Origin of the sequence: Pseudodesulfovibrio sp. zrk46 (assembly GCF_012516435.1) — a bacterium.
Classification (GTDB): Bacteria; Desulfobacterota; Desulfovibrionia; order Desulfovibrionales; family Desulfovibrionaceae; genus Pseudodesulfovibrio.
Genome location: NZ_CP051216.1, coordinates 3,647,501 through 3,873,712, shown reverse-complemented (window position 1 = coordinate 3,873,712; position 226,212 = coordinate 3,647,501). Strand labels below are relative to the sequence as shown.

Genomic DNA, 226,212 nt, shown 5'->3' with positions numbered 1-226,212 from the left:
GCTGCATGCCGCGCCTGCATTCGGAGTAGTTCGAATGTATCTTGGGCTTCGGACCCATGAAGAGCATGAGCCAATTTCTCCAGCGGCATGGTCTTCGGCATGGCTGCATAGAATAGCGCGTCATGGAAAACCGAGCCGAGTAGCAGGGCGTGTAGTTTGCTGAAGCAGTGAGCGAAGCGGGTATCCTTGAGTCGGGCCGCTGTTTTTTCCGCGATAGTGAAGTGGATTAGATCTTTGGGCACTGGAAATCTTCCTTGCTGGTTGCGCTTTCATCACCTTACTTGATAATGTGCGCCTCGCAAAGGAAGACTTCATATTATTAAGGAATACATCATGGTAAAATATCTCATCAATGAGCAGTACGACGTGCAGGAGCCTGAAGTTGCGAAAAGTTTTTCCAAAGGGGAGAAGCGTGAAGACTATGCTGACTCTTGGAATAATACGGGCAACATCATTCTCATGGGGTTACCAGGCTGTGGCAAGATAGAGCTTGGTACTCTTCTCAAGGAGAAGACTGGACAGGAGTTAATCGTACCTGCTGAAGTGGATGAAGCTGTTGAAGCTCTGAAAGGGAGTGGTAAGATTGTCGTCCTTGAAGATGTTTTGGTGGAAGATCAAAACGTTCAGCCTCTTATTCATGGTGCCGGAAAAAGCTTCTATTTGATGGCTGATTCCAACACCCTTTCACAGCGTGTGGCTGAGCGAGATGGGGTAGAGGACCGTGAGCAATTGTGGCGTGACCTTTCTGCTCGTCTGGCCGTGATGGAGCCAATGTTTTATGGTGCGCTTCATTTTATTTTGCAGGCTGCCAAACCCACTGAGGAGATGGCCGAAGATGCAATGGAAAAAATTGCCTTTTAGGAGTTTTTTCTCATGTAAATGCATGTCAAGCAGTGACATGCAATAGGCTTTGCGCTAAACAATGAATCCCAAACGACACAACATCATTTTTATGGAGCTTTGCTGATGCCGCAAAAGAATCTCAGGGTCGAATTCATGGCCATGACACCGGATGCTTTGTCCCTCATCTACGCCGCTTTCCGTCAGTGTTATCACGCCGGATTTGTGGCCGATATGTGGCCTAAGCTCCTGTCGGGCGAGGTCGATCCAGAGGTCCAGGCGGACTTTGTCAGCAAGACCATGGAGTCTGGGCACGACAGCCCCGTTGAGCATGTGTCCTTTACGTTTGCCATTGAAGGGATTTCCCGAGCTTGTTCTCATCAGATTGTGCGTCATCGTCTTGCATCGTACTCCCAGCAGAGTCAGCGTTACGTCGCTGAAAATGACATGGACTACATCCTGCCGCCTGCGATCGCCAAGATCCCCGAGGCTCGGGAGCGGTTTGAGCAGTTCATGGGAGAAGTGCAGTCCGCCTATAGTGATCTTCGTCAGATTTTGGTGGACCATGGGCGTAAGTCCAAGGCCAATGAGGATGCTCGCTTCGTGCTGCCTCAGGCCGCGGAGACCAAGATTGTTATGACGATGAACTGTCGTTCCTTGCATCACTTCTTTCATTTGCGTTGCTGTAACAGAGCGCAGTGGGAGGTTCGTGCTGTGGCCGACGCCATGCTTGAGATTTGCAAGGAAAAGCTGCCCGCGCTCTTTACCAAGGGCGGCGCTCGCTGCGAACAGCTCGGATTCTGCCCGGAATCGCCGAAATTCGCCTGTGGCAAGTATCCTACTCGCGAAAAAATCAGTTAAATTTTTCCAACAGGTCGGGAGAAATCCCTAGTCGCCGGAACCCGCATGATGCTTTGATCCTGAGTGTCAGGTGCCTTTATGCGTGTTATTTCGGTGTGTTGTTTGTGTTCAAAAATGGTGGTCCCTTGCGAACCCTTGGGAATCAAGGGATTGCGCCGATCTTGCAAAGTGAATTAGAACACGTGTTTCTTAGTGATAATTGTTTTTACTTTTATATTCTTAGTTATTTCGAGCGTTTATCTTTATGTCGAGGCCAGATCGACTGAAAAACTGTGAAATTGTACTTGAGAAAAAAAATCTTGGGAAAAAGAAAAATAATGAAATTTTGAGCTTTTTCTCGAATTATAAAATTTAGACTGTGTAAAACTATTTCACCAGATGTGGAAAAGTCTACTTCGTTCATGAAAGACAAAAGGCGGGAAGCCTTGTCACGCCGTTGTTTCATTAGGGTTTCGCCGGGAACCGTTGGCTCATCGGGTTTTTTGAAAAAAATCATTTAAAACAAATGGTTAAACAATCGCTGGGTTGTAGATAACCTAAGTCCCTCTTTATGAATACGATTGGAATACGAGAATTGTCCCCTACTAAACATTCCACTATCACCGACAACATGACGAATACTGCCTGGAAGCAAATCCTCCGCTCGCTAGAGAAGAGCCTCAACCCCGGTGTTTATACCGTATGGATCAAACCGCTGCGCGGTACGGTCGAAGGTAATAAACTGACCATTTGTGCACCCAACGACTTTGTAGCCAACTGGGTACGCGACCGTCTGCTCCAGGTAATCAAGGAAACTGCGGCTCAGGTGTTGGGTAATGAACCCAAGATCACCGTAGTGGCTAATGTAGAAAAGAAGAGCGTGGCTCCGGTAATCAAGAAGCCAGTTCGTAGCAAACCGTTGGGCGAACGTGTGCAGGCCAAGGAAATAGGTCTGCCCATCGTTAATGCGCCCAAACCGATCCCGGTCCAGAATTGGCGGTTTTCCTTCGATGACTTTGTTGTCGGTCCCAGTAACGAACTAGCTCTCGCTGCAAGCAAGTCCATCAGCAATACTGCATTTGCTTCGGATCACCTTTTCCTGAGTTCTGGTCCCGGGCTTGGCAAGACCCATCTCCTGCACTCCGTAGGACAGCAGCTCTGCAAGGTCTCCAATCGAAATAATCTCCGCGTAGCTTGTCTCTCTTCTGAAGATTTTGCCACCCGCATGGTGCTTGCCATCAAGGGCCGTCAGATCGATCAGTTCAAAACACAGTTCCGTGAGAATCTCGATGTTCTCCTGCTTGAAGACGTCCATTTCTTCCAAGGTAAGGAGAAGATGCAGGAAGAACTCCTTTGTACCATGAATGCACTTCGTGACCGTGGCTGCAAAGTGGTTCTTACCAGTTCCTTCCTGCCCAAAGAATTTTCCGGCATCGATAATCGTTTGGTGTCCCGGTTCTGTTCAGGTTTCCTGGCTCACATCAATCGTCCGGATATGGAAACCCGTCGCCGTATCGTGCTCGAAAAGGCTCGGAGGCTTCAGGTGGCCGTGCCGGTCGAAGTGACAGACCTTCTGGCGGAGCGTATCACTACCGATATCCGTCAGCTTGAGAGCTGCCTCAATAACCTTGTCCTCAAGGCTCGTTTGCTCAACCGCGCCGTGACCATGGACTTGGCCTGGGAAGTGCTCGACAACTATGCTGTTCCCAATGCAGCACCGGATTTCGGTCACATTATGGAATTTATCTGCAAGAGCTACTCCCTCTCTGAGGACGAGCTCAAATCCAAGAGCCGTAAGCGCCAGATCGTTTTGGCCCGCAATACCGCTTTCTACCTCGCCCGCAAGCACACGGACCTGTCTCTCAAGGCAATCGGTGAGAAACTCAATCGCCGTCACTCCACCGTGTTGAAAGGTATTACCAAGGTCGAACGCGAAATATCTCAGCAGACCCCGCTTGGGCGTCAGATCGAGAAGACTGCGGAACGGCTCACTCCTTAAGCCCCCCACATGTTTCCCCGGGGCCGCGACGCATCAGTCACATGATAAAGCGGTTCCCGGGGACACATTTTTTGCCCTGCTGGTCGCGTGAACTGGCAGGGCATTTTTCTTTGTTATTTGGGCTCCACAGTCTGGGCTGTAGCGAATAATGAAGTTGGCCGAGATTTCCCTGAGTGAGGAAGTCCCGGCCAATTATTATTTCGAGATAGGATTAAGATTTACGACTGTTGCAGTTCTTTGAGTCTCTGCTTCGCTTTCTCCGGATCAAGGCCACGTTTTTTGGCAATGAAAGGAAGGTTGTCTTCTGCATCTGAGGCGCGCACGTAACAAGGCTCGATGGAATCCTCCGAATAATCAGCAGCAACAGCCGCTTCAAGGAGCACTTCTGGAGACGGAGTGTCCCATGCTTTGGGAAGAAGGGTGAATCCTTGATTGGTTTCTGCGAGATTTTGGAAATAATCAATGTTTTTGCGCAGGCCGCTGCCCATGATCATTGCCGTGTCGCTGATGGCTTTAATGCGCTCTACAGCCTCTTCTACGGGTAGGTAAGTAAGCGGTTGAGCCTCACGCATTGACGGCACGTTGAAGGACTGAATGTAGACAATGCCTCGACGGGCGTAGGTGACTACATGCAGGATGCCGTTGGTAATCTGCGCCGGACCTGAAGCGAGGTAGCGAAGATGGTCAATACCAGCGAGCTTGGCGCCACATCCAGCAGCCAAGCCTTCGGCGGCAGCAAGAACGAGGCGTAGGCCTGTGAAGCTGCCAGGACCACGCACGCAGGCCACACGGTCGATGTCAGACATGGACAAACCGAAGCTGTCGAGCATGTCTTTGAGGCCGGGCGTCAGAAAACGATTGGATTCGCCAGGGACGTTCCATTCACGGGAGGCGAGCATGCGATAGCTGTCGCCTTCAGGCTTGCCCAGTACGATCTGCAAGCGTTCTTCAGCCCCGCCCATGGCGAGGATGAGGCCGGGAGCCTTAGGAGAGGATTCTTCGGAAGTCATTGAATATCGCCAGTGCCATGAGCATGAGGAGGAGCATGATGCCAAAACGCATGGCCAGCGCCTTCCACTTCTCGCTTAAGGGACGTCTGAAGATGATCTCCAGACCACAAAATAAAATATGTCCGCCGTCAAGGACAGGGATGGGCAGCAGGTTGATGATGGCGAGGTTAATGGAGATAACCGCCACCATTGCCAGCAAGTCGAAAATGCCTGATTGGGCACTGCTGTGGACCATCTGAGCCAGCATGATGGGACCACCAATCTGATCAACGGGAATGAGTCGTTCAATAATGGAGACAAATCCTTTGACGACGACCTTGGACATGTTCCAGGTGTGCTCCAGCGCGATCATTGCGCCCAGTCCATCAACGGGGTGGTATTCAATTTTGCCACCCTGACTGATGCCAACCATGGGGACTGTGACCTCTTCGCCAAACAGGTTTTTCACCGTATTGACCTTTGGGGTCACGTTCAGCGTAAGCTGTTCTTCGCCGCGCAGTACCTTGAACTCAAGGTTGCGGTCACCATTGTCACGAATGGTCGTGACCATGTCACTCCAGGAGTCGATGGGAGTGCCGTCGATGGAGAGGACGCGATCTTCAAGCTGGAAACCTGCGGCAGCAGCAGGGGAGTCGGCCATGACACCGCCCACTGTGGGGAGAATGACGCCTTGGCCCTGTGCCAGCGCGAGGAACCAGTAAATGATGAACGCAAGGACAAAGTTGAAGAACGGTCCGGCCGCTACAACGCACATGCGCTGCCATGCGGGGCGGTTGGAAAAGAGTTCGTGTTCTTCAAACTCGTCGTCATCTTCCTCTTCTCCGGTTTCGCCTGCCAGAGCGACATAGCCGCCCAGAGGAACCAGCGAGAGTTTATAGTCGGTTTTACCAGAGGTGAAGCCTGCTAGCTTGGGTCCAAACCCGAGAGAAAAGGCTTTCACTCCCATGCGGAACATGCGAGCAACGGCAAAATGGCCGAGTTCGTGAAAGAAAATCAGGCCGCCAAGGGCCAGGATAATTGCGATAGCACTTGTGAGCATGTTGTCCTCTTATGTCACGCTGTTTTGTAATGCGCGACAACGAACAGTATAAGCATTCATTCCTATTTGGCTAGGCACTTATAAATAATTTGCCTAGAGGTGGGCGGCAGCTTCGTCTCGCGCCATGCGATCCAGTTCCAGCACTGCCTCTGGTGTGGATACGTCCACAGCGGTGTGACGGTCAAGAGCTGCCTCGATCATGGCAGGGATATCCAGATAGCGGATTTCCTCTTTGAGGAACGCGGCGACAGCGATCTCGTTGACGGCATTGAGCACAATAGGGTGACTCGGACCAGCGTCGTATGCCTCGCGTGCAAGACGGAGACAGGGGAAAGCTGTGAGATCGGGTTCCTCGAAAGTTAGATTACCCACTTGAGCGAGATTGAGCTGAGGCACATCCACTTCGACACGCTTGGGGAAGCAGAGGCAGTGGGCGATGGGAACCTGCATGTCAGGGTTTCCAAGGTGAGCCAGTTGTGAACCATCAACATATTCCACCAGAGAGTGGATGATGGACTGCGGATGCACAACCACATCCACCATTTCAACGGGCAGGCCATACAGATGGCAAGCCTCAATGACTTCCAGTCCCTTGTTCATGAGGGTAGCGGAGTCGATGGAGATTTTGGCCCCCATGTCCCAGTTGGGGTGGGCAAGAGCCTGGTCACGAGTGACCGTTTTGAGAAATTCGATGTCTTTACCACGAAAAGGGCCACCGGATGCGGTGAGGATAAGACGCTTGAGGTCCGTGTCGCTGTCGTGTCCTGCCAATCCTTGGAACAAGGCGTTGTGCTCGGAGTCGACAGGAAGGATGGTGGCACCGGACTGTTGGCACGCTTCACGGATAATATGCCCGCCAAGGACCAGCGATTCCTTGTTGGCCAGTCCGATCATCTTGCCTGTCTTGGCAGCTGCTAACGTGGGCAGGAAACCAGCGGCACCTACAATGCTTGAAAGCACGAGGTCTACGCCATCCATTGCTGCCAGTTCGCAGTATCCTTCGGGACCTGTGAGGATTTCCGGCGTATAGCCGCAAGGCAAATGCGCGATGAAGTCGTTCTTCACCTGTTCATTAAGCACACCAACATAGGGCGGCTGGAATTCGATACAGAGTTCAGCCAGTTTCTTGGCATTCCGTCCCCCCGCAAGAGAGGTTACGGTGAACATCTCCGGATGTTTGCGGATAACCTTGAGTGCGCTGTCGCCAATGGATCCTGTGGCTCCGAGAATACAGATGGAGCGAGGGAAATCAGGCAGAGTGGCATTTTCAGGCCATGGTGAGATATAGGTCTTCACGGAATCGCCGGGGTTATTTGAAGAACGGATGGAGTGTGGACAGCAGGCCGTAGAGGGGAACTACCAGCAGCATGGAATCCACGCGGTCCAGGAAGCCGCCATGGCCGGGCAGGATGTGACTTGAGTCCTTGACGTCCAGAGAGCGCTTGAGAGCTGATTCGAAGAAATCGCCCATCTGTGCTGCCACGTTCAAGGCTGCACCAAGAAGCACCCATTGCCACAGTGCGGCGTGACCAAAAGTGAGGCCGTAGACTGTAGTCAGTACTGTGCAGGCCGTAAGCCCGCCAATGCTGCCTGCCCATGATTTTTTCGGACTGACTTTGGGCCAGATTTTCTTGTTGCCCCACATGGTGCCAGCGTAGAAAGCTGCTGTGTCGGAAACAGCGGCTGCGCCGATAACCAACACACATTCCCACCGATTGAAATTCAGAAAGAAATGGAAATTGATAGGGATGTAAATGAGGCCTGTCAGAAAGATCATAGCCTGGACAAAGGAAGCGGTCAGATCTGTACTATATCGGTACAGGAAAATGAACGCTGCGGTCCAGAAGGCGAAGAACAACACTACTGCCGGATAGAACAGGTCACCGGTGGTAAATGCTCCAAGCAAGAGGAAGGTGAATGCGGTGCCAAGGCTTTTGACCGTCTTGATTCCCTGATGAGAGCGGAAGAGGTCGTAGAATTCCCAGAGGGTGAAACAGCAGAACAAGGCGAGGACCGTAAACAGCACCCAGCCCTGAAAAATCAGTGCGAGGGCAGGGATGACTGCGAGTGCAGCGGCTGTTGCGATCCTTTTTTGGTGTTGGGAAATATCCATATATATTTTCAGCGGGTTGGTTATTATAACGTGTAATGTACGAGTGTAACTTCTCTACGCTATTTACACCGCCGGGGCAATACGCTGGATGGACTATTCGCCGTTATCCAACTGGTCGCCGGTCTTGCCGAAACGGCGCTGGCGATTGCCAAGTACTGCGATGGCTTTTTCCAACTCTTCAGACGAGAAGTCTGGCCAGAAGATGTCGGTGAAATAGAATTCGGAGTATGCGCACTGGAAGAGCAGGTAGTTGGACAGTCGAAGTTCTCCGCTGGTGCGTATGATCAGATCCGGGTCCGGCTGACCTCCGGTCCACAGTTCTGCCGCAAACGCTTCCTCGGTGATCTCGTCTACGGAAATCCCCTTAGCAACAAGGGCCTTGGTGGCGCGCAGAATCTCATCGCGTCCCGAATAGTTGAGCGCGAGGTTGAGAGTCATGTCCGTGCAGTTCTTTGTCTGACGCATGACGTGCTTCAGTACTTGGCGAACAGCCATAGGCATATCGTCGATTTCACCCAGTACCTTGAGGCGAATTCCCTGTTCCTTGAGGCTCTTTTCTTCTCGCGTAAGGAAAGTCGTCAGTAGCTTGAACAGCGTCTTGACTTCAGATTCGGGGCGAGACCAGTTTTCCTTGGAAAAGGTGTACAGGGTCAGGTGCTTGACGCCCAGTTCGCGGCAGCGAGTGACGACGGCGCGGGCTGTCTCAGTTCCGGCCTTGTGGCCTTCGGTCCGAGGCAGCCCGCGCTGTTTCGCCCACCGCCCATTGCCATCCATGATGATGGCAATGTGGGCAGGGATATTCAATTCAGGCATTAGATTGCGAGGATTTCCTTTTCCTTGGCAGCAGCGGCAGTGTCAGCCTGCTTGACGAAATCGTCGGTCAGCTTCTGCACGTCGCCCTCACCTTTCTTTCTTTCGTCTTCGCTGATTTCCTTTTCTTTTTCCATGGATTTCAGCTGGTCATTCAGGTCGCGACGTACGTTGCGGATAGCGATTTTGCAGTCCTCAGTGTACTTCTTGGCAACCTTGACGAGTTCCTTGCGACGTTCTTCGGTCAGAGCCGGGATGGTGATGCGGATAACGCTACCATCGTTATTGGGGGTCAGGCCGAGGTCGGAAGCCAGAATGGCTTTCTCAACCGCTGCGAAAGCGCCCTTGTCCCAAGGCTGGATTGTCAGGGTTTTGGGATCCGGGACGGAGACAGAGGCGAGCTGGCTGACCGGAGTGGGGGTGCCGTAGTAGTCCACTACGATATTATCCACCAGAGCAGTGCTAGCGCGACCGGTGCGCAGCTTATCAAATTCCTTGTTGAGAGCGGCAATTGCGCCGTTCATGCGTTGTTTTCCATCATCAATCAGAGCTTGCATATTAGTCTCCTCCTTGAACAGTCGTTCCAATGTTATCGCCGTTGGCTGCCCTGCGGATGTTGCCTTCTTCATAGAGGTTGAACACCACGATGGGCAGTTCGTTGTCTCGTGCCATGGAAATGGCAGTGGAGTCCATAACCCCGAGACGCTTTTCCAGGGTTTCGATGTAGGAAACGGTCTCGTACTTCACGGCATCGTCGAACTTGGCGGGATCTTTGTCGTACACGCCGTCGACCTTGGTGGCCTTGAAGATGGCGTCGCACTTGAGTTCCAACGCGCGGAGGGCGGCGCCAGAGTCGGTGGTGAAATAGGGGTTGCCGGTACCGGCTGCACAGATGACCACGCGGCCCTTATCCATGTGGCGCAGGGCGCGGCGACGGATATAAGGTTCTGCCACTTCGGCCATGTTGAGGGCAGTCATGACGCGGGTATCGCAGCCATTTTTTTCCAGTGCATCCTGGACAGCCAGTGCGTTCATGACCGTGGCCAGCATGCCCATGTAGTCGCCCTGAGCACGATCCATGCCCTTGGCGCTTGCAGCCATGCCGCGGAAGATGTTGCCGCCGCCGATGACGAGAGCCATCTGCAGGCCTGTGGCTGCAACTTCGGCGATCTCTTTTGCGAATTGGTCGATAGCTTCGGGATCAATGCCGAACTGCTTCTCACCGGCGAGAGCTTCGCCGCTGAGTTTCAGTAATACTCGGCTGTACCGTGCTTTGCCCATATGTACCTCGTGTGTTGTTGGTATTGGTATGAACTCGCCCAAAGGCGATAGCATGTTTCAGGCTGCCGATAAAGGGGCGATTGCTTCGTGGCGATGATATTTTCATCGCGTCCGCACTCGCCCCTTTCACGACAGCCTGTATAGCAGTCAAAAAAAACGGGCCGTGCGGCCCGTTTTCCTTTTATTTAGTCTTCGTCGCTTTCTTCCGCTTTCGCGCCTTCGCCGAGGGCGATGCGCTGGAAGCTTGCGACCTCGGCGCCGCCGAGGATGTCCTTAACGGACTTCTTGTCTTCTTTGATGAATGCCTGGTTAACGAGGCAGACTTCAGAGAAGTACTTGTTGAGACGACCCATGACGATCTTCTCAGCAATGTTCTCGGGCTTGCCTTCGTCCATGGCCTGCTTCAGGTAGAGAGCCTTTTCCTTCTCCAGGATATCCTGGGGCAGCTCATCAGAGGTGATGCAGGAGGGATTCATGGCAGCGACGTGCATGGCGATGTCTTTGGCCAGCTCTACGTCGTCGGAACCCTTGAGCTCAACGATAGCGGAGAGCTTGTTATTGGAGTGGGAGTAAAGGCCCAGAACGCCATCGGTGGTGATCTTGGCGAAGCGGCCAACACCCATGTTCTCGCCGAGCTTGGCGATCAGGTCGGTAACGTCGGCAACTTCTGCGGGCAGATCTTCAGCTGCACCGGCAGTGACGTCCAGACCAGCGATCTTCTCAGACAGAGCAGCAGCGAAGGACTTGAAGTCGTCGCCCTTGGCAACGAAGTCGGTTTCGCAGAGAAGCTCGGAGATGACAGCGGTCTTGCCGTCTTCGGAGACGTAGGGGGTTACGAGACCTTCGGAAGTGGCGCGGCCAGCCTTCTTGGCAGCCTTGGACAGGCCCTTCTCGCGGAGGTACATGATTGCTTTTTCTTCGTCGCCACCGGACTCAACCAGTGCCTTTTTGCAATCCATCATGCCAGCGCCGGTCTTTTCGCGCAGTTCTTTAACCTGAGATGCGGTGATACCCATTATACTTACTCCTAGGGGCTAGAGACTAGGCCTCAGCCTTTTCTTCGGTTTTCGGGGCTTCTTCAGCGGGAGCTGCGGCCTTAGGGGCTTTAGCTTCCTCGGCAGCCTTGGCTGCGTAGTCCTTCTGCATGGCGCCGCCTTCGATGCAGGCGTCAGCCATGTGGGTGGCGAACAGCTTGATGGCGCGGATAGCGTCATCGTTACCGGGGATGATGTAATCGACCAGATCGGGATCGCAGTTGGAGTCGACGACAGCGACAACGGGGATACCGAGCTTGCGGCATTCCTGAACGGCGATGTGTTCGCGCTTGGGATCGATAACGAAAGCTGCTTTAGGTGCGCCGCCCAGATCCTTGATGCCGCCAAGAGCCAGATTCAGCTTCTTGACTTCACGGTTCATGCCCACTGCTTCCTTCTTGGTGTAGCGGGAGATGGAACCGTCTTCGAACATCTGCTCAAGGTTCTTGAGGCGATCGATGGAGCGCTTGATGGTCTGGAAGTTGGTCAGGGTGCCGCCCATCCAGCGGTGGGTGACGAAAGGCATGCCAGCGCGCTCAGCTTCCTGAGCAACAGCTTCCTGAGCCTGACGCTTGGTGCCGATGAAGAGCACTTTGCCGCCCTTGGCGACGGTGTCTACGATGAAGTCATGGGCGGTAGCAAACATCTTGACGGTCTGCTGCAGGTCCATGATGTGGATGCCGTTGCGGGCGCCGAAGATGTAGGGGCGCATTTTGGGGTTCCAACGGCGGGTCTGGTGGCCGAAGTGGACGCCGGTTTCCAGCATCTGCTTCATAGTTACGTAAGCCATGATAATCTCCTGGGTTTTTCGTCCATCCCGCGGTTCCATTTAGGAGCTCGTGCCATCACGAGCCACCCGGAGTTATGGGCGGGATGTGTGAATTAAAGTCGGGGGTACTTACCCCATCATTATATGATTGGCAAGGGGGAAAAGGGTGGTTTTTTCAACTTGTCATCTTTCGGCTTCGTTCATCAGCGTCTTGATTCGGTCACTGTGCTGCTGCAGATACGCGGTCAGTTTCATGTCGTTTCCGATCACTTGACCAAGCTGCGCACTTGTCATTTTTCGTTTGAAACCACCACCGGTATTTTGGTGATGGATACATCGAACCAATCCGCAGTATCGTATTTTCCCTCCATCGACACGAAGCTTAAGGTCATGTGCGATGTCGTCGATTTGCGAAGGAGAGTATCGGATGTCGAAATTCGGGCCGTCTGGCATGTGAGCTATACGAAGCAGATGACAGCATCCCATGACGGTGTCGGTTTCGCATATATAATCGTATTGGCCGAAATCCATTTGGGCGATCTGGCATTGGTCGGTCAGTTTGATCATGCCGGGGTAGACCACAGAGAAGCGTCGATGCAGATACTGGATCATTCGGGGTTCGGAGCCAAAGACAACTTTGCCTCCTACGACTGAAGTGTCCGGATGAGTATTCATTACAGATAAATAACGGACCAGCCAATCGCTTGGCAGTTCCACGTCATCATCGACATAGGCCACGAAATCACTTTGACGAACTTCCGGCAGAGCCCCCAACCAGTTGCGTGCGGCGGGTGCGCCTACATTGATTGGGAGAGTTACTACGTCGAAGTCGTTGTCTGGAAACAACGCTCTGGCTCTTTCGACGACCTCAGCACTGTGGTCTGTGCATCCATTGAGCAAGACTCTGATTTTAGCCGGTCCAATATTGGTTTGCGCCAGGCTCTCAAACGTTTTTTGTAGATCGTCTGCTTTGTTCCATGAGTACAGGCAGATGGTTACTGAATGCTTATCCAGCAAGGAGGCATTGACCGGGCTGGGGTGCCTGAGTTCCTCTATGCGCAGCCGTACAGGTTTCTGTCGCGGATCAATCGCAAGAGATCTTTCATACAGTGCCAGTGCCTGCTCCGTATCGCCCGATTTTGCATGGAGTTCAGCTGCAAGATTAAGTTGGATTTCACTGATCGGCTGGGAAGCAATTTCTGGCCAGAGTTTCATGGCGCGTTCAACGTCTCCCAGTCCGGCATAGTGTAAGAATGTCCGTTGCTTCCATTCCTCCTGAAAAAACTTGGGTGGATTGAAATTTTCAAGCCATTCAGGGTGGTTGTTGCCAGCATAATATTCCAACTGAAGAAGCTGGGATGCCGCAATGACATGGGCGGACATTCGATCCAGAACATCCGTCAGCAAGATTCGTTTGCGACGCATCATTGCTGGATCATTCATGACGGATCTGAAGTCGAGTAGCTGTGGATCAAGGTCGAAATATGCCATGCGCTCGAGTCGTGCGTCGATGGTCATATCGCCTGTCAGTCGTTGGGCCAGATCAAGCGCCTGCTTATGGAATGGTCCGAGGGCGATGGCCTTGCGGACCAAGCCCGTTATCCATTCCAGAGTTTTCGGGTGGGACGCAGCTTCCTTGTCACGCAGAATTCGCAACAAAAAGACAAGGCATGCCTCCAGGTCGGGCAGAAGGTTGTCACAATAGATTTCGAGGACGTTAAAAACGCCATCGAGATCTATGTGATCGAGCTCTTCAAAACGATCTGTCGGAATGTAACTGGCTTGCATCATGTTTGCGTCTGGTTTGTATTCAATAGTAGTATCGGAACTCAGAGGGGATTTCATTACCTGTTAATCGTTGAAAGCCTGTTCCATGAGGCGTTTGCCAAGGCCGCCAAAGTCTTTGGGAGCGTATCCGAAAACTTCGTTCCACACCTCGGTTGATTCCATGCAGAAATACAGTTGCTTATCCATGCCATGGCTACGGAGGCGGTCAACCATGAATTTGAATTGTTCAACGCGTAAGGGACGTAGAAGTCGTGCCTTGCCGTCCAGGCCGGGAACAAATTCATTATATATGTAACTGGTGTCCGGGAAGTTGTCCGCAATAATCGGATTGAGCTGCGGCATGCAGCGGAACGAGCCCAAGGACATGTATGCGATCTGCTCCGGCTTTACATAGTCGAAGATCATGTCGATGGTTTCTGCGTATCCCTCTTTCCAGCCGGGGTAGTGGATGATGGGATCGAAATGCAGACAGACCCGGAATCCGGCCTCGGCGCAGGTGCGTGCTGCTTCCAGACGTTCGCGCAGTGTGGATACATCGAACTCTTCGTGTTCATTGACGAAGGGGGCGTTCATCGACCATGCAGGAAGTACGCGGTCAGTGCGTTTAGCGGCATTCATCCATGTGAGGTCCACGACCTTGGATTTCAGTTCCAGCACCACGTTGTCAAAGTCGTTGAGAAAACCCACGAGGTCGTGGCTATAGCCTGTCAGGTGCTCGAGAGCCAAGGAGTCTGTGAACTCTCCAGTTCCCACCCGGTATCTGGTGTTCGGATCGGCTCCGAATCCATTTGCAAGTTCGGAGAACAGGTCGTTTTGATTCGCCCAGATCTTCAAGACGCGATCTTGAAAATAGGCTTGGAGAATGCAGTAGGAACACCGCATGGGGCAGTTTTCGCCAATGTGGATGATGCGGTAGCCGCAGCAGTGATAGGCTCGCGTTCCAGGGCAGAATCGCAGGAATTTGCCTTTGTATTCTTTCAGGTAGAGAGCCTGATCGTCTCCTTTATCAAATTCAATACGGTCTTGCTCAGGCGGGACTACAGTCCAAGGAATATTTTCGTGTGTGGTTCCGGCAAGGCGCTCCCGCACGCGATTGGCCATGAGTGAATCCTGCATGGATTCGTCCACGAATACATGGGCGATTTTGCGCAGATGGTGGGGCAATTCTACAGGTTTAGTCATCCTGTTCTCCCAACTTCCAGAGCGTTTCCCAAGTGGACATGCCAGCCATAGCCTCAAGGTCTTTGACAGCAGCAGCCAGTTGTTTGGCATCTTTGACCTGAATGGTCAGCTCTGCGCCACCAGTCTCAAAGTTGTTGGGCTGGTTCATGCGCCAGCGTGTGCCAGTGGTCAGCTCACTTGTGGCTTTGCTGAATGTGTCTTGGAGTTTGGATATTTCAGGATAGCGAATAGCTTTTGCGGCAACAGTGAGCCTTGCGATGGCGTCTTTGGGAGATAAGCCCTGACTAAGGATCTCGTTTAGTCCTGCGTCTTGAATTGTCGACTCAATGGACTGGTTGTTCATCTTGCTGGTCTCAAAAAGCCAATTGATGGTGTTTACTGCATTGGAGCGGGACCAAGAGAAGCGGGAGAACAGAGGCTCAAGGGCGTTCAGATCAGCTTCATCCATGCGGCCAAGAGTCGAGCCGGCGGCAAGAGGAACATTGCCAGCGGCCAAGTGCCCCTGCCAATTCTCCGGCATCGTCATCCAGCCGAGAAGGAGCTTGGCATCCTTGCTCTTGGGCTTAACACAAAGACGGGGCAGAATGTCCTGCTTCAGTGTCTTGTTGTCTACTTGTGAAGCAAAGTAGCGCAGGGCGGTCAGGCGCATTCCGTCGTCCACGGTGCGGTGTTCATTGTCAGCAAGATAGAGAAGGCCTTTGTCGAGCTCGTTGGCCTCTTGGACCAGACGCGCCAGCACAGGTAGCCCCATGTCTTTGAGTGCGGCCAGTCGGGCATGTCCTGCGACGAGTTCGTATTCTCCGCCCGTTTCGCTCACCAGAATCGGTGTAGTCTGTCCGAATTCATTGATGGATTTCATCAGCGATTCATCTGGATTGCATGTCCAGAACAGATGTTTGGCCTCGGCTTTGACCGTTTCGGGGGCGATCAGAATTACGTCATTTGAAAGCTGCAAAGTGCGCTCCTGGAATATATGGATATTTGTTGTAACTATTTGTAATTTTTAACTTATGTCAAAAGTGCGAATGTTCGTCTTATGAAAATCAAGTAATTTCAGCTTGATAAGTAACCGACTAATTCTGCTTACCCCACTTGACATTTTCGCGTTGGTCTTCCTATAGGACTAAATCTGTCAAAAACCAAGTGGCGTGTATCGCACAAGGTTTGAGGCAGGCCTGATATCAGGAAAGAACCAATAAATACACTGGAGTATGAGAATGCCTGACCTGAAAAACCAGAGAACATACGCACTCGTCGGTCACGGCGGCAGCGGCAAGACCACTGTGGCCGAGATGCTTCTTTTTAACGCTGGCGTTGTAAACCGCCTCGGGAAGGTCGAAGACGGCAATACCGTCCTCGATTATGAGCCCGAGGAAATCAAGCGTCGCGGTTCTATTCAGCCTGGCTTTGCCAGCTACAAATGGAAAAAGAATGATCACTTTCTCATAGATACTCCCGGTGACTCCAATTTCGCTGGCGATCTTTCCTACAGCCTCAAGGCTGCGGATGGCGCCGTGCTGGTCATCGACGCCGTCGACGGCGTCAAGCCGCTGACCCGCAAGGTATGGGCTCAGATTCAGGGCATGAGCCTGCCTTCCATGATCGTCATTAATAAAATGGACCGCGACCGTGCGGACTTCGATACCGCCTTCAACGGCATTTCCGAAGCACTCGGCGCTCGTCCGGCTCTTCTGTACTATCCCATCGGTTCCAAGGAAGACTTCAAGGGCGTCGTGGACATGCTGTCTGGCAAGGCCTTGATGTTCGGTGAAGACAACGCCGTATCCGAGGGCGAGATTCCAGCTGATATTGTTGACGAAGTCGAAACTATTCGCGAAACCATGGTCGAAAATATCGCCGAGTCTGACGAAGATCTTATGGAGATCTATTTTGAGGAAGGCGAACTGACCCCCGAGCAGATTACTCAGGGCCTCAAGGCCGGTGTCGCTTCTGGCGAGCTGGTTCCGGTGGTCGTTGCCGCAGCCTTGAACAACCAGGGCGGCCAGATGATTCTCGATAGTGTGCAGAATCTGATGCCTAGCCCGCTGGAGCATCCAGCATGGGAAGGCGAAGAGGGCGAGCGCGCCAGTTCTCCCGACGAGCCCCTGTCCTGCTTTGTTTTCAAAACCCTTGCAGACCCGTTTGCTGGTCAGCTGACAATTGTTCGCGTCCTGTCTGGCGAACTTAATCCTGATTCCCATCTGCTCAACGCTTCCAACGGCGAGAAAGAGCGTGTTGGTCAGTTGCTGTTGACCACGGGTAAGGAGTCCGCTCAGAGCAAGACTGCTATGGGGCCTGGCTCCATCGTGACGCTGGCCAAACTGAAGAATACCAAGACCGGCGAGACCCTTGTGGCTGAGAAGGACGATTTTAAACTGGTTAAGCCCGAAAAGGCTCCTCAGCTTATTACCTTTGCGCTGGCTCCGGCCGAGAAGGGCGACGAAGATAAGGTCTACGCTGCAGTTGCCAAGTTGCTTGATGAAGATATCACTCTGACTCTGTCTCGCGACGAAGAGTCCGGTGACATCCTTCTCTCCGGTATGGGCCAGAACCATATCGAGATATCTGTTGAAAAAGCCAAGCGCCGCTATAAGGCTGATATCGTGCTGAAGACGCCTAAGGTTCCGTACCGTGAAACCTTCAAGTCTCCTGCCAACGAAATTCAGGGCCGTCATAAGAAACAGTCTGGTGGACGCGGTCAGTTCGGCGATTGCTGGATCAACGTTACTCCCCGGACTTCCGGCGATGGTTATGAGTTCATCGACAAGATCGTCGGTGGTTCCATCCCGCGTCAGTTCATCCCGGCTGTCGATAAGGGTATCCAGGAAACCGCTGCCCGCGGCGTGCTCGCAGGGTATCCGGTCATCGATTTTGAGATCACTTTGTACGACGGCAGCTATCACAACGTTGACTCCTCGGAAATGGCGTTCAAGGTTGCCGGTTCTCTGGCATTCAAAAAGGCCGCCGAGAAAGCACAGATGGCTCTCCTTGAGCCCGTCATGCTGGTGACCGTCGCGGTGCCCGATGCCTTCATGGGTGACGTTATCGGCGACCTGTCCTCCCGGCGTGGTAAGGTGTTGGGCTCTGACTCCCAGGCTGGGCTGACAGAAGTGAAGGCTCACGTGCCCATGTCCGAAATGCTCAAGTATGCTCCGGACCTGAACTCCATGACTGGTGGTCAGGGTACATTCTTCATGGAATTCGCTGCCTACGAAGAGTGCCCGCCCCAGGAAGCACAGAAGGTTATCGATGCTTATAAGACTGCCAGAGAAGCAGACTAAGCAGGTTTAGTAAAATAGAAGCGAAGGGCGACGGGATTTCCGTCGCCCTTTTTCTTTTTCCATACCGATTCCCTTGTTTCATGCCCTGATTTGGTTTACTCATTCGTGAGCGATAACAATAAGGAAGAGTAAATGTTTCGACGTATTTTTTATGTAGTCATTTTGTATGTCATCACGGTTTATTATAGCATTCGCATGATGCGTGTTGACCCTGCCACCGCCACTCCCGAGGAATATGATTACTGGGGGTTCAAGTGGGCAGAAACCGCTGTCAAACTTGCCAAGTTGAAAGTGGAAGTGGACATGGGCAACATTGACCCCAATGGTCACTATGTTTTTATCGGTAATCACCAGTCCAATCTGGATATTCCTGTCGTATTCAATGCGCTTCGGAATTATCGTGTTCGCTTCGTCGCAAAGAAGTCTCTCTTTGATATCCCGGTATACGGCAAGGCGCTGGCCCATGCTGGCCACATCTCCATTGACCGTGAGAACCGCCGCGCAGCCATGAAGTCGCTGAACGAGGCTGTAGAAAAGGCAAAGTCTGGTTTTAGCCCGGTAATCTTCCCCGAAGGTACCCGTAACAAGAACCCTGAAGACCTCATGGAATTCAAGGTGGGCGGCATCATCATCGCTCTCAAGTCCGGTCTGCCGGTTGTCCCGTTCGTCATGACCAATACCAGCAAGATCATGGGTAAAGGCCAACTGATCCTTAACAACGGACCGACGATCCGCTTCAAGGCACTGCCTCCTATTGATACTTCTAAGTACTCTCTCAAGGATCGTGATAAGTTCACTGAGGAATTGCGCGAACTCATGCGTAAAGAATACAAGGAACTGCTCAAGAAGGGCTAAGCTGTATGGCATCCACGTCACTTACTCTCTACCCCCTTGGCGGTCTCGGCGAGATCGGCATGAACTGCATGGCCTACAAGACGGAAAAGTCCATGGTGCTTGTCGATTGCGGCCTGATGTTTCCAGAGGATTATCACTTTGGTGTGGACGTGGTGATTCCCTGTTTTGATTTCATACTTAAAAACAAGGAAATGCTTCACGGTATCGTCTTGACCCATGGTCATGAGGATCACATCGGTGCACTGCCGTGGTTGCTCCAGAATGTAGATGTTCCGGTCTACGGCAGCCAGTTTACCCTTGGTCTGGTTGAGAATAAACTCAAGGAGCACGACCTTGACCGTTGGGCTGATCTTCGCCCTGTGCGTCCTAATGATCGTGTCCTTATCGGTGATTTCAAATTCAACTTTTTCCCGGTTTGTCATTCCATCATTGAGGGCTATGGCCTTGGCATCGAAACACCGGTAGGTCGTATCGTTCATACTGGCGATTTCAAGATCGATCGCAACCCGTTGGGCGGTCATGCCACAGACTTGACCGCGTTCCGCAAGTTCTCGGAACCGGGTGTGCATCTTCTCCTGTCGGACTCCACCAACGTTGAGAGTGAAGGGTTTGCCCTGACCGAACGTGAGATCAAGGTTTCCCTGCGCGAGATTTTCTCCAAGGCCAAAGGCCGAATTCTGGTATCGCTGTTTTCCAGCCATATTCAACGCATGCAGGAAGTCTTTGATCTGGCCGATGCGCAGGGACGAAAAGTGGCGGTTTCCGGTCGTAGCTTGTATCGCAATATCGAGTTGGCCCGTGATATGGGGCATCTCAAAATCCCCAAAGGGACTTTCATCGATTTAGAGGGACTTGACCAATACGGAGACTCTGAACTGGTCTTGCTCATTACTGGCTCGCAGGGCGAACCTTTGGCCGCGCTTTCCCGTATAGCCATGGGACAGCATCGTCAGATTCAGGTGCGCCCAGATGACCTGTTCATCCTTTCGTCCCGATTCATTCCCGGCAACGTCAAGGCTATCACCAAGGTCATCAATAACCTCTATCGTTTTGGTGCCGAGGTTCTTTACGAAAAGATGCACGGTATCCACGCGTCGGGGCATGCCCATGCCGGAGAACTCGCCTTGATGATTGAGACGGTTCGTCCCAAGTACTTCATTCCTGTTCATGGTGAGTATCGCCATTTGGTCAAGCATCAGCGTCTCGCCATCGACTGTGGTGTGGATGAGCGTTCTGCCCTAGTGGTGGAGAATGGCCAGCCCGTGACATTTTATGAAGACGGTTACGTCGAGTATGGGCCTCTGTTTCCGGCAGATAAGATTCTAGTGGACGGTAAAGGCGTTGGTGACGTGGGGCAGTCTGTGCTCAAGGAACGTCAGCTGTTGGCAGGCGAGGGTATGGTCATCGTCTTGCTGGTACTTGATGAAGCCTCGGGTGAAATCACCATTGGGCCGGACATTCTATCCAAGGGCTTTGTCTTTGAAGAAGAGTATCGGCATCTTTTGGATGACGCGAAATGTATCGTGCTCGATGTTCATGAGAACATCGCTCCCGGTGAGACGCAGAAACTCAAAGAGCGCATTCGTTCCGCACTTCGTCGATTCTTCCGAAAAGTGCTCGGTCGCGACCCTGTCGTCGTGCCGCTCGTCATTTCTATCGAGAACAGTGAATAGAAAAAGTCGAGACTTATTCTGAAATAAAAAAGGCTACGGTACTCCGTAGCCTTTTTTTATTTCAGAAGTGGATTTCTCAGTGGGAGAACTGAAAAACTGTGCCTATTTTTTGACTTTCTTCATGCGTACGGCTGTGCCGTAGCAGGAGTAGTATTTGTCTCCTTCTGGATGGAAGGATACGGACTCGCGGTATCCCACGATGGCGTCGGCGTTGACATCAACCGCCTGTGCCATGAGACCGTAAAAAGCATTGTCAAAGGTATAACTGCGGCAGACGATCAGTCCGAAAGCAGACAGAATCTCCCGGCCGGGAATGGTTTCTGTGGTCATGATCTTCATTCGTCCGGCCATGTACATGTCCTTGGCCAGGGTCAAACGGTGATCCATTTTCACGTCTTCCCGTCGTGCTCCCGTCTTTTTGGGGGAACCAAATATGAGCGCCATGCTTCAGTCCTCTCTATAGATTTTCTAGAACGTGTTGAGATTGTATAGCCCACTGCGCAAAGTGGCGCAAGTGGGGGACTGCGAGAGTATGGGCGGGGGGCTTTCTCTCTACAGCGGATATAAAAAACCGGCTCAAGGAAAAACTCCTTGAGCCGGTTTATGTTGTTGCTTGTCAGGTCAGAACTTACGGCGTGACCTTCATCAGATAGGACTTGGCCGGGTCGAGGTACTCCTTGACCAGCTCCCTGATTTCTTCAGATGTGACGGACTTGGCGCGTTCGATGATGTCCTGCTCGTAACCGCGATCAAAACCGCGGGTGATGAGGCTTGCGGCCTGGCGACTGCGGGACAGCAGCGACTGATGCTGCTGGTAGTAGTCGCCCACCAGAATGTTGCGAGCGCGAACCAGTTCTTCTTCGGGAAGATCATTGGCCTGAAGATCAGCGATGACCTTGTTGAAACCTTCCAGAGATTGGTCGACCTTGTCAGGGCTTGTGCCGATGTACAGGGCCAGGAAACCGGTGTTGCGAGACTGCCAGAGCAGGGACGTTACAGTGTAAGCCAAACCTTGCTTGTCGCGGAGGTCGCGGAACAGGAGGCCGGACTGACCGGAAAGGGCAGCTTTGAGCAGCTCCAGACGCGCAGAGGCAACGCGATCCGTCTTGCCGGGGGTCGGGAAGACCATGAGCAGGTGGGACTGGTTGCGGTCCGGGAGATGCAGTGACGCTTCGCGTTCCTTGCCCCATTCCGGGGTGGTGAACTCGTAGGTGACACCAGGAGCGGTCAGGGTCTGGGATACCTCGGTTGCGAACTGCTGGATGGTGTCAGCGTCAAATTGTCCACAGACAGCGATGGTGAACGGCTGCATGGACTGGCGGCCCCAGAATCGCATGATGTCGGCCTGACCGAAACCTTCTACATCCTCGATGGTGCCCTGATGCAGCATGGCGTAGGGACCCGTCTTGTAGAGGAACGGGAAGAGGTGACGGAAGGCGAGGCCAAGGGGGCGATCTTCACGGCGTTTGATGCCGGAAATCTGATCCTGCTTTGCGCGTTCGATCTCTGCTGTGTCGAAAGCCGGTGCGGTGAGCACGTCGCGTACCAGTGGCAGTACTTCACCGGTGAAGCGAGTGGGGAACTTGGTCTCCAGAGCGAATACGTTGCGACCGGAGCTGGAGCCCAGAGACGCTGCGTGGTCGGAAAGGAAGTCCTGCACCTCGGTAGCGGACATTGTCATCGTGCCACGAGTGAGGGCCTTGGCAGTGAGAGCGGCGAGGCCCTGCTGTTCAGGGGTGAGTTCTCCGTCACCACCAGTCCAGTAAATGGAGATGCCGGTGTAAGGCAGTGTGTTGTCGGGCAGGAGTACGAGCTTGTTGCCGCCGGGTAATTCGATTTCACGATCAGCGGTGTCAACAATCGCGGTCTGTGCCTTTTTGATGCCGTTTTGAACGGGCCAGATATTTTCTGTCACTGCAACCAGTTCATCAGAATTCATGTCACTGGATTCAGGGGTGAGGATTACAGTGGAGAGTTGATCCGGGCGGATGAAACGCTCGTACAAAGCCTTCATTTCATCGCGATTCACCTGGCTGAGTTGGAAGAGATAGTTCTGCTCAGCCTGTTCTCCGTCTTCAAAGAACTGGAGGTAGGCGGTCTTGCTGGCGAGACCGGAAAGGGTCTCCTTGGCAAGGAACATGGAGTCTTCGATGTTCAGGCGGGCGCGTTCAATTTCACGATCCGTGAAGTTTGCGGCGTCAAAAGAAGCGAGCTCGGTCATGAGTTCGTTCCAGAACGTGTCTACCTTGTCAGCGTCGAGGGTCGCGTGGATGTACAGCATGCCGCCTCGTTCCAAGGTGAGGGGGGAGATGGAAATGTCGTCCACTAACTGCTTTTCGTACTTGAACTTACGGTAGAAGCGAGAAGTATCATCGCCACCTAGGAGCTGGCAAAGAATGTCGAGTCCTGCGATCTCAGCGGCTGCGCCGTTGGGGATCGGGAAAGCTGCGCCCATATATACCTTATTCCATTGACCTGTGAGCTTCACCACACGAGGGCCCTTACCGGCTTCAGGAATGGTGATCATCTCAGGTGGAGTCAAAGGCTTGGAGTTTTTCAGGCCGCCCAGCAAGCGTTCCGCTTCTTCCAGAGCTTTGTCAGGGTCAATTTTGCCCACGATGGCCAGCATCATGTTTTGCGGCTCGTAGTAGCGGGCGATGTAGTCCTTGATGTCATCTCGAGAGATGTTCTGGACGGTTTCACGGAAACCGATGATGGGCCATTCGTAGGTGGTGTCGGGCCAGATCATTCCCTGCAGAGTCTTGAAGAGCTTGCTGCCAGGAGTGTCCTCGCCGCGTTCCAACTCCTCGAGAACAACCTTCTTTTCACTTTCCAATTCTACAGGATCAATGGCCGGGTTGAAGGCCATGTCAGTGATGACGTCGAGGCCCAGATTCAACTGATCATCGGGGACTTCGACAAAATACACCGTGTAGTCAAAGCTGGTGGCTGCGTTGATATTACCGCCAACCTCTTCGATCTGGCGGGCAGAGTCGCCAACACCGCGCTTTTCAGTGCCTTTGAAGACCATATGCTCCAGCAGGTGGCTGATGCCCGCGATCTCTGGATTCTCGTATGCGCTGCCCGCGTGTACGTAAAGGCGGGCATTGACCAGCGGAAAGCGGTCATCTTCCTTGATGAGGACAGTCAGTCCATTCTTGAGTTTGACGACTTGCGTCTCACCCTTGGCCATTTCGGCCAGTGTTGGGAGCGTGGCAGTATCCTTCATAGTCTCCGTTTTCTTGTTCATGTGTGCCTGGCAGCCGGTCAGGAGCATTAGCAGTCCCCCCAGCAACAATAATCTCTTAAACATCTTATATCTCCATATGTGTCGCTCAAAGTGTGGAGCGAGTAGGGCAGTCTTTGTTCTCTCTTTATCATATGTAGATAAATCTCATTTCAACCGAGGCAAGGTTTCATTTCTAATGTGAAAGCCGCCGAAGGCGAACCCTACCCGAGCCGTGACGAATTGCAACCCGGTTATGAATCTTGCATGGATTTTATTGTTTCAAACAAGTGTTTTTCTGGTGGATTGACCGGTCAGTCAATTTTATCAAAAAAAATGAAAAAAAGTTTGTAAGCGACAAAAATGTGGATTGACCGAGCGATCAATGGGGTTTACGGGCATCGCCCCCCTTCGCGGAGTGGTGTCGGAAGGTGGTCGTGAGTGGTTGGAGGCGTTGACTTTTTTTTTGTAGCATGCGTAGGGTTTTCTGGCTTATTGTCGAGGGAATTTGTGTGTTTAACCTAACGGAGGAATGGAATGTCCATCAGTTACGCACCTGCCGGCAAATCCGGTAAGTGGGACGGCGTAATGGACTGGCTCCAGATGCTTTCTGGTGCGAGTTTGATCTTGTTCATGTGGTGCCACATGCTCTTGGTCTCCAGTGTCGTTATTAGTCCCGCTGTCATGAATGGTATCGCCCACTTTTTTGAGGCGACCGGTATGGCACAAGTCGGCGGTCCGCTCATTTTTCTGGTGTTCCTGACGCACTTCGTGCTTGCTGCCCGCAAGATCCCTTTCCGCTTCGACGGACAGGGAACAGTCTGGCAGCACGCAAAGATGATGCGCCACGGCGACACCTGGCTGTGGGTTGTCCAGGCCGTGTCTGCCATGATCATCCTGATCATGGGCTCCATCCACATGTGGGTGGTTCTGACCGACCTGCCGATCACCGCTGCCAAGTCCGCAGCCCGAATTCAGGGAGGATTCTGGGCTGTCTTCTATCTCATCCTCCTTCCAATGGCTGAACTTCATGTTGGCATCGGTTTCTACCGTATTGCCGTGAAGTGGGGCTTCGTGAAGGACAAGGAACGTGCGAAGTTCAAGCGCGGTGAGAATATCCTCACCCTCATGTTCATCGTTATCGGGCTGATTACTCTGGTCCGCTTCATGTTTCTGAACGTTAATTAACGGAGAATACCATGCAGACTATCTACACCGATTTACTTGTTGTCGGCGCGGGTCTGGCTGGTGAGCGTGCAGCTGTGGAGGCTGCCGACGCCGGATTCTCCGCCATCTGTCTCAGCCTGGTCCCGGCCCGCCGTTCCCACTCTTCCGCAGCACAGGGTGGTATGCAGGCTTCGCTGGGTAACAGCGTCATGGGTGAGGGCGACTGTCCTGACGTGCACTTTGAAGACACGGTCAAAGGCTCCGACTGGGGTTGTGACCAGGAAGTTGCACGTCTTTTCGCCGATACCGCTCCCATTGAAATGCGCCGCCTCGCTCACTGGGGTGTGCCGTGGAACCGCGTTGTTCCCGGCAAGTCCATTTATTACAAGGGCGGTAAGCAGTACGAGAAGGTCGAAGCCAAGGAAAAGGAAGGCCTCATCATGGCCCGCTCCTTTGGCGGTACGGCTAAATGGCGTACCTGCTACACTTCTGACGGTACCGGGCATGCGGTCATGTGTACCATGGACAACCGCTGTGCCCAGGCTGGTGTTGAAGTCCATGACAAGACCGAAGCCATTGCTTTGATCCATGATGGTGAGACCTGCTCCGGTGTCGTCGCTCGTTGTCTGCGCACCGGTGAGCTGATCACCTACCTCTCCAAGGCCACCATGATCGCAGCCGGTGGTTTTGGTCGTATCTATCCGAATACAACCAACGCTGTCATTTGTGACGGTGGGGCGCACACCATGTGTGTGGACACCGGGTTGGTTCCCATGGGCAACATGGAAGCCGTCCAGTTCCATCCCACCGGCATCGTGCCCACGGACATCCTCGTGACTGAGGGGTGTCGTGGTGACGGCGGTACGCTCCTCGACGTGAACGAGAAGCGTTTCATGCATGAATACGAGCCCGAGAAGGCAGAACTCGCCTCCCGCGACGTGGTGTCCCGTTGGATGACCCACCACATGCGCGAAGGCCACGGCGTCAAGTCGCCTTATGGCGAACACCTCTGGCTCGATATCCGCCATTTGGGCGAAGAGCACATCACCGGTAAGCTTCGTGAAGTGTACGAAATCTGTACTTACTTCTTGGGCGTTAATCCGATTCATCAGCTCATCCCGGTCCGTCCGACCCAGCACTATTCCATGGGCGGCGTTCGTACCAACAAAGATGGTGCCGCTTATGGCCTCAAGGGCCTCTTCGCCGCCGGTGAAGCAGCCTGCTGGGACATGCACGGCTTTAACCGTTTGGGTGGTAACTCTCTGGCTGAGACTGTTGTTGCTGGTGGTATCGTTGGTAAAAAGATTGCCGAGTACCTTCAGGGTTGTGAAACTGAATTCAAGACCGCGCTCATCAACGACGCAGTAAAGAAGCAGCAGACCCGCATTGACGATCTCCGCACCAGCGCCAATGGCAGCGAGAACGTCTACAAGGTTCGCGCAGCCATGCAGGATGCCCTGAACAAGGGAGCAAACATCTTCCGTACTGAAGAAGGCCTCAAGGAATGTGTCGTATCCCTGCAGGACACCCTCGTTCGTGCAAAGAATGTTGGTCTGCGTTCCAACGGCAAGGGCGTGAATCCGGAACTGGCTGTAGCCCTCAAGCTGGAAGGTCAGGTCAGGATGGCCCTTATGGTCGCGTATGGCGCTCTTATGCGCACGGAATCCCGTGGTTCTCATAACCGCGAAGACTTCCCTGCACGTAATGACCGTGATTGGCTCAACCGTACCCTGGCGTACTGGAAGAAGCCCGATGATGATCTGCCCACCCTCAAGTATGAGGATGCAACCGAGGTCGTGGAGATTCCTCCGGGAGACCGTGGTTACGGCAAGTCCGAAATCATCAGTGCCGACACCCCCAAGGGAAAGGATAAGTAAATGTCCAGATTGCTGAAATTCAATATATTCCGGTACAATCCCCAGGACGAGTTGTCCGAGCCGCACATGGAGGAGTTCGTTCTCGAAGAGACCGATTCCATGACCCTGTTCATCGCGCTCAACCGTATCCGTGAAGAGCAGGACCCGTCCCTCCAGTTCGACTTCTGTTGTCGTGCTGGTATCTGTGGTGCCTGCGGCATGGTCATCAACGGACGTCCGGGGCTGGCCTGTCATACCAAGACGAAAGATCTGCCTGGTGAGATAACGCTTCTCCCGTTGCCGGTCTTTAAATTGGTAGGTGATCTCTCCGTGGACACGGGGACTTGGTTCCGAGAAATGTACACTCGGACAGAGTCCTGGATTCACACCGAGAAAGAGTTCGATCCTTCTGCTCTTGAAGAGCGTATGGACAACAAGGAAGCCGTGGCTATTTATGAGCTGGAACGTTGCGTCGAATGTGGCTGCTGCGTTGCTGCTTGTGCCACCGCTCGCCTCCGTGAGGATTTCATTGGTGCAGCCGGTCTGAACCGTGTTGCCCGTTTTCTCATCGATCCTCGCGATCAACGGACCGAGAACGACTATTATGAAATCATCGGTAATGACATGGGTATCTTCGGCTGCATGGGCCTCCTCGCCTGTGAAGACGTTTGTCCCAAGCATCTGCCGCTCCAAAATCAGCTTGGCTTCCTGAGAAGGAAAATGGGTATTACTTCCCTCAAGCGTCTTTTCAAAAAGTAGTTGAGAGTATGCCGGGAAGAGTGCAAGCTCTTCCCGGTTTTTTTATATCAATACTAGAGTGTTGGTCGCTGATACTGCGGCCCCTGTCCGTGAATAGGGCAAGGAGATGTCATGAGAGAAATTCAGGCTGCGGATGTGGTCGAAGCAGTCGCCAAGATGTGTATCAAGGCGAATACCGAGCTTCCCCAGGATGTTCGCAACAAATTTGAGCAGGCCATGGAAGAGGAGACTTCTCCTTCGGCCAAGGAAGTTTTGCGCCAGTTGCTGGAAAACGCAGATCTTTCCAAGGAAACCAAACTGCCTCTGTGTCAGGACTGTGGTTTGGCTGTCTTTTATATTGAAGTCGGTGACGACTGCAAGGTGGTAGGTGGCAACCTGCGCGAGCTGATTAATGAAGGCGTTCGCAAGGGATACGATGAAGGCTTCCTGCGTAAATCTGCTTGTGATCCGCTGACTCGCGCCAACACAGGTGATGGTACCCCGGCTGTCATTCATTTCGATATGGTGCCGGGTGACAAACTGAAGATTGCCTACATGGCCAAGGGCGGTGGTGCCGAAAACATGAGCCGTGTCACCATGCTGGCTCCGGCTCAGGGCTGGGAAGGCATCAAGAAATTTGTGGTCGAGCGTGTGGCAGAGGCTGGCCCGAATCCGTGTCCGCCTACCGTCATCGGCGTTGGAATTGGCGGTACGTTTGAGCATGCTGCCAAGATCGCCAAGAAGGGCCTGCTGCGTAAGCTGGACGATACCAATCCTGATCCTGAAATCGCAGCCAAGGAAAAGGAACTGGAAGAGGCAATCAACAAGCTGGGTATCGGTCCCATGGGCCTTGGTGGCAAGACCACTGTGCTGGGTGTCAAACTCACCATGGAGCCGTGTCACCTCGCTAGTCTGCCTCTGGCTGTCAATGTCCAGTGTCATTCCCAGCGTCACGAGGAGGTCGAACTCTAATGGCTGAATACAAACTGAATACTCCTCTGACGGATGAGGATATCGAGCAGTTGAAAGCTGGCGATGTCGTGTTTCTGACTGGTACCATTCACTCGGCTCGCGATGCAGCACATAAGAAGCTGATGGAGTTGCTGGATGCTGGCAAGGAACTGCCGTTCGATCTGCAGGGTTCCGCTATTTATTATGTTGGCCCTTCTCCGGCGCCTCCGGGCCGCCCCATTGGCTCCGCTGGACCAACCACCAGCTATCGTATGGATACCTATGCTCCGCGGCTGCACAGCCTGGGGATGAAGGCCTCCATCGGTAAGGGCAAGCGATCCGATGAAGTTAAGGCTGCTATGAAGGAGCACAAAGGTGTATACTTCGGCGCTACAGGTGGAGCAGGGGCCTTGTTGTCCAATTCCATAGTGGAATCTACTGTTATTGCATTTGACGAGCTGGGCCCTGAAGCAATTCGTGCCATGAAAGTCAAAGATTTCCCGCTGTTAGTTATTAATGACTGTCATGGTGGGGAATTGTATGTAAAGCCTGATCTGGATGCAGCCTTGCAATAGGCTTGACACAGTCGAAGTTTTCATTCAGTGAGGAAACAGGACGACGTCGTTGTCCGGCTCTTCTGGATAAAGTCCTGACGGGTCAGAATTCGACTAAATAGAGGTGTTGTCATGGAACAGTCATACTTCAAAGATATTGACCATAGTAAAGAAGAAAGCAAAAACGAGAAGACGTATACTCCTTATCCCGGTGCGGATGAGAAGTATGACGACGGCTCTGATTGGCGTCTTTACAATCCGGACAAATACCGTGACCCCAACTGGTCTCCCGACAAGGAGTAGACTGGTTTTTACGAGATAAAAAGAAGGGGCCGTGAGGCCCCTTTTCTTTGCGTGCGTCCATAATTGGGCGCATTTTTATTTCACGACTTCCGGCGGAAGGTATTTCGCTACTATTTTTTCGTATCCGCTTCTTCCTCCCGCTCCAGGCCTTTTAAGCTTTGCCAGATTGGTGTTCATCTTATTGATGAATGCATCAGGTGTATCCTTGCTGAACCCAAAGTATATGGGCACCTCATTGAACGTGAGAACCACTTCGTAATCCTTCCATTTCAGGCCAGCCGATTTCATCAAATATGCCGTGGATGCCGTTCCATGAGCAAAATAGCTCACCATTTTGGATTTTAGTTTTTTGAGCGGAACAATATGACTGAAAGAAGAGGACATGGCTGTTCTGGGGATGCCTTGAGCCAGTAGTTCTTTTTCCGGCAGACTGTCTCGCAGGGTGCCTACCTTGTTTTTGCCGAGATCATTCAAACTGTTGAGGTGTGGACTGCCTTTGCGTGCCACCACTACGTATTCTCTGGTCGCAATAGGCCCTACCCATTTAAAATTGTGTTCATTATCTGGTGTGCGTTCCAGGTTAAGCACTATCTTTTGGGGGCCTGCTGCACCGATTTGTAAAGCATGACGCCATAACATCAATTTGACATCCTTGGTGTCTATCGGGGCGCCGGACTGAGCCATCAAAACAGAAAGAATATCTACTGCTATGCCTTTAACACGAAGTCCCTTGTTGATACTGAAGGGAGGCATAGGTGCAGTGAGCGCAACATATTTGCCTGCCTGACAAGGCAGGGTAAAAAGAAGTGAAATTATTAAAAAGAATAAAAAGCGTGTAAAAAAAGTCATCTATATCAAGGGTAATTGTGAAATTATATAGTCGAACAATGCTGCAAAAATTGAGACTTATAAAAAATAATAACCGCTTTTATTGAATTTCAGCAAGGGGAGTGTGTCAATTGTGTGTTTCAATATATAACTTGACACAAAATTAGTAATAGGTATTAATACTGACAAGTAGAGTTTATAGGCTCTGCAGACAATCAGTAGTGCACACGTGTGCATCTCCTCTTCTTGCCCTCAGGGGCCGGCTCGTAGCCGGCCCCATTTTTTTGGTGTAGTTTCGCCTAGTTGAACACGTTCCTTTGAAGAAGTCATTATTAGATTAATTGATGAATCAATTTCCTACTTAAACGATCAGAAATACAACGGTTCTCGGCGACCATTTCTTACGTTCCCCCCTTGCATGCCGGGTGAAATGGGGGTATCTGACTTCCATATATTTAGGAGATATGACATGGAAGAGAAATTTGCCCGGAGAATGAGTACCGTTCACCGCTCGTTTATCCGGGAGATCTTGAAGGTGACGGCGGACCCTGAAATCATTTCATTCGCGGGTGGTTTGCCCAACCCGGAACTCTTTCCCGTGGCCTCCATGGATGAGGCTTCTCGACAGGTCTTTGCGGAAATCGGCGCTTCAGCTCTTCAGTATTCAACCACGGAAGGGGATGCAGGCCTCAGAAAGATTATTTCTGAACGCTACGCAAAACGTGGCCTTGAGGTTGATCCTGACTCCATTCTCGTAACAACTGGTTCCCAACAGATACTCGACATCGTGGCAAAGGTCTTTCTCGATAAGGGAGACAAGGTTGTCATTGAACGTCCGGGATACCTTGGTGCCATTCAGGCTTTTTCCATCTTTGAACCGGAATTTGTGACCATTTCATTGGAAAATGATGGTCCCAATCTTGAGGAATTGGAAGCTGCCTTTAAAGATGGAGCCAAGTGTTTCTATGCCGTTCCCAATTTTCAGAATCCCTCAGGTGTGAGTTATTCTCTTGAGAAGCGCCAAGCTGTTGCTGAATTGTTGGACAAGTACGACGTGCTGTTCATAGAGGATGACCCGTACGGAGAACTCCGTTTCATGGGCGAGGATATGCCCAGTGTGTACTCCTTCTGCAAGAAGCCTAGCATTCTTTGTGGCTCTTTCTCCAAGATCGCGGCCCCTGGTTTCCGTATTGGTTGGGTCGTGACCGAAGAAAAGACTATTTACGACAAGCTGGTAGTCGCCAAGCAGGCCTCTGATCTGCATACCTCCACCGTGGCTCAGGCTATTATGCGCAGGTACATGGAGACCAACGACATCGAGGCCCATGTTCAGCTCATCAAGGACCGCTATGGTCGTCAGCGTGCGTGCATGGTGGAGATGATTGGCAAGTATTTCCCGGAAGGTGTGACCATTACCGAACCCGAGGGGGGCATGTTCCTCTGGGCAACACTGCCCGAAGGGGTGTCCGCAATGGATCTCTTTGACGTGGCTATCAAGGAGAAGGTCGCCTTTGTGCCCGGCAGACCGTTCTACGTGGACGGCTCAGGTGAGAACACCCTGCGTCTTAACTTCTCCAACTCGGATGAGAAGCGCATCGAGGAAGGTATCAAACGACTCGGCAACAGCATCAGGTCGTTTTTGAAATAACGTTTCGGGCCGTAGGGGTTGGCCCGAACCCAGAATAAGGTTTTATATCATGTCTCAACACATCGTAGTTATTGGCGGCGTGGCTCTAGGTCCCAAAGCTGCCTGTCGTTTCAAACGTCTTGAACCCGGCTCTACTGTTACCATGATCGATCAGAGTTCTCTGATCTCTTATGGTGGCTGCGGTATTCCGTACTACGTTTCCGGTGATGTTTCCGACGCCAAGGAACTTTGCACCACAAGCTTCCATATGGTGCGTGATCCCAAATTCTTCAAGGAAGTGAAGGGAATTGACGTTCAGATATTGACCAAGGCCACCAAGATTGACCGCGAAAACAAGCAAGTTGAGGTGGAGAACGCCACCACCGGCGAGAAGGCCAGTCTGAGCTACGACAAACTCGTCATCGCGACAGGAGCTTCTCCGCGCAAACTTGGCCTTCCCGGTGAAGACCTGAAGGGTATTAGCTACGTTGCAAATCCCGATGACGCTTTGCGCATTCGCGAAGGCATCTCCAAGGGTGAAGTTGGCAATGCCGTTATCGTTGGCGCTGGGTTCATCGGTTTGGAAATGGCTGAAGCCTTTGCTGACATGTGGGGCGTAGAAACTACTGTTGTGGAGATTACTGATCAAATCATGCCGCGTCTGGTGAGTCCGGCTCTTGCCACCATGGGGCAGAAGCACATGGAAGAAAACGGCGTAACCTTCCACTTCGGTGAAGTCGTCGAGGGCTTTGAGGGCGAGGATGGCAAGGTCACCAAGGTGATCACCAATAAGCGCACCCTTGATGCCGATGCCGTTATCATCGCTGCCGGTGTTGTGCCTAATTCCAAGATTGCCGAAGAAGCCGGCCTCAACTGCCACCAGCTTGGTGGTGTGTTTGTGGATGAGTTCATGCGGACCAACGATCCGGATATCTATTGCGGCGGCGACTGCGCCATCGTGAAGAATCTGATCACCGACCAGCCTGCTTTCCTGCCGCTGGGCTCCATGGCAAATCGCCAGGGTCGCGTCATCGGTAATAACCTGGCTGGCGGCGAAACCCGTTTTGACGGCGTTGTTGGTTCCTTCGTCGTTAAACTGTTTGAGACTTCAATGGCTGGTACCGGCCTGAGTCTTGACTCTGCAAAGCATGCCGGTTTCGACGCCATCAGTGTTCTGCTCATTCAGCTTGACCGTGCTCATTTCTATCCTACCAAGGAGCTCATGACGCTGGAGATGACGGTGGACAAGAAGACCCGTCGTGTCCTTGGCGTACAGGGCTTTGGCTCTTCCGGCGATGCCATGGTGGGCCGCATCAATGCTGTGGCTGCGTTGCTCAAGTCCGAGCCGACAATCGATGATTTTTCTAATATGGAGCTGGCGTACTCTCCGCCGTTCGCTGCAGCCATGGATATCCTGAATACCTTGGCCAACCTTGCTGATAACGCTCTGCGTGGTATCAACCGCGGTGTTGGCCCCGATGGTTTCCAGGAGCTGTGGGACAAGCGTGAAACCAGCGAGTGCTTCTTCCTTGATTGTCGTGAGCATAGCGATGCTGAGAAGCCTATGGAGCGCAACCCTGAACATTGGCATAATGTTCCTCAGGGTGAGATCTATAATCGTTTGAACGAGATCCCCACTGACAAACCGGTGGTTCTGGTGTGCAATACTGGTGCACGCTCTTACGAAGCTCAGATCATGCTTGATGAAAAGGGCTATGAGAACGTGATCAACGTTCATGGTGGCATGGCGGCGATCAAGAAATACGGTGTTAACGTATAGTTGCGACCCGCATTCAGTTGGTGTAACGTGGCGATTCAAAATTAGCCACTAGTACGAATTGATCATTGTTGGCGGTTAAGCGAGGATAGAGTTGCGATTTCTCATTGTGGACGACGACGAAAGCGTTCACCTATACCTTGAAACGATTCTGGCACCACATGCCGAGTGTGACTTTGCCCTGACTGGTGAGGAAGGGGTAGAAAAGTTCGATTCGGCATATGCTGAAAAGCGTCCCTATGACGTGGTCATGATGGATATTCTGATGCCCGGCATGGACGGTCATCAGGCAGCTGAAATTATGCGCAGCCGAGAAAGGGATAAGGGCGTGTCGGACATCAACCAGTTCAAGCTGGTTATGGTCACCTCTCTGGTGGACGATACCAATGTGAGTAAGGCGTTTTTTAACACGCACGCCGCTTGCTACATCGTCAAACCATTGGACAAAGAGAAAGTCATGGAGGAACTCAGGCAGAACCTGATCCTCTAGCAGCTATGGATGGACAATAAAAAAGGGCAGCCTGCATGCAGGCTGCCCTTTTTTATTGTACTTGTGGCGCTTTTAGATGCGTCCCTCTTCCACTGCGTGGCAGGCAACAATGGTTCCAGTGTCGAGATCCTGTCGGGCAGGAATCTCTTGCGTACACCGTTCATTGGCGTGCGGACAGCGACCATGGAAGACGCAGCCTGTGGGCAGGTTGATAGGAGTAGGAACGTCACCGGAGAGCTTGGTGTGTCCACCAGCCTTACCACCCAGCTTAGGAATGGCTGAGAGCAGAGCCTGAGTATATGGGTGACGCGGGTTGGAGAATAACTCCTTGGCCGGAGCCAGTTCGCACACACAGCCGAGATACATGACGGCCACGCGACTTGAGATGTGTTCAACAACACTTAAGTCGTGGCTGATGAACAGGTAAGTCAGCCCGCGTTGTTCCTGGGCATCCATAAGCAGGTTCAGAATCTGCGCCTGAATGGACACGTCGAGTGCTGCGATGGGCTCATCGGCCGCGATGAATTCCGGGCCGAGGACCAGAGCGCGCGCAATGGAGATACGTTGGCGCTGGCCACCGGAGAATTCATGCGGGTAGTTGGCAGCCCATTTAGGGTCAACACCAACTTGCAGCATGACTTCGGCTACCGTGTCTTTAACCTCGGCACGAGACAGCTTTGGATTATGGAACTTAACCGGCTCCTCCAGAATTTCACTGACCTTCATGCGTGGATTCAAAGAGGCATAAGGGTCCTGGAAGACCATCTGCATCTTGGTGCGGTAAGGCTTCATCTGAGAGGAACTCAAGTTGTCGATACGCTTGCCGCGGTATAGGATCTCGCCCTTATTAGGCTGATAGAGTCCCATTACCGTACGGGCAAGTGTAGACTTGCCGCAACCGGATTCGCCGACAACACTGAGAGTTTCGCCGGGCAGAACATCCAGAGTGACGTTGTTCACAGCCTTGACCACAGTCTGTTTGCGGCTGATTTTGCCGCCCTCAAGACGAAGCTGATCAAGGAAGGAGCCGGAGATGTCGAAGTGTTTGTCGACGTCGTTGATTTCGAGAAGTTTCGTCATTGCTTATTCCCCTCCGTCACGTTCGTAGCAGGCGACGCTTGTGCCGCTTTTCAGTTCACGTAGATCGGGGATTTCGTGCTTACACCGTTCCAGCTTCTCCAAGCAGCGAGGCTCGAAGGGGCAGCCCGAGGGCATGTCAAAGAGCGACGGCATCATGCCGGGAATCTGGTTGAGGCGATTGTTACCACCTGCCATTTGAGGCAAGGCCTGAAGCAGTCCCTGAGTGTAGGGATGCTGTGGTTTGTTGATGATCTGTTCGGTGGGGCCGATTTCAACGACCTTACCCGCGTAGAGAACGGCAATGCGCTGAGTCACTTCAGAGACGACGGCGAGGTCATGGGTGATCAGGATCAAACCCATGTTTTCCGTCTTACAAAGCTCAAGCAGCAGGTCCATGATTTCGGCCTGAATGGTAACGTCCAAAGCCGTGGTCGGTTCGTCCGCTATGATCAGCTTGGGATTGGTAAGCAACGAGATGGCGATGACGATGCGCTGACGCATGCCGCCGGAGAACTCGTGCGGATACTGCTTGAGGCGCTTTTCCGGGGACGGAATGTATACCTTGCGCAGTTTGTCCAGGCAGATCGCTTCAGCTTCTTTATCGGAAACATTCATGTGCGCCAGAATGGTTTCCTTCATCTGGGTGCCGATGGTGAAAACGGGATTGAGAGTCATCATGGGGTCCTGAAAGATCATGGATATATGGTTTCCACGAATCTTACGCATCTCGTCGTAGGAGAACTTGGAGATGTCCTGACCGTTGAAGATGATCTCACCGCCAGTAATCTTACCGGGTTTGGAGATGAGGTTGATAATGGAGAAGCCGAGCACGGATTTACCAGCGCCGGATTCGCCGACAATGCCGAGGCGCTCGCCACGTCCTACGGAAAGGGAGACGTCGCGTACGGCGCGCAGGGTTTTGTCGCGCAGGGTGAATTCTACTCTGAGGTTGTTGATGTCAAGGAGTTGTTCCATGATCTACCCCTTGTACAGTTTCGGGTTGAGGTAATCGCGGACCCAGTCGCCCAGGAGGTTGATCACCAGAACCAACAACACCAGCAGAACGCCGGGGAAGATGGTGATCCACCAGGAGCCGGAGAAAATGTATTCGAATCCGGCGGTGATGAGCGAGCCAAGCGAGGGCTTGGTCATGGGCATACCGAGACCGAGGAAGGAAAGGGCCGCCTCACTCATGATGGCGTTAGCGACCTGAACTGTGGAGATGACCAGCACCGGAGAAAGGGTGTTGGGCAGGATGTGACGCCACATGATGCGAATCTTGGAAAGGCCGATGACACGGGCGGCTTCCACATATTCCTTTCTGCGTTCAGCCAGAACAGAGGCGCGAACAGTACGGGCGTACTGCGGCCATTCGGCCAGGCCAATGATCAAAATCAGCAGCGGCGCGGCGATCTTTTCATAGTTTGCCACACCGAACATGGTTTGGAAGATCGCACCGATAAAGATTGCGATCATGTAAGTCGAGAATGAGAGCTGGACATCCGCGATACGCATCATGATGTTGTCCAGCCGCTTGATGTAGCCAGATAACAGGCCGATGACTACGCCCAGAAATGCCTGGAGTGCCACCGCGCCGAGACCGATGATGATGGAGATGCGCATGCCGTAGAGCATGGTAGAGAGCATGTCGCGGCCCATGTTGTCCGTGCCGAGAAGGAACTTGCTGGTTCCGTCTGCTTCCCATGCCGGAGGCAGCTCAGAGTCCATGATGTCGATGGTTGCGGGATTGTACGGATCATGCGGAGCAAGGATAGGAGCACCAAACGCACCGATGATGAGCACAACCAGAATGGCGAAGCTGACGTACGCCATGGGGTCCCGCAGGAAGCTGTAAAGGAAGAAGGATTCCTTGAATCGTTGCCAACGTGAACGCATCTACTTTCTCCCCGCTACGCGTACGGTGGGGTTAACCAGGCCGTAGATAAGGTCAACGATGGTGTTGACGACAACGAAGATGAAGCCGACGACCACGATGTAGGATACCATGAGTGCGGTATCGGCGCGCTCAACGGACTCGATGAACATGGAGCCCATTCCCTGCCACTGGAATACGGTCTCGGTGAGAATGGTGAATGCCACCATGATACCGAGCTGGACGCCGCCCACGGTGATAACCGGGAGCAGGGTGTTCTTGAAGGCATGTACCCACCAAACACGGCGAGGCTTGATGCCTTTGGCCCAAGCATATTTAACGTATTCACTCTCGAGTACCTCCATCATTTCGGAACGAATGAGGCGGATGAAGAGTGGCAGCATGATGGAAGACAGGGCGATGGACGGCATAATCAGATGAAGCAGGCCGTCCTTGGTGAGCAGGCCGGAGTCCCACCAACCAAATACTTTAACGGTTTCACCTCGTCCGAAGGATGGGAGCCAATGTAACTCAACCGAGAAAATGTAGATGAGTAAGATAGCTGTTAAAAAGACTGGTATTGAAACACCGACGATTGATCCTCCCATGACTATCCGACTGAATAGTCGTTTAGGATGAATCGCGGAGTAGATTCCAAGTGGTACGGACAGGGTAATAATAATTAGCGCGGCACAGAATACCAGTTCGATGGTGGCCGGAGCTTTGGAAATGATGACTTCGGTCACCGGTTTTTTGAAGAAGAATGAACGGCCCAGATCGCCATGGGTGGCGTTCTTCAGGAACCTTCCGTACTGAACCATAAATGGGTCGTTCAGGCCCAGTTGATCTCTGATCTTGGCGCGTTCCTCAGGGGTGACACGCTCGCCCACTAGTTCTCGTACGGGATCGCCAAAGGCGTTCTTAATGGAGAACCCAATAAACGAAATGATCAACATGACCAGAATCGCTTGGGCTATTCGTTTAATTGTAAATGCAAACATATGATTTGGGTTGGGTAAGTCGTTGAATCCCTTGTAGGCTGTTAAAAAACGTTCGATTGCCAGGCCGAAAAGACACAAATCCGATCTGCTGACCGGGGAGAAGTCTCTCCATCTTCCTTCCGGTGGCAGTCGGACATTTTCCAACAGTCTACAAAGGGGAACCCCGCCGAACGGGGTTCCCCTGTTAGGATTGTTTTTCGTCTATGGCAAGTGCGAATTAACGCTACTTGATGACCAGATTACCGAAGTACGGGAAGTTCATGACGTTCACGATATCTTCGGTGTTCATGTCCTTCTTGGAGGCCCAAGACAGGTTCTGCCAGTGCAGCGGGATGAAGGCAGCGTCGTCGAACAGAATCTGCTCAACTTCCTGCAACATGGCCTTACGCTTTTCAACGTCGGTCTCGGTGTTGGAGGCCATGGTGATCTCGTCGACCTTCTCGTTGCAGTAGTTGCCGGAGTTGTACTGACCCTTACCGGTTTCCTTGTTCGGGCACATGTAGAGGTACTCGAAGAAGTTAGCGGAGTCTTCGGTGTCAGAGTGCCAACCGATCATCTGGATGTCAGCAGCCTGAGCGTCGAACTGATCCCAGTACTGGGCCTTGGGCATGGTCTTCAGAGAAACCTTGATGCCGATCTTGGACATCATGGCAACGAAAGCCTGAGAGATCTTCTCGTCGTTAACGTAACGGTTGTTGGGTGCGATCATGGTGCACTCGAAACCATCAGGATAGCCGGCTTCAACCATGAGGGCCTTGGCCTTTTCGAGATCGAAGCGAGGGGTCAGAGCAGGGTTGTTACCCTGGTAGCCCTTCGGGGAGTTCTGAGCAGCAGCGGTAGCGAAGCCCTTCATGACCTTGGCGACTACGCCGTTGTTGTCATAGGCGTAAGCCATGGCCTGACGCACCTTGGCGTTGGCGAACTCGGGGCGGCGCTTCTGGTTCAGCTGGAAGGTGATGATGCGGGAACCGGACATGGTGACCAGCTTCAGGCCTTCAGTGGTGTTGATGCGCTCCAGATCGTTCGGGGGAACGGGCATGATGAAATCAACATCGCCGGACAGCAGGGCAGCCACACGGGTGGGAGCTTCGCTGATGGGGGTCAGGATGATTTCTTCAACGTTACCGGTTGCCTTATCCCAGTAGTCGGCAAAGCGGGTGAAGGTGACCTTCACGCCCTGCTCACGCTCGGTGACCACGAAGGGACCGGTGCCGGACTCGTTGTAGTTGGCAAAGGAGTAGTCGGTCTTGAGGATCAGGTCTTTGGGCTTGTCGTTCTTCGGATCGGTACCGGTGTAGAAAGCCTTGTCCATGGGGAAGATGTAGGTAGCCATGGCCATGACCAGACCGTAGGGCTCGTGGGTGACCAGGTCGACGACGTACTTGTCGGTGGCGACAGCGTCACCGAAAGCGGTGAACAGGCCCTTGAAATCTTCGGACTTCTTCAGACGAGCAATGGAGAAAACCACGTCTTCGGCGGTGAATTCGTTGCCGGAGTGGAACTTCACGCCCTGACGCAGGTAGAAGCGAGTAACGGTGGGGCTGATGGATTCCCAACGTTCGGCCAGGCGGGGCTCAAAGCCGCCGTCCTTGGTCCAGCGAACCAGGGGATCGAAAACCATGTGGGCATACTGCAGCATGCCGCCAGACAGCTGGACCTGCGGGTCCAGAGATACCGGGTCAGCGTCCATAGCGAGTTTCAGGACGACTTTTTCAGGAGCTGCCGTTTCAGCGGGAGCAGCTTTTTCTGCCTTCTCTTCCTTCGGGGCTTCGCCGCAGCCAGCCAGCAGCATGGCGGAAACCATCAAGGTGAGAACGAGAAGAGAGAGTCTCGACATTTTCATAAAAGAATTCCTCCGTAATTTTACCACGTTGCGCCATTAGTTGACGCACACACATACCTCTCCTAGCCCCGTGGGGCAAAACGCTGGCGATGCACACTGGTTCCGAGGCTTGCCTCGGTCATCAGACACAGTATACAACGTCAGGCGAAAACTGATACTTCATACACTCATCACGGTATTTTAACAATACCGTACAAAGGAAAAACGGAAACGTAGGAATTCAGAATTATGTTCGGCAGGATTTTGGTAAACATGTGTTTGGCGACTATTCTTCTTTTCACGTTGGGGTGTGGCGCATTTTCTAGCTCTGAGAGCGGGATGGAGCCGACTAAAACTGTGGAATTGGAAGAAAATTTCGAACTGTCTGTTAAGATTGAAAAAGAAGGTCTTTTAGGTGTGGAGATGCCTGACCCGGTCAAGAGTGGCTATAAACTGACTGGTGCATCCTTTGATCCCAAAATCCTTGGACTGGTGAACTACCTAGAGTTTGATAATGATGGCCAGCGCTGGGTTCAGTACATGTTCAAGCCTGTTGACGACGGGACATCGGATATTCTCTTCAAAATGGCGCCAATATCTGGCGGTGATGCCGAGATTTATAAAAGACTGACCGTCAATGTTGGTAAGGACGATACATTTTTCTAAGCACCGGTTATATCCTGCTAAATAGAAAGCCCCTCAGAGACATTCTCTGAGGGGCTTTCTATTTAGATAGGCTGTATTAATTAATCGTCAAAGCGTTGCGCAATCTTGGTCAATTGGAAGTCCATGAGCGATGCATCGTTCATAACGTGCTTCACAAGAACGAGCGGGCTCATGTAGCTGTTCCGCCAATTGAAGACGAGGGTCAGGCTTTGATCGTTTTCTGTGACCTCTTTTACGATGGGCCGGAGGTCGAAGTCCTTCATCTTCTTTTTCTTGGTGAGTTTTTGAACGATGAATTCATCAGCTTCCATGAAAGAACGCCACTCTGCAAAGTGAGTATCTGCATCTTTGGCAAACTTCAGTTCAAAGACTTCTTCAACTGACTGGGGCTGCTTCTTACCCATCGAGAGAAGGTCTGCTTTGAGGGGCCTCAGGCCTTCAGGCATCAGGGGGATAAGCCGTTTAATCACTTCGGTGGGATCGAATTCTTCACGGAAGAAGACGTTGATCCACTCGGCTGTACTGGAAACCCCTACAGGGAGAGCCTTGCCAAAGGAGAGTTTGGGCATGGGATGGAATCCGGCAGAGAAGCTAAGTGGCAGTTTTGCCCGGCGAAATGCTCGCTCAAAAACAGACTGAAGCTCCAGTTGACTGAGATACGCTGCAGGGCCGGTCTTCTCGTACCAGAGGCGAAGGTGAACGCCTTTAACTGTGAGGTCCGGCTTTTCCACGGAGTAGGGAGGCTGCTCGCCTTCCTGATCGCGTGTGGTGAAAATCATCCGGGGACGGATTTCCTTTTCTTTGGCTTGTTTTTCCAAAGTGGAAATGTGGCCATCGAATTCGCAGACTCCACAGTTGCGACAGGCAGCATATCGGCAGTCTTCGGTAATCTTGCCGGACAGGGCGCGGTCGCGTTCCTTGAGGAAGAACTTTTTGGTCAGGCCGCAGGAAATATGATCCCAAGGCAGAGGCGCATCCATGTCTCGAGCACCGATGTATTCGTCCCAAGACAGGCCCGCTTCTTCCATGGCTTCCTTGTATGGCTCCAGTCTGAGGTGGTCTTTCCAGCTGGAGAAGAGAGCACCCTTGGCGTAAGCGCGTTCAACTACTTCAGCCAGACGACGGTCTCCGCGGGAGAAAACGCCTTCAAGGGAGGACATGTGCGGCTCGTGGTAGCGCATGTTCAGTCGTTTGTGTTGGCGGAATTGATCCTTGAGATAGTGAACTCGGCGATAAATTTCGTCCATGGAAATCTGTGGTTCCCACTGGAATGGAGTCTGCGGCTTGGGTACGAATGGAGATACAGCAGCAGTGATCTGGAGGCGTTTGATGGGGCGGCCTTGCTCATCGCGGGCAGCGTCGCGCACCTTGAGACAAAGGTCGACAATGGCGTCGAGGTCTTCGTCTGTTTCAGTGGGCAGACCTATCATGAAATAAAGCTTCACACCCTGCCAGCCGTTATCAAAGAGCATTTTGGTGTGCTCGATGAGTCCCTCTTCGTCTACGCCTTTGTTAATGACGTCGCGCATGCGCTGACTGCCAGCTTCAGGGGCAAGTGTCGCTCCAGTGCGGCGAATGGAGGAGATACGTTCCATAATCGGGGAAGACAGTGAGCCCACACGAAGGGAGGGCAGGGAGATGGAAATCTGTTCGGATGCACACTTGTCAAAGCTGCGGGTGAAGAGGGAGTCCAGAGCGGAGAAATCGCCTGTGGACAGGGAGAGCATGGAGGTCTCTTCGTATCCGGTTTCTGCCAAACCGTCAGTCAGAATGGAATCAAGTGTCTCCAAAGAGCGTTCGCGTACCGGGCGGTAGATCATGCCAGCCTGACAGAAGCGGCAACCGCGGGTACAACCGCGTGCGATCTCCATAGTGAGACGGTCATGGACTGCGTCGAACGCGATGACCTGTCCTTTGGGGAAGCTGGCAGAGTCGAGGTCTTCGACAACAGCTTTTTCAACAGTCTCGTATCCTTTCAGTAACGGCTTGAGAGGCTGGCCCGGGCCTTGCTCTTCGAAGAATGAAGGTACGTAGATGCCGGGAATTGCTGTGAGGCGCTTCAGCAGTTCGTCTCGGGAAATATCGTCTTTCTTGGCTTGTTCAACACATGCCATCATTGCGGGCATAGCCTCTTCTCCGTCACCGACGACCATGGCGTCGAAGAAAGGAGCAACAGGCTCGGCGTTAAACGTCGCACCGCCGCCAGCAACTACCAATGGATGAGTCTCATCGCGGTCTGCCTGACGGAAGGGGATGCCTGCCAGATCGAGCAAATAGAGAATATTGGTGTAGCAAAGCTCGTGGGTCAGACTGATGCCAAGGACATCCAATTCGACCAGCGGGGTGTCAGATTCCAGCGTGGCGAGCGGTACGTTGTGCTCGCGCAGAATGGCCGCCGTTTCTTCGCAGGGAGTGAAGACGCGCTCAGCCCAATACTGCGGATGCGCATTGATGGCTTCGGAAAGAATTTTTTGGCCGAGGTAGGCCATGCCCACTTCGTACATGTCGGGAAAGGCGAGTCCGCACCGTACCGTGACGGTAGCCGGGTCCTTGACGGTGATACCCCATTCGCTGCCGAGATAGCGCGAAGGGCGGGGGAGAATAGGCAATAATTCTTTCATGCAGGAAGCCTATGAAGTAATCGGTTTTTGGTCCACAAAAAATGCGGGGTCGATCCGTCATCGGATCGGCCCCGCAGGGAATTTATTAGGGTGTGCCTAGACGAGGTTCAGACCACCGCCGCCACCGCCACCGATGCCATCGGGGCCGGCGCCGCCGGAAAGGTCCAGGCCGCCGCTGGTCATGGAGATATTGGTCACAGCTTCGATGTACTTGGTCTTCAGTTCTTCCGGGCAGGTCTTGTACTCGAACAGGATGTGGTCCATGGAAACGGTGCCGTGCATTTCCTGATCAAAGGGGTAGCCGAAAGGCAGCAGGACCATCTGGGTGCCGGACTGAGTGGGCATAGCCTGGATGGCAGCGGGGTCTTCGATCTTGTTGGCTTCAGTGTTGAATTTGCCGACGATCATGTCGCCGCTGACCAGTTTGACCAGTCTGATATCGTAATCCATGGTGGTTTTCTCCTTAAGTGTTGTGAGTCGGCTCACTAAGTAGGTATGTCCCCCCACTCTGTCAAGGAGAGAGGGGGCAAATAGATGTCGGCAATAGTAAAAAAAATGGAGACGCTAAATGGCATCTCCATCTTTCTTATGAATTGTGTCGCAGTGTCCTACTTCCTCTGCGCGGACAGCTGTTCTGCAGCCAGCATCCGCGCGATGGGTTTAAAACCCGAGAGTTCATGCTCCTTTGCGTTGATTGGGTTACAGTGCCATGTGAGCACTGCGCCGAGCAGACAAAGAGCTCCGCAAGTCGTGAAGGCGAGCGGGAAGTTGCCCATGTCGCCGAGGAAGCCTCCAAGAATGGGCCCGCCGATTCCGCCTACACCATAAGCAAGGAAGACAAAGGGGTAGTTTATGCCTACGTTTTTGGCGCCGAATATGTCGGCAGTCATGGTGGGGAAGAGGGCAAAGTTGCCGCCGAAGTTAAAGCCAATGAATGTGGCGCCTACATACAGGATCAGTTCGCTGCTCGCCATGGTGGGGAAGGCGATTACGCAGATACCCTGTGTAGCTGTCATAATAATGATAGATACCTGACGTCCCATGAGGTCGGAGAGTGTGCCCCAGACGATACGGCCAATGCCGTTTGCGAGACTGAAGAAAACTGCCATGGCCGTGCCGGAGATTGCGCTGGCTTCAGCTGCGGAATAGCCGGCGTTCTGTAATGCTTCCATGGGGTAGAGTTTCATCAGACCGATAGACATCAGACCTGCACCGGCGCTGAAGACGAACGTCAGGAAGATAAGCTTGAACTGGTAGGTCTTGAGCAAGTCTGTACCTTGGATGTTCAGATCATCACTGGAACCTTCAACCGTTGCGGACGGCGTATACCCTTTGGGGAGCCAGCCTTCGGGTGGGAAAGTCATGAAAAGACCGCCGAGTATTACGAGGACGGCAAAGGCTACACCATAAATTGTGAAGGTGGTGGACAGGCCGTAGTTGGCGATGAGGTGTCCCCATGAACCGGCCAGCTTGACCCAGCCCATGGCACCGAATCCAAATCCGGCGACTGCCAGTCCGGTGATCAGGCCTTTCTTGTCCGGGAACCAACGCATACCAACTGCGATAGGTACCACATAGCCGATGCCGATGCCGCCGCCACCTACAACTCCTATGAGGAGCAACAGCGACATAAAATTCGTCCCCCCGAAAAGGCCTGCGAGAGCATAGCCGCATCCCAAAACGACACCGCTGAGCATGGTCAGTTTTTTAGGTCCCCAAACAGCGAGCTTCTTTCCTGCCCATACCATGGTGACAGCAAACATTGCCAGACCAACGGCGAAGACAGCCTGTGTCTGCATTTTGCTCCAGCCTGCCGCATTCAGTGCGGGGGTGAATACGGACCATGCATAAATGGCCCCGAGGCAGAGTTGAATGAGAATTGCCCCAAGAACCACCAGCCAGCGGTTCATTACTTTGTCATCAGCCATAATTTTCCTCCTCTTGCACCCATACTACATGTTGATGGTTGTGCCTAGCTTCCGTGTGAATGAATGTGCTTGTCATCAGACGCAGCCAAGGCAACCGCGCTTGCCCCAGGCGGTTGCCCTGTCTGTGAAAATTCAATTTCAAATCGTACATGGCAGTTTATTGCTGCCGAAAATCAATTTGTTCATTTGTGTCTCTTTCATTGGAGTGGCGGAATCGTCCCCCCACAGACGATCCCGCCACAACCAATGAGGTGAGGAAGGAGGCGCTTGTTTGTGCAACGCCTCTCTGTGTTATTTATGCTCTTTCAGGGCCATGCAGGATGGCCATGACAGCGTTGGTATCGTGAGGAAGAGCGTCTTCTCCCTTGGCGGCATGTTCCATCTTGGACGCCACGTAGATGGCGAGGAAAGAGAGGAGCATGACGAATCCGCCGGGGTTCTTGAATTGCAGGAGTTCAGGGAGCATTCCCTTGCCAAGGATCATGAAGAAGGAGCCAATGATACCTGTGGCCAATCCTGCGCAGGCACCGTTCTTTGTCATCTTTGGCCACCATACGCCCATGACCAGCACAGGGAAGAAGGTGGAGGCAGCGATGGCGAAGGCGAGGCCAACAAGCACTGCAATCTGCATGGACTCGGCCCAGAAGCCCAGCGGGATACCGAGCAGGCCAACCAGAACCGAAGAGATGCGAGCGACCTTGACGCGGGAGCGTTCAGGCATATCCGGATTGAACACGTTAACCACCAGATCATGGCCGATGGCTCCGGCGCAGGCGATGATCAGACCGGCAACCGTGGACAGGATGGCGGCAAAGGCGCCAGCCACGACGATGCCAAGCAGGATCTGTCCGCCGAAGTGGGAGCCAGCAACAGGAACGGCGAGGTTCTTACCATTAGCAGCGAGCCACTTCATCAAATGCGGAGAGAGGCCCAGGGCTTCGCCCTGCATGTAGGTGTAGCGGATGACATGGCCGACGTACGGGCTCAGGATGTAGAACATACCGATGAGTAAGAGCACGTAGATAACGGTCTTGCGAGCGGCCTTACCATCGGGTGCGGTGTAGAAACGCACCAGAATGTGCGGCAGGCCAGCGGTACCGAACATCAGGGCCAGCAACAGGGACATGGTGTCCTTGAGGTTGGTCAGCCAGTATGCCGGGCTGGTGTATGCAGCACCGTCAAACATCTTGCCGGTTTCCGGATCGGGACCTTTGAAGGTGGCCAGGAAATTGACTACGTCAGTGTACGTGTAACCTTTGATCATGAACGGGATGAAGGCGAGCAGGAACATGGCACCAAACAGAATCCAGAATTGGACCAACTGGTTGACGGTAGTTGCTTTCATGCCGCCGACAGTGACGTAGAAGGTGATGATGCAGGCGATGATTACGATGGAAGTTTCGTAATTCAGGTTGAGCAGTAAGCCCATGACCTTGCCAGCACCCAGCATCTGCGGAGCCATGTAAAAGAGGGAAATGAAGAGAACCCCGATGACTCCGAGCACGCGTGCTGTCTTGGAGTGAAAACGCTCAGACACGAAATCGGGCACTGTGTAACGGCCGAATTTGCGGAGCGGGCTCGCCAGGAACAAAAGCAGGGCGATGTATCCTACGAAGAACCCCAGGGCGTAGATGATGCCGTCGAATCCGAACAGGAATGCGACACCGGCGACGCCGAGGAAAGAAGCTGCGGACAGATAGTCCGAGGAAATCGCTGATGCGTTGATGAAGGAGTTAACTTTACGACCGGCCAGGTAATAGTCGGCAGACGTTTTCTGGCTGCGAAACATAAATGTGGTGACCACGGTAAAGGCCAGCATGCATCCGATGAGGATGAGGGCCATGATGGGTATTTGGTATCCGGCTTCCATCTTATTGTCCTCCGACCTGTTGTTCGATTTCGTCTTCCATTTTATTCGCCTTGCGTACGTACCAGATGAACAGCGCCCACGTTATGGGATAAATAGCGATCGCCACCAGCCAGTAGTGCAGGGGGAATCCCATAATGCTTACCTGGGTTACCGTCTCGCTCGCGAGATACACCACCAGGAAAATACCGATGACAAAGCTGAAGTAAGGAATCCCTACCCCCAGCGCCATTTTCAGCTGTTTTTTTCGAATTGCTTCGATCTGATCCATTGCTTCCCCCTGGGTTGGGGTGTCCGCGGCCATGGAGAACTCGGACTGCTCGTTGCCGATCACTTCTGTCTGACTCATGTTTGCCCCCTGAAAGGTTGAATTGTTTGCCGTTGGATTCCTTTTACAGTAGAGAAAAGCAGAATCGCATTGCATTTCCGGTAAACGGTCAAACTCGGCTGGTCGTGGTGGCATGCCATTTCAGGGGCCCGGTCAACGGGTGTTTTCTTCCGGTTAACGGCAGCGAAAAACGTTGAGGAGAGGGGATTGAGCGGTCAGTCAGCAGATAAACAGCTGTTGGAATTCAAGGTGAACGGTCAAGTGGACGCACCGGATGGTTTGGACCGCGAACTCCTTGAGATGGCTCGTGAGGGTAAGCTGACCGGCATCAGGCGTACCCGCCTTGATCTGGTTGAGGACTGGCTGGACCATGGCATAAGCGCCGAAGAAACCTGCAAACGACTTTCTGCCTATAATCGATCCGTCATTCTGGCCGTGCTTGAGGCCCACGCAGAGGAATATCCGTGGTTGCGGGATTGTACCTTTGTGGAGTTTGGTTCGGGTGGTCGCGAGGAGCAGGTCTTGGGTTCTGATCAAGACAACGGTCTCCTTATGCGTGCTGATCCTGATGAGGAAGAGCTGGAAGATGTCACTCAATCCATTGTAGTGGCTTTGGATGGAGCTGGTTTGGCGCTGTGTGAAGGTGGGGTCATGATCAGTAACCCTGAATGGCGTGGCGATTTTGACGTCTGGCTGTCTCGGCTTACCAGATGGCTTTCCAACCCGGCAGAAAAGGGCTCGTGGCAATCCGGTCTTATTCTTGATTTCAAGGCCGTGTTCGGTGCGCCCCGTGACGTGTTGCTTCTGCGTGATCGATTGTGGGAATATGTACGCACCAAGCCCATCGCCATCTCCTTGCTTATTCAGGAATTGACTGACTACCGTTTACCGCTTTCCATGTTCGGGGCATTCATTACGAAGAAGTCCGGTCCATGGCAGGGGTATCTCGATATCAAGCATTCTGTTTTGGCCCACTTGACCAATAGCACCCGTATTCTTGCTCTCAAATATGATCTGTTGCCACACAACACCTGTGAGCGATTGCGCCTGTTGGCAGAGGCGGGGCATATCTCGTCGAAGCATCAAGATAGCTTGCTGGACGCCTGGGAGTATCTCCAACTCAAGCGGTTGACCATTGGCTTGGAATGTGATCGCGAGGGGATACCGCCGCATAACTATGTCAATCCGACCTTGTTGCCCAAAGAGGAAAAGGCCAGGCTCAAAACTTCCATTCAGGCTGTGGAGAAGTTGGTGCGGCTGGTTCAGGCAGGCACGGGTCTATAGCGGCTTTGATTTTGCATCGTCTCTTTGGGCTGACAGCTTTTTGGCGGCCACTATATATTAAGGAATAACCTTGTGAACGTTCTGATCATCAATCTGACGCGCTTTGGCGACCTGATCCAGACCCAGCCAGTGGTAAGTGGCTTCAAAAGCCAGGGGCATAAGGTTGGGTTGGTTTGCCTTGAGAATTTTTCATCAGCTGCAACACTTCTTGACGGTGTTGATATTGTTTTCCCTTTTCCTGGTGCGGGGCTTTTGTCCAAGCTGGATAGCGACTGGCGCTTGGCTGTCCGGGACTCCAGTGATTTCAAGGCGAGCGTAATGGCGACGTTTGCTCCAGATCGGACCGTTAATCTGACTCCATCAATATCTTCGCGTCTTCTGACATATGACTTGGCACCAATTGATGGTGAGGTGGTCGGCTTTTCCGTGGATGAACTTGGTTTTAATGCTGACACATCTGCTTGGGCTGCTTTTCTTCAAATGGGTGGCAGCAATCGTGGAGCAAGCCCTTTCAATATCTGTGATATTTTTCGTCGTACTGCAGGTCTTGGCAATGAAGGCAATTCTTTGGTTTTGGCTCAGCCTGGTGAAGAAGCCATGGGACGAGCCGATACGCTGTTGAGTGAGAGTGCTTCGAAGGGTGCTAAAGGATTTCTGGCCTTGCAGATGGGGGCGAGTGAAGAACGTCGCCGCTGGCCTGTTGAGTTTTTTGTTCGTGTCGCACAAAAGGCATGGGAGCGTGACGGTTTGGTTCCTGTTCTGCTCGGCACTAAGGGAGAGGGCGAACTTGGCGATCGCTTCCAAGAGCAGATTGGTGCTCCGGTAGTTAATTGTATGGGCAGAACATCGTTGACCGAGCTTGCAGCAGTTCTCTGTAAATGCACTGCACTTGTTACGAACGATACCGGGACAATGCATTTGGCTGCAGGCATGGGGACTCCCTTGTGCTCAGTTTTTCTTGCCACGGCTCAACCGTGGGACACCGGCCCGTATCGAGCAGGTAATATTTGCCTTGAACCGGACATGGAGTGTCATCCTTGCGATTTCGGTAAGGAGTGTCCCAATGAGAATGCCTGTCGTAGGGCGGTGACTCCAGATGCCATGTATGGCGCGCTGCAATCATTGCTTTATGATCAGGGCGAGGTCCGCTTCGAAGGTACTCGAGCATGGCTTACGCGTTCGGGGGCTGACGGTTTTATGGAGTTGGTCAGCCTTTCCGGGCATGATGATTCTGACCGCGCCCTTTGGATCGGTATTCAGCATGCTCACTACCTCAATTTCCTAGATGGAGTTCCCTCTGCAGGGCGTACAGGGCTAGCGGAACGCCTGTCTCCCAACGTGGCGGAAGAAATATCCAAAACTTTGACGAGCGCCCACGACATGCTGTTCCTTCTTTCCCAGCAGGGCATGTTGCTCCTTCGCAATCCCAGAGAGCAAGCAAAGAAAAAATACCTTGCATCATGGCAGCGTTTGCAAAATGTTCTGGGTGCAAGTTCTTATCTTAACATACTTGGATCATTGTGGATGTTTGAATCTCAGAAGAGTGGAAATGATATGGTTTCCCTGTTGGATATGACAGAACGCTATCGTTCTCTCGTGGCAGCCCTTCAGGGTGAGTTCGTATAATCGGCACGGATATTGAATAATCCGGGACGAACCGATTTTTACGGAAAATTTATCATCCCTTTTCGAGGAGGAACTCACAATGATCGTTATCGATGGCAAGCAGTATGAAATGACTGGGCAACAGCCTGAAAACCTTGAGCAGGTTTTTGAAATGGTCGTGGGTGAAGGTGCCCTGGAAAACCGCATCGTAACTGATGTTCTGGTTAATAATGAGCCGTTTACCGAAATTTATCCCCATCAGGCGGAAGACATCGAAATTACCGAAGTAGAGTCCGTGGAGATCAAAACCATGGCCACAGACGATATGGCTGTGGAGATCACTCTCGAGCTTTACAAGGTCGTGAATATCATGGCTGAAGGCGGCAAGCACGTTGCCGAACTCTTCCGTCAGGCTGATGACGCTGAGGCTCTGGAAACCTATCAGGATCTGCTGGAAGTCATTCGTAACTTCCTGCGCATGATCGGTGTGCTTCGCGATGAGTATTCCCTCAAGGATCACAAGGAATACGAGCGCGCAGCAGAAGAGCTCAACGACATGTTCAGTGAGATGTCCACTGTTCTCGAAAATGAGGACTGGATTCTTCTGGCTGACCTTCTTGAATACGAATTCCTCCCGGCGGTGGAAAAGTGGAAGAGAGTCATCAAGCAGATTCGCGACGACATTCGCAGCGCGAAGAGGTAGATATGTCCGCACGTCGTCAGATGCTGGACGAGGCGCTCTCCATTGGGCGAAGGGAGCTTGGCTTCCTCACTGAAGGAGACGTTTTCGAGGCCGAGAAGTTGTCCAAGGACCGTGAACGGATTCTTGACGAAGCCATTCGTGATCTGGATCAGGACAATCTGAAGAAACTCGCCGACAAGTTGGTGGAGATGAAGTCACTTCATGACGAAATCACCGACGAGGCGCGCAGGCTCCATTCGTCCCTCAGAAACGACCTCGCCAACATCAAGAAGCAAAATAAGCGCATCGCTGGCTACAGTTTCGGTTCCGGCAATATGCCTCGCCTAGCCAAAGAGCGGTTCGTGCACAAGAAAGGCTGATCTCGAAAAGGTAATGGCAATATGAAAGGCCCGGTCAAATGACCGGGCCTTTTTTATTGGGCAATTACTGATTGGTTGTGACTGGGAGGCGGGAAGGCAGGAAACCAGGTCCTCTTTCCAGTCATTCTGCTTTCGGATTGGATTGTATTAGAATTTGGTCCAGCGAATTCCGCCGTTGTCCAAGGGAGAACCGGAACCGTTGAATTCAATGCCCATGCGAGTGAACCCCGGTCGGCCTTCTTCCATGGAGCGGACTTCGCCAGTATACCAATATGGCTTGAAGGACTTCTCTTTGAAATTGAACATAAAGAGGTTGATGGCAATTGGAGAGCCGACGGCACAGGTTTCAGGGAGTGCCTGATTGACCACGCTGAGGCCGAGGCCCCCATTGGAGATGTTGACCACGGCGTTGGCGGACTGATCCGGACCACTTGCGGCAAATGAATTTACGCCGATGTGTGGGGCTGCATCTTCAAAGGAAATGTCTGAAACGTATGGATTGTCCACCCAGAGTTTGACGCGGATGAATTGTTGGTCTGCTACCCGTTTACGAGTGTGCTTGCGTCGCGGCAGCATTGCGTAGTCAGCGGGGGCAGCCAGTACAATACGGTCAGCTTTTCGGCCAGAGGTATCAGATTCAATCAGTCGGGCGGTGAAGGAATTTACCTTTCCGGTGTCGGTTTTCATGGGGGCGAAAACACAGACCACGTCTTTACCCTGCTTTGTCTTCATTACATCAAGACGCTCGATGATCTCGCACTTGATCTTGCCGGAAGATGCTGCCGTGACCACGCAGCGAACTGCTACGTCCTCTTCACTGCCGCTGTTGAGCACGTCCATAATAACACCTTCTTTTTGAAGGGCACGGGGCACGTTGACTCTCTTTGAGGCAGACCGTTTGTTGGTGGGGCGCATGAGTCGCAGAGCGAAAATGAGCAAAAGAAGGGATAGAGCAATAAGGATGGCGGCTCCACCGTAACGAATGATTTCTGGAGGGACGTTCGGTGCGAATTGGTTCAGCGTGCCGGTCAAGGCTTCCCGAGCGGAGTTGATGAGATCCTGTATGTTCATTTCTGTGTTTGTCTAGAAGTTGACGAATTGCTTTTTCGCTTCAAGAACCTTGCCAAGGTAACGGCGTGTTTCCTCGTACGGATGTCTATATCGTAACGCTTCGTATACCTTTGATGCCGGAGTCTTGTTGATGATCTGAGCAGCTTTCTTTTTGTCCTTATGGAAAGTCCGTAATGCTGATCCTGCGCCACCGTTATAACCGGCTATGACACAATACTCTCTAGTGACCGGATTATTAATCTCTGCAAGATATTTTGTGTCGAGCATGTGGAGGTAGGCTGTTCCGTATGTGATATTGGTCGGGGGCTGTAGCAAAGCCTGACGAGACGGGGTGCCTTTCTTGCCGTGGAGATAGGCATAAACATCACTGCCTGCCGTAGTCGGAACTACCTGCATGAGGCCGAGGGCCATGGCTGAGCTGACGGCAAAGGGGTTGAAGTCGGATTCAACCTTCATGATGGCATAGATCAGGTTCCTGCTGACATGGAATCGCTTTGACGCTGATTCAACCAATTCACGATATTTGCGGGCACGGATATTCAGGTGGTCTTTCACCATATTGAAAGAGACGTACCAAGCCGTTTTGCCGTCTACCTTGCGCGTTTTCATGTTAGTTGCGAGCAGGTAGTCGGCATATCGTTCAGCTCGCCATGCCCAACGGATGTCTTTGTTCTCGTTGTCCTTTACTTCGCCAAGCAGGAAGGGCGCTTCGCCAAGTTTGACTGTTTTGGCCGAGTAGAGATCGACGGCTCGAGGGTCACCTGGTGTGAGAAGGGTGGTGACGATGGCGTTTTTCAAGCTGTCCTTGGGCTTCTTATTATCCACAGTCTCTACGGTGATGATGCCTGAATCGAAATCAACACTCGCACGGGAAAGGTAGTTGTGGGTGTATTTTACGTATTCTTTGGGGCGGGGAATCCGAACGTCGTTTTCGCCCCAGACGGATTCGATAGACTGGATAAAGTCATCAATTATCTTTTTGAACTGCTTGAGGTCAGCAGCCAAGGCTTTGGGGTTGGAGGCATAGCCGATGGCTTTGTCGCGAGCCAGTGCTTCTGCTGCAGCCGTAGGGCTGCCTGTTGCTGCCGCGCGGGCAATGCGTACGGCGTCGTAACGGGAGCAGGAAAAGAGTGTCAAAAGTGACAGCAGGAGGACGATATGTTTCATTTTATGCAACGGTTTAAATCCACTTGACATTTTGCATTTGTGTAGAAAGAGTGGAATATAGATTATTGGCCTTTGCTTGGAAACACAAGTTCGTGTTGATATTCGTTCAACCTGTCTTTTGTCCCGGAGGAAAACATGACCGGCAGTCCATTTGTCGAGCATATTGATCCCGATCTAGAAGAGTTGATGGAGAAGTTTTTCGACAACTCGAAAAAAGACGTCATCAAGATGCAGGCTGCTCTCGAAGCGGGTGATTTTGAGACGCTTGCCAGGCTGGGGCATACTGCAAAGGGAACTGGCTACGGTTACGGTTTTCGCGGTATGGGGGATATAGGCCTTGAACTGGAGATGGCTGCCAAGTCTGAGGACAGAGTTCAGGCAAAGCAGGTGACAGAGAAGATGTCTTACTATCTGGACAACGTTCGGGTTGAGTTCGGAGAATAGATTTGTTTGCCACAAAGGCAGGAAGGGCGGTCACTGAGGTGATCGCCCTTCCTGTCTTTGTGGCCCGGAGAGACCGTGGGCAGGTGGACTGGAACGCTGTGTTAAATTAGGCCTAGGGCCTTTTCAACCTTCTGTTTGTGTTGGTTCCCAATCTCTTTCCGGCCTCACCTGTCTCCCAGGTACTTATAGTATAAGCACTATGTGTGCCAAGGGGAAGCTTTTTCGGATTAGTAGTATTTACTATTGGTTACAGTGGGTGTTTTCGTCGTGTCGGAAAACATTGCTGCGCAATGTCTTACAATGTTGGAAAATTGACACATCCAAAATGACAAAAGGCGGGGATTTCTCCCCGCCTTTTTGCTTACAGCAGTTCCATTGCTGCATCCACGTCCCAGTCTTCGTGAACCACCTTGTTGAGGGCGGCCACGATTTTGGCCGGGCTGGGGTGCTGGAAGATATTGCGTCCAACGGAAAGGCCTGCACCACCTGCTTGGACAGAGTCGTATACCATTTGAACGAGGTCTCGCTCGCTCTCGAGCTTGGGGCCACCTGCAATGACCACAGGTACACAGCAGCCATCCACTACCTTTGAGAAGGATTCACGGTCGCCGGTGTAGTTGACCTTGACGATGTCTGCCCCCAATTCAACGCCGACGCGAGCACAGTGGGCTACGACTTCGGGGTCGTATTCATTGGAAATCTTGGGGCCTCGGGCATACATCATGGCCAGAACCGGCATACCCCATTCATTTGCCTCAGAAGCTAGCGCACCGAAGTCGGCCAGCATCTGCGGTTCGGTTTCGTCGCCGAGATTGACGTGAACAGAAACAGCATCCGCACCGATTTTGAGGGCATCAGCAACGGTGCCAACCATGGTCTTGGCATTGGGGAAGGGCGACAGGGATGTAGACGCGGACAGGTGAATGATAAGGCCGATGTCCTTTCCGCCTGCACGGTGGGAACAACGGGGAATTCCCTTATGCATGAGCATGGCATTGGCGCCGCCTTCGGCGACTTGATTTACGGTGTCGCGCAGATCGATGAGACCGTAGATGGGACCAACGGTTACGCCGTGGTCCAGAGGCACAACGATGGTGCGTCCGTTGTTACGGTTCATGATGCGTTCCATTCTGATTGCTTTACCCAGGTGCATAACTCCCTCTCCTTGATTTTTGACCGGCGGTGCGGCCCAAAAAGAAAGAGGCCGCGGACTTTGCCCGCGGCCTCTTGGTTAGTTTCTCTCTACTAAATGCTAGTGCACACCAAGACCGCAGGCGTTCCTGAAATAAAAGCTAAAAAAGAAAAAGAAACGAGCGGTGATGTTGTGCATGATTTGTACTAAATATCCGAAGTTAATTTGAAGTGTCAAGTATAGGTTACGTTAAGATCTAGCTACAAAGGGCTACGCACTTGATTTCAACCAGACCGCCGAGGGGAAGACCGGCTACTTCGATAGCTGCGCGAGCAGGCTTGTGATCGGTGAAATATTCGGAGTAAATGGCATTTAGGTCGGCGAATTTGCCCATGTCTGTGACGAAGATGTCGACCATCATAACCTTTTCCAGAGAGGAACCGGCTTCTTCTACAATGGCTTTGAGGTTTTCCAGAGCCTGTTTGGTCTGCGCCTCGAACCCTTCTGCCAGTTTGCCTTCGCCGGGGATGATGCCGAGCTGGCCGGAGACATAGAGAGTTCCGCCGGCTTTGGTTGCCTGGGAGTAAGGGCCAACTGCTGCCGGGGCTTTGTCTGTGTGTACGAGAGTAATGGACATATCATTTCTCCTTGTTTTGCAGGGAAGCTATTTTGCCACCCAAAGGTATTTATTCTGAAATTCTGGTGAAAGTCGTCGGACAATTTGAACGACTCCAGCCATGATGAGGACTGAGAGAAGTAGACGTCCCCACAATACACCGGAGATGTGACCACCGATGACCATGATGAGTAAGGTATCCTCGATAAGCGAGTGGCACAAGCCCATGAGTGTGAGAGAGTAGAATATGTCTTCCTTTCCCACGGTGCCGCTTTTGGCTTCATTGATGATGAGGCCACCACCGTAGGAGAGTCCCATAGTCAGGCCGATGACGGTAATTGCAGATGCTTTGGGGCCAATGCCGATGAGGTCGAGAACAGGGCGCAGGATGCGATTCATCAGGTCGATCACTTTGATGGCGTGCAAAACGCGCATCATGATGAGTAGGCCAAGGATGATGAAGAAAATGGAGATCAGGTTGCGTCCCTGGTCCATTGCCCAGCCCATAATCGAAGTGTCTGTAGCCGCATCGACCTGGAAAAGCATGGTTGCCGGCCCTTGAAGGGTCCCTGTGGCCGAGTAAATGCTGTGAAGAATCCATGCGAAAATAAAGGCTCCCACAAGTCGCATGAATACCTGAAACAGGAAACGCGCGCCGGATTTGCGGGCAATGGCACATTCTACAGGAATGCCGTGCGCGACCAGCATGAGGACACCTATGATGGTCGCCTGTGCTGTGGTCAGCGGATTGTCGCCAACCAGTGATGCAAGTACGATCATGCCGGTATATATGTTATTAATAATGGCGGAGGCCCAGACAAGCCCCATCTCAGCAGGAAGTCCCACCAATGCCATGACAGGCTCAAGCGGCCAAGCAAGGTATTGAATAAGTCCCAACTCCTGAAGCACTTTGACCAGGATCAGAATGGGGACCATTACCTTGCACAATTCAAGAGTTGCAGAGAATGCGTCTCGCAACAGCTCTTTTATTATCTCGACCAATTTACTCATGTTTATCCTCTCTCTTCTCGAGCGGGAAGATATGGCATTTGCCCTCAAAAAGAAAGACTCTCCTTAGGAATCGAACGAGCATATACAGGTCAGAAAGGCACAAAAAAAAGGGAGCCCGCGAGGACTCCCTTTTTTGAGTGGTATGATTTTGGTGTTACATAAACGCCTTGGTTACGTTGTAGCCTAGGACTGCCATGAAGAAGGCGAGACCTGTGGAACCAAAGACTGAGTATGCGGCCCACTTCCAGCTCGATTCACGAGCCATGGCAACGACGGTTACGAAGCATGGTGCGTAAAGCATGGTGAAGAGGATGAGCGCCACTGCGGTTGCCTTGGAGAAGTCTGCGTCGGCCACAAGTCGGTCAGACAGGGGCTGTGTCTCTTCGGTGTCAACTTCGCCCATGGAGTAGGCGGTACCGAGGGTGGAGACGATGACTTCCTTGGCTGCGAATCCGCCAGTCAGGGCGATATTGGTGCGCCAGTTGAAACCGGCCAACTGGGTGACAGGCTCCATGGCGGTGCCGATACGGCCCGCAATAGTGTGACGAATGGCTTCTTCTGCTTCAGCGTTGTCGATATCCACGACAGCTTCTTCGGAAGCGGCGGCGCGGAGTTGCTCGTAATGGGCAATACGATCAGCTGGGAGCTGCGGGAAGGTCATCATGGCCCAGATCAGGATGGAGATTCCGAGAATTACGGTACCGGCCTTCTTGGCGTATTCCCAAGTGCGCTCCCAGGTATGGATCAGTACGCCTCGGAGAGTTGGCATGCGGTAGGGCGGCAGTTCCATGACAAAGGGAGTAGATTCGCCGCGGATAACTGTGGAGCGCAGGATTCGAGCTACGATGAGAGCCATAACCCATGCACCCAAGGTGATCATGAGCATGACGGATGCGCCGTACTCTGGGAAGAACGCTGCTGCCAGCATGAGGAAGACAGGAACCTTGGCGCCACAGGTCATGTAGGGCGCAACAAAGATGGTAGCCAGTTTTTCCTTGGGGCTGCGCAGGGTGCGGGATGCCATGACGCCAGGGACCGCACAACCGCCAGCAATGCCGCCGGAAACGATGAAGGGAAGGACAGAGGTGCCGTGCAAGCCGAAGATCTTGAATACGCGGTCGAGCATGTAGGCCATACGGGCGATGTAACCGGAGTCCTCCAATGCGGAGATCATGAGGAACATGAACATAATGAGCGGAACGAAGCCAAGCACGCCGCCAACGCCGTCAATGATACCGGAGACAATCAAAGAACGGAAATGTCCTTCGGGCAGGGCTTCCGTGGCGGCATCACCAATCCAGCCGAATAATGTTTCCAGCCAGCCCATTGGGATTTCACCTACGGTGAAGGTGACCTTATAGATCATGAAAATGACACCGAGCATGATGAGGGGACCAAGGATCTTGTGAGTCAGGACCTTGTCCATCTCATCGGACCGGCTGATGCGGTCTTCATCCAGGGAAGGGTAGGAAACTACATCTTTGATGATGCTGGCGATGTATCCATAGCGATGATCCGCGATAAGTGCGTCGGGCAAGGCGTGGAGAGTCTTCTGGGTATGCTCCCCCACTTCGCGGGCCATGTCTTCCAGCTTGTCGGAAAGATTTGTGTTAGCCATGCGTCCCTTGATTACAACGTCTTCGTCGCGTTCAAGGTACTTGATGCCGGTCCAACGGGCAGGCACTTTGTCGGTCAGGAAATCGGCTTCATTGATGAGCTTTTCCATTTCATCAAGAACAGGGTCGAGGTCCGGACCGTACGAAATATTTACAGGACTCCAGAGACCTTTTTTGTCTTTAGCAAGGGCAATGCCTGCGTTCAGGAGTTCTTCAGTTCCTTCACCACTGCGAGCTACAGTCTCGACAACAGCGCAGCCGCTCAGCTCGGCGAGACGTGCACTATCGATTTCTTTTCCGCTAGCGCGAACTTCGTCCATCATGTTCAAGCCAAGAACTAACGGAACACCAAGCTCCATGATTTGGACTGCCAGATACAGGTTTCGTTCCAGCGCGTCGGCGTTCATGACGTCGATGACTACTTCTGGGCGTTCATCAACGAGGAAATTGCGAGCTACCAGTTCTTCTTGAGTATAGGCTGTCAGGGAGTAGGTACCGGGAAGGTCCACTACTTCAACCTGATCTTCACCGCGAGTAAGGTTACCGATCTTTTTTTCAACGGTTACGCCGGGCCAGTTGCCGACATGTTGTCGGGCGCCTGTCAGGGCGTTGAACATGGTGGTTTTACCGCAGTTGGGATTGCCTGCGATACCAATGGTATAATGGGCCATGGTGTTTAGTCCTCCAGAATGGAAACTGTAATGTGATCTGCTTCGCTGTTGCGCAAAGTGAGAGTGAAGTCTTTGAGACGGAGGGCCACAGGGTCTTTGAGTGGTGCCTTGCCGATGACTTTGCATTCAGTGCCGGGGATCAGTCCCATGTCACGGATGCGGCGACCAAGTTCGCCGCTGGCGGAGATGGTTACGATTTTCAGATGCTGGTTGACTTTTGCCTTACGCAGGCTAACCGGTTTCCCCATGATTGAATCCTTTTGGTTGATAATCTTTATCAATGATGTGGCAAAAAAAATTACTTAGCGGAGTCGCAGTGGCTGGCGCCAGGGGTGTCCTGTATGCCAGAGCAGGAGCCTGCTTGTCCACACCCGGAGCAGCCGCAACCGGATGACTTGGCAGTGAATTGGCTATACAAGCGACGACCAATGTAAACGGCAGCAATTAGTACGATGGCTCCGACCAGAATGTTGTCTATCATGATTTCCTCACTTGATGCCTCTTTTTGAGGCGAACGAGTGATAAATAGTGATGTTGAGAATCAATGTCAAGAGGCTTTTGAGAAATGTTTTCAATTAGTATGTTTGGTTTTTAACCAAATATTACATAAGTTTGTTGAATCATGATTAATTTGATCAAGAAATGTGAAAATTATTCACCTAGCTTGTCAATAATGTTCTTTTGTGGTGATATGCGCTCTCTGTTTATGGGAGAGAGCATTTTATGAAGACAAAAGTTCTGCTTGTTGCCGAGGGTGGATTTGCCCGCGCTGCCTACATGGAAGTCTTGCACGACCTCAATGTTGAGGTTGATTGTATTGCGTCTCCCGATGAAATGACAGAAGCTCTGATTGATGCCGAATACAACGGTTTATTGATTGATGTTCCCACTATGATTCGCTGCGATTGTGCAGACAAGAATCGTATTACCCGCATAATGGATCGTTTTCCTGTCTTGCGGGTCATGTTCAATTCTGACCATGGCGGAATTCGGGGACTGACTCAGGGGGGCACTATCCGAGACAATCGTGACTTGGGTGAGTTCATCTTGCATGAATGTGTGCCTTTCAAGCCGCGATCCATTCGAGTGGCCGAGCGTCGCGATATCGTCTTCAACGTTTTGCTGATGCATGAAGTTGATCAGGAAGATATCCGTGCAGAGCGAACGGTGACTGTCAACGTCTCTGAGCATGGGTGTTTTATATATACTGTGAATCAGTGGACACCATATAGCCCTGCCTGGATGGTAGTTCATGAATTCGAGGACAAAACGCCTATTGAACTCAAGGTTCGCTGGTGCGGTAAATGGGGCCAACGTATGGGCATGCCGGGCATAGGAACGAGCTTTGAGTCTATGACGGCACATCAGTATGTGCAGTTGCACACATTTCTATAGAAAATATATGTGAGGTAGATAAGGATGAGTGACGATTCTCAGGAATTCATGGCGTGGATCAACGCACTAGCCAAAGGCATCGTGGCTGGTTGCGCCATCGGTTACCTCTTCAGCTTCACCGAACTCATGCCTGCAAGCAAGGCAGTACTTCTTGGTGGCCTCGCAGGCTGTCTAGCTTCTATTACTTTCAAGAATCGACAGGATGACAAGAAGGAGTAGTAGGTCTACTCTGCTGTCCATTATCTGCATTAGGGTCTCGTTGCCTTGACAACTGTCTTGCTGGGTGAATATTGTCTCCCGATTTTGCCGCCTGAGGGCGGTTGTACTTTTTTGAGAGTATACCCTTCATGAAATTATATATTGTTGTCGAAATTACCTCTCGCGAATTTGACGCCAAAACGTTCCTCGCATGTTCTGCTGCGCTGGAAGGATTTGATGTTGTCATCGGCGAAGAGGATATGTTGCGTCGTCATGTCGTTATGTCTGAACCAGGGATTTATTACGACAAAAGCCTTCATACGCAATATCCTGCTTTACACAGGCATCTTAAACGTCTTGGATATCGTATCGTGGTCAATGACGATGAAGGATTCATTTTTAATGAGAAATCCTATCGCAATCACAGTCTGACGCAACCCGCTTGTGACGGGATCGATCTTCATCTGACTTGGGGACAGTATCAACAGGATGTGGTCGAACGTGGTTTGCCAGAACTTGGTGCAAAGTCAGCCCCCGTGGGAAATGTCCGCCTTGATCTGCTTTCCAAGGAGTTGCGTCCTTTCCTGCAGGAAAGGGCTGACAAGTTAAAAGAGAAGTGGGGACGTATTGTTCTCGTTAACTCCCGTGCTTCCGTAGTAAACCATACGGATGGTCAGGCGCATATTGATCGTCTCACCAAATCTGGTGAGTCTGGTCCGGCAGATCTGCTTCGACGTTACGTGGCTTGGGATACTGAAGTTTTCAGAAGCTTCCAGGAAATGATTCCGGTTGCCTGCGCACGTTTCCCTGACAGAAACTTTATTATTCGTCCTCATCCTGCTGAGGATATGGCCATTTGGGAAAAAATTGACCGAGAGGTTCCCAATGCCCACTTGGTGAGAGAGGGGAATGTCCATGATTGGATTCTCGCCTCGGAGATGGTCATTGTTCAGCACGGTTGTTCCACTGCCGCAGAAACATTTTTGATGGATGTGCCTTGCATTTCCTATCTTCCCATCGAAGATGAACTGATCACTCATGGTATGGCAGACGAAGTCGCATATCTTGTTCGTAATGCTGATGATGTTTGCGAATGCCTGTCTGGTGAGCGTGATGAAGATATGGCGTCCATGCAGTCCGTTTGGCGCGAAGCGGCGAAGAAGTATGTTGCTTCGGTGGATGGTCCCATGGCGGCTACTGCGACTATTGGGCATTTCAAGAGAATTGCGGACATCAAGCGCGATGCTGAGCCTATGTATCAGTTCTCTCAGCGTATCAATGCTTACTTGAGAAATTTGAATCGCAGACTCAAGCCGTGGTTGCGTAAGATTACCGGTAAAGAAAAAGTCGTGAATCCTCACGCTAAGTGGAAAGAACTTACTCTTGATGAGTTTAAAGCCCACGTAAAACGATTTGCATTTTATGATTCCCGTTTTGCTGATCTGGATATCACGCAGGCTTACATTGACTGTTTCAGACTGCGTTATCACGATAAGTAAGAGTAATAGGGATAGACCAATAATACGGAGTTATTGAACCTATGGATATCATGTTCAGTTCATACGCTGATGTTTACAAGAATCTGGGCGATCGTGAGATCGTACTTTTCGGTGCAGGTAATATCACCAAAAAGACCAAACTTCGCCTGGATAGACCTCTTTCCATGATCGTGGATAACAACGCGAACCTGTGGGAAGAACATGAATTGGGCGTGACCATCAAGAAGCCCGAAGTCATTAACGGTAAGAGCGATCAGTATTACGTGCTTATCTGCACCACTTCTTTCATGGAAGTTTCTGAACAGCTCATGGAGTACGGCTTTGATCCTTTGAAAGATTTTATTGTCAGTCCGGTCCTCAATGACCTGCGCATCATATCTGACATCGAGTCCCTGAAGACCAAGCTGCTCTTTTCCAGTGGCCTTCCCGGTATGGATGATCCTGAAGCTGGTGGCGGTATCTACGAACTGGAGTTGGATGGCGATTGGAAGTACCGTAAGGTGCTCGAAGGGCCCAGCCATGGCCTTATTCATTTTGAAGGTGACATTATCGCTTCTCATTCTGAATTGGGACTAGTGCAGATGTCCAAAGATTACAAGGTTATTAGGAATGCCGAAGTGCCCACAGGGTCACGTCCTCATGGTGTGGCATACTCTGAACATACACAGTGTTTCTATGTTGCTTCCACTTATCTTGATGCCATTTTGGTTTTCGACCGCGACTTCAAGCAGGTTGATCAAATTAATGTGTCTCATAAACATGCGCAGACCGGTGAACCGCAACACCACATTAACGATGTGTGTGCTTACGGAGAAAGCCTCTATGTCTCTATGTTCTCGATGACCGGTAACTGGAAGAAGGATGTCTTTGATGGCGTTGTTCTGGAAATAGACCTGGATACCAAGCAGGTGCTGAATCCGGTCGTTCAGAACCTTTGGATGCCGCATAATATCTGTGCGATCAATGGAAGCCTTGCTGTGCTTGATTCCCTGCGCGGTGAACTCAAAACCCACAACGCTCAGCCCATCGGCAAGTTCCCAGGCTTCAGTCGCGGTTTGGCTTACGATGGTGTATTCCACTACATTGGCCAGAGCCGTAACAGGAACTACAGTAAGTACCTCGGACTCTCCATGAACATATCCATTGATACGTCCATTATCGTTTTTGATGCTACAACCAAGGTGTCCCGAAGCTTGAGCCTGCCTTCAAAACTCTCCGAAATTCACTCGATTATCGTGTTGTAGAAGAAAGGTTAGAACGCTATTTCTTTGCGAAGCCCTTGGCTATAAGGTCAAGGGCTTCTTTTATGCATTCTTGTGGTTCGAAAGTCTCAACGCATTCACGAGTTTCACATGAATTTTTGTTGCACCAACGGCAGGGGATATCCTTAGTTACACTGATGTGTTCTTCGGAGGGAAAACGCCAGCCATATCCTGTGGCACCATGAATGGTGAGAGAGGGAGTGTCGACCGCTACGGCAAAGTGGCGGGGAGATGAACAGTTGCCTACGTGCATGACGGCTTTATCTTGCACTGCTGCCATGCCGCGCAGACTGAGCATGGTGTTGGGAACGATACCCATACCTGCCTGTTTAATCACCTTCTCTGCCAGTTCTTTTTCGCCAGGACCATACAGAATGACGAATTCCATGTCAGGATGTTGCTCTCGAATGAGCTTCATAAGGCCAGCGTAGTGCCTGGAAGGCCAACGTCGGGTTTCCCTTCTGTGGCTGGGATCGATGGTGATATAGGGGCCTGTGATTCCATGTTCTGTACAGAAAACATCGGCCTCTTTTTTCTCGGTATCCGTGAGAAATATCTCAGGCCTTTCTCTATCCCACTTGATGCCGAGCGGAGCAAGCACACTTGCCTTGCACATGGCTGCATAGCCGATTTTTGGCTTGGCCCAGTGCGTGTATAGATATTTGTTGTACCAGTGGGGCGTGAAGCTGAGTTTGACCGGAGCCTTTGAAAATCGCACTACCCACTTGCAGCGTGGGAGTTGCTGAAAATCAACGATGAGGTCATAGGGTTGGCGACCGACCTTCGCATAGTACAACAGGGCCTTGAGCGGATTTTTGAGGGCCTTGCGGTCTATGGGCCAGACTTTGTTAATGTTGGGGTTGTTCTCTAATACCGGCAGGCACTTTTTTTCAGTCAATACATCGATGATTGCGTCAGGATACTTTTCTTTAAGCAGCCGGAGGGAGGGCGTGGCCAAAAGGACATCACCGATCTGCCTAAGCTGGCAGACCAAGATGCGCTTGGGATGAATATTGGTGATATCAGTCATTCGGTCAGTCTGTTTATGAGGGCGTTTCGAGCTGTTCCAGCAAGAAAACTACGGGGCGATAGCCATCAGTGCAGCAGGAAACAAATCGCTTCGGGCCGCCGCGAGCCATGCCCCAGATCATTTTCTGAAGGTCTGCCCAAGCCCAGCCGCAAAAGCCTTCAGGCTTATCCCAGGGGCTATTGCCGGGAATGTGGAATGTGTCTCCCACATTAAATTTTTTACATGGGGTCCATTTGGCTGGCTCATCTGTGTACTGTTGAACCAAGTCCTCATGAAAGAGCTTTTTCATGACAGTGATCTTGATGTCGTACTGCATTGAGCCAGCCTCCTTTCAGACTATTCTTTGTCCCAGAGATTGTCTTTGACCCACTCACCGTTCTCGCCTTTCCACCATACACGGGGATCACGATAACGATCGCAGACTTCGTCAAAGTACTCTTCGGTCCAGCCTACGTATTCTAGCCAACGCCATAAATCCTTGGACTTGACGTGGTCGCGGATACGGACTTCTTCAATGGCCTGCTCACGGGTCATGAGGCCTGCACGGATATCCTTGCAGGTGTGGTCAGTCGCTCGTCCGTATCCGAACTTGATGTACTTGAGATAGTCGTGGATACCATTTTCATGCATGTCGTCCAAGTTAGACATGCGGCGGTAGGTGCGTTCGAATTCTTCTTCGGATTCCTTGAAACCGTACATTTCGACCATCATGGGGCCATGTTCGTTGGCATCCCAGCGGACGTAGTTGTTGAGGTGGATACCTCGAACGCCTACACGATCCATGTCTTCGTCGCTCGGGTGCATGAAGCCGATCATGTCTTTGGCTTCGAGCTTTTCACCGAACTTGGGTGCGGCCTCAACGAAGTCATACCATTCAAAACCACGAAGATCGTGTTCGTGACGGTTGCGGTAGGTGAACTCTACAAAGTCATTGTAGGAGTGCATACCTCCGATATCCATGAAACCGTGCTCACCCCAGATCATCAGGGGGGTATTGGTCTCAACAGCCACTCGGATGGGGTATGTATTGATACCGCAGTGGGCGTGCCAGTTCATGTCGCCCATCATGAGCATGCCAAGGCGGTTCATGGTCTTGAGGACTTCGATGGAAGGGGTGAAAAAGATGTGGTCGCACCCAAACACTTCCCGCATGTTCTTCAGGTTCTCCATGCCGGTGGGAAGGTAGTTGTTTCCGTGGTAGGTGACTAGAAGCGGATTCAGGCCTAGCACGTTTTTCATGATATGGACCTGGAAATAGGAGTCCTTGCCGCCTGATACAGGAATGACGCAATCGTAGTTCATACCGTCCTTGCTGCGGTAGCGTTCGCAAAGACGTTTGAACTTTTTCATGCGGGCATCCCAATCTACTTCATCTCGCTGGTCAGCCACTTTGCAAGTCGAGCAGATGCCGTCATCATCAAAAGTGATGGGGGCAGCCGAAGACATGGGGCTGACACACTTGGAGCAGTAGCGCATCTTGGGCGGTCGCTCGGGGTGAACGAGATATTTGCGATCATGGTCTGACATGTATTTTCTCCCTTACGAGGTCCTTTTTGGCGCGGGGATACGCGCGTTCCGTAAAGTGGAACATATTGCCTGCGGCTACGGCCGCGACATTGGTTTCTTCGTATACGTCGATGAAGTCATCTACGTCGGCCGCACCGCCACAGGCGATAACAGGCAGTGACGTGGCACTGGTGACGTCAGAAATGGTGTCGAAGTCGTAACCGCATGCTTTGCCATCTCGGTCGATGGCGTGCAGGAAAATCTCTCCGGCACCATTCTTTTGGCATTCCTTAACCCAATCAACGACATTGATGCCCGTGTTGTTGCTCCCGAAATCGGTGAACAAGATGGGGGTGCCGTCAACCATGCGGTAGTCAGCCGAAATGACACAGCATTGGCTGCCGTACTTTCGGGCTACTTCCGTAATAAGTTCTGGGGTGTGGTATGCCGCCGAGTTGATAACGACCTTATCTGCTCCGGTTCGGATGCGCAAATCCACGTCTTCTATGGTCTTGATGCCACCGCCAAATGTAAGGGGCATAAAGCAGACTTTGGAAATTTCAGTGATGATCGTTTCAATGGAGTCCACCGCTTTGATCTTATGATCGTCGCGCCGGGAATCATACGTCTTGTCTCGGCTGATGTCTACATAGATGAGTTCATCCACGTTCCATTGATTGTATCGGGCAGCTTCATTGATAATGTTGCCGATGATCTGGTGCGTGGAAAAATCCTCGCTACGAACGATCAGTCCGTTCATAATAAACAAGACAGGAATGAGTCTCCTGTATTGCATGGCTATAGCTCCACAAATTTTTTAAGAATTTCTATGCCGGAAGCCTGGCTCTTCTCTGGGTGAAATTGGCAGGCGAAAATATTCTCTTTCTCAATGATGGCGTCGCAGGTCGTCCCGTAATCGAGCGTTGCCGTTACTACTGAGCGGTCCTCAGCCCGACAGAAAAAGGAGTGTACGTAATAGAAGCAGAGTTGTTGGTCCGTCAAATTCTGAATGAGTCGAGAGTCGCCACTGCGTTCGGTTTGACACCAGCCAATGTTGGGAATCGAAAGATCTTGTATGTACTCGGCCAGTGGGAGAACCTTTCCTTCGACAAGTCCCAAGCCGGGATGCGGGCCGAATTCGGCGCTTTCTTCATACATGAGCTGCATGCCGAGACAGATACCCATAATTGGCTTTTTGTCATCAAGGGAAAAAGATCTGATTACTTCCGTGAACCCTTTGGAGTTGAGGGTTTTCATGGCATCGCCAAATGCGCCGACACCGGGAAGCACTGCCTTGTCACTTTGGGAGAGTTCTTCCGGGGTAGAGACAATATTACACTCAGCACCAATGGAGTTGAGTGCATTGCGGACAGACGCGAGGTTGCCCATTCCGTAATCTATGATGCCGATCATGGTCGTACTTTATTTGAAGTTGGTTAGTTGGTCAGTAAATCCCACTGGAGTGGAGTTCCCTTGGCAATGTCTACGACTGCTGTCTTTCCGATTACTTCTTCCAAATGACGGGTATGCAATCCGTTACCGGGACGAATCGAGCGAATATTTTCAGTGGTAAGCGGTTCACCTTTGGCTATGTCTTTTACAACGAAAAGAGACCTACGGAATACTACGCTCGATTTTTGCTTTTCCGTCAATTCAAAGTGGACGGAGCCGAGAGCTTTTTCCACATTGCGAACGCCTTCCACCATAGCTTTAAATTCATGTGGTTCCAAAGAGAATGACGTGTCAGGGCCATCCTCTGAGCGATTTAGGCAAAAATGCTTTTCAATGACCCGCCCTCCAAGTGCAACTGCTGCAATAGGCATCTCAATGCCCATGGTGTGGTCGGAGAGACCTGCTACAACATCGTATTTTTTTGCGAGATAGGGGATGGTGAGCAGGTTCATTTCCTCAGGAGGCGCAGGGTAAGCAGAGGTGCATTTCAGAAGCGCCATCTCGGTCCCTCCAGCCTCTTTGAATGCTGCTACCGCCTCTTCAATCTCTGCTTCAGTGGCCATCCCTGTGGACATGATAACAGGTTTGCCGGTCGAGGCTATTTTTCGGATGAGTGGGATATCTACCAATTCAAACGACGCAACCTTATGGCAGGGGACGTCGAGTTCTTCCAGAAAATCCACAGCGGTATGATCGAAAGGGGTAGAGAAAAACAACAGTCCCAATTCGTCGGCCACTTTTTTCAGTTTGGGATGCCACTCCCAAGGAGTGAACGCTTCTCCATAAAGGTCGTAGAGTGTCCGGCCCTCCCAAATGGTTCCCTTGATCTGGAAATATTCGTTGTCACAATCAAGGGTAATAGTATCTGGGGTGTATGTCTGGAGTTTGATGGCGTCAGCACCGGCTGCATGGGCAGCTTCGATGATTTTCACTGCACGGTCGAAATCCTGACCATGGTTGGCACTCATTTCGGCTATGATGAAAGCCGGTCCAGATGAAGATAAAATGGTGTTTTTAGCCATGGGAATCCGCCATGTCGGCATTGCTTTTTGAACGTGTCAGCAGGATTGCGGTAATGTCTCGCAGGCGTGAGGGTGTGTCAAGCTTGGAGCTCAGTCCTTGCGAACAGGAATTCCAGCCTTACGAAGGTGTGAGCGTGCTTCAGCCGGTGTCTGTTCAGTGAAGTGGAAAATGGAAGCAGCTGCAACAGCGGTGGCTCCCCCTTGTTGGATTGCCTGAAGCATGTGCTCGTAGTTCCCAGCTCCGCCAGAGGCAATAACCGGGATTGATACCGCATCACTGACGGCCTTAACTGCTTCAAGGTCGTACCCTTTCATGGTGCCGTCTAGCTCTACTGACGTCATCAAAATCTCACCAGCCCCACGGCTTTCTGCTTCCTTAGCAAATTCAACAAGGTCGATCCCTCGTTGATTCTTTCCGGAATTCGTCACGACTTCCAGATAACCATCTTCATGCCTCTTGAAGTCTATGGATACGATGGCACACTGCGAACCGTATTTGTTCGCAACCTGACTGATGAGTATGGGGTTGTCTACCGCAGCAGTATTCATTGCCACCTTATCCGCACCGGCGTCCAGTAGGCCCCCTACATGATCGATATCTGTGACGCCACCGCCAACGGTCAAAGGCATGAAACAATCATCAGCAAAGTCATTGACCCAGCCGAAGTCAGGTTTACGGCCGTCATTAGTGGCTTTGATATCCACGATGATCAGTTCGTCAACATTGCGCATGTTATAGACTTTTATGGACTGCATCAGCGACCCAACATGACGCCAGCTGTCAAAGGCCACGCCTTTTACCAGCCCGTAATCACGATAAAGCAGGGTGGGAATGATTCGTGTCTTTAGCACGTTAGTATTCCTCGCTGAGCTTGATGAAATTCTTGAGCAGCTTCAGACCAATTCCTTGGCTTTTTTCCGGATGGAACTGGGTTCCATAGACATTGCCCTTGTTGACGACAGAAGTGAATTTTCCGCAATACGGCGTTGTAGCAATTGCGTGAGAGGGATCGTTGGTTTGGAAATGAAAACTATGAACGAAGTAAAAGTCTTCTCCCGGAGGGATATCCGCCAGCAGGGGGGTGGATATTTCGAACTCAACGTTGTTCCATCCTACATGGGGGATCCGTTCGTTATTCTCTGGAGTAAAAGGAACTACAGAGCCTGGGATCCATCCTAATCCTTCGTGCTCGCCATTTTCAAAACTCCGGCTGGCCAGGAGCTGCATACCAAGGCAAACGCCGAGGATGGGGATGTCGTAGGCGATGATTTGGTCTTCAAGAATCTTGTCGAGGTTGCGCTCCCTTAGCAGTTGGATTGCATCGCCGAAAGCGCCGACACCCGGCAGGATGCAGGCATCCACAACTTTAAAGTCCTCTTCCTTGTCCGTTAGGAGCGGTTTTGCTCCGCAGACGGACAAGGCGCGAGAAATAGAGCCGATATTTCCAACCCCGTAATCGACAACGGCGACGGTCAGCATAAACAGATGTCCCGGCTAGACGTTGTCGTCGTTGACGCGGACGAGGTCACCATTACGGGTGCGCAGGAGATTTCCACGACGATCTGTTTTAAAGATCTTTTTGTTCGTGAAGCGATCACAGACAGCGGTGAACTCATCCAGGGTCATATCAATTTCTTCCAGAATGGTCTCCAGGTCTGTGCCGAGGTAGGACCAAGGAAACTTGCCCTCATGGCGGCGAACCAACTGCATGCCTTGCTCGCGAGAGAGGCGACCGCGGCGGATGTGCCAGCAGGCCCAATCTGTTGCACGGCTGTAGCCGTACTTGAGGAATTTGAAATAGTCGTGGATGCGCATCTGCTCGTTGTCGAGGTTCTCGTAATTGACGATGGAGCCTTCGACAGTGTTGGGCCAGCTTTCAAAACCGTGGGCTGCAGCAACCAGCGCGTTGGAAAGCCCATCCCATTGCTTGTAGTAGCCGAGGAAAATGCCGGTCACACCCACACGAGCCAGATCTTCGTCAGAGGGATAGGTGTAGGGAATGAGGTGCTTTTTCTCTATGTCTGCCTGTCCTTCAAGGTCAGTGACACGAAGACCAAGGAGGCCTCCGAATTCTTCAAGCCAACGGCGGGTGAGGTGCTTGTCTCCAGCCTGGGTTGCGGGACCGCCATTCTCATTCTGGGAGTTCTCGCCCCAAACGATGAGCGGCACGTTGTGCATTACGGCGATGCGAACCGGGATGGTGAAAATTGTCAGGTGCTCAGGCCATGATATATCACCAACTTGCTCGAGAGCGAGTTTGTTGATGCGACGCCTGACCACTGGGTTCGTGGAAACTTCAATGTAGTCCACGCCGAGTTTCTTGATGTTCTCAATGTTTCTGCGACCGATGGGAGAGAGACGGTCCGTGGTGGCGGTGACGCAAAGAGGATTCATGCCCATGTCCAGCATGGTAAGGGTCTGGTAGGTTGAATCCTTTCCACCACTGCAAGGGATGATGCAGTCATAATTGGAACTGTCATTGGAGCGGTATTGATCCAGAATATGTTCTAGTTCGGTTTGACGGGCATCCCAGTCGATTTCAGCGCGCTCTTCGAAAAAATTGCAGGCCGCGCAGACACCGTTCTCGTCGAACCAGAGGTCGGGTTTGGTTTCGGGCATCACGCATTTGGTGCAGTATTTAATCGTATTAGACATGCGAGTCTCTCTTTTTCAGGTGAATTGTATTGATAGGCTTCTACGTTTCAATAACCCGTCAGTCAAGAAATGACAGCCCGTCGGGGCTTAGGAATGCTTCCATTCAAACTTGAGTGAATCATCTGCGTCATTGGGGGCCGAAATGAAGCCTGCTGCTCGGAACATGTTAGCTGAAGCAGGATTATCTTTCATGACGAAAGCTGTTACTGGGATGCCAGGGTATATTGCCTCAATGGATTGGCATCCAAGTTTTGTAATATGTGTACCAATTCCACGTCCATTATGGTCTGGCGCTACACTGATGCTGATCAATGCTTCGGTAGGCATACCTTCAAACCTGATTTGGCCTAAGGCTGTGCCATTGGTAGATTCAGCAATGAAAATTTTGCAGGAGGCATCAGCAAGTTTAGATTTAAACCAAGCCTCATGACTTCCATATTCAATCGGGTCTGATTGGAATGAGCGAGCTCTGACGGCAGGGTGGTTGCGCCAATTATATAGTCGACGGCTATCATCAACAGTGGCAGGGCGGAGTCGAATATCGGCATTGAGCAAGGCGCAAGCCACTCTGTGAGCTCCTTTTCCGTCAACTATAGTGCTGCATGCTTTTTCAATGAGTTTCCGCTTGTCTGTGTTTGTCAGCAAGCTAGACAGTGCTTTGGTAATGTCATTTGCTTTCGTATCCATACTCAAGCAGATGGCGGCTTGAATGCGGTTTAGTTCGCGAATGATCCCTTTCTGATTGTCTGCAATTTGAATGGCCACAGTCGGAACTCTGAAATAGCAGAGTTCCCAACAGGTAGATCCTGCTGCAGAGATTGCTATATCTGCCCAATTTATGAGAGAGGGCATATCATTGACAGCGGTCAGGAATTCGCAATGGCACTTCAAGTTGGATGCGGTGGTTTTCAGCTTATCTAAATGGGGGTTTGCTGCACCGCACACAACTTTGACGTGCAGGTCGTCACTGTCAATTTGGGTGATACTTTCTATCACCGTGCCCGTCATATTGGTGGGGTCTCCCCCCCCCAGCGTGACGAGTATATTTCGGGGTTTACTCGACGTTGTAGAGTCCTTTCGAGGATGTGAGAGGAATTCGTGACGCAGAAGAGCAAAGCGAGAGCCAAGTAAGCGTATGGCATCCTCGTTCACTTTATAATCATAATGATTGCCGTCTGGATTTTGGTTCAGCAAAGCTGAAGCGTAATAGCGACCACGATCATTGACATCGTCAAGGACCAAGGTCCTTCTGCCGGCTTCAAGAATCTGTTTTTGATAGTCCGAATCGAATTGGTATCCATCTATCGCAATCCATTCGTTCTTTGAAGTAGCCTCTAGTAAGACTTCAATGTCCTCGGGAGACGGGTAGGTGTTATCTAAATTAACAAGTTCGAAATGTTCGTTGGAGAGTCTATCAATAAGTGGGGTTATTTGACCGACTATGCGAACTTTACCACCAAGCTGCTTCCATGCCTGACCAAGAGCGATCATTCGCATGACATGACCTGTGCCGATAGTTGTTGAGCAGTCGGCTCTGATGGTCAATGTCCCGATCACAGTTCCCCCGTTTCCTTGAGAACACGGAACATGGCTTCAGCTCTTACCCAGTCCTCTTCCGTGTCGATATCCTGCACCCGGTGACGGGGGATTTGGACCCCAACGGCTTCGCCTTCCATGAATTCCCTGCCAGAGAGTAGGAATTCGGATGTTGCCCAATAAAACTGGCCACAATCGTGGAATGCCTCTGGTAAGTCTTGCGAGCGAGTCAGCATGTGTTCGGGCCAGATCATGGAGACTTTCCCGTCATCACTCTGCTTTACCCCTCGATAGATGGGGAATGGAAAGGTTGTCACAGCAAAGGCTGCCGGGGCCTCTGGAAGGGCGTTATAGCCCTTACGCAAGTCCTGTGCGGTGATAAATGGAGCTGTGGCATAAAGGCCACACACTGTCTCCACATCTCGGCCATTATCGAGGCACCATTGCAGGGCATGTCGAATGACTGGTGTAGTGCCTGTGTGGTCATCGGATAATTCAGTTGGTCGTATGAACGGAGTTTCTGCACCAAAAGATCTTGCGACTTCAGCTATTTCTTTATCATCGGTGGTAACTATAACCGAAGAGAACAAGTTTGTGGCGAGGGCGGTTTCAATGGAATACCCGATGATAGGTTTACCACAGAATTCACGGACGTTTTTCCGAGGAATCCGTTTGCTGCCCCCACGTGCAGGAATAACCGCTATATTCATGCGAGCTCCAGTACAGTCTTGATCACATAATCTTGTTCTTGGTCAGTGAGCCCTGGATACATGGGCAGGGATAGAATCTCTTTGTAGGCCGCCTCTGCTATAGGACAGAGTCCTTCACCTGTTCCTAACTTCTCTTGATAATAAGGATGCAGATGGACCGGAATATAGTGAACTTGGGCAAAGATTCCAGCATCACGTAGCATTGTGTAAACTTCGTCACGATTGGCAAGCCTTACCACGTACAGGTGATACGCATGCTCAACCTCTTCGGAGACAGCTAATGGGATAACATTGGTTCCTGCGAAACTCTTGTCATATCGCTTTGCAATCTCCCTTCTGCGTTCCAAGAAGGCAGGGAGTTTTGCCATTTGACTGACACCAAGGGCTGCTTGGATGTCGGTGATGCGATAGTTGTAGCCCAGTTCCACCATTTCATAGAACCATGCCCCACTTTCTTCTCGGGTGCGAGCGTCGGTGGTTATGCCATGGTTGCGGAAGGTCCTAAGCTTGGCGTCCAGTTCCGCGTCGTCGGTAAGGATCATACCACCCTCGCCGGTAGCAACGTGTTTGACCGGATGGAAAGAGAAAACAGTCATGTCCGCTATGGAGCCGACTTTGCGATCCTTGTAGCTTGCCCCCAGAGCGTGGCAGCCGTCGGCGACAAGCGCGAGGTTGTGCTTGTCTGCCAGAGAACGAAGCGCTTCCCAATTGCAGGGTTGGCCAGTGTAGTCCACCGCAATGATCGCTTTGGTGTTTGATGTGATTTTTTCTTTCACCTTGGCCGGATCAATAAGCAGAGAGCCTTCCTGTACATCGGCAAAAACCGGCGTACCACCCATGTAAAGAACGCAGTTAGCGGATGCAGCAAAAGTCATTGGAGGTACAATGACTTCGTCTCCTGAGCCAATTCCAAGGGCAAACATGGCCGCATGCAACGCGGCAGTGCCGTTGCATACGGCTACACCATGTTGGACGTTGCAAAAGTTGGCAACAGCCTGTTCGAATTCGCCGACCTTGGGGCCGGTTGTAAGGAAATCGGACCGCAGCGTTTCCGCCACGGCCCGGATGTCATCTTCGTCGATGTGTTGTCTACCGTAAGGGATTTTGGGCATAGCCTATAGCTCGTATCCTTGTTTGACTAAGATCTCACGGAGTTCTTCAACGGATATCCATTCTGTGTTGGTGTCTGAATCGTAGGCAAATCCTTCGGGAACAGTCTTGGCCTTGGACAAGTCACCCTTGTAGTTAAAAACTTCGGTTTCTGGCAGGATGGTATAGCCGTATTCCGTCTCCACTACGTTGCGGGATTCTTCTTCCGGGATCATGCACTCGTGCAACTTTTCTCCGGGGCGAATGCCTACAACCTTCTGTTTGCAATCAGGTGCGATCGCGGTGGCCATGTCGGTGATCTTCATGCTGGGAATCTTGGGTACGTAGATTTCTCCACCAGCAGAAGTTTCAATGGCGCGAAATACCATTTCCACAGCGTCTTCCAAAAGAATCCAGAAGCGGGTCATGCGGTCATCGGTGATGGGCAGGACGCCTTCGTTGCGTTTCTTCATAAAGAAGGGAACTACGCTGCCACGGCTGCCGAGAACATTACCGTAGCGAACAACGGAATACCGGGGGCCGATGGCGAAAGCATTCGCTGCAACGAACAGCTTGTCCGAAGCGAGCTTGGTTGCGCCGTAGAGGTTAACCGGTGCAACAGCCTTATCTGTAGACAGAGCTACAACACATTCCACGCCGAGGTCTGCAGCAACATTGATAAGGTTCTGTGCGCCGTAAATATTGGTTTTGATAGCTTCGGTCGGGTTGTACTCGGAAGCCGGAACCTGCTTCATGGCAGCTGCATGGACAATGATGTCCACATCACGGCATGCGCGGTAGAGGCGTTCCTTGTCGCGAACGTCACCAATGAAATAGCGAATACAGGGGTGCTCTTTAGGGGAAAACTCCTGTGCCATCTCAAACTGCTTGAGTTCATCACGACTGAAAATGATCAGCTTGTTCGGAGTGTATTTCTTCAGGACCATCTCGACGAATTTTTTGCCGAAAGAGCCGGTGCCGCCTGTAATAAGTATGTTTTTGCCGTTGAGCATGCTGTATCCTGTTTTCAATTAGGTATTGATCTTTGTTATATGCGATGCGCCTACCATATCATCTAAGTCGCATTCGCTTGAGTACTAATAAATGATGGGGAGGATGCGTCAAGGCCTGACTTGCGTCATTTTTATCAGTTTTGTCCCCATTAAAGTTAAAATAGCCCTTTTGTCTTTGTAGAGAAACTGTCTGGTGATAATGTTTGTACCATCTTCTCAGGTGGTTATTTCTTTCTCTCAGAGAGAGAATGAATCTTCTCCACCAATTCGAGCTTTGGAGAAAAGGCATCGTAATTTTGTGTCATATAATACCACCAATACCAAAAACGGCCTTCCTGGTAGTAATCCGTCAGATGCAGTTCGTACTTTGTGTATGCGTCGCCAGAGACCTGGTCAGACAAGGTGTTTTGCGGTCCTCGTCCTTCTTTCATTTTGGCGTAGAGTTTTTGCATGTTCTCCGGAGTGGGAACGAATGATCTGCGCCATGGGTCATTTAGCATCCAAGCTGTTTTTCCGTAAACTCGATAAAGGGCTCTCGCAAGACCTGTGGAATGAATATGGCGGGGGGGCTTGAATCCAACAGGTGATATTGCCACATATCCGGAGTCTGGTTCGGCCTGCTTGCTCATTTCTACGGCAATTATGTCTCGATATACTAGTTCTGCTGCTTTGTGGCTATATCCTTGATGAAGCAGAATAACTAAGGTCAACATAAGGAAGATGACAATGGAATTAGTTTTTTTGGAGTCCCATAATTTGATAAGTGTCTCTCTTCCTATCGCCAAAAGAAGAGCAAAAGGAATGCAAGTGAGAAAGGTGTGTCGCGCACCGTAGCTTCCAAACTGGAAGTAGCGCATGTTCTTTCCCACAGCCCAGTATGCGAGTACGGCAAAAAGCCCCAAGGTCAGGAAGGAGAGAGTGTATCGTACGTAGTTTTCCTTCAGTTTCCCCGCAGGTATTTTTTTGGAGATCAAATATGCTGCTGCAGTGATGACAATGGAGGCTACACCATAGTAGCCAAATGCAAAGGCGTTATCCCATACAAAGGTGTTGTAGGTGCCGCTTAATTCGTGAATGTTTACGTTTTTTTCTAGGATGATATAGCTGATAAGGAGTGCTGCACTGAACAGTGTGGTGTGTACGAATTTCTTTTGCCAATTGTCTTTGTTTACTGTCAGCAGGAATTCTGATGCAGCGAAGCCAACGGAGAAAGCGAACAGTGAATAATAGCTGAGTGAAGAAATAAGCAGGATGCCCGCAATGATGTAATTTTTCTTCCACCACTGGTTGACTGCACACATGAAGAGGAAAAGGAACAGTACATAGCTGAACATCGCGCCGGATACGAGAGTGTGCCAAACAGGAAAGGCGATGATACCCCATGCGCCGACAAGGGAAGATTCCCAAGAGAGATTGTAGCGCTCTTTTAAGAAAATAAATGTCTGATGAGCAATTCCGAGTATGCAAGCAATAGAGAGAACATTCATCACTATTTTTGGCGAGAAGCCCAATAGTGATAATTTATCCAGAGCGAGCAGAATCAGATATCGAACCTGATGGCATGTTTTAAAGTTGATGAAATAGGAATAGTCGTGGCGCAAAAAACCCATTTCAGTAACGGCAAAGTCCCATGTGTCAAATTGCGGCAGCAACAGAGGGGATAGGGATAACAGGGCTAAGCTAATGGTGCCGAGTATCCAATATTTACGAGAAGTATCCACGAGAATCTACCTTGTAATAAAAAAACTGTATGAAAGTGTTTGGAATTAAACTTCCATGAGGCAAACGATGGAAGAGCCAAATATTTTTTTAGGAAACCACTTTGCTTCCATAACCAGATAGTCTGAGACCAGCTTGTGAGCTCGCATCATAAATTGGTTGTTTTTGTCAGGTGCCTGTATATCGGTATTCCTGTCCTGTTTGCAAAGACTTAACATGAGAGCTGGCAGGTAGAGCAAATGAAAGCAGTATTGGAGTGTAACCGGTTGTCCGCCCGGGAATAGTTCGTAGCAATCTTTCAATGAATACCTTCTGAATGCCCCAACGTATTTGTCGTAATTCGAGTACAGCTCTTGGCGTCCGACAATCCATGCGAGTATGTACTTCAGGTTAGGAAATTTGGCGCGATGCTGCTTAACAAAAGTATACGGGTCTTCCATGTGAGGAAGGACATCCAGAAAGGAGATCAGAGAAACATCTTTTCTGAACTCTTCTGGAAGCTCCAATGAACTTTGATTTAGATTCAGGTAGTCGGCTGTTTGCGGATAGTATGGTGTCGGATTACTGATTTCGACCCCATAATAATTGAACCCTGCGTCTCTGAACTTTTGCACATCCATACCCCTTCCGCATCCAATATCAAGGCCGACACCAGAAAAATTGATCTTTTTCAGTTGATCGCACAAAATACGATTTCGGGATGAGTGCCAGTAATGGAACTCTATTCCATCTGGATACGCAGATAGGTATTGCTCTTTAGTGTGTTTGATCGCCACGGTTGCTCTCGATCTATGTAGTTACTTGCGGTTGTAGATCAGTCTCGTGAAGATGAAGCTCATGGGCACAGTGATACAGAGCGCAAGGAACGGCGCGAGTTCTTCGTATACGTTCAAGGAAATAAAATAGAGTATCAGTTTTAGTGAAACAAAGAGGTAAACTACATAGTAGATAAAGTTGTATAAACTTTTCTTCCATTCGACTTTTTCGTTCTTGTACACAAACAGTGGCAATACGATGCACATGAAGACAACACCGCACAGCCACGCAATGAAATACGAGATCGTAGGAGAGAAGAAAAAGAGCAGGAGCTCATAAAGAAGAAGGCATGCAATGGTGTTCGCTGCTCCGGAGGAGAGGAATCGCATGCCCTGGCCCCATATCCTGTTGGAATTGAAATGGAGCTTTATCGCGTTGTATGCACTCATTCTTTGTGGACTTTTCTTATGCAAAATTGCGGGGTTTTGTTTTGGCTTAGGAAAATACGTCCTACGTATTCACCCAAAAGGCCTAGCATTATGAGTTGTGCTCCTGAGAAAAGAGCTATCAAGACAACGGTTTCTGACCACCCAGGTGGTAGTTCCGGGCGGAACAGTTTGCATATTGAGATCCAAACCATATAGAGAAGGGCAAAACCACTCAGCCCGGCCCCCAGCATGGTTGCGACTCGCAGGGGGAGCAGAGAGAAGTTGAAAAACATGTTCATCCAGAGGCGAACCAGCTTCGTGAGAGTGTAGTTGGACTCTCCTGTGTGCCTTGCGTCATGTTGAACTTCAACTACGCCATACTTGTCAGTGATTCTGAATATGAGACCATCAACATATGGGTAAGGGCCGTCATATTTGATGATTTCATTGACCAGAAAACGGTTTATGCATTTGAAACTGGAGAGATAGAGATCCTTGGGCTTCTTCAATAATAGCGTGGCTACAGCGCCGTTGAATTTGCTGCCAAGATTTCTGAAGAAGTGGTGTTTCTTTTCGTTGTAGTAAGAGTACACCACATCGTGGCCACCTTTCTGGGCTGCGTCCACCAGCTTCAATGCTTCTTCAGGCGGATTCTGAAAATCGTCATCCATGATGACTACGTAATCGCCTGTGGACTGATTGAGCCCTGCCATGACAGCGCAATGCTCACCATAGTTCTTCGATAGTTCTACGTAGGTAACAACCGAGGGGTGGGCCACTTGGGCCTTACGGCACACTTCGTCGCTTGCGTCTTTGCTGCCGTCGTTAACTAGAACGATCTCCAGAGGCGCTGGTAAAATATTAACCAATCTATCAACGAGCGGTCTAATGGTCTTTTCGGAGTTGTAGACCGGAATAACAATACTAATTTTAACACTTTGCATATTGGTGCGTCACCTCGTCACAATAAAAAATTGATATTAGCCAAATAAAGTTTTACAATCAAGGAATTCTAATTGAGCAGAGTTTTTGGCTTTGTGAAACAATCAAAATAATAGAATTTGATGGAAATAAAGACAATTCCCCCCACTTTTGCTTCTGGAGAGAACCTTCAAGTAGGCAAAAATATTGCTTATGGTGTGAACATTTCGGCCGGTAACAACGTAAGTATCGGCGATAACAGTTCTGTAGGTGATAATGTCACTATTGGTAGCAATGTAACCATAGGCGCCAATGTCGTCATTGAGGCCGGCGTTTGCATTTGTGATGGTGTTGTATTTGAAGACGGGTGCCATATCTCTGCTGGTGTCGTGTTCACCAGTGGAGACGGACAGGCTTCTGACCTTTTTACGGTTGCTCCCAATGCTCACATCGGTGCCAATGCAACCATATGTCAAGTCTCTGTTGGCAGACACTCTGTCGTCAAACCAGGTACTGTGGTCACACGTAAGGTGCCGTCAAATGCCATTGTTTGCGGTAATCCGGCCAAAATCACGGGCTACATGGGGGCGGACATTGTTTCACAAAGTCAGCACTCCATATACACGAAAGATGCTCCATACTCCTCTAAGACAGGAGCAAGAATTTACGATATCCCCAGATTTTCCGACATGCGAGGCGATTTGAGTGTCGTCGAAATCGAGCGACTGTTGCCATTTTCCGTGAATAGACTCTTTTACACGTACAACATTGATACCGAGTTGGTGCGAGGAGAACACGCCCATATTGAATGCCAGCAATTTTTGGTCTCGGTAGCGGGTTCAGTCAATGTGGTTTGCGATAATGGAAAACATCGGGAAGAGTTTGTTCTGGATAATCCAGGAGTCGGACTGCATATCCCGCATCTTTGTTGGGGAGTGCAGTACAAACACTCTAAGGACAACATTTTGCTCGTCTTGGCTTCTCATTCATATGAGGCAGAGGATTATATCCGAGACTACGACGAGTTCATCAAATACATCAAGTCGGCTTCATAAGCTGTTCCAGAGAGGAATAAATGGCAATATATGTGTGGGGATACCTGAAAGAGTTTGCTGAAGAGAAGGAGGAAATTCTCGAAGCGGTCACAGGTGTGCTTGAATCCGGCAAGCTTGTACTAGGTCCAAATGTGTCCGCCTTTGAGGAAGAGTTTGCTCAGTACTGCGGGGTCTCATTCGGCATTGGTGTCGATAATGGTACCAACTCTATAACACTGGCTCTCAGAGCGTTGGGTGTAAAGCCTGGAGATGAGGTCATAACAGTGTCCAACACTGCTGTGCCCACCGTCTCGGCCATTGTTAGCGCAGGGGCTACTCCGGTTTTTGTGGATATTGATCAAGAGACTTATTTAATGGATGTGGCACTGATTGAAAATGCCATCACTGAAAAAACTACCTGTATTGTTCCTGTCCATTTGTATGGACAGTGTGTCGATATGGGTAAGCTTAATGATATAGCAGGGAAGCATGGTTTGAAAGTGCTCGAGGACTGTGCTCAGGCTCATGGAGCCACACAAAACGGAAAGGTTGCCGGCTCCATGTCTGATGCGTCCTCGTTTTCCTTTTATCCCACCAAGATTCTTGGAGCATACGGCGATGGAGGTATGATTCTGACTTCCAGTCAGAGCGTTCAAGAGAAACTGAAACGACTTCGCTTTTACGGAATGGAGTCGACATATTATGCTGTCGAACATGGGTTCAATTCTCGTCTCGATGAAATGCATGCCGCAATCTTACGTAAGAAACTAGTACACTTGGATACATACATTCAGAAGCGGCGGGATATTGCGCAAATGTACGACGAGTTGCTGGCTGATACGGAATTGATCCTACCTGTAACTGCTGATGATAATTTTCACGCCTACTATCTGTATGTCGTTCGTCATCCAAAGCGTGATGAAATCATGGAGAAGTTGAAGAAACGAGAAATATTCCTCAATATTAGCTACCCATGGCCGATTCATACCATGACAGGGTATGCGCATTTAGGGTGGGAAGAAGGTTCGCTGCCCAATACAGAGGCCGCAGCAAAAGAGATTTTTTCGCTTCCGATGTTTCCGACGCTTGAAAAGGCGGATGTTGAAGAGGTGTGCGTTGCTCTGAAAGAGATTATGAACGATCTCTAGTTGGCAATAATTAAATAACGAAACAATAAACAAAACGGGGCCGGACAATTTGTCCGGCCCCGTTTTGTTTATTGGCATTTGGAATGCGTTACAGGATCTGGCTGAGGAACAGCTTGGTCCTTTCATGTTGTGGGTTTGTAAAGAAGTGTTCGGGAGTGCCGACTTCAACGATCTTGCCTTCGTCCATGAACACGACCTGGTCTGCCACTTCGCGGGCGAAGCCCATTTCGTGGGTTACGACGACCATGGTCATACCTTCTTTTGCCAAGGCTTTCATGACGTCCAGAACTTCGCCGACCATTTCGGGGTCAAGGGCGGAGGTGGGTTCGTCGAAGAGCATGACTTTGGGGTCCATGGCAAGGGCTCGGGCGATAGCAACGCGCTGCTGCTGGCCGCCAGAGAGCTGGCCGGGGAAGTTCTTGGCTTTGGCGTGGATGCCAACTTTGTTCAGCAGGGTCATGGCCTTTTCGGTGGAGTCCTTCTTTCCACGCTTGCGAACCGATGTCTGGCCCACAGTGACGTTTTCCAACACTGTAAGATGAGGGAACAGGTTAAAGGACTGGAATACCATGCCGACTTCCATGCGGACTTCGTTGATGTTGGTCTTGGGGTCGAGGATGTCGATGCCGTCGATCATGATGTGACCGGAGTCAGCATGTTCCAAGCGGTTCAAACACCTCAGAAAGGTGGACTTGCCTGAGCCGGAGGGGCCGATAACAACGACCACCTCGCCGGGGTCCACGTGGTAAGACACATCATGTAAAGCCTGTACCTCATGAGGGACGTAGAAGGTCTTGTATATGTTTTGTACGTCGATCATCTTTAGGCCTCCGCAGTCCGCTTTTCGAGGTATTGGACAAACATGGACAAGGTAAAGGTTATTACCAAGTACATGAGAGCACAGACGAACCAGAGTTCGTATGGCATGAGGCTGGTAGTTACTGCCTCTCGAGTGGCTTTGGTCAGTTCTGTGATGGCGATTACGCCAAGCAGGGAGGAGTCTTTGATCAGTGAGATGAATTGTCCTGCCAAAGGCGGTAGAATACGCTTGAAGGCCTGCGGCAGAATGATTTTGATCATGGCTGTGGATTTCGTCATACCAAGGGAACGTGCTGCTTCCATTTGTCCTTTGTGGATGGACTGGATGCCTGCTCGAACGATCTCTGCAACGTAGGCGCCTGCGAAAACGGCCAAGGATGCCACGCCAACCCACATGGATGGAATCTGTGGAAGATCGCCCTTGGCGAGCAGGTCGTTGATGATGGTAGCGAATACGAAGTAGGCCACAATGATCTGGACCAGAAGCGGTGTGCCGCGAATGATCTCAATGTAAGTGATGGCACTCCATTTGAGGCAGGGGTTCGTTGATATTCGTGCTAAGCCAGTAAGAAGGCCGAGAATGATACCAAATACGATGGCAATCATGCTGATCTCAATTGTGATGAGCAAGCCTTTGACAAGCAGGCCTATCTGTCCTTCCTGATAGACACCAAGAGTGTCCCCCATATAAATGACGTCTCCTTCACCAACCATCAGGTCTGAGCCGGGAATGTTGTAATACTCAGACCCATCAGGGCCTTCAATGATTACAACCGAGTCTTTGCCTTTCTGCGTGATGGAGGAAACTTCGCCTTCAATCTCTGCTTTTACCTCAATATTGTCGGTGTAGTAGAAATAGTCTGGGATGCGGTTCCAATGCCAAATGTATTCTGTTTGCGTTGTGGCCCAATAGAACCCTACGCACATGAAAATCATTAGGGCGATGTATACGCCCATCCAAAATTTATTCTTGTCGTATCCCTGTGGAGACGCGACTTTTTCAGTATCGCTCATTCAAATGCTCTGTCGTATAGAATGAAATGTGAACCGGGAGCCGCATATGCGACTCCCGGATTTTCTATCTTGTTTACTGGATGTCCTGGTACCACTTGTCCGAACCGAACCACTTATTGTAGATGCGGTCGTAACGGCCATCGTTCTTCATCTGGCGCAGGAAGTTGTTCAGCCAGTTCAGGAAGTCCGGATCACCTTTGTTGATAGCCCACCCCAGGGGCTCGTAGGTGAAAGGCTTGTTGAGGAACTTCATGCCGGCTTTCTTGCCGTGCTGAGCGAAGAAGATAGAGGTCATGGGCAGGTCGTACACGGTGGCGGCAGCTTTGCCGTTCATGCATTCCAGCATTGCCTGGTCTTCCATTTCGAAGGACTTGTAGGTGGCTTTGGGGAAGAGACGTTTGGCGGCCTGTTCACCAGTGGTGCCGAGCTTGGAGGTGATGGTGTACTTGGGGTTGTTCAGATCTTTCCAGGAGGTGATTTCGTCAGCATATTTCTTGGAGATCAGAGCGGTCTGGCCGACTACGATGTAAGGATCGGCGAAGTTGACCTTAAGGTTGCGAGACTGGTTGATGGTCATGCCGGAGGCGATCAGGTCATACTTGCCTGCCATCAGTCCGGGGATGATGCCATCCCAAGCGGTATTGACGAGTTCGAGCTTCACGCCCATGGCTTTGGCCATTTCTTTGACCATGTCTACATCAAAGCCGACAACGTTACCTTTCTTGTCGGTCATTTCAAACGGCATGTAGCCAGCTTCCAGGCCGACGCGCAGTTTGCCAGTTTTGATGATCTGTTCAAGGGTGGACTTCTTGGCGAGTTCGATGTCTGCAGCATTGGCAGACACAGCGGCGCACAGAAGCAGAGACAGCATGGCCAAAATGGTAATAATTCGTTTCATCCTTTCCTCCGAAGAAACTTAAGTTGAGTAGATATTCCGTAGCTTGAAGCGTTGTCCGGGTTAAACAACTGTTTCAAGTTTTGGGAGCCCCTATCTGGCTTCACATTTGACCATTCGGGTATATGGAGAAATGCGACATTATTTCTTAGCCGAAAACGGGAGGAAAAACAAGAAGGTGCCGGAGTAATGAAGTGTGTTGATCTTCTGCGGATGACAATTCTGCGTCGCATTGAGAGTTGCGCCGAATATAATGCACATTTCAGTGGTTCGTGTTTGTTCACACACGATGAAAATTCTTTTTGAGCTTATGAAGAATGTAACCTGGAGTGGTAAATAATAAATGTAACGGCCTTACACTATTCTTCGGGTTGTGATATGAGGGAGCAGCTTCGAACAAAAAGCAATTATCCATTGATCTCAGGAGTTGGTAATGGGGATGGAGAAAATTCTCGTAGTAGAGGACGACGCTCTTGCTCGTCTTGATATTCAGTCCGCCTTGGAGCGAGCCGGATATGTAATAGCTGGAATGGCTGCCTCTGGAGAAGAGGCGATTATGCAGGCGAATGAATTGGCGCCTGATCTGGTTCTCATGGATATTCGTTTGGAAGGAGCCATGGATGGTGTCGAGGCTGCGGGTGAGATCGGTCGTCGTTTCGATATTCCTATCATATTCCTCACGGTATATGCCGATGATGAAACCCTGCATTGGGCCAAAATTTCAGGTCCTTACGGGTATTTGCTCAAGCCTGTAGATCACACCGAATTGAAGTCCGCCATTGAGGTTGGATTGTACAAGCATCAGATGGAGCGCGAACTCCGTCAGGCCAAGCGCGAGGCGGAAACTGCCAGTCGAGCCAAGACTGCATTTTTAGCAACTATCAGTCATGAACTTCGAACACCCATGAATGGCGTGCTTGGTATGACCGAGCTGCTCCTGCTTTCAGATTTGGAAAATCCGTATCGTGAGAATGTTCAACTTATTAAAGAGTCGGCCATGTCTCTTTTGTCCGTTCTCAATCAAATCATTGATTATTCGAAATTGGAGACCTCCACACTCAAATTGCGTGAAGTTGACTTTCGTTTTGAAGATTTGGTGACAGGGCTGCTCTCTCAATATGAGAAGGCTGCTCAACTCAAAGGTGTGAAGTTGGAGTACTCTGTGTCTCCAGATATGCCTGCATGGTTGCGAGGAGACTCAGGCAAGATGCGCCAGGTTCTGGGGAATCTCGTAAACAATGCTGTGAAGTTTACTCGATCCGGGCAGGTCATGGTGGATGTAACACCAACAAACAATGACAGTGCGGCTAAAGGCGATGAAAGTTACTCTGTACAGGTAATTGTTCAGGATACTGGGATTGGTATTCCGCCGGAGAAGTTGGATAAAATGTTCGACTCGTTTACTTTGAATGAAGATCATCTGTCCCATACCAGCGGAGGTCTCGGGCTAGGATTGGCCATCGTCAATCGTTTGGTGAATCTGCTTGGTGGAAATATTAATTGCTCCAGTCAGGAAGGGGTGGGGAGCATTTTTTCATTTGTGGTTCCGTTGAAGCGAAGCCATTACGAAGAGCAAACACCGCTGGCTGCGGCCATGGCAGAGAAGAAGCCTCTTGAAGGTGTTAAGCTTCTGGTGGCCGAGGATGACCTTGTAAGCCAAAGGTATATTATGCGCCTGCTTGAGAAGATGGGGGCAGAGGTCGTTCTGGCCGAAGATGGTATGCAGGCAGTAGACGCACTGAAGGCAGAGCGTTTTGATGTTGTCCTTATGGACGTGGAAATGCCCATTATGAATGGTATTGAGGCTACACGAGCGATTCGCCAGCCCGATACAGCCTGTATTGATCCTGATGTTCCGATTATTGCGCTTACAGCTCACGCCATGTGGGGGGATGAGCAGCGGTGCCTTCATGCTGGAATGGACGATTACGTGCCGAAACCAGTGGACATTGACACCGTCACCGCGATAATACAATCCACTCTAGATAAATAAAAAAAACGCCGTATTGTCGGCGCAACATCAGAGCAGGACGTATTTCCCCATGAGTGAACCGAACGGTCCCATTTCTTTGCTGCCCGGCGGCATCTATAAGGTGTTTCTCATCCTGTTGCTGTTGTTGTCGCTTTACCTTGGCTTTTCAATTATTGAGCCTTTCATTCATACGATGATCTTCACCTCGGTGTTGGCGGTCTTGTTTGCTCCGGTCTATCAATGGGCACTGGGTGTGACAAAAGAGCGGGCAACAGTCGCTTCCTTGATGACAGTATGCATCATTGTCTTTTGCTTACTTCTCCCCATGACGTTTCTCGCCTTGGCCCTGATCAGTCAGGGAGTGGAGTCCTTGGCAGCGTTAAACTCATGGATAACTACTGTCGATCCTGATGCTTTGGACAAGCTTGATATGTTGGATAAGTATCAGGCCTGGATTCAAAAAGAGCTGCCATTTCTGCGTATTAATGAGTTGGATATTCAGGGAAGTATTGTTCAATATTCCAAAGAATTCGGGCAGATGATGCTTGCCGCAGGAACCGAGGTGGTTCGCAATGCGGCACAGTTGATCCTTCATTTTCTTCTGATGGTATTTATCCTGTTCTACTTTTTGCGCGACGGCGGCAAAATGGTGGAGTTCCTCAAGCACCTGTCTCCTCTGCGTCCTCGCCAGGAAGATTATATTATCGATTCCCTGAAGCGTGTGGCACGCGGAGTGCTCATGGGGTGTCTTCTTGTTGCTGTACTTCAAGGCTTCGCGGGGGGCATCGGACTGGCAATTGTCGGTATTCCAGCTTTCTTCTGGGGGGCCATGATGGCTTTGGCGTCACTTATTCCCGTACTCGGAACTGGTTTGGTCTGGGTCCCGGCAGTGGCTTATTTGTTCTTTTCTGGTGACTGGAAGATGGCCACCTTTTTGGCCTTGTGGTGTGGTATCTTCGTTGTGGGCATTGATACCATTTTGCGTCCGATCTTTATGCGCGAAGCGTCCCGCGTCTCCACGTTTTATATCTTTCTCGCCATTCTTGGCGGTGTGTACACCTTTGGCATGCTCGGCATATTCTATGGTCCGCTCATTTTGAGCTTTGTTATGGTTATGCTTCATATATATATGGAAGAGTATGCTGATGATCTTAATGACAAAGAGGATTGTTGATGTCTTTGCTGCGGCACCTATTGCAATTTGTTTTCTGTTTGATTCTTCTCCCCGCACTCCTTGGGTGCCCCAAGACGCCGATCACACCGCCTCCTCCTGTCGACGAACCTCCGTCTTTTAAGCCTTTAGAAGGTTCGGACGCCGAAAGCCTCGCTGCGCATTTATCGACAAGACATCAAGGGCTGGGATCATGGGCCGCGCTTCGGCCTAGTCTGGAAGATAGTCTTGGATACATCCTGAAACGGCCGCAGAATGCTGTTGCCGTTAACCGTCCTGGTTTGACTCTGACTTGGGCTCAACTCGGTGACAGTGTGGCTGAACTTATCGGCCTGCTGCCGCAGATTGATCGCGATCCTCGTCTGATGGCAGAGCGCTTTCAGTGGCTCAAGGTTGCTCCCGGAACGTTGTTGACTGGATATTATGAGCCATGGCTGGAGGCGTCGCTGACTCCTACGGATAAATTTCAATATCCGTTGTACGGAGTACCCGAAGATCTTATGACTGCGCCTTTGGGTGAATTTCACTATAGATGGAAAGGGCAGGCGCTAACCTACCGGATGGGCGAGGAAGGCATTGAGCCGTATTTTGATCGTGAGGCCATCGATGGCAAGGGGGCGTTGTCTGGACGGGGGCTGGAAATCGCATGGGCCAAAGATCCGGTGGATGTGTTCTTTCTTCAAATTCAGGGTTCAGGCCGACTTGTTCTTCCAGATGGTTCCGTCAAACATATCCTGTATGGTGGAAAGAACGGCCATAAGTACGTCTCTCTTGGCAAGCTGCTTATCAATCGCGGGCATGTTCCGCGTGAAGAAATGAGCATGCAGCGTATTCGCACGTTTCTAAATGCTAATCCTGAGACAGCCCAGCAGTTGATGTTTGAGAATCCGAGTTACGTATTCTTCCGCCTGTCTGATGAAGGTCCTTACGGTTCAATCAGTTCCATCCTGACGCCCCGAGTCAGTGTTGCCGTTGATCGTACGATGATTCCGCTTGGCAGTGTGCTTGCCCTCAAGACCGCCCTTATGGATTACGATAAAGGGGAGGCGGATCCGTTCATGTCTTTAGTGCTGGCCCAAGATACAGGCGGTGCGATCAAAGGGACGCGAATGGATCTTTTTTGCGGCTCTGGAAATGAGGCAGAGTTGTTGGCCGGGCATCTTCAGGAGGATTCCGAGGTGTTTATGTTGGTCAGTAAGCGCGTTATGCCAGAACAGGCTGCACTATTGGAAAATTAGGGCGTAAATAAGCTTTACCCCTTAGTCATGAAGACCGGGGGAGATTGGTTTAGAGGGTGTGATAGGCGCCGTCTGATGCTGTGCTATCCGCAATGGATAGCCCCGGTAGCGCTTCATTTTGTTCGTATACAATCATAAGTATTTGCTTAGGCTACGATCTGCTTGTTGGTGGAGCGGTAAACAGTGCTTCTGCCAGTGTCGATTGTAGGGCGTGTCATTGTTGCCTTGGGGGAGGTGCTGGCAGCAAAAGCGCGTAAATCGCAGCATCTTTCCCAGCTTTTGGTGTGTCCCGGACAGTTGGTGTCTTTACAGTAATACTTGTACATTGTGTCCTCCATGGTTTGGTGTGAACAGTTGTCTTTTCGACCTGCTCATATCCTTACTATAGAGGGCGCGGCTGTTTCATCTTGAAAACGGCGAACGGCAAGACCCGTTGGTTGAACGGTAGGGAGTTGTTTTGTGTAATGTAATGAAGCCGATGAACGGTCGTTACGAGCCGGGGAGCGCTATTGTTGAACGCAGCCGTTGGTGTCATTCATGAGATCATAGAGGGTGACGGCGTCCAATTCCTTCTCCATGGCCTTTGAAGCACGTTCCCAGACAGATCTTGTCGGACAAGTGCTTGAGCGTACGCATTCGTCTTCGCATTCAATGCAGTCGACAATGGTAATGGAGCCTTCAGTGGTTCGAACAATATCACCAAGAGTGATTTCTTTTGGGTCTTTGTTCAAAAGGTGTCCGCCAGCAGCACCTCTAACTGATTTAACCAGCTCAGCTTTTTTCAGAGGGCGAATGATCTGCTCGATGAACTGAACCGTAATACCGGTGTGTTCGGAAAGAACTGCTGTGCGGACAGGTGTTTCTTCCTTGTGCAGGGTAAGTTCCAATAGTAAGCGGGCGGCATAGCGGGATTTGGCGGAAAGTTTCATGCGGTCAACATCCGGTTATTTTTAAATAATATTCTTTCGTGTTCATTTACGAGTAAGGCAATCGGGTATTAGCGTCAAGGCGTATCGCTGATTGCGCCCCAAAGGGAATGGGGATATGTTTTTACAACAATACAAATAATCTCAATAAGGATCTCTTATGCAGTACGTTGCGTTATTCAATAAGGAAAAACATGGGTTTGGTGTAGAGTTTCCGGACTTTCCGGCATGTACCACTTTTGGAAAGAATTTGGATGAGGCTGTAGATCAGGCTCATGAAGCTCTCGCCTTGTATATTGAGTTCTATCAAGAAGACGGCAATGTCTTACCGGAGCCTACTTCAAAGAAAGAGCTGTTGGCCAAGCCTGAGCACAAGGGGAAAAAGGCGATCAATGTCAGTGTGAGTGATGATGGCTCTGACTTTGAAGAGTTTGAAGTGGTCATGCACACTCATTTGCTTGATCGTATCGAAAAATATTGTAAATTGCATGGTGCTTCGCCGGCAGACTTTTTTGCCGTTGCCGCTCGTGAGGCAATTAACTCGGATGTTTTTGCCGAATAGAAGTTTTTTTTTGATTTAGCGGGCCAGAGGTGACTCTGGCCCGCTTTTTTTTTGCATAACGGAAAACGGGAATTAGTGTGGCTGCACTTTTGTTTGACTTGATTTCACTCTAACTACAAAATTGTTAAACCCTGTAATTCCTTGTGGGTTGCGCCTTTTATTGTTTTAGTCTACGTTCTTCTTCCGGAACCGATATGGCCTTCACGCTTTCCGATTAGAATGAGAAATCTAATTTGTTCCAAAAATGTGAATTATCCATATTGAGGCGAATGCGCGGATTTTCGGGCGTCGCCGTTTTTTTATCTTGAAAAAACGTGTTTCGTCGGAATGGAATGCTGGTCAAAAGCCAATATGAGAGAGAAATATTCCATTTCTGAGTTTAGAGAGAGTGTCTAGAGGCCTTTAGTTCGTTCACGAACATTTTAACAGTATGAGGGTTGAAACCATGTGCCGTTTATTTGCGCTTACCAGCCGCGACCCGGTTTCACCCATGCTGGCCATTAATGCCCTCAACGTAATGAAGGAAGGGCATGATGGCTCCGGCGTGGGATTGTATCTGAGTGGCCTTGGCGGGCCGTTTGAAGAAATGAAGGAAAATCCTATTCTTTCCGGTATCTTTTCTGATGCGGGCTTGAAGTGGGTTTATGAATATATGGCAGAACGCGGTCATCGTGCAGTTTATTCCGCCATGTACAAGCCGGATGAGGAGCCGCCGGTCGGCACTCCAAAGCGTGGAACATATGCTTCCATTGCTTACAAAATGTCCGCAGAGTGGAAAGCGCTACCTAAGGAAGAACGCGATCGCCAGTTGGTTCAGATGCGTCTTGACCTTCGCGCTGAAGGTGAAAAGTCCGGTGGTATCATGGTCTTTTCTTTCTGGCCTGACACGATCATGATTAAAGAAGTGGGCGATCCTATGGATATGGGCCACTATCTCCAGCTTGGCCGTGAAGAGTTGCATGCTCGTCATATCCTGGCTCAGGGCCGTCAGAATACCAACTACGCCATCAACCTGTACGCATGTCACCCCTTCTTTATTGAAGGTGTCGGCACCATGACCAACGGTGAGAATACTGCCTTTATACCTATTAAGGAATACCTGCAGTCTCGTGGCGTCACCGGGTATCAGGGCTATCAGTCCGATTCCGAGGTGTTCACACACATCGCACATTTCACTACCAAGAAGCTTGGCCTGGATATCTCATCTTATAAACACGTCATCACTCCCATGAATGACGAGGAGATGAAGGACCATCCGGATCGTGAGTTTCTGTCCAACCTCAAGCGGGCGTGTCGCAAGCTCATCATCGATGGACCCAACTGCGTCATCGGCTGCTTGGAAGATGGCTCCATGTTTATGGTTCAGGACCGCAAGAAGCTGCGCCCCGGCGTAGTGGGCGGTAATCCTGAGATCGGCATGTACGCCTTCTCTTCCGAGGTTTGCGGTCTCGATGCCGCAATCCCCAAGCGTGATAAAAGTCAAGATTTTCAACCCATGCATCTCGATACGGCCATCGTTGGACCCGATTGCCGGGAGGTTGTCCAATGCTCTCAGAAAGACCCATTAGCCCTTCAACGTTAAGTCGCAAGGACCTGCCCTGGCAGATCAAATGGGATATCAACACCTGCACCAAGTGCGGGCGTTGCACCTCCGTTTGTCCTGTGGACGCCATTGAACTTGGCGTCTTCCGCAAGCGCGAGATCAAAGCTCCCATGGGATTGAATGCCAAGCCGGTTAACGAATTCTCCACTTTCTACGGAATCCGTCAGCGCACGGATCCGGCTTATGCCTGCATCGGCTGCTCCATGTGTAACATGGTCTGTCCGAACAACGCCATTGAGCCGCAGCGTCAGTACGATTCCACTACACTTCAGTTCCAGAACAACCGAGGTGGCCAGCCTCGTACCCGTGGTGGCCGTCGTAACAACGGTGAATCTCTGCTGGATCAGCTCAAGTTCATCCGCATTTCCATGCTCACTGACCCCGCGCTCGACGCAGGTCGTCACGAGTTTGAAATGCGCACTCTGTTGGGACGCGTGCTTTCCCCGCAGGATGAAGTAAAGTGTTTTCAGGAGAACGGCTGGAAACCGCCTGTTCGCGAGATTTATCCGCTGGTTATCGGTGGTATGTCTTTTGGCGCACTTTCCCCGAATATGTGGGAAGGTCTCCAGATGGGCGTCGCGTATCTGAACGAAGAACTGAACATGCCGGTACGCATGTGCACTGGTGAGGGAGGTTGCCCGCCGCGCCTGCTGCGTTCTCGTTTCCTGAAATACACCATTCTTCAGATCGCTTCCGGTTACTTCGGTTGGGATGAAATCATTCATGCTATCCCGGAGATGAAGGAAGATCCCTGCGCCATTGAGATCAAATACGGTCAGGGCGCAAAGCCCGGTGATGGCGGCCTGCTCATGTGGTACAAGGTTAACAAGCTCATCGCAGCTATTCGTGGTGTCCCGCAGGGCGTATCTCTGCCCAGCCCGCCCACGCATCAGACCAAGTACTCCATTGAAGAAGCCGTAGCCAAGATGATTCAGTCCATGTCCATGGCCTGGGGCTTCCGTGTACCGGTTTACCCGAAGATTTCCGCCTCCTCGACCTCTTTGGCGGTCCTCAACAATCTGGTTCGTAATCCCTATGCTGCCGGTCTTGCTATTGATGGTGAAGATGGTGGTACGGGTGCAGCATATAACGTATCCATGAACCACATGGGGCATCCCATCGCTTCCAACCTGCGTGATTGTTACAACGCTCTGTGTGTTGCTGGTGCTCAGAATGAGATTCCGCTCATCGCTGGTGGCGGTATCGGCAAGAACGGTAACTTAGCCGCGAACGCCGCAGCTCTCATTATGCTGGGCGCATCCACGGTTCAGATAGGTAAGTACGTCATGCAGGCTGCCGCCGGTTGTGTCGGTTCCGAGAAGGATCGCTGCAACGTTTGTAATATTGGCGTTTGTCCTAAGGGCATCACGTCACAGGACCCGAGAGTTTATCGTCGTCTCGACCCGGAAAAGGTCGCCGAACGCGTGGTAGACTTCTACCTGAGCTTCGATACGGAACTGCGCAAGGTGTTCGCCCCTCTGGGCCGCTCCACCTCGCTTCCCATCGGCATGTCCGATGCCCTCGGCATCAGTGATAAGGCCGCTGCGGACCGTCTCGGTATCAAGTACGTCATCTAACGGAAGTTCAGGACTAATCGGAGTACAAAATGTCAAAGAAAACAAAGCGTATAAGCGGCTTGGAGAATGGCGAGCGACTGGAGTCCCGCATTCTCGAAGAACGCATCCAGGCTGCCGTCCGACAGGGCGCACGCAAACTGGAAATCGACGCCATGGGCCAGCACGGCATTGGCGGTAGACTCTGGATTTCCAAGGAAGAACCCATTTCGGTGACTATCGTTGGCTCTGCTGGCCAGCGTGTAGGTTCCAAGGGATTCCCCGGAACCACCATTGAAGTCATGGGTACTGCCTCGGATGATATCGGTTGGCTTAACGCCGGTGCCGAGATCACTGTCCATGGCAACGCCAGTAACGGCGCGTGTAATGCCATGGCTCAGGGTAAGGTTTATGTCGGCGGCAACATCGGTTCCCGCGGCATGACCATGACCAAGACCAACCCTCGCTTCGAGCCGCCCGAACTCTGGGTGCTCGGTTCGGTGGGTGACTACTTCGCGGAATTCATGGCTGGTGGTACTGCAGTTGTCTGTGGTCATGAAGGCCAGAATACTGAGAATGTACTTGGCTATCGCCCCTGTGTGGGCATGGTCGGTGGTCGCATCTTCGTGCGTGGTCCCATTGATGGCTTCTCTCAGGCTGATGCGCTCTTGGAGCCCATCACTGACGAGGCTTGGGAATGGCTTACCGAGAATATGGCCGAATATCTCAAGAAGATTAAACGAAGCCGTTTGCTCAAGCGCCTTACCAAGCGTGAAGAGTGGCAGCTCATTCGTGCCAAGACACCTTACGAGAAGAAGGGTAAAACCCGTCGTGCCATGAGCGACTTCCGCGCTAATGTGTGGGATGCCGAACTTGGACAGGGTGGTATGATTGGCGATCTGACATCATTGGATCGTTCTCCCATTCCGCTTGTTGTAAATGGTGATCTGCGCCGAAAGAATCCCGTTTGGGAAAATAGAAAATTCATGGCCCCGTGTCAGTCCAGCTGTCCCACGGGTATGCCTGTACAGGAACGGTGGCGTCTCGTGCGCGACGGTCTCATTGATGAAGCTGTTGACCTTGCTCTGGCTTACACGCCGTTCCCGGCCACTATTTGTGGTTACCTTTGTCCCAATCTCTGTATGGAAGGGTGTACCCGTTCCACGCAGCAGGGGATGAAGGCGGTTGATATCACCAAGTTGGGACGCAAGGGACATGAGTCCAAGGCTCCGCAACTGCCAGAGCTTTCCGGCAAGCGCGTTGCTGTCATCGGCGGCGGTCCTGCCGGTGTCTCGGTGGCTTGGCAGATTCGCATGAAAGGTCACGAGGCTGTCGTTTTTGACATGGCCGACACTCTGGGCGGAAAGATTACCTCTTCCATTCCCAATAGCCGCGTGCCCAAGGAAGTGGTTGAGGCCGAAGTTGAACGCGCCGCCAAGGTGCTGCCGCATATCCATCTTCAGCAGGAACTCAAGCGCAATGAGTTTGAGGAGCTGAAGGACGAATATGATTATGTGGTTCTTGCCACCGGTGCTCAGAAACCGCGTGTCATTCCGGTACCCGGTCATGAGCGCATCTATCCTGCTCTGACGTTCCTCAAGGACGCCAAAAAGGGACAGGCCAAGATGGGCAAGAAGTTGGTCATCATTGGTGCAGGTAACGTTGGTTGTGACGTTGCTACTGTTGCTGCTGGTGTCGGTGCAGAGGACATCACTCTCATCGATATTCAGGAACCTGCCTCCTTCGGTAAGGAGCGCAAGGAAGCCGAAGAAGTTGGTGCACGTTTCAAGTGGCCTTGCTTCACCAAGGAAATCACGGAAGAGGGCGTGCTGCTGCAGTCCGGCGAATTGCTGGAAGCTGACACGGTCATCATGTCCATCGGTGATGCTCCTGACATCGACTTCCTGCCCGATAACATCGCACTTGATCGCGGTCATGTTGTGGTTAATGATGACTACCAGACTACGGATTCTCAGGTGTTTGCCATCGGTGACATCGTTCGTCCTGGCTTGCTGACCCACGCAATCGGTCATGGCCGGCGTGCTGCAGAGGTCATCGACGACCTGTTCAACAATCGTCGTCCCAAGACCGACACCAAGGATATGATCGATTACACTCGTATGACTCTTGAGTACTTCGATCCTCGTGTTATCGAATTCAGCGATGCAAATCACTGCGGTTCTGACTGTGCGTCTTGCGGTACTTGCCGTGACTGCTACATCTGCGACACAGTGTGTCCGCAGTCGGCCATTTCCCGCAATGAGCTGCCAAACGGTGGCTTCGAGCGTGTTGTGGATCCGGAAAAGTGCATTGCCTGTGGCTTCTGCGCTAGCTCCTGTCCCTGCGGTATCTGGGACATGAAGAATCCTGCTCCGCTGGAATAGGGCTTCAAAATTAGCTAAATGAAAAGGGCGGTGAGAGAAATCTCGCCGCCCTTATTATTTGTAAGGTGTTTTCAGCACGTAGTTTGATTTATCTTGGTGGCCGATATTTGTGCTGCTCGATACCATGGTTGGTAATACGATCGTATTCCGCCTGTTCTTTCTTCATTTGACGGACGATGTATTTGGCTCGAGCTGAGATAACGCTTTTGGCGTTTGAGCAGTTGATATCCTTCATGCCTCGAAGCTTTCTGTCGAGTTCGTATGCAGAACGCTTGGAAATATCGCCGTGTATGTTTTCGTGAATCACAAACCGGGCGATTTTTTTCTCCCACCATTGCTGTACGCTGTTGGACTGAGCACGGGCCAAACGTGGGTATACATAGGTGAGTGTGAGGAATACTTTGACTTGGGTGACTTGGCAGCGGCCATTCTTCTGAGCCCAAGAGTACTTGTACCGGATGTCGGTCTGTGTGAAAGCCGGATAGTAATCTTTACCCTTCTTGTAGGGAGAATCCTTTTTCAGATTCTTGATGATTTCCTTCTTCCCAGTGCCGTTAACCGGATAATAATCGACCTTTTCCTTCAATACCACTTCAGCAAAAACAGGTGCTGAGAGCAATAGCAGGGTGGCTAATATGAGCATCAGCTGCGCGATTAGTTTTCTGCACATGATTCTCAGTTCAACATACACTGACCGCCAATGCAATAAAGAAGGCTGCCCGTAAGCCGGACAGCCTTCAAAAAATAACGGGTTGGCGATGTTAATTAGCCGAGTGTAGGCATTGCGATCAGTTCAGGAGCTTCCATCTGACAGGCCATTACACATTCGAATTCTTTTTTGCGACGTTCCAGTTCCTGATAGGCGAGCTGGCGGGAAGTCTCAGAGTAGAAGAAGCCTTCACTCGGGATCTGGCCGACAAGTTTATCGTAAAGGGACTGTGGTTCGATTTCGAAACGCTCGACGTCTGCATCGAAGCCGGTTTTGGAAAAACGCCACAACTTGTCAGCGTCGCGCATCAGCCCTTCATTGTTGGAAATGAAACCTTTGCGGGTGTCATGTTCAGAAATGATCTCTACGATTTCTTCGGTGAGAGCTGTGGAGTAATCCATGGTCTCCAGAATTTCACGCGCGATATTGACGCCCTCTTCCTGATGGCGAAGGCGGACAACCATTTCGTCCTCAGCTGTTGCCGTGGGAGAGAAAACCACCATCCATTCTTCACGGCTCAGACGGCTCCAGCCTGTGTCATGAAGAATAATAGCAGGGAGTACAACATCGGGATCGCCGTTTTCAAGATCCACCAATTGCTTTGCGTATTCAAGGGTGATGAATGCGTGGCCTGCGTCGTCTCGTTTGTCCTGAAAAGGGAGAGCCCGGTTCCAGATCTCGGTGTGAATAGTTTTCATGGCTGGGTGGTAGAAAGATTAGTGATTATAAACCTTTGTAGAAATAGTTCTTAGTCGCATTAAGTCGAACAAGCTGTGATTAGTTTGGAATGTGGGTTGTGTCAATTGAAAAAAGGGAGGCTCCCATGGCATGGAAATAATAAAGGGCACACCCTTGAGGGTGTGCCCTTGTTTTGATTATCGATATGGTTGGCCGTTCTATTTGAACATATTCAGGTAATTTCTGAAGAGTCGTGGGCTGACACGAGAGTAGTGGTCAAAGTCAGACACAATTTCCAGACCTGGCACAATGGCTCGAGTGACCGGTATATCCAGATCCTTACGTGTGAGGTCTGCGTATACAGGTTGGTAGCCGTTATCCATGAGTGTCTTCTCAAGTACCATAACATCACCTTCAGCGCTGCCGGTGGAGTAATCGGGAAGGTCTTCTAACTTACGGACAGGAAGCCCTTCCGGTGCTGGGCTGCTTTTGGGGCCAGGGAAAGGATATGCCGTTTCGGTCATTGCAGAGAGCAGAGCCGATTTGCCGTTCAAGCCGCAACCGCCGCCTTTATTAACATCACCGTGAGCGCCAAGGACTACAGATTTATAGCAAGGTACTCCAATTTCTGGTGTAACATCCAGGAACCATACGTCGATGCCATCCGTTTTGTATGCCTCAAGCAGCGGGGCTATTTCCGGATCATCACTTTCCACACGGAAGCAACGTTCGGGGTCAAAGAGGACGGTGGCATCACTGTCTCGTTCAATGACTTCGGTCAGGGCCGATACCTTGGCTTCTGCCAGTGTGTTGCCGGATGCAAGGCCAGTGGAGCCGAGGGCTGAGAACAGATTCTGTTCATCCAAGTTGCAGAAGAGAAATACTAATTGAGCAGGAATGAGAACTGGTTTTACGCCTCCCTTACCATCAGGTGCATGGCCTTCGAACCAATTCAGCTTTTGTCCGGCGTAAGGGACTTCCAGTTTAATATCATTGGGGTTAATCGCCTCAACGTCCAAGTCGTCATAGGATGATTGGATGAGGGGGTATTCGTTTTTGTAGCCAGTGATGCCTTTATTGCTGAATGAGGCGTATGACGAGAAACGCTCGGCCATTTCCATGGCACAGGATGCGTCCGCATTGGCCTGGGCCAAACCGCGGCCATAGCTAGTCTGAATACCTTCCAGCGAGTTGGACATGCGGCCGTTGACACTGCGGGTTTTCACTGACCAATGGCGCAGGCGAGCGATTGGTGAAAGAGATGCCTTGTGTTGCATGACCGGGCCAAGGAATGCGTCTGCTTTATCCAGTACGCGAAAAGCGTGATCAATGGTTTCCTCAAGAGGACGACGTTCCTTGGCTGGCGGAAGTTCACCCTCCAGAGCGGCTCGTGCATCTCCGGCGGTGGTTACTTCTGGCAATACCAAGTCGTCATCGGAGAAAATCTGATCCAACGTCACTTCTTCCGGAGTGGGGAGCGGCTCCATGGCAAAAATATTGTTGCCGAACAATTCGATCCATGAGGAATGAAGTTTCTGATCTTCCTGGAGATAGGAGCGAATATGAATTGCCGGAGTGTGTGGAAGTAAGTCCGCGGGATCAAGGCCATCAAAGAGGGGCAAGAGAGGACGTTGTCGCTCATGGCAAATGCATGCTTCGAACATGATGGCGGTCAGGACTGGGTCAGACTTGCCGTTATCCTTCATCACTTCTTGGATCAGCTTTTTGAGCTTGCGGGTACGAAAATCCTTGAAACCCTGAAGAACAAACTCGTGCATGTAGTCATCATAAGGATGCTTGCGAAGATGTTCGATCATCTCGTTGAAGCTCAGGTTGGCCTCTGGCATGGCTGCGAACATGCCCACACCAAAATCCGTATTCATCATTTGCAGCTTGTAGCGCATGGAGTCCCTCGTATGTTATATCCCTGTCATCGGCTTGGATTATTAGTTGAATCGTGCTGCAGGGGTTAATTCCGATCAGTACGCTATGGTATAACGGCCATGAATACAAGGGTGAGAAGTCAGGAATTACAATCGTGCATATGAGCATACTCAAACGCAACGTGACAGGCGGGACTGTCCTCAAGGGGCTTTTGATTATTATTGTAGTTGGGGCGTGTGTTTATGCCTTTGAGCATTGGGGCGACCGATACATTTCACGAATCTCTGATTTCGTTGCTTCGCAGGGAGAGCAGGGGATAGTCGTTTTCATCGCCATTAATGCATTGGCAACCATGATCATGGTCCCTCAGGGCGTGTTTTCTGTCATGGCGGGAGTGCTGTTCGGCTGGAAGTTCGGTACGGCATGGGCCAGTGTTGCCATGACACTTGGTGCTGTAGGAGCTTTCTTTATTGCTCGATATGGAGTGAAAGAATGGTTGCGGGAGCGATTTCGCGATAATCATGTATACAGAAAAATGCAGTCATTAAGCCGTAGTCATCCCTTGCATGTGATTTCGCTGTCTCGATTGATACCGGTCATCCCTTTCCCGCTAGCAAGTTACCTACTTGGCGTTACTGAAGTACGCTCCTTACCATATGCTTTTCTGACATGGGTATGCATGTTGCCCGAGACACTTTTCCTCGCATCCGGTGGGCATTTGCTCAATGTCGGATTGTCCGGAAAGACATCAATAGAAGCGGCTGGCGTTCTTTGTCTCGCCGCCGTGGGGTTGGTGGTAATAGTCCACCGGATGAAGCAGAAGTTTCTTGAAGAGGGAAGTAATCAGGACTGAGCGCGTTTTGCCAGCTCCAGCGCCTGTGGCAGTACGCCTCGCGCAATAGCCTGTACGCCCTGTGCGTTAGGGTGCATCCCGTCCATGAGGGTCAACGTGGAATTCCCGAAATAGCATGAGAGAATGTCCGGAAAGAGTGGGATATCGTACTTCTCAGCAAGGTTGCCAAAGATGGGGTCGAACTGCGCCTTGTAATCTTCGTCCATGATGGTCATAGCCGAGATTCCCACTATGAGCATCGGAAGGTTGAGCGCTCGGAACCGTTCGATAATTGCGGTAAGATTGGCCGTGATCTCTTCGATGGAGTCACCAACGAAGCAATCATTTGCGCCAAATTCAATGATGACTGCATCGGGGTTGGCTGCCACCACTGCGTCGATGCGGTTCAGACCGTCACCTGCCGTATCGCCGGAAATTCCGTAATTCAGGCAGGTGACGCGAACACCTTCATCGCGCATCATGTCCTCGAGCACCACAGGCAAGGCCTCATCTGAGTGCAAGCCATACCCTTCGGTCAGGCTGTCTCCGAAACAGGCTATGCGGATAGGCTCATGGGACATCGCAATGCCTACTGGTTGATCCAGAGCTTGACTGCAGCCGATTCTTCTCTCCAATCCTTGCTCATGCGAAGCTTGAGGAATTGAGTGAAGACGATGTCGACCATTTCCAGGCAGCGTTCTACCAAGAACATCTTTTCCAGAAATTTTCCATCCGGGTCGTCGCCTTCTTCGTCCTTCGTGGCAACCTTGGGCGTCTTGAGACCGGAGATGCCGAAGTCGGCAGCGCTGACTGTTACAAGCCAGTCGTCTTCATCCATGGAGAAGAGGAGCTGAGCTTTGTTGACCTTTTTGCCGGTGAGCAGGCCTGTCTTTGCTTCGCTCAGTTCGCCGCCGGGGCTGGAAACCGTGGCGGTGGCTTTTGTTTCACCTTCTCCTCCCTGCACAGAAACTTTTTGTTCCATGTGAACGGAGAAAGTTCGCTTGTCCTCCAATTGGAAGAGGACGGTTTCATTATCCGTCTTGTACCAGAGCCAGGTAAGAAAATCCTGACCAAGCAGGGTGTTTTCGCGTTCTACGAGAGAAAGATCCATGATGTCTCCTTACACGAAGATGGTGGGTTCGAGGCCTTCCAGCCGGGGAGCAGCTTCTTCGCCGAGGATATCCATGGCCATGAAAAAGGGCGTAAGTGGCTCCAGATGCAGATCGAATGTGAGAGCGAAATAATCTTCAAACAGAGCGCGCACCTTGGAGTTGGTGGTGGTCAGGTAAATCCGATTGTTCGAGGGATTCCAGATGATGTCGAATACTGCAGGAATCGGGAATGTGCGGGCGCGAAGACGCAGGGTCACCTGCTCCTTGAGCTCGCGTTTGCGGTCTCGGGATACGAAATTCTTTCCCTGTTCCTTGTTCTGCGTCAGCTCTTTGTTCAGCGCTATGGTGTAGTGCTTCTTGAGCACTGCTGGGGGGATGCGTCGGGTGTCCAAGCGCATGGCAAAAGTAAAATACTCAGCCTTTTCGGGCGGAGATTGGGTCCAGTTTATATCCAACATGTCATCCATGTTGGTCCAACCGAAAGACCGTTCGTCTGCGGTTGCGTCGATGTCGACGAAGGCGAATTGCTGCAACTTTTCGGGGACTTGTGCCAGAAGATCCTGGGGGACGTCCTCGATGATGCGATAGCGTGTCAGCCCAAGGCTGGCGGATAGAATACTCAACTTCGGCTCCTCGTTTCATGCGTTAGTTTTGCAATCAGTCTAGGTAAAATCTTAGGCCCTTCTTGTCCAGCGAAAAGGGGGCGTGGTTCATCCTGAAAATGCTGTTCATGGCATGTAATTTGTAATAATCTATACATAACCGGAAATGTGCCGGAATTTCGACGTAAAGGAGAATCGATCGTGCATTGATGCTGAAGACAGAAGGTTGAGCCATGGCAGTTTGGCGGGCCAAGACTGACGACAAGGTAATCCATCTCGGTAATGTGAGGCGCAAGATGCTGACAAGGAATGGGTGTAATGAACCATTCCATGACTCCTACTGGTGCCCCAAGCGCAAGTGGTTCCGCAGCGAGCCCTGTCCTTTTGCCAATAAGCATGAGTGCAATACTTACTACAAACTAGCAGGCTCTCTTTAAATTTATAGTAATGAAGTTGTCGGCCCGGCGTGTTTTCTCGCCGGGCCTTCTTGTATTTCTTGCTCGACGCGTTTACAGTCGCGGCAATAGGAGAGACTATGCAAAAACAAGCACTTGCCGAATTGATAGAGTTTTTGGAAGAGAAAGCCGCAACTGTTCACCGTTTGGAGGACGAGGGTGAGAAAGCCCTTCAAAGCGAAGGGCAGCAGGCATTTCAGGTTAAACTGGAAAAGAAGGCAGAACTGTTGGCTGCGCTAGGGGAAAAGGCGTGGCCTATGACCGAAAAGGTTGGTGGAGAACTGGGAGACCAGATCGCTCAGCGTTTGGAACAGTTCTCTACGAGTGCCAGCACGGCGCTTCGCATCGGCAGTGTCTTCTTCATGACCGCACTGCTTTATCCCGAGGATCACAAATCAGGAGAGCCCAACGACCTTGAGAACTATATCACTGAGTTGAAAGGGAATCTCTAGGCTGCCAACTTAGTCAGGGAGTTGGAATTCCAAATCCTTCTTGGCGTTTTTTCGTTCCGCTTGCTGTTTCTGCCCCAAAAGGACGATTTCGTGCACGACGTCGTCCTGATGGCGGTCCATATCTTCGAAAATGCATCCTACGGAACCGCGCTCATGACGCATGACCTTGCACTGTAGCTTTTCAACTTTTAATTCGCCGTTGAGGTAGAGGTCGATCTCCAGCTTGACGCCGCCTTTGACGCGGGGCTTTTCAAAAGCGAACCCGAAGCCAGTGGCGCTAATATCGGTAACATCAAAGCGCTTCTTGAGGCGATGGACGTGTGCTTCCAGACCATCGACTCGAATGCGGACAGCCTTTCGTTTCTTGGCTCGTTCATCTTCATCCTTAAGAGAGATAGAAAAACCTAGGGCTTGCTCGTTGATAGGGTCAGCCGAAATTTGCTTGGACTTCTTGCGCTTTTTCCCCTTGGATGTATCCAAGCTGAAAGATGGAGCACCGGAAGTATTCTTTTTGATGGGCTTCTTGGTTGCTTTCTTTGGAGCGGCGGCTTCGCCCTTGGCAGTCTTCTTTTGGGCTGGTGCTTTTTTCTTGGCTACAGCTTTCTTTTTAGCCCCCTTTTTTTTCTTGGGCTTCGGTTTGTCCGACTTGGAGAAAAGATTGGTTATGAAATCGAAAAGGCCCATGTGTACCGCCATAAATATGAAATGTGTCGTATCCTCTGACCATTAATAGGCAAAATCCATACGGCTGACAAGTCCGTTAGGACTGAAAGAAGTAGTAGGGCTAGTTGGAAAATTGCTGAATGGGGTTGACATTTTCTTCACAAGCAGCCAAAGATCATACATCTTTTCAAGCCAAGAAGGGTTGTTCGAGGAGGAATACAATGATTGGTGAATTGCTTTCCGGTATGGCACACAGCACCGGCCCCGGTTTTGTCGGTGTTTCCCTGATTTTCATCTATCTTGCCTGGATCCTGACCATCGGAGTTCTCCGTGTTCGGGAAGCCATGGAAGAAGACCATCACTAAAATGATCGTCTGATTGTGGCACCGGGGTGCTGCGATTTCAAGCTTTCACGAGAAAGGCCACAGTCCATATGGACTGTGGCCTTTTGGTGTTATGGAGTTGAGCAGTTTTGCTCTCTGTTGCGACTTGGTTTGGTTATTCAGTGACTGCGCAGCTACCGGCTTCACCTTCAAGCACAACATCAAGAAGGTACTGGCCATAGCTGTTCTTGCTCATTTCGCAGGCGAGTTCCTTGAGTTCTTCAGCTGTAATGAATCCCATTCGGAAAGCTATCTCTTCTGGACTAGAGATAACATAGCCTTGCCTGTTTTGTACTGCCTGTACAAAGCTGCCGGCATTCTGAAGCGATTCATGGGTGCCCATATCAAGCCATGCATAGCCACGGCCGAGAGTCTGTACCTCCAAGTCTCCGCGCTCAAGATAGGTCTTGTTAACATCCGTGATCTCAAGCTCTCCTCTTGCGGAAGGCTTAAGAGATTTGGCGATCTCAATGACATCGTTGTCGTAAAAATAAAGACCAGTGACGGCATATTTTGATTTCGGCTTCTCAGGCTTTTCCTCAATGGAAAGGGCTTTGAAATCAACATCAAAATCTACCACACCATAGCGTTCAGGGTCTTTTACAAGGTATGCGAACACTATGCCGCCTTTGTCGAGCCTGCCAGCTTGTTGCAGAATGGAGCCAAGGCCGTGTCCGTAGAAAATATTGTCGCCGAGGACCAGGCAGACGGCGTCGTCGCCGATGAATTCTTCGCCGATGATGAATGCCTGAGCAAGGCCGTCCGGGCTAGGTTGAACTTTGTACTCAAGCTTGATGCCAAGTTGCGAACCATCGCCTAAAAGGGCTTTGAAGTGGGGCAGATCGCGTGGCGTAGATATGATCATGATTTCTTTGATCCCTGCCAGCATGAGCGTGGACAAAGGATAATAGATCATGGGTTTGTCGTATACGGGAAGGAGCTGTTTGCTGACCACGCGGGTTAAGGGGTGGAGTCTGGTGCCGGAACCTCCGGCGAGGATAATACCTTTCATGAAGACCCTCTTTGGTCCTGTAATTTACTAAATAATTAAGTTAGGGTACTTCCCAACTGACTGTTCGTGCATAATATAGGGGACAAAACAAATTGCAACCCGCAAATGGCGCGACAGCCAATCAAAATTATGAACAATCCATACTTTCAGTTTACTGGCGGCATTCTGCCCGTCCTGTTGTTTCTGGTAGCCCTTTTTTTCCTGTTTGTATTTCTTCCGGTATCTTTTGTGGTCGATGCATTCGGCAAGCTTGGGCTGACTCCTGCTCAGGGTGTGCTGATGCTTATCGCAATACTAATCGGTAGAACCGTCAACCTCCCCGTTTTTACAAGCGAGCGGTTAGTGGTGATTCCCAAGCCCCGCACCATGCACTTTTCGATGGATGAGTATGGTCGCCCTGTTCAGATTGAGGAAGAGCCTGCCAATGAGCTTAAGAAGCAGGTCTTTGCCCTGAATTTGGGCGGTTGCATCATGCCGCTCCTGCTCAGCATTACCTTTTTGATCAGTCTTCACATGAGTGGAAAGGCTGATGGGGCATATACGTGGATCGGGTTTGCTCTGGTTATGGTCGCGGGCGGCTGCTATGCACTGTCCAAGGCTGATCCATTTACCGGTTTACGGGTGCCTCTAATCATGCCCGCCATGATGACATTCATATCCGTCTATTTCTTTGTGCCTGAACCGTTTCGACCTGTAGCTGCCTATGTGGCGGGGACTTTGGGGACGATTATCGGTGGCAACCTTGCGCCGCTTCTCACTCCTCGCATCAGAAACAGTGTTGGCACTCCCGTGGTGTCCATTGGTGGTGCTGGAACGTTTGGCGGGGTTTTTGTTGCCGGAATTCTCGCAGTATTGTTGGCGTAAGGAGCTCTTATGACCTTGTGCAAAGTCGTTTTGAAGAATGGTGAATTAATTTCTCGTGGCCAGAAAGCACATCTTGGACTGGAGGGCTGTGAAGCTCCCGGTACATTAGTTGTTGCGAACTCTCTTCGGTCGCTTCGCGTGGGAGATCGTTTCGAGTTTGGTGAGATTGGATTTTTGGTCTTGGCGATCAACTGGATGCCCGGCGATGAGGGGAAGGCTTCAACGCCTCTCTACCTTGTGGAAGCAATGGCTGATGTTCCGGCGGGGGAGCGCGAATTTACCGTCACCCGTAAGGGGTACTCTCTGGCTTGGGTTACATTGAGCGACAAAGGTGCTGCAGGTAAGCGTACTGATGAATCCGGTCCGCTCATTGGCAAGCTGGTGGACGAACAACTTGGTCTGGGGCGAGTGCAGGGGTTTATCATTCCAGATGAGCCGAAGCAGTTAAAAGGGCTGTTGGTAGATCTCGCTTTGAATCAGGGTTTTGATTTAATCATGACTACCGGTGGTACAGGCGTCGGGCCTCGTGACATCACCCCGGAAGCAACCTTGTCTGTAATAGAGAAGCGGTTGCCCGGATATGAACGGGCGATGACCGCAGCCAGTCTTCAGAAAACTCCCCACGGTGCTATTTCTCGTGCTGTGGCTGGTACTCTTGGGAACGCCCTTATCGTCAATATGCCCGGAAGCCCGAAGGCTGTGGCTGAATGCTTGGAGCCGCTTTTGCCTACGCTTAAGCATACTTTGGAGAAATTGCAGGGTGATCCTTCCGACTGTGCGGTATTACGTAAGTAATCCATACTTTTTTGTGGTTGCGGCTACGGCCAAGTCTTGGTAGATAAATTGTTGTTTATTTGTTGCGAGTACAACTACACCGTCTAATTAGACAAGCAGGTCTTATTTTATGCGCCTTAAACGGGTTTTCATATTCCCCTTGATTCTGTTGGCTGTAATGGCCTTTTCTGTCACCGCCATGGCAATGGATGCCGACCCCGCCCCGGGCGAGGAGCAGGCTGTTTCCGCCATGGATGATTACACTGGTGACATTGATCTTGAACGTGCAGTAAAACGCGCTCTTGAGCTCAATCCCCAGATGACTGCCATTCGTGCTCAGTTGACCGGTTCCCAGTTTGGTACCCGTTCCGCGTTTGGTAATTTCCTGCCTGAGGTCGGCGGCTCTTACGGATACACGAACTACGGGCGACGCCTGACTTCAACCACTCGTCGTCACGATGATTGGGTTGCCAATGTTAACGTGACCCAGCCCATCTTCAAGGGTTTCAACCTGCTCGCCACTTGGCAGCGTGCCAAGTTGACTGAAGAATCCAATCAGGCTTCTCTGGATAATGTAGAGCTCACATTGATTTCCAGCGTCCAGTCCAACTTTCTTTCCCTGCTCAAAGCTCGCATGGATGTGAAAAGTGCCGAGGACTCTGTTGCCCGTCTGGAATCTCAGTTGAAAGTGATCAGCGCTTTTTATGAAGTCGGTCTTCGTCCGAAAGCTGAAGTGCTTGACGCAGAGGTTGACTTGGCTACCGCCAGACAGGATCTCCTGACTGCCAAAAACTCTGTTTCCACGCAGATGGCCCAGCTGAACACTCTCCTGAACATTCCCTTGGAAGCTGATGCTAATTATGTTGGACAGCTCAAGGATTTTCCCTTCAGTTTGACTCTGCAGGACTGTTTGAGTCGTGCTTACAAATCCCGTCCCGATCTGATCATCGGTAAGAAGTCCGTTGAGATCGCAGAAAAGGATTCCACCATTGCCGCCAGTAGCTTTTATCCGAGCGTGGAAGGCGAGTGGAATTACTACAACAAGGGTGTTGATGCAGGGCTGAGCAGGGACGGTGTGTATCCGTACACTTCCAAAGAATACTATACCGTTGGTGTTACAGCCTCCATGACTCTGTTCGAGTGGGGCGCTGACTACTACGATTACAAGAAAGCAGAAGAGAATGTGAAGCAGGTCGAGGCTCAGCTTGAAGAGACTCGTCTCAATGCTGGTTTCGAAGTGAAGACAGCGCTGTTGAATATTAACGAAGCTGCTGATCGTATCGAAGTTGCCAAGAAGTCTGTGGCTGCAGCTGAAGAAGCCTACCGTATGGCAGTTGCTCGCTATCAGGCTCAGGTTGGCACCAACACTGACGTGCTGAATGCTCAGTCTCGTCTGACCACGAGTGAAGCTCAGCTTTCTCAGGCATTGGCTGACTATGGTACTTCTGTGTCTACGCTTTTCGTGGCCATGGGTGAAAAGAACCTCGGTCTGAATAAAGCCGAATAAACATGTTTTTGAACCGAAAACGCTCCTGGGATGCCCGGGGTATGGAATGCGAGAAGTGCGGTTTTGATTTGACGGCTTATCGTGGTTGCCAGCAGGTAACTCTGCGATGCCCCAAATGTGGTAAGTCGTATGATCTCGGAGAATTCGCGTCCAAGATGGACGATGATTTTGAGGAGGAAATGGGCTTTGTTCCAATGGACAGGATCTGATTTCTTCTCCACAAAGCGCCTCAAACGGGCGGCCATCGTATTATCGTTGGCCGCCGTTTTTATTTGCACAGGTGTGCTCAATGCCAGCGCTCAGAGTACTGTATGGCGCCCTTTGGTGGAGCGTCTGGTCGCTGATGATTTTGATCGCACCTATGTAGAGTCTCTATTTAGCCGCAAAAGTCTCGAGTTCTCTCCCGAGATCATGGCGCGCAAAATGAATGCCTTGTTAGGTACACGTCTTTCCAATACGAAGCCGGGCCCTCCTCGAGAACCGGAGGTCATGGATCGTTATTTGAATCCTATTCTGATAGCTGGAGCATATGCCTTTTATCGTGAGCATAGTGGAGATTTGCGGGCTATCGAACGTAAATATGGCGTCCCAGGTGAGGTCCTGACTGCTCTTATGTTGGTTGAGACTAAACTGGGGACACAGGTCGGAAAACATAATGCACTGAATATTCTGGCAAGCATGGCTCTTGCGACAGATTATGAGTTGATTCGCCCCCATATTAAACACAAGGATTTGTCCGATGAGGATGTGGAGTGGTTAAAAAAACGCACCACTCAAAAGGGCAACTGGGGATATGGCGAACTCAAGTCCCTCATCACATATGCTCAAAAGAACGGTCAGGATCCTTTGGTTATTCCCAGTTCCATGTACGGGGCAATAGGTGTTTGCCAGTTCATTCCCTCAAGTGCTTTGAGCTACGGCGTCGATGGAACTGGTGACGGCAAGGTTGATCTGTTCGATAAAACTGACGCGCTTTACAGCATGGGTAATTTTGTGAAGCGACATGGGTGGAAAGACGGATTGTCGCGCGAAAAGCAACTCAAAGTGATCTATCGTTATAATCATTCCGAAAGCTATGCCCTGACCATCATGGCTGTGGCTGACAAGCTCAAGAAGACCAAAGAATTTTTTGGAAACTAGAGTCAATCTGTACACTTAGTGTCTGAACTGCGCACAAAAAAAGGCTTTCCGAACTATCGGAAAGCCTTTTTTTGATTAGTAGCAAGTGTAAGGTGAGAGTTAGTCTCGTTCCAGCAGGCTCTGATATAAGTTCAGTGTGCGCTTCAAAAACTCTTCGAGTGTCAATTGAGACATGATTCTCTTTTGGGCTCCAAGTACCTCTTTTTGAATGTCATGATCTGTTGCCACTGATGCGATGGTATTTGCCAGGGCCTCAGAATCACCTGGTTCTACCAGCATGGATGGACCAACCAAGTCGGGCATGACGCCTACAGTGGTTGAAACAAGCGGGCGGTCTGCTGCCATAATTTCGAGAGCCGAGCGTGCGATGGCTTCAGACCAGAGGGAGGATATCACGCCGATATCCAAGGCGGAAATACAGGCCTCAACATCATCCCTTTTGCCGCTTATGCGGGTGAAGTCTGCCATATCATTGGCGTCGATCCAGCTTTGGATTTCCGATGTACTCATGGCTGTGTCAAACCCAATGAGGAAGAGCTTGATGTTGTCCATACCTTGCTGACGCAAACGGGCAACTGCTTCAATGGTTTCCTTCTGTCCTTTAACACGGTCGAACCGGCCTAACAGGCCTACAACGATGTCGTTGTCGGCATAGTCGAATTCCTTACGAACTCGCTTGCGGCCTTCTTCGGTGAAGGAGAAGCGTTGTGTATCCACGCCGCCATGAATGAGCCATAGTCCATCGCCGGGGGTACGCATGGTATCCAGGAAATAGTTAGACATACGACGGTTGGTAACGACAACGGCGTCGGCGACATGTGCGTGCAACCAGCGGTTGAAAGGATCGCTTTTGGGCGGTCGTTGGTCACCTCTTGTTCGTACAAGTTTGAATGGGAATCCCAGATGCTTGAGGATTCCCCATAGGAAAAATCCTTCCCCTCGGTGGCAATTGACGATATCCGGACGATGTGTCTTGAGTAGTTGTATGATGTGCCGTGTTGCTGCAACGAATTTTGCAGGGCTGACCGTGTTAAGGTCAACGGCAACCGTATTCAGTCCCATCTTCTGGGCCATCTGCTCTGATGCCGTGTTGGCTTGAGTGAGGACTGTCACTTCATGGCCCGCGTCGGCCAGTAACTTGCTCAAAGTGATGGCATACCATGCTGTTGCATTGAACCATCGAACATTGATTACCTGAAATATCTTCATATGATGTGCCTGTGTTGTGTCATTGGTCTTCGGTTAACCAACATGACAGGTCAAGACTGTGAAGGCAAGGCTTACACTCATGAACGATTCACTCATTTCCATTATTCTTCCCACTTATAATCGGGCACACTTTCTGCCAGCTTGTTTGGACTCTGTCTTTGCCCAGACGTATACCAACTGGGAGCTCGTCGTCATTGATGACGGTTCTACTGATAGCACTGTTGAAGTGTTGGAGAAATATTCAGATCCGCGTATTGTGTACATCTATCAGGATAATCAAGGAGTTTCTGCCGCCCGGAATACAGGCATAGCACAGTGTAAAGGTGAGTACATTGCATTGCTTGATTCTGACGATGAATGGATGCCAAAGAAGTTGGAAATCCAATTGAAATACATGCAAGCGAATGGTTTTGAAATCTGTCAGACTAACGAAATCTGGGTGCGTAAAGGGAAGCGGGTCAACCAACCTGCCAAGTACGTAAAGCCGGAAGGATGGTTCTTTGAAGCATCTCTCAATATGTGCTTAATCAGTCCTTCATGTACCATGTTCACTCGAAAAGCATGGGGTGACATAGGTCCGTTCGACGTTCATATGCCGTCCTGTGAAGACTATGACATGTGGCTAAGGGCGTGCCTTGTGTACCCAATCGGATTGGTTTCTGAGCAGCTAACCATTAAACACGGTGGCAGGGAGGACCAGCTTTCCAATTGTGTACCTTGTGCAGACCTCTATCGGATACGTGCATTAGTAAAAATCCTGCAATGTGGAAAACTTGACGCAGATCAGGCAGCTACTGCCATGCAGGAACTGGAGACTAAGGTGCTGATATATAGGCAAGGGTGTGAAAAAAGAGGAAAAAATGATGAGGCTGATAAGGTTTGGAACCTGTTTTGCATGATCCGCGACGGGAAAGAAATTCCCTTGAATACATTGCGTTAGCTTATTGAAGTGACTTCTAGCATCAGCAGTCATCTACCTGACACAAGTCTGGGCGATGGATTGTCTTTGAGGTAGCCGCGTGCCGAGCATTGCCAATCTCATAAATGAACTTCCCGAGATCAGCCAATCCAGATTGGTGGCTTCGGGCTATGGTGTGTGGGTGACCTGGAAGGGAAAGGTCCACAACTCGGTTGTCAACACACTGCGAGAGTATGGCTGTCTTAAGATTACGGAAGAGTTGGACCAAGCACTCTGGTTCTGTAACTCCACAGAAGTTTTCCGCGCCTTAGCACGTCTTCAAATCTGGGCTCGCGTCAATCCCATGCCCGTGTTGGTCCAGGTTGTTCCCATGACGTTTCTCGTTGGGTACGACATGGAGTATTCAGTTTCCATTTCTCCCGAACTGGATCGTCAGGACTCCCGCTATCCACAAGATTTCGAAGTTTTTATTCATCCCAAATTGAAAGATCAGGTCAAAGCCCTGGCCGGTCTGGATGTGCAAAATGTTGGTTCTGTTGAAGGCCTGGCTGGTGTCGAGTGGCTTGGGCTTCAGGCTGATCAGGGACTTGACTATGAGACCATTCGGAAGTGGTTCTTCGTCATAAAACCGTTGGGTAGAATGGCTGACAAGGAAGCAATTCTTGGTTGGCGAGATTTTTCTACCGATATCCTTGACCTGTTACAGAAGTTGGGACTGAAATATATTTCAGACGTCAAAGAAGGCGCCATCTTCTTTCCGCTAGACAATTTTCAGCTTCTCCGATCATTTTGTCATGAAATACTGACCCTTATTCGTCAGATAAAGGAAGATCCTGAAAAGAAGTACTGGCCCGTTGTCATGGCTGCAATTTCGCAGGAAAACTTGCAATTCTCACCTGATCTACCGAAAAAGATTGGGCTGGATTGGAATCGGTTAGCCCCGGATTTCCCCCATGTTCGGTTCATGGATGGCTTCTTGCTTTCCGAGTGGTTCCGAATGAATGAGGCCAGTTATGGTACGGATGCAGTTTCCCTGGATTCATGGTGCAACCTTGCCCTCAAAGAGGGGGGCGCGCAGCTTGGATCTGGTACGATGCAGGTCGCGCTTCCTTCTGTCCTGATAGGTAAAGAGGGGGAAGGGTGTTTCTATTGTGGTCAGACCAGCCATGTTAGCAAGGACTGTCCTTCAAAGATGTTGCCCAAGCCGATGGCATCCATTTGGAATCAACTTGCCAATACCAATATTAAAGATTTTACCAAGGGCTTCATGGAAATGGAAAAGAACCTCTCTGCCGAGGACTATGCCAATTCCATGCTTGCGGTATTTGATTCGAAAAATGAATTGGAAAGCATACTCGCGAGAGCTGTCTACGAGATAAACGCGTCTTGTCAGATTCGAATGCTCAAGATCGTTTGGCGAAGCCGTAGTAAAGAGTGGGGAGATGCCCTCAGTCAGTTGGCGCCAGAGGAAGGGGAATATGTTTGGGATGCTCTTTCGTTGATCGAAGGGGGCGATTACGATGCCGCGGAGAAGGTGATTAAGGATGCGCAGCTCAAGTACCCGCGTAGTTATCAGCCGCATTCTCTGTGGGGATTCTGGAATCTAGAAATTGGTGACTACACCCAGGCGCTCTTCCATTGGCAGGAATCAGAGCGGATGAGCTATACCCCCATGCAGCAGGGGTATTTTGCCTACCTGCAGGCTCGTTTGCTGGAAGTGGACGGCAACCTTAAAGACGCCATAAATACATATAAGCACGCCAACAGTTATTCTCCCACTTGGATTGACCCGGTTTATCGTCAGGGCGTTTGTATGGTGAAAATGGGCTTCACCGGACAGGCCATGGACTTGTATTCCGATCTAATTGATCGTGATCCCAATGTGTTCAATCGGATATTAATCGATCCTGAGCTGGACCGCGGCCGTGTCCAGTTAATGACTGCACTTTATGATCGATGGGCTGAATCTGAGGAGGAAGCTCAAAAGACCAAGCAGAGTGTTGAGCAATTGCTGGAAGACATCAGCAAGCGGTTTGATGTCAGTCATAGCTATTATGAGCCTTCTGTTGATGAATTGGAGCGGCTTAAAGCTCTGGGAACCAGGCAGAATTATGTAGCATATCAGCTGTTGATTCGCGGAACGGAAAAGTTCAAATCGAGCTTGGATAATGAAGTTAAGCGGGAAATCAAGCGGATAGAAGCTAACTTGGAATATCAGACAGAGCGTGTCAGAACTATTCAGCGTGAAGCTGCATGGTTCCCGTTTCCAAAGCTCCTTCTTGAGTTCAACAAGGATTTCAACTTTTGTGTCGACAAGATTAACTGGATTAGGACGCAACGGCTCAAAGACGCCGATAATTTTAGAAAATCATTGAAGATCCTGGATGAAATTGAGGATCGTATCGATACGCTACAAGGGCGCTTGGTCACGCTTCGAATTGTTCGTGACAGTACTCTCTTTGTCCTTATGTTAGGGCGTAATTTCATATGGCTTGAACTCATCGGCTTGGGGTTGGCGCTCGTTGCTATTCCTTCTACGCTCTACTTCACACAGAATGTTCACAATAATTGGATAATCGACTCCATACGTGAACAGCGATGGGAGTTCACCAAGGGGTTGGTCATTATTCTGAGTATTGTTTGTCTTGCCCTTGCTGCCATCAAGAGTGCGTTTTCTTTTGACAAGCGGAAGCGTGAACTGTTCGAGCAGTTAGATGAAGAGTTGCGGGAATCCGCACCGCGTCGTTATTAATTCATCCAATTATAATTATCAGTCGCTTCACATGGCCCTGATTTCCGGGTTATGCTTGCCCACATATTAAAGAATGAATGCGGAGGCAGTATGCATAAACTGGTTTTGATTCGTCATGGACAGAGTGAGTGGAATTTATCAAACCGTTTCACAGGATGGACGGATGTAGACCTGACTGAGCAGGGCATTGCCGAGGCTGTTGCCGGTGCCAAGTTGCTCAAGGAGGAAGGTTTTACGTTTGAGGTGGCTCATACCTCCGTACTTAAGCGCGCCATCCGAACTCTGTGGCTTGTTCAGGACGAAATGGATCTTCTTTGGTTGCCTGTATACAAAACCTGGCGGCTCAATGAACGCCATTACGGTGCACTGCAAGGACTGAACAAGGCTGAAACCGCGGCCAAATATGGCGATGATCAAGTTTTTGTTTGGCGTCGCAGCTTTGATACGCCTCCGCCAGCACTGGAACTTGATGACGAGCGGTATCCCGGAAACGAATCTCAATATAGAGATCTCCCCTCAGAAGACTTGCCTTTGTGCGAGAGTCTCAAGCTGACCATTGATCGCACCATGCCGTATTGGTTTGATACCATCGAGCCGGAAATTCGAGCAGGGAAGAGAGTTCTGATCGTTGCGCACGGAAATTCCCTGCGTGGGTTGGTTAAGTATCTCGATGAGATGAGCGACGAGGATATTACAACGCTTAATATTCCCACCGGTCTTCCGTTGGTCTATGAACTCGATGAGAATCTCAAACCTATCAAGCACTATTATCTTGGCGACCAAGAGGCCGCAGCCAAGGCTGCTGAGGCGGTTGCAAATCAGGCCAAGGGCGGTTAATTCTTCCCCGTCATGGACGGGAAAAAAATCTCCAAAGAACTGCTGGCGTGGTATGACGCTAATAAGCGGGAGTTGCCTTGGCGGCACGCTCCTGAGCCTTATGGTGTCTGGATTTCTGAGATTATGGCTCAGCAGACACAGATGGAACGTGTCGTTCAATATTGGAAACGTTGGATGGAGCGTTATCCTGATCTGACTACATTGGCTGGTGCTTCTGAAGAGGAAGTCCTTAAGTCCTGGGAGGGCCTAGGGTATTATTCAAGAGCCCGGAACATACGCAAAGCTGCTGCACTAATTATGGATGCCCATAACGGTGTTTTCCCAAATTCCTTCGAAGAGATCCGTTCCTTGCCCGGGATCGGAGAGTATACAGCCGGTGCGATTTCCAGCATAGCTTTAGGGATCGCGGAACCCGCCATAGACGCTAATGTCTTACGCGTTTTCTCTCGGCTTCTGAATATCTCCATGCCCATGAAGGAGAAGATTGCTCGTGAGCAAGTGGAGTCCGCTGTTCGGAATATGCTTCCTGCAGACCGTCCAGGAGACTTCAATCAGGCATTGATGGAGTTTGGTGCGCTCATTTGTGGCAAACGGCCTCATTGTAGTGGATGTCCAGTTCAGTTTCAGTGTCAGGCCTATGCAGAAGGTGTAACGGCTGAGAGGCCGGTCCTGCCTCCGAAAAAGTCAATTATCAAGATAGAGATGGCCACAGGTGTCTTTGAACATAATGGGAAGATGCTCATCCAGAAACGTAAGCCTGACGATGTATGGCCCGGCTTGTGGGAGTTTCCCGGTGGGGTGATCGAGGAAGGAGAGACTCCAGAGCAGGCTCTGGCACGTGAGTATTCCGAAGAGGTAGAGCTTGATGTTGTCTGCGGTGAGAAGATTACTGTCATAAGCTATGCCTACACTCGTTATCGCGTGACTATGCATTGCTATCTTTGTCGATCTGTAAATGAGGGGCCCCCTGAGCCTGTATTCAACGAAGCTGTGGAGGGGGGATTTGTGCTACCTTCTACACTGTCGGATTATGCATTCCCAGCAGGTCATCGACGGTTGGTTGAATTCATGCGAAAGGATATGCGTTTCGCCGATCGTTTTTTAATTTAAAGTAAAAACTGACAGTTGCACTGTTAGGCACACCGTTTGCTTTCTCCTATGCGGAGGCTTGTGTTTGAGCCAAAACTTTGACGCAGGAGTGCGGTATGTCTTTCGGGACTATTGGAAATTATGACGCCATGGTTGCGCTGCAAGCTGCAAAAGCAGCAGGCGGTACCAAGAGGCCGAATGATGCATCAGCTCAGATGCAGACAGCATTCGACATGCAGATGCGCATGGCGCAAAATATTTTTGGAGAAGGGTCACAGCGATACGGGGAGGGGAGTTCGCCCACGTCCTTTGATACTTCTATGATCAATGACTCCGTGATGCTGGAAGCTCTTTCCACCATCACTCGCCTGATGCGTTCCGAAGCAGGGCTACCGCAGCAGGTAGCTGTATCTCGGTCCGCAGCAAAGCCTTCACCTAAGGCCCAGCCTTCTTCTGATATCTCGCAGGTCGTATCGCATACACCGCTAGCCAAGGCTCCTGACGTAGGAACTCTTTCAGCTCGTTTTGAATCCGGCTCTGGCGGGATTTCAACTATTGGATATGATCGTGTGGGCGGCACTTCCTATGGAAAGTATCAGATCGCTTCTCGCCCGGGCACTATGGATCGTTTTTTGAATTATCTTGATGATAAAGCGCCTGAGTACAGTCAACGCCTCCGTGATTCTGGACCTGCTAATACAGGCTCCAAACAGGGCGGAATGCCCACAGCTTGGAAGGCCATTGCTAACGAAGATCCGGCTCGCTTCGAGAAGCTGCAACATGACTTTATAGCCTCCGAAACCTATGATCCCGCGCGAAACATGATTCTTAAACAGACCGGTCTTGATTTTAACAATGCGCCACCTGTACTGCGTGAAGTGCTATGGAGCACTTCTGTACAGCACGGCCCCACTGGAGCTGCCAGAATCTTTGGCAAGGTCATTGATCAGTTTGTGGGCGGAGCTTCGGACGGTGAGTTCAATGCAAAGCTGATTGAAGGTGTTTACAACACGCGAAAGGGGCAGTTTGGTTCTTCAACAAAGCGTGTACAGGATGCTGTTGTCTCAAGGCTTAACGCTGAAAAGCAGATCGCACTCAATATGCTTGGAGAAAAAAGAATCAACCGAATGGTCTAGGGGAGACTCCGGTTTGATTTAAATAAAAGGGGCGCACGTCTGTGCGCCCCTTTTATTGTTTCATTAGGAAAGCTTGTCTTCGAGTTGTGGGTCAAGATCTACTCGTATCGAACCTAGCTTGGCGTCGACCATCACCTGCCCGTGAGCAAAGCCTTTGACTTTTCGGACATCCTTGACGAGAGCGTACATGATGTCAGCTTTACCGTCGTCCTTGCGGTAACTTTTGAGGCCGCAGATTGCGGCGGCCTGAATAAGAGTGCTGTCAGGGACTTCGTGCCCCGGGTGATCTCTTTTGAGGATGACATGCGAGCTAGGGCCATCTGCTACGTGAAACCAGTAATCGAACGGGCTGGCTGCCTTGCTCAGGATGTCGTGGTTAGCCTTTTTGTTCTTGCCGCGAATGATGGTGAAGCCATCGGTTGAGCGAAACAAGGTCACTGCGAGCCCTTTGTATCGCTTGGGCAACGGAGGAGGGCCTTCAGGAGCAACACTCTCTTGTTTGTTAGGCTGAAAATCAGGCATGGAGCCGTTTTCGAGGCGTTCAAGTTCGGCTTCCAACTCTTTGCGACGACGTCGAATGTGGGGGAACCCACGTTCCGCCTTGTCTGCCATCTTGAAGTACCGTTCCATGTTTTCAGTGGGAGTGAGAAATGGATTGAGAGATACGACCATCTCTCCGTGCTCAGGATGATTGACCGTGATTTCTTGGATTCCTTCCGCATCTTTGAAGCGATAGAGCTCTGCCTGCATGGCTTCTGCTTTGACCTTTTCATCGGCCAGTTTTTGTAAGCGTGCCTGCTCTTCGTCTAATCTGGCAAGATTGCGTTTGACCTTTTTGCGGGCGCGTTTAAGCAGAGTCTGCTGAGGTTTTTCTTCTTCCATCTCCATGAGAGGAAACAGGGTGCGTTCCCCATATGCGTTGGATGCCTCGATGGCAGAAGTGAAAGATTCGTTCTCACCCTTGCCTGCCCAAGCCATTGGGGGCTGCCAGCCTTGCTTGTTGTTTGCGATGAAGAAGGTGTCAGCAGTACCGCTAGCCACTTTGAAGTAGAGTTGGTGGGCTTCATCCTCAGGGAGTGCGGCAACCGCTTTACGCAGGGGAGGGGAAATGTGTGGATAGTCACGCCAGATTTCCTTCTCCTCTAACACATCCTCAATGGCAGGCCATTCAGGCTGGCTTTCGAAGCCCTCAGCGAGTTCGTCCACGAACTCCATACCGGTCCGTACGTCAATAATGAGGTAGCTTCCGCTAGGGGGATCTTGTCTGGGGGAAAGTTCTAAAGCGAGGCGTAGATTTGGCCAATCTACTTTGTATCCCAGTATCTTGCGATTGCGCAGACGTTTGCGAAACCACATAGCCATGGCTGGAGCGTTCTGGGGATTGACCGGTTTGACGGAAGAGAGAAATAAATGGCCCGCCGATTTGGCGGGCCTGAAGAGCAAGTGCAATGGTTCGCCCGGATTCTGGATCTTTATGGTCCAGACGCCGGGAGAGGGGCCGAACACCTTGTCGATGCGGCGGCCGGTGAGCAGGGTGCCCAACTCGTCAGCGAGGAAGCGAAAAAAGTTGGCCTCCATGGCGCGTTCGAGTGGGAAGCAGAGACGGACGGACGATTAGTCGCCGCGAACGGCCTCGTCTTCTTCCTGCTTGCTTTTGCAGTTGATGCACAACGTGGTCATGGGACGAGCCTTGAGGCGCGGGACGGAAATGTCGTCACCGCAGTCCTGGCAAATGCCGAACTCGCCATCGTCGATGCGTTCTACTGCCTGCTGAATCTTTTTGACGAGCTTGCGCTCTCGATCACGAAGGCGCAGGGTGAATGCGCGATCAGATTCGGCGGTGGCCCGATCAGCGGGGTCTGCGTAGACTTCGCCAGACTCGGTCATGTCTTCGATGGTTTCTTCGCCCTTGCGGAGCGTGTCTTCCAGCATGCCGTTGAGCATATCCTTAAAAAACTGAAGATCTTTTGCGTCCATATGTATTCTCTCTCTATATAGCAGGTGCAAACAATCCATTTAATCAATGTATCCAATTAGAATACAAGATTAAGCCGGGTAGGTATACTAAAAAGGTACCAAAAGTAAAGCCTTTCTATTAATCGAACAATTTCAACCCCTTTTTAAAATGTATATGACCAATAAAAAATAAAAATACGCTTGACAGTTGGAGGGGGGCGAGGGTAAACCCTACTTCGCTTTTGAGGGCGGGAATAACTCAGTGGTAGAGTGCAACCTTGCCAAGGTTGAAGTCGCGAGTTCAAATCTCGTTTCCCGCTCCAAAAGAGGCGACATAGCCAAGTGGTAAGGCAGAGGTCTGCAAAACCTCCATTCTCCGGTTCAAATCCGGATGTCGCCTCCACTAGCGGGAATAACTCAGTGGTAGAGTGCAACCTTGCCAAGGTTGAAGTCGCGAGTTCAAATCTCGTTTCCCGCTCCATGACATACCGGCCGACCTTAGGGTCGGCCTTTTTCCCGAGCGGGAATAACTCAGTGGTAGAGTGCAACCTTGCCAAGGTTGAAGTCGCGAGTTCAAATCTCGTTTCCCGCTCCATATTTGACATATCGTCCGACCTTCGGGTCGGCTTTTTTCCCGAGCGGGAATAACTCAGTGGTAGAGTGCAACCTTGCCAAGGTTGAAGTCGCGAGTTCAAATCTCGTTTCCCGCTCCATATTTGATATATCGGCTGACCTTCGGGTCGGCCTTTTTCTCCAGCGGGAATAACTCAGTGGTAGAGTGCAACCTTGCCAAGGTTGAAGTCGCGAGTTCAAATCTCGTTTCCCGCTCCAGGAGATGGCGACATAGCCAAGTGGTAAGGCAGAGGTCTGCAAAACCTCCATTCTCCGGTTCAAATCCGGATGTCGCCTCCACTAGCGGGAATAACTCAGTGGTAGAGTGCAACCTTGCCAAGGTTGAAGTCGCGAGTTCAAATCTCGTTTCCCGCTCCAGAAAAAATAGCCAGTCCGAAAGGGCTGGCTTTTTTTGTTTTGATTGAAATTGTTAGCTTTTTTAAAAAGTTTAATTTTTTCTTAACAATCGGCTCTATCCGGTATGGTCCATGCACAAGTGTGGGGGACGGCAAACATTTCCCAACCCGAAAACTCCGTCCCTTTATACTAATATGAATTATACCGACCTCCCACATAGTCCCGGCAAGGAAGAGCGCCACGCCACGTTTGACCTCCTTGGGTCGCCATTGGCTACGGCGGGCATGCAGGCTCGGAATTTCACAGCCGCAATTCGCAGGAGCGACCCCGGCATTGCGCCGGAGTTTTATTCTGCTGCAAGCTTGGCTGCTGATATTGAGTGCCTTTGTGATCCTTTGAATCCGGCAACAGACGAGCAGTTTCTCAATGTCGCGGTGAAATACTTCTTTGCCTATGTGCATGAGGGCGCACATGCGGAGTCTGTGGGGTATGACGAGATTGCTGCGCTGTATGAGCAGTTTTCTCGGCATCAAAGCTTGAACGAGCCCGGGGACGATATCGAGCTCATGAATCGTTTGCGTCAGTGGTCATCTGTATTGCGAGTGCTGGCAGATGCTCCGCGGGCTGCGCATGTCATGCGGGCCGTTATAGGTCAGAAAGATGCTCCACAAGCTTCTGGAGGACCGTATGTTGGCGTGGATGTGGGGGCAGGAACGGGCATCATGCTCCTTGCTCAGCAGATTCAGGCTCGTCGTAATGGTTTTTCGGATATTCAGACTCTAGGCTATCAAACAGATCCTATCTCCGGGGAACGGACCCATGACTTGGTTCACACATTGGGGATGGGAAGTGTCATGCTGGCTGATCCCACTCGTGAGGGAGCTTACAATATCCTGCGTGGCCGTCCTATCAGTTATGTCGCAAATGAAATGGTGGCCGGAATTCAGCAGTCACTGAGTCGGGAGAATTTTTTCGACAAGTATACGGCGTTCTTTGCCGCTATTGGAAACAACGCAGACAAAGCTGCTTTTTTCCCGGAAGGACTTATTGCTCATAGCGGCAGAGAGGGGACTTCTGTAATTCTAGCCAAAGAGAACGGCTTCTCAGCGCCCGAAGAGTATATGGATGCTGAGTTCGTCCCTCAGGGAGTGATTATTGAGGGCAAAGTGCTGCCCATGCATAAGTTGGGTAAGGATTTTTATCCATATCTGACATGATGATTAAGATTGCTTACAAAAAAGCCTCGAGGTTAAGCTTCGAGGCTTTTTTTGATGATGGTTCATCTTCTAGCCATAGATAGCAATGATCGAAGCTCCCACAGTCATGATGGCTGTTCCGATGAGACGGTATCTTATTCCTCGCTCATGAAATAGAATCCATCCGTAAATTACAGAGAAAATCCCCGCCATGCGCTTGATGGTGATCATATATGCGGCAGCTACCATGGAGATGGCGATGTTGTGGCATATTATCTCGGTAAAAACGATGAACCCAGAGCCGAAGCCGAGAAGTGGCTTGCGCAGAATGGTTCCAAGTGACGCCTTGCCAACGCCTATGAGGATGATGGGGATTAGAATGCCGAGCAGGACGAAAATGAGAAATCCGGTAAAAAGGGCAGATGAGTGGATGATCATCACCTTGCCGCCAACAGATGTGAAGCCATACATTGCAGCCACAGCGAGCATTATGGCTGAACCTGGTTCACGATAAATGGCCTTGATAGGACCCCAGAAGCCAAATCTGGTGCTGTCGAGATTCAAAACATAACCACCAATGACGACCAGAGCCATTCCACTGATGCCTGCACCAGATAGTTTTTCACCAAGGAAAAAGTCTCCGGTTATGAGGGCGAATACCGGCGTGAAGCTCAGAAAGGGCAGCGTGAGGGATAGGGGCGACATATGAATGGCGCGGAAATGGAGAATGACCGAAACGATCATCATAGGCAGCACCCAGGACAAGGCTGGGTAAAATCCTGGTCCCAATTTTGGGATGCCGGAGAAAATAATTCCGGCGGTACACATCGGGACAGAGTAGAAAAATGGGATGATCGCCATTTCCCATGGTGAAACATCTGAAAAGAATTTCTTCATGTACGCACCATTGGTAGCCATGAGAAATGCAGCTGCTAGCGAGAGAGCAAACCAAGTCATTGCATCTCCCAATTAATGGAGCGGAAGGATGCTTTGTGGGAAATCGATTTGAACGAGAGCAATCTGAGAATCATTGCAGAGGTGTTTCCTTTCGACATGTAGGAAGTATTTAAGAATCTGAGCTCAATATACGTTGCCGTCGGTCAGTTGTAAAACAAACTTGCTGTTTACGCGCTCTGAGAGTAGAAAATCCTGAAATATTTCTTCGAAGGAGTGAGAAAACATGCATAAGCCCTCGGTCGGTGTGGCTCTGGAAGGCCTGCCATATATCATCATTGCCGCATTCACGACACTGTTGTTCGCCATTTTGGGCTGTTGGTTCATGACGCTCCTGATGCTTGGTGTTACCTGTTTTATTGGTCATTTCTTTCGTGATCCGGAACGTATTGCGCCGGAAGATGCCGAAGCCGTGTGTTCCCCTGCTGATGGTAAAGTAATAAAGATCTCCCGTGAGGAAGATCCTGTCACTGGTGAAGAACGTCAGGTTATTGCCATTTTTATGAATATTTTGGACGTCCACGTTAATCGTATGCCGGTTTCCGGTAAGATTGAGACTGTTCGCTATATCCCGGGTAAGTTTTTCAATGTCTCTCTTGATAAAGCCAGTCAGGATAACGAGCGCAATATCGTTGTTATAACGGGCAAGGGGAACCAGCGTTTTACTATGGTTCAGATTGCCGGCTTGATCGCTCGTCGCATCGTTTGCTGGGCAGAACCCCAGGATAAACTTAAACGTGGTGATCGTTTTGGTCTCATCAAGTTTGGATCAAGAGTTGACCTTTACATTCCGGACGGCTATGTACCAGTTGTCAACATCGGGCAGCGCGTTGCTGCCGGTGAGACCGCCCTGGCGAAAAAGCGATAAGCCGAGTAGGGCGAGACTAAAGACAACACACTGTTATGGCTAAAGAAAAGAAACTGCCGCGCCACAAGAGCGTCTACCTCCTGCCGAACCTGCTGACTACGGCCAGCTTGTTCATCGGCTTTTTGGGGCTGACATGGGCTATCAAGGGAGACTATGCCTCCTGCGCCCTGTGCATCCTCGCAAGCTGCGTGTTCGATGGTTTGGATGGAAAGGTAGCTCGCATGACCGGCACCACCAGTGAGTTCGGGGTCCAGTTGGATTCCTTGGCTGATTTGGTGGCATTCGGCGTCGTGCCCGCCACGATGACCTACTTGTGGATGTTGGACGGTTTCGGCAGGCTCGGTCTCATGGCCGCGTTCCTGTTCATCGCCTGCGGTGCGTTGCGCTTGGCCCGATTCAATGTTCAGGCCGCGACCAGTTCCAAGAAGCATTTCGTTGGCTTGCCCATCCCGGGTGCCGCATGCACCTTGGCTACTCTGGTTCTCTTCACGGCGTACGTTCCTGAGACGTACATGGAAACCATCGTGCCTACGTTCACGTTGGGTCTCGTTTATGTGCTGTCCTTCTTCATGGTTAGCACCGTTCGCTTTTATTCCTTTAAGGAAGTCAGCGCCTTCAAGGCACATCCATTCAGCTGGATTGTCACTGCGGTCTTGGTATTCTCCTTGGTCGCATCTCGCCCGAAGGTACTGGGCTTTATCATTTTCCTGGGCTACATCATTTCCGGCCCGGTCTACACCCTTTTCCTACTATCCCGTGGCGGCAAACGACTACTGCGGGACAGCTCCAAGGAAGAGCTAGGCTAGCCTAAGCTACCCTCCCATCCCATAACAGTACGTCGTACTGACCACGGATCGCCACGCGAATGAAATGCGTCGGCGTGTGTTTTCGCATATATCATATCAATTTTGACCATAACCCCTTAGGGGGAATCTATCGGAGGATACCATGTCTGAGAGAGTTTACGTATTTGATACCACCTTGCGTGATGGCGAACAGTCCCCCGGCGCAACCATGAACTTGGATGAAAAAATCCGCATGGCTCGTCAGTTGGAGACACTCGGTGTCGACATTATCGAGGCTGGCTTCCCTATAGCCAGCCAGGGCGACTTCGAGGCTGTTCAGGCCATTGCACAGGCCGTGGATGAGGTTCAGGTTGCTGGTCTCTGCCGCGCAGTGAGCAAGGATATCGACCGTTGCTGGGAAGCAATCAAGGATGCCAAGAACCCACGCATCCACACCTTCCTCGCTACCAGTGAGATTCACATGAAGTACAAACTGGGCAAGACCGCGGATGAAGTCATCGTTATGATCGACAAAGCCGTGCGTCACGCCAAGCAGTACACTGACAATGTGGAGTTCTCTGCTGAGGACGCTTCCCGGTCTGACTGGGATTTCCTGGTCAAAGTCACCGAGGTCGCCATCGAAGCTGGCGCCACTGTTGTCAACATCCCGGATACCGTCGGTTACACCCAGCCCTTTGAGTACTATGATATGATCAAGTACTTGATGGATAACGTGAAGAACATTGATGACGCGATCATTTCTGTTCACTGCCACAATGATCTTGGCTCCGCAGTCGCTAATAGCCTCGCGGCCATCAAGGCCGGCGCCCGTCAGGTAGAGTGCACTGTTCTCGGTATCGGCGAGCGTGCTGGTAATGCAGCATTGGAAGATCTGGTCATGGCTATCAACACCCGTAAGGAGTTGTACAATGTCGAGACCAACATCGTGACCGAGCAGCTCTATCCGTCCTGCCGCCGTTTGTCCCAGATCATCGGCATGCCTATTCCGCCCAACAAGGCTATTGTGGGTGCAAACGCTTTTGCTCACGAATCCGGTGTTCACCAGGATGGTGTTATCAAGAATCGCCTGACTTACGAGATCATGACACCGGCCTCCATTGGTCGCACAAGCAATGATATCGTAATTGGAAAGCACTCTGGTTCTCATGCTGTCAAAAACAAGGCAGAGGAACTCGGTTACCGTCTCGATGATGAGCAGGTGCAAGTCCTCTTCAAGGCGGTCAAGGATTTGGCAGATAAGAAGGAGCAGGTTTTTGACGAGGACGTGGAAGCCATGATCCTTGAAAGCGTCTATCGTCGTCGTGACAAGTTCCGCCTCGTGGACATGTCTGTGTTCTCCGGTACCGGTTCAGTTCCGCCCCATGCTGCCACGGTCATGGAGTTCGGAGCTGCTGATGATGAAGTTGAAGTTCGTAAAAATAGCGCATTCGGTGAAGGTTCGATTGACGCGGTGTTCCAGTCCATCTATTCCTTGGTGGGCGTATCCCCGAAACTTGAAGTATACTCGGTCAACGCTGTCACCGAAGGTTCTGATGCCTTGGGCAGTGTGGCTGTACGCATAGAACATGAAGGTGTGAAGGCCGTTGGTCGCGCCGCGGATGCGGACGTAGTCAAGGCAAGCGCACTCGCCATGGTCAACGCTTTGAACAGAATGGAAAAAGCAAAAGAGGAGAAATAGTCCCATGGGTCATACTTTAGCTGAAAAAATCCTGCAAAAGCACACGGATCAGGAAATCACTGAGGCCGGACAGATTGTCCAGTGCTCCGTTGATATGGTTCTCGCAAACGACATCACCGCCCCCTTGGCCATTAAGTCTTTCAAGGCTATGGGCGCCACTAAGGTGTTCGACAAGGAAAAAGTGTCTTTGGTTTGCGACCACTTCACTCCGAACAAGGACATCGATTCTGCAGAGCAGGTGAAGGTCGTCCGTGAGTTCGCCGAGGAAATGGGTGTAACTCATTACTACGAATGCGGCGAAGTTGGTGTTGAGCACGCACTGCTTCCGGAAAAGGGTATTGTTGGTCCCGGTGATGTTGTTATCGGCGCAGACTCACACACCTGTACTTATGGTGGGCTCGGCGCTTTCGCCACTGGTATGGGATCCACCGACGTTGGCGCTGGCATGGCGCTGGGCGAAACTTGGTTCAAGGTCCCGCCGACCATCAAGGTCAACCTGACAGGTACTCCCAAAGAGTACGTTGGTGCTAAGGACTTTGTTCTGAACCAGATTGGTCAGCTCGGTGTTTCCGGCGCTCTTTACAAGGCCCTCGAATATGGTGGTGAAGTCGTGGATAACATGTCCATTGAAGGTCGTATGACCATCGCCAACATGGCCATTGAGGCTGGCGGTAAGGTCGGTCTGTTCCCCGTGGATCAGAAAACCATGGATTACGCCAAGGCTGCAGGATTCTCCGGTGGTGAACTGATGACTGCTGATGATGACGCTGTTTACGAGCGTGTTCTTAATATCGACGTCACCAACATGGATCCGCAGGTCGCCTGCCCGCACCTGCCGGACAACGTTAAGCCCGTGGATGAAACCTCTGGTCTTAAGATTCATCAGGCAGTTATTGGCTCCTGCACCAACGGTCGTATCGAAGACATGCGTGAGGCTGCAGCCATCCTCAAGGGCCGTAAAGTAGATCCTAAGGTACGCTGCATTATCCTGCCCGCTACTCCGGCCATCTGGAAGGCATGTATGGCTGAAGGCCTCATGGAAATTTTCATGGACGCAGGCTGCATCGTTGGTCCTCCGACCTGCGGCCCCTGTTTGGGCGGCCACATGGGTATCCTTGCAGGCGGTGAACGTTGCATCGCAACCACCAACCGTAACTTCAAGGGCCGCATGGGCTCCCTCGAAGCTGAAGTCTTCCTGTCCAACCCCGCTGTTGCTGCTGCTTCTGCTGTGGCTGGCGAGATCATCAACCCTGCCAAACTGTAGGAGCGATATACAATGAAAGTGAACGGAACCGCTCACAAAGTGGGCGATCATATCGATACTGATGCCATCATCCCGGCTCGTTTCCTCGTTACCACTGACTCTAAGGAGCTCGGTGCTAACTGCATGGAAGGCCTCGAAGCCGGTTGGGTTAAGCGCGTGAAAGAGAACGACGTCATGGTTGGCGGTGTGAACTTCGGTTGTGGTTCTTCCCGTGAGCACGCCCCCATTTCCATCCTTGGCGCTGGCATTCCTGTTGTCATTGCCCACAGCTTTGCCCGAATCTTCTACAGAAATGGATTCAACATGGGCCTCGTACTGCTGGAGATCGGCGACGATATCGCTAAGTTCAGTGATACTGATCAGGTTGAAGTAGATACTGCCACTGGCCAGATTAAAAATATCACTACTGGTGAAACTATTCAGGCCGCACCTGTCCCGCCTTTCATGCAGGAAATTCTGGATGCTGGTGGATTGGTTGAATACGGCAAAAATAAATTGGCTTAATTTGATATTCAAACGTTCGCATTACTTCAAACTAAGTGAGCGAAAAGAGTTTAGATGAGTCCAGAAAACCTTTTTCACAGGGGTTCTGGGCCGTCGAAAGCTCCCCGCAAAGCGGGCTATTAAAGAGGAGAGAGAAATGAAAAAAATATGTGTATTGCCCGGTGACGGTATCGGTACCGAGATCGTGACCCAGGCGTTGCGCGTTATGGATAAGGTCGGCGATAAGTTCGGCCAGAAATTTGAAACCACAGAAGCCCTGATTGGCGGCTGCGCCATCGATGCTGAAGGCGTCCCCCTTCCGGCAAATACTGTTGCCAAGTGCAAAGATGCCGATGCTGTCCTGCTGGGCGCAGTAGGTGGCCCGAAATGGGACACCATCGATCCGTCCATTCGTCCTGAAAAGGGACTGCTGGGCATTCGTAAGGAACTGGGGCTGTTCGCTAACCTGCGTCCTGCACAGCTGTTCCCGCAGTTGGCTGATGCATGCTACCTGCGTCCGGATATCGTTGCAAAGGGCCTGGATGTCATGGTCGTGCGTGAGTTGACCGGTGGTATCTACTTCGGCGAACCGCGTTTTGATGGCGAAAAGGACGGCGAACGCTTCGGCTACAACACCATGACTTACTATGAGCATGAAATCCGTCGTATCGCCAAGGTGGCTTTTGAGGCCGCTCGTAAGCGTTCCGGTCGTGTCTGCTCCGTAGACAAAGCCAATGTGCTGGATGTTTCCCGTGTATGGCGTGAAATCGTGATTGATGAGCATAAGAACTATCAGGATGTAGAACTGAGCCACATGTATGTGGATAACGCTGCCATGCAGTTGGTGCGTGATCCTTCCCAGTTCGACGTTATGGTGACTGGCAACCTGTTTGGCGACATCTTGTCTGATGAGGCCGCTGCCATCACTGGTTCCATCGGAATGCTGCCGTCCGCATCCCTGGGTGAGAGCAACCCCGGCCTGTACGAGCCTATCCATGGTTCCGCACCTGATATTGCTGGTCAGAATAAGGCAAATCCGCTGGCGACCATTTTGTCTATCTCAATGATGATGCGTCACTCCTTCGATATGACTGAAGAGGCTGATTGTATCGATCAGGCCGTTGAGAAGACTCTGGAGCAGGGCTACCGGACTGGTGATATCTGGCAGGAAGGGGCTAAGGCTGTCGGCTGCACTGAAATGGCCGATGCCGTACTGGCCAATCTCTAAGATTGATTGTAAATTGAAAGGGCCGCGTCACCATGGTGACGCGGCCCTTTTTTTATTATTTGATGATCGACTTTGATGCAATCTTGTTGACTTTGATGGCTTGCTTTGCCGTCTTCAAGTCGATGAATCCAAGGGCTAGACAGGTGCCCAGGTAGTCCATTTGCATGACGCCCATTTTCTGGAGCACTTTTTCGTTTTGCTCCATGGTGATCTTTCCTTGCTGTATGAGATAGCGGCTTACCTTTTCGTTGTCGTCAATTTCGTCAATGTTAAGATCGCTTGTAGAAACAGTACGGATGCCACCTTGCTCGTTGTTGCGCAAAGTTGTTAGCTTGCGCTCTTTGTCGTCCACTTCTTTACGGAGGAGGCTGCGTTGTTGGAGCATGAACTGATATCGCTCGTACTGGCTCCGTTTTTTGTTTTCCAGCCTGTTTAACTCGACGTTGCGTTGGGTGGATATACGGTTAACAGCCAGAAAGAAGCCGACGCCGATGATGATGAAAATGGCAATGGGAATAAGCATGATTATTGGCCGGCCTTGAAAGTTTCAATTTCATCGTCCAAGTCGTCGGATTTCATTCTGAGGTCGACAATATCCTGCTCAAGAATATCGATTTTTTGGCTTAAGCGCGCCACATAGTCTTCCACTTCACCTTTCTTGCGACGAATGATCTCGCCGTTCTTGTGGTGATGTACTAAGGCGATGGCTACGAAGATGAAAGTTGCCATGGCCAGCAGCAGGTAGGGAGTGCTTGTATCAAGCATGTCGATATTGTCTTTAGGTGTAAGGTTGATAAAAGGTGTTTAGGGAAAAAAATCTCTACACATATACCGTGGACAGTAAATAAATGCAAGTTTAACAAGTGTTTTTGAATATACTTGTCATGATTTCAGCCTTTCGAGATCAGATTCCCAATCGCGGCAAACAAGGTAAGAAATTTTGCGTTTGCGGGGTTGTTTCTTAACCAATATTTCCACCCGCAATGCATCCCCTTTGGTGTCAACTTCCGTCAAGGCTTCCAATGTCACCGGGCGCCTTGGCCGTGTGTATTTGGCTCCAGTTCCAGCATTATGTTGAAGTATACGGCGGTCAACGTCCGTTGTGATGCCACAGTAGAGGGTGTCGTCTGCGCAGCGGAGGAGATAAACAAACCAGTTGGACATGATGCGCTTGTAACCGGAAGCAGACTTGCGGTCAAAAGGGAGCTTGCATATTACAGGTGTCCAATATATTCCCTTTTCCCATGTCGAGAATTACTGTTCAGAGTCTTGGAAAATCCTATGGTGGCGAATCCGTGTTCGAGGATATCGCCTTTGAAGTCACGCCCGGAATGCGACTTGCTTTCACTGGCCCCAATGGTTGTGGCAAAAGTACGCTGCTCAAAGTGTTGGCCGGTGAGATTGAGCCAGACCAAGGGCAGGTGACTCTGTCTAAGACTGCACGGGTCGGCTACGTCGAGCAGGAAATGAAGGGCGATGTTCTAGAAGAACAGCTCCTTTCATGGGTCTTGTCAGCCCTCCCTTCCTGGAATGAATTCTGGGAGGATTGGGAGAAGGCCGTGGCTGATGGCAATAATGCACGGATAGAGCGCTTGTCTCACCGTCAGGCTGAATTTGAAGAGCTCTACGGCTACAATCCAGATCATAAAGCTCGCGCTATTTTGTCAGGGCTTGGTTTCGCAGATGACGACCTTTTCAAAAGGATTGGTGAACTCTCCGGCGGTTGGCGTGAACGTGCCAAGCTTGCTCGTGTGCTATTGCAGGGCGCAGACGTCCTGCTTCTCGACGAACCTACCAACCACTTGGATCTTGAAGCGGTTGAATGGCTTGAGGATTACTTGCTCAACTTCCGCGGTGCGTTGGCTTTTGTGGTGCACGATAGGATTTTTCTGAATCGTGTGGGCACTCACGTCATGTTTTTAGGCGCGGGTAAGCCGGTTTTGCGAAAAGGCTCGTTTGATGAATTCCTCATTTGGGATGCGGAGAATCGTGAGCAACGTGCAAAAGAAGCTGCCAAGCTCTCAGCACGAATTGATAACGAATATAAATATATTAACAAATTCCGCGTCAAAGCTCGTAAGGCTGCACAAGCTCAGTCAAAGCTCAAGAAGGTTGAGAAGCTTGAGCAGGAACTGAATCAGATTAAAGAGGTTCAGGCTTTGTCTCATCGTGGCAAAAGCCTCAGCTTTCGCCTGCCTGAGCCCAAGCGGGGCGATAAAGTGCCTGTCTCGGCCGTGGATCTCGAATTCGCTTATGATGGCGAAAAGTCTGTATGGCCAAAATTGAATTTTCAACTTTACCGAGGAAAGAAAGTCGCCTTGGTTGCACCAAACGGTGCTGGTAAATCCACTTTGCTAAAGCTTGTAATGGGCGACCTGAAACCGTCTGGTGGTCATACCAAGATTAGCTCCGGCACTGAAGTAGGGTACTTCAGCCAGCATCAGCATGAGATTTTGAATCTCGACAATACGGTCATTGGTGAGATTCGCCGTCTTTCCGATCCTAGTTTGACCGAAGAGCAGGTCATGAGTGTGCTTGGCCTGTTCCTACTGGGAGAGCCTTTCTTTGAGCGCAAAGTGAAAGGACTCTCCGGCGGAGAAAAAAGCCGTCTCTTGTTAGCTACTCTTTTCTTGGCTCGCGCCAATCTGCTGATTCTTGATGAGCCTACTAACCATCTGGACATTGAGACCCGTGAAGGGTTGATTCGTGCCCTCAAGGACTATGAAGGCACTCTCTTGTTTGTTGCTCACGATCGTTACCTTCTCAATGAGGTAGCGGAGGAAGTATGGTCCTTGGACAATGATGGTATAACTCCATATCTGGGTGGTTTTGAGGCCTACCATGCCAAGCGTAAGCAAGAAGAAGCCTGTAAGGTTGGCCAAGCCGCATGTGCTCCGGAAGAAGTCAAAGAGAAGCGTCGACTTTCCAAGGAAGAGAAACGCCGTCAGGCCGAGGAGCGCAACAGACTCTACCGCAAGCTTAAGCCGTTGAAAAAAGAGTACGATAAGCTTGAAGCCGATTTGGAGAAAGTTCTGGATGAGCAAGCTGAACTTGAGGAAAAGATGAATGATCCGGTAACCTATGATAAGCCGGAAGAAGCTCTCAAGATCAACGCTGCATATAAGGATGTCACTGAGTGGGCCGACAATCTCATGATGAAAATGGCTGAGCTGGAAGAAGAAATCGAGTCTATTACGGCAGCCACAGGGGATGAGTGATGAAACCTCTTATCGAAGTGGTCGCAGGCATTATCTGGCAGGATGGCCAATATCTCGCAGTGGAGCGCCCTGAGGGGGCCAAGATGGCTGGCTGGTGGGAGTTTCCTGGTGGCAAGATTGAGCCGGGTGAGTCGCGTGATGATGCCATCGTGCGTGAGTTACAGGAAGAGTTGGGTGTAACTCCTGTGGAATTTGAGTATTGGCGCGATTTGAAACATGAGTATGACGAATTTGTCGTACAACTGTATTTCTTTCATATCTCTAATTATACTGGGCGGTTGACGTCGCTTGAGGATCAGCGGATGGAGTGGGTTGATCCCGCTAAACCGCCAACTCTTGATTATCTTCCTGCCGATATAGTCATTGTCGAAGCTCTTCATAAATAGATTTTTCTCTGGTCCTACGGGCCTTCCTGCCATTTCTCCATTGAAGGTTACGCAAAGAAAGCGTATGTAAACTCTCTTGCCCACATACCAGGGAGGGCACATTTTTGTAGACCGTTTGTTTCAAGGAGAATCAAATTGCGCGTTTGTGACCTGATTGAAAGAAAATCTCCGTTTATTTCCCTGGAGTTCTTTCCGCCTAAAGAAAAAGAAGCCTGGCCTGGTTTCTTTGAGGTAGTTGAGAAGCTCAAGGAGCTCAATCCTCTGTTCGCGTCCGTGACTTACGGCGCAGGCGGTGGAACCCAGGACAATACCCTGGAGATCGCCACCCGTATGAAACGGGATCACGGCATCGAGCCCATTACTCACCTAACCAGCGTCGGCGCTTCTGCTGAAAAGCTGGATGAGTTTCTCAAAAGTCTACGTGAGGCGAACATTGAGAACGTGTTGGCCCTGCGCGGCGACGCCCCTCGTGACGTCAAAGATTTTGACTTCAACACTCAGGAATTCAAGCACGCCACTGATGTCATTGAATTCATCAATGAGCGTTATCCCGAGATTTGTGTGGGCGGCGCAGCCTATCCCGAACCGCATCCTGAGTCCCCGTCCATCCAGTCCGACCTCGATATGGTTGATCTGAAGGTGAAGAAGGGCGCACAGTTTCTCGTGACCCAGCTGTTTTTCGATAACCGTTTGTATTTCGATTACGTGGAGCGGTTGAAATCCATGGGTTCCAATGTGCCGGTAATTCCCGGTGTGTTGCCCATCATGAGCCTCAAATCTGCCAAGTTCATCCTTGGACTGTGTGGCGCAGCCATCCCGGGCAAGTTCCTCAGCGCGCTGGAAGCTGCTCATGCAGAGGGGGGCGATGATGCCGTTTATCGTCTGGGTATGGATTATGCCATCAAGCAGGCGCAGGAACTCATCGATGGCGGTGCTCCCGGCGTTCATCTGTACACACTGAACCGAGCCAAGGCGTGCCTTGAAATCGGTAGAAATTTAAAGTTTTAAGAGAGATTGGAGAGAGTTATGAGTAAGAATCCCGTAGTGGCAGTTGTTGGCGCGACCGGCGCTGTCGGCCAGGAAATGCTTAAGGTTTTGGAACAACGAAATTTCCCCTATTCCGAAGTTATCCCGATGGCTTCTGCCCGCAGTGCAGGCAAAAAAGTGGAATTCAAGGGTGAAGAACTGACCGTGGTCGAGCTGACCGAAGATTCCTTCGAAGGCGTTGATCTGGCTTTGTTCTCTGCCGGTGGTTCCACTTCTGAGAAGTTTGCCCCCATCGCTGCAAAAGCTGGTTGTGTTGTCGTGGACAACTCTTCCGCTTGGCGTATGAATGATGAGTGCCCTCTCGTAGTCCCTGAGGTCAATCCTCATGATCTCGATTGGCACAAAGGCATCATCGCCAATCCCAATTGTTCCACCATTCAGATGATGGTTGCTCTCAAGCCCATCCATGATGAAGCCAAAATCAAGCGCGTTGTCGTTTCCACCTATCAGGCTGTTTCCGGCACTGGCCAGAAGGCCATCGAAGAGTTGGAGAACCAGACCCGTCGCCTCATGTCCGGTCAGCCGGTTGTTGCAGATGTGTATCCACATCAGATTGCGTTCAACTGCTTGCCGCATATCGACGTGTTTATGGATAACGGCTATACCAAAGAAGAGATGAAGATGGTTCACGAGACCGTTAAGATCATGGGCGACGCTTCCATTAAGGTAACTGCTACCTGTGTGCGTGTGCCATGTTTCTACGGTCACAGCGAGTCTATCAATATTGAGACCGAAGAGAAAATGACTGCCGACGACGTGCGTGCTCTGCTTGCCAAGGCTCCGGGCGTTGTGGTTGAAGATTACCCCGAGAAGAAAGCCTACCCCATGCCCATCAATGCTGCGGGTGAGGATGCTACTTATGTTGGCCGCATTCGTGAGGATGAGACCATTGAAAATGGTATCAACATGTGGGTTGTCTCTGACAACATCCGTAAGGGTGCCGCATTGAATACCGTACAGATTGCAGAAACTCTCATGGAGCGTGATCTGGTTCGCGTTCCCTAAAGGACAGTAAAATGGTCAAAGTCGCTGATAAACAGGAATACCTGGATGCCATGCTGGCCGTCGAAAGGCCCAATGCATCCAAGATTCACGCTTTTTACGAACACCGTGTTGGGATGATTTGTAAAGATCCCGGCGTGATGCTCATGCCGTGGGACGATCATCTCGTTCACCGTGGTGACGGTGTGTTCGAAGCAATGAAGTTCGTGGATGGTATGCTCTACCAGTTGGAACCGCACATAGAACGTATGAAGCGTTCTTCTGCGTCCATCTTTCTTGAGCCGCCGTGTTCCTGGGATGAAATTCACGAGCTGGTTCTTGAAGTATGCCGCGCTGGTGGGCAGAAGAAGGGCATGGTCCGCATCTTTCTGGGACGTGGTCCTGGCGGTTTCGGAATCTATCCCTCTGAGTGCCCTGAAACCAGCCTCTACATCGTAGCCGGAGATCTGCATACTCCCGCAGAGTCTGTTTACGAAAAGGGTGCTACCGCTTTCAAGACCTCTATTCCAGCGAAGCAGTCCTATTTGGCGACCATCAAGTCTATCGACTATCTGCCTAACGTTCTTATGAAACGTGAGGCCGAAGAGAAGGGCTATGACTACCCGTTCTGTTTTGATGAGAATGAATTCCTGGCTGAAGGAGCCACCGAGAATGTCTGTATCGTCAACGAGCAGGGTAAGCTGATCATTCCCGAGTTTACCAATGCGCTGGCAGGCACGACCTTGCTTCGCGCTGTAGATCTGATCAAGAATGATATATCCATCGTTTTTCGCGGCATCACAAAGGAGGAGATCCTCCTTGCTCGTGAAGTGATCATCGTCGGTACGACTGGTGATGCTATTCCGGTTGTCCGTTTTAATGGAAAGCCGATCTATGACGTTACCCCCGGTCCGATTGCCAAGCGTATTCGTGAATTACTTATTGCAGATCGCATGGAGAATGGTATCCAGCTCTAGTTGATGAATTGTTGAGAAATATCAAAGGCCGTCCTGCTTCAGTAGGGCGGCCTTTTTGATTGCTGTTGGGGCGACTACAGTGACGTTTTTTCTTAACGACTGGCGTCCATATTCAAGGGAGAAGAATCAAACTGACGAATAGCTTCCTGGGCGAGTACATCAGTGCCCATTTGCTTCATTTGGAAGTCGTGCATCATACGTGTCACTTCAACCGCCGAAGGGATGACCATGAAGCTGAATGCCTGTGCCCATGCCTCTCCACGTAAATATGAAAGTGCCCAGCGAACAGTGTGTACATGGAAGTAGGATTGATTGTTGATGACGATCATGGCCTTGTAACGACCATCTTCGGCGCGTTCGCGGAAGCTGAGCTTGTTGTGTTCACAGGATGTGAGAGGGTAGTTAACGTGATAGAATGTGCTCCCCACATTGGCAGTCTGAATCCAGAAATCCCAATCTCGGTAGACTGTGTTGTCCCGGAATCCATCTGTGCGTTGGAAGGCTTCCTTACGCATAAACACTCCTGGGCCGAGTATGTTGTGTGTCTGGAGCAGGCTCTCATCGAAGTCTGGTAACTGAACCATACCTGGGCGAGAGCTTCCGCCCTTGGGAGCCATGCGGATGTAGTCCGTGTACATGATGTCCACTTCTGGGTAGTCGGAGAAAACCGAGAATGCGGTTGTCAAATACTTAGGGTCCAATCGGTAGTCCGGGCGTAGGAAAAGTAGAAAGTCTCCCTTGGCCTTCTCTGCCGAGGTGTTTCTGGCTTGGGCTGGCGTAGCGTCATTGTCCACCATGAAAAGCGAAACGTTGTCGAGCCCTGTGATCGCGGACCATATGGATTCGGAAGAAGGGGGATGTCCACCATTTCCAGCCACGATGATTTCGGTGCGGTCCAGTCCTTCAGACTGGCGAGCAACCGACTGCAACAGGCGTGGCAGGCTTGGGTGGGTTTCCAAGTCGGAAACAAGTATGGAGACAAAGCTCTTGTCGTGCATTGTCAGCCCCTTCCGTGGGATAAAATGGCTCATATAAGCGAGTGGTTGGCACGTTCCGTGTGCGCATTTAGGCTCACTCGTGCCAATTTAATCGGCGCAATAATCGATTACTTTAGGGGCGGAACGAATTTTTTTTGAAAAAAATGATTTCGAGGTTTTCAATCACTCCCTTGCGCAGGCTTCAACCTTCACGTATGTATTGCAAAAGTAAAAGAGTCTATGGGCCGGGCGAGATTCGTCGGGCTGCTCATAATACACAATCGGATTCGGTGGTGCTGCGTGGCGATTTTCAAGTGTGATTCCTGTGGATACGAGCGCGATGTTCCCGATAAGCTGACGGGAAAAAAAGCGAAATGCCCTGATTGCGGTCATGGTGTAACCATTTTTGATACCCTGACGCAGGAAGAGGAAGTTGATGAGTCGTCTTCTGGTGATCAAGACGAGTTTTTGGATGGAAGAGAATCTGCTCAGGAGCAAAGCACTGATGAACTAAATCTGGATAGTGCTGATATCACCGTAGACTTAAGCGATGATGCAGACGATATCATTTGTGATAACTGCGGGGAGGTTGTTGATCGTCATGCAACAGTTTGCCCGAAATGCAGTAATCCTATTTCACAGTCAGACGAGTTCCCGGAATTGACCGAGGACCATGTTGACGTCAGTGATTTGGCTGATTCCACCGAGCCCCAAATTTGGGAAGCTGAATTTTCTGGCAACGGGGAGGAAACTGCCTCCTTGGATGATGAAGACGATGATGGTCCGAAGTGGAATTTCTTTGAAGGCAATATTGCTTTGAATATCTTTGCTGGCCTGGTTTCAGGCTTGCTTGGTTTCTTTTTTGCTGTGGCCATGGCTGTATTGATTTCGGCTCAGCAGGATATGCATGAATTTCTTCCTTACGTTCTTGCCACTTCTTTAACTGGCATGACTGTCGGCAGTATTTTCTTTTCCTTGCAGACAAGAATCCCCTTTGCGCTGTCTGGTACAGGGCTGGGGATGTCGGCAGTCTTATCCCTTTTGGTGGGAAGTATCTGTCGGACCATGGTAGGCACAGCTTCGCCAGAGGTTATTATAGCCACCGTTATCGGGGCTATTGTAGTTTCCACGTTCGTAACAGGTTTTACTTTGTGGTTGATTGGCAAGCTGAACGCTGGACGATTGGTCAGTTATATTCCCATACAAATAATCGGTGGTGTCATCGGGGCAATTGGTGTCTTTGTTATCGTTGGCACCCTGGATTGGATAGGCCCCTTGTCTATGGATTGGACCAATGTGGCCGTTGGCGTTTACAAGTCCCTGCCTGATATGGATGGCATGCACAGCATGTGGACCATGGGACCTGGCGTTGTTTTCGGTTTTATCCTTTTTGGTGGTTTGTCTCGATACAAAAATTCTTTGTTCCTGCTCGGTTTGCTGCTGGTAGCATCTGCAGTTGGGCACGTCGCATGGATGTGGTGGGATGATGAGTTGCTCAAGTCCTTGGCTGCGCCCATTCCGCATCTTGAAAACGGGTTACCTGTCTTTGCCGTCCAGCTATTGAAAGAAGGACTTGGTGATATCCGCTGGGATGTTATTCTGGCCAACAATCTCTATATTGGTGCGTTGGCGATGTTCATGGTGTTATCAACCATGTACCGGGTAACTCGTCTCGAACTTTTGCAGGGACGTGAGTCAGATCTCAATCGTGAGTATCGAGTTCTTGGTCTTACCAACATCCTTTCCGGATTGTGTGGCGGCACACCTGTCGTCATTTCCTATGGTCGTAGTGCTGGCAACCATGCCACTGGTGGACGTGGCCCTGTTGCGGGCGTTGTCGCTGGTTTAGTGTGTGGTGCTGGACTGTTTTTTATTAATCACATCATTTTTCTTGTCCCCCGATTTGTACCTGAGGGGTTGTTAATCTTTTCCGGCTTGGCCTTCATAGCCAGTTGGATGTTCCGCACTCGTACAGCATTCACTCGTCGTGACGATCTCTGGATGCTTTGGATTACGTTCTTTATGAGCATCGGCTTCGGACTTTTGGTTGGAGTGGGATTTGGCGTTGCCCTCGCGCTCATGGTCACCGTGGCGCGCAGTAGTAAGGGCGGCTCAGTTCGCAACGTTCTTTCTGGAGCAAATCATCGCAGTAATGTTGATCGAGCTCCGGCACAGTTGCGTACTTTGAAAGAGTATGGGGATCACATTCTCATTCTTCGTTTGCAGGGTTTTCTTTTTCTTGGCTCAATGAGCAGCCTCCTCAAGAAGATTCAGGATCGATTGGAAGCGCGAAACATGCTTTCAGTTGAGTACCTTATTCTCGATTTTAAGATGGTTACAGGGCTGGCGTCTGCTGCTGGAGTCGGATTCGATAAATTGCGGAAGCTTACAGAGGAACATGAGGTTCAGGTCATTATCACCAGTGCTCCTTTGGAGTTGGAAGAACATCTCGAGGAGAGTGGATACTTGGGCGCTGAGGCAGGAGCCTTCAAGGTCTTTTTCAATTTGGATTACGCCATGGAGTGGTGCGAGAACCATGTACTTGACTCCGAGAATATGTTGGAAATGAAGCAGATGACTCTTGCCGAGTTACTCGCGCCGGTGTTCCCGGAACCCAAATATATCCCCGCACTGATGAAGGTCATGAAGCGTGTGGATGTCAAGAAGGGTGAGGCGGTATTTCGGCAGGGAGATAGCTCTGATTCCATGTATTTTGTGGAGTCTGGTAAGCTAGATGTCGAGCTTGAGCTGGAAGGCGGTAAGCTGCTTCGTCTCAAGAAGGTGGGGCCTGGTGCTGTGTTCGGTGAAATGGGTATTTACACGCTGGCTCCCCGGTCTGCTACGATTAGAGCCGCTGAGAAGTGTGTGCTCTACATGATGACCACAAACAAGTTGAACGCTGTAGAAAAGCGCGCTCCGATGCTGGTGACAACTATCCACCGTTTTATGATCAATATGTTGGCTGACAGATTGAATGATGCCAACTTCAAGGTTCGCGATTTGATGGATTAAAGAAAAAGAGGAAGCTGGTCAGGCTTCCTCTTTTATTACTTCTTCAGTTCCTTTTTTACATACTCTTCTAGGGCTTCTTTCCAGTGTCTTGGCGTTTCGCCTGTAGCCTGAGTAAAGCGTCCGAGATCCAGAACAGAGTATCTGGGGCGAGTCGCTTTGGTTGGGTATGCGCTGGATGGAACGGGTTGCACATCACAGTCAATATTTGTCAAGGCGACTGCTGCGGAAGCAAGGCCATACCATGTGGTGTCGCCAGAGTTGGCGAGGTGATAAATGCCTGTTGCGTCATGCTCCAGTAATTTGACCGTATTGGTTGCCACATCTGGAGCGTAGGAGGGTGAACCTGTCTGATCGTCGACGACACTGAGGGTGTCACGCTCCTCAGCCAAGGAGAGAATCTTCTCCACGAAATTGATTTTCCCCGGACCGAAAAGCCATGAGATGCGAATGATCAAAGTCTTTTCGTAACCCAGAGCTAAAAGGTTTCGTTCCCCTTCAGCTTTGCTGATGCCGTAAACGCTAAAAGCGCCAGTTTCATCATATACCGTGTAGGGTGTCTCAGAGTCGCCTTTGAAGACGAAATCCGTACTGTAGTGGACAAAGGGAATACCTCTTCGAATGGCCTCGGCTGCCAGCAATTGCGGAGCAGTCGCATTGAGGGCAAACGCGGCCTCTTCTTCGTCTTCCGCCAAGTCCACGGCTGTGTATGCAACCGCATTGATAATGAGGTCCGGATCACGTCTGTTGAGCAGCTTTTCCACCTCAACAGGCTCAAGAAGATCACAGTCTTTGCTGGAAAGCGGATAGACTTTGGCTCCTGTGCTGGTCAGGGCTTTGGTTAAGGACTGGCCAAGCAGGCCTGTCTTGCCTCCGAAGATGACTACTCGCTTGCCTTGAAGGTCCATTAGGAACGCTCCTCGTACCAGGTATCCATGAAATTGCGGTATTCACCACTTTGGACTTGTTCCAGCCAAGTGGCGTTGGTTTTGTACCATTCGATGGTCTTCTTGAGTCCTTCTTCGAAATTCACCGTAGGAGCAAAGCCAAGTTCGTCGGCGGCAAGAGTGAAGTCCATGGCGTAACGCTTGTCATGGCCGGGGCGGTCTTTGACGTAGGTAATGAGAGATTCAGGTTTGCCCACAACGGAGAGGAGGGTTTTGACCACATTGATGTTTGTCTCTTCCGCGTCTCCACCAAAGTTGTATGCTTGGCCCTCTCGGCCTTTGAGCAGAGTCAATTCAACTCCAAGGCAGTGGTCGTCCACGTAAATCCAGTCACGAACATTGAGGCCGTCGCCATATACAGGCAGGGGCTTGTCAGCCAAGGCATTCATGTACATCAGCGGAATGAGTTTCTCTGGGAACTGGTATGGACCGTAGTTGTTGGAACAGCGAGTAACGAGCACTGGGAAACCGTATGTCTCGAAATACGCTCGTGCCATCATGTCTGCACCTGCCTTGCTGGCAGAGTAGGGGGAGTTCGGTGCAAGCGGAGTGGTCTCTTCAAATTTGCCTTCGTCGCCGAGAGTGCCATACACCTCATCCGTTGAGATGTGTACGAAGCGATCAATCTTGCGTTGGCGGGCACATTCCAACAGGTTCTGCGCTCCCTGCACATTGGTGACGACGAACGGAGAAGGATCATTGATGGAGCGGTCTACATGGGATTCCGCCGCAAAGTTGATCACGGCGTCCACTTTGTTGCCGTCGAGCAGATCCATGATCAGGTCGCGGTCACAAATGTCGCCCTGAACGAAGTCGTAGCGGTTTTCGTTTTCTTCCAGGTCCAACAGATTCAGTCGGTTGCCTGCATAGGTGAGCTTGTCCAGATTGGTGATGGACCAGTCCGGATGCTTCGCGAGCATAAGGCGGATGAAGTTGGTGCCGATGAAGCCGCAGCCGCCGGTAACAAGTAATTTCATATGGTTATGTGAGTGTTTTGGTTATCGTATTGTGGGCATTTTTTCGCCAGCGCAACAATACAGTTCGCAGCAGAAAAAAACAAGCTGCAGTCAGCTAATCTACGATTAAATCAGTCTGGCGAAGGGCTTCGAAAAGAAGAATACCTGTGGCAGTGGAGAGGTTGAGGCTTCTTACTTCGCCCCAAATGGGAATACGTACCCCAACAGGGTATTGCTCCATCATCTCTGCTGGCAGTCCCCGAGTCTCAGGGCCCATTACGATTGCATCGTCAGGATGAAACTCAAATCGATGATGTGGGGTAGCGGCCTTGGTGCTGGCCATAACCATACGTGGTGGATTTACGGTATTCACGAAGTGATCGAAATCAGGATGCACTGTCACATCAACATGAGGCCAATAGTCAAGCCCTGCACGTTTGAGGTGTTTGTTATCGATCTTGAAACCTAGCGGTTCTATGAGATGAAGCGGGGTCTTTGTGGCAGCACACAGACGAGCAATATTGCCGGTGTTAGGGGGAATCTCCGGCTCAAAAAGTACGATGCGCATTATACGTCCAGTTTGATGGTAGCCTTGCCCGGAGAGTATCCTTTCAAGGTGCGAATCATCTCGCGGATAGCGGCAGATACAATGTCTTCCACAAAAGGTTTCATGCCCAATGGAGCACCATTGATGTCCACAGAAATGGAATTTTTGAGGGCTAAACATGCGTCAGGGGTGACGAGCCCTTTCACGATATCGACTGCCAGACCTTTACAGTCCGGTCGTCCGCAGGTCTCACAGTCCATTCCGGGGAGAAAGAATCCCTTTTCAAGCACCGTTTCCGCTAACTCCTTGATGGAATTATGGGCCTGAATCCCATCAATGGTCTCGTCTCCGTAGGTCGCAATGGCCAACTCGGGAGATAGCCAGTCTGTGCCATCGGAGAGGTCTCCATACAGGCAAAGAATGCGTGGGAGGTAGCCCAGAGATTTACCGCCTTCAACGATCAGAACATCAGCGGTAAGAAGAGGAAGGATATCTGGGAGAAAGCGTTTATCTGTCCAATGGACAAAAGTTTCGCTTGGGCCTAAGCCTGCCACCGTGTCGCAGGTTTTAGCGTATTGAGCGGTGTCAGTGTCCTGTTTCCAGTCCATACCGTGATGGCTGAACTTGGCTGCTGCCACGGTCAGGCCCATTTCTTTAAACTGCTTTGCGAGCTGCAGACCAAGGGTTGTCTTGCCCGAATTTTTGGGGCCGACGATGGATACTGCCTTCATGGTTCTCTCCAGTCTGTCCTAATTAATATCGGTGATTTTGCCGTCTTCCAAATGAATGGTCTTATCGCTTACTTCTGCCAGCCATGGCAGGTCGTGACTGGCGATGACCAAGGTGGTGCCGTTTTTGTCACGTGCGCTGAGTGCTGCTTGGCGAATTAAGGCCGAACTCTTGACGTCAAGGCTGGCTGTGGGTTCGTCCATTAGTAACACGCGTGGCTTGAGCACCAGTCGAGCGGCGAGTGCCACGCGTTGTGCTTCGCCACCGGAAAGTTCATACCACTGTCTGTCAGCAAATTTTTCAGGTTCCAAGCCCACCATGATCAGCGCGTTATGGACTTTTGTCGTCTTGTCCGATTTTCCACGCACTTTGAGTCCGTATGCCACATTGGCGTGGACAGTTCGCTTGAGCAGGTAGGGCTCCTGTACCATCAGTGTGACTTGTCTATGGACTGCGCCGAGCTTGATGGATGTTTTGGCTCCCATGAATTTTATGGTTCCATGGGAAGGGGCATCCAAAAAAGCAAGCATGCGTAGCAGGGTGGATTTGCCTGAACCATTGGGGCCGGCCAAACCGATGATGCTCCCAGGTTCAATGTCCAACTTGTCGATGGAAAGGGCGGTGCGTCCAGCGTACTCCTGTCGGATGTTATTGAGAGATATAATTGGAGTCGCCATTTAATGCACTGCCTTCTTCTTGAGTCCAGAAGTAAAAATGTTTACCAGCAGTGCCACTGTGAGGAGTACCATGCCGAGCGCAATGCCTACGGCAAACTCGCCTTTACCTGTTTCCAGAGCGATGGCTGTGGTGATGGTACGGGTGTGCCACTTGATGTTGCCGCCCACCATCATAGAGATACCGACCTCAGATACGATGCGTCCGTAAGCGGCCATGGCGGCAAGCATGATGGAGAAACGGGCCTCCATGACCGTGGCCCAAAGAATCTGCCTTGGGTTGGCACCCAGTGTCGTGAGGGTCATGGGAAGGCGTTTGTCCAGACCTTCCACTGCATTGGCTGTCATCGCTATGATGATGGGCAGCCCGAGCAACGTCTGCCCCATGGCCATACCGGGAAGGGTGAATAAGAGGCCTGTACTGCCAAGTGGTCCATTTCGAGTGAGGAACGCATAGACGAGAAGACCGATAACAACTGTAGGGAAAGAGAGCAGGGTGTCCACGATGGTTCGGACAACCTTTTTACCGGGAAAATTTTTATGACCGAGGAGAAAGCCGAGGGGGATGCCGGTGGCGAGGCTGCATACCATTGAGATGGTGGAAGCCGCTACTGTCGCCCAAATCGCGGAGTAAGTTTCGGCGTTGCCTGTGAAGAGGAGAACGAATCCCTGTATGAAGCCTTGAATCAGATAATCCATTTGTAATCCTTAATCCGGGGGGGACTTGGCGTCCCCCCGGCAAGACTCATACTCGGATTACTTAGCGTTGGGAATGAAAAGCTTCATACCCAAGAGCTTGAATTCGCCGATTGCCTTCTGGGTGGCGGGAGATGCCATCCATGCGATGAACTGCTTGGCCATTTCGTACTGAGCGTCCTTGCAGTGCTTGGGGTTAACAGCCAGGCCGGAGTACTGGTTGAACAGCACCTTGTCGCCTTCCACGAGCACCTTCAGAGGCGGGTTGCCGCCGTTGGTGTGGGAATACTTGATGTAGGTGCCACGGTCAGTCATGGTGTAGCCCTGCTTTTCATTGGCGATGTTGATGGTCGGGAGCATGCCCTGACCGGTCTGAACGTACCAGTCCTGCTTTTCGGGAACTGCCATGCCAGCAGACTTCCACAGGGAAATTTCTTTCTTGTTGGTACCGGAGTTGTCGCCGCGGCTGGTGAAGGGAGCTTTCTTGGCAGCAATAGCCTTCAGAGCGTCGGTAACGGACATGCCTTTGACGCCTGCAGGGTCGGATGCGGGACCGATGATAACGAAGTCGTTGTACATCAGCTCTTTGCGGTCAACCAGAACGCCTTTGTCCATGTACTTCTTTTCAGCGCCGGGAGCGTGAACCAGAACGACATCGACGTCGCAGTTTTCGGCCATTTTGAGAGCTTTACCGGTACCGACAGCAACGAACTTGATCTCAACGCCAGTGTCTTTTTTATACTGAGGAACGATGAGTTCATCCAGAAGACCAGTGTTAGCGGTGGAAGTGGTGGTTGCCATCATCAGGGTTTTGCCTGCCATTGCGGGCACGGCCAGCGCCACGGTGAGGACGAGAGCCAGAGCAACAGAGTAGAAGCGTTTCATTCCAAATCTCCTCAAGGGGTTGTAGTTTGCAGGTTTACACAATAATTATTCCGTATCGTCACGATAGAATTCGCCGGATTTAACGGTATCCATTTCGAGTACTTCGGATGCCCGTTTTGTGGCGTAATCCTCTACATCAACATAGAATTGCAGGAATTTTTCCATCAGCTCTTTGCCGAAAGGCGACAAATTGAATCGTTGGCCTTTGCCCTTTGTCTTCTCAACTAGCGGGCGGCCGATTCTTTCCTCGGCATTCTTGAGTTTGCCCCATGCACGTCTGTAAGACATACCCAGTTCTTCGGCGGCTTTTCGTAAAGAGCCAAGTTTTTCGATGTGTTGTAGCAGCAGGGTGCTCCCGATGCCTATGTAGATTTCATTTTCCTGTTCGATCCAGACCCGAAGGCGAAGCGTGGCTTTGTCTCTTTGTTTCATGGCGCTCTGTTTGTTCGCAGTAAAAGACTTCTTCGTATTATCCTCTAGTCGGTAAATACGAATATATGCAGCAGCCGCCGTATTAAGTCAACAGAAGCACAATACTCTTAGTCTGACACCAAAAAGTGAATGGCGAACTATAGGGTGATTTTTTCAAACGTCAATGATTTGAGATCTATCACCATAATGGTACCAGCAAGGGGGGATTTTGAGCCGGTGAGGAGGCGTACTGTTTCGGCAGCCATGAGAGAAGCCATGAAAGTGACGGAGGGGGCAGGGCATCCAAGTTTTTCCTCGGCGCCGTTGTCGTCGCCCATGATGTTTGCAGGACCGACCTGTCCGGGCAGCACCACGCCAACATATCCAGTCCAACCTGCCAGCGCCCCGGTAACCAGTGGGATGTTCTTTTGGGCTGCTGCCTGTTGCAGGGCGAGGCGCATTTCGAGGCCGCCCAGTGCGTCAATAGCAACGTCGGCACCTTCAAGAAAATCAGGTAAGTTGTCTTTTGTCAGGAAACTGTTGTGTCCTTCAAAAGTTGTGGAAGAATTGAGACTTGCTGCGCGTTTGGCCGCTGCTTCGGCTTTGGGAATACCAATCGCGTCAGGCATGGAAAGCAACTGCCTATTGAGATTACTTTCTTCGAAAGTGTCACCATCTGCGCCACGGATATACCCGACACCTGTGCGGAGGAACATTTCGAGTAAGTTCCCTCCGAGCCCTCCTAAGCCAACCTGTGCAATGCGCGATTCAAGCAACTGAATCTGATCAGTGGCCGTTATGGAATCCATGTTGCGGAGATATCTTGTGGGAATGATGTCTCGTTTGAGCGCTTCGGCTTCGACCGTGTGGCCGGGCATGTTCAACTGTTGTGCTATTTCATCAACTGCACAAACAGATACGATATCGCCTGTTCCACCTTTGGGGAGGTCGATATTGACTGCCTGTTGACGAAGAAGGTCACCAAGTGACGCCATAAAGCTTAGCCTCCGCCCACCGGCGGGAACAGGCCGACGCGATCGCCGTCCTTAATCTCTGCGTCGTGGTCAGATCGAAGGGAGTTGATAAACATGAGGGTTACGTCCTTTTCAGGTACACCCAGCTTTTCGATCAGAGAGCGAATGGTCTCACCTGCATCGATGGGGTAGTCCTCATGATTTTCCGGAAGATACTTGGCCAGTGTGGCAAACATTTTGATTTCGATACCCATGCAGTGAATCTATTCATTTGATCGCAAGGGGTCAATGCGATGATAAAAAAATGTGAACAAAAAAAGGCCGGAGAAATATCTCCGGCCTTTGATTTCGTCGTTGTGATTCGGCTGTTAGGCCTTGGCACCCTGAAGTTCATCTTCGTTGATGTCCCAGGTGACGTTGTGAGGCGGCAGGGGCTCGGTTTCGAAGAAACGAGGCAGCTTGTCGTCCATCTTGGTGAAGCCGGCACGTTCGTTGAATTCCTGCTCGTCCTTCATGGCGTTGGCGCCGAGAGCAACCAGATCGTCAACGGAGAAGTCATTGCCGGTCCAGGACTGCACGAGGTCGGCCATGACCTGTACACCGTTTTCGGAGTCGAGGACTGCGAACGCGACGAACAGGCAGAAGCCCATGGAGTCGATGGCTGCGGTAGCAACCTGCAGGTTCTTGGAGAGCTCTACGTTACCCTCTTTCTTGTGACCATCAACAGTGCCGCCGACGCCGAGGACGTTAGCGGTGACGCCGTAACCGGCGGTGTGGTCAGCGCCCATTGCGGAGGTGGCGTAGGTAACGCCAACACCCTTAACAGCGCGCGGGTCGTATGCGGGCATGGACTGGTTCTTCACGATGGGAAGACGATCCACGCCGAAAGCGTTACCAGCGAAGCCAACGCCGTTACCAATGATCATGCCCATGGGATCGCCAGTGCCGACCTTCTTGAGCAGTTCAATGGCAGCTTTGCCGTCACCCCAAGGGATGATGCCGCCATCCATGGCAATGGCGATGGTGTTACCGATTTCGATGGTGTCCATACCCTTTTCGTCACAGAGGCGGTCAAGGGTAGCGATGTCGTCCATGTCTTTGATCATGGCGTTGGCGCCGAATGCCCAAACAGTTTCGTACTCGAAACCAGAGGTCAGGTATTCGCCCTTGTCGTCATTGTACTGCTGGGAGCACTGCATGACGCAACCGACATGACAACCTTCGGTGGTCTTGCCTTTGCGGGATTCGATGATCTCAGCGATCTTTTCGCCGGAGATCTCAGCGGAGTGATCAACCTGACCGTAACGGAAGTTCTTGGTGGGCAGTGCACCAGCTTCGTTGATGACGTTGACCAGAACGGAGGTACCGAATGCGGGCAGACCTTCGGATGTGACCGGGTGGCCCTGAAGAATCTCGACCCAGGTCTTACGGGAAGCCTTGAAGGAGTCTGCGTCGGCCGGGGTGACTTTGTTATTCACAGCGGGATCGAGGATGATGGCCTTGATCTTTTTGGAACCCATGACAGCACCGGTACCGCCGCGACCCGCGGAACGAGCAGGGCGCTTGTAGGGGTCGGTGAACTGGATGGTAGCAGTCTGGCGTACGGTTTCACCGGCGGGGCCGATCATGGCTGCAACCAGTTTGTCGCCGTATTCTTCGAGCAGTTTGTCGTGGGCGGGGTAGTTGTCCATGCCAACGATGTCAGTGGCATCTTTGAACTCGACCTTGTTTTCAGAAATAACGATGGTGGAAAAAGGAGCCTGCTCTGCGGGCTTGTCTTCCAGGATGATGGCGAGAAGGCCCATCTTGGGCATCTTGTGGGCGAACAGGCCGCCGGAGTTGGATTCTTTGATGCCGCCGGTGAGCGGAGATTTGGTTCCAACGGACACACGACCGGAGTTTGCAGCGGTGGAGCCGCCCAGCAGACCGGTTGCGATAACAAGTTTGTTCTCTGCGCTCAGAGGATGACAGTCGGCTGGAACTTCCTTGTTGATCACGCGGGAGGTCAAAGCGCGACCGCCAAGATTGACATACGGGCCTACTTCCTCAAAGGAATACGATTTGGTGCGGGTGTTGATTCTAAGAATTCTTGCCATAACAATCCTCAACTTGGTTTTGGTTACAGGCACTTGCGAACAGATGCCTGTTAATTCATCTCTTGAAACAGAAACTATATACATGACGTGAAGAAATTTTGTCAAAGAAAACAATGGACTATGCTTAGGTAGGCATAATGATACTTGGGGTTATTTGTGGTATGTGAAATCCAGCAAGGAGCAAAAAATGAATAATGTCGAATGTCTGGATGTAGTGATGAGTGCAGATGCGCTTCCTGCTTGGAAATTCATACTGCAGAAGGGGTTTTTTCTACGAGGCCCTTCCGGTTTGACGGTTCGGGAATTCATAATGTCGAAACTCGGGTATGATTTTGATTTCATCGATGAGGATGTGCGAACCATTTTTCGCAATAATAGTCCGGTAGATGGAATTGATGAGGTTCATGTCCAGGAAGGTGACAAGCTCGCGCTTGGAGGGGCAATGCCTGGTTTGGTGGGCATTGTTATGGGACGCGACAATCCCTACAAGTCGTTTCGAAAAGACATTTCATGTCATGACGATGATGCTGACACTGCTTCAGAACAGAGTATTCGCGTGTTTATGAAGATATTCAGTACACTGGTCACCAAGACTGGAACAGATATCCTGGCCCGCGGCATTGAGATCAGTCATGCCGAGCTGGGAGAGTTGATTCAAAAGAATAAAGCCCATCTCTTGTCAGGAGACGGGCTAAGTAAACTTGATAATGATCCAGAGAGTTTTATCAGGGTCAAAGTCGCTTTTGCCTAATTCCCGCAGTTGGCTGCAGATTGATACGATTCCAGTTTTTGAATCTGTCTTTTGTATTTCATCTGAGCAATTAAATCTTCAAAGTTGTATTGTACTCGATTGTCGTAAAGGGCTGTGCGAATTCTTTTACACAATACCATTTTTTCTTCAGCAGGTATTCCTGTCAGGGCTGGACCATATTCAGTTTCAGCCTCTTTGAATGCCTTTTCGGCAATGCGAAATTCGGAATCGGCCATTCTACGCATTCGCAATATGTCGCTTTGAGCGAAAGCGTTTGCAGCAAAGCAAAACACTAGTGAAATGCAGGCAAAGAGTAATGCTTTTTTCATGAAGAACTCCGTTTGTTTTTGCTTTTCATATCATGGGCTAAATTTTCTCGAAAGCACTCAATCCGTTTCTTACAAAAGAAAACCGGCAGCCAGATAACTGACTGCCGGTTTTGTATGCATAGTGGTGGGCGATACGGGATTTGAACCTGTGACTTCCACCGTGTGAAGATGGCACTCTGACCAACTGAGTTAATCGCCCACTTAGGTCTCCTGAAGTGACTTACGCCGCGACAGGAGATTTCATATATATGTAACGTTTTTGGTTTGCAAGTCTTTTTTTAGGGAGTCTTGACGCATTCGTTGGCGGTACACTCCTGTCCTTCTTGAAGATCTCGGTTGTAACAGGTGAGTCCACAGCGCAGGCAGCGACAGGTTTCTTCTTTGGTTTCCTTTTCTGTGAGAGTGCCTTCCACTTCCTTGAATGTGCAGGTCCGCTCGTCGCATTCAACAAGGTGCGGCATTTTGGGTTTAGAACGAATTCCAACGTCCGGGACATCTGTAAAGATGGTGTAGGGAATCATTTCCCTCTGGAGTTTGCTGGAGTAGTGAGGTGCGCCGTCTGTCAGGTACTGGTGGATTGAGCGAGCGGCTTTGCGGCCTTCGCCAAGAGCGGTAATGACCAGCGCTGGGCCGGTGTGCATGTCGCCACCGGTAAAAACATCGGGCAGAGCGGTTTGCAGAGTGTCCGGATGTGCTGCCAAAGTGCGCCAGCGGGTTTCTTCAAGATCACATGCGCCATTGTCATCATAAAGGCAGCTCAGCTCCGGCTTCTGACCGATGGCTGTGTATACCGTGTCACACTCGATGAGAGATTCCGATCCTTCAATGGGGACAGGACGACGACGTCCGGATTCGTCTGGTTCACCTAATTCCATTTTGATGTATTCGACGTGAGTCACTCGGCCATTATCGTCACTTATTATCCGGTTGGGTGCGGCCAGGAATAGGTAGTTGACGTTTTCTTCTTCAGCACCAACGATTTCTTCGATGTTGGCGGGCATTTCGTCGCGAGTGCGGCGGTACATCATGGTTACATGGGCACCAAATCGTACGCCGGAGCGCGCCGTATCAATGGCAGTGTTGCCGCCGCCGATGACAACGGCTTTCTTGCCAATACCTGTTTCCACTCCAAGTCCTACTTTGGTCAGGAACTCTGTACCAGTCTCCACGCCTTTTGCGTCTTCCCCTTCAATACGCAAGGTCATATTCATCCATGCACCAATGCCAAGGAACATCGCCTCGTAGCCTTCTTCTCGAAGACTGCTGAGGTTGAAGTCCTTACCGAAAAACTGATTGCATTTAACGTCGATACCGAGATCAAGAATGCCTTGAATTTCCCAGTCCAGAATATCTTTGGGCAGGCGATATTCGGGGATACCGTATCGGAGTTGTCCGCCCAGTTTGGGCATGGATTCAAAAATGGTGGGATGGTGTCCCAGACGGCGCAGGAAATAGGCACAGGAAATACCAGCAGGGCCACCGCCTACGATGGCGATGCGACGTCCTGTGTCAGGGGCGCAGGGAATGGGTAAGCGAGTACCTGAATTCATTTCCTGGTCTGCCACGAATCGTTTGATCATGTTGATACCGATGGGCTCGTCTACATGTCCGCGGCGACATTGGGTTTCACAGGGGTGTGGGCAGACGCGGCCAATAGAAAGAGGCATGGGGATGCGTTCGCGAATAGTCTCCAGCGCTCCTGCATAATCTCCACGAGATGCTTGTTCAATATAGCGTGGAATATTGATCTGGCCGGGGCAGCGCTGACGGCATGGGGCGAGGCAGTCTGTCTCGAGGTTGAGATGAGTAATGCGGGCAGACATTCCCCAGATAGTGATGACACCACGTGGGCAAACCTGGGCGCAACCACCGCAAGCTGTGCAGAGAATGGGGTCAACAACAGGGTAGCCGTCGGGGCCCATTTCAATGGCGCCGAATTGGCAGGCTGTGACGCAAGTCCCATAACCGAGGCAACCTTCGGGACACATTTTGTTACCGCTGTATAGCATGTGCTGGGCACGACAATCGGGAACACCCTTGTAGTCGTATGTCTCTTCTGCGCGGGTACCGCCAGTGCAATCGACAAAGGCGATTTGTTTTTCCATGGATGAGAATTCAAGTCCCATGATTTCCGCAACATTGGTTGCGACTTCGTCGCCGCCGATGACACAAACTGTGGCTCCTGCTTTACCTTCCACTACGCCTTGAGCCGCACCTGCGCAGCCGGGATATCCACAACCGCCGCAGTTTGCTCCAGCCAAGACTGCCTCAACCTGGGCGATTCGTGGATCTTCATAGACATAGAGAAGCTTTGAAGCCACAGCCAGAATGACTGCTGCCGTAAAGCCAATGCCGAGGAGGACGAGAACGGATGATGTGATCATTCATATACTCCTATGAGGCCATGCCTTTGAAGGCGAAGAAAGCAAGGGACATGAGTCCGGCCATGATCAGGGCAATGGGAGTTCCCTTGAGACTGACTGGTACGCGTGCCAAGTCTAGTCGTTCGCGAATACCTGCCAGTACAACCAGCGCGAGCATGAAACCAGCACCAGAGGCAATGGAAAAGATGACGGTTTCCAACAAAGTGTATTCTTCGCGCTGACATATGATGGCAATACCCAGCACCGCACAGTTGGTGGTGATCAGAGGTAGAAATATGCCAAGGGATTTGTAGAGTGGCGGGATAACCTTTTTCAGAAACATCTCTACGAACTGCACCAGCGCTGCGATAACCAGAATGAAGCAAATGGTCTGGAGATAGGCGAGGTCATTAGGGCCAAGGAGATATTTCTGAACGCACCATGTAATTGAGGCGGCCATGGTTGCAACAAAGACGACGGCCAATCCCATGCCGATCGCGACACCTGAATCTTTGGAGGTTCCGATGAAAGGACAGTTGCCGAGATATTGCGCCAATACGATGTTATTGACGAAGATGGCGGCGATGACGAGTACGAAGTAATCCATGCTGTCTCCTTACACCGTGGGCTTTTGGGCACACATGCCGCAAGTCTTGCAGTCGTGAACCGGGCCTTCTATTGCATCAAGGCCGCGAGTTTTACGTTGCCAGTTGGTGAATGCGTTCATCCCCGCCAGCATCAGGCCGAGGCAGACGAATGCGCCGGGAGCTTCCACCATGAAGGTGAAGGGTTCAAACCAATCGCCAAAGAGGTGCATGCCGAACCAAGTGCCGTATCCGAAGATTTCCCGAATGGAGCCGAGAAGAGTCAGTGAGATGGTGAAGCCTATGCCCATGCCCAAACCGTCAGCAACTGCAAGGTAAACAGGGTTTTTGGATGCGAAGGCTTCGGCCCGACCAAGGATGATGCAGTTAACAACAATCAATGGAACAAAGATGCCGAGCTGTTGATAAAGCGGGTAGGCAAAGGCTTGCATCAGAAGTTCCACACATACTACGAGTGATGCGGCCACGACGATGAAGCAAGCGATACGGACTTTGCTTGGGATGAGTTTTCGCAGCATGGAGACCAGCATATTGGATAGGGCCAATACGAAAATAACAGCCATGCCCATACCGAAACCATTGTAGGCCGTCTTTGTTACTGCCAGCACTGGACAGAGTCCAAGTACGAGCTTGAACGGCGGCAGGTCTTTCCACAGGCCTTTGGAGAATTCCTTCCATAATCTACTCATATTAATCTCCTAGGAACCCCAGGCCGTGGGGAGCTTGTCCTTGAGTTGCTGAAAAATCTTGATGGCGTTGTTGACCGCAGTGACGGTTGCAACAGAAGTAATGGTGGCACCGGATATTGCCTGAATTTTGCCACCATCTTTTGTCAGGGCGATGTCGTTTGCAGGTTGATTGCGGAATTGATCGCGGTAGTCGGCTTCGCTGGCGCGGGCACCAAGCCCAGGTGTTTCTTTCATGGTGGTGATGCCTATGCCTTCCACTTTGGAGCCGTCTACCGATAGTCCAATCATCACGCCGACGGGACCGCCATAGCCACCACTGAACTGTTCAAAGGCGACACCAGTAAGTTTGCCGTCCTTTAATGCCGGAAAGACTGTAATGGGACCATCGGCCGTATCAAACGTCTTACGATCTTTAACCGGGTTGTTGTTATAGTCCGTAAAGACTTGCGCCAAGGCAGGGCCTTGAACATAGGTCAGAACCTGTTCTTCGATGCGGTTCTTCGTGGCTTCACGAACTGTAGCCAGTGTCAATCCGGATATGCCGCAGATAAGCGACAGTACGAGGACCATTTTCAGCATATCTCGCATATCTTAATCCTCGTTTTCGTTTGTGAGATGGTAAGGGCCACCAAACGGTTTTGGTCGGATGCGATCCAGAAGAGGGGTGAAGAGATTCGCCAGTAGAATGGCGAAGGGAACACCGTCTGGGTAAATGCCATAAACACGTATTATGATGACCATAGTTCCAGCCATGAGGCCGTATAGCAGACGGGGAATTTTGCCTATGGGGGATGAGGCCGGATCGGTGGCCAGGAAGATTGCACCGAAGATGGTACCGCCTGACAATAAGTGGAACAGTGGCGGAGCATATCCGGTCGAATCAATTAGTTGATAGATGTAGGCTGTTCCCAGCACCCCTGCAACAAAGGCTGTAGGGATCTCCCAAGTGATGTGTTTCCTGACAAGGAGGAATACGCCTCCAGCCAGTAAAGCTGCAATCTGAACTTCGCCTAATCCGCCGAGTTGTTTGCCAAGGATAAGGGAAGTTGTATCCAGTGATTGTATTGATTCGACGCCGAAGAATTTGAGCTGTTGGAGCGGAGCAGGCAGTTCGGACATGAGCATGGTTGCATTGGTGTCCATGAAATCGCCCCAGGAAATTCGACAGATGGCCCATCCTACAAGCGGAGATGCAAGCGGGTTGCCGCCCAAGCCTCCAAAGATCATCTTACCTACAACGATGGAAGAAGTTGCACCAATTGCCACTAGCCACCATGGAGCTGAGGCTGGCAAGAGGAAGGCAAAGAGCAGCCCAGTATGGATAGCACTTAGATCATCAATGGATAGTTCTCGTTTGGTTATGTGATTGCAAATGGCCTCACTGAGAATTGCCACGGCGCAGGAGAGAGCCATTACCCGGATGGCGCCCATGCCAAAGGCGACAATGGCCATAGCTATCGCTGGGAACAATGCCAGAATGGTTTCCATCATGTAGCCTTTGATGGTCCGACCACAGTGAACGTGTGGCGCGACAGCTACGGTGAGTATAGGCTGGATCGGTTTGGTGATCATCGTTCACCTCCGTGTGCCTCTTTGGTTTCGTGAGAGATAGCTTCGTCTGTCTGATTGGGGAGTCTTAGAAGTGCCAGCTCATACTTTGCATGCCGGATATATTGAAGCAGGGGGCGTTGGGCCTTGCACCAATATCCGCAAATGCCGCATTCAATACATGAATGAATGTGGAAATCCTCCGCACGATCGTATTGTTTGAATTCGGAACAACGGCTGAGCATGCCAGGCATTATCCGGGCAGGGCAGTGACGTTCGCATTCTCCGCATCCCAGGCAGAAGTTATCCGTGGGATTCAACCCTTCCCCGTTTCGAATCAACATCAGCCCAGTAGTGTCTTTGTCGACGCCTTGCTGAAGGTTGAGAGCAGGCATGCCCCGCATAAGGCCACCGAGTATGACGCGGTCGCCCGGCTGAACAGCTGCACCGGCTTCCTGTGTTAGCCACCCAACGGGGGTGCCAATCTTTATGAGATGATTCTGACTTCCGATGGTCATGACAGTTTCTGTCAAGGGACGCCCGGTTTCAACAACTTTGCCGATGAAAAAGAGATCTCGCACTGACAAGAGCACTGCTTCCGCAGGTTTGGTCCCGAGTAGAACTTCTTGGCCCGTTACGGCTCTAATAACCATTGGATCGAGGCCGTTCGGGTATGTTGGAGATACATGGGTGACGGTGCAATTGGGGAATGCATTGGCGCGGTTTCCCTTTGCAGTTACCAAATACATCTTTGATGGCGTGACAATTCGTTTAACTGTCTCAAGTCCCAGTTCGACGGTTTTACGATAGTCTCGTAACAATGGTTCGTACATTGAAATGCCCGGCTCTGGAGGAACTGCATTGATGATTAAGGTCGTCGCACGGTAGAGGGAGCCTACATTTATTCCTTGTTCCCGAAGCCATTTGCGAACATTAACGTCTTCCATCGGAACTTTTTCCACTTGAGTGCGGTCTTCTCCAGTCACCTCAATAAGGATATGGTCGTCAGCAATCTCCTTAATCGTGCCCGATGAAGGCGCATGAACATCGCCCAAACCGGAGATGTTGGCCGTTGCGATTTTCGTCCCGGCTAACACCTGATCTCCTGGAGAAGGTAAAATCGTGTGCATGTGGATGGGAACTCTCAGTTCGGGAGGTTCATTCCCTTTGACGAGAGGACCGGTTTCGCCGGTGAGCAGGCTGAAGCTGAATGTAGTCATATCGTTCGGTCCCCTATTTCATATGACATTGGTAACAAGCGTCATCGCCAAATGGGCCACTGCCCTGTTCCTCGTGACATCCCATGCACTGGCCGTGGAAAGCTGCAGTTGTGTTGGGCACGAGTTGGTCCAGAGGTTGAGTATGGCAATCGGAGCATGCTTGTGGATTAGGATTCTCGTCCTTGGCCATCTGTCGAGTGTGACAGTTGGTGCACCCCTTAAGGCCGTCTTTGTACATATCGTCGTGGCAATCAGCGCAACGCGCATGGTTGGCTTCTCTCAGATTGGTCGGCACTTTCTCTGAGCCTTCCTGCTCATGGCAGTTGGAGCAAGCTTGTGGAGCAGGTTCCACAGAGGGATCGTGGTGACATGCTTCACAGTCGTCTTCCACATAATCTTCAGCGTGGTCCTGATGAGAAAATTTGTCGATGATTGCACCGGGGTGATGACAAGTCTTACAGTATTTGTCGTCTATCTCTTCCTGATGCCTTTCAACGAATGCCTCATCAAACTTCTTGGCATGACAGTCCGCACAGCGTGGCGGTTGTTGATCATTGCCGGAAGTATGATGGCAGTATGCGCAATTATTCTCTTCCAATTCAATGTGTGCTTTGTGCGTGAAAAGGACCTTGCCGCCCTTGTTCTCCAGCAGAGTGCGGACCGGTGGTCCGTCAGAATGGGCGGGGACGAGATATCCAATCAGTGCCGTGGCAAAGAGGATTCCGGTTAGTATGAAAATAGGCAGGTAACGTCTTTGCAATGAACAAACCTCGGATTTTTACGTAATGGGGTCTTATAGCTGAAAATGAGCCGTCAAGTCCACAACCAACTAAATTTTACGGAAAATGTGTTGGGTTCACCCAGATGAGCGTTTTGTTCCCATTCTGTAACGACTGCGTAACTTCGAATGAAGAAACGATCATTTGATCGTAACGCGACAGGCGTACAAATGAGCGCATTAAAAATTGAATTTTGTTAAACCATGAGGAGGTTTGCAATGCGTTTTTTTGGAAAGGATTACAAAGGGGCGTTGGCTCTTGTAATGAGTGTGTTTCTGATTGCGATGATGGGTATAGCCTTTGCTCCTGTCCAAGCTGAAGCCAAAGGCAATTACGCCAAGTACGTTTTTCTTTTTGTTGGTGATGGGATGGGATTGCCGCAGCGTGCCGCCACTGCTGCCTACACAGGCAAGCCGCTTGTTATCGACACGATGCCTGCTCAGGGTATCACCACTACTTTTGCCAATAATCGATTCATAACCGGTTCTGCCGCTTCCGCCACTTCTCTGGCCAGTGGTATCAAAACCAACATCAACTATATTGGTGTGGATGAGAACTTTAAGCCCGTTAAGACTCTTGCTGAGATGGCTCGCGAGCAGGGAAAGAAAGTTGGTATTGTTTCCAGTGTCTCCATCGATCACGCTACTCCTGCAGCTTTCTACGCCCACGTGAAGACTCGCAAGATGTACCATGAGATCGACCACGCTCTGGCTGAGTCTGGTTTCGATTATTTTGCTGGTGGTGGGCTCAAGGACCCTGCAGGTAAGAAGTCTAAGGCTCCCATGGGCGATGCCCTCAGCAAGCTTAAGTCCAATGGCTATAAGGTAGTGACCAATAAGAAGGACTTTCAGGCCATCAAGCCCGGCGACGGCAAAGTCATTGCTTGGAACGAATGGCTTCAGGACGGCAAGGCTCTGCCTTACGTCATGGATATGACCAAGAAAGACATCACGCTGCCTGAGTTTACCGCAAAGGGTATCGAGATGCTCGATAACTCCAAGGGTTTCTTCATGATGGTTGAAGGTGGCAAGATTGACTGGGCTTGTCATGCTAACGATGCCACCGCTTCCATCACCAACACCATTGCCTTTGACAATGCCGTCAAGGTTGCCATGAACTTCTACAATAAGCACCCGAAGGATACTTTGATTGTTGTTACTGGTGACCACGAATGTGGTGGTCTTACTCTTGGTTTTGCTGGTACCAAGTATGGTTCCCACTTCGATATTTTGGGTAAGCAGAAGGTCTCCTTTCAGAAGTTTACCGATGAAATCATGGTAGATTTCAAGCAGAAGAATGGTTCTTTTGCTGACATGCAGAAGATCATCACTGCTCAGTTCGGTCTTAAGTTCCAAGGCGATGCCAAAACCGACCCTCTGGTTCTGGCAGATTACCAGGTTGCCGAGCTGAAAGCTGCATTTGAGCGTTCCATGAAAGGCGATGAGAAAGCCAAGGGCGAAGCTTATCTGCTCTACGGAGAGTATGATCCCATGGCCGTATCTATTACACACGTGCTGAACCAGAAGGCCGGCCTCGGCTGGACCTCCTACAAGCACACTGGTGTGCCTGTTTCCACCTCCGCCATCGGTGTGGGGAGCGAAATGTTTAATGGTAGTTATGACAACACTGATATTGCCAAGAAGATTATGCAGGTGATGGGCCTTCCGGCCAAACCCCAGTATGTGGAATTCGGTAAATTCAAGGTCGCTTCCAATTAGTAGTAATCCATTAATGGGCGGATCGTGCAAGCGGTCCGCCTACATCTTTATTGAAGGGCGTATGTATTCTAGCAGCGGTAAACAAAGAGATTGGCTTCTTGTCCTGACTTTTTCTGTCCTGACAGTTTTCTTATATTTTCTGCCCACTGGGTTTGAGAAAAATAAGGATGACGATGCGGTGCGATGCAAAGCGCGTATCTTGACAGTGGATAACGCTAATATCCAGAATTTTGGGCTCATCCAGAAAGGGGAGCAGGAATTGGACCTGAAGATCCTTGACGGGAAGTTCAAGGGAGAACGTTTCGACGCTCATAACCAACTCATGGGACAGCTCGACCGGGACAAGTTGTTTAAAGAGGGGGATGCTGCCTACGTCATTCTTACGTTGGATGGTGATGGTCGTGTGATTTTCGTGAATCCGCAGGCGCACTATAGGCTTGGTCTGGAGATGATTCTGTTGGGTCTGTTTGCTGGCTTGTTGATTCTGTTTGGCGGCCGTACCGGCCTCAAGGCTTTGCTTTCTTTTGTGTTTACAGGAATGACTATCTGGAAAGTGTTGGTGCCGCTGTTACTGAAGGGCGTGCCTCCAGTGTGGCTCGCATTAGGCGTGGTGGCCGCGCTCAGTGCCGTTGTGATCTTTTTGGTCGCTGGCGTGAATCGAACCGGAGTTACAGCTTTTCTTGGCGCACTGCTTGGCGTGTTATCCAGTTGCGTGCTTGCAGTATACTTTACAAAGGCTTTTCACATTCATGGTGCAGTCATGCCCTTTGCAGAGACTCTTCTATACGTCGGGTACAATCACCTTGATCTGGCTCAGATATTTACTGCAGGAGTCTTCCTTGCGTCGTCTGGTGCGGTTATGGACTTGGCAATGGACGTAGCGGCAAGCATGCGTGAGGTCGTGGAAAAGAAGCCCGGCATTTCGCGTGTGGAAGCTGTCTGGTCTGGTATTCGTGTGGGACGCGCGGTCGTTGGCACCATGACCACTACGTTGTTATTGGCCTACTCTGGTGGGTACGTGACTTTGCTTATGTCTTTTATGGCTCAAGGGATTCCTCTCGGATCAACCTTCAATTTTATCTATGTGGCCGCAGAAGTGCTCAAAACCCTTGTTGGTAGCTTTGGGCTGGTGACCGTCGCTCCATTTACCGCTGTTGTGGGAGGATTGTTGCTGGTTAGGCCTGAAGAGAAAGTCTTTTCGGCACAAACCGCAGAACAGGTCTAGCTATTTATTGAAGACCACTTTGCTGATTACGGCCATTGCAAAGAAAGCTATACCTGCCCACCACAAGCCGATTGCGAGGTCTGTGGTGATGAGAACGTATGTGGCTTTTACAGCATAATCGATGGGCATTTCCTGGATGAGTGTTGCCAGATCAATGCCTAGTAGTGTGCTGGACACATCCATGAGTGAGAGATTTGTCCATGATGCTGTGACGCCCCAGACTAACCCCTGATAAATAAGCGTCAGCACGCATCCGACCCAGGCGATCATGCCCATGCCCCTTAAGAATTTGTGCATTGCGTCAACTCCGTGAAAGTTGTCATGGGGATCGTATATATAATAGCTCGAAAAATGACCATGGGATATCCTGAAGGAAATTGGGAGGTGTCCGTGATCGATCTGGCTGCCGGGGATAAAGTTCTCATAGAATTCTCGACGTTTGGCGACCGTTTTTTGAGCATCGTAACTGATGTGAAAAAGAACGGTCATCTCATGATCTATTCCCCGATTACTCCTCCGGTAGTGGAGCGCTTGCGTACAGATCGTAGCGTCTTGGTTCGGTTCGCATACGAAGGTTCTCTCCAAGGCTTCAAATCCCAAGTTTTGAGTGGCGGCCTTGAACCCAATTCTATTGTCGAAATAGCTGGCCCTGACGATACATTTGATGCTGAGGAGCGTTCTGAGCCACGATGCTCGTGCCGCTTTCCCGCCGTTGTTGTAGAAGGAGAGCGGGCTGCTGAGGCCGTTGTGGAGGATATGTCAGCTTCCTGTTCTCGAGTTCGCTTTCTAAATGGGGGACTTGCGCCATTTGTCCAAGAAACCGATAGAGATGTGCGCCTGACTTTTCACCCGTTTGATGTGGGGGATGGGTATTCTGTGGAGTGCGTAATCAGAAATGCTTTCATCAAGAACGGCGAACGCTACGCCGTTCTTGAATTCAAGCCTGAAGAAAAGGATGCTCGCGCACGGATCGCTGATTTTGTTGAAGCGCAGGTTTGCTGCGGCATCCCTCGTCTGTAATATGCTAGGCTAATGGCTACATTTCCAATTTCTTAGAGTAGGTTGCAGCTTCGATACCTGCTACGCACCCTTCGCCTACAGCCTTGGCCATTTGAAGCGGGGGCCCGCAAATGTCTCCTGCAGCATAAATGCCGGGTACGTTGGTGCGTTGCTTTTTATCTGCTTCAATGTACTTCATGGAGTCATCCAATTGGACACCGAGCATGGCGGTTAACTCCAATACTCCCTTAGCCCCCAGTTCAATGAATACACCGCTTACTTGCTGGGTGGTCTCGTTATCGAGACGGACGCCTGTCACGCTGTCTTCACCAAGGATTTCCTCTATCTTGACGCCTTCGTGAAGGTTAACCCCTGTGGTAGAGAGTTGCTCGCGCAAACCTTCTGCTACGTCCAGCTCTTCGCAATAAAGGTGGACCTCACTGGCGAAGTTGGTCAGTGCAACGGCTCCACCAGCAGCTGCACTTCGGCAACCGGCTACTGCCACGACTTCATCCCGGTAGAATCCTGCATCGCAATCAACGCAGTAGCTGACGCCTTTGCCGAGGTACTCCTTTTCTCCGGGGACCTTAAGTTTGTTGCGGCTGGAACCGGTGGCTAGAATGATGGACTTGGCACGGATAACTTCGCCGGATTCAATGTTGAGATTGAATATTTTACCGTCGGGCTCAATCTGCAGAACATCCTCATCGCGGATTTCTGCCCCAAAGCTGGTGGCCTGTTGGCGACCTGTATTGAGAATCTCTTCGCCTGTGATCTCAAACTGGCAGCAATAATTTTCAATGTGCGCCCAGTAGAGGCTTGAGTTGTCGAGTCGTCCGAGCATAAGCGTTTTGGCCTTTTTGCGTGCTGAATGGATTGCCGCCTGAAGGCCGCCGGGGCCAGATCCTAGTATAACTACGTCATAAATTGTGGAGTCGGACATACGTGCCTCCTGTGAATTTGAAGTAGGAGCTTACATGATAATCATTCTCGACAATATGTACAGAAATTATTTAAACGGCATGGTCAACATCTCAAGTAACCGACTGTAGCGTGGTTCTCGATAGATTTTCAGACCAATTTGCATTCCTTCATGGCCGAGGTCCGGTTGGGCCTTGTATGTGTGAAATATTCTGTCCCACCAGGGAAAGTTGAAACCGTAGTTCGTATTGAACTCTCCTGCATCGGTTGAGTGGTGCACACGGTGCATGTCAGGAGTGACCATCAGCAAACGAAGCCAGCGGTCAACATGCAGCGGAAGTCGGACGTTGGCGTGATTAAACAGGGCGCAGCCATTAAGCAGGATTTCAAAGGTAATCACAGCTGCTGCAGGAGGCCCCAATGTCAGGACCGCTAAGAGTTTTAGGAACATGGACAGAAGGATTTCGATAGGGTGGAAGCGAATGCCGGTGCTTGCATCAATGTTGAGGTCTGCATGGTGCATCCTGTGTAGCCGCCACAAGAGCGGAAGACTATGAAATGCCACATGCTGCCAATAGATAATCAAATCAAGAAAAAGTACTGAGAGGATGAAAGTGAACAGAGCTGGTAGTTCTATGATTTGAAAAAGTCCCAGATTGTGATTGGAGCAGTAAACTGCCAGCCCTGCAGGCATAATCGGCAGAAGGATACGTGTCAGGACAGAGGCTATCCCAACCATGGAGAGGTTGGTGAACCAGCGTTGTAACTTGGGAGCATCAAGGACCCGTCTTGGCCATAGTGTTTCTAACGCCCCCATAATGATGAGCACGGTAAGAAATGAGCCGATTCGGAGGCTGGTCTCCGAAAGCATGACACCTCCGGCAGAAGATAATTAGGGGTCGAGGTCCTTGGCGGATTCCTTGGCCCCGTCGGTAGCAGGGCGTGGACGTATGGTTTGCCCCTTTGCCGGGACCCATGGCTTTCCGTGTATTCGTTGGAATAGCTTGTTGGCTTCTCGGAACTCGGGGTTCATTTGTAGTGATTGATCCACCTGAGTCGATGCTTCTTCAAGGCGTCCCATGAAGTAGAGAGCTTTAGCCATATTGAAGTAAATGTTTTCGTCGTTGGGAGTTAGTTCCAAGGCTTGTTGGTATGCGTGTAGCGCTCCGGGGTAATCGCCTTGTTTACGAAGATTGACTCCCAACGTGTTGAATGGATTGGGGGTATCGGAATCGTATTTGAGGATTTCGATGAAGAGGGTCTTGGTTTCTTCAAGCCGGTCAAACTGCGCGTGCACGTCAGCTGCTTTCTTGAGGAATTTCTTGCATGCCTCCATGTCACCTTTGCCTTTGTAGGCATCAGCCAGCCCTTTGTAGGCCTCTGCAAAGAGATCGTTGATCTTGACTGCTTTTTTGAAGGAGACAATGGCCTTGCCGTATTTACCCTGAACCATGAACTGGCAGCCCATATCGTAGTACTTTTGAGCTTCGTCCTGATACGAGATGAGCTCTTCGAAGGCTTCGATAGCGTCATCGAAATCTCCTCGTTCCACCATGTCCTTGGCTTCTTTGAGTTCCATTTCCTCAATTTCTGGGTAGTTATCGAGTTGGTTCGCAAGAATGAGATATTTTTCAAAGGTATCCAATGAATATGGACGTAAAACGTAGCCAAGACAGCCTGCGGCAATGGAGTCGAGAACGTGATCTTTTCGGTTTTCCAAAGTAACCATGATGATGGGCAGAGGACGACCCGCCATGTTTTTCCGAACGATCTGGCAGAATTTAATGCCAGTCATATCATCCAGAGAAGAGTCACAAAGGACGAGATCCACATGATTCTCAGAAATATAGTCAACGGCCTCCACGCCGGTGGTGAATATTTTGACCTTGAGCGGTCCGAAAATTTTGATGGTGGCGAGGTCTCGCTTGGCGTGAACATCCACGTTGGTGAGGATGATAACGTTCCGAAAGCTGCCATACGCCTTGCTGTCTTTCTTTTGCGGCATAGTCTGTTGTTGGCTCCTCTATTGTGTCTAAGTGGTTGATCTCAGGAGATCAAGAGGAGTGATTCATTTTATAATGCATGAAATTGTTAGCTTTTTCTTCAAGTAGCCGTATTTTTTCGTTTTTTGGTAATAACGAAAAAATACTGTCTAAATGCCCTCGCTTTTTCAACAGGTTGAAGGACGTCGGAAAGTAGAGGTCATTTAGCCAGCCAACGGCAATTAACTTGAAGTCGTTGGCGTACTGAATACGGCTATAGTCGCCGATTCTGCCATTATATACATCATCATAGATTTCGTCGGTGTATTTGTCGGGCGACATGTCTTTACCAAATGTGATCACAGGGTCAGGAGTTTCACTGGTGAAGTGCATGATCATGAGGCGAAAGATATCCAGCTTGTCAGCATCTCTGACAATCTTTGTGATGGTGTTAATCCGTTTGGGCAGAGTCGACCGAATGCTTTTGACATTGTGTTGCCCGATGGAAAAACGAACCTGTCGCCATTCGTTTGCTGTTAAGTCACCAGGTAGAAAAAGGCTACGAAGTGTCAGTACACCTAAGCGGCCATGGTTGACGGATTCGCGGTCATTGAAGGTTTTGAACCGGGCAAACTGATCAAAACGTCCAATGTCATGATAAAGAGCGGCGATGGAGCATAATTCGGCACGGCGGCCTGCTATCTTTTCTCTTTCAATGATGGCCTTGGCGTTATCAAGTACCTTAAAAGAGTGGTCGAGCTTGAACTGAAGCAGTCGGTTGACGTCTTCGTCGTCCCCCATTTGTGAAGTTGCGACTTGCTCCAAAAATTCAATGTGTTCGGAAAGAGGCATGATTAATCTCTAAGAGAGTGCATTTTCATTTTATACTCCATCTCAGATATCTCGCCATTGGCGAACTGCTTTTCTACCTCTGCACGTTCTTTACGGGTCAGCTCCTCAGCTTCCCGTTCCATTTCTTTGTCGCGGAAGATACCTTTGGGGCCATATAGGGCTCTGAGGAATAAGATTATGACGCCAAAAATCAGGGCGACGAAGACCATGCGGGCGATGGCAGGGAGGATGTGTTCCCCATAGCCGGAGTTGAAGGGCCAAGCGCGCCACATCGGGTCGTTGAGAAAGTCAAAAAAGTCAGCCAGGAACATCGGAATATTTTCTAAAATCATGTTTTCTCCAAGCAGGTTTTCAGCGAATGCTGGAGGTCCCTTACTACGTTGCAATTCGGTAGCTTGCAAGGTTTAGCTCTTTCAGTTGTGCAGGAATTATCATGCCCTTGTGCTCGTATGGGTTGTCGTTTATTGTCTGCGTTGTGTTTCCGAGATGGATGGTGTAGCCATTCGGTTGGTCTCGGGGAGGATAAATGCGAATTTTGATTGTTGAAGATGAATTTACCAGCCGGAAGCTTTTGACGGCACTTCTGTCGGATTTTGGTGAGTGCGATACCGCCAACGACGGGGTGGAGTGCGTGCAGAGTTTTCGGCAAGCTTTGGATGAAGGGCGCCCATATGATTTGTTGTGCATGGATATCATGATGCCCAACAAAGATGGGCATCAGGCGCTCAAAGAAATCCGCGCTATAGAACATGATGTGGGCATTTCCGCTTCCGAGGAGGCAAAAGTGATTATGGTCACGGCCCTCAACGACCCTAAGACCGTGGTTAAGGCGTATTATAAAGGCGGTGCGGCAGCTTATTTGCCAAAGCCAATTGAAGTGGAGAGTCTTTACGCCATCCTGCGCGATCTCGCGCTCATTGACTAGCAGCCTTTTTTGAAGGGATGCCTTACTCAACAAGATGACACGACACAGTATATCGATATTCATTCGTTGCCTAGGTTCCAGCCGTTTTGGTATGGTAATTCCGTCCTTTTTTTGCCTACTTTTGTGGGCCACACCCGCCTTTGCCGAGCAGCAGATGCCTTCCGCAGGTGGCAGTGTACTCAACATCCTCTTTCTTGGGCTCATTGCCTATTTTCTCGTACGCACTTTCCGTCGCCGTATGGATAAGGATGATGACAACACTCGTCTAGGTAAGTGGGATCGTAAAAATGACGATCAGGATCAGGGTGGGCGTGTGATCCGTCCAATGGATCGGCATGAAGCGGCTCGTCAGATGTGGGGCCATCTTAGTTCTGACAAGAATGAGTCCTCTTCCGTCCAGGGTGCACCTGTGAACAGTGATGGACAATTTGACGAAGCTGAATTTTTGGAAGGGGCAAAGTTGTTCTTTTCTCGTTTTCAGCAGGCCCGCGATAGTCGTGATTTTGATGACCTGAAAGTGTTTCTTTCTGATTCCGTATACAGTGACGCTCTTGCAGATGCCCAGCGTACTTCGGATATGGGGCCCACTGAAATCATGCTGCTGACCGCCCGTCTCATGGAAATGAAGAGCGAGGGAGGCAGAACCCTTGCCACCGTATTTTACGATGCTCAGCTTCGTAGGACCGCGCAGGGCGCTCAGCCCATGCATGTCAGGGCCGTTTGGGAGTTCTCCCGAGACGACAATGTCGAGAACGGCCTGTGGACTTTGGAAAAAATCAATAAGGTAGATCAATAGATCCCCAATAAATATCGGAGGATGACGTGGCTGTGAAAGACTACGATCTCGAACAGCCCATGGACAAGCTTATCGATCTCGCCGTGCAGAAGTTCGGTGAAGTCGAGTTTCAGGATGTGTCCGTGGGCGAAGGTACCTTGTATGTGTTGCAGATCAAGCACATGCAGAAATATATCGACAAACTCATGGATAAGACCCGTTCCGGCAAAACGGTCTCCTTGCCTCTCTGGGCCAAGGTCTGGCCTGGCAGTCTGGTAATGGGACATTCCCTGGCTAATTTCCCTCTGAAAGAGGGGGCTAAAGTGTTGGAAATTGGTGGTGGTTCTGCAATCACTTCTCTCGTCTTGGCGCGTCGTGGGTACGATGTCACTGTAACTGACGTTGATGCGGATGCGTTGCTCTTTGCCCGCATCAATGCTCTCAAGAATGATTTGGGAGATAACATTACGGCCAAGAAAACGGATTTCAAGGAAGGTCTTGCCGAGCGTTTCGATTGTCTCGTAGGTACCGAATTCCTTTATGATGAGAAGCAGTTCGATCTGCTTTCTGCTTTTGTGGACGGCTGCCTGACCGAATCCGAGGATGGAGAGGTCTTTTTCTCTCTCGACCTCAAGCGTGCCGCAAAGAACTTTTTCATGCAGAGCGGAGAGCGGTTCCATATCGCGAAATCCTCTGCAACCTTTAAGGATCAGGAGTCTGGCGTAGACAAGCCCGTGAACCTGTTCCGTTTCAAGAGGAAATAGCTGTGATCAAACTTCAGGATTGCACAAAAGCTTACACTACTGATCAGGATAAAGCGTGTAGCCCGGTGGAAACCGTGGCACGCGTAAAAGGACTTCTTGCCGAGAAATGCACCGGTGTGCTGGCTGAAACTGACCGGGTAGACACAGGAAGGCTCGGTATTCCTGTATTCGTGTCTACCTGTGGTCCCGAAGCTCGCGATGTCATGCCCACTCGTAAGCAGATGGGAAAGGGCGCGTCCCCTGAACAGGCTGAGGCTTCTGCTCTTATGGAGTTGGTTGAACGCTTCTCGTACTTTTCCTTTTGGAGCAATGAGGAGAACTTCACTGAGCTGACTTGGTCTGAAGCTCAGGAAAAGTGGCCGGGCGAGGTCATGGATATTTCTCTTATTGCTCATTCAGTAGAAGAGGATATCTCTGACGAGGATGCTATTCGTCTCATGGATCTTAATCGCTGGCGTTTTCATCCTGCTCTGAATATTGCTACTGGCAAACATGAGTATGTTCCCTTGGACTGGTTCAAGAAGTTGAACGAGTTCAATGGCTCTTCGGCTGGTAACACTTTTGAAGAGTCTATTGGGCAGGGCGGTTGTGAGTTGGTTGAGCGTCACGTCTGTGCCATCATCGACCGTAGCCGTAAGGTAATGCCTACCATTGATCTAAATTCGTGTGACGACCCGGTTTTTACTCGTCTGGTTAAGTGCTTCGAGTCCAATGGCGTTAAGCTGGTACTCAAAGATTTCTCCATGGGGCAGCCTGTGCCAACCGTGGCTGCTGTCGCTTGGGATCCCAAAACCTTTCCCGCACTCAGTGAAATCGTTTTCACCGCAGGCACTTCTTCTTCGCCCCTCAAAGCAGCTATTCGTGCCATTACTGAGGTTGCTCAGTTGGCTGGAGATTTTGAAACCAGCCGTGTGTACGAAGCGTCCGGTTTGTCGAAATTTACAAATCTGAATGACATTGAGTGGTTGCTGGAAGGTGAGACTGTTTCCCTTGATTCTCTGCCTACTGTTGAGGATGAGAATATATATAAGGAATTGATGTCCATGGCCAATGGCTTGGCCGAACAGGGGACCCCGCTTTACTCGGTGGATACTCGTCATCCCGATCTCATGGTTACGGCAAACTACAACTTCGTACCTGGTTTTGATTTCCGTGAAAGGACTCCCAATCGTAGTATTGGAGTCTTTGTCGGTCGCATTCTGGCCGAAGATGCTGAGTTTGGCGATGCCATGGAAGGGTTGGATGTTCTCGAGGATATCTACCCGAACGGATATTTTATGCCGTTCTTCCGGGGACTTCTTGCCATGCGCATGGGTGATGTGGCGTATGCTGTAGATCAGTTCGCTATTGCCGAGCCTTTGCAGCCTGCGAATGCTGAGCGTGGACTGGCTGCATTTTATCAGGCCTATGCTCTGTCACAGCTTGAGCAGTGGGAAGACACTCTGGAGCCGCTTGATCGTGCTATCGGTTACGATGATGATTGTAAGGAATTCTACAATCTGCGTGGTGTGGCACACTTTAAAGGCGAACGTTATGCAGAGGCTGCTACGAATTTCGAGGCTGCCTTGACGATTGATAGTGGATCTGCGCACGATCTGGCTAACCTCGGTCTCTGTCACAAGTTTATGGGGAATACTACTGAGGCTTTGGATTATCTCGGTTCGGCTTTGAAGTTGGACCCCTCACTGGATTATGCTCAGGCTCATTATGATGAATTGCAGGAATCTTAGGCAGTTATAGTCGTAGTGATAGCTTGAGAATTCTTGAGCAGAAGTACGAAGACCCCTTGACAAAGTCTTAGGGCAGATGTAATTTCCGCACACGGTTTTTGAGCCGGATAAACAAGGTATCAAACAGCGGATCGCTGTTTACAAGGATATGGTAGTTTCGAGGTTGTCTCGGAGCTCAGTATGAAAAACTATCCACTTAGGAGGATACAATGGCTGTTGTTGAATACCAGGGTGCTACTTTTGAGGTTGATGAAGACGGTTTCCTGCAGAAATTCGAAGACTGGACCCCGGACTGGGTTGAGTACGTGAAGGAATCCGAAGGTATCAAGGAAATCACTGAAGATCACCAGAAGGTCATCGACTTCCTGCAGGACTACTACAAGAAGAACGGCATCGCTCCGATGGTCCGTATCCTCTCCAAGGTCACCGGCTTCAAGCTGAAGCAGATCTACGAACTGTTCCCCTCCGGTCCTGGTAAAGGCGCCTGTAAAATGGCTGGCCTGCCCAAGCCCACCGGTTGCGTTTAGTTCGCACCTGAGCTTAGATATTAAAGGCGAACGCTCAGGCGTTCGCCTTTTTTCGTCTCCGGTGGTGCAGTGGCTGGGAAGAGCGTTGCTTTTTGTGCTGAATCACCCGAGGCGGAAAATACCCAATATCTGGAGTTTTTCTAGAATATGGAGATATGGTCATTTTTTTGCTTGCCAAGCCTAGTGGCAGTGCGTATAAGACCGAGTTCCAAACGAAATCAATGACAGGAGTGCGTCATGAAAAAAGATATTCATCCTAAGACTTTCAAGGCAAAGATTCGTTGCCACTGTGGCTACGAAGCCGAACTGCTGACCACCAAGGGCGAGTCCCTCGAGGTCGAAATTTGCTCTAACTGCCATCCTTTCTACACCGGCAAGCAGCGTTTTGTTGACACCGCTGGTCGTATCGATCGCTTCCGTAAGAAGTACGCAGCGTTCGGCAAGAAAGAAGCCTAGCTTTTTCACGGCGAAAGCCGCGATCATATGCCTTCGTTGGGGTCTTGTGCCCTGCGAAGGCATATTGCGTTGTTTGGCCTCTTTACAAAAGGCTCGGGAATTCTTAATTCTCTTGCCTGCGACAGGTGGCACGTGGTGCTGCCATTAGGGGGAATCGGTCGCGCCCCCTCATTCTTACCGGAGGGTAGCTGGTTGACTCTGCGAGGACTCTTTGCGTTGGCTGCTCCACAATCTGTGGGTGGGCAGGCCGTGATCGAAGGCGTGATGATGCGCGCCAAAGACAAACTTGCCATTGCCGTTCGCAAATCCGATGGTGAAATCGTAACCGAGGTCCGACCATGGTTCTCGCTTGTTGTTCACCCCTGGCTCAAGAAGCCGTTTCTTCGTGGCTTCCCTGTCCTCATGGAAACAATGGTCAACGGCATCAAGGCCCTGAATTTCTCTGCAGTTCAGGCTGCTGAGGACGACGAAGATGATACCGAGTTGACCTCCTGGCACCTCATTCTGACCATGGTTTTGGCCCTGGCTGCAGCCTTGGGTCTTTTCGTGGTTCTTCCGCATTTTCTTTCTGTAGGGATGGAGTTTCTTGGACTTGGCGGTGACGTCGACTCCTTGAGCTTTCACATCTGGGACGGTGTTATCAAGATGGCCGTCTTTGTGGGATACATCCTTGCAATTTCTTATATCCCTGACATTCGCCGCGTGTTCGAGTACCATGGTGCAGAGCACAAAGTTATTTGGACTTGGGAAGAGGGCAAGGAACTCAGTCCGGAATCCACTCGTTTTTATAGCCGTCTCCATCCGCGATGCGGCACGGCATTCATGTTGTTTGTTCTGGTGGTGTCCATCACTTTGTTCGCCATACTGGTGCCGTACTTGCTCACGTTCTATTCGCCAGAAAATTTCATTGTTAAACACCTGTACATTGTTGGAATGAAGCTGTTCCTGATGATTCCCGTCAGTAATATTGCTTACGAAATGATTAAATTTGCGGGCAAGCATAGCAAGAGCCTGTTCTGCAAGATCATGAGTTGGCCCGGCATGATGATGCAGGTGCTGACGACCAAGGAACCGGACGACAGTCAGATCGAAGTGGCCATTGCTGCCCTGCAGTGCGCCGTTAACGCCGAGGAGTGCTAATATGTTTGGCAAGCTTGAAGAGATTGAAATCAAATTCGAGGAACTGGAGCAGGAGCTTGCCCAGCCTGATATTTTTAATGATCAAGAGCGCTACAAGAAGGTTTCCAAAGCCCACGCTGATCTCGGCGATGTGGTGAAGGTCTTTCGTCAGTATAAGGCGGTTGCTCAGGATCTGGCCGACAACAAGGAGCTCCTGAATGATTCCGATGAGGATATTCAGGAGATGGCCAAGATGGAGATAGAAGAGCTGGAGCCACAGCTTCCTTCTCTTGAGGAACAGCTCAAGATTCTTCTCCTTCCCAAGGATCCAATGGATGACAAGAACATCATCCTCGAAATCCGTGCAGGTACTGGTGGTGACGAGGCTGCTCTTTTTGCGGCAGATCTTTACCGCATGTATTCCCGTTACGCTGAAATCAACAAGTGGAAGGTTGAGGAGATGAGCTCCAGTTCCACTGGTTCCGGCGGCCTCAAGGAAGTCATTGCTTCTATTGCGGGTGATAAGGTTTATTCTAAGCTCAAATATGAGTCTGGTACTCACCGAGTGCAGCGTGTTCCTGCAACCGAATCTCAGGGCCGAATTCATACCTCTGCTGTTACTGTGGCCATCATGGCTGAAGCTGAGGAAGTGGATGTGGATATCAGGAACGAAGATCTGCGTGTGGACGTGTTCCGCGCTTCCGGGCCTGGAGGTCAGTCTGTTAACACCACTGACTCTGCCATTCGCATCACTCACGTTCCCACTGGCTTGGTTGTTATTTGTCAGGACGAAAAGTCCCAGCACAAGAATAAGGCCAAGGCAATGAAAGTGCTGCGTTCTCGTTTGCTGCAGTTGGAGCAGGAAAAGGCCAAGGCTGAAGAGGATGCCACTCGTCGCAGCCAGGTTGGTTCCGGCGACCGTTCCGAGCGTATTCGTACCTACAATTTCCCGCAGGGGCGTTGCTCGGATCATCGTATTAATCTGACTCTCCATTCCTTGCATAAGATCATGGAAGGAGAACTGGAAGAGTTGCACGATGCCCTTATCAGCCATTACCAGGCCGAGGCCATGAAGCGGCAGGGCGAATAGCTTTGCCGGGGAACATTGTGGCCCCCACCATTTTAGACATACTTCAAGAGAGCGAGTCCCGTCTGTCAGGCGTGGACTCGCCTCGTTTGAGTGCCGAAGTAATCGTAGCAGAAGTGCTTGATTGTTCTCGGTTGACTTTGGTGGTGGATCGGGAGCGTGTGCTGAAAGACGATCAGGTGGCGCTTGTTCGGCAAATGGTCGCTCGTAGGGAAACAGGTGAGCCGTTGGCCTATATTCTTGGTAATCGAGAATTTTATGGGCTTGATTTTCATGTTTCATCATCTGTGTTGATTCCTCGTCCTGAGACCGAGCACATCATCGAGAAACTGGAAGAACTGTATCCTGCAGACGCCGCATTTCAGTTTGCTGACTTGGGGACTGGCTCCGGTATTCTGGCTGTAACCATTGCGCATCTTTTTGCTCAGGCTCGAGGTGTGGCTGTGGATCTGAGTCCTGATGCTCTCGCTGTGGCTGAGAGGAATTCTTTGACCCACGGCGTTCACGACAGGTTGGAATTTATCGAAGGCGACTTTACCTGTTCATTGTTGGACACAGGTGTATATGACCTCATTGTGTCTAATCCACCTTATGTTCCGCAGCAGGAATATGATGATGCAAGTCATGAGGTGAGAGATTACGAGCCACTGACAGCTTTGGTCAGTGGCGAGGATGGGCTGAATCATATTCGGGCCATGCTTCCTCACGTTTCCAAGGCCCTGAAGCAGGGCGGAATTGTTCTGATGGAGATTGGCTATCAGCAGGGTGATGCTGTGAAAAAAATAATGTCAGAACAGTTCCCGGAATTTGGGGAGGTTGATGTTCTGAAAGACCTCTCAGGGCACGATCGCATCGTTTTTTTGCGAAAATTATAATCCCAAAAAAACAACAGTTTTATGAAAACGTTGTTGTAAAAATACAAGAAGTTGCGAGAAAACAACACGTGTTTGTTTTGTCTCTTTTATTAAAAAGTTAATGAAATCATCATATTACAGTATGTGTTTAGTTTGGCATTTTTCTTGCTTAGATGATTGTGGTTTTCAACCGGAGGAATAATGCTACAAACTACTATCCATAAATCAGTGCGTTGCACGGGAATCGGTCTACACAGCGGTAAGCAGGTAGAGCTGGTTCTTCGTCCTGCCGCTGAGGATACCGGAATCCTGTTCGCTCTTAAGTCTGAATCCGGGTCCACCTTCCTGACTCCTGCTCCCTCTCTTGTTGTCGAGACCGGCTTAGCCACCGTATTGGGTGATGGCCGTGAAACTGTTGCTACTGTCGAACATCTGCTCGCAGCGGTTAGTGGCATGGGCATCGACAATATTCACATTGAGGTGACTGGTAAGGAACTGCCTATAATGGACGGTAGCGCCGCTTCTTTTGTCTACCTGCTTAAGCAGGCAGGCGTTCGCAAGCAGGCCAAACCGCGCCAGGTTTTCGCTATCAAGAAAGAGCTCGATTTCGAGCAGGACGGTAAATTCATCAAGGCTCGTCCTTATGATGGTTTCCGTGTTGACTATACCATTGAGTTTGCTCATCCGATTATCGGTTCTCAGCGCCTTGAGATGGAAGTTACTCCAGAGAACTTTACCGCTGAGATCGCTAAAGCTCGCACTTTTGGCTTCCTGAAGGAAGTTGACTATCTGCACGCTAACGGATTGGCTCTCGGCGGTTCCCTTGACAACGCTATCGTTCTTGATGAGTACGGTGTCCTCAATGCTGAGGGGCTGCGCTTCAAAGACGAGTTTGTGCGTCATAAGCTGCTCGACTTCGTGGGCGATATGGCTGTGCTTGGTGCTCCTCTTCAGGGTCACTTTGAAGTATTCGCTTCCGGTCACGCCATGAATAATGCTTTCCTTCGCCATTTGGACGAGAATCGCGAGTTGTATCTTGAAGCCAAGACCATGGCTGTTCCTGCTACAGCTGAAGAAGCTGTTCGTGAAGACGTGCTGGAGCCTGCAATCGCTGCTATTTAAGCCTCCATTCTGTTTTGGAATGAAAAGCCCCGAAGGTTCAACCTTCGGGGCTTTTTCGTTTCTATGGTCGTTACTGTTTGAATAGTATTTGTGACAAGATTCCGCCGTGCTCGTGCTGTTGGAGTGGGCTGATACCGAGGCATTGTGGAGCGGGCTCATAGGCCAGTAGAGATTCGAGATAGTAATTGAGCTCTGTGGCGTTGGAAGGGTGCTGTAACTTGACCCGATAGCTGGTGTCAGGAGTCTTATGTAAAAATTCAATGCGAACCATGCCAAAGTCTTCGAGTTCAAGCTCTAGTATTGTTTCGATGAGTGACGGAGAGCTCTTCGGATTGCGCACAAGGCCAATATGCCGATGTCCATTAGGAATAAGCCAGGGGATGTATATTAGGCGGGCATTTTTTGTAGAGGCAAGGGAGTGGTTAATGTGTTTCAGGCAGGCTGTCACATCAAGATATGCCGAGAAGAGTTTAATGTCCTCAGCTAAGATGTTGATGAAGCGATGAATTCGTTTCGGGCTTTGTGGGCTAGAAAGCTTGATTATGTGGTCTTGAAGTTTGCCTTCAAAGAGTATTCTAGCTGTTTCGAAGTCTTTGGCAAGAGTCAGCGCTCCAACGCCAGCAGATGATGACTCGAAGATCTCTTTGAGTATGATCTCAGGAGTCAACTGTATGATTAAAAAAGTGAGCCTTGAGCCTACAGGGGGATGTGAATGGAGTTGAGCCAGTAGTCTGTGCCCATCGATTTCCACCCAGGCCATATCCTCGGAGACCCATTTCAAAATCGTTCCCCGTACCTTTTGCCCGCGTTTGCGGCCTCTCTTGAATGATTCAGAGCGACTGCCGCCCCCGCCAGAGCCGAAGAACTGTGAGCCTGAACCCTTGATTCTCATAGGCTATGCCTGGTCTAGAATGAGCTCAATTTCCTCAAGACTAAGTCCTGTAGTCTTTGCCAGTTGGACTGGGGATTTTCCTGCGCGGTGTCCCTTAATGATAAGCTCGCGCATGAATTGGGGGGATTTGCAATACTCATCAGCTTGTTTCACAAGTTTTTTGAGTTCTGCTGCACGGTCTTCAATTTTATTATTAAGCGCTACCAACTCCTGCTGACGTTGTTCAAAGGTAGCAACTAATTCGTTTTCAAGTTGGGTGTTGAACTGGAGGCGTTTGATGAACTCTTCCTGTTTTACTTGAAGAGCGGAAAGGAGATTCTCAGATTTTTTGAGGCGCAGAAAGAAAAGAATAACCACACCCAGAAGGACGATTTCACTGATTGTGAACAGGATGAGAAGAATATCAGACATGGACAGCTCGTGTGTTCAGGTTGTCTCTCTTAGGGGAGGATCAGAAATACTATTCCTTTTTTATTTAAAGGAATCAAATTGTCGCAGGCTACTACGGCGATTAGATCTTGACGTTGACGATATTGCCTGACCACGGTGAGGGATCGGAGTAGCCGGTTTCTGGGTCATCGTCTACTTCCTTCTTTCTCTGCTTACTTTTTGGTTGGGCTTGTTGATGTTGCTGTTTGCCATCTCTGTCGACAGGTTCGGTCTTTTCCTTTTTGTTGACCTGCTGAACCTTATCCTGGTTCTTGTCGATCTGCTCTTGAATCAGGGGGCCGAATAGTTGTTGCCTAACATCTGGCTTGACTTTTTCCGCATGGGCGAGTTTTGCAACGTGTGGCATTGCAGCGATGAGGGTCGGAAGATCCAACGGTGTGGTCGTCATGGTCTACCTCACAAGATATTGTTCGAACAACAGTGTTTCGAACTGCCCAAATCCCATATACTGGTTGATGATAGCCAGTAGTTCTTTCTTTAATTTGTCACTATTGTCTTTATCGGACAAAAACTGCAAATCCTTATTCTTCAAATAGTAGTAGAGTGCATTGCGAATCGTGTATGTTTCCTGCTTGAACTGGCGCGCAAGGCCATCTTCGAGGGTGCTGACAACAATGCGGACTTCTAAGAAACGTATCTTATTATCCTTGTCTCTCTGTTCAATAAGGAAGGGGTCGAGGCGAATAAGAATTTCCGGGGTCTCTTCAACCACTTCTGGAGCAGCTTCTTCCTGTACAATTTCTTCGACTGGGGGAGGGGGCGGTGGGGGAGCTTCGGGTTCACGCATGAGCAGGAACACGATGACAGCTAGCAGGACGACGACTACGCCTGCAAAAATAAGAAATAGCTTGTTTCGAAGGAGCGCCTTAAAGTCAAAACCTTCAGAATCTAAAGGCTCTTCAACAAAAGGAGTTTCCTCCTCTTCAAGGGCGATCTCCTCTTCCTCTTCATCCTCGTCCTCAAGGAACGGGGCGTCGTCAAGGTCGAGATCAACCTTTTGGGTGGCCCGGCTTGCCTCGCTGTCATCGAGCTGAGCCTTGGGCTGCCCGGACTCCTCAACATCACCGAATTCATCTTCGGTCAGATCATCTGAGTCGTCCGGGACAAGCAAGACCATATTTATTGCCTAGTAGGCGGGTGTCATTAAGCGAAGATTTTGTCGATCTTCTGGCTCAGGGTTTCCGGAGTGAACGGCTTAACGATGTAGTTGGACACCTTAGCCTGTACCGCTTCGATGATATTCTCCTGCTGTGCTTCAGCGGTAACCATCAGGAAGGGGATGTCGGCGTATTCTTCGCTGGCGCGTACTTTGCGAAGCAGGTCGATGCCGGACATAGTAGGCATGTTCCAGTCAGAGACGATGAAATCGATGTTGTCCTTGTTGAGTACTTCCCAAGCAGTGGAACCGTCATCGGCTTCAACGATGTTGGTGAAACCAATCTGGCGCAGGATGTTCTTCACGATCTTGCGCATGGTGGAAAAGTCATCAACAACAAGAACACGCATGTTTTTATCGTAGCTCATGGATTAGCTCCTTTTTTCCTTTTACTCCTCGCTTTCGTAGCGAGCTCTGAAAGTTTTTCTCAATTTTTTCAAGGCTTGAGAGTGTAACTGGGAAACGCGTCCCTCGGTTATGTCCATAACCTCGGCAGTTTCCTTCATGTTTAACTCTTCGCCGTAGTATAAAGATATGACCAATTTTTCCCTTGGCGTCAATTCCTCAATGAGATTCGCTACTTTGTCGACTATCTCCTGAAATGCCGTTGACTGAAAAGGCTCGTCCTCGGTCATGTGCTTTCGGCCGATAACATTCTCATGAAAACTGTCGAGGCTCAAGCACATTTGGTTGTGGAGTGCCTCAAGTCCCTGTTGGACCTCTTTTTCAGACATTCCAGTGTGTTCCTGCAGTTGTTCAGATGTCGCAGGGGCGCCGGTTTCATGCTCAATATGACGCTGAGCATCCTCGAGTACTTTTACCTTCTGTCTTAGGCCACGAGAGAACCAGTCCATACGCCTAAGCTCGTCGAGCATGGCTCCTTTGATTCGGTTCTCAGAGTAAGTCTCGAATTTGATGCCAAGATCTGGGTTGAACTTGCCCAGGGCGTCAAGCAAACCGAGGCTGCCAGCACTAAGAAGCTCATTGAGCTCTACGGACTGGGGAAGCTTCGCCTTGAGGCGGAGGGCGAGGATGCGGATTTTGGGCGAGTAGAAGCGGACGATGTTCTCGCGGTCACGCGGTGAAAACTCGTCCCAACTCTTGGCGCCCTTTTCCAGTTCACGCCACGGATCGTTCTTGGAAGAGGAGCTTCTTCCAGAAGAATTTAATATTGCCATCTGTATTCGGGGTTACTTGCCATGTGCCCAGTTTCTGTGCGGTCTGCCGAACCGCGACGCTAGCCGGAGTCTTGGGGAACTTGTGGCAAAACGGCGTTTGGGCGATGACCGAGTTGCGCACGTTGGGGTCAAAAGGAATAAAACCGACCAAATCCAAAGAAATGCCATCCAGAAAGTGGTCGCAGGCATTGAGTAGCTTGATGTAAACGTCCTTGGCGGACTTTTTGTCCTTGACCATGTTGACGAGGACACGGAAACGTTCCACTCCATGATGCAGCTTAAGCACTTTAATCAGTGCATAGGCATCGGTCAGGGAGGTTGGTTCAGGAGTTATCACCAACAGACGCTCCTGAACAGCAAGGTTGAAGTAGAGCACGTTGTCATTAATACCGGCTCCAGTATCAACGATCAGATAGTCTACTTTGTCTTCCATGGTGTCCATGGCATCCAAAAGGTCGAGCTTCTGGCCTTTGTCCAGATCCACCATGTCGCTGACGCCTGAAGAGGCGGGCAGGATCTTGAAGCCATAGGGTGTATCATACAGTATTTTGTCCAGAGTCATGTCCTCATGGAAAAGATGGAACAGGTTGTGTTCCGGAGCCATTCCAAGAATGACGTCAACATTGGCAAGCCCGAGGTCGGCATCAAGCAGGACCACATTTTTGCCAGCCATGCTCAAAGAGTAGGCGAGGTTGACGGACATATTGGTTTTTCCGACGCCGCCCTTGCCGGAGGTTACGGAAAGAACCATAGGGAAATTGGAAGTCATGGCGCTGTGTTATCTCCTTAAGGTTGAATGTCGCCGCTGGGCAACTTGCGCATGAACAAGAGCCGCCAGATCATTTCCCTGGAGGCCGGTGCGATGCTGTTTTTGAGTCCGGAACCGTACGAAAGTGCGGAAACCGGCAGCCCGCATGCGAACGCCATGTTCAATATTGCACCAAATGTACAGGCTTCATCGAGTTTCGTCCAGATAACGCTTGCAAGTTGTTCACTTTTGTACTTGTCGAGGAATCTTTCGAACTGCGCCTCGGAATAATAGGGATTAAGAACAAGGTGGATTGCCAGGTCGTTGCAACCGGCTAGGCCATATAAAGGCAGCCATTCCTCCAAAGATGTCTGACCTGGCAGGCCGGGCAGGTCCACGAAAATCATATCGAAATGATCTGCTTCCTGCTTCAAGAGATGAAAGTCGTCTCGGGTTATGATCTCACGGAAGGCAAGCCCTGTCAGTTCTGCGTAATGCTTGAGAACAATGCGTCCCTTGCCTCGGCCTCCGTCTGCTGTTGCAAGGCAGATTCTAGCATTGGGGTTGGCCTTCTTTTCTCGCAGAGCGATACGTACAAGGCTCGAGGTCTTGCCAGCACCACCAGGGCCAGTAAATGCATGAAACTTCACCGTCGAATTTTTGGCACTGATCGGACTTGCGTCTACAAGGCATTCAAGAGCTGGAACAATTGAAAGGCGCTCGTTGTCGCGTAGTTCACAAAAGAGTTTGGCCAAAACCTTTTCATTGACGTCTTCACGCTCAAGATACTCCATCGCAAGCTTTTGCTTTGGGGAAAGCTTATCCAAATCCATTTGCGGCTTCATGAGCTGCAGGATCTGGCCTTTTATCTGGCTCCATTCACGTTGCCAGCCTACGGAAGCTTTCATGGCGTCTTCGACCATATCGTCGCGGGTCATGCGCTTGGGCTCAGCCTTACGGATGGGGGGAGCGGGTTCAACTGCGGCTACTATTTCACAGCACTTAACGCCGTTTTCCGTGACCGTCTTGTTCGAAAGGATGACCGCATCTTCACCAAGATCAGCCTTGACCTGAGCAAATGCCGCAGTTGAGTTGGCGGCCCGAAACGTCTTCATTCTCATAATCTAATCCTACAGTTCGACGGTTGCTGCCGATTGAATTTTTACGTCAGACGGAATCTCTGCCTGAGAAAGTACAGGCAGGGTGGGGATGAACCTGTTGAGGAGCTGTGCGAACTGGCTTCTGATATTCGGACTTACCAGCAGGACTGGGGTGCCGTCGGCCACAAATGCTTCTTCAGTGGCCTTGTTGATGGCCTGGATTATCTGTTGGGCGACGCCGGGTTCGAGGGCAAGGTAGCCTCCCTGCTCTGCGGGCCTCATGGCGTTGGACAGAATGTCGTTGATCTGTTGACTCAGTGTAATGATAGGCAGAACTCCTTCTTCGCCAGAGTATGGCTTGATGATGGTGCGGCCCATCTTGGCTCGAACAAACTCTGTCAGCTGAGCGGGATCCTGAGTAGCAGTTGCGTAGTCTGCCAAAGTTTCCACAATGGTCAGCAGGTCGCGGATAGACACGTTTTCTTCGACGAGAGACTGCAGGACCTTTTGAACTCCACCCAAACTGAGGACTGCCGGGACCAAGCTTTCTACTGCCTTGGGAGCGCGCTTCGCAAGGTTGTCGAGCAGTTCCTGAGTTTCCTGGCGGCCGAGGAACTCGTGCAGGTTGCGGCGGAATACTTCGGTGAGGTGAGTCGCGATAACTGTGGACGGATCGACAACGGTGTAGCCAGCCAGCATGGCTTCTTCTTTCTGTGCTTCCGGGATCCAGACAGCGGGCAGATTGAATGCGGGCTCTACAGTCTCCACGCCCTGAATGCGGTGCTTGGCATCTCCTGGATCCATGGCCAGATAGTGATCTATAAGTAACTCGGCTTGTGCGACAGGGTTGCCCTTGATGACAACGCGGTATTCGCCTGGCTTGAGCTGGAGGTTGTCCCGCAGGTGCAGCGACGGGACAACGACACCCATGTCCAGTGCGAACTGGCGGCGGATGGATCGGATTCTTGAGAGCAGATTGCCGCTTTGCTCTTCGTCAACCAAGGGGATCAGGCCGTAGCCAACTTCCAATTCCAACTGGTCGAGGGGCAACAGGGCCTGTACTTCTTCTGGTGTATCCAACGTTGCAGCATCATTGGCTGCCCCCGCAGCGTTCTCGTCTTCAGCATCTTCAGCATGAACAAAATGGCTCGCAGACAGCTTGGCGATACCGAAGATCAGTGCTGAGAGTATCATAAACGGCACGGTGGGCATACCGGGGACGATGGCAAAAATCAGCAATATACCAGACACCAGCTTGAGTGCTCGGTGGTGGAAAGAAAGCTGGCCGATGAATTCTTCACCCATCTTGGCTTCAGCTGCTGCACGGGAAACAATGATACCAGCGGAGGTGGAAATGATCAGAGAGGGGATCGTTGCAACAAGACCGTCACCGATGGTCAGCAGGGTATATGTCTGGGCAGCGTCCATCCATGGCATGTCCTTCTGGATGACGCCGATCATGAATCCACCAATGATGTTGATACAGGTGATCATGAAACCTGCGTTAACGTCTCCCGAGACGAACTTGCCTGCACCGTCCATAGCGCCGTAAAAGTCAGCTTCTCGGCGCATATGATCACGTTGTTCAGTCGCTTGTTTTTCGTCGATCAAGCCTGCATTGAGGTCAGCTTCGACAGCCATTTGCTTACCTGGCATTGCATCCAGGGTGAATCGAGCGGCCACTTCCGCGATGCGGGTGGTACCGGTTACGATAACCTTTTTGTTCAGCAGGAAGAGGATCAAGAAGATGACGATACCGATGACGTAGTTACCACCGACAACAAATTCACCAAAACTTTGAATGACTGAACCTGCAGCATCGGTGCCCTCATCGCCATAGAGCAGAATTGCACGAGTTGTTGCCACATTGAGTGACAATCGGAGCAATGTGGTGACAAGAAGCAGGGTTGGGAAAATGGAGAACTCGAGGGGGGAAGTCATGAACATTGACGTCACGAGAATGACCAAACCGAGAGAGATGCTGACAGTCAGCATGAAATCGATGAAGAAAGTTGGGAGCGGGATGAGCATCACGAAGAGGATGGTCACCACGCCGCCTGCGAGGAGTATGTCGCCCTGTTTGGCGAACTTTTTATAATCAATCTTGGGAGCGAGTTGGCTGCTTGGAGATTGAGACATGTTTTTGACACCTCTTAGGCGGAGTTTGTATGTTTGCCTGGAGGAGTCATTGTGGTGTGTAAGTCCTAGCGTTTCTTAAACTTATCAAGTTTTGCCAGGAGTGCCGCCACCGCTTGGAACAATTCCTCCGGGATGGTTTCCCCGATTTCAACTTGTTTATACAAAGCTCGTGCCAAGGGAGGGTTGGCTTCGATGGGAACATTGTGTTCCTTTGCAACTTCTTTGATTCGTTCGGCAACACGGTTCACGCCCTTGGCTAAAACCAAGGGGGCGGGAGCGATGAGAGCATCATATTGCAGAGCGACGGCAAAGTGGGTGGGGTTGGTTACAACAACATCCGCCTTAGGGATGTCTTGAAACATGCGGCTGGTGATCATTTCCATCATTTTTTGCTTTTGTTTCATTTTGATAGCCGGATCACCTTCGGCTTGCTTTTGCTCGTCTTTAATCTCCTCTTTGGACATCTTGATTTCTTCCTCATAGTTCCAACGAGTGTACCAAAGGTGAGCGATTCCTATGAGCATCATGGGAATCAGGGCGTAGAAGGTCATCTTGTACCCTACCGACAGCAAAAAACTGATGATGCCATGGGTATTTGCGTAAAAGAGAGGTAGGAGATTGTGCATCTCCTGTTTGATGACTATGTAAGGCGCAATGCCAACAGCCAAAGCGGTCAATATGCTTTTCCCAAGGTTTATAGCGGCTTGAGGGCTGATAAATAGTTTTTGCAAGGCCCCAGTTATGTTAAAGAGCTTGCCGAAATTTGGGTTCATGGCTTTGTTTGACCACAGTTTTCCAACTTGAAGGCGGAGGGTAACGTAGGCGACGCTAGCCAGAACAAGCACGAGGGGCAGAACGATAATGCCCAGTTTTTTTACTCCCCAAACAAAAAGGCTGTATGCCGTGTTTTTGTCGATTTCCATGTGAATCGCTTCACGGAAAGTCCACTCATAGATCTCAGCAAATTGGTCATGGTAAAAACCTATGAGGAATCGGAGTGCGATGAGTGCCATCAAAAGAGTGATCGCTTTGGTAAACTCATCACTCTTGGGGACGTTACCTTCGCCACGAACCTTATTTCGTCGTTTTGAGGTGGCTTTTTCTGTTTTACTTGGATCTTTCTGTGGCATTGACTGTCTCGCTATTTATTGAGTGGCGAAGCAATTTTCATGAGATCCTGGAAAACAACGCCAATGTCTCTGAGGAAGTCTGTGACATAGATGGACATGATAGTGAACATGAACCCAAGGAAAAAGAAACCAACCGTAATTTTTATAGGAAAGCCGAGGGTCAGAACGTGCATTTGTGGTGCTGCTCGTGAGATGAGAGCAAGGGCAAGGTCGACAAGGAAAAGAGCCGCCATGACAGGCGCTGCAATTTTAATGGCTAGGACGAACATAATCGTAGAAAATTCGAATATATGGTGTGCCAGATTTGGAGTAATGAGCAAGCCTCCGGGCGGAATATACTGGAAACTCATTCCAACGGCATTGAGCAACTGAAGGTGGCCATTGAGCACTAGGAAGGTAAGCATGGTGCACATGTAGAGGAAGTGGGCAGTAACGGCGTTGCTGACACCGGTGATAGGGTCTACAACGTTAACCATTGAGAAGCCCATTTGGAAACCAATAATCTGCCCACCGAACTGAACCGCTCCAAACAGAAAATTGACAAGAAGTCCAAGGATAAGTCCGAGAATAATCTCTCCAAGCACCATTATTGCCAGGCCTGTTCCTGTTCCAGGGAACTCTGATCCGGGGAATGACAGTTGAGGCCACAGGGCGGCTGTCAAAATCAGGACAAGAGCAGCTTTGACTGGGTTAGGTATGGACTTGCTGCCAAAAAAAGGTAGCAGGAATAATACGATACTGATCCTGAAAAGCGTCAGGAGGAAGCTGAGCAAGTCGCCCGGATTGAATCCGAAAATATCCATGGATTACTCAGTGCAAAACCTGAACCAGCTATCTGGTGTTTTCTTTTGTTCCAGTGTCAACGCAACTAGCGTGAAGGCGTTAAATAAAGAAATAGCCCTCCTGGAAATCCGTATTCCAAGAGGGCCAATGACGATCATGTTGAACGGAGCTTTTAGTTCAGGATGTATCGTTTCGGGTTGACCGGAACACCGTTCAGGCGGACCTCATAATGGAGGTGCGGGCCAGTGCTTCGGCCTGTATTGCCAACATATCCGATGAGTTCTCCGCGAGTAACCTTTTTGCCGTTCTTCACGGCAATGCGGTGAAGGTGTGCAAAGCGTGTTGAAAGACTGGCGTTGTGCTTCAGACGAATGGACAGGCCGTACGCTCCGTCACGCCCAGTAAAGGTGATAGAACCGCGAGCAGGAGCATAAACCGGTGTACCGCGTGGAGCTGAAATATCAATCCCCTTATGGAATTCGCGCTTGCCGGTGAATGGCGAGGTGCGCCAAGCAAAACCGGATGTTACCCAGCCGGAAGTGGGCCAGATAGACGGTGTTGCTTCAAGGATATTCTGGTTGTTTCGCAACGTGTGCATAATTTCCTGCTGGCGGACTTCTTCGAGTCGCGCTTCCACGTTCAACTGACGGAGGAATTCATGCATCTTGCGAGCCAGAAGCTCTTGGCGGTAAAGCGGCAGATAGCCCTTAGAGAAATTCTCATTAGCCGGGCCACCCTTAGGGGCCGTTGCTTGGCTGCCATCTTGGTCAAGGTTGATCATGACTCGAAGTTTGGAGTCAAAATCACGAATGCGACCTAGATTTTTCTGTAGTGATGAAATTTTTTGGGAGAGGCTGAGGAGTTGTGTTTTTTGTTCCTGAACCGTTTTTTCTGCTAAGTTGAGGCCTTTCTCAACACGGGAGTGGTTGGCGTATTTCTTCCAAAGAATGACATTGCCAGTGGTCAGCCCGACCATCAAAAGAAAGAGGGTGGCAATAAACCATCCTCTCACCTGGAACTTTTTGCAGGATCCTTGTTTGTCTTTAAAGACAACAATATGATATTTTCTGAAAAGCATTGCCTTTCCAGTGGTTTATAAGTTTTCTAGAGTCCGTAAAAGACTGCAATTGAAATTAGTCTAGACTTTTTTACTTGTCAAGTCAACCTGTTGGCGCGTTATGGCATTGAAGATATTGTTCTTTATCCGTTTATCGCTCTTCCAAGTTTGGCGCAGCCATTCATGCACTTCGTCTCGTTTAGTAACTCCATTGGAGGGGCAGACGTTTTCCCAAACGGGCAGTTCCCATTGTTTGGCTGCTTTAATGACGGTTTTCTTGTCGAGCAGCATTGTGGGGCGAATTACCTGCAGGTTGCCGCCAAAGAAGGGTTCATTGACATAAAGACCTTCAGCTCGTCCGTTTTGGAGGACGTTCATGAAGAATGTAACTACATTGTCGTCTGCGTTATGTCCGAAGGCGAGGTGGGTGAGGTTGTAATCGCGGCAGAGCTCAAAGAGCTTTTTGCGGCGTTTCATGGCGCAGTAGAAGCAAGGGGACTTGCTTCTGTTTTCATCGGTGTGGGCGCGAGGACCGAAATCGGTTAATTCAATATGTAACGGAACGCCGTGCTCTGCACAGAAGTCGATCAGTGGTGCATGAGATTCAGGTTCGAATCCCGGATTGATGTGAAGTGCCATCAGCTCAACAGGGAAGGGCATGATTGCCTTCCGGATGGTCAGTACTTTGAGCATCAGGAAGCTGTCTACTCCTCCAGATGCAGCGATGCCGATACGAGCCCCGCTAGAGACCATGTCGGTCTTTTGCATAAGCTTGCCAGTGGCTGAAACGCACTGTTTTTGTGCAAAGGTAAGTTTGCCCCAAGATGCCATATGTTTTTCTCCCGCCCATTTTTTTGTTATGTAGTGGTCAGTCGAGGCTGATAGTTGATTCCTTCTTGACTTGCAAGTGCGGATGGGGCAATTTTAACAGCTTCGTCGCCGGTATTTTGCCGGTCTTTTTTTTCCATAAGGTTTGTGCATCCCGTTTGGAGGGACGCTTTTGAAACGATTGAGCTTTGTTTTGACCATTGTCCTTCTCGGCGTTATCGCTGGTGTAGGTTATTGGTACACTACATTAAATAAAGAAGAATTTGACCATTCTCGTTGGTTGTCTAATTCTTTTGACAACGTGCGCTCCATTCATGTTCAGGGCAAGATGGGCTCTTTCATGCTTTCCGGTGAAAAGGGAGATTGGGAGGCTCAGGTTCCTGGTGCTTCATGGAATGTTACTGCGCGCGCTTTGTCTGCCAAAGTGATGGATTATCTTGGGAAGCTTGCCGCATTGGAACCCCATCGTTCGACTGGAGGTTTTGATCGCGGCGGTCCAGAACAGTATGGCCTAGATAACCCTGATCTTAAGATTATAGTTACATTTGGTGCGGAGAACGTTGAGCCGTTGACTGTCAAGCTGACGTCTGACGGTGCGGGTACCATATATGGTTGGAATTCCCGTAGCAAAGGGCTTGTTTATGAATTCGCTCAAAAGGCTCTGGATTCTTTAGCGCTTCCTGCTACAAATTTCTTGGATCGAAAGGTGTTTAATTTCGATCAGGAAGATGTTGCCAAGGTTCAACTGCTTCAACCCTTTGGTTCCAGTTGGCTTGTCGAGAAACGAAAGGAAGGATTCTTCTTCTCATTGCCTGGCTACCTGAAGGATAAGCCTGCATCTGATTCTGCTCTGAAGTTGTACATACACTCTTTGGCTTTGTTGAAAGCGGGCAATCTGGTTTTGGAGCCTGTTGTCACTGAAAAACGCTTGCCTGTGCTGACAGTCAAGGTGTGGGCTGGCAAGGAAACCGAACCGGGATTGGTAAACTTTTTTACCATTAAGGATTCACCTGATCAGTACCTGGGCAAATCTTCTTGGCTTACGGTTCCTTTTACTTTGGATGCTCAGAGTGTGAGCCAGTTGGTTAAGAGTGCCTTTGATGTACAGGGACGTTCCGTAGTCAAATTGGATTTGGGAGACGTAGGCCGTTTTCTCGTCATGCACGGTGATGCCAGTTATGTGGTGGAGCGTGGTGAGACAGGATGGCGCCTTTTAGATGGCAAAAAAGACCTGCAGGGCATTGACATGTTTCTGTGGCGATTTACTGAATTACAGTTCGAGGCATTACCGCTCAACAACTTGCCTGCCACAGCTTTGAAGCTTATGTATTGTAAGCTGATGGATAAAGATGGTGATAAGTTGACGGAACTAACTTTTTACGCCGATCCTAAACTGCCTCAGGGGCAGTGCTGGATGAAGAACGGTGGCGGGATGTATTATCCCGTTTCTAGCAGATTATTGAAGGATTTGCAGGGGATGTTCCCGACCAACGCGCCAGCGAATGGTCCGGGTGCATAGCCGCATTTGTATCTTTTTTTTAAGGAGTATATCATGGCACGCATCACAGTCGAAGATTGTCTGGCAAAGGTCAGCAACCGTTTCCTCATTACCCAGATGGGTATTAAGCGCGTCAAGCAGTACCGCGAAGGTTACGAGCCTCTCGTGGAGTCCAAGAACAAAGAAATAGTAAGTTCGCTTCGTGAAATTGCTGCTGGTAAAGTTCTGCCTGAGCATACTCTCGAAGGTGTTACCTTCGAAGTAGAATCCGGAGACGCTGACAAATAACCATGTCTAAGCGCGACTTCTATGAAATCCTGGGGGTCTCTCGTGAAGCCTCTCAGGATGAGATCAAATCGGCTTACCGCAAACTTGCTTTCAAGTACCATCCCGATCGTAATCAGGATGATCCTGATGCGGAATCCAAGTTCAAAGAAGCAGCTGAAGCTTATGAGATTCTTGGTAACGACGAGAAACGTCAGGCTTATGATCGTTTCGGCCACGACGGTGTAAACGGTAACGGCTATGGTGGTTTCTCCAGTAATGAGGATATCTTTGGTGCTTTCAGTGATATCTTTGGCGAAGTGTTCGGCTTCTCCGCTGGTGGCCGTGGTGGGGTTAATCGTCCTCGTCCCGGTGCTGATCTCCGTTATAATTTGACCATCTCCTTCCGTGAGGCGGCCAAGGGAGCGGAAGTCGATATCACTATTCCGGTAGAGCAAGAGTGTGACACTTGCCACGGTACTGGTGCAGCTCCGGGTACAACTCCCCAGACTTGTTCTCACTGTGGTGGAACCGGTACCATTCAGCAGGCTCAGGGCTTTTTCCGTATTCAGGCTCCTTGTCCCAGTTGTCGCGGTGCTGGTCAGATTGTTACTGACCCATGTGACGAATGTATGGGGCGCGGTAGTGTCATCAAGGATAAGGATCTAAAGGTTCGTATTCCTGCTGGTGTGGACAACAACTCCCGTTTGCGTCTGCGTGGCGAGGGTGAAGCCGGAACCAATGGTGGCCCCCCGGGTGACCTTTATGTCGTCATTCGTGTTGAGGCCGATAAAGTTTTCGAACGTCAGGGTCAGAATCTGATTATCAGCCGGGACATCTCATTCGTTGAAGCCTCTTTGGGCCATCGTCTTGAGGTGCCTACGCTGGATGAGCCGGTGAACCTTGATATTCCCAAGGGCACACAGAGCGGTGAAGTCTTCCGTCTGAGAGGTCTAGGATTGCCTCATCTTGGCAGTGCTCATAAGGGAGACTTGCTTGTTGAGGTCAAGGTTAACACTCCAACTCACCTCAATTCCAAGCAGGAGGCTTTGCTTCGCGAGTTTGCTGAGATTGAGGAAGGGAAGTTGACCAATAAGGCCAAAGGGTTCTTTAAAAAGGCCAAAGACAAGGTCATGGGAGAGTAACGTGTCTGACGGTTTCTCGCATATGGATAGTGATGGCAACGCTCACATGGTGGACGTATCGGCTAAAAATGACAGCCAGCGAACTGCCATAGTGCAGTGTATCGTACGTCTCGCTCCTGATACTTTGAATCTTCTCAAGGAGAATGCTCTTCCCAAGGGAGACGTTCTGACTACTGCTAAGATTGCCGGTATTCAGGCAGCCAAACGTACGGCAGACATGATCCCTATGTGCCATCCTCTGCCAATTAGTTACGTGGATGTTCGTTTCACTGTGAATGATGCCGATGTAACTATTGAGCTTGAGTGCGAGGTGCGTACCACCTACAAGACTGGCGTGGAAATGGAGGCGCTGGTTGGTGCTCAGGTGGCTGCTGCAACCATCTATGATATGTGTAAAGCGGTTCAGAAGGATATTGTCATCGATAACTGCCGGCTTGTATTCAAGAGTGGTGGTAAGAGTGGCACTTTTAAAGCCGACTAGAAATTCTTCTTACGAAAACTAAAAGAGGCCGCACCTATCAAGGTGCGGCCTCTTTTAGTTATTTGGATTTGTCTTTACCAGACAGTTCGTGTTTGTACGCCTGCCTCGTGCATGTATTTTTTGATTTCAGGAATTGTGTACTCGCCATAGTGGACGATGGAGGCAATGAGTGCTGCTGTCGCGCGACCTTTGGTCACAGCGTCAACCATATGTTGCGGATTACCAGCGCCACCAGAGGCGATTACCGGGATGGTGACGGACTCGGCCACAAGACGAGTGAGTTCCAGATCATAACCGGTCTTCACGCCGTCTGCGTCAATGGAATTCAGGCAGATCTCGCCAGCTCCGAGGGCTTCGCCGGTCTTGGCCCATTCAATGGCGTCAATTCCCATAAACTTACGACCGCCGTGAATGACGATCTCGAAACCGGAGGGAATCTGTTCGGACTTTTCGACGCGTTTGACGTCCATGCCGAGAACAACACATTGAGAACCAAAGCGCACAGCACCTTCACTGATGATATCAGGGTTCTTAACCGCACCGGAGTTAACGGAAACTTTTTCTGCGCCGGCTATGAGGACATCACGCATGTCGTCTACAGTGTTGATGCCTCCTCCAACAGAGAAGGGGATGAATATCTGCGAGGCTACCTTTTCGACTACGTCGAGGAAAATGCCGCGGGCTTCATGTGAAGCCGTGATATCATAGAAAACGATTTCGTCTGCGCCTTCTTCATAATATTTTTTGGCGGTCTCAACTGGATCGCCGATATCAACATTGCCTTTGAACTTAATGCCCTTAGTGAGGCGCCCATTCCGGACGTCGAGGCAGGGGATGACGCGCTTACTCAGCATCGGCGGCCTCCTGGCAGTAGTTGTAAAAGTTCTTGAGGAGCTGCAGTCCCGGGCGTCCGCTCTTTTCCGGGTGGAATTGCACAGCCCAGAGACCTTTGCGGCCATGGACGGAGCAGAAGTCGATACCATAGCGAGTGGTGGCGATGACAAAGTCATCGGATGGAGCCGGGAAATAACTATGGACGAAATAGAAGTCCGCATCAGGGTCTATGCCTGCAAAGAGTTCGCACTCATTTTTGAGTTCGACCTGATTCCATCCCATATGAGGAACGCGGATAGTAATGTTCTCGTAGTCTACCCAAGAAGGGTTGAAGAGGCGACATTCACCGGGAATAACTTCCAGTGCCTTTGTGTCATTCTCTTCACTATAGTCCAGCAGAATCTGACAGCCTACGCAGATACCTAATACAGGTTTCTTCTGCCAGATTAGTCCTTTGATGACTTCATCAAGGCCAGCGGAGCTCAATTCATCCATGGCCTGTCCGGCAGCGCCGACGCCAGGGAAGATGATGCCCGCTGCATTATTCAGTTCATCGGGGTCGTTTGTGATTTTGTTCGGAATTCCCAAACTTTCCAGTGCACGATGCACACTCGTCTGGTTTCCTGCTTTGTAGTCAAATATGGCGAGCATGTTCCCTCCACTAAATCTTTGTTCAATACAGGCACTAGTAAAAATAATGGGGGAAAACAAGGGGTTTTTTAGAATTGGCAATTTTGTTCATTATAAAATGAGATTTGCCGTTTTTGTCGTAGGAATAGACGGTTCTGCAGCTTCTGCTTGAAAGGTAGGTGTCTTGAATTATTGGTCAAGCTATAATGGCATGTTCATTGAACTACACTTTTGAAGCCAAGGAGGCGTCATGTTTGTAGAGATTCTGTTTTCAGCCTTGTTTGTATTCGCAGCACTGGCTGTGGTGGCTTTGTTCTTCTGCAATATTGAGACAAGTCCCATTAACGCACGTAATGTAGCGCGAACTGCCCGGTACGTGGGACCGAAAGGTGATTTGAAAACCTTTAAGACTTGGCTGTAGATTATTTAGCGAAAACTTTCAGCAGGAGATCACCTGTGATGGGGCCGAGCTTTCTTCCCAGTCCTTTGAGGCGAATAGGGCGGCCCACAACAAAGTCACGGGGAAGGGTTACTTCGATGGTTTTGGGACCTTCACTGAATTTCTGCTCGACTGTGATTCGGATTTTTCTACCAGGCATCAAGGCGTGAGCAGGAAAATAGACTTCTTGCTCATGGTCCATCTGCCCCTTGAACCATGATTTGATGGTACCGCTGATTCCTTGCGTAAAATCAAGGTTCATGGTGCGTTCGCCCCAATGAAGCTGGAGCTTTTTCTTTTTCAGCTCCAATGGGCCTTTGTAGCCAGGTTGTTCTTTGCGAATCTGGCTATAGATGTCTTCGAAGACCTTTTTGGCGAAAGGGTCGTTGAGGATCGTCTTGAGGACTTCCTCTTCTTTGTAGTAAAATTTCTGATTCCGTGAGCGGGTTGAGTGGTGAGTTTTTTTCGCCGTTGGTTTTGCTTTGAACTTGGTCTTTTGCTGACGGGCGTATGCCTTGGCTCCTTCGGCTTTAGATGCCGTGGGGCCTTCAGAGGCTTTGCTGGAGGAAGGGCCTGCTTTGGGGCCGCTGTCTTCCAGCAGCCCCTTGGCAATGACATATGCTTCGTTAATTTCCCGGAACTTCTCTCCCGCACTTGGGTGATCGTTTAAGTCCGGATGGTATTTGAAGGCGAGTTTTCTAAAGGCTGTTTTTACGTCATCCAGCCCGGCACCGGATTCAAGTTGAAGTACCCGTAAGCATTGCTGGAGAGTCATGATTAGCCTCGTGGAAGATTAGTCGTCTGAAATCAGGGCATTGGGTGATGAGTCGGGATCATAGCGCAAAAGGTCTTCATCGCGCAAATACTGCTTGCCTTGTTTGACAAACTCTTTGTGTCCTGCCTTTGGATTAACTCCAGGACAGTATTCTTGAATCATTTCCCAACTCATTTCATCCACGAGATTTCCACGGAAGAAGGGCCATGCTCGGCAGATATCCGGGCGGCCGGGGTGCACACCACAGCCTTCCTTGAAAAAGAAGCAGAAGCCATCGTCACCAGTAATAAGGTGTAGCTTACCACCACGCTCTTCAGTGTACTTCTCTACAAGTTCGTCGACGGATATATCGAGATGTGCAGCAAGGCGCTTCTGGTCTTTCTCAGTCATTACAATGCCGCCTTCACCGTGGCAACAGTGGCCGCACATGCGGCATTCAAATGCGTTAATACTCATCGGGTGATTCCAAAACGTTGAAATTCGACCTTGAGGCATCGGTCCTCGATAACGGTAATACCACTGTCGGCCAGGATCTCGCGAGCCTCGGCACTGATGATGCCGGATTGCATCCAGAATACTTTTGGCAGCGGATCCATTTTAAGCACTTCGCGCGCGTGATCCGGGCAGAATTGGGCTGCTCGGAACAGGTCAACCACGTCCACGGGTGTAGGAATGTCAGTGACAGTCTTATACGTCTCTAGCCCCCAGACGTCTTTGCGAACCGGGTGAACCGGGATAATATCAAAACCCATTTCAATCATTTCGCGGCCCACACCGTCCACCGGACGGCCAGGTTTGTCCACAGCGCCTACCACTGCGATGGTCTTGACCTCGCGGAGCAAGGCGGATAGCTCTTTGTCGTTGTACAGCATGTTGATTACCTCATTGGTTGGGGAGAGTTGCTTGTACAGCAAACCTTCCCTGTTGCCTAGTTTATATATGAAGGAGAGCCCGATGTTCGAACCGACCCGCCACATTCCAGCGGAAGAATTGCTGCGTCGTCAGAATGCAGTAAGAGCCCATTTGCAGACAGTTGCCCCTGAAGCTGGTGGTATTCTTGTTTTTTCACGCCTCAATATTTATTATCTGACCGGTACCTTTGGTCAGGGTGTGCTGTGGCTGCCTTTAGAAGGTGAGCCTGTATTGATGATTCGTAAGGGTGTGAATCGGGCCCGCTTGGAGTCTCCTCTCCAGCATATTGAGTCGTTTAAATCTTATTCAGAATTACCAGCTGTTGCCGCTGAAAAAGGAAGTCCTTTCACCGGCACTTTGGCTGCGGTCATGTCTGGCCTTACTTGGCAGCTTGGCAATATGCTGGCTGCTAAGCTTAAGGACTACACCATCGTCTCAGGCGATCATGCTGTTGCTCTTGCCAAGATGGTTAAGTCTGAATTCGAGTTGGACATTCTTCGTCGTTGTGGTGCACTGCATCATGAGTGTCTTTACGATATCCTTCCGCAGAAGATGCGCCCCGGTATGACGGAGCGCGAGATCTCTCACCTTGCATGGGAGGCTTTCTTCTCAAAGGGGCACATGGGCATCTTGCGCATGCAGGCACATGGTGAGGAAGCATTTCTTGGTCATGTAGCAGCTGGAGATTCCGGCAACTACCCCAGTGCGTTTAATGGTCCCCTTGGCCTTCGAGGTGAACACCCCGGTTCTGCCCTGATGGGCAACGCCAATAAGGTTTGGGAAAAGGGAGAGCCTTTGATGCTCGACATCGGTTTTCAGTTGGAAGGTTATCACACTGATAAAACCCAAGCCTATTTTGCGGGTAGCGCATCTGCCATTCCTGACGAAGTACGTAAAGCTCATGAGTTCTGCATGGAAATGCAGGCTTGGATGTGTGCAAACGCTAAGCCCGGCGTTATTGTCAGTTCTCTTTATGAGCATTGTATCGAGCAGGCAAACGCTCGTGGTTTTGCAGAGGGCTTCATGGGATTGGATGAGAATCAGGTTCCATTTGTCGGCCATGGCATTGGACTTACTATCGATGAATTTCCTCCCATTGCAAAAGGCTTCGACCTGCCGCTAGAGAAGGGCATGGTTATCGCTTTGGAGCCCAAGCAGGGTGTGCGTGGTGTTGCAATGGTGGGCGTTGAGAACACTTTTGAGATCACCGAGGACGGCTGCCGTTGCATCACTGGTGATTCTTACGAGATGGTACCTGTTGAATAATATCAACCAGGTTACATATCTGAATAGAAAAAGGCCCCGAGAGATGTTCTCGGGGCCTTTCTTGTTTACTTAAGCATAAGATCTTATTCTGCCGTCTCTTCTTCGCCCAAATCAAATGCGGCTTCGAAGATGGCGACTACGTCATCCATGTTCATCTGGACGGGAGTAATGTCGAACAGTGCGCCCATGGTGGTGATGGCATTTTCAGCCAGCGCAGGTATTTCCTCGCGCGTAACTCCATAGTCGGTGAGTTTCTCATCTCCAAGCCCACACGCATTGATAAGGTTGTCCAAAGCATCGAGGAATGCCACACCCGGGACATCCTCTTCAATGTCCTCCTCGAGGGTGTCGCCCATTGCGAGAGCCAGATCGGCGAGGCGTTCTTCTCCGCAAGCAGCAAGGAATCCAAAATAGGCTCTGGAAATGAGGGTCAAACCTGCGCCATGTGGCAGGTCTGGGTGAAATGCCGACAAAGCGTGTTCAAGAGAGTGGTGGGAGATACAGGAAGAGTACGACTCGCAAAGTCCAGCTGCGGTGGAAGCCCAAGCCATTACGGTGCGAGCTTCGAGATTATCTCCATTGGCTACGGCTTCGGGCAGCGTGTGTGCGATGAGGTGCACTGCTTCCAGGGCCAGAGCGTCGCTTGCTGGCTGACGGCAGGTTGCGAGGTAAGCCTCTACTGCATGGAAAAATGCATCCATGCCGGTGTATGCTGTCTGCTTGGGAGGCACCGAAAGCATCAATTGTGGGTCAACGATGGAAATAGTGGGAAAAGTGGAATCGTTGCCCCAGCCGATCTTCTCAGCGCAATCCTGCTTGGTGATGACGGTCCATGGGTCGGCTTCAGTGCCTGTTCCTGCAGTGGTCGGAATGGCTACGATGGGGATAGCATCGTTTTCAGGCTCTTTGCAGCCACCAGTTCCAGAGGCCATGTAGTCCCAGTAAAGACCTGAGTTTGCGGCCATGAAGGCGATTGCCTTTGCAGAATCGATGGTGGAACCACCGCCGAGGCCTACTACGAAGTCTACGCCGTGTTCACGGCAGAGTGCTGCTGCTTCGTCAACGTGCTTGGATTCTGGATTTGGCTGGATCTTGTCATACACAATGGTCTGAACGTCTTGTTTTGCGAGTAGACTTTGTACACGGGAAAGATATCCGAGCTTTATCATGATGCCGGATTCGCCGATGACGATCATGGCTTTCTTGCCGCGAGGCAGGTGTGGCGTGTCGCCAAGCTGATTGAGAGTGTCGGGGCCAAATATAAGGCGTGTGGGCATATAATATTGAAAATTAAGCATGAGTTCTCCTTGAGGAATGTATGTGGCTACTTCTTCCACGATTTCAAGATGTTTTCAAGTTGCGACTCGGTGAAGAGGTCGCGCAGCACTATGGGGGAGTTACTATCGGGACCGGGGGAGAAGAGTGCAGCCGTTGGAATAGACATGGAGCCAAGGGCACGAAGTAGGGCCTCAGCTTCGATATTGCGTTCAGTTAAATCAACCTTGATAAATTTGACACCGTACTTTTGCTTCCAGCGTTGGATATTGGCTGGAGTAAGTACTGTCGCTTCCAGCGCTTTGCAGGTGGGACACCAATCAGCAGTGAAGTCCACAAATAGTTTTTCTTTTCCGATTCGTTGGCTCAGTTCAACTGCGTCAAATGGTTCCCATACTGAGTCTTCAACTGGTGCAGGAGTTGTCCAGACAAGCAGGCCAACAAAGAGGGCTATGCAGACAATACGTATGATCCATTTGCGTGAGGGAAGGGAGTCTTTGGTTTGTACCCAAAGCCATCCCCCGAGGAGTATGGCCCAAAGTGGAGCTAGAATGCGCAGAGCGGTGTCGCCTAGAGCGATGGACACAAGGTAGAAGGCTGTTGCTACGAGAAAAAAAGCTATGCCCTTTTCAACGTATTCGATCCATGGCCCACCCTTAGGAAGATATCGTGACAGACTCGGGTTGATGATCAAGAGTATGTAGGGAAGGGACATCCCTATACCTATTGAAATGAATACCGTGGCAATGAGGATTGGTCCTTGAACCAGAGCCCAGCTCAGTACTCCACCAAGGAACGGGCCGCTGCATGGGGTTGCAAGGAGCGTTGTCAGATTGCCTGTGAAGAAGGCTTTGACGCGTGGGTTCTTGCTTTCTGCTCCGAATTTCAGGTCAATGACTGGCAGATGGAATAGGCCGAACAAGCTGAGTGATAAGGCGAAGATCACCCCTGCAACTGTGAGCACGAGCCATTTCTTTTGGAAAAGGGCGCCCCAAGCTTGTCCTGTACCGCCAAGGATAATGGCAAGGAAGAGAAAGAAGGCCAGAATTCCGAGAGCAAAAAAGACATTGTGTTCCCGGAAATTTGCTATTCGCTCCTCTTCACTTTCAGCGTTGGTTGAGTTCAGAATTGCCGAAAGCTTGAGACTGACCACGGGGAGGACGCAGGGCATGATATTGAGGATTAGCCCGGCCAACAGTCCCATGAGTATGGCGGAGAGGAGACTGCGAACTTCAAGGCCCGGCTGCATGTATTCAGGAGTGAAGTTCCATTGAACGTAGCCACTTTCGGTGATTTCTGTAGCTGTTGATTCTGAAGGCGCAGCGTCTTCTCTTGCAAGAGATTTATATGTTGGCCACCAAGGTTGGTCTTGTGCGGCCGGAAGGGAGGCTATGTCGAGCCCTTGTTCGCCATAGGTTATGTCTCGGCGTACAGGAATGCATCTTGTGGGATGGCAAAGAAGAAGGTCGATACGGAGCTTAATGGGGAAAATGGGAGCGTCGGCTGGCACAACTGCAAAGAGTTTTGTGCCGCTTTTATACGTATTGACCATGACGCTTGGATCGTAGGCGTCTGGCTTAACTATAGGTACGGGGTAACGGGGCAAAATCGCGTTGCCAGCTGCAGAGCTTCCCGAGAGACGGGTCGGTTTGCCCATGCCGCCAGGATTGTCCGCGTAGGTATACCACTCTGGAGCCATGTCGAGGGAGAGCGTCAGAAGCAAGGTGGATTTGTCCAGCCTATAAGCCTCCACGGGCATGGTCATGGGAATCGTTTTAGGCGTTATTTGGGCGTACGCAGGCGTCCAGGCCAGGGCCAGGAAGAGCGTGAAAAACAGTGTGATAAATGGCTTGCTTATCTTCATCGAAAAAAAATGTAAAAAGTGAAAACATGTTGTTGACAAACACAAGGCTGACATATAGTTATTCTCTCCGTTGAGCGCAACCGCGTTTAGCACTGAGTGGGTCACTAGCTCAATTGGCAGAGCAGCGGACTCTTAATCCGGAGGTTCAAGGTTCGATTCCTTGGTGACCCACCACTCAGAGATCAATGCCCGGTTTTTAGCCGGGCTTTTTTATTGCAACTTTTTTAATATTTCTTGTTGACAAATGAGACCTCGACTTATAGAAATTCACTCCGTTGAGCGCAACAGCGTTTAGCACTGAGTGGGTCACTAGCTCAATTGGCAGAGCAGCGGACTCTTAATCCGGAGGTTCAAGGTTCGATTCCTTGGTGACCCACCACTCAGAAGATTCAGCCCGGCTACCAGTCGGGCTTTTTTTATGGTTTGTTTAAGATATACAGTGTCGAGCATAGATGAAAGTCCTTTAGATGCTTGTAATAGTACCTGCCCGGAATAAGTGTGGCAAGACAGATAATCATTATTTACTTTTACCCAATGCATAAAAAAAGGCCGGAACAGTCGTTCCGGCCTTTTTTTGTTTTCATTAATTTTATTGGTGTCTAACCGCCAAACCAACCAGGAGCGATGACTTCCAGCGCCTTGGTGTAGTGAACACGCAAGTCTTCCAGCTTTCCGCCGATGATCTTTTCTTGATCGCCAAGACTGGATGGGCAGGTTTGCTGCATCTGTTCGGCAATCGCTTCTAGTTCCTTCACAGTGGACTTAATGAGAATAATGGTATCGGCTAAGTCGCCACCCTGATCTGCTGCCAGTACGTCGTAGAGGCGAGCCTTCCAGGTGTTAAGTTCCATTTCAAGACCCTTGCAGTAATGGGCAACAGCTTCCTGCTTACCGCTATCAGTGGGGCAGCCATCAATTCCCATGCAACTGGGGCAAGGTCCGGGATAATCCATGTTGGGCATAGTACTGTCTCCATGTTGAGGGTTATTAATACCTTCGATTATAGACAAGGCTTTACCCATTGCAATTGTAATCGGGAAACATTGCCACTGCACATTAAGATAATAATCGTTGTGTCATTTTGTTTCAGACAAAAAAGCGCCCACAGATAACTGTGGGCGCTTGGTTGTTAGTCTTTTGCTATGAACCTAGTCGTCGCAGGCGTCGTTTGCCAGGTGTTTCAATGCTGCATAGCGGTCGTCGATGTCCTTCTCAATCTTGGAGCGGTAGGCCTTAGAGAAGTCGGGATAGAAGCGTTCCAGCATGGCGTAGCGGTTTTCACCAGACAAGAACTCCTGGAGCGTTCCGTCGGGAGCTTTGGATTCCAGGAGGAACGGATTCTTGCCTTCATCTGCCAACTGCGGGTTGTAGCGGTAAAGTGGCCAGTAGCCAGAGTCCACAGCCAGCTTTTGTTCGAGCTGGGTTTTACCCATACCCTTCTTAATGCCCTGATTGATACACGGAGCGTACGCAATGATCAGGGACGGACCTGGGTAGGCTTCTGCCTCCTGGATGGCCTTCATGAACTGCTGCTTGTTGGCTCCCATGGCAACTGACGCAACGTAGACATAGCCGTATGTTATAGCCATTCGACCAAGATCCTTCTTGCCGGTTGATTTACCAGCAGCGGCGAACTTGGCGATGGAGCCGAGCGGGGTTGCCTTGGAGGACTGACCGCCGGTGTTGGAGTAGACCTCGGTGTCCATGACAAGGAGGTTGATGTCCTTGCCGGAAGCGAGAACGTGGTCCACGCCGCCGTAACCGATATCGTAGGCCCAACCGTCACCACCGAACACCCAGATGGACTGTTTGGTGAACAGATCAGACATGTCGAGGATCTCTTTGAGAGCCTTTTTGCGGGTTCCTTTGAGAGCCTTCTTGAGGGCTTCTCCAGCTGCTTTGGATTCTGCGGGATCGTCCTTGACTTTGATCCACTTGTTCAGCTTGGTCTTGAGGGCTCCAGTCTCACTCTTAGCGGCTTCCTTGCAAAGGTTCACAAGGTGTGCACGGCGTTGATCGGTAGCCATTTCCAGACCGAAACCGAATTCTGCGGCGTCCTCGAATAGGGAGTTACCCCATGCAGGGCCATGGCCTTCGGTGTTGACGCAGTATGGCGTTGTCGGTGCGGATGCGCCCCAGATTGAGGAACAGCCCGTTGCGTTAGCAATGACCATGCGTTCACCGAAGAGCTGGGTGATGACCTTTACATAAGGAGTTTCACCACAACCTGCACAGGCGCCAGAGAATTCCATGAGGGACTGGCGGAACTGGCTGCCCTTGACGGTCTCACGACCAAAGGCTTCCTTGTAGGAAACGGTGTCTGCGAAGTTGAAGTTGGGCACCTGCACGTCGGTCTGGGTGGCGATAGGCTTCATGACCAGCGCCTTTTCCTTGGCCGGGCAGATGTCGGCACAGTTTCCGCATCCCAGACAATCAAGGGAAGATACCTGCATGCGGTATTGCATGCCCTTCACGTCCTTGCCGATTGCATTCAATGTCTCGAAGGTGTCGGGAGCATTTTTCATCTCTGCATCAGATGCCAGGATCGGCCGCAGAGCAGAGTGTGGGCAAACAAATGCGCACTGGTTGCACTGGATGCAGTTGTCCTTGATCCATTCAGGAACCATGATAGCCACGCCGCGTTTTTCATACTTGGAAGTGGCGGCGGGCATGGTGCCGTCTAGAGAGAAAGCGGAAACCGGCAGGGTATCGCCCTTTTGAGCCAGGACCGGACGCATGACGTCTTTGACGTATGCGGGTTCATTGCTGCTCTTGGGCTTTGTGACCTTGAGCTTCTTCCAGGCTGCAGGGACGTCGATTTCCACCAGCGCGTCGGTGGCTTTGTCCACTGCCGCGTTGTTCATTTCGACAATCTTTGGTCCCTTCTTGCCGTATGCCTTTTCAATGCCGTCCTTGAGCAGGGCAACAGCCTTGTTGAAAGGCATGACATTGGCAAGTTTGAAGAACGCGGTTTGCATGACCATGTTGATGCGTCCACCCAGGCCTACTTCTCCAGCAATCTTGACTGCATCGACGGTGTAGAACTTGAGGTTCTTTTCGGCGATGGTTCGACGCATGGCTGCAGGCAGCTTTGCGTCCATCTCCTCGGCAGTCCAAGGGCAGTTGAGCACGAAGGTGCCGTTATCCTTGATACCTTCGAGGATGTCGTACAGGTTGACATAGCTCGGGTTGTGGCAGGCGATGTAATCTGCGTCAGTAATCAGGTACGTAGACTGAATTGGCTTCTTACCGAAACGCAGATGGGAGATGGTAATACCGCCGGATTTTTTGGAATCGTAGGCAAAGTATCCCTGTGCGTAGAGCTTGGTATTGTCACCAATGATTTTGATGGCCTGTTTGTTTGCGCCAACAGTACCGTCTGCGCCGAGGCCCCAGAACTTGCACTGGACTGTGCCTTCGGGAGTGGTGTCCACGCAGTCACAGTCGAAGAGAGACAAGTTGGTTACATCGTCATTGATTCCCACGGTGAAACCGTGCTTGGGACGGGAGAGCATGTCGAAGACAGCTTTGGCCTGTGCCGGGGTGAATTCCTTGGAACCGAGCCCGTAACGGCCGCCCACGATAACCGGAGCGTCTTTCTTGCCAGCATAAGCAGCACAAACGTCCAGGTAGAGAGGGTCGCCAAGTGCGCCAGGTTCCTTGGTACGGTCGAGTACCGCGATCTTCTTGACAGTCTTGGGGATGGCCCGAAGCATGTGTTTGACAGAGAAGGGGCGGAACAGGCGGACTTTGAGCAGGCCGACTTTCTTGCCAGTGGCGTTAAGGTGGTTGACCGCTTCTTCAATGGTTTCACAACTGGAGCCCATGGCTATGATGATACGGTCAGCCTGTTTGTGGCCGACATAATCGAAGAGTTTGTAGCGGCGACCGGTCACTTTGCCGACCTGTTTCATGTAGTCTTCTACAATGCCGGGGATGGCGTCGTAGTGTGCGTTGGTGGTTTCGCGACCCTGGAAATAAATATCCGGGTTCTGGGCGGTGCCGCGAATGTCCGGATGCTCGGGGTTCATGGCTTTCTGGCGGAACTCGGCCAGCTTCTTCATGTTGACCAGAGGTTTCATGTCCTCATAGTCGATGACCGCGATTTTCTGGATTTCATGCGAGGTGCGGAAACCGTCGAATGCGGACAGGAACGGGATGGAGGATTCAATGGAGGCGAGGTGTGCCACCAGGGAAAGATCCATGACTTCCTGTACGGAATTGGAAAAGAGCATGGCAAAACCGGTTTGGCGGGTGGCCATGACGTCCTGGTGATCACCGAAAATGGAAAGGGCGTGCGCAGCTACTGCGCGAGCGGATACATGGAAGACACCGGGAAGGAGTTCGCCGGAGATCTTGTACATGTTCGGGATCATCAGCAGGAGACCCTGAGACGCGGTGAAGGTGGAGGTCAGTGCACCACCGGCTAGAGAGCCGTGCACTGCGCCTGCCGCGCCTGCTTCGGACTGCATTTGTCGAATCTGGACGGTTTGTCCGAAGATGTTTTTTCGCCCCTGGGCCGCCCATTCATCGGCGATCTCTCCCATAGGGGTTGAAGGGGTGATGGGGTAGATGGCGGCGGTTTCGCTCATGGCATATGCCACGTGCGCAGCTGCGGTGTTGCCGTCCATGGTCTTCATCGTTTTCTTGGGCATGTTACTTCTCCAAGGTTGTAAATTGGATTTCAATCCATTGATAATAGCTGGAGCGCTTCTCCAGTATTATAATCTGCGAAAAAATCATCCCTCCCTTGTTCCGGATTTCGGGACAAGGGCCACATTGGCAAAGCCGTTGTGAGTTGGACCGCATTCGGGAAAGAAGATCGCAGTCTCGCCTAGTTTTGTCTCTTGTTACGCTTGCTTGGTCAACCCCCTGGGCTGCCGTTGCCCGGCAAAAGACAGCCATTTACCGAATAGATTGGGTAAAAGCGAGGAAAAGATTCACTTTTGTAGAGCGGAACATGCTTGCCAAAACAAGGAATTTGCGTCCACAGTGCGCCAACCGGAACAAAAACCATATGCAAAATGAACGTCAGAAAATAACTCGTGCGTTGTGCGCCATTATCGCCTGTGGCTTCCTTGCCACGCTGGGGATTGGATTGGTGTCGTTCACTCTTCCGTTGGTTAGCCTTGATGCCAAAGTAAGTGGTACATGGCTTGGTACTGGTTTTGCCGGATTCTTTCTGGCGCGGTTGCTCGTCGGGCCGCTGGGCGGGATCTGGGCGGACAAGTTTTCTCCTCGTTGGCCACTAATGTTTGCAACAGCTTTGGCTGCCACAACCTCTTTAGGATATGTTGTATTCCCTGATGTTGCTTCCCTCTATGTCATACAGTTCATCCTCGGTGTGTGCTCTGGCTTGATTCGTCCAGTGGGGCTGGCCGTGCTGGGCGGTAACGTCCCACACAACTCTCTTGCGCGATGGTTTTCTGTCCACACTCTGGCTTTCAATGCTGCGGCGTTTGTAGGTCCTTTGCTCGGTGGGCTTCTGTATTGGAGTCGAACAATGACTCCAATACTGGGAGGGTTGTCTCTTTGTATGATTGTTGCCTTCGTGCTCATCTTGATTTTTGTTCCTACTGATATCGCTACCAAAGGACGTGAGGAGCGTCCTCAATCAGATAAGCATTTTGATAAGAAGCGGTTTTATGCGCTGTTGTTAGCAATATTCGGCCGCACCTTTGGTATTGGGCTTACCATTGCCTTTTACCCAATTCTGTTGACAGTAACTCTTGGCATCAGTGGACCAAAAGTCGGGTTGTTGTTTGCCTTGCCCGGGTTGATCACTTGTTTGGTGCTGCCGTTAGTTCCCGTTTTAAAGCGGCGCTATCAGTGCGATTTTGTGATGGCGGGCATGCTTGCAAGCGGATTGGGATTGATGCTTGCTGGAGTCGGTGGCCAATTATGGCATTTCGTTATTGCTGGCATCATCATGGGAACAGGTGCAGCTTTATCGATCCCTGAGTCCATGGCCGTAGCTTCTTCATCAGGCACTCAACAGGGGCGAGTTTTTGGCGTTACCCATGTGGTGACCAGTCTTGGTTTTGTTTTAGGACCGTTAATGGGTGGTCTTATAATTCAGTCCCTTAGCAACATCGGCTACGTGTTTGTTGTGTCGGGACTTGTTGGTTGGGCCTGTCTCCTAATGTGGGGCTATTACTGTCCGAGATATGAGCGTTTGATGCCTTATGGTGCGGTTCTTACATTATTCATAATGGCAGTTGTTGCGACAGGGCTGTATTTGACGTTGAGCCTCCCAACGGATCCTGATGATGAGTTTTACCAATATACTGATGTCGCCATGGGGACAGTGGTCAATTTGACCTTAGAGGCTGATAGCCGCAGGGCGGCTGACGATGCTGCTCGGAAAGCTTTGGCCTTTATGCGTAATATTCAGAGAGATTTGGATCACCGTACTCCCAAGGGGTCGGTATACAGAATCAATCAATCTGCGGGTGAACACTATGTCAAACCAACCAAGCGGGCTTATGCGCTCATTCGCCGTGCGGTTGACTTGGCTCATGCGTCTGACGGTGTTTTTGATCCCACGATTGGTGCTCTGACAACTTCCCCTCTTTATTATGTATTAGATGAAACTGTTGCGAGAGCAAAAGCGGATTTGGTGGATTATCGTCAGATAGATTTTGACGACGAGAATCATCGTGTTCTGCTAAGAAAGAAAGGGATGGCAATTGACCTCGGTGGTATCGCCAAGGGGGCCATTATTGACGCAACGGTGGCTTTGTTGCGCAAGCAGCATGTTCGTGCTGGCATTGTCGAGGCTGGTGGAGATTTCTACTGTTTTGGCGAGCGTGATTGGACTGTCGGGATACGGAATCCTCGAGAGGAATCTGTTTACGGTACAGTGACTGTTCGAGAGAAAGGTGTCTGTGGGTCTGGAGATTACCAGCAGTTCGTCAAAATGAAAGAAGCGGGTGAGACTCGTCTTCGTCATCACATCATCAATCCCTCTGATATGGAGTCTGCTGAAGCCTCTGCTGGCGTGACGGTCATTGCTAATACCGCAGAGCTTGCCGATGGATTGGCTACAGCATTATTTATTATGGGACCGGATGTGGGCAGTCGTTTTGTACACGAGGATTTTCCCGATGTCGCTGCGATGTGGTTTACAAGGGATATGTCTGTAGTGGTTACGGATAATTTCCCACGATAGGGAACCCTGAAAGTTCAAAAAAATAAGGCCGGACAGCATTGCTGCCCGGCCTTTTGATTGATGTCGAATGAACGACTAGAACATGGACATGAAGTTCACAAACAGCGTCGCATTAGCGGTGTGCATGAGCCACATGAGCAGGCAGCCGAGGAAGGTGAGCCCTTTGAGTTGAAGGGGTTTCTCGCTGCGAGCAATGAGAATCCAGACGATGGCGCAGATGAAGCCCATAGCGCAACCGGCAGCCCAGACAATCCCTAGCGGGGTGCCGAGGACCATGGTTTTGAAGTTGGCGGGGAGGGTGGTGAAAAGCCAGCCCTGGCATGCCAGAAAGCCGAACATGGGGATGGTGGCCCAACGTGCGGCAAGTTTCAGAGAAAAATTATAGTAGTCACGTCCGAAATCGTCCTTCTTGCGACGGAGGACGAGATAAGTGCAACTGAGACCGGCTGCGGCCACGATGGTCAACAGGGTGTACATAATCGCCATCGGCAGGAACATGGACTGCGCGCCGAGAGCCAACTGCTCCTGTACGGTCTCAGTGGGCAGGGTGGCCATCAGTTTGGCCGGAACGCCGAGAGCGATAAGACAGATGGAAGCGAGAGCGGCTCCAATTCCGAGGAACATGTGGAAGCCTTTGGACTGACGCATCTTTTTCCAGAGAGTCAGATATGGAAGAGCGAAAATGATAAATGCACCAAAGGCAATGAATGCCTTGAGGAGCGGTGTTTCAGCCGTAAAGAATTGCTGAATGAATTGCGGAAATTTGGTGTAGGCAACGCCTATGGCTGCGCCTTGGATGATAAGGATGAGGATGAGCAGGACCAGCCCCATGGAGGCTGTTTGCTGGCCGTATTTGTCATAAAAGACCTTTGATTTGGTCTTTGCGGCGATTTCGCCGAGAACTGCGACCACCGGGCTGCCAAAAGCAGCCATGCCCAGCAGGCTGAAGAAAGCCGGGGCAAGGAGGAGGGCGGTCATGGTCAGTGTTTCATTGATAGTCATGATTTGATGTCTCCGGATTTTGGGATGGCGACCCTAGTTCGGTCCGCGAGGGTTTATTGCCTGAAAAAGTGCCGGGGCGCAAGGTTGCGGCAAAGGCAAAGCTGTAGCCAATTCTCAACGATTCCTTGCAAAAAGTCCCTACATCGCCTATTTCACTGTAAAGCATTCAACGTGAATAATGGGAGAACTCTGAATGAAATATCTGAAGCTTGTCGCACTTGCGGCTGTGTGTATGTCGATGATGGCGTGTAACGCCGCCAAGCAGCCGACACCCACGGACACCGCGAGTACCGAATGGCGCATCAAGAGCCTGGAGGAAAGCTTCCTGAATTTCCGCGAAGAGCAGCGTCGGCAGGCAGATATGCAGGCCGAAGACGCCAAGGCTGTTAAGGAGAGGCTGACTGCCATGGAACTGGAGTTGGCTGCTTTGAAAGCTGGCGGCACCATGATGGACGCTCCGGACGACATGGCTGATAGTGCTCCGCCTGCAGGTAAAGGGTGGGTGACCGATCTCTCTCCTGAAGAAGATGGATGGGTGGAAGGCCAGAAGCCTGATGGTGCTCCCAAGGCGCCTATGGCACAAAGCGATGAAGAGAAACCGTGGGATAAAGTCCCTGGTGCTCCGCCTGTCGTGCCTGAGCCTAAGATCATCAGTCGGGATAAGCCTACTGCTTCCAAAGTCGAGTCCAAACCCAAGATGAAGCCAAAGCCTCGTGTGTCTCCTGCCAAGGCTATGTATGACATGGCCCTTGCCAAATATAATAAGGGCGATTTTGAAGGTGCTCGAGGTGGGTTCGATGAGTTCATCAAGAAGTATCCCAAGGATGACTTGGTCCCTAATGCTTTGTATTGGAAGGGCGAGACCTTCTACTCTCAAAAGGATTATGGCCAGTCAATCCTCGCCTTTAAAGAAGTCACCGGACGATTCCCCAAGCATTCCAAGGCTGCGGCAGCATTGCTCAAAATTGGTATGTCGTATGAAAAGGTTGGTGACAATGATAACGCCATCTTCTATCTGCGGGCACTGGTGGAGGATTTCCCTCAATCCGGTCCAGCCAAGTTGGGCAGAAAAGAGTTGAACAGACTCGGCGGCTAATTGCTTCATTTACATTTCTGGCCGGAACCCATCGGAAAGATGAGAGTTCCGGCCTTTGTTTTTCAGTGAGTTGCGTAATTTATGGACCTACAAAGAGAATTTTTCGCCTGTCTGGCGCTGAAACATACGCCTCGATTAGGCCCTAAGGTCTGGAAACAACTCTTTTCTCATTTTTCCAATGCCTATGAAGCGGTTCAAAAGCCTGATTCATGGCGTGATTTGGGTGTCGAGAATCATTACATCAAAAGTGTTGTCCGTAATTGCCGGGATGAAGCTTGGCGAGACAAAGCGGAAGCGGAGTTCCATGCGGCCCGCAAGGCTGGGATGGATGTTGTCACGTGGTTTGATCCCCGATTCCCTAATTGCTTAAAACAGTTGGAAGATCCCCCGGTCATGCTTTATGTGGCTGGGGACGTGAAGCTATTCAGCAATCCTGGTGTAGCCGTTGTTGGGGCTCGTGAGTGTACTTCTTTGGGCTTGGAGGCAGCCGGGCGGATCAGTACTCAGTTGTCAAACATCGGGATCACGGTTGTTTCCGGTCTTGCTCTTGGCATTGATCGTCAGGCGCACCTTGGTGGCTTGCGTGGAATTGGCAGTTCGATTGCCGTGCTAGGGTGCGGTCTGGATGTGGATTATCCCTATGACAATCTCGATGTGCGCAAGGCTCTGTACTCGAAAGGACTGGTCGTGACAGAATATGGTCCAGGCGTAACCCCTCGCGCAGGGCATTTCCCTTATCGCAATCGTCTCATCAGTGCACTGTCGCTCGGTGTGTTGGTGGCTGAAGCTGCGCATAACAGCGGCAGTCTGATTACGGCTCGCTTAGCAGGAGAGCAGGGGCGAGATGTTTTTGCTTTGCCTGGTCCTCTTGGACAGCCAACGTTTACCGGCTGTCATCGCCTTATCAAGCAAGGGGCAGCCTTGGTGGAAAACGCCGAGGATATTCTTGAGATATTGCGATATGATTTTGCTCGGGAGTTGGAGAATATTCCTGATCCAGTACCTGTTAAAGCAGAGGAAGAGATTGATGAGAGTGAAGTCAGAGTAAAAAACTCGACAAAGCAGAAGAAAGCGGCGAACACAAAGGAAGAGAAAGATCTTCGGTCAAACGTTAAGCTGAAAGATACGCTCGATGGCGCCCCTATCAAGAAGTCAAAGCGTCCTACTGCTGTGGAGCGGGAGGACATTGTCCTCAATAATGAAGAAAAAGAAGTCATGGCCGTTCTGTGGCAGACCGACAAAGTGCATATTGATACCCTTGGAAGGGAATTGGATTGGGCTTCGGCGAAGATCAGCAAGGTTTTGATCATGCTGGAAATGAGAGGAGCTGTGCAGCAGTTGCCCGGTATGTGGTACCTTGCAAAGGAAGCATAGTCGCATCGCAGGTGTGGGCTAGAAGAGAGAAAAATCATGGATTGGAAACTGCTTGCCACCACTTTTGGTACCTTGTTTGTGGCTGAGTTGGGTGACAAGACTCAACTTGCATGTATGCTTATGACCGCCAAGACGCAGAAGCCTTGGACTGTATTTCTTGGTTCTTCTTTAGCGCTTGTTCTTGTCAGTTTCCTTGGGGTTATGTTTGCTAATTTTATCTGTCAGTATGTCTCACCCAGTATCATTAAAAAGATTGCAGCGGTTGGTTTCGTTCTTATGGGCGGGCTAATCTTTTTTGACAAAATTTAAGGGGCACTAACTTGAGTGCCTTAGGTCTGACGTGTACACTGTGCCTACGCGAACCTCATATCTTACTGACTGATACGTAACCAGGATCCCATGCAGAAGATACCCATTGATCTCGCCGCCCCCGGTATGAAGCTGGCTAAACCCGTGACCAAGGATAATGGTATGACCATTATGGCCGAGGGAATGGAGTTGACAGACAGCCTTATCTCGCGCCTTCAGAATATGGATATTGATCGCATTACGGTGCAGGGCAATCCCGTGGACATGGGAGGAGCTGGTGCAGGAACGGTTTACGCGGAACGTTTGGAACGGATGGATGTTTTGTTCCGCAAGTACGCAAGAGATAAGTGGATGATGCGTGTCAAAGGACGTATTAGTAAGTATTTCCAATTGAAAGCTGCTGCTCAGGAAGCCAAGCGTAAGGCCATGGAAGCTCTGATGAATGAGGACAAGGGAGAAAACGTTGAAGAGAATGGCGGAGGCGAGGAATAGTCATGGAAGCTGATCTGAAAACCAGCATCAAGGGCGAAATCCTCGCGGTTAAAGACCTGCCAACCCTGCCTCATGTCCTTGATGAGGTAACTCGTCTTATTGAGAACCCTGAGACGTCTAGTGAGGCCATCGCGAAAGTCATTTCTACGGATCAAGTTCTTTCGGCTAAGGTCCTCAAGATGGTTAACTCACCCATTTATGGTTTCCCCGGTCGTATTAGTTCCATTCAGCATGCCTTGGTCCTCCTTGGCTTTAATGTCATCCGCGGTATCATCATTTCCACCTCTGTCTTTGATATGATGGTCCAGGCCATGAAGGGGTTGTGGGAGCACAGTCTTGGTTGTGCTACGGCTTGTAACATTATCGCTCGTCGTGCTGGGTTTGAAGATCCTGAAGAATATGCAGTAGCAGGACTGCTCCATGATTTAGGTAAGGTTGTAACCGCAGTCCAGTTGCCAGACGTTCATAAGCAAATTCTGGACACGGTCGCAGTGAAGGAACTGACCTACTTCCAATCAGAGAAAGATGTACTTGGTTTTGGACATGACCGTATCAATGCATGGCTTGCTCGGCATTGGGGGCTCCCCCCGAATATTCGTGAGGCCATGGCGCGTCATCATGCACCGCAGTTGGCCGAGTTCTATAAACCAATGTCTTGTGTTGTTCATATCGCCGATTTTTTGGTGCGTCTATTCGAGTTCGGTAATTCCGGGGATGATCAAACAGCGTATCTTCGTCCTGAGGCTCTTATCGAGTTGGGCTTTAAGATGTCAGATCTCGACAAGGTTATGGACGAAATGTCCGAGCAGTTGTTAGAGGTTTCCGATCTGACATTTTAACACTAAGCTTGCCGGATCGCTTTGACGTAAGCTGTCTCCGGTGCTAGTTTCCTTTCATGACTCAGCCCCTTGAAGACTCCCTGTTTCAGCGGAAACAGACTGCTTTTTTACTATCCCCGGACACGTCGTTTGCCGAGATGCTGCAAAAACTCTGGTCTCCTGAGGTTCTGGAGTTTGTGGTGTTTGACCATGGTGGTGGGGCTATCGAGAAGATGTTCAACGAACCCCCGGATCTGTTGGTCGTTGACAATCGACTCAAAGATATCTCTGGGCGTGAGATCGCTAATCTTGTCAAAAGCGAGAACGTGTATCGCCAGCTTCCCGTTGTCATGTGCGTTGATCCCATCGATGTAGAAGAGCCGTGGAACTGGAATGAGGTTGAAGTAGATGATTTTCTTGTACGTCCTTTCAATCCATCAGAAGTACGAGACAGAATCAATCTGACCTTGTGTCGTGCTATGCGTGCGCTTGATGCTAATCCTCTTTCAAAGTTGCCGGGGAATACTTCTATAATTCAGAGAATTCAGTCTCTTATAGATACAAAAGAAGACTTTGCGTTAGCCTATTGTGATCTTGATTTTTTCAAGTCCTACAACGATAAATATGGGTTCTCACGGGGGGATGAAATCTTGATGATGTCTGCGAGACTCATCGTGAACACCATCAAAAGTTTTCCTGGAGTTCGTAGTTTCGTGGGGCATGTAGGTGGTGATGATTTTGTCTTTATCCTGCCTCCGGACAAGGTTGAAGACGCTTGCAAGAAGATCATCAAGGCTTTCGATGACATTGTACCACATTTTTATGATCACGAAGATCGTCAACGGGGCAATATCACTTCGGTAGATCGTGAGGGAAACACCAAGATATTTCCCCTGATGGCTGTGTCTATCGCCGTGGTGATCAACGTTGATGGTCGCATTAAACATTATGGTGAAGTCTCATCTGTTGCTATGGAATTAAAGAAAAAAGCCAAGGAAGATCCCAAGTCCAGCTATGTCATCGACCGGCGCAAATAATCGTCAGCACGGCGAAATGGTTCGTGGATTTTTAGCCTTTCTAGAGGTTGAGAAAGGCTACTCTGGTGCTACTATCCGTTCGTATAGTACTGACTTGGAACAGTTTGACGAATATCTCCGACGAGTGAAGCGAAAGCTCGAAACTCCTAGTCGAATTAATCGAGATCATGTGCGTGGGTATCTGGCTGATATGCATCGACGCAGTCTCTCCAAGACTTCCATGGGGCGAAAGCTTTCCAGTTTGCGTGCCTATTTCAAATATTTAATTAAGCATAAGTTAATTGTTCGTGATCCGATGGTGGGTATCCGTAATCCCAAGCAGGAAAAGCGGCATCCCCAGGTGCTGAATGTGGATCAGGCCGTGTCCATGATGGAAGCGTATGTTGAACCTGATCCGGAAGGTTTGCGTGATATTGCCTTGGCCGAATTGTTATACGGTTCTGGCCTACGCATTAGTGAAGCTCTCAATCTTGACCTCAATGATCTTGATTCTGACGTCATTCGAGTGGTGGGAAAAGGTTCCAAGGAACGCATTGTTCCTTTGAGTGATGCCGCCGTGAAGCGAATTCGTCGATATATGGAGCAGCGTCATGCTCTCATTCAAGATGGTAACTATGCAGAACAGGCCCTTTTTTTGAGCATTAGAAAAGGAAAGCGACTGGATCGGCGCCAAGCCAACCGTATTGTTGCTAAGTTGGCCCGTTTAGCAGGGCTTCCTAAGGATGTTCATCCGCATATGTTGAGGCATAGCTTTGCCACTCATATGCTTGAAGCTGGAGCTGATTTGCGTAGTGTTCAAGAGTTGCTTGGCCATGAGCGACTTACGACAACTGAGCGCTATACGCATCTGGACATGCAGCGCATCATGCAGGTATACGACCGAGCGCACCCGTTGTCCGGTGCTGGACACGGCGATGATTTCGATAAGAAATAATAACCAATTAGATGGAGTAAATAATGGAAAATCCCATGGTTCTTCTGGAAACCCCAGAAGGCGAGATTCTCATTGAACTTTTCCCGGACAAGGCCCCCATTACCGTCGAGAATTTTCTTAAGTACGTTGATGATGAGTTCTACGACGGCACTCTTTTCCATCGTGTTATCAAGGGGTTTATGATTCAGACAGGTGGGTTGACTTTCTCTATGGAGGAAAAGGAAACTCGTGATGCCATTCAGAACGAAGCCACTAATGGCTTGAAGAATCTTGAAGGTACCGTTGCCATGGGCCGACTGCCTGATCCGCACAGCGCAGCTGCTCAGTTCTATATCAATGTGGCCGACAATCCAGACCTCGACCACACAGGCGAAGATGATGAGAACTTCGGCTACTGTGTATTCGGAGAAGTCATTGACGGTATGGACGTCGCCATGAAAATCAGCAAGGTGCGGACTCGTGAGTGGCAGGGGTACGATGATGTTCCTGTCGATCCCATCTCTTTGATCACTGCACGACGTTTCGAATAGTCGAAGTGGTGGTGAGAAGACTCCTCAGTTGCTTCTCAATCAGATCGCAAACAAAAAAGGCGGAACCTTTCGGTTCCGCCTTTTTATATATGTAAACTGAGGGTGCGCTATTTGATGCGGCGTTCGTATTCATCTTTCAGGGAGTCCATTAGTTCCCTGACGGATACGATCTTATCAACAAGATAGGCGTTGGCTCCTGCGAATGCGAAGCCGTGTTTGAGTTTGCCTCGGTATGCGTTTACCAAGGCCTGAGCAATACAATACGGAGATTTTTCCTCCGCACAACTATGCAGGCACTTGTGAACGCATTTCTTGGGTTGCTTCAGGCCAGAAGAAACTGCATCAAGGAAGGCGTTTTTCAAGGCTCGACCGGGCAGACCGACAGGGCTCTTGATGATAGTGACGTCTTCTTTCTTCGCTTCAACATAGGCACGCTTGAATTCTTCGTCAGCATCGCATTCGTGCGTGGCGACGAAGCGGGTGCCCATCTGGACTCCGGATGCGCCGAGTTCAAGGAACTTGGCGATGTCTTCACCGGTGTATACACCACCCGCTGCGATGACAGGAATGTCCTTGTTGTGCTTCTCGCGGAACGGGGTCACGGCGTCGATGACTTCAGTGACGATTTGCTCAAGCTGGAATTCCGGCTTTTCGAGCTGTTCTGCTTTAAAGCCGAGATGGCCGCCAGCCTTGGGGCCTTCAACAACGAAGCCATCGGGCAGGTAATCAAATTTTTTCATCCACTTTTTGCAGAGGATATTTGCGGCGCGACCAGAGGAGACGATGGGGACCAGTTTGGTCTTGACGTCATCTTTGAGTTCCTCGCGAACTTCGCGAAGGTAGCCGGGGAGATCCATGGGAAGACCAGCGCCAGAGATGATAACGTCCACGCCCTCGCGGATGGAGGTGCGAACCATGTCACCGTAGTTGGTCAGAGCGCACATGATGTTCACGCCGAGAAGACCGTCATGCATTTTTGCGCGGGCCTTGCGGATTTCCTCGATAAGGCCGCGGTGGTCAGCGGCTTCAGGATCCTTGGCGCGCAGGGGATCGCGCATGCCGATCATAGAAGTGGCAATAACGCCGATGCCACCTTCATTGGCAACAGCGCTGGCCAGGCCGGAAAGCGAGATGCCGACGCCCATACCGCCCTGAATAACAGGCATTTTGGCCGTCAGATCGCCGAACGACAGACTGGGAAGTTTCATTTTTGGTACCTCATATATTAATCAGATTATGTGTGGTTTGCGCTCAAAAGAGAGTTAAGTCAAGATAAACACGTGTTTTAAATGGTATTCTGTTTACCTTGCACATAATTTTTTACTACTAATTCAGCAAAATACATTGAACTGGTAAAGGCCGGAGAAATAGAATTGAGAATATGTATGGTGTTGTCATATCGTTCAATGAGGAAATCCATAACCATTTCTTTGGTGCGTATGTCGACCAGTTGTGGTCTGATTCCGACCTTAGGGCTAGGCCGCATGTCGTGCGGAGTCAGGTGTTTGACCAGTTTTTCCGCGTCCTTGTAAAAATACTTGTAGAGATACTTTCTAGGTTCCTCCAAAGCGACATCCCGGAACTTCTTATTTTCTAAAAACATTTCAATATCACGCCACAGGATTGACGGTAGTTCTTTGTCGATACCTCGCAGGATTCCGTAGTTCTCGCGGCCAAATGCCGGGATAGCAGTGGGGCCGACGTAGACGTTTCCATGAACGCTGCGGGTGAAATGTACGCCGAGGAAGGGGTTTTTGATGTTTGGCACGGGGTAGATTGAGCCGTTAATCTTTGCCGCTGCAGGCTTTTTCAAGAGGCGGTAGATGCCCTTAAACGGCAGTAGCCTGAAGTTTTCGGCGATGCCAAATGCTTGGGCTACCTTGTCAGAGTATGACCCGGCCGCATTGATGAAGAGATCATAGCCTATGTCACATTTGTTGGTCTTGATGACGTTTTTTGTGCCCTTGTCTATGAAACGAGTTCCCAAAAAGAAACGGACCTTGCCGGTCCGCTCCAATTCAAGTCGCATATGTGCCAAGATGGTTTTGGGGTCGACCACAGCGGTCAGGGGAGAGTAGAGGGCACGCTCTACCGTTTTTGCGTTGGGTTCGATCTCGCCAAGCTGTTTGGCATCGATCATTTCCACATTTCCGCCATTGGCCATTGCCCTTTGTTCTAGTTCATCAAGGGTGGAAAGTTCGTCTGCGGTGCGAGTGACGATGACCTTGCCCGATTTGAAAAGCGGTAGACCATGAACCTCGCAATACTGTTGCATTAGCTGATTGCCTTTCAGGCACATCTTTGCTTTTAATGTGCCGGGATCATAATATATACCGGCATGGAGAACGCCGCTATTACGTCCAGATGCATGACGGCCAAGCTCTTCTTCCTTGTCGATAATGATTATGCTGGAAGTGCCGGTCTTGATGAGTTCGCGAGCTATTGTGAGGCCGATGATACCTCCTCCACAGATGATAACTTCGGCTGAATACATTTAATCCCTCTTGGATAACAGTTTTAGGCCACTCTTGGCTTCGGTCTTGCGGATCATGTCTGTGCCGAGAATTTCCATGATAATGACTTCTCCCACCAGCCACACATCCAGGCCTGGTCGAATGCATCCGGTTCGAGTCTTGCCATCACGTCCCAGGGCAGCATGCATGTGCAGAATAGGCGAACCTTCTTCGTCGGAAAAGATGGTGCCAAGAGCAGCTACTTCATGGGCGCCGGTAATAGCGTGGAGCATTGGGGCAATGGTAGGAGCTTCTCCATCCTTGGGGCCGACTACGATGTTGCCACCATCCACGCCGCCAAGCATGGCGCAGTATGCAGTTTTTATGTCGTGCTCCTTGGCGAATTGCTCAATACAATCCGGAACACGTTCATCCTCTTCAAGCCGCAGAGTAAAAACTCGTCCGATAGTTCCTTCACTGTATTGCATGTCGACTCCTTAAATAAACTATGCACCACATGGAGCTTTGAAATCGCACCATTGGCAGCGGCGGCCTGGTTGAGCTGTGTATTGAGTTGCCGTGAGCATGTGCCGAATCAGTGTTTTTACTAACACTGGAGTCATTTCGTTAATAGCTTCACGTCGTTCCAAGTCTGCCCATTTCTTGCCGAAAACGTAATCGGTCTTCCCATCCTCGCCCAGTTTGATGAGTCCTGCATCGAATGGCGAGGTCTCTTCAGATTCACTGTAGAGATGCATGTAGACAGGAAGCTGGACGCTTTGAACGGATTTGCTCAGATCATTTAGAAGCATGGGATCGGTATTTTCAGGGCCGAACTCGTGCAGACGATCCCAAAGGTTCATATCTTCCCAGAAAGCCTTTTTAGGTAAAACTCCTCCGCCTGTCTTGTAGTCCATGATGAAGATGCCTTCGTCACGTTCTTCTACTCGGTCGAGTTGGCCATTTAGAGGAATGATCAGTCCTTCCATGTCGACAGTAGCGTGGATCTGCTGTTCAAGAGAGAGAAGCTTGGCTGGTTCTTGTGAGGCAAGGAAGGTGGTCAGACGATGGCGGCCAGTATTAGTGAGCGCTAGCCGTGTGTCATGTGGGATTTGGGCATAGAGTTCGCTTTCTCTAAAGCGTTGGTCGAACAGAGCGGTCAGGGGCAGGGGATCCAAGGCTGCGAGATCGGTCTTCTGGCCGATGTATTTGCTCAGATGCTCGCGCAGGACATTGTGTATGAGCGTGCCGAATTCGCTGCGATCGCCATCTTCATCTAAGTGATCTATGGGGCGTATCTTGGCGAGGTAGTAATAGAAAAACTGTTTGGGACACTGCAAATATTGGTCGAGTCGCGAGGGAGAGAGCCCTTTTTCGCGTAAGGTCGTTTCCAGTAAAGTTCGCAAGTGTTTCGTTACTGGTATGGAGCGGGCATCCTGCTGTAGTGAGCCTGCAGGGAAAGTTACAGCACGAATGACTTCGTCGCCTGTCTCTATGATACGCTTTTCTTTTTTCTCTATTTCCCAGAGGAGTTGTTCGACAAAACGGCTGCGAACGGATTTGGAGTCGAGCAGTCCGGGCTGGATTCCGCTCTGGTAGTATATGACAGCTTCCTCGGCCCCCATTAAGAGTCGATAGAAATTGTAGCCGGATACGTTGTCTCGTTCACGAGTGTCGGGTAGGCCGAGTACTTTTCGGAGAGCATCAGGAAGGAGAGGGTCGTAAGGATTGGTGCCTGGCAGTCGGTCTTCTACTGCATCAAGAATGAAGAGACGCTTGAATTGCAACAAACGGGTTTCCAGCACACCGAGAATTTGGAGGCCAGCCAATGGTTCTGCTTCGAAGGACACGCGCTCTTGCGAAATGATACGGCGCAGCAGTGCGAAAAGGGTTGTTTTTCGAAATTCTTCGCTACCAGTTTCAACGCTTTGTAATTGTGGGATTACTGAAGTCGTCAGCCGGAAAAGGCACTCAGCGTCCACGAGGTAGCCATGCCAAAGCTTTTCGCCATGAGTGTGAAGCATCACAGCTAACCCTGTTAGGGCTTCCCCCAGTGTTTCGAGGGAGTGGACCTGTTCGAAGGCAGTGAGACAATGATGAAGAATTTCCTGTCTGAGTGGCTCTGCGACCTTTTTATCCACGCCATCCAGAATGGGATCGTCGTAGGGCGGCTCCCAGTGAAGAGGATGAACATATCTCTCGCCCATGCGTATGGCGGCTTCCCAGATGTGGAAGATCTTACGCAACGGCTTGTTGTCCGGGCCGAGCAATCGAAGGTAGGGATGACGAATAAGGGCGATGACGTCGCGCCATGAATAGCGCCCGTCTTCCAGTCGGTTCTCCTGCAAGGAGATGATTATTTCGACAAGGCGTGCCAGAGAGGTGCGCTCCAAGGGATACCCCATGGATATGTTGGGTTCAACTTCCGGGAGGTGGTGCAACACAGGCATGAGCGCGCCTTCGTCTGGAAGAATAATGGCTGTTCGATCCAGATCAGTGGTTTTATGCATGTCATCAGTCAATGCGGCCAATTGAGAGTGGCGGTCGAAGCCTTCGCAAAAACGTATTGAGGGTTTGCTATTGTTTCGGGGGATGTCAGTCGGGATTTCGACTTTTGTTTTCCAACGTTCAAGCCATGCTGTGTGCTCTGCGGCAGACCAGTGAGGACGTTTCCCTTCTGCCAATACTGGATCGGAATGAATGATTGGAGTCAAAATGCCGTCCTCCCAAAGACGGCGGAAGAATATGTCTTCTGCCCCGCTAAGGGCATAGAATCCAGCGGCAACGACGGGAGTGCCCGAAAGGTGGGCCGATACCTCTTTGATATTGTTAGTGATGAATCGCCAGTCCAAACCGGGTGTGGTCCAGTTTCGAGCAAATAACCGAGTCACGTATTCGTGGTGGATGCTACTTAGCTGCTCCAGCAGACCACTGGCGTATGCCGATACCTCGCCTTCCATGTATTTGAGGTCTTCAGGTTCAATGTCTTGTCGCAACAAATCATCCATGAGTTTAGCTAAGCGGATACCCCATGGCAGGAAACTCTCGCGGTCTAGTTCTGGGAGACGAGCTAGAAGCCCTCGACCTGTTATCCGAAGATCATTGACTATCTCACGTAGCATTTCCACCAAATCAAGTTGGTTTGCCAGTGTGACCGGGGTGTCGGTCAGATTGCGTCTGATGGAAGATACGAATTCCGCAATAGAGGTCATGCGAGGAAGGAATACAGGGGGATTCAGGTCCGGATGGCCTTTAAAATAATCCTTGAGGTAACGACGTGGGCGGTTGTGCGGGAAAAGAACTGTACATTGACTGAAGTCATCGCGCTCAACTAGATGCTGGCCCAATGCCGGAAGAAAGTCGTTTTGCCATGGAATGAGGATGACAGGATTCATTTATACATCCTCCGCGACTTCGTGGATTTCCTGAAGATCAAAATACACGAGATAACCGCTTGGCTCACAAGTTGGGTCCATCTCTTTCAAAATATTCATATAATCAAGTACCTGCTCACGATTTTTGGGAGTAGGCTGACCTGTCTTGAAGTCTACCACTACAGTTTTGTCTTGCCGGTAGAGGAGGTCCAGCCGTTTGAAGTTGCCTTCAGCATCCATGATTTCGGGTTCGCGGTCTCCTTTGTCGAGCCAACGGCGAAGGTTGTCATCGGTCAAAGCCCAACGAGTCATGGTGCGCAGGTCTGAATCGAGGTTCTGCATGGTCTCTTCATCAAGTGCCGCTAATATGGGAAAATCCTGAAGAGCAAGGAGTACGGCTCGATTGGTATCTTCTTCATCGTTTCCAGTGAGGCGTAGATGTTCCATTACTCTATGAGCAACCTCGCCTCGCATTTTTTCATTGTAGAAGAACTCGTCACGATTGTGTCGGTATACGCGCAGGCGCGGTAGCCATTCCATGAGAAGATTTTCGGTATTGCCTTTATCAAGCTGCTGAGGTTCGGGCTTGGGCGGAGGCGGTGATGGCTCGCCATCTTGGGGCAGGGTGCCGTATTCGAAGATTTCGTCTTCCTCCAGATCGAGGAAAAGATTCAAGGCGGCCAGTGCAGGGTAGTGCACAGGTTTTTCCGTAAAGAACCCATAGAGCTCTTCTCGGGCACGGGTCCAGGCCACATAAAGAAGGTTCAACTGTTCTCTCACTGCGCGCCCCATGCTTGTGAGATAGGGTTTGCCCATTCCTTTCTTCATGGGGGTGAGTATGCGTTGTCCTTTTACCTTGCGGATGAGGTAGTCTTGGTCTGGACGCACAGCCCAGTTATGGAAGGGCACGATGACAACTGGAAACTCCAGGCCCTTTGATTTGTGAATGGTCATAATGCGCACTGCGTCGATGTTTTCCGGTAGAGGAACCTTTTCCTCACCTGATTTTTCGTCCCAGTACTCCAAGAATGCTGACAGTGAGCCATAGCCGTTTTCTTCGGCAAGGTGAACGACCTCCAAGAAGCGACGAACATAGAGCTCTGCGTCCGGATGGCGTTCTAGCACGCGAAAGGTCCGAATGGCTTCGCGAGTTAAATCGTAGGGTGTCATCAGACCTGATTGATTGTAAAACGGCTCAATAAATTGTTGCCACTGATCCGGGTAATCGTCACGGAAGCAGACGCCGAGGGGACGCTTTTTAGGTTTGATGAGCCAGTTGTGAAATTCTTCTTCTGTGATGCCGGTTTCGGCAAGGAAGAGTTCATTGCCTGCGGCAAAAGTGAGAAAGGCAACATCATCACGCGGAAAGTCAAGGAAGCCCAGCAGACCGGCTAATTGGCGGATAATAGGATGACGATCCAATTGAAGAGAGTTTTCCGTGATAACCGGAATGTCTTTTTGTACCAGCAGATCGCATACTAACGAAGCGTGCCCATGAGTGCGGACCAATATTGCGATATCGCGAAAGTAGCGGCGTTTGGTAAGTTCATCTATTAGTTCGTCGAGGGCTACCAGCGCTTGCTCTTCGATCTCTTCGTTACGCCCGCCTGGTAAACGGGTCATACGAACATAACCTTCGCTTTCTTCGTTCTGAGGCGGGATGGCTTGGGCGCAATCCTCGAAGTTGCCGGTAAGATCGTCGGCAAAGCTGGCTCGAAAGTTGTCTGGTGCATCTTTAAATAGAGTATCGGCCAGATCAGATGCGTGAATGATATTTTCGAAATTACGGAAGAACTCGTTATTGAACTCCACCACGTTGCGGAAACTGCGCCAGTTGTTAGGCAGGGTGTCGCTTCCCGAATTCAGTGCGAGTGATGCTAGGTCGGGTTGAGAGAGCACCTCGTCGAACAGGGCAGAGTCTCCGCCACGCCAGCCATAGATGGCTTGTTTGACGTCGCCGACGTAGTAAAGTGAACCGCCTTTGGCGAGACACTCTTGTGATAGAGGGGTGATGGCTTGCCATTGTTCGCGGCTGGTGTCCTGAAATTCATCCACTAATAAGTGATGTAACCTGCAACCGAGGCGGCAGTATGCTTCGGATACAGCCTCGTTGTATGTGAGCAGTTCATTAACGAACCCGGCCAGTGACGAGCCGAGGATCAGACCTTGCTCTTTTTGCTGGTGATTGAGACCGTTGAGTAGGCGCAAGGCTATCTCCACCGCAGGAGCTAGAAAATAGGCTCCTGTTAGCGCCGCATGGTTTGTAGCGTAGGTTTGCCATGCTTCCTTGAGGTGGGCGTATTCAGCTTCGGCACGGCTGTTGACGTCGTCTTTGCCTTTCTTGTTTACACAGTCTCGCAGGCTTTCCTTCTTTATATACGCGGAGTCCTTAGGGGGATCGAACAGGCCGAGGTCCTGACTGTTCATGAGAAAATCAATGAATCGTTTGGCAAATGGCAAACCTGTGTCGGCGAAATACTCCAGTGTGCATTTCACGGTCTGTTGAAAGTCGGCATAAGCTGCAGTGAGCAGAGCCTTGATTTCCTCTTGGTCCGTTAGGAGCGGGCCGGACTCGGTGCGCAGGAAGCGAGTCAAATCCAACAGTCGTCGGCGGATCATGTCCTGCATCCAGAAGCCGGATCGACCTTCAGAGCGGATCATGGTGTCCATGGCTGCCGCCAGTAGTTCGTGCTCAAGGCCATCTTCTTCACAGATGAGAACGAAGTGGTCGTATACCGCGTCGAACATTTCGCTCTCGTCAAAGATCATTTGGAAGTCTGGACGGATGCCGAATTCAAGTGCGAAGAGTCGAAGGAGTAGCGCCAGTAGCGAGTCAATGGTTCGGATATTCAGACGATGATATCGACGCAAGATGGAATCGATGGCGCGAGAGGCAGTCTGCGGAGAGCAGTCTGTCATTTGGTCTCCCAAATCCAAAGCAGCGTGTTTGAGGCCCGATACAACGCGCTCCTTCATCTCCGTGGCAGCCTTGTTGGTGAAGGTCACGGCCATGATTTCTGGCCAAGCATATCCTTTGTGGGGGCTGACAGTACAAGTAAAGGCGTGTTTGTTTTCATCAGCTTTGTCTAGCAGGCTTAGGAACCTGCGAGTGAGTTGGTAGGTCTTGCCTGATCCGGCAGACGCTTTAACCTGCTTGAGCTGTGACATTGATTATGCCTCCTCGCCAGCCGCCCGGCTGGATTTACTACCGGATAAAACGACCAGAAATACAGCGGCAATGATCAAGCTACTGCCCACATAGCCAAGGAGAGAGAATTTCTCACCGAACAGGATATATGCCAGCACAGCGGCCACCATCGGTTCAAAGGTCGCAATGACAGAGGCGCGGGTTGCTTCCATTCGTTTGAGGCCTGCATAATACGCGTTGAAGGCTCCATATGCTGTGACAGCGGCCATGGAAATAAGCATGGACCATGCGTAAGCTGATTTGGGATGAAATTCGACAAAAGGGAAGAGTAAGGCTGCTCCAAAGGGCAGCGCGTATACAAAGATAGTTGGCGTGGCGTACTTGTGTAGGTATTTCTTCCCGAAAATGTAGTAGAGCGCATATGTGAACCCTGACACCAATCCAGCAATAAGACCAAAGGAGTCAAGTTGGATGGTGCCACCACTCAAAAGACTTGGGCCGAGGCTAATGCAGGAAACGCCAATGATAGTCATGGCTACGCAGATGGATTTTGTAGGCGTCATTTCTTCTTTAAGAACCAACCATGAGAGGAATGCAACCCAAGCGGGAGCCGTATAGAGCAGTACTGCAGCCATGGCCATGCCGACATCGCGGATAGCCAGTTGGTAAGATCCATAGAACAGGGTGACGCAAATGAACCCGAAACCGAATAGAAAAGGAAGGTCAGTACGGTGGACTCTTAGTTCCTTTTGGATCGCTGCATGGATGACGAACATGACCCAGGCCAGTGCTGCTCGCCAAAAGGCTATCTCAAGGGCCGTTACTCCTTCGGCCAGAACCTCCTTGGCAAAAATACCAATGACACCCCACATAAAGGCGGCGGCCAGAACATACAAAAAACCCCTGATATCCATGCAATGCTCGATGTAGTTGAAGTGAATAGAAAGCCTGGATTTCCCTGTATCATTACGATATTTTATCTGTTGCCAAACAGGTTTAGGCCTTTTCCAGGCTAGCTGTCAAAGGAAGATAATTCATTGCCCTGTGTCTGGTTGTACGTATAGGATCAAATTGATGTCCCGCCAAGAAATATACAATGTGTCAGAGGAACTTGAGGGTGTGCGTCTCGATAAGGCGCTAGTTGAAGTTCTGCCCGGCTCAGGCCTGAGATTGCGTCGCCGTCTTTGCGATGAGGGAAAAGTCCTCATAAATGGCAAGGTACGAAAGCCTGGGTACAAGGTCCGCACCGGGCAGGAGCTCATTATTAGGTCAGGAGTTGTAACCATGACTCATGAGGAATTGGGACTTAAGATTATACATCGTAATGATCAGTTCGCTGCCGTTTATAAACCGGGGGCTGTTCATTCTGCTCGAATCGAAGGCAAAGGGTCGGCGAATGTAGAAGATGTTTTGCCCAGTCTTTTTCCCGATTCAGCGCCTGTTTTGCTAAATCGTTTAGACTACCTGACTTCAGGTATTCTGCTGGTGGCTCTTAACTCTGATGGGGTGAATAAATATCGCGAGTTGGAAGATGCTGGCGATATCAAGAAATTTTATAAGGCTCGGGTAAAGGGACGTTTTGACGGTTTCGTGTCAGTTCAAAGTAAGTTGGATTGTGATGATCGTAAAACGACTAAGGTGCTTGAAGAGAGCGATGTGGACACTCGCCGCTGGACAGAGGTCGAAGCAATTGCACATGATCGAGATTTGGATACAACAGACGTGCGCTGTTTAATTGTGAAGGGAGCACGGCATCAGATTCGTGCTCACCTCGCCTCCATTGGTCATCCTATTGTTGGTGATCCTATGTACGGAGACGCTGCTGGGGATTTGTTGCATCTTCATCACCAGCGCATTGAGTTCCCTGGCTTCGAAGCAGAGCAGGATGGACCGTTTTAATAGCAACAGTCGTAATCGCGTTCATTCTCTAGTCTCATAATTAAGTACAAAAAAGGCCCGGTCTAAAACCAGACCGGGCCTTACCTTTCAAGGTTATGGCAAGAAACTATTTTTTCTTGTTGAATGCGTCTTGAAGTGCTGCGCCGAGCAGTCCCATTCCACCAGCGTTGGCAGAGGACTTTTGCTTCTTGGGTGCAAACTGTTTCCAGTCCCCATCGTCTTCAACATCGCCGGTAGTGAGGGATATCTTGCGTTCCCCGGCTTTTACCTGGCCGATGACGATTTCTACGGTATCGCCGGAGTGAAGCTTCTCGTACTTGGAAGCGTTTTCGGAGCGAGCAATGACGGATTTAGGCAGCAGGCCGGTAATGCCAGGTTCAAGCTGAATGAAGATGCCGAATTGCTCCTGCTTCTCCACGGTGCCTTCTACCTTTTGGCCTGCCTGGTACTTCTCTTCTACATCCATCCACGGATCGCCTTCTGCATCTTTCATGGAAAGGCCAATGCGGCGAGAAGCGGTGTCGATGGACTTAATTTTGACCGAAACCTGTTGGCCTTCCTTAACGAAATCTGCTGGCTTGTGAACTCGCTGGGTGTAGCTCATCTCAGAGACGTGAACCAGGCCATCGATACCAGGAGCGATTTCCACAAATGCACCAAAGTCGGCGATGCGCACTACCTTACCTGTGACCTTGTCGCCTTCGGCAAAGGTAGCAGTGATGGTATCCCAAGGATCCTGTGCGAGTTCTTTCATGGAAAGGGAAATCTTGAGACGTCCCTTATCGTCCTGTTCATATTTGGTGATCTTGGCTTTGACCTTCTGGCCAACGGTGACGGCTTCTTCGGGATGACCGATGCGACCGTGGGAGATCTGAGAAATGTGAACCAGACCGTCGAGACCGGGCATGATCTCAACAAATGCGCCAAAAGGAGCCAGACGGGTGACCGTACCTTCTACCTCGTCGCCAACCTTGGTTTCGGCTTGGAAGGTTTCCACGGCCTGAGCAGTTTCACGTTCCAGCAGAGCGCGGCGGGAGATCACAATGTTGCGGCCGCCCTGTTCCAGCTTGGTAATCAGAAACTCCATGGTTTTGCCGACATACTCTTCAGGGTCTTCTACGAAGCGATTGTCGATTTGGCTCACCGGGCAAAAAGCGCGGCGCTGCATGACCTTAACGTTGAACCCTCCCTTACAGGTGGATTCTACGTTGCCTTCGACGGGCAGATTGCCTGCCTTGGCTTCCTGAAGCATGGCGAGGCCGCCAACACCCGAGAGGGCGCGAGAAAGTTTGATGCCACCGGAGTCCTTACCAACGACATATAGTTCTACAGTGTCGCCTTCCTTGACAGTGCAGTTGCCTTCTTCGTCAAGCAGCTCTTCCTTTTCCACAACACCGTCCAGCTTGGTGCCGGTGTCCACGAAAATGGTGGTTTCGCCAACCTGGATGACCTGGCCGGCGACCTTGTCGCCTACGTTTAGGTCGTCACCGCCGCCGTCGCTGTACTGTTCGAACAGTTCGGCAAAGCTGGCTTCGCCTTCTTCCACGCCATTACGATCTTTGAATTCTTCGGACACGATGTTTACCGTCTAGTAAAAGGTTTTAAGTTAACAAGGCTTTGGCAAAGTCCTTGCCGTTGAACGGGCGAAGGTCTTCCATCTTCTCTCCGAGCCCCACAAAGGTGATCGGAAGTTGGTTCTGTAATGTCACAGCAACGACGACTCCACCTTTGGCTGTTCCGTCGAGTTTGGTCAGAATTATTTCGTCAACCCCCACGGCTTCGTTGAAAAGCTTGGTCTGCGATAGAGCGTTCTGACCCGTGGTCGCGTCGATAACCAAGACGGTTCGGTGGGGAGCACCTTCGTGCTTCTTGCCAACTACGCGCTCGATCTTTTTAAGCTCTTCCATCAGGTTGATCTTGGTATGCAATCGACCTGCAGTATCGAGCAATAACAGATCGTAGCCTTCGTTGACAGCCTTGTCCATGGCTTCATAGGCCACGGCTGCCGGATCGCTACCTTCTGCTTTGGCAAAGAAACCAACACCAATGCGATCAGCCCATACTTTGAGCTGGTCGATAGCCGCCGCGCGGAAGGTATCACCTGCGGCGATGAGGACTTTGCGGCCCTGCATTTGAGCGCGGTAGGCGAGCTTGGCGATGCTAGTAGTCTTTCCTACACCGTTGACACCAACCATCATCAGCACTTCAGGCGGATTAACGGCTTCAATACGCGGCGGTACTTTGAAAATTTCTTCCAGCTCATCGCGCAAAATGTCTTTGAAATCCTCTGGATCGTCAGTGCCTGCTTTGCGGGCGCGTTCCTTGAGGTTCTCCATGAGTTGGTTGGCGGCTTCCATGCCGACGTCTGCCATGATGAGGATCTCTTCGAATTCTTCCCAGAAATCATCATCCAACTTGGAGTGGGAGGAGAGCAGGCCGTCGATGCGTTTGGTTATCTGTTCGCGAGTTTTGGAAATGCCTTCGGAGAGCTTGAGGAAGAGACGGTCACGTTCATCTTCTTCATCTTCCAATTCCAATGCTAGGGCCAACCGATACTGGAGTTCGGACTTGAATTCAGCGACGGCAACGTAGCCCATTTCGTCGAGCCATACATCAAACTTCTTGATGAAATCCCGTGCTTCGTCTTCAGGGGCTCCAAGCGCTTTAAACAGGAAAGCGAGACGGTCCCAGAGGTTCTGGCCCTTTTCATCAACGCCCTCAACAATAAGATTCAACCACTCGGAGAGCTTGGGCTCAGCTTGCCGCAGGGAAAGCGTTAGGCCTGCTTGCCAATCTTCAGTGGGAGTAGGCGCGGCATCAGTTTCTACAGAAGCAACGGGTGCTTCTTGTTGACTTACTTCTGTGGCAACTGGAGAGGCAGGAACTGGATCAACGACCTCTTCTGAAGCCGGGGCCGGTTCTTCCTTTGCCTCAACTTCGATGCCCTGTTCTTTCTTGTATTCTTCCAGAGCCTGTTGAGCCACATCTTCAGGGCTTGCCCAGGCCTTTTTTAGTTTGCTAAAGAATCCCATTCGGTCCTCTTGTTGAGATTGTCGTTTCTGTTTGGGCGTGTTTCATAGCTTACCTGCCCTCGAGAGGCAATAGACTATATTGATATGGATGACGTTGCCAAGTAACGACATAACCGTTAAGAGCGAGTAAAAAAATAACCAAAAGGGTAATTCCATGAAACGAACCAAAATAAAATACGCACTTAACGCGGAAGCTCCCATGCCTGAGATCCTGATCAAAGGATGGGTCCGCACCAAACGTGACAACAAGGGCTTTTCCTTTGTGGAGCTAAATGATGGTTCCTGTCTGGCCAATATTCAGGCTGTTATCGACCACACCCCGGAAATCGTAGCTGTTCTGGATAAAGTTGGTACAGGTGCCTCAGTTGCCATTGAGGGTGAGTTGATCGAGTCTCCTGGCAAGGGGCAAAAGTGGGAAGTCCGTGGTAAGTCCATTGAATTGCTTGGTGAGGCTGATCAGGAAACTTTCCCTCTCCAGAAAAAACGTCACAGCGATGAATTCTTGCGTGGAATTGCTCACTTGCGGCCTAGGACCAACAAGTATGGTGCAATTTTCCGTATGCGCTCCGAGCTTGCCCAAGCTGTACATAAGTTTTTTGCAGACAATGATTTTTTCTACATTCACACCCCAATCATTACTGGTTCTGATTGCGAAGGCGCAGGCGAGATGTTCCGTGTAACTACCTTGGAGCCAGGCTCTAAGGAGGGCGCCGAGAACGATTTCTTTGGTCAGCCTTCCTCGCTGACCGTGTCTGGGCAGCTTTCAGTAGAAATGTTCGCCCTTTCTTTGGGGGACTGCTACACCTTTGGTCCGACTTTTCGTGCTGAAAATTCCAATACTCCGCGTCATGTGGCGGAATTTTGGATGATTGAACCGGAGATTGCATTTGCCGATTTGGCTGATGATATGGATCTGGCAGAAGAGATGGTTAAGTATTTGGTTCAACACATGCTGGATAATTGTGCAGAAGACATAGAACTGTTCGCCAAGTGGGTGGATAAGACACTTATGCCGACCTTAGAGACTATTCTCAATGAGCCTTTCGAACGACTCCAGTACACCAAAGCTATTGAGATTCTAAAGAAGACCAAAAAGAAGTTTGACTACCCGGTAGAGTGGGGCATGGATCTTCAGACCGAACATGAGCGGTTCCTTTGTGAGGAGAAGTTTAAGAAGCCGGTCTTCGTTTATGACTACCCCAAGACCATCAAACCATTCTATATGCGCATGAATGATGACAACGAGACCGTGGCAGCTATGGATTTGTTGGTACCTCGTATTGGAGAACTGGTCGGTGGCAGTCAGCGTGAGGAGCGTATGGATGTTCTGACCTCTCGTATGGACGAGATGGAGCTCGATAAAGAGGATTATTGGTGGTATCTGGATTCCCGTCGTTACGGAACCGCACCCCATGCAGGTTTTGGTATGGGATTTGAGCGTATGTTAATGTTGGTGACCGGTGTATCAAATATCCGTGACGTTATGCCGTTCCCGAGAACTCCTAAAAGTCTTGAATTTTAAGTGATAAGAAAAATAATAAAAGCCCGGTTCTTAGAGCCGGGCTTTTTCATTTCAAATTTGAATCAAGAAGTCCGTTAAATATATGTGGTGTGATGTTTGACAGGCGAAAACATACACATTTCAAAAGGGAAGAGGGGTGGGCGGCCATTGACTTCATGTAATTAATTTCGCAGAGATGGGAATCCGTTTTGCCGTACTTCCCCGAAGTAATTACGAATTGCTCTAAGAGAGTGCTGATAGTAATTGCATTACTGATTTTCAGACGATCTTTGGGCGGGCCAAGCGATCATATATGAAAGATTGATCGTGTAATTCTAGAATTTGATTTTTAGAATCAGAGCAGTTTATCTTTATATATAGTATAGAAGACATTATCAGTGAGACAACATAAGAACGTGTCGGATATTGTGGGTTCAAATAAAGTCAATATTTGCCATTGGTTGCCGGTTTTATCGAAAAAGAATGTAATTTTTTTGAAAAAACACCTTGACCTCTAAGTGTGTTTCACC

Annotated in this window: 220 protein-coding genes and 11 tRNA genes (1 of these 231 running past the window's edge); 102 read left to right on the top strand and 129 right to left on the bottom strand. The window is 50.6% G+C overall.

Features of this window, described 5'->3' with window-relative positions; genetic code table 11:
* Positions 1–242, bottom strand: partial view of a zinc dependent phospholipase C family protein gene (locus tag HFN16_RS17760; protein WP_168892013.1) — the 5' portion only. 730 nt of this gene lie to the left of the window's left edge; 242 of the gene's 972 nt are visible here — the first part of the coding sequence; the start codon lies at positions 240–242; its stop codon lies off the left edge, out of view.
* Between the two features lie 91 nt (positions 243–333).
* On the opposite strand from HFN16_RS17760, the gene HFN16_RS17755 reads away from it, so the two are divergent.
* The 3 genes from HFN16_RS17755 to dnaA all read left to right on the top strand — a co-directional run bounded on the left by HFN16_RS17755 (position 334) and on the right by dnaA (position 3,679).
* Complete coding sequence (locus tag HFN16_RS17755) at positions 334–861, top strand: hypothetical protein (RefSeq protein ID WP_168892012.1); 528 nt, start codon at positions 334–336, stop codon at positions 859–861.
* A gap of 105 nt (positions 862–966) precedes the next feature.
* Positions 967–1,701 (top strand): FAD-dependent thymidylate synthase, encoded by a 735-nt coding sequence (thyX, locus tag HFN16_RS17750; RefSeq protein WP_168892011.1) that lies wholly within the window; start codon positions 967–969, stop codon positions 1,699–1,701.
* Between the two features lie 610 nt (positions 1,702–2,311).
* Positions 2,312–3,679 (top strand): chromosomal replication initiator protein DnaA, encoded by a 1,368-nt coding sequence (gene dnaA, locus HFN16_RS17745; protein WP_168892423.1) that lies wholly within the window; start codon positions 2,312–2,314, stop codon positions 3,677–3,679.
* A 218-nt stretch (positions 3,680–3,897) separates the two neighbouring features.
* Here the strand turns inward: dnaA and tsaB are convergent, their stop codons facing one another.
* From tsaB to HFN16_RS17685, 12 genes are all read right to left on the bottom strand, one after another.
* Positions 3,898–4,689, bottom strand: a complete 792-nt coding sequence (tsaB, locus tag HFN16_RS17740; RefSeq protein WP_168892010.1) for a tRNA (adenosine(37)-N6)-threonylcarbamoyltransferase complex dimerization subunit type 1 TsaB — start codon at positions 4,687–4,689, stop codon at positions 3,898–3,900.
* Entirely contained in the window at positions 4,664–5,728 is a 1,065-nt protein-coding gene (gene rseP, locus HFN16_RS17735) for an RIP metalloprotease RseP (RefSeq protein ID WP_168892009.1), read from the bottom strand. The genes tsaB and rseP overlap by 26 nt, the downstream gene beginning before the upstream one ends.
* 93 nt (positions 5,729–5,821) lie before the next feature.
* Positions 5,822–7,024, bottom strand: coding sequence for a 1-deoxy-D-xylulose-5-phosphate reductoisomerase (locus HFN16_RS17730; protein WP_168892008.1), 1,203 nt, complete (start codon positions 7,022–7,024; stop codon positions 5,822–5,824).
* A gap of 13 nt (positions 7,025–7,037) precedes the next feature.
* The gene (locus HFN16_RS17725) at positions 7,038–7,841 is read right to left on the bottom strand and encodes a phosphatidate cytidylyltransferase (RefSeq protein WP_168892007.1); all 804 of its coding nucleotides are present in this window, start codon (positions 7,839–7,841) and stop codon (positions 7,038–7,040) included.
* Between the two features lie 93 nt (positions 7,842–7,934).
* Positions 7,935–8,654 (bottom strand): isoprenyl transferase, encoded by a 720-nt coding sequence (locus HFN16_RS17720; RefSeq protein ID WP_168892006.1) that lies wholly within the window; start codon positions 8,652–8,654, stop codon positions 7,935–7,937.
* A complete protein-coding gene (gene frr / locus HFN16_RS17715; RefSeq protein ID WP_168892005.1) occupies positions 8,654–9,208 on the bottom strand; it encodes a ribosome recycling factor in 555 nt (184 codons plus the stop codon). The genes HFN16_RS17720 and frr overlap by 1 nt, the downstream gene beginning before the upstream one ends.
* Before the next feature lies 1 nt (position 9,209).
* The gene (pyrH, locus tag HFN16_RS17710) at positions 9,210–9,932 is read right to left on the bottom strand and encodes a UMP kinase (protein ID WP_168892004.1); all 723 of its coding nucleotides are present in this window, start codon (positions 9,930–9,932) and stop codon (positions 9,210–9,212) included.
* A 185-nt stretch (positions 9,933–10,117) separates the two neighbouring features.
* Positions 10,118–10,948, bottom strand: a complete 831-nt coding sequence (gene tsf / locus HFN16_RS17705) for a translation elongation factor Ts (RefSeq protein WP_168892003.1) — start codon at positions 10,946–10,948, stop codon at positions 10,118–10,120.
* A 25-nt stretch (positions 10,949–10,973) separates the two neighbouring features.
* Positions 10,974–11,756 carry a 30S ribosomal protein S2 gene (gene rpsB, locus HFN16_RS17700; protein ID WP_168892002.1) on the bottom strand — a complete coding sequence of 261 codons (783 nt, stop codon included), beginning with the start codon at positions 11,754–11,756 and terminating at the stop codon, positions 10,974–10,976.
* A 162-nt stretch (positions 11,757–11,918) separates the two neighbouring features.
* On the bottom strand, positions 11,919–13,580 hold the full coding sequence (locus HFN16_RS17695) for a glycosyltransferase (protein WP_168892001.1): 1,662 nt from the start codon (positions 13,578–13,580) through the stop codon (positions 11,919–11,921).
* 6 nt (positions 13,581–13,586) lie between these two features.
* On the bottom strand, positions 13,587–14,705 hold the full coding sequence (locus HFN16_RS17690) for a spore photoproduct lyase family protein (protein ID WP_168892000.1): 1,119 nt from the start codon (positions 14,703–14,705) through the stop codon (positions 13,587–13,589).
* Positions 14,698–15,660 carry a ParB/RepB/Spo0J family partition protein gene (locus tag HFN16_RS17685; RefSeq protein ID WP_168891999.1) on the bottom strand — a complete coding sequence of 321 codons (963 nt, stop codon included), beginning with the start codon at positions 15,658–15,660 and terminating at the stop codon, positions 14,698–14,700. The genes HFN16_RS17690 and HFN16_RS17685 overlap by 8 nt, the downstream gene beginning before the upstream one ends.
* Before the next feature lie 262 nt (positions 15,661–15,922).
* On the opposite strand from HFN16_RS17685, the gene fusA reads away from it, so the two are divergent.
* From fusA to HFN16_RS17670, 3 genes are all read left to right on the top strand, one after another.
* Positions 15,923–17,986: an elongation factor G gene (gene fusA / locus HFN16_RS17680; protein WP_168891998.1), complete on the top strand. Its 2,064-nt coding sequence runs from the start codon at positions 15,923–15,925 to the stop codon at positions 17,984–17,986.
* Between the two features lie 132 nt (positions 17,987–18,118).
* Complete coding sequence (locus tag HFN16_RS17675) at positions 18,119–18,841, top strand: lysophospholipid acyltransferase family protein (RefSeq protein ID WP_168891997.1); 723 nt, start codon at positions 18,119–18,121, stop codon at positions 18,839–18,841.
* 5 nt (positions 18,842–18,846) lie between these two features.
* Positions 18,847–20,514, top strand: a complete 1,668-nt coding sequence (locus tag HFN16_RS17670) for a ribonuclease J (RefSeq protein ID WP_168891996.1) — start codon at positions 18,847–18,849, stop codon at positions 20,512–20,514.
* 102 nt (positions 20,515–20,616) lie between these two features.
* Here the strand turns inward: HFN16_RS17670 and HFN16_RS17665 are convergent, their stop codons facing one another.
* Positions 20,617–20,958 (bottom strand): hypothetical protein, encoded by a 342-nt coding sequence (locus HFN16_RS17665; RefSeq protein WP_168891995.1) that lies wholly within the window; start codon positions 20,956–20,958, stop codon positions 20,617–20,619.
* A gap of 184 nt (positions 20,959–21,142) precedes the next feature.
* Positions 21,143–23,827: a pitrilysin family protein gene (locus HFN16_RS17660; RefSeq protein WP_168891994.1), complete on the bottom strand. Its 2,685-nt coding sequence runs from the start codon at positions 23,825–23,827 to the stop codon at positions 21,143–21,145.
* Between the two features lie 450 nt (positions 23,828–24,277).
* Between HFN16_RS17660 and HFN16_RS17655 the strand changes: the two genes are divergently transcribed.
* The 6 genes from HFN16_RS17655 (at position 24,278) to HFN16_RS17630 (ending at position 29,309) form a co-directional block, all read left to right on the top strand.
* Positions 24,278–24,928, top strand: a complete 651-nt coding sequence (locus HFN16_RS17655) for a succinate dehydrogenase/fumarate reductase cytochrome b subunit (RefSeq protein WP_168891993.1) — start codon at positions 24,278–24,280, stop codon at positions 24,926–24,928.
* An 11-nt stretch (positions 24,929–24,939) separates the two neighbouring features.
* Positions 24,940–26,784: a fumarate reductase flavoprotein subunit gene (locus tag HFN16_RS17650; RefSeq protein WP_168891992.1), complete on the top strand. Its 1,845-nt coding sequence runs from the start codon at positions 24,940–24,942 to the stop codon at positions 26,782–26,784.
* Positions 26,785–27,522, top strand: coding sequence for a fumarate reductase iron-sulfur subunit (locus HFN16_RS17645; RefSeq protein WP_168891991.1), 738 nt, complete (start codon positions 26,785–26,787; stop codon positions 27,520–27,522).
* A gap of 111 nt (positions 27,523–27,633) precedes the next feature.
* Positions 27,634–28,473, top strand: coding sequence for a fumarate hydratase (locus tag HFN16_RS17640; RefSeq protein ID WP_168891990.1), 840 nt, complete (start codon positions 27,634–27,636; stop codon positions 28,471–28,473).
* The gene (locus HFN16_RS17635) at positions 28,473–29,027 is read left to right on the top strand and encodes a Fe-S-containing hydro-lyase (protein ID WP_168891989.1); all 555 of its coding nucleotides are present in this window, start codon (positions 28,473–28,475) and stop codon (positions 29,025–29,027) included. The genes HFN16_RS17640 and HFN16_RS17635 overlap by 1 nt, the downstream gene beginning before the upstream one ends.
* Positions 29,028–29,138: 111 nt before the next feature.
* Positions 29,139–29,309, top strand: a complete 171-nt coding sequence (locus HFN16_RS17630) for a hypothetical protein (protein ID WP_168891988.1) — start codon at positions 29,139–29,141, stop codon at positions 29,307–29,309.
* A 75-nt stretch (positions 29,310–29,384) separates the two neighbouring features.
* On the opposite strand, the gene HFN16_RS17625 is transcribed toward HFN16_RS17630, so the two are convergent.
* On the bottom strand, positions 29,385–30,158 hold the full coding sequence (locus tag HFN16_RS17625) for a transporter substrate-binding domain-containing protein (protein WP_168891987.1): 774 nt from the start codon (positions 30,156–30,158) through the stop codon (positions 29,385–29,387).
* Positions 30,159–30,606: 448 nt separating this feature from the next.
* Between HFN16_RS17625 and HFN16_RS17620 the strand changes: the two genes are divergently transcribed.
* The 3 genes from HFN16_RS17620 (at position 30,607) to HFN16_RS17610 (ending at position 34,031) form a co-directional block, all read left to right on the top strand.
* Positions 30,607–31,785 (top strand): PLP-dependent aminotransferase family protein, encoded by a 1,179-nt coding sequence (locus HFN16_RS17620; protein WP_168891986.1) that lies wholly within the window; start codon positions 30,607–30,609, stop codon positions 31,783–31,785.
* Positions 31,786–31,834: 49 nt separating this feature from the next.
* Positions 31,835–33,544 carry an FAD-dependent oxidoreductase gene (locus HFN16_RS17615; RefSeq protein ID WP_168891985.1) on the top strand — a complete coding sequence of 570 codons (1,710 nt, stop codon included), beginning with the start codon at positions 31,835–31,837 and terminating at the stop codon, positions 33,542–33,544.
* 91 nt (positions 33,545–33,635) lie between these two features.
* Entirely contained in the window at positions 33,636–34,031 is a 396-nt protein-coding gene (locus tag HFN16_RS17610) for a response regulator (RefSeq protein WP_168891984.1), read from the top strand.
* Between the two features lie 72 nt (positions 34,032–34,103).
* On the opposite strand, the gene HFN16_RS17605 is transcribed toward HFN16_RS17610, so the two are convergent.
* The 5 genes from HFN16_RS17605 to HFN16_RS17585 form a co-directional block, all read right to left on the bottom strand.
* Complete coding sequence (locus HFN16_RS17605; protein WP_168891983.1) at positions 34,104–35,111, bottom strand: oligopeptide/dipeptide ABC transporter ATP-binding protein; 1,008 nt, start codon at positions 35,109–35,111, stop codon at positions 34,104–34,106.
* Between the two features lie 3 nt (positions 35,112–35,114).
* Entirely contained in the window at positions 35,115–36,086 is a 972-nt protein-coding gene (locus tag HFN16_RS17600; RefSeq protein ID WP_168891982.1) for an ABC transporter ATP-binding protein, read from the bottom strand.
* Between the two features lie 3 nt (positions 36,087–36,089).
* Positions 36,090–37,007 (bottom strand): ABC transporter permease, encoded by a 918-nt coding sequence (locus tag HFN16_RS17595; protein WP_168891981.1) that lies wholly within the window; start codon positions 37,005–37,007, stop codon positions 36,090–36,092.
* Complete coding sequence (locus tag HFN16_RS17590; protein WP_168891980.1) at positions 37,008–37,985, bottom strand: ABC transporter permease; 978 nt, start codon at positions 37,983–37,985, stop codon at positions 37,008–37,010. It abuts the gene before it with no gap.
* A 223-nt stretch (positions 37,986–38,208) separates the two neighbouring features.
* Entirely contained in the window at positions 38,209–39,822 is a 1,614-nt protein-coding gene (locus tag HFN16_RS17585) for an ABC transporter substrate-binding protein (protein ID WP_168892422.1), read from the bottom strand.
* A 234-nt stretch (positions 39,823–40,056) separates the two neighbouring features.
* On the opposite strand from HFN16_RS17585, the gene HFN16_RS17580 reads away from it, so the two are divergent.
* Positions 40,057–40,473 carry a hypothetical protein gene (locus HFN16_RS17580; RefSeq protein ID WP_168891979.1) on the top strand — a complete coding sequence of 139 codons (417 nt, stop codon included), beginning with the start codon at positions 40,057–40,059 and terminating at the stop codon, positions 40,471–40,473.
* 80 nt (positions 40,474–40,553) lie between these two features.
* Here HFN16_RS17580 and HFN16_RS17575 read toward each other — a convergent pair whose 3' ends face one another.
* The 5 genes from HFN16_RS17575 to HFN16_RS17555 all read right to left on the bottom strand — a co-directional run bounded on the left by HFN16_RS17575 (position 40,554) and on the right by HFN16_RS17555 (position 47,238).
* Positions 40,554–43,094 (bottom strand): TIGR03960 family B12-binding radical SAM protein, encoded by a 2,541-nt coding sequence (locus HFN16_RS17575; RefSeq protein ID WP_168891978.1) that lies wholly within the window; start codon positions 43,092–43,094, stop codon positions 40,554–40,556.
* A gap of 96 nt (positions 43,095–43,190) precedes the next feature.
* Positions 43,191–43,544 (bottom strand): hypothetical protein, encoded by a 354-nt coding sequence (locus tag HFN16_RS17570; RefSeq protein WP_168891977.1) that lies wholly within the window; start codon positions 43,542–43,544, stop codon positions 43,191–43,193.
* Positions 43,545–43,702: 158 nt separating this feature from the next.
* Positions 43,703–45,022, bottom strand: coding sequence for an OFA family MFS transporter (locus HFN16_RS17565; RefSeq protein WP_168891976.1), 1,320 nt, complete (start codon positions 45,020–45,022; stop codon positions 43,703–43,705).
* 295 nt (positions 45,023–45,317) lie between these two features.
* On the bottom strand, positions 45,318–46,892 hold the full coding sequence (locus tag HFN16_RS17560) for a cation acetate symporter (protein ID WP_168891975.1): 1,575 nt from the start codon (positions 46,890–46,892) through the stop codon (positions 45,318–45,320).
* A 1-nt stretch (position 46,893) separates the two neighbouring features.
* Entirely contained in the window at positions 46,894–47,238 is a 345-nt protein-coding gene (locus tag HFN16_RS17555) for a sodium/substrate symporter small subunit (protein ID WP_247648378.1), read from the bottom strand.
* A 186-nt stretch (positions 47,239–47,424) separates the two neighbouring features.
* Between HFN16_RS17555 and HFN16_RS17550 the strand changes: the two genes are divergently transcribed.
* The 4 genes from HFN16_RS17550 to HFN16_RS17535 all read left to right on the top strand — a co-directional run bounded on the left by HFN16_RS17550 (position 47,425) and on the right by HFN16_RS17535 (position 51,168).
* Positions 47,425–48,501: a putative nucleotidyltransferase substrate binding domain-containing protein gene (locus HFN16_RS17550; RefSeq protein ID WP_247648377.1), complete on the top strand. Its 1,077-nt coding sequence runs from the start codon at positions 47,425–47,427 to the stop codon at positions 48,499–48,501.
* Positions 48,502–48,573: 72 nt separating this feature from the next.
* Complete coding sequence (locus HFN16_RS17545) at positions 48,574–50,127, top strand: glycosyltransferase family 9 protein (RefSeq protein ID WP_168891974.1); 1,554 nt, start codon at positions 48,574–48,576, stop codon at positions 50,125–50,127.
* Between the two features lie 79 nt (positions 50,128–50,206).
* Entirely contained in the window at positions 50,207–50,809 is a 603-nt protein-coding gene (locus HFN16_RS17540; protein ID WP_168891973.1) for a hypothetical protein, read from the top strand.
* A gap of 2 nt (positions 50,810–50,811) precedes the next feature.
* A complete protein-coding gene (locus HFN16_RS17535; protein ID WP_168891972.1) occupies positions 50,812–51,168 on the top strand; it encodes a hypothetical protein in 357 nt (118 codons plus the stop codon).
* A gap of 147 nt (positions 51,169–51,315) precedes the next feature.
* Here HFN16_RS17535 and HFN16_RS17530 read toward each other — a convergent pair whose 3' ends face one another.
* Together HFN16_RS17530 and mltC are read right to left on the bottom strand one after the other, a co-directional pair.
* Positions 51,316–52,239, bottom strand: coding sequence for a hypothetical protein (locus HFN16_RS17530; protein ID WP_168891971.1), 924 nt, complete (start codon positions 52,237–52,239; stop codon positions 51,316–51,318).
* 12 nt (positions 52,240–52,251) lie between these two features.
* The gene (gene mltC / locus HFN16_RS17525) at positions 52,252–53,406 is read right to left on the bottom strand and encodes a membrane-bound lytic murein transglycosylase MltC (RefSeq protein ID WP_168891970.1); all 1,155 of its coding nucleotides are present in this window, start codon (positions 53,404–53,406) and stop codon (positions 52,252–52,254) included.
* A 135-nt stretch (positions 53,407–53,541) separates the two neighbouring features.
* Here mltC and HFN16_RS17520 point away from each other — a divergent pair, with 135 nt between their 5' ends.
* Positions 53,542–53,850 (top strand): Hpt domain-containing protein, encoded by a 309-nt coding sequence (locus HFN16_RS17520; protein ID WP_168891969.1) that lies wholly within the window; start codon positions 53,542–53,544, stop codon positions 53,848–53,850.
* Positions 53,851–54,211: 361 nt separating this feature from the next.
* Here HFN16_RS17520 and HFN16_RS17515 read toward each other — a convergent pair whose 3' ends face one another.
* From HFN16_RS17515 to HFN16_RS17490, 6 genes are all read right to left on the bottom strand, one after another.
* Positions 54,212–55,003, bottom strand: a complete 792-nt coding sequence (locus HFN16_RS17515; RefSeq protein WP_168891968.1) for a 2-amino-3,7-dideoxy-D-threo-hept-6-ulosonate synthase — start codon at positions 55,001–55,003, stop codon at positions 54,212–54,214.
* Between the two features lie 235 nt (positions 55,004–55,238).
* A complete protein-coding gene (locus tag HFN16_RS17510; RefSeq protein WP_168891967.1) occupies positions 55,239–55,619 on the bottom strand; it encodes a RidA family protein in 381 nt (126 codons plus the stop codon).
* 27 nt (positions 55,620–55,646) lie between these two features.
* Positions 55,647–56,609, bottom strand: a complete 963-nt coding sequence (locus tag HFN16_RS17505) for a nucleoside recognition domain-containing protein (protein ID WP_168891966.1) — start codon at positions 56,607–56,609, stop codon at positions 55,647–55,649.
* A 154-nt stretch (positions 56,610–56,763) separates the two neighbouring features.
* Entirely contained in the window at positions 56,764–58,896 is a 2,133-nt protein-coding gene (gene feoB, locus HFN16_RS17500) for a ferrous iron transport protein B (RefSeq protein ID WP_168891965.1), read from the bottom strand.
* A gap of 5 nt (positions 58,897–58,901) precedes the next feature.
* The gene (locus tag HFN16_RS17495; protein WP_168891964.1) at positions 58,902–59,144 is read right to left on the bottom strand and encodes a FeoA family protein; all 243 of its coding nucleotides are present in this window, start codon (positions 59,142–59,144) and stop codon (positions 58,902–58,904) included.
* A 50-nt stretch (positions 59,145–59,194) separates the two neighbouring features.
* Positions 59,195–59,377, bottom strand: coding sequence for a FeoB-associated Cys-rich membrane protein (locus HFN16_RS17490; protein WP_168891963.1), 183 nt, complete (start codon positions 59,375–59,377; stop codon positions 59,195–59,197).
* Positions 59,378–59,619: 242 nt separating this feature from the next.
* On the opposite strand from HFN16_RS17490, the gene HFN16_RS17485 reads away from it, so the two are divergent.
* The 4 genes from HFN16_RS17485 (at position 59,620) to HFN16_RS17470 (ending at position 63,232) form a co-directional block, all read left to right on the top strand.
* Positions 59,620–60,291 (top strand): PilZ domain-containing protein, encoded by a 672-nt coding sequence (locus tag HFN16_RS17485; RefSeq protein WP_168891962.1) that lies wholly within the window; start codon positions 59,620–59,622, stop codon positions 60,289–60,291.
* Between the two features lie 24 nt (positions 60,292–60,315).
* Positions 60,316–60,510: a hypothetical protein gene (locus HFN16_RS17480; protein ID WP_168891961.1), complete on the top strand. Its 195-nt coding sequence runs from the start codon at positions 60,316–60,318 to the stop codon at positions 60,508–60,510.
* A 128-nt stretch (positions 60,511–60,638) separates the two neighbouring features.
* Positions 60,639–61,988 carry a surface carbohydrate biosynthesis protein gene (locus tag HFN16_RS17475; protein ID WP_168891960.1) on the top strand — a complete coding sequence of 450 codons (1,350 nt, stop codon included), beginning with the start codon at positions 60,639–60,641 and terminating at the stop codon, positions 61,986–61,988.
* Between the two features lie 41 nt (positions 61,989–62,029).
* The gene (locus HFN16_RS17470) at positions 62,030–63,232 is read left to right on the top strand and encodes a DUF4915 domain-containing protein (RefSeq protein WP_168891959.1); all 1,203 of its coding nucleotides are present in this window, start codon (positions 62,030–62,032) and stop codon (positions 63,230–63,232) included.
* A gap of 16 nt (positions 63,233–63,248) precedes the next feature.
* Here HFN16_RS17470 and HFN16_RS17465 read toward each other — a convergent pair whose 3' ends face one another.
* The 17 genes from HFN16_RS17465 to HFN16_RS17385 all read right to left on the bottom strand — a co-directional run bounded on the left by HFN16_RS17465 (position 63,249) and on the right by HFN16_RS17385 (position 79,111).
* On the bottom strand, positions 63,249–64,280 hold the full coding sequence (locus HFN16_RS17465) for a glycosyltransferase family 9 protein (RefSeq protein WP_168891958.1): 1,032 nt from the start codon (positions 64,278–64,280) through the stop codon (positions 63,249–63,251).
* Positions 64,281–64,293: 13 nt separating this feature from the next.
* The gene (locus HFN16_RS17460; RefSeq protein ID WP_168891957.1) at positions 64,294–64,596 is read right to left on the bottom strand and encodes a TIGR04076 family protein; all 303 of its coding nucleotides are present in this window, start codon (positions 64,594–64,596) and stop codon (positions 64,294–64,296) included.
* A 20-nt stretch (positions 64,597–64,616) separates the two neighbouring features.
* Positions 64,617–65,807, bottom strand: a complete 1,191-nt coding sequence (locus HFN16_RS17455; protein ID WP_168891956.1) for an N-acetyl sugar amidotransferase — start codon at positions 65,805–65,807, stop codon at positions 64,617–64,619.
* Positions 65,794–66,582: an imidazole glycerol phosphate synthase cyclase subunit gene (locus HFN16_RS17450; RefSeq protein ID WP_168891955.1), complete on the bottom strand. Its 789-nt coding sequence runs from the start codon at positions 66,580–66,582 to the stop codon at positions 65,794–65,796. Before HFN16_RS17450 ends, HFN16_RS17455 begins: the two co-directional genes overlap by 14 nt.
* 2 nt (positions 66,583–66,584) lie before the next feature.
* Positions 66,585–67,199, bottom strand: a complete 615-nt coding sequence (gene hisH / locus HFN16_RS17445) for an imidazole glycerol phosphate synthase subunit HisH (RefSeq protein WP_168891954.1) — start codon at positions 67,197–67,199, stop codon at positions 66,585–66,587.
* A gap of 23 nt (positions 67,200–67,222) precedes the next feature.
* On the bottom strand, positions 67,223–68,260 hold the full coding sequence (pseI, locus tag HFN16_RS17440) for a pseudaminic acid synthase (RefSeq protein WP_168891953.1): 1,038 nt from the start codon (positions 68,258–68,260) through the stop codon (positions 67,223–67,225).
* A 90-nt stretch (positions 68,261–68,350) separates the two neighbouring features.
* Positions 68,351–69,112 carry an imidazole glycerol phosphate synthase cyclase subunit gene (locus tag HFN16_RS17435; protein WP_168891952.1) on the bottom strand — a complete coding sequence of 254 codons (762 nt, stop codon included), beginning with the start codon at positions 69,110–69,112 and terminating at the stop codon, positions 68,351–68,353.
* Position 69,113: 1 nt separating this feature from the next.
* The gene (gene hisH / locus HFN16_RS17430; protein WP_210772214.1) at positions 69,114–69,740 is read right to left on the bottom strand and encodes an imidazole glycerol phosphate synthase subunit HisH; all 627 of its coding nucleotides are present in this window, start codon (positions 69,738–69,740) and stop codon (positions 69,114–69,116) included.
* A 15-nt stretch (positions 69,741–69,755) separates the two neighbouring features.
* A complete protein-coding gene (locus HFN16_RS17425; protein ID WP_168891951.1) occupies positions 69,756–70,916 on the bottom strand; it encodes an N-acetyl sugar amidotransferase in 1,161 nt (386 codons plus the stop codon).
* Positions 70,917–71,003: 87 nt separating this feature from the next.
* On the bottom strand, positions 71,004–72,413 hold the full coding sequence (gene pseG, locus HFN16_RS17420; protein ID WP_247648376.1) for a UDP-2,4-diacetamido-2,4,6-trideoxy-beta-L-altropyranose hydrolase: 1,410 nt from the start codon (positions 72,411–72,413) through the stop codon (positions 71,004–71,006).
* Positions 72,414–72,469: 56 nt separating this feature from the next.
* Positions 72,470–73,162: a pseudaminic acid cytidylyltransferase gene (gene pseF, locus HFN16_RS17415; protein ID WP_168891949.1), complete on the bottom strand. Its 693-nt coding sequence runs from the start codon at positions 73,160–73,162 to the stop codon at positions 72,470–72,472.
* On the bottom strand, positions 73,159–74,274 hold the full coding sequence (gene pseC, locus HFN16_RS17410) for a UDP-4-amino-4,6-dideoxy-N-acetyl-beta-L-altrosamine transaminase (protein ID WP_168891948.1): 1,116 nt from the start codon (positions 74,272–74,274) through the stop codon (positions 73,159–73,161). The genes pseF and pseC overlap by 4 nt, the downstream gene beginning before the upstream one ends.
* 3 nt (positions 74,275–74,277) lie before the next feature.
* Positions 74,278–75,264, bottom strand: a complete 987-nt coding sequence (pseB, locus tag HFN16_RS17405; protein WP_168891947.1) for a UDP-N-acetylglucosamine 4,6-dehydratase (inverting) — start codon at positions 75,262–75,264, stop codon at positions 74,278–74,280.
* A gap of 224 nt (positions 75,265–75,488) precedes the next feature.
* Positions 75,489–76,985: a hypothetical protein gene (locus HFN16_RS17400; protein WP_168891946.1), complete on the bottom strand. Its 1,497-nt coding sequence runs from the start codon at positions 76,983–76,985 to the stop codon at positions 75,489–75,491.
* 45 nt (positions 76,986–77,030) lie between these two features.
* Positions 77,031–77,759 (bottom strand): methyltransferase domain-containing protein, encoded by a 729-nt coding sequence (locus HFN16_RS17395; protein ID WP_168891945.1) that lies wholly within the window; start codon positions 77,757–77,759, stop codon positions 77,031–77,033.
* Between the two features lie 21 nt (positions 77,760–77,780).
* Positions 77,781–78,128, bottom strand: a complete 348-nt coding sequence (locus HFN16_RS17390) for a GtrA family protein (protein ID WP_168891944.1) — start codon at positions 78,126–78,128, stop codon at positions 77,781–77,783.
* Positions 78,129–78,184: 56 nt separating this feature from the next.
* Positions 78,185–79,111 carry a glycosyltransferase family 2 protein gene (locus HFN16_RS17385; RefSeq protein ID WP_168891943.1) on the bottom strand — a complete coding sequence of 309 codons (927 nt, stop codon included), beginning with the start codon at positions 79,109–79,111 and terminating at the stop codon, positions 78,185–78,187.
* Between the two features lie 120 nt (positions 79,112–79,231).
* On the opposite strand from HFN16_RS17385, the gene HFN16_RS17380 reads away from it, so the two are divergent.
* Positions 79,232–80,143 carry a WxcM-like domain-containing protein gene (locus tag HFN16_RS17380; RefSeq protein WP_168891942.1) on the top strand — a complete coding sequence of 304 codons (912 nt, stop codon included), beginning with the start codon at positions 79,232–79,234 and terminating at the stop codon, positions 80,141–80,143.
* A gap of 20 nt (positions 80,144–80,163) precedes the next feature.
* Positions 80,164–81,270, top strand: coding sequence for a DegT/DnrJ/EryC1/StrS family aminotransferase (locus tag HFN16_RS17375; protein WP_168891941.1), 1,107 nt, complete (start codon positions 80,164–80,166; stop codon positions 81,268–81,270).
* A gap of 88 nt (positions 81,271–81,358) precedes the next feature.
* Here HFN16_RS17375 and HFN16_RS17370 read toward each other — a convergent pair whose 3' ends face one another.
* The 3 genes from HFN16_RS17370 to HFN16_RS17360 form a co-directional block, all read right to left on the bottom strand.
* The gene (locus HFN16_RS17370) at positions 81,359–82,090 is read right to left on the bottom strand and encodes an amino acid ABC transporter ATP-binding protein (RefSeq protein ID WP_168891940.1); all 732 of its coding nucleotides are present in this window, start codon (positions 82,088–82,090) and stop codon (positions 81,359–81,361) included.
* A gap of 2 nt (positions 82,091–82,092) precedes the next feature.
* Positions 82,093–83,103: an amino acid ABC transporter permease gene (locus HFN16_RS17365; RefSeq protein ID WP_168891939.1), complete on the bottom strand. Its 1,011-nt coding sequence runs from the start codon at positions 83,101–83,103 to the stop codon at positions 82,093–82,095.
* A 73-nt stretch (positions 83,104–83,176) separates the two neighbouring features.
* Positions 83,177–84,001, bottom strand: coding sequence for a transporter substrate-binding domain-containing protein (locus HFN16_RS17360; protein WP_168891938.1), 825 nt, complete (start codon positions 83,999–84,001; stop codon positions 83,177–83,179).
* A gap of 430 nt (positions 84,002–84,431) precedes the next feature.
* Between HFN16_RS17360 and HFN16_RS17355 the strand changes: the two genes are divergently transcribed.
* The 3 genes from HFN16_RS17355 to HFN16_RS17345 all read left to right on the top strand — a co-directional run bounded on the left by HFN16_RS17355 (position 84,432) and on the right by HFN16_RS17345 (position 88,379).
* A complete protein-coding gene (locus HFN16_RS17355; protein WP_168891937.1) occupies positions 84,432–85,991 on the top strand; it encodes a hybrid sensor histidine kinase/response regulator in 1,560 nt (519 codons plus the stop codon).
* 100 nt (positions 85,992–86,091) lie between these two features.
* The gene (locus HFN16_RS17350) at positions 86,092–87,144 is read left to right on the top strand and encodes an AI-2E family transporter (protein ID WP_348771060.1); all 1,053 of its coding nucleotides are present in this window, start codon (positions 86,092–86,094) and stop codon (positions 87,142–87,144) included.
* Positions 87,144–88,379: an MltA domain-containing protein gene (locus HFN16_RS17345; RefSeq protein ID WP_168891935.1), complete on the top strand. Its 1,236-nt coding sequence runs from the start codon at positions 87,144–87,146 to the stop codon at positions 88,377–88,379. The genes HFN16_RS17350 and HFN16_RS17345 overlap by 1 nt, the downstream gene beginning before the upstream one ends.
* A gap of 146 nt (positions 88,380–88,525) precedes the next feature.
* Here the strand turns inward: HFN16_RS17345 and HFN16_RS17340 are convergent, their stop codons facing one another.
* Positions 88,526–88,705 carry a hypothetical protein gene (locus tag HFN16_RS17340; protein WP_168891934.1) on the bottom strand — a complete coding sequence of 60 codons (180 nt, stop codon included), beginning with the start codon at positions 88,703–88,705 and terminating at the stop codon, positions 88,526–88,528.
* A 180-nt stretch (positions 88,706–88,885) separates the two neighbouring features.
* The gene (locus tag HFN16_RS17335) at positions 88,886–89,308 is read right to left on the bottom strand and encodes an Rrf2 family transcriptional regulator (RefSeq protein WP_168891933.1); all 423 of its coding nucleotides are present in this window, start codon (positions 89,306–89,308) and stop codon (positions 88,886–88,888) included.
* 157 nt (positions 89,309–89,465) lie between these two features.
* On the opposite strand from HFN16_RS17335, the gene HFN16_RS17330 reads away from it, so the two are divergent.
* The 4 genes from HFN16_RS17330 to HFN16_RS17315 all read left to right on the top strand — a co-directional run bounded on the left by HFN16_RS17330 (position 89,466) and on the right by HFN16_RS17315 (position 95,407).
* A complete protein-coding gene (locus HFN16_RS17330; RefSeq protein WP_168891932.1) occupies positions 89,466–89,867 on the top strand; it encodes a type II toxin-antitoxin system HicB family antitoxin in 402 nt (133 codons plus the stop codon).
* Between the two features lie 445 nt (positions 89,868–90,312).
* A complete protein-coding gene (locus HFN16_RS17325) occupies positions 90,313–91,449 on the top strand; it encodes a glutamate synthase (protein WP_168891931.1) in 1,137 nt (378 codons plus the stop codon).
* Complete coding sequence (locus HFN16_RS17320; protein WP_168891930.1) at positions 91,413–93,047, top strand: glutamate synthase-related protein; 1,635 nt, start codon at positions 91,413–91,415, stop codon at positions 93,045–93,047. Before HFN16_RS17325 ends, HFN16_RS17320 begins: the two co-directional genes overlap by 37 nt.
* 29 nt (positions 93,048–93,076) lie before the next feature.
* Positions 93,077–95,407: an FAD-dependent oxidoreductase gene (locus HFN16_RS17315; RefSeq protein ID WP_168891929.1), complete on the top strand. Its 2,331-nt coding sequence runs from the start codon at positions 93,077–93,079 to the stop codon at positions 95,405–95,407.
* A gap of 88 nt (positions 95,408–95,495) precedes the next feature.
* On the opposite strand, the gene HFN16_RS17310 is transcribed toward HFN16_RS17315, so the two are convergent.
* From HFN16_RS17310 to HFN16_RS17300, 3 genes are all read right to left on the bottom strand, one after another.
* Entirely contained in the window at positions 95,496–96,077 is a 582-nt protein-coding gene (locus HFN16_RS17310; RefSeq protein ID WP_168891928.1) for a DUF922 domain-containing Zn-dependent protease, read from the bottom strand.
* A gap of 95 nt (positions 96,078–96,172) precedes the next feature.
* A complete protein-coding gene (locus HFN16_RS17305; protein WP_168891927.1) occupies positions 96,173–96,814 on the bottom strand; it encodes an HD domain-containing protein in 642 nt (213 codons plus the stop codon).
* Positions 96,815–97,012: 198 nt separating this feature from the next.
* Positions 97,013–98,698: a YcaO-like family protein gene (locus HFN16_RS17300; RefSeq protein ID WP_168891926.1), complete on the bottom strand. Its 1,686-nt coding sequence runs from the start codon at positions 98,696–98,698 to the stop codon at positions 97,013–97,015.
* 140 nt (positions 98,699–98,838) lie between these two features.
* Here HFN16_RS17300 and HFN16_RS17295 point away from each other — a divergent pair, with 140 nt between their 5' ends.
* Positions 98,839–99,531, top strand: coding sequence for a VTT domain-containing protein (locus HFN16_RS17295; protein WP_168891925.1), 693 nt, complete (start codon positions 98,839–98,841; stop codon positions 99,529–99,531).
* On the opposite strand, the gene HFN16_RS17290 is transcribed toward HFN16_RS17295, so the two are convergent.
* Genes HFN16_RS17290 through rdgC form a run of 3 tightly spaced genes read right to left on the bottom strand, consistent with a single transcriptional unit; the run spans position 99,522 to position 101,245 of the window.
* Positions 99,522–100,091 carry an arylesterase gene (locus HFN16_RS17290; protein WP_168891924.1) on the bottom strand — a complete coding sequence of 190 codons (570 nt, stop codon included), beginning with the start codon at positions 100,089–100,091 and terminating at the stop codon, positions 99,522–99,524. The genes HFN16_RS17295 and HFN16_RS17290 overlap by 10 nt on opposite strands.
* 8 nt (positions 100,092–100,099) lie before the next feature.
* Entirely contained in the window at positions 100,100–100,621 is a 522-nt protein-coding gene (locus HFN16_RS17285) for a hypothetical protein (protein WP_168891923.1), read from the bottom strand.
* 9 nt (positions 100,622–100,630) lie between these two features.
* Positions 100,631–101,245 (bottom strand): recombination-associated protein RdgC, encoded by a 615-nt coding sequence (gene rdgC / locus HFN16_RS17280; protein ID WP_168891922.1) that lies wholly within the window; start codon positions 101,243–101,245, stop codon positions 100,631–100,633.
* A gap of 212 nt (positions 101,246–101,457) precedes the next feature.
* Here rdgC and HFN16_RS17275 point away from each other — a divergent pair, with 212 nt between their 5' ends.
* Together HFN16_RS17275 and HFN16_RS17270 are read left to right on the top strand one after the other, a co-directional pair.
* Complete coding sequence (locus tag HFN16_RS17275; RefSeq protein ID WP_168891921.1) at positions 101,458–101,661, top strand: hypothetical protein; 204 nt, start codon at positions 101,458–101,460, stop codon at positions 101,659–101,661.
* Positions 101,662–101,759: 98 nt separating this feature from the next.
* Entirely contained in the window at positions 101,760–102,131 is a 372-nt protein-coding gene (locus HFN16_RS17270; RefSeq protein WP_168891920.1) for a hypothetical protein, read from the top strand.
* A 9-nt stretch (positions 102,132–102,140) separates the two neighbouring features.
* On the opposite strand, the gene HFN16_RS17265 is transcribed toward HFN16_RS17270, so the two are convergent.
* Positions 102,141–102,815, bottom strand: a complete 675-nt coding sequence (locus HFN16_RS17265; protein WP_168891919.1) for a PilZ domain-containing protein — start codon at positions 102,813–102,815, stop codon at positions 102,141–102,143.
* A gap of 200 nt (positions 102,816–103,015) precedes the next feature.
* On the opposite strand from HFN16_RS17265, the gene HFN16_RS17260 reads away from it, so the two are divergent.
* Positions 103,016–103,159: a hypothetical protein gene (locus HFN16_RS17260; protein ID WP_168891918.1), complete on the top strand. Its 144-nt coding sequence runs from the start codon at positions 103,016–103,018 to the stop codon at positions 103,157–103,159.
* A 133-nt stretch (positions 103,160–103,292) separates the two neighbouring features.
* Here the strand turns inward: HFN16_RS17260 and rfbA are convergent, their stop codons facing one another.
* Positions 103,293–104,189, bottom strand: coding sequence for a glucose-1-phosphate thymidylyltransferase RfbA (gene rfbA / locus HFN16_RS17255; RefSeq protein ID WP_168891917.1), 897 nt, complete (start codon positions 104,187–104,189; stop codon positions 103,293–103,295).
* A gap of 129 nt (positions 104,190–104,318) precedes the next feature.
* Here rfbA and HFN16_RS17250 point away from each other — a divergent pair, with 129 nt between their 5' ends.
* The 5 genes from HFN16_RS17250 to HFN16_RS17235 all read left to right on the top strand — a co-directional run bounded on the left by HFN16_RS17250 (position 104,319) and on the right by HFN16_RS17235 (position 108,474).
* A complete protein-coding gene (locus HFN16_RS17250; RefSeq protein WP_168891916.1) occupies positions 104,319–105,053 on the top strand; it encodes a DUF1614 domain-containing protein in 735 nt (244 codons plus the stop codon).
* A gap of 9 nt (positions 105,054–105,062) precedes the next feature.
* Positions 105,063–105,848: a MogA/MoaB family molybdenum cofactor biosynthesis protein gene (locus HFN16_RS17245; RefSeq protein WP_168891915.1), complete on the top strand. Its 786-nt coding sequence runs from the start codon at positions 105,063–105,065 to the stop codon at positions 105,846–105,848.
* A gap of 109 nt (positions 105,849–105,957) precedes the next feature.
* Complete coding sequence (locus HFN16_RS17240) at positions 105,958–107,334, top strand: TolC family protein (RefSeq protein WP_168891914.1); 1,377 nt, start codon at positions 105,958–105,960, stop codon at positions 107,332–107,334.
* Between the two features lie 2 nt (positions 107,335–107,336).
* Positions 107,337–107,543 carry a dual CXXC motif small (seleno)protein gene (locus HFN16_RS18990; protein WP_348771058.1) on the top strand — a complete coding sequence of 69 codons (207 nt, stop codon included), beginning with the start codon at positions 107,337–107,339 and terminating at the stop codon, positions 107,541–107,543.
* A complete protein-coding gene (locus tag HFN16_RS17235) occupies positions 107,521–108,474 on the top strand; it encodes a lytic murein transglycosylase (protein WP_247648375.1) in 954 nt (317 codons plus the stop codon). The genes HFN16_RS18990 and HFN16_RS17235 overlap by 23 nt, the downstream gene beginning before the upstream one ends.
* Positions 108,475–108,573: 99 nt before the next feature.
* Here the strand turns inward: HFN16_RS17235 and HFN16_RS17230 are convergent, their stop codons facing one another.
* Positions 108,574–109,683: a glycosyltransferase family 4 protein gene (locus tag HFN16_RS17230; protein ID WP_168891913.1), complete on the bottom strand. Its 1,110-nt coding sequence runs from the start codon at positions 109,681–109,683 to the stop codon at positions 108,574–108,576.
* 79 nt (positions 109,684–109,762) lie between these two features.
* Between HFN16_RS17230 and HFN16_RS17225 the strand changes: the two genes are divergently transcribed.
* The 5 genes from HFN16_RS17225 (at position 109,763) to HFN16_RS17205 (ending at position 116,416) form a co-directional block, all read left to right on the top strand.
* Complete coding sequence (locus HFN16_RS17225) at positions 109,763–110,623, top strand: glycosyltransferase family 2 protein (protein WP_168891912.1); 861 nt, start codon at positions 109,763–109,765, stop codon at positions 110,621–110,623.
* Between the two features lie 79 nt (positions 110,624–110,702).
* Entirely contained in the window at positions 110,703–113,354 is a 2,652-nt protein-coding gene (locus HFN16_RS17220; protein ID WP_168891911.1) for a tetratricopeptide repeat protein, read from the top strand.
* A 90-nt stretch (positions 113,355–113,444) separates the two neighbouring features.
* On the top strand, positions 113,445–114,191 hold the full coding sequence (gene gpmA, locus HFN16_RS17215; protein WP_168891910.1) for a 2,3-diphosphoglycerate-dependent phosphoglycerate mutase: 747 nt from the start codon (positions 113,445–113,447) through the stop codon (positions 114,189–114,191).
* Positions 114,192–114,203: 12 nt separating this feature from the next.
* Positions 114,204–115,301 carry an A/G-specific adenine glycosylase gene (mutY, locus tag HFN16_RS17210; protein WP_168891909.1) on the top strand — a complete coding sequence of 366 codons (1,098 nt, stop codon included), beginning with the start codon at positions 114,204–114,206 and terminating at the stop codon, positions 115,299–115,301.
* A gap of 95 nt (positions 115,302–115,396) precedes the next feature.
* Complete coding sequence (locus HFN16_RS17205) at positions 115,397–116,416, top strand: hypothetical protein (RefSeq protein WP_168891908.1); 1,020 nt, start codon at positions 115,397–115,399, stop codon at positions 116,414–116,416.
* A 63-nt stretch (positions 116,417–116,479) separates the two neighbouring features.
* Here HFN16_RS17205 and HFN16_RS17200 read toward each other — a convergent pair whose 3' ends face one another.
* Positions 116,480–117,994 carry an NFACT RNA binding domain-containing protein gene (locus tag HFN16_RS17200; protein WP_168891907.1) on the bottom strand — a complete coding sequence of 505 codons (1,515 nt, stop codon included), beginning with the start codon at positions 117,992–117,994 and terminating at the stop codon, positions 116,480–116,482.
* 36 nt (positions 117,995–118,030) lie between these two features.
* Entirely contained in the window at positions 118,031–118,393 is a 363-nt protein-coding gene (gene dksA / locus HFN16_RS17195; RefSeq protein WP_168891906.1) for an RNA polymerase-binding protein DksA, read from the bottom strand.
* 227 nt (positions 118,394–118,620) lie between these two features.
* Here dksA and HFN16_RS17190 point away from each other — a divergent pair.
* From HFN16_RS17190 to HFN16_RS17150, 9 genes are all read left to right on the top strand, one after another.
* Positions 118,621–118,695: transfer RNA gene (locus HFN16_RS17190), tRNA-Gly, on the top strand.
* Positions 118,696–118,700: 5 nt separating this feature from the next.
* A tRNA-Cys gene (locus HFN16_RS17185) sits at positions 118,701–118,775 on the top strand.
* Positions 118,776–118,778: 3 nt separating this feature from the next.
* Positions 118,779–118,853: transfer RNA gene (locus tag HFN16_RS17180), tRNA-Gly, on the top strand.
* Between the two features lie 39 nt (positions 118,854–118,892).
* Positions 118,893–118,967: transfer RNA gene (locus HFN16_RS17175), tRNA-Gly, on the top strand.
* Positions 118,968–119,010: 43 nt separating this feature from the next.
* Positions 119,011–119,085, top strand: a tRNA-Gly gene (locus HFN16_RS17170).
* Positions 119,086–119,128: 43 nt separating this feature from the next.
* Positions 119,129–119,203 (top strand) — tRNA-Gly (locus HFN16_RS17165).
* A 6-nt stretch (positions 119,204–119,209) separates the two neighbouring features.
* Positions 119,210–119,284: transfer RNA gene (locus tag HFN16_RS17160), tRNA-Cys, on the top strand.
* 3 nt (positions 119,285–119,287) lie between these two features.
* A tRNA-Gly gene (locus HFN16_RS17155) sits at positions 119,288–119,362 on the top strand.
* A 173-nt stretch (positions 119,363–119,535) separates the two neighbouring features.
* Positions 119,536–120,558, top strand: coding sequence for a hypothetical protein (locus HFN16_RS17150; RefSeq protein WP_168891905.1), 1,023 nt, complete (start codon positions 119,536–119,538; stop codon positions 120,556–120,558).
* A gap of 69 nt (positions 120,559–120,627) precedes the next feature.
* On the opposite strand, the gene HFN16_RS17145 is transcribed toward HFN16_RS17150, so the two are convergent.
* Positions 120,628–121,494, bottom strand: coding sequence for a DMT family transporter (locus HFN16_RS17145; RefSeq protein ID WP_168891904.1), 867 nt, complete (start codon positions 121,492–121,494; stop codon positions 120,628–120,630).
* A 223-nt stretch (positions 121,495–121,717) separates the two neighbouring features.
* On the opposite strand from HFN16_RS17145, the gene HFN16_RS17140 reads away from it, so the two are divergent.
* The 6 genes from HFN16_RS17140 (at position 121,718) to leuB (ending at position 127,818) form a co-directional block, all read left to right on the top strand.
* Positions 121,718–122,359 (top strand): phosphatidylserine decarboxylase family protein, encoded by a 642-nt coding sequence (locus tag HFN16_RS17140; protein WP_168891903.1) that lies wholly within the window; start codon positions 121,718–121,720, stop codon positions 122,357–122,359.
* A gap of 35 nt (positions 122,360–122,394) precedes the next feature.
* Positions 122,395–123,165 (top strand): CDP-diacylglycerol--serine O-phosphatidyltransferase, encoded by a 771-nt coding sequence (gene pssA, locus HFN16_RS17135; RefSeq protein ID WP_168891902.1) that lies wholly within the window; start codon positions 122,395–122,397, stop codon positions 123,163–123,165.
* A 142-nt stretch (positions 123,166–123,307) separates the two neighbouring features.
* Entirely contained in the window at positions 123,308–124,843 is a 1,536-nt protein-coding gene (locus tag HFN16_RS17130; RefSeq protein WP_168891901.1) for a 2-isopropylmalate synthase, read from the top strand.
* Between the two features lie 4 nt (positions 124,844–124,847).
* Positions 124,848–126,107: a 3-isopropylmalate dehydratase large subunit gene (gene leuC, locus HFN16_RS17125; RefSeq protein WP_168891900.1), complete on the top strand. Its 1,260-nt coding sequence runs from the start codon at positions 124,848–124,850 to the stop codon at positions 126,105–126,107.
* 12 nt (positions 126,108–126,119) lie between these two features.
* The gene (locus tag HFN16_RS17120) at positions 126,120–126,611 is read left to right on the top strand and encodes a 3-isopropylmalate dehydratase small subunit (protein WP_168891899.1); all 492 of its coding nucleotides are present in this window, start codon (positions 126,120–126,122) and stop codon (positions 126,609–126,611) included.
* 136 nt (positions 126,612–126,747) lie between these two features.
* The gene (gene leuB / locus HFN16_RS17115; protein WP_168891898.1) at positions 126,748–127,818 is read left to right on the top strand and encodes a 3-isopropylmalate dehydrogenase; all 1,071 of its coding nucleotides are present in this window, start codon (positions 126,748–126,750) and stop codon (positions 127,816–127,818) included.
* A 55-nt stretch (positions 127,819–127,873) separates the two neighbouring features.
* Here leuB and HFN16_RS17110 read toward each other — a convergent pair whose 3' ends face one another.
* The 3 genes from HFN16_RS17110 to HFN16_RS17100 form a co-directional block, all read right to left on the bottom strand.
* The gene (locus HFN16_RS17110) at positions 127,874–128,341 is read right to left on the bottom strand and encodes a hypothetical protein (RefSeq protein ID WP_168891897.1); all 468 of its coding nucleotides are present in this window, start codon (positions 128,339–128,341) and stop codon (positions 127,874–127,876) included.
* 2 nt (positions 128,342–128,343) lie between these two features.
* The gene (locus tag HFN16_RS17105) at positions 128,344–128,583 is read right to left on the bottom strand and encodes a hypothetical protein (protein WP_168891896.1); all 240 of its coding nucleotides are present in this window, start codon (positions 128,581–128,583) and stop codon (positions 128,344–128,346) included.
* A gap of 117 nt (positions 128,584–128,700) precedes the next feature.
* Positions 128,701–128,982: a GIY-YIG nuclease family protein gene (locus tag HFN16_RS17100; RefSeq protein ID WP_168891895.1), complete on the bottom strand. Its 282-nt coding sequence runs from the start codon at positions 128,980–128,982 to the stop codon at positions 128,701–128,703.
* A gap of 80 nt (positions 128,983–129,062) precedes the next feature.
* On the opposite strand from HFN16_RS17100, the gene HFN16_RS17095 reads away from it, so the two are divergent.
* The 5 genes from HFN16_RS17095 (at position 129,063) to HFN16_RS17075 (ending at position 134,427) form a co-directional block, all read left to right on the top strand.
* Positions 129,063–131,036 (top strand): ABC-F family ATP-binding cassette domain-containing protein, encoded by a 1,974-nt coding sequence (locus tag HFN16_RS17095; RefSeq protein WP_168892417.1) that lies wholly within the window; start codon positions 129,063–129,065, stop codon positions 131,034–131,036.
* Positions 131,036–131,422, top strand: coding sequence for a (deoxy)nucleoside triphosphate pyrophosphohydrolase (locus tag HFN16_RS17090; protein WP_168891894.1), 387 nt, complete (start codon positions 131,036–131,038; stop codon positions 131,420–131,422). Before HFN16_RS17095 ends, HFN16_RS17090 begins: the two co-directional genes overlap by 1 nt.
* Positions 131,423–131,557: 135 nt before the next feature.
* A complete protein-coding gene (locus tag HFN16_RS17085) occupies positions 131,558–132,430 on the top strand; it encodes a methylenetetrahydrofolate reductase (RefSeq protein ID WP_168891893.1) in 873 nt (290 codons plus the stop codon).
* 18 nt (positions 132,431–132,448) lie between these two features.
* Entirely contained in the window at positions 132,449–133,474 is a 1,026-nt protein-coding gene (locus HFN16_RS17080; RefSeq protein ID WP_168891892.1) for an aspartate-semialdehyde dehydrogenase, read from the top strand.
* 11 nt (positions 133,475–133,485) lie between these two features.
* On the top strand, positions 133,486–134,427 hold the full coding sequence (locus HFN16_RS17075) for an aminotransferase class IV (RefSeq protein WP_168891891.1): 942 nt from the start codon (positions 133,486–133,488) through the stop codon (positions 134,425–134,427).
* Between the two features lie 92 nt (positions 134,428–134,519).
* Here HFN16_RS17075 and HFN16_RS17070 read toward each other — a convergent pair whose 3' ends face one another.
* On the bottom strand, positions 134,520–135,425 hold the full coding sequence (locus HFN16_RS17070; protein ID WP_168891890.1) for a glycosyltransferase: 906 nt from the start codon (positions 135,423–135,425) through the stop codon (positions 134,520–134,522).
* Between the two features lie 279 nt (positions 135,426–135,704).
* Between HFN16_RS17070 and HFN16_RS17065 the strand changes: the two genes are divergently transcribed.
* A complete protein-coding gene (locus HFN16_RS17065) occupies positions 135,705–138,416 on the top strand; it encodes a SulP family inorganic anion transporter (protein WP_168891889.1) in 2,712 nt (903 codons plus the stop codon).
* Between the two features lie 35 nt (positions 138,417–138,451).
* Here the strand turns inward: HFN16_RS17065 and rfbD are convergent, their stop codons facing one another.
* The 11 genes from rfbD to HFN16_RS17010 all read right to left on the bottom strand — a co-directional run bounded on the left by rfbD (position 138,452) and on the right by HFN16_RS17010 (position 147,328).
* Positions 138,452–139,321, bottom strand: coding sequence for a dTDP-4-dehydrorhamnose reductase (gene rfbD, locus HFN16_RS17060; RefSeq protein WP_168891888.1), 870 nt, complete (start codon positions 139,319–139,321; stop codon positions 138,452–138,454).
* Positions 139,321–140,337 (bottom strand): dTDP-glucose 4,6-dehydratase, encoded by a 1,017-nt coding sequence (rfbB, locus tag HFN16_RS17055; RefSeq protein WP_168891887.1) that lies wholly within the window; start codon positions 140,335–140,337, stop codon positions 139,321–139,323. The genes rfbD and rfbB overlap by 1 nt, the downstream gene beginning before the upstream one ends.
* Before the next feature lie 94 nt (positions 140,338–140,431).
* The gene (locus HFN16_RS17050) at positions 140,432–140,884 is read right to left on the bottom strand and encodes a tRNA (cytidine(34)-2'-O)-methyltransferase (protein ID WP_168891886.1); all 453 of its coding nucleotides are present in this window, start codon (positions 140,882–140,884) and stop codon (positions 140,432–140,434) included.
* Positions 140,884–141,594 (bottom strand): molybdopterin-guanine dinucleotide biosynthesis protein MobB, encoded by a 711-nt coding sequence (locus HFN16_RS17045; protein ID WP_168891885.1) that lies wholly within the window; start codon positions 141,592–141,594, stop codon positions 140,884–140,886. The genes HFN16_RS17050 and HFN16_RS17045 overlap by 1 nt, the downstream gene beginning before the upstream one ends.
* Positions 141,595–141,612: 18 nt before the next feature.
* Positions 141,613–142,269: an ABC transporter ATP-binding protein gene (locus HFN16_RS17040; protein WP_168891884.1), complete on the bottom strand. Its 657-nt coding sequence runs from the start codon at positions 142,267–142,269 to the stop codon at positions 141,613–141,615.
* A complete protein-coding gene (locus HFN16_RS17035) occupies positions 142,270–142,965 on the bottom strand; it encodes an ABC transporter permease (protein ID WP_168891883.1) in 696 nt (231 codons plus the stop codon).
* Positions 142,966–143,022: 57 nt separating this feature from the next.
* Complete coding sequence (locus tag HFN16_RS17030) at positions 143,023–143,847, bottom strand: substrate-binding domain-containing protein (protein ID WP_168891882.1); 825 nt, start codon at positions 143,845–143,847, stop codon at positions 143,023–143,025.
* A 45-nt stretch (positions 143,848–143,892) separates the two neighbouring features.
* The gene (locus HFN16_RS17025) at positions 143,893–144,279 is read right to left on the bottom strand and encodes a LysR family transcriptional regulator (protein ID WP_168891881.1); all 387 of its coding nucleotides are present in this window, start codon (positions 144,277–144,279) and stop codon (positions 143,893–143,895) included.
* Positions 144,280–144,416: 137 nt separating this feature from the next.
* Entirely contained in the window at positions 144,417–145,253 is an 837-nt protein-coding gene (locus tag HFN16_RS17020; protein ID WP_168891880.1) for a ThiF family adenylyltransferase, read from the bottom strand.
* A gap of 5 nt (positions 145,254–145,258) precedes the next feature.
* Positions 145,259–145,486, bottom strand: a complete 228-nt coding sequence (locus HFN16_RS17015; RefSeq protein WP_168891879.1) for a MoaD/ThiS family protein — start codon at positions 145,484–145,486, stop codon at positions 145,259–145,261.
* Between the two features lie 114 nt (positions 145,487–145,600).
* The gene (locus HFN16_RS17010) at positions 145,601–147,328 is read right to left on the bottom strand and encodes an aldehyde ferredoxin oxidoreductase C-terminal domain-containing protein (protein ID WP_168891878.1); all 1,728 of its coding nucleotides are present in this window, start codon (positions 147,326–147,328) and stop codon (positions 145,601–145,603) included.
* A gap of 187 nt (positions 147,329–147,515) precedes the next feature.
* On the opposite strand from HFN16_RS17010, the gene HFN16_RS17005 reads away from it, so the two are divergent.
* Positions 147,516–148,079, top strand: a complete 564-nt coding sequence (locus HFN16_RS17005; RefSeq protein ID WP_168891877.1) for a hypothetical protein — start codon at positions 147,516–147,518, stop codon at positions 148,077–148,079.
* Here HFN16_RS17005 and HFN16_RS17000 read toward each other — a convergent pair.
* The 9 genes from HFN16_RS17000 to HFN16_RS16960 form a co-directional block, all read right to left on the bottom strand.
* A complete protein-coding gene (locus HFN16_RS17000) occupies positions 148,076–148,408 on the bottom strand; it encodes a hypothetical protein (RefSeq protein ID WP_168891876.1) in 333 nt (110 codons plus the stop codon). The genes HFN16_RS17005 and HFN16_RS17000 overlap by 4 nt on opposite strands.
* A gap of 122 nt (positions 148,409–148,530) precedes the next feature.
* Positions 148,531–148,607 (bottom strand) — tRNA-Val (locus HFN16_RS16995).
* Between the two features lie 79 nt (positions 148,608–148,686).
* Entirely contained in the window at positions 148,687–150,792 is a 2,106-nt protein-coding gene (locus HFN16_RS16990; RefSeq protein ID WP_168891875.1) for an FAD-dependent oxidoreductase, read from the bottom strand.
* A gap of 10 nt (positions 150,793–150,802) precedes the next feature.
* On the bottom strand, positions 150,803–151,378 hold the full coding sequence (locus HFN16_RS16985) for an RnfABCDGE type electron transport complex subunit A (protein ID WP_168891874.1): 576 nt from the start codon (positions 151,376–151,378) through the stop codon (positions 150,803–150,805).
* A 9-nt stretch (positions 151,379–151,387) separates the two neighbouring features.
* Complete coding sequence (locus tag HFN16_RS16980) at positions 151,388–152,065, bottom strand: electron transport complex subunit E (protein WP_168891873.1); 678 nt, start codon at positions 152,063–152,065, stop codon at positions 151,388–151,390.
* A gap of 9 nt (positions 152,066–152,074) precedes the next feature.
* Positions 152,075–152,653: an RnfABCDGE type electron transport complex subunit G gene (gene rnfG, locus HFN16_RS16975; RefSeq protein WP_168891872.1), complete on the bottom strand. Its 579-nt coding sequence runs from the start codon at positions 152,651–152,653 to the stop codon at positions 152,075–152,077.
* Positions 152,654–152,656: 3 nt separating this feature from the next.
* Positions 152,657–153,637 (bottom strand): RnfABCDGE type electron transport complex subunit D, encoded by a 981-nt coding sequence (locus HFN16_RS16970; RefSeq protein ID WP_168891871.1) that lies wholly within the window; start codon positions 153,635–153,637, stop codon positions 152,657–152,659.
* Positions 153,634–154,833: an electron transporter RnfC gene (locus HFN16_RS16965; RefSeq protein WP_168891870.1), complete on the bottom strand. Its 1,200-nt coding sequence runs from the start codon at positions 154,831–154,833 to the stop codon at positions 153,634–153,636. The genes HFN16_RS16970 and HFN16_RS16965 overlap by 4 nt, the downstream gene beginning before the upstream one ends.
* A 13-nt stretch (positions 154,834–154,846) precedes the next feature.
* Complete coding sequence (locus tag HFN16_RS16960; RefSeq protein WP_168891869.1) at positions 154,847–155,593, bottom strand: cytochrome c3 family protein; 747 nt, start codon at positions 155,591–155,593, stop codon at positions 154,847–154,849.
* A 303-nt stretch (positions 155,594–155,896) separates the two neighbouring features.
* Here HFN16_RS16960 and HFN16_RS16955 point away from each other — a divergent pair, with 303 nt between their 5' ends.
* The gene (locus tag HFN16_RS16955; protein ID WP_247648509.1) at positions 155,897–157,330 is read left to right on the top strand and encodes an alkaline phosphatase; all 1,434 of its coding nucleotides are present in this window, start codon (positions 155,897–155,899) and stop codon (positions 157,328–157,330) included.
* A 61-nt stretch (positions 157,331–157,391) separates the two neighbouring features.
* Positions 157,392–158,555 (top strand): YibE/F family protein, encoded by a 1,164-nt coding sequence (locus tag HFN16_RS16950; protein WP_168891867.1) that lies wholly within the window; start codon positions 157,392–157,394, stop codon positions 158,553–158,555.
* Here the strand turns inward: HFN16_RS16950 and HFN16_RS16945 are convergent, their stop codons facing one another.
* On the bottom strand, positions 158,556–158,852 hold the full coding sequence (locus tag HFN16_RS16945) for a potassium:proton antiporter (RefSeq protein ID WP_168891866.1): 297 nt from the start codon (positions 158,850–158,852) through the stop codon (positions 158,556–158,558).
* Positions 158,853–158,945: 93 nt separating this feature from the next.
* On the opposite strand from HFN16_RS16945, the gene HFN16_RS16940 reads away from it, so the two are divergent.
* Entirely contained in the window at positions 158,946–159,575 is a 630-nt protein-coding gene (locus tag HFN16_RS16940) for a PilZ domain-containing protein (RefSeq protein ID WP_168891865.1), read from the top strand.
* A gap of 16 nt (positions 159,576–159,591) precedes the next feature.
* Here the strand turns inward: HFN16_RS16940 and HFN16_RS16935 are convergent, their stop codons facing one another.
* From HFN16_RS16935 to HFN16_RS16915, 5 genes are all read right to left on the bottom strand, one after another.
* A complete protein-coding gene (locus HFN16_RS16935) occupies positions 159,592–160,497 on the bottom strand; it encodes an FAD-dependent oxidoreductase (RefSeq protein ID WP_168891864.1) in 906 nt (301 codons plus the stop codon).
* Between the two features lie 66 nt (positions 160,498–160,563).
* Complete coding sequence (locus HFN16_RS16930) at positions 160,564–161,346, bottom strand: sterol desaturase family protein (protein ID WP_168891863.1); 783 nt, start codon at positions 161,344–161,346, stop codon at positions 160,564–160,566.
* A gap of 21 nt (positions 161,347–161,367) precedes the next feature.
* Entirely contained in the window at positions 161,368–162,480 is a 1,113-nt protein-coding gene (locus HFN16_RS16925) for a tetratricopeptide repeat protein (RefSeq protein ID WP_168891862.1), read from the bottom strand.
* A 49-nt stretch (positions 162,481–162,529) separates the two neighbouring features.
* Entirely contained in the window at positions 162,530–163,309 is a 780-nt protein-coding gene (locus HFN16_RS16920) for an HD domain-containing protein (protein WP_168891861.1), read from the bottom strand.
* Between the two features lie 2 nt (positions 163,310–163,311).
* Positions 163,312–163,710: an SHOCT domain-containing protein gene (locus HFN16_RS16915; RefSeq protein WP_247648374.1), complete on the bottom strand. Its 399-nt coding sequence runs from the start codon at positions 163,708–163,710 to the stop codon at positions 163,312–163,314.
* 125 nt (positions 163,711–163,835) lie between these two features.
* On the opposite strand from HFN16_RS16915, the gene HFN16_RS16910 reads away from it, so the two are divergent.
* From HFN16_RS16910 to lpxC, 10 genes are all read left to right on the top strand, one after another.
* On the top strand, positions 163,836–164,234 hold the full coding sequence (locus HFN16_RS16910; RefSeq protein ID WP_168891860.1) for a response regulator: 399 nt from the start codon (positions 163,836–163,838) through the stop codon (positions 164,232–164,234).
* A 154-nt stretch (positions 164,235–164,388) separates the two neighbouring features.
* The gene (locus HFN16_RS16905) at positions 164,389–165,030 is read left to right on the top strand and encodes a TIM44-like domain-containing protein (RefSeq protein ID WP_168891859.1); all 642 of its coding nucleotides are present in this window, start codon (positions 164,389–164,391) and stop codon (positions 165,028–165,030) included.
* 26 nt (positions 165,031–165,056) lie between these two features.
* On the top strand, positions 165,057–165,773 hold the full coding sequence (locus HFN16_RS16900; RefSeq protein ID WP_168891858.1) for a methyltransferase: 717 nt from the start codon (positions 165,057–165,059) through the stop codon (positions 165,771–165,773).
* Positions 165,774–165,775: 2 nt separating this feature from the next.
* Positions 165,776–167,503: a YcaO-like family protein gene (locus HFN16_RS16895; RefSeq protein WP_168891857.1), complete on the top strand. Its 1,728-nt coding sequence runs from the start codon at positions 165,776–165,778 to the stop codon at positions 167,501–167,503.
* 209 nt (positions 167,504–167,712) lie between these two features.
* A complete protein-coding gene (locus HFN16_RS16890) occupies positions 167,713–168,030 on the top strand; it encodes a TusE/DsrC/DsvC family sulfur relay protein (protein WP_168891856.1) in 318 nt (105 codons plus the stop codon).
* A 237-nt stretch (positions 168,031–168,267) separates the two neighbouring features.
* The gene (gene rpmE / locus HFN16_RS16885) at positions 168,268–168,486 is read left to right on the top strand and encodes a 50S ribosomal protein L31 (protein WP_168891855.1); all 219 of its coding nucleotides are present in this window, start codon (positions 168,268–168,270) and stop codon (positions 168,484–168,486) included.
* 192 nt (positions 168,487–168,678) lie between these two features.
* On the top strand, positions 168,679–169,626 hold the full coding sequence (locus tag HFN16_RS16880; protein WP_210772213.1) for a DUF1385 domain-containing protein: 948 nt from the start codon (positions 168,679–168,681) through the stop codon (positions 169,624–169,626).
* 1 nt (position 169,627) lies between these two features.
* Positions 169,628–170,695, top strand: a complete 1,068-nt coding sequence (gene prfA, locus HFN16_RS16875) for a peptide chain release factor 1 (RefSeq protein ID WP_168891854.1) — start codon at positions 169,628–169,630, stop codon at positions 170,693–170,695.
* Positions 170,696–170,712: 17 nt separating this feature from the next.
* Complete coding sequence (gene prmC / locus HFN16_RS16870; protein ID WP_168891853.1) at positions 170,713–171,567, top strand: peptide chain release factor N(5)-glutamine methyltransferase; 855 nt, start codon at positions 170,713–170,715, stop codon at positions 171,565–171,567.
* 180 nt (positions 171,568–171,747) lie between these two features.
* A complete protein-coding gene (lpxC, locus tag HFN16_RS16865) occupies positions 171,748–172,668 on the top strand; it encodes a UDP-3-O-acyl-N-acetylglucosamine deacetylase (protein WP_168891852.1) in 921 nt (306 codons plus the stop codon).
* Between the two features lie 70 nt (positions 172,669–172,738).
* Here the strand turns inward: lpxC and HFN16_RS16860 are convergent, their stop codons facing one another.
* The 13 genes from HFN16_RS16860 to HFN16_RS16800 form a co-directional block, all read right to left on the bottom strand.
* A complete protein-coding gene (locus HFN16_RS16860; protein ID WP_168891851.1) occupies positions 172,739–173,560 on the bottom strand; it encodes a hypothetical protein in 822 nt (273 codons plus the stop codon).
* Positions 173,561–173,563: 3 nt separating this feature from the next.
* On the bottom strand, positions 173,564–173,971 hold the full coding sequence (locus HFN16_RS16855; protein ID WP_210772212.1) for a hypothetical protein: 408 nt from the start codon (positions 173,969–173,971) through the stop codon (positions 173,564–173,566).
* Between the two features lie 100 nt (positions 173,972–174,071).
* On the bottom strand, positions 174,072–174,398 hold the full coding sequence (locus HFN16_RS16850) for a hypothetical protein (protein ID WP_168891850.1): 327 nt from the start codon (positions 174,396–174,398) through the stop codon (positions 174,072–174,074).
* Positions 174,399–174,401: 3 nt separating this feature from the next.
* Positions 174,402–175,127: a flagellar basal body-associated FliL family protein gene (locus HFN16_RS16845; RefSeq protein ID WP_168891849.1), complete on the bottom strand. Its 726-nt coding sequence runs from the start codon at positions 175,125–175,127 to the stop codon at positions 174,402–174,404.
* A gap of 26 nt (positions 175,128–175,153) precedes the next feature.
* A complete protein-coding gene (locus HFN16_RS16840) occupies positions 175,154–175,534 on the bottom strand; it encodes a chemotaxis response regulator CheY (protein ID WP_168891848.1) in 381 nt (126 codons plus the stop codon).
* A gap of 21 nt (positions 175,535–175,555) precedes the next feature.
* On the bottom strand, positions 175,556–176,344 hold the full coding sequence (locus tag HFN16_RS16835) for a FliA/WhiG family RNA polymerase sigma factor (protein WP_168891847.1): 789 nt from the start codon (positions 176,342–176,344) through the stop codon (positions 175,556–175,558).
* Positions 176,286–177,113, bottom strand: coding sequence for a MinD/ParA family protein (locus HFN16_RS16830; RefSeq protein WP_168891846.1), 828 nt, complete (start codon positions 177,111–177,113; stop codon positions 176,286–176,288). Before HFN16_RS16830 ends, HFN16_RS16835 begins: the two co-directional genes overlap by 59 nt.
* Before the next feature lie 17 nt (positions 177,114–177,130).
* A complete protein-coding gene (locus HFN16_RS16825; RefSeq protein ID WP_168891845.1) occupies positions 177,131–178,213 on the bottom strand; it encodes a flagellar biosynthesis protein FlhF in 1,083 nt (360 codons plus the stop codon).
* A 9-nt stretch (positions 178,214–178,222) separates the two neighbouring features.
* A complete protein-coding gene (flhA, locus tag HFN16_RS16820) occupies positions 178,223–180,331 on the bottom strand; it encodes a flagellar biosynthesis protein FlhA (protein ID WP_168891844.1) in 2,109 nt (702 codons plus the stop codon).
* A 65-nt stretch (positions 180,332–180,396) separates the two neighbouring features.
* The gene (locus HFN16_RS16815; protein WP_168891843.1) at positions 180,397–181,461 is read right to left on the bottom strand and encodes a flagellar type III secretion system protein FlhB; all 1,065 of its coding nucleotides are present in this window, start codon (positions 181,459–181,461) and stop codon (positions 180,397–180,399) included.
* A gap of 11 nt (positions 181,462–181,472) precedes the next feature.
* A complete protein-coding gene (gene fliR / locus HFN16_RS16810) occupies positions 181,473–182,264 on the bottom strand; it encodes a flagellar biosynthetic protein FliR (RefSeq protein WP_168891842.1) in 792 nt (263 codons plus the stop codon).
* A 152-nt stretch (positions 182,265–182,416) separates the two neighbouring features.
* Positions 182,417–183,322, bottom strand: a complete 906-nt coding sequence (locus tag HFN16_RS16805; protein WP_168891841.1) for a M23 family metallopeptidase — start codon at positions 183,320–183,322, stop codon at positions 182,417–182,419.
* A gap of 60 nt (positions 183,323–183,382) precedes the next feature.
* Positions 183,383–184,132 carry a tRNA 2-thiocytidine biosynthesis TtcA family protein gene (locus HFN16_RS16800; RefSeq protein ID WP_168891840.1) on the bottom strand — a complete coding sequence of 250 codons (750 nt, stop codon included), beginning with the start codon at positions 184,130–184,132 and terminating at the stop codon, positions 183,383–183,385.
* Between the two features lie 169 nt (positions 184,133–184,301).
* Between HFN16_RS16800 and HFN16_RS16795 the strand changes: the two genes are divergently transcribed.
* The 4 genes from HFN16_RS16795 to moaC are packed head-to-tail and all read left to right on the top strand — an operon-like array spanning position 184,302 to position 187,517.
* The gene (locus HFN16_RS16795; RefSeq protein WP_168891839.1) at positions 184,302–185,648 is read left to right on the top strand and encodes a DUF4340 domain-containing protein; all 1,347 of its coding nucleotides are present in this window, start codon (positions 184,302–184,304) and stop codon (positions 185,646–185,648) included.
* A gap of 33 nt (positions 185,649–185,681) precedes the next feature.
* Complete coding sequence (gene rpoZ / locus HFN16_RS16790; protein ID WP_168891838.1) at positions 185,682–185,915, top strand: DNA-directed RNA polymerase subunit omega; 234 nt, start codon at positions 185,682–185,684, stop codon at positions 185,913–185,915.
* A gap of 2 nt (positions 185,916–185,917) precedes the next feature.
* The gene (gene dnaJ, locus HFN16_RS16785) at positions 185,918–187,036 is read left to right on the top strand and encodes a molecular chaperone DnaJ (RefSeq protein ID WP_168891837.1); all 1,119 of its coding nucleotides are present in this window, start codon (positions 185,918–185,920) and stop codon (positions 187,034–187,036) included.
* Position 187,037: 1 nt separating this feature from the next.
* Positions 187,038–187,517: a cyclic pyranopterin monophosphate synthase MoaC gene (gene moaC, locus HFN16_RS16780; RefSeq protein WP_168891836.1), complete on the top strand. Its 480-nt coding sequence runs from the start codon at positions 187,038–187,040 to the stop codon at positions 187,515–187,517.
* A gap of 74 nt (positions 187,518–187,591) precedes the next feature.
* Here the strand turns inward: moaC and hisF are convergent, their stop codons facing one another.
* Together hisF and hisH (HFN16_RS16770) are read right to left on the bottom strand one after the other, a co-directional pair.
* Positions 187,592–188,371 (bottom strand): imidazole glycerol phosphate synthase subunit HisF, encoded by a 780-nt coding sequence (gene hisF / locus HFN16_RS16775; protein ID WP_168891835.1) that lies wholly within the window; start codon positions 188,369–188,371, stop codon positions 187,592–187,594.
* On the bottom strand, positions 188,361–189,002 hold the full coding sequence (hisH, locus tag HFN16_RS16770) for an imidazole glycerol phosphate synthase subunit HisH (RefSeq protein WP_168891834.1): 642 nt from the start codon (positions 189,000–189,002) through the stop codon (positions 188,361–188,363). Before hisH (HFN16_RS16770) ends, hisF begins: the two co-directional genes overlap by 11 nt.
* 229 nt (positions 189,003–189,231) lie before the next feature.
* On the opposite strand from hisH (HFN16_RS16770), the gene HFN16_RS16765 reads away from it, so the two are divergent.
* The gene (locus HFN16_RS16765) at positions 189,232–189,402 is read left to right on the top strand and encodes a hypothetical protein (RefSeq protein ID WP_168891833.1); all 171 of its coding nucleotides are present in this window, start codon (positions 189,232–189,234) and stop codon (positions 189,400–189,402) included.
* 1 nt (position 189,403) lies between these two features.
* Here the strand turns inward: HFN16_RS16765 and HFN16_RS16760 are convergent, their stop codons facing one another.
* Genes HFN16_RS16760 through HFN16_RS16750 form a run of 3 tightly spaced genes read right to left on the bottom strand, consistent with a single transcriptional unit; the run spans position 189,404 to position 191,067 of the window.
* The gene (locus HFN16_RS16760) at positions 189,404–190,195 is read right to left on the bottom strand and encodes a J domain-containing protein (RefSeq protein ID WP_168891832.1); all 792 of its coding nucleotides are present in this window, start codon (positions 190,193–190,195) and stop codon (positions 189,404–189,406) included.
* Positions 190,196–190,213: 18 nt separating this feature from the next.
* The gene (locus HFN16_RS16755) at positions 190,214–190,651 is read right to left on the bottom strand and encodes a YkgJ family cysteine cluster protein (RefSeq protein ID WP_168891831.1); all 438 of its coding nucleotides are present in this window, start codon (positions 190,649–190,651) and stop codon (positions 190,214–190,216) included.
* Positions 190,648–191,067 (bottom strand): CoA-binding protein, encoded by a 420-nt coding sequence (locus tag HFN16_RS16750; RefSeq protein ID WP_168891830.1) that lies wholly within the window; start codon positions 191,065–191,067, stop codon positions 190,648–190,650. The genes HFN16_RS16755 and HFN16_RS16750 overlap by 4 nt, the downstream gene beginning before the upstream one ends.
* Before the next feature lie 82 nt (positions 191,068–191,149).
* On the opposite strand from HFN16_RS16750, the gene HFN16_RS16745 reads away from it, so the two are divergent.
* The gene (locus HFN16_RS16745) at positions 191,150–192,373 is read left to right on the top strand and encodes a Xaa-Pro peptidase family protein (RefSeq protein WP_168892413.1); all 1,224 of its coding nucleotides are present in this window, start codon (positions 191,150–191,152) and stop codon (positions 192,371–192,373) included.
* Positions 192,374–192,456: 83 nt separating this feature from the next.
* Here HFN16_RS16745 and HFN16_RS16740 read toward each other — a convergent pair whose 3' ends face one another.
* Both HFN16_RS16740 and HFN16_RS16735 read right to left on the bottom strand, forming a co-directional pair.
* Positions 192,457–193,671 (bottom strand): iron-containing alcohol dehydrogenase, encoded by a 1,215-nt coding sequence (locus HFN16_RS16740; protein WP_168891829.1) that lies wholly within the window; start codon positions 193,669–193,671, stop codon positions 192,457–192,459.
* A 26-nt stretch (positions 193,672–193,697) separates the two neighbouring features.
* Complete coding sequence (locus tag HFN16_RS16735) at positions 193,698–195,605, bottom strand: cytochrome c biogenesis protein CcdA (RefSeq protein WP_247648373.1); 1,908 nt, start codon at positions 195,603–195,605, stop codon at positions 193,698–193,700.
* Between the two features lie 5 nt (positions 195,606–195,610).
* On the opposite strand from HFN16_RS16735, the gene HFN16_RS16730 reads away from it, so the two are divergent.
* Positions 195,611–195,686, top strand: a tRNA-Lys gene (locus tag HFN16_RS16730).
* A gap of 129 nt (positions 195,687–195,815) precedes the next feature.
* Positions 195,816–195,891 (top strand) — tRNA-Lys (locus HFN16_RS16725).
* Between the two features lie 220 nt (positions 195,892–196,111).
* Here the strand turns inward: HFN16_RS16725 and HFN16_RS16720 are convergent.
* Together HFN16_RS16720 and nifJ are read right to left on the bottom strand one after the other, a co-directional pair.
* A complete protein-coding gene (locus HFN16_RS16720) occupies positions 196,112–196,474 on the bottom strand; it encodes a hypothetical protein (RefSeq protein WP_168891828.1) in 363 nt (120 codons plus the stop codon).
* A 186-nt stretch (positions 196,475–196,660) separates the two neighbouring features.
* Positions 196,661–200,167, bottom strand: a complete 3,507-nt coding sequence (gene nifJ / locus HFN16_RS16715) for a pyruvate:ferredoxin (flavodoxin) oxidoreductase (RefSeq protein WP_168891827.1) — start codon at positions 200,165–200,167, stop codon at positions 196,661–196,663.
* A 305-nt stretch (positions 200,168–200,472) separates the two neighbouring features.
* On the opposite strand from nifJ, the gene HFN16_RS16710 reads away from it, so the two are divergent.
* Positions 200,473–202,683, top strand: a complete 2,211-nt coding sequence (locus tag HFN16_RS16710) for an MFS transporter (RefSeq protein ID WP_247648372.1) — start codon at positions 200,473–200,475, stop codon at positions 202,681–202,683.
* 75 nt (positions 202,684–202,758) lie between these two features.
* On the opposite strand, the gene HFN16_RS16705 is transcribed toward HFN16_RS16710, so the two are convergent.
* The gene (locus HFN16_RS16705) at positions 202,759–203,685 is read right to left on the bottom strand and encodes a hypothetical protein (RefSeq protein ID WP_247648371.1); all 927 of its coding nucleotides are present in this window, start codon (positions 203,683–203,685) and stop codon (positions 202,759–202,761) included.
* A 193-nt stretch (positions 203,686–203,878) separates the two neighbouring features.
* Between HFN16_RS16705 and ybgF the strand changes: the two genes are divergently transcribed.
* From ybgF to HFN16_RS16665, 8 genes are all read left to right on the top strand, one after another.
* On the top strand, positions 203,879–204,781 hold the full coding sequence (gene ybgF / locus HFN16_RS16700) for a tol-pal system protein YbgF (RefSeq protein ID WP_168891826.1): 903 nt from the start codon (positions 203,879–203,881) through the stop codon (positions 204,779–204,781).
* An 81-nt stretch (positions 204,782–204,862) separates the two neighbouring features.
* Positions 204,863–206,155 (top strand): DNA-processing protein DprA, encoded by a 1,293-nt coding sequence (dprA, locus tag HFN16_RS16695; protein ID WP_168891825.1) that lies wholly within the window; start codon positions 204,863–204,865, stop codon positions 206,153–206,155.
* 36 nt (positions 206,156–206,191) lie between these two features.
* Positions 206,192–206,464 (top strand): TMEM165/GDT1 family protein, encoded by a 273-nt coding sequence (locus HFN16_RS16690; protein ID WP_168891824.1) that lies wholly within the window; start codon positions 206,192–206,194, stop codon positions 206,462–206,464.
* A gap of 90 nt (positions 206,465–206,554) precedes the next feature.
* A complete protein-coding gene (locus HFN16_RS16685; protein ID WP_168891823.1) occupies positions 206,555–206,956 on the top strand; it encodes a hypothetical protein in 402 nt (133 codons plus the stop codon).
* A 2-nt stretch (positions 206,957–206,958) separates the two neighbouring features.
* On the top strand, positions 206,959–207,795 hold the full coding sequence (locus tag HFN16_RS16680) for an HDOD domain-containing protein (protein WP_168891822.1): 837 nt from the start codon (positions 206,959–206,961) through the stop codon (positions 207,793–207,795).
* 56 nt (positions 207,796–207,851) lie between these two features.
* The gene (locus HFN16_RS16675) at positions 207,852–208,811 is read left to right on the top strand and encodes a diguanylate cyclase (protein WP_168891821.1); all 960 of its coding nucleotides are present in this window, start codon (positions 207,852–207,854) and stop codon (positions 208,809–208,811) included.
* The gene (locus tag HFN16_RS16670) at positions 208,789–209,745 is read left to right on the top strand and encodes a tyrosine recombinase XerC (RefSeq protein WP_168891820.1); all 957 of its coding nucleotides are present in this window, start codon (positions 208,789–208,791) and stop codon (positions 209,743–209,745) included. The genes HFN16_RS16675 and HFN16_RS16670 overlap by 23 nt, the downstream gene beginning before the upstream one ends.
* 23 nt (positions 209,746–209,768) lie before the next feature.
* Positions 209,769–210,275 carry a peptidylprolyl isomerase gene (locus HFN16_RS16665; protein WP_168891819.1) on the top strand — a complete coding sequence of 169 codons (507 nt, stop codon included), beginning with the start codon at positions 209,769–209,771 and terminating at the stop codon, positions 210,273–210,275.
* A 107-nt stretch (positions 210,276–210,382) separates the two neighbouring features.
* On the opposite strand, the gene HFN16_RS16660 is transcribed toward HFN16_RS16665, so the two are convergent.
* The 6 genes from HFN16_RS16660 to HFN16_RS16635 form a co-directional block, all read right to left on the bottom strand.
* Complete coding sequence (locus tag HFN16_RS16660) at positions 210,383–211,483, bottom strand: nitronate monooxygenase family protein (RefSeq protein WP_168891818.1); 1,101 nt, start codon at positions 211,481–211,483, stop codon at positions 210,383–210,385.
* 77 nt (positions 211,484–211,560) lie between these two features.
* Positions 211,561–212,769 (bottom strand): L-2-hydroxyglutarate oxidase, encoded by a 1,209-nt coding sequence (gene lhgO / locus HFN16_RS16655; RefSeq protein WP_168891817.1) that lies wholly within the window; start codon positions 212,767–212,769, stop codon positions 211,561–211,563.
* The gene (locus tag HFN16_RS16650; RefSeq protein ID WP_168891816.1) at positions 212,770–213,216 is read right to left on the bottom strand and encodes a PPC domain-containing DNA-binding protein; all 447 of its coding nucleotides are present in this window, start codon (positions 213,214–213,216) and stop codon (positions 212,770–212,772) included.
* An 18-nt stretch (positions 213,217–213,234) separates the two neighbouring features.
* Positions 213,235–216,123: a PD-(D/E)XK nuclease family protein gene (locus tag HFN16_RS16645; protein ID WP_168891815.1), complete on the bottom strand. Its 2,889-nt coding sequence runs from the start codon at positions 216,121–216,123 to the stop codon at positions 213,235–213,237.
* Positions 216,124–219,270 carry a UvrD-helicase domain-containing protein gene (locus tag HFN16_RS16640; protein ID WP_168891814.1) on the bottom strand — a complete coding sequence of 1,049 codons (3,147 nt, stop codon included), beginning with the start codon at positions 219,268–219,270 and terminating at the stop codon, positions 216,124–216,126.
* A gap of 3 nt (positions 219,271–219,273) precedes the next feature.
* A complete protein-coding gene (locus HFN16_RS16635; RefSeq protein WP_168891813.1) occupies positions 219,274–220,164 on the bottom strand; it encodes an EamA family transporter in 891 nt (296 codons plus the stop codon).
* 160 nt (positions 220,165–220,324) lie between these two features.
* On the opposite strand from HFN16_RS16635, the gene HFN16_RS16630 reads away from it, so the two are divergent.
* Positions 220,325–221,149, top strand: a complete 825-nt coding sequence (locus HFN16_RS16630; protein ID WP_168891812.1) for an RluA family pseudouridine synthase — start codon at positions 220,325–220,327, stop codon at positions 221,147–221,149.
* Positions 221,150–221,255: 106 nt separating this feature from the next.
* Here HFN16_RS16630 and HFN16_RS16625 read toward each other — a convergent pair whose 3' ends face one another.
* On the bottom strand, positions 221,256–222,725 hold the full coding sequence (locus HFN16_RS16625) for a 30S ribosomal protein S1 (protein ID WP_168891811.1): 1,470 nt from the start codon (positions 222,723–222,725) through the stop codon (positions 221,256–221,258).
* 25 nt (positions 222,726–222,750) lie between these two features.
* On the bottom strand, positions 222,751–224,181 hold the full coding sequence (gene ftsY / locus HFN16_RS16620; protein ID WP_168891810.1) for a signal recognition particle-docking protein FtsY: 1,431 nt from the start codon (positions 224,179–224,181) through the stop codon (positions 222,751–222,753).
* 154 nt (positions 224,182–224,335) lie between these two features.
* Between ftsY and asnS the strand changes: the two genes are divergently transcribed.
* Positions 224,336–225,703: an asparagine--tRNA ligase gene (gene asnS, locus HFN16_RS16615; RefSeq protein ID WP_168891809.1), complete on the top strand. Its 1,368-nt coding sequence runs from the start codon at positions 224,336–224,338 to the stop codon at positions 225,701–225,703.
* Positions 225,704–226,212 lie beyond the last annotated feature (509 nt).

What these genes read in the sequence shown, in the direction of transcription:
- HFN16_RS17755 (WP_168892012.1), top strand. Translation starts at nt 334, where the DNA reads ATGGTAAAATATCTCATCAATGAGCAGTACGACGTGCAGGAGCCTGAA.
- thyX (WP_168892011.1), top strand. Translation starts at nt 967, where the DNA reads ATGCCGCAAAAGAATCTCAGGGTCGAATTCATGGCCATGACACCGGAT.
- dnaA (WP_168892423.1), top strand. Translation starts at nt 2,312, where the DNA reads ATGACGAATACTGCCTGGAAGCAAATCCTCCGCTCGCTAGAGAAGAGC.
- tsaB (WP_168892010.1), bottom strand. Translation starts at nt 4,689, where the DNA reads ATGACTTCCGAAGAATCCTCTCCTAAGGCTCCCGGCCTCATCCTCGCC.
- rseP (WP_168892009.1), bottom strand. Translation starts at nt 5,728, where the DNA reads ATGCTCACAAGTGCTATCGCAATTATCCTGGCCCTTGGCGGCCTGATT.
- HFN16_RS17725 (WP_168892007.1), bottom strand. Translation starts at nt 7,841, where the DNA reads ATGGATATTTCCCAACACCAAAAAAGGATCGCAACAGCCGCTGCACTC.
- HFN16_RS17720 (WP_168892006.1), bottom strand. Translation starts at nt 8,654, where the DNA reads ATGCCTGAATTGAATATCCCTGCCCACATTGCCATCATCATGGATGGC.
- frr (WP_168892005.1), bottom strand. Translation starts at nt 9,208, where the DNA reads ATGCAAGCTCTGATTGATGATGGAAAACAACGCATGAACGGCGCAATT.
- pyrH (WP_168892004.1), bottom strand. Translation starts at nt 9,932, where the DNA reads ATGGGCAAAGCACGGTACAGCCGAGTATTACTGAAACTCAGCGGCGAA.
- tsf (WP_168892003.1), bottom strand. Translation starts at nt 10,948, where the DNA reads ATGGGTATCACCGCATCTCAGGTTAAAGAACTGCGCGAAAAGACCGGC.
- rpsB (WP_168892002.1), bottom strand. Translation starts at nt 11,756, where the DNA reads ATGGCTTACGTAACTATGAAGCAGATGCTGGAAACCGGCGTCCACTTC.
- HFN16_RS17695 (WP_168892001.1), bottom strand. Translation starts at nt 13,580, where the DNA reads ATGAAATCCCCTCTGAGTTCCGATACTACTATTGAATACAAACCAGAC.
- HFN16_RS17690 (WP_168892000.1), bottom strand. Translation starts at nt 14,705, where the DNA reads ATGACTAAACCTGTAGAATTGCCCCACCATCTGCGCAAAATCGCCCAT.
- fusA (WP_168891998.1), top strand. Translation starts at nt 15,923, where the DNA reads ATGCCTGACCTGAAAAACCAGAGAACATACGCACTCGTCGGTCACGGC.
- HFN16_RS17675 (WP_168891997.1), top strand. Translation starts at nt 18,119, where the DNA reads ATGTTTCGACGTATTTTTTATGTAGTCATTTTGTATGTCATCACGGTT.
- HFN16_RS17670 (WP_168891996.1), top strand. Translation starts at nt 18,847, where the DNA reads ATGGCATCCACGTCACTTACTCTCTACCCCCTTGGCGGTCTCGGCGAG.
- HFN16_RS17665 (WP_168891995.1), bottom strand. Translation starts at nt 20,958, where the DNA reads ATGGCGCTCATATTTGGTTCCCCCAAAAAGACGGGAGCACGACGGGAA.
- HFN16_RS17660 (WP_168891994.1), bottom strand. Translation starts at nt 23,827, where the DNA reads ATGTTTAAGAGATTATTGTTGCTGGGGGGACTGCTAATGCTCCTGACC.
- HFN16_RS17655 (WP_168891993.1), top strand. Translation starts at nt 24,278, where the DNA reads ATGTCCATCAGTTACGCACCTGCCGGCAAATCCGGTAAGTGGGACGGC.
- HFN16_RS17650 (WP_168891992.1), top strand. Translation starts at nt 24,940, where the DNA reads ATGCAGACTATCTACACCGATTTACTTGTTGTCGGCGCGGGTCTGGCT.
- HFN16_RS17645 (WP_168891991.1), top strand. Translation starts at nt 26,785, where the DNA reads ATGTCCAGATTGCTGAAATTCAATATATTCCGGTACAATCCCCAGGAC.
- HFN16_RS17640 (WP_168891990.1), top strand. Translation starts at nt 27,634, where the DNA reads ATGAGAGAAATTCAGGCTGCGGATGTGGTCGAAGCAGTCGCCAAGATG.
- HFN16_RS17635 (WP_168891989.1), top strand. Translation starts at nt 28,473, where the DNA reads ATGGCTGAATACAAACTGAATACTCCTCTGACGGATGAGGATATCGAG.
- HFN16_RS17630 (WP_168891988.1), top strand. Translation starts at nt 29,139, where the DNA reads ATGGAACAGTCATACTTCAAAGATATTGACCATAGTAAAGAAGAAAGC.
- HFN16_RS17625 (WP_168891987.1), bottom strand. Translation starts at nt 30,158, where the DNA reads ATGACTTTTTTTACACGCTTTTTATTCTTTTTAATAATTTCACTTCTT.
- HFN16_RS17620 (WP_168891986.1), top strand. Translation starts at nt 30,607, where the DNA reads ATGGAAGAGAAATTTGCCCGGAGAATGAGTACCGTTCACCGCTCGTTT.
- HFN16_RS17615 (WP_168891985.1), top strand. Translation starts at nt 31,835, where the DNA reads ATGTCTCAACACATCGTAGTTATTGGCGGCGTGGCTCTAGGTCCCAAA.
- HFN16_RS17605 (WP_168891983.1), bottom strand. Translation starts at nt 35,111, where the DNA reads ATGACGAAACTTCTCGAAATCAACGACGTCGACAAACACTTCGACATC.
- HFN16_RS17600 (WP_168891982.1), bottom strand. Translation starts at nt 36,086, where the DNA reads ATGGAACAACTCCTTGACATCAACAACCTCAGAGTAGAATTCACCCTG.
- HFN16_RS17595 (WP_168891981.1), bottom strand. Translation starts at nt 37,007, where the DNA reads ATGCGTTCACGTTGGCAACGATTCAAGGAATCCTTCTTCCTTTACAGC.
- HFN16_RS17590 (WP_168891980.1), bottom strand. Translation starts at nt 37,985, where the DNA reads ATGTTTGCATTTACAATTAAACGAATAGCCCAAGCGATTCTGGTCATG.
- HFN16_RS17585 (WP_168892422.1), bottom strand. Translation starts at nt 39,822, where the DNA reads ATGTCGAGACTCTCTCTTCTCGTTCTCACCTTGATGGTTTCCGCCATG.
- HFN16_RS17580 (WP_168891979.1), top strand. Translation starts at nt 40,057, where the DNA reads ATGTTCGGCAGGATTTTGGTAAACATGTGTTTGGCGACTATTCTTCTT.
- HFN16_RS17575 (WP_168891978.1), bottom strand. Translation starts at nt 43,094, where the DNA reads ATGAAAGAATTATTGCCTATTCTCCCCCGCCCTTCGCGCTATCTCGGC.
- HFN16_RS17570 (WP_168891977.1), bottom strand. Translation starts at nt 43,544, where the DNA reads ATGGATTACGATATCAGACTGGTCAAACTGGTCAGCGGCGACATGATC.
- HFN16_RS17565 (WP_168891976.1), bottom strand. Translation starts at nt 45,022, where the DNA reads ATGGCTGATGACAAAGTAATGAACCGCTGGCTGGTGGTTCTTGGGGCA.
- HFN16_RS17560 (WP_168891975.1), bottom strand. Translation starts at nt 46,892, where the DNA reads ATGGAAGCCGGATACCAAATACCCATCATGGCCCTCATCCTCATCGGA.
- HFN16_RS17555 (WP_247648378.1), bottom strand. Translation starts at nt 47,238, where the DNA reads ATGAGTCAGACAGAAGTGATCGGCAACGAGCAGTCCGAGTTCTCCATG.
- HFN16_RS17540 (WP_168891973.1), top strand. Translation starts at nt 50,207, where the DNA reads ATGATCGTTATCGATGGCAAGCAGTATGAAATGACTGGGCAACAGCCT.
- HFN16_RS17535 (WP_168891972.1), top strand. Translation starts at nt 50,812, where the DNA reads ATGTCCGCACGTCGTCAGATGCTGGACGAGGCGCTCTCCATTGGGCGA.
- HFN16_RS17530 (WP_168891971.1), bottom strand. Translation starts at nt 52,239, where the DNA reads ATGAACATACAGGATCTCATCAACTCCGCTCGGGAAGCCTTGACCGGC.
- mltC (WP_168891970.1), bottom strand. Translation starts at nt 53,406, where the DNA reads ATGAAACATATCGTCCTCCTGCTGTCACTTTTGACACTCTTTTCCTGC.
- HFN16_RS17520 (WP_168891969.1), top strand. Translation starts at nt 53,542, where the DNA reads ATGACCGGCAGTCCATTTGTCGAGCATATTGATCCCGATCTAGAAGAG.
- HFN16_RS17515 (WP_168891968.1), bottom strand. Translation starts at nt 55,003, where the DNA reads ATGCACCTGGGTAAAGCAATCAGAATGGAACGCATCATGAACCGTAAC.
- HFN16_RS17510 (WP_168891967.1), bottom strand. Translation starts at nt 55,619, where the DNA reads ATGTCCATTACTCTCGTACACACAGACAAAGCCCCGGCAGCAGTTGGC.
- HFN16_RS17505 (WP_168891966.1), bottom strand. Translation starts at nt 56,609, where the DNA reads ATGAGTAAATTGGTCGAGATAATAAAAGAGCTGTTGCGAGACGCATTC.
- feoB (WP_168891965.1), bottom strand. Translation starts at nt 58,896, where the DNA reads ATGGCCCATTATACCATTGGTATCGCAGGCAATCCCAACTGCGGTAAA.
- HFN16_RS17495 (WP_168891964.1), bottom strand. Translation starts at nt 59,144, where the DNA reads ATGGGGAAACCGGTTAGCCTGCGTAAGGCAAAAGTCAACCAGCATCTG.
- HFN16_RS17490 (WP_168891963.1), bottom strand. Translation starts at nt 59,377, where the DNA reads ATGATAGACAACATTCTGGTCGGAGCCATCGTACTAATTGCTGCCGTT.
- HFN16_RS17485 (WP_168891962.1), top strand. Translation starts at nt 59,620, where the DNA reads ATGAAGACAAAAGTTCTGCTTGTTGCCGAGGGTGGATTTGCCCGCGCT.
- HFN16_RS17480 (WP_168891961.1), top strand. Translation starts at nt 60,316, where the DNA reads ATGAGTGACGATTCTCAGGAATTCATGGCGTGGATCAACGCACTAGCC.
- HFN16_RS17475 (WP_168891960.1), top strand. Translation starts at nt 60,639, where the DNA reads ATGAAATTATATATTGTTGTCGAAATTACCTCTCGCGAATTTGACGCC.
- HFN16_RS17470 (WP_168891959.1), top strand. Translation starts at nt 62,030, where the DNA reads ATGGATATCATGTTCAGTTCATACGCTGATGTTTACAAGAATCTGGGC.
- HFN16_RS17465 (WP_168891958.1), bottom strand. Translation starts at nt 64,280, where the DNA reads ATGACTGATATCACCAATATTCATCCCAAGCGCATCTTGGTCTGCCAG.
- HFN16_RS17460 (WP_168891957.1), bottom strand. Translation starts at nt 64,596, where the DNA reads ATGCAGTACGACATCAAGATCACTGTCATGAAAAAGCTCTTTCATGAG.
- HFN16_RS17455 (WP_168891956.1), bottom strand. Translation starts at nt 65,807, where the DNA reads ATGTCAGACCATGATCGCAAATATCTCGTTCACCCCGAGCGACCGCCC.
- HFN16_RS17450 (WP_168891955.1), bottom strand. Translation starts at nt 66,582, where the DNA reads ATGCAATACAGGAGACTCATTCCTGTCTTGTTTATTATGAACGGACTG.
- hisH (WP_168891954.1), bottom strand. Translation starts at nt 67,199, where the DNA reads ATGATCGGCATCATAGATTACGGAATGGGCAACCTCGCGTCTGTCCGC.
- pseI (WP_168891953.1), bottom strand. Translation starts at nt 68,260, where the DNA reads ATGGCTAAAAACACCATTTTATCTTCATCTGGACCGGCTTTCATCATA.
- hisH (WP_210772214.1), bottom strand. Translation starts at nt 69,740, where the DNA reads ATGCTGACCGTCGCCGTTGTCGATTACGGGGTTGGAAATATCGGCTCT.
- HFN16_RS17425 (WP_168891951.1), bottom strand. Translation starts at nt 70,916, where the DNA reads ATGTCTAATACGATTAAATACTGCACCAAATGCGTGATGCCCGAAACC.
- pseG (WP_247648376.1), bottom strand. Translation starts at nt 72,413, where the DNA reads ATGCGAATGATCGCTCTTGGTCAGGCATGGAAGCAGCTTGGTGGTAAA.
- pseF (WP_168891949.1), bottom strand. Translation starts at nt 73,162, where the DNA reads ATGAATATAGCGGTTATTCCTGCACGTGGGGGCAGCAAACGGATTCCT.
- pseC (WP_168891948.1), bottom strand. Translation starts at nt 74,274, where the DNA reads ATGCCCAAAATCCCTTACGGTAGACAACACATCGACGAAGATGACATC.
- pseB (WP_168891947.1), bottom strand. Translation starts at nt 75,264, where the DNA reads ATGCTCAACGGCAAAAACATACTTATTACAGGCGGCACCGGCTCTTTC.
- HFN16_RS17390 (WP_168891944.1), bottom strand. Translation starts at nt 78,128, where the DNA reads ATGCGATTCCTCTCCTCCGGAGCAGCGAACACCATTGCATGCCTTCTT.
- HFN16_RS17385 (WP_168891943.1), bottom strand. Translation starts at nt 79,111, where the DNA reads ATGCAAAGTGTTAAAATTAGTATTGTTATTCCGGTCTACAACTCCGAA.
- HFN16_RS17380 (WP_168891942.1), top strand. Translation starts at nt 79,232, where the DNA reads ATGGAAATAAAGACAATTCCCCCCACTTTTGCTTCTGGAGAGAACCTT.
- HFN16_RS17375 (WP_168891941.1), top strand. Translation starts at nt 80,164, where the DNA reads ATGGCAATATATGTGTGGGGATACCTGAAAGAGTTTGCTGAAGAGAAG.
- HFN16_RS17370 (WP_168891940.1), bottom strand. Translation starts at nt 82,090, where the DNA reads ATGATCGACGTACAAAACATATACAAGACCTTCTACGTCCCTCATGAG.
- HFN16_RS17365 (WP_168891939.1), bottom strand. Translation starts at nt 83,103, where the DNA reads ATGAGCGATACTGAAAAAGTCGCGTCTCCACAGGGATACGACAAGAAT.
- HFN16_RS17360 (WP_168891938.1), bottom strand. Translation starts at nt 84,001, where the DNA reads ATGAAACGAATTATTACCATTTTGGCCATGCTGTCTCTGCTTCTGTGC.
- HFN16_RS17355 (WP_168891937.1), top strand. Translation starts at nt 84,432, where the DNA reads ATGGGGATGGAGAAAATTCTCGTAGTAGAGGACGACGCTCTTGCTCGT.
- HFN16_RS17345 (WP_168891935.1), top strand. Translation starts at nt 87,144, where the DNA reads ATGTCTTTGCTGCGGCACCTATTGCAATTTGTTTTCTGTTTGATTCTT.
- HFN16_RS17340 (WP_168891934.1), bottom strand. Translation starts at nt 88,705, where the DNA reads ATGTACAAGTATTACTGTAAAGACACCAACTGTCCGGGACACACCAAA.
- HFN16_RS17335 (WP_168891933.1), bottom strand. Translation starts at nt 89,308, where the DNA reads ATGAAACTTTCCGCCAAATCCCGCTATGCCGCCCGCTTACTATTGGAA.
- HFN16_RS17330 (WP_168891932.1), top strand. Translation starts at nt 89,466, where the DNA reads ATGCAGTACGTTGCGTTATTCAATAAGGAAAAACATGGGTTTGGTGTA.
- HFN16_RS17325 (WP_168891931.1), top strand. Translation starts at nt 90,313, where the DNA reads ATGTGCCGTTTATTTGCGCTTACCAGCCGCGACCCGGTTTCACCCATG.
- HFN16_RS17320 (WP_168891930.1), top strand. Translation starts at nt 91,413, where the DNA reads ATGCTCTCAGAAAGACCCATTAGCCCTTCAACGTTAAGTCGCAAGGAC.
- HFN16_RS17315 (WP_168891929.1), top strand. Translation starts at nt 93,077, where the DNA reads ATGTCAAAGAAAACAAAGCGTATAAGCGGCTTGGAGAATGGCGAGCGA.
- HFN16_RS17310 (WP_168891928.1), bottom strand. Translation starts at nt 96,077, where the DNA reads ATGTGCAGAAAACTAATCGCGCAGCTGATGCTCATATTAGCCACCCTG.
- HFN16_RS17305 (WP_168891927.1), bottom strand. Translation starts at nt 96,814, where the DNA reads ATGAAAACTATTCACACCGAGATCTGGAACCGGGCTCTCCCTTTTCAG.
- HFN16_RS17300 (WP_168891926.1), bottom strand. Translation starts at nt 98,698, where the DNA reads ATGCGCTACAAGCTGCAAATGATGAATACGGATTTTGGTGTGGGCATG.
- HFN16_RS17295 (WP_168891925.1), top strand. Translation starts at nt 98,839, where the DNA reads ATGAGCATACTCAAACGCAACGTGACAGGCGGGACTGTCCTCAAGGGG.
- HFN16_RS17290 (WP_168891924.1), bottom strand. Translation starts at nt 100,091, where the DNA reads ATGTCCCATGAGCCTATCCGCATAGCCTGTTTCGGAGACAGCCTGACC.
- HFN16_RS17285 (WP_168891923.1), bottom strand. Translation starts at nt 100,621, where the DNA reads ATGGATCTTTCTCTCGTAGAACGCGAAAACACCCTGCTTGGTCAGGAT.
- HFN16_RS17275 (WP_168891921.1), top strand. Translation starts at nt 101,458, where the DNA reads ATGGCAGTTTGGCGGGCCAAGACTGACGACAAGGTAATCCATCTCGGT.
- HFN16_RS17270 (WP_168891920.1), top strand. Translation starts at nt 101,760, where the DNA reads ATGCAAAAACAAGCACTTGCCGAATTGATAGAGTTTTTGGAAGAGAAA.
- HFN16_RS17265 (WP_168891919.1), bottom strand. Translation starts at nt 102,815, where the DNA reads ATGGGCCTTTTCGATTTCATAACCAATCTTTTCTCCAAGTCGGACAAA.
- HFN16_RS17260 (WP_168891918.1), top strand. Translation starts at nt 103,016, where the DNA reads ATGATTGGTGAATTGCTTTCCGGTATGGCACACAGCACCGGCCCCGGT.
- rfbA (WP_168891917.1), bottom strand. Translation starts at nt 104,189, where the DNA reads ATGAAAGGTATTATCCTCGCCGGAGGTTCCGGCACCAGACTCCACCCC.
- HFN16_RS17250 (WP_168891916.1), top strand. Translation starts at nt 104,319, where the DNA reads ATGAACAATCCATACTTTCAGTTTACTGGCGGCATTCTGCCCGTCCTG.
- HFN16_RS17245 (WP_168891915.1), top strand. Translation starts at nt 105,063, where the DNA reads ATGACCTTGTGCAAAGTCGTTTTGAAGAATGGTGAATTAATTTCTCGT.
- HFN16_RS17240 (WP_168891914.1), top strand. Translation starts at nt 105,958, where the DNA reads ATGCGCCTTAAACGGGTTTTCATATTCCCCTTGATTCTGTTGGCTGTA.
- HFN16_RS18990 (WP_348771058.1), top strand. Translation starts at nt 107,337, where the DNA reads ATGTTTTTGAACCGAAAACGCTCCTGGGATGCCCGGGGTATGGAATGC.
- HFN16_RS17230 (WP_168891913.1), bottom strand. Translation starts at nt 109,683, where the DNA reads ATGAAGATATTTCAGGTAATCAATGTTCGATGGTTCAATGCAACAGCA.
- HFN16_RS17225 (WP_168891912.1), top strand. Translation starts at nt 109,763, where the DNA reads ATGAACGATTCACTCATTTCCATTATTCTTCCCACTTATAATCGGGCA.
- gpmA (WP_168891910.1), top strand. Translation starts at nt 113,445, where the DNA reads ATGCATAAACTGGTTTTGATTCGTCATGGACAGAGTGAGTGGAATTTA.
- mutY (WP_168891909.1), top strand. Translation starts at nt 114,204, where the DNA reads ATGGACGGGAAAAAAATCTCCAAAGAACTGCTGGCGTGGTATGACGCT.
- HFN16_RS17205 (WP_168891908.1), top strand. Translation starts at nt 115,397, where the DNA reads ATGTCTTTCGGGACTATTGGAAATTATGACGCCATGGTTGCGCTGCAA.
- HFN16_RS17200 (WP_168891907.1), bottom strand. Translation starts at nt 117,994, where the DNA reads ATGGAGGCCAACTTTTTTCGCTTCCTCGCTGACGAGTTGGGCACCCTG.
- dksA (WP_168891906.1), bottom strand. Translation starts at nt 118,393, where the DNA reads ATGGACGCAAAAGATCTTCAGTTTTTTAAGGATATGCTCAACGGCATG.
- HFN16_RS17150 (WP_168891905.1), top strand. Translation starts at nt 119,536, where the DNA reads ATGAATTATACCGACCTCCCACATAGTCCCGGCAAGGAAGAGCGCCAC.
- HFN16_RS17145 (WP_168891904.1), bottom strand. Translation starts at nt 121,494, where the DNA reads ATGACTTGGTTTGCTCTCTCGCTAGCAGCTGCATTTCTCATGGCTACC.
- HFN16_RS17140 (WP_168891903.1), top strand. Translation starts at nt 121,718, where the DNA reads ATGCATAAGCCCTCGGTCGGTGTGGCTCTGGAAGGCCTGCCATATATC.
- pssA (WP_168891902.1), top strand. Translation starts at nt 122,395, where the DNA reads ATGGCTAAAGAAAAGAAACTGCCGCGCCACAAGAGCGTCTACCTCCTG.
- HFN16_RS17130 (WP_168891901.1), top strand. Translation starts at nt 123,308, where the DNA reads ATGTCTGAGAGAGTTTACGTATTTGATACCACCTTGCGTGATGGCGAA.
- leuC (WP_168891900.1), top strand. Translation starts at nt 124,848, where the DNA reads ATGGGTCATACTTTAGCTGAAAAAATCCTGCAAAAGCACACGGATCAG.
- HFN16_RS17120 (WP_168891899.1), top strand. Translation starts at nt 126,120, where the DNA reads ATGAAAGTGAACGGAACCGCTCACAAAGTGGGCGATCATATCGATACT.
- leuB (WP_168891898.1), top strand. Translation starts at nt 126,748, where the DNA reads ATGAAAAAAATATGTGTATTGCCCGGTGACGGTATCGGTACCGAGATC.
- HFN16_RS17110 (WP_168891897.1), bottom strand. Translation starts at nt 128,341, where the DNA reads ATGCTTATTCCCATTGCCATTTTCATCATCATCGGCGTCGGCTTCTTT.
- HFN16_RS17105 (WP_168891896.1), bottom strand. Translation starts at nt 128,583, where the DNA reads ATGCTTGATACAAGCACTCCCTACCTGCTGCTGGCCATGGCAACTTTC.
- HFN16_RS17100 (WP_168891895.1), bottom strand. Translation starts at nt 128,982, where the DNA reads ATGTCCAACTGGTTTGTTTATCTCCTCCGCTGCGCAGACGACACCCTC.
- HFN16_RS17095 (WP_168892417.1), top strand. Translation starts at nt 129,063, where the DNA reads ATGTCGAGAATTACTGTTCAGAGTCTTGGAAAATCCTATGGTGGCGAA.
- HFN16_RS17090 (WP_168891894.1), top strand. Translation starts at nt 131,036, where the DNA reads ATGAAACCTCTTATCGAAGTGGTCGCAGGCATTATCTGGCAGGATGGC.
- HFN16_RS17080 (WP_168891892.1), top strand. Translation starts at nt 132,449, where the DNA reads ATGAGTAAGAATCCCGTAGTGGCAGTTGTTGGCGCGACCGGCGCTGTC.
- HFN16_RS17075 (WP_168891891.1), top strand. Translation starts at nt 133,486, where the DNA reads ATGGTCAAAGTCGCTGATAAACAGGAATACCTGGATGCCATGCTGGCC.
- HFN16_RS17070 (WP_168891890.1), bottom strand. Translation starts at nt 135,425, where the DNA reads ATGCACGACAAGAGCTTTGTCTCCATACTTGTTTCCGACTTGGAAACC.
- rfbD (WP_168891888.1), bottom strand. Translation starts at nt 139,321, where the DNA reads ATGGACCTTCAAGGCAAGCGAGTAGTCATCTTCGGAGGCAAGACAGGC.
- rfbB (WP_168891887.1), bottom strand. Translation starts at nt 140,337, where the DNA reads ATGAAATTACTTGTTACCGGCGGCTGCGGCTTCATCGGCACCAACTTC.
- HFN16_RS17050 (WP_168891886.1), bottom strand. Translation starts at nt 140,884, where the DNA reads ATGCGCATCGTACTTTTTGAGCCGGAGATTCCCCCTAACACCGGCAAT.
- HFN16_RS17045 (WP_168891885.1), bottom strand. Translation starts at nt 141,594, where the DNA reads ATGAAGGCAGTATCCATCGTCGGCCCCAAAAATTCGGGCAAGACAACC.
- HFN16_RS17040 (WP_168891884.1), bottom strand. Translation starts at nt 142,269, where the DNA reads ATGGCGACTCCAATTATATCTCTCAATAACATCCGACAGGAGTACGCT.
- HFN16_RS17035 (WP_168891883.1), bottom strand. Translation starts at nt 142,965, where the DNA reads ATGGATTATCTGATTCAAGGCTTCATACAGGGATTCGTTCTCCTCTTC.
- HFN16_RS17030 (WP_168891882.1), bottom strand. Translation starts at nt 143,847, where the DNA reads ATGAAACGCTTCTACTCTGTTGCTCTGGCTCTCGTCCTCACCGTGGCG.
- HFN16_RS17025 (WP_168891881.1), bottom strand. Translation starts at nt 144,279, where the DNA reads ATGAAACAAAGAGACAAAGCCACGCTTCGCCTTCGGGTCTGGATCGAA.
- HFN16_RS17020 (WP_168891880.1), bottom strand. Translation starts at nt 145,253, where the DNA reads ATGGCGTCACTTGGTGACCTTCTTCGTCAACAGGCAGTCAATATCGAC.
- HFN16_RS17015 (WP_168891879.1), bottom strand. Translation starts at nt 145,486, where the DNA reads ATGGGTATCGAAATCAAAATGTTTGCCACACTGGCCAAGTATCTTCCG.
- HFN16_RS17010 (WP_168891878.1), bottom strand. Translation starts at nt 147,328, where the DNA reads ATGGCAAGAATTCTTAGAATCAACACCCGCACCAAATCGTATTCCTTT.
- HFN16_RS17005 (WP_168891877.1), top strand. Translation starts at nt 147,516, where the DNA reads ATGAATAATGTCGAATGTCTGGATGTAGTGATGAGTGCAGATGCGCTT.
- HFN16_RS17000 (WP_168891876.1), bottom strand. Translation starts at nt 148,408, where the DNA reads ATGAAAAAAGCATTACTCTTTGCCTGCATTTCACTAGTGTTTTGCTTT.
- HFN16_RS16990 (WP_168891875.1), bottom strand. Translation starts at nt 150,792, where the DNA reads ATGATCACATCATCCGTTCTCGTCCTCCTCGGCATTGGCTTTACGGCA.
- HFN16_RS16985 (WP_168891874.1), bottom strand. Translation starts at nt 151,378, where the DNA reads ATGGATTACTTCGTACTCGTCATCGCCGCCATCTTCGTCAATAACATC.
- HFN16_RS16980 (WP_168891873.1), bottom strand. Translation starts at nt 152,065, where the DNA reads ATGAGTAGATTATGGAAGGAATTCTCCAAAGGCCTGTGGAAAGACCTG.
- rnfG (WP_168891872.1), bottom strand. Translation starts at nt 152,653, where the DNA reads ATGCGAGATATGCTGAAAATGGTCCTCGTACTGTCGCTTATCTGCGGC.
- HFN16_RS16970 (WP_168891871.1), bottom strand. Translation starts at nt 153,637, where the DNA reads ATGATCACCAAACCGATCCAGCCTATACTCACCGTAGCTGTCGCGCCA.
- HFN16_RS16965 (WP_168891870.1), bottom strand. Translation starts at nt 154,833, where the DNA reads ATGACTACATTCAGCTTCAGCCTGCTCACCGGCGAAACCGGTCCTCTC.
- HFN16_RS16955 (WP_247648509.1), top strand. Translation starts at nt 155,897, where the DNA reads ATGATGGGTATAGCCTTTGCTCCTGTCCAAGCTGAAGCCAAAGGCAAT.
- HFN16_RS16950 (WP_168891867.1), top strand. Translation starts at nt 157,392, where the DNA reads ATGTATTCTAGCAGCGGTAAACAAAGAGATTGGCTTCTTGTCCTGACT.
- HFN16_RS16945 (WP_168891866.1), bottom strand. Translation starts at nt 158,852, where the DNA reads ATGCACAAATTCTTAAGGGGCATGGGCATGATCGCCTGGGTCGGATGC.
- HFN16_RS16935 (WP_168891864.1), bottom strand. Translation starts at nt 160,497, where the DNA reads ATGTCCGACTCCACAATTTATGACGTAGTTATACTAGGATCTGGCCCC.
- HFN16_RS16930 (WP_168891863.1), bottom strand. Translation starts at nt 161,346, where the DNA reads ATGCTTTCGGAGACCAGCCTCCGAATCGGCTCATTTCTTACCGTGCTC.
- HFN16_RS16925 (WP_168891862.1), bottom strand. Translation starts at nt 162,480, where the DNA reads ATGCCGCAAAAGAAAGACAGCAAGGCGTATGGCAGCTTTCGGAACGTT.
- HFN16_RS16920 (WP_168891861.1), bottom strand. Translation starts at nt 163,309, where the DNA reads ATGCCTCTTTCCGAACACATTGAATTTTTGGAGCAAGTCGCAACTTCA.
- HFN16_RS16910 (WP_168891860.1), top strand. Translation starts at nt 163,836, where the DNA reads ATGCGAATTTTGATTGTTGAAGATGAATTTACCAGCCGGAAGCTTTTG.
- HFN16_RS16905 (WP_168891859.1), top strand. Translation starts at nt 164,389, where the DNA reads ATGCCTTCCGCAGGTGGCAGTGTACTCAACATCCTCTTTCTTGGGCTC.
- HFN16_RS16890 (WP_168891856.1), top strand. Translation starts at nt 167,713, where the DNA reads ATGGCTGTTGTTGAATACCAGGGTGCTACTTTTGAGGTTGATGAAGAC.
- rpmE (WP_168891855.1), top strand. Translation starts at nt 168,268, where the DNA reads ATGAAAAAAGATATTCATCCTAAGACTTTCAAGGCAAAGATTCGTTGC.
- prfA (WP_168891854.1), top strand. Translation starts at nt 169,628, where the DNA reads ATGTTTGGCAAGCTTGAAGAGATTGAAATCAAATTCGAGGAACTGGAG.
- lpxC (WP_168891852.1), top strand. Translation starts at nt 171,748, where the DNA reads ATGCTACAAACTACTATCCATAAATCAGTGCGTTGCACGGGAATCGGT.
- HFN16_RS16860 (WP_168891851.1), bottom strand. Translation starts at nt 173,560, where the DNA reads ATGAGAATCAAGGGTTCAGGCTCACAGTTCTTCGGCTCTGGCGGGGGC.
- HFN16_RS16855 (WP_210772212.1), bottom strand. Translation starts at nt 173,971, where the DNA reads ATGTCTGATATTCTTCTCATCCTGTTCACAATCAGTGAAATCGTCCTT.
- HFN16_RS16850 (WP_168891850.1), bottom strand. Translation starts at nt 174,398, where the DNA reads ATGACGACCACACCGTTGGATCTTCCGACCCTCATCGCTGCAATGCCA.
- HFN16_RS16845 (WP_168891849.1), bottom strand. Translation starts at nt 175,127, where the DNA reads ATGGTCTTGCTTGTCCCGGACGACTCAGATGATCTGACCGAAGATGAA.
- HFN16_RS16840 (WP_168891848.1), bottom strand. Translation starts at nt 175,534, where the DNA reads ATGAGCTACGATAAAAACATGCGTGTTCTTGTTGTTGATGACTTTTCC.
- HFN16_RS16835 (WP_168891847.1), bottom strand. Translation starts at nt 176,344, where the DNA reads ATGGCAATATTAAATTCTTCTGGAAGAAGCTCCTCTTCCAAGAACGAT.
- HFN16_RS16830 (WP_168891846.1), bottom strand. Translation starts at nt 177,113, where the DNA reads ATGACTTCCAATTTCCCTATGGTTCTTTCCGTAACCTCCGGCAAGGGC.
- HFN16_RS16825 (WP_168891845.1), bottom strand. Translation starts at nt 178,213, where the DNA reads ATGAGAATGAAGACGTTTCGGGCCGCCAACTCAACTGCGGCATTTGCT.
- flhA (WP_168891844.1), bottom strand. Translation starts at nt 180,331, where the DNA reads ATGTCTCAATCTCCAAGCAGCCAACTCGCTCCCAAGATTGATTATAAA.
- HFN16_RS16815 (WP_168891843.1), bottom strand. Translation starts at nt 181,461, where the DNA reads ATGCCACAGAAAGATCCAAGTAAAACAGAAAAAGCCACCTCAAAACGA.
- fliR (WP_168891842.1), bottom strand. Translation starts at nt 182,264, where the DNA reads ATGGATATTTTCGGATTCAATCCGGGCGACTTGCTCAGCTTCCTCCTG.
- HFN16_RS16805 (WP_168891841.1), bottom strand. Translation starts at nt 183,322, where the DNA reads ATGCTTTTCAGAAAATATCATATTGTTGTCTTTAAAGACAAACAAGGA.
- HFN16_RS16800 (WP_168891840.1), bottom strand. Translation starts at nt 184,132, where the DNA reads ATGGCATCTTGGGGCAAACTTACCTTTGCACAAAAACAGTGCGTTTCA.
- rpoZ (WP_168891838.1), top strand. Translation starts at nt 185,682, where the DNA reads ATGGCACGCATCACAGTCGAAGATTGTCTGGCAAAGGTCAGCAACCGT.
- dnaJ (WP_168891837.1), top strand. Translation starts at nt 185,918, where the DNA reads ATGTCTAAGCGCGACTTCTATGAAATCCTGGGGGTCTCTCGTGAAGCC.
- hisF (WP_168891835.1), bottom strand. Translation starts at nt 188,371, where the DNA reads ATGCTGAGTAAGCGCGTCATCCCCTGCCTCGACGTCCGGAATGGGCGC.
- hisH (WP_168891834.1), bottom strand. Translation starts at nt 189,002, where the DNA reads ATGCTCGCCATATTTGACTACAAAGCAGGAAACCAGACGAGTGTGCAT.
- HFN16_RS16765 (WP_168891833.1), top strand. Translation starts at nt 189,232, where the DNA reads ATGTTTGTAGAGATTCTGTTTTCAGCCTTGTTTGTATTCGCAGCACTG.
- HFN16_RS16760 (WP_168891832.1), bottom strand. Translation starts at nt 190,195, where the DNA reads ATGACTCTCCAGCAATGCTTACGGGTACTTCAACTTGAATCCGGTGCC.
- HFN16_RS16755 (WP_168891831.1), bottom strand. Translation starts at nt 190,651, where the DNA reads ATGAGTATTAACGCATTTGAATGCCGCATGTGCGGCCACTGTTGCCAC.
- HFN16_RS16750 (WP_168891830.1), bottom strand. Translation starts at nt 191,067, where the DNA reads ATGCTGTACAACGACAAAGAGCTATCCGCCTTGCTCCGCGAGGTCAAG.
- HFN16_RS16745 (WP_168892413.1), top strand. Translation starts at nt 191,150, where the DNA reads ATGTTCGAACCGACCCGCCACATTCCAGCGGAAGAATTGCTGCGTCGT.
- HFN16_RS16740 (WP_168891829.1), bottom strand. Translation starts at nt 193,671, where the DNA reads ATGCTTAATTTTCAATATTATATGCCCACACGCCTTATATTTGGCCCC.
- HFN16_RS16720 (WP_168891828.1), bottom strand. Translation starts at nt 196,474, where the DNA reads ATGCCCAACATGGATTATCCCGGACCTTGCCCCAGTTGCATGGGAATT.
- nifJ (WP_168891827.1), bottom strand. Translation starts at nt 200,167, where the DNA reads ATGCCCAAGAAAACGATGAAGACCATGGACGGCAACACCGCAGCTGCG.
- HFN16_RS16710 (WP_247648372.1), top strand. Translation starts at nt 200,473, where the DNA reads ATGCTTGCCAAAACAAGGAATTTGCGTCCACAGTGCGCCAACCGGAAC.
- HFN16_RS16705 (WP_247648371.1), bottom strand. Translation starts at nt 203,685, where the DNA reads ATGACTATCAATGAAACACTGACCATGACCGCCCTCCTCCTTGCCCCG.
- ybgF (WP_168891826.1), top strand. Translation starts at nt 203,879, where the DNA reads ATGAAATATCTGAAGCTTGTCGCACTTGCGGCTGTGTGTATGTCGATG.
- dprA (WP_168891825.1), top strand. Translation starts at nt 204,863, where the DNA reads ATGGACCTACAAAGAGAATTTTTCGCCTGTCTGGCGCTGAAACATACG.
- HFN16_RS16690 (WP_168891824.1), top strand. Translation starts at nt 206,192, where the DNA reads ATGGATTGGAAACTGCTTGCCACCACTTTTGGTACCTTGTTTGTGGCT.
- HFN16_RS16685 (WP_168891823.1), top strand. Translation starts at nt 206,555, where the DNA reads ATGCAGAAGATACCCATTGATCTCGCCGCCCCCGGTATGAAGCTGGCT.
- HFN16_RS16680 (WP_168891822.1), top strand. Translation starts at nt 206,959, where the DNA reads ATGGAAGCTGATCTGAAAACCAGCATCAAGGGCGAAATCCTCGCGGTT.
- HFN16_RS16675 (WP_168891821.1), top strand. Translation starts at nt 207,852, where the DNA reads ATGACTCAGCCCCTTGAAGACTCCCTGTTTCAGCGGAAACAGACTGCT.
- HFN16_RS16670 (WP_168891820.1), top strand. Translation starts at nt 208,789, where the DNA reads ATGTCATCGACCGGCGCAAATAATCGTCAGCACGGCGAAATGGTTCGT.
- HFN16_RS16665 (WP_168891819.1), top strand. Translation starts at nt 209,769, where the DNA reads ATGGAAAATCCCATGGTTCTTCTGGAAACCCCAGAAGGCGAGATTCTC.
- HFN16_RS16660 (WP_168891818.1), bottom strand. Translation starts at nt 211,483, where the DNA reads ATGAAACTTCCCAGTCTGTCGTTCGGCGATCTGACGGCCAAAATGCCT.
- lhgO (WP_168891817.1), bottom strand. Translation starts at nt 212,769, where the DNA reads ATGTATTCAGCCGAAGTTATCATCTGTGGAGGAGGTATCATCGGCCTC.
- HFN16_RS16650 (WP_168891816.1), bottom strand. Translation starts at nt 213,216, where the DNA reads ATGCAATACAGTGAAGGAACTATCGGACGAGTTTTTACTCTGCGGCTT.
- HFN16_RS16645 (WP_168891815.1), bottom strand. Translation starts at nt 216,123, where the DNA reads ATGAATCCTGTCATCCTCATTCCATGGCAAAACGACTTTCTTCCGGCA.
- HFN16_RS16640 (WP_168891814.1), bottom strand. Translation starts at nt 219,270, where the DNA reads ATGTCACAGCTCAAGCAGGTTAAAGCGTCTGCCGGATCAGGCAAGACC.
- HFN16_RS16635 (WP_168891813.1), bottom strand. Translation starts at nt 220,164, where the DNA reads ATGGATATCAGGGGTTTTTTGTATGTTCTGGCCGCCGCCTTTATGTGG.
- HFN16_RS16630 (WP_168891812.1), top strand. Translation starts at nt 220,325, where the DNA reads ATGTCCCGCCAAGAAATATACAATGTGTCAGAGGAACTTGAGGGTGTG.
- ftsY (WP_168891810.1), bottom strand. Translation starts at nt 224,181, where the DNA reads ATGGGATTCTTTAGCAAACTAAAAAAGGCCTGGGCAAGCCCTGAAGAT.
- asnS (WP_168891809.1), top strand. Translation starts at nt 224,336, where the DNA reads ATGAAACGAACCAAAATAAAATACGCACTTAACGCGGAAGCTCCCATG.